The sequence below is a fragment of the Streptomyces sp. NPDC059499 genome (genome assembly GCF_042749285.1).
Classification (GTDB): Bacteria; Actinomycetota; Actinomycetes; order Streptomycetales; family Streptomycetaceae; genus Streptomyces.
In genome coordinates, this window is sequence record NZ_JBHYTT010000011.1 from 29292 (window position 1) to 251672 (window position 222381).

219 protein-coding genes, 2 tRNA genes and 1 riboswitch (1 of these 222 cut by a window edge) are annotated in these 222381 nt (G+C 70.2%); of the genes, 108 read left to right on the forward strand and 113 right to left on the reverse strand.

Annotated features, from left to right (window positions below):
- Positions 1–148 precede the first annotated feature (148 nt).
- Positions 149–1525 carry a glycoside hydrolase family 18 protein gene (locus tag ACFW9O_RS24010; RefSeq protein ID WP_384612019.1) on the reverse strand — a complete coding sequence of 459 codons (1377 nt, stop codon included), beginning with the start codon at positions 1523–1525 and terminating at the stop codon, positions 149–151.
- 230 nt (positions 1526–1755) lie between these two features.
- Between ACFW9O_RS24010 and ACFW9O_RS24015 the strand changes: the two genes are divergently transcribed.
- The 5 genes from ACFW9O_RS24015 to ACFW9O_RS24035 all read left to right on the forward strand — a co-directional run bounded on the left by ACFW9O_RS24015 (position 1756) and on the right by ACFW9O_RS24035 (position 7516).
- Complete coding sequence (locus ACFW9O_RS24015) at positions 1756–2508, forward strand: GntR family transcriptional regulator (RefSeq protein WP_351175042.1); 753 nt, start codon at positions 1756–1758, stop codon at positions 2506–2508.
- Positions 2509–3191: 683 nt separating this feature from the next.
- Positions 3192–3392, forward strand: coding sequence for an SPOR domain-containing protein (locus tag ACFW9O_RS24020; protein WP_351175040.1), 201 nt, complete (start codon positions 3192–3194; stop codon positions 3390–3392).
- A gap of 381 nt (positions 3393–3773) precedes the next feature.
- Positions 3774–4175 (forward strand): NUDIX domain-containing protein, encoded by a 402-nt coding sequence (locus ACFW9O_RS24025; RefSeq protein WP_351175038.1) that lies wholly within the window; start codon positions 3774–3776, stop codon positions 4173–4175.
- Between the two features lie 121 nt (positions 4176–4296).
- The gene (locus tag ACFW9O_RS24030) at positions 4297–4734 is read left to right on the forward strand and encodes an ATP-binding protein (protein ID WP_384612021.1); all 438 of its coding nucleotides are present in this window, start codon (positions 4297–4299) and stop codon (positions 4732–4734) included.
- A gap of 193 nt (positions 4735–4927) precedes the next feature.
- Positions 4928–7516 carry a SpoIIE family protein phosphatase gene (locus ACFW9O_RS24035; protein WP_351175076.1) on the forward strand — a complete coding sequence of 863 codons (2589 nt, stop codon included), beginning with the start codon at positions 4928–4930 and terminating at the stop codon, positions 7514–7516.
- A 50-nt stretch (positions 7517–7566) separates the two neighbouring features.
- On the opposite strand, the gene ACFW9O_RS24040 is transcribed toward ACFW9O_RS24035, so the two are convergent.
- Positions 7567–8280 (reverse strand): PspA/IM30 family protein, encoded by a 714-nt coding sequence (locus ACFW9O_RS24040; protein ID WP_384612023.1) that lies wholly within the window; start codon positions 8278–8280, stop codon positions 7567–7569.
- 79 nt (positions 8281–8359) lie between these two features.
- Entirely contained in the window at positions 8360–10483 is a 2124-nt protein-coding gene (locus ACFW9O_RS24045) for a TPM domain-containing protein (protein WP_384612330.1), read from the reverse strand.
- Positions 10484–10801: 318 nt separating this feature from the next.
- On the opposite strand from ACFW9O_RS24045, the gene ACFW9O_RS24050 reads away from it, so the two are divergent.
- Positions 10802–11851, forward strand: coding sequence for a hypothetical protein (locus ACFW9O_RS24050; RefSeq protein WP_384612025.1), 1050 nt, complete (start codon positions 10802–10804; stop codon positions 11849–11851).
- A gap of 16 nt (positions 11852–11867) precedes the next feature.
- On the opposite strand, the gene ACFW9O_RS24055 is transcribed toward ACFW9O_RS24050, so the two are convergent.
- The 5 genes from ACFW9O_RS24055 to ACFW9O_RS24075 form a co-directional block, all read right to left on the reverse strand.
- Positions 11868–13382, reverse strand: a complete 1515-nt coding sequence (locus tag ACFW9O_RS24055) for a glucoamylase family protein (RefSeq protein ID WP_384612027.1) — start codon at positions 13380–13382, stop codon at positions 11868–11870.
- A 168-nt stretch (positions 13383–13550) separates the two neighbouring features.
- Complete coding sequence (locus ACFW9O_RS24060) at positions 13551–14753, reverse strand: glycoside hydrolase family 1 protein (RefSeq protein ID WP_384612029.1); 1203 nt, start codon at positions 14751–14753, stop codon at positions 13551–13553.
- Between the two features lie 87 nt (positions 14754–14840).
- Positions 14841–15716, reverse strand: a complete 876-nt coding sequence (locus ACFW9O_RS24065) for a carbohydrate ABC transporter permease (RefSeq protein WP_351176238.1) — start codon at positions 15714–15716, stop codon at positions 14841–14843.
- Positions 15713–16720 carry a carbohydrate ABC transporter permease gene (locus ACFW9O_RS24070; protein ID WP_384612031.1) on the reverse strand — a complete coding sequence of 336 codons (1008 nt, stop codon included), beginning with the start codon at positions 16718–16720 and terminating at the stop codon, positions 15713–15715. The genes ACFW9O_RS24065 and ACFW9O_RS24070 overlap by 4 nt, the downstream gene beginning before the upstream one ends.
- A gap of 5 nt (positions 16721–16725) precedes the next feature.
- On the reverse strand, positions 16726–17970 hold the full coding sequence (locus tag ACFW9O_RS24075) for a sugar ABC transporter substrate-binding protein (protein ID WP_384612033.1): 1245 nt from the start codon (positions 17968–17970) through the stop codon (positions 16726–16728).
- A 274-nt stretch (positions 17971–18244) separates the two neighbouring features.
- Between ACFW9O_RS24075 and ACFW9O_RS24080 the strand changes: the two genes are divergently transcribed.
- A complete protein-coding gene (locus tag ACFW9O_RS24080) occupies positions 18245–19225 on the forward strand; it encodes an acetylxylan esterase (RefSeq protein ID WP_384612035.1) in 981 nt (326 codons plus the stop codon).
- 93 nt (positions 19226–19318) lie between these two features.
- Here the strand turns inward: ACFW9O_RS24080 and ACFW9O_RS24085 are convergent, their stop codons facing one another.
- Positions 19319–20374, reverse strand: coding sequence for a LacI family DNA-binding transcriptional regulator (locus ACFW9O_RS24085; RefSeq protein WP_351176230.1), 1056 nt, complete (start codon positions 20372–20374; stop codon positions 19319–19321).
- 255 nt (positions 20375–20629) lie between these two features.
- Here ACFW9O_RS24085 and ACFW9O_RS24090 point away from each other — a divergent pair, with 255 nt between their 5' ends.
- Positions 20630–21097 carry a MarR family winged helix-turn-helix transcriptional regulator gene (locus ACFW9O_RS24090; RefSeq protein WP_384612037.1) on the forward strand — a complete coding sequence of 156 codons (468 nt, stop codon included), beginning with the start codon at positions 20630–20632 and terminating at the stop codon, positions 21095–21097.
- Positions 21098–21363: 266 nt separating this feature from the next.
- Positions 21364–21915 (forward strand): isochorismatase family protein, encoded by a 552-nt coding sequence (locus ACFW9O_RS24095; RefSeq protein ID WP_351176226.1) that lies wholly within the window; start codon positions 21364–21366, stop codon positions 21913–21915.
- A 94-nt stretch (positions 21916–22009) separates the two neighbouring features.
- Here the strand turns inward: ACFW9O_RS24095 and ACFW9O_RS24100 are convergent, their stop codons facing one another.
- The 4 genes from ACFW9O_RS24100 to ACFW9O_RS24115 are packed head-to-tail and all read right to left on the reverse strand — an operon-like array spanning position 22010 to position 25818.
- Positions 22010–22783 carry a succinate dehydrogenase/fumarate reductase iron-sulfur subunit gene (locus tag ACFW9O_RS24100; protein WP_384612040.1) on the reverse strand — a complete coding sequence of 258 codons (774 nt, stop codon included), beginning with the start codon at positions 22781–22783 and terminating at the stop codon, positions 22010–22012.
- Positions 22780–24693 (reverse strand): fumarate reductase/succinate dehydrogenase flavoprotein subunit, encoded by a 1914-nt coding sequence (locus tag ACFW9O_RS24105; RefSeq protein WP_384612042.1) that lies wholly within the window; start codon positions 24691–24693, stop codon positions 22780–22782. The genes ACFW9O_RS24100 and ACFW9O_RS24105 overlap by 4 nt, the downstream gene beginning before the upstream one ends.
- The gene (locus tag ACFW9O_RS24110) at positions 24694–25557 is read right to left on the reverse strand and encodes a hypothetical protein (protein ID WP_384612044.1); all 864 of its coding nucleotides are present in this window, start codon (positions 25555–25557) and stop codon (positions 24694–24696) included.
- A gap of 9 nt (positions 25558–25566) precedes the next feature.
- Positions 25567–25818 (reverse strand): hypothetical protein, encoded by a 252-nt coding sequence (locus tag ACFW9O_RS24115; RefSeq protein WP_351176220.1) that lies wholly within the window; start codon positions 25816–25818, stop codon positions 25567–25569.
- A 286-nt stretch (positions 25819–26104) separates the two neighbouring features.
- Here ACFW9O_RS24115 and ACFW9O_RS24120 point away from each other — a divergent pair, with 286 nt between their 5' ends.
- The 13 genes from ACFW9O_RS24120 (at position 26105) to ACFW9O_RS24180 (ending at position 44338) form a co-directional block, all read left to right on the forward strand.
- The gene (locus ACFW9O_RS24120; protein ID WP_384612046.1) at positions 26105–28522 is read left to right on the forward strand and encodes an ABC transporter substrate-binding protein; all 2418 of its coding nucleotides are present in this window, start codon (positions 26105–26107) and stop codon (positions 28520–28522) included.
- 344 nt (positions 28523–28866) lie between these two features.
- Positions 28867–30741 (forward strand): translational GTPase TypA, encoded by a 1875-nt coding sequence (typA, locus tag ACFW9O_RS24125; RefSeq protein WP_384612048.1) that lies wholly within the window; start codon positions 28867–28869, stop codon positions 30739–30741.
- Between the two features lie 444 nt (positions 30742–31185).
- Positions 31186–32814, forward strand: a complete 1629-nt coding sequence (locus tag ACFW9O_RS24130; RefSeq protein ID WP_384612050.1) for an ABC transporter substrate-binding protein — start codon at positions 31186–31188, stop codon at positions 32812–32814.
- 119 nt (positions 32815–32933) lie between these two features.
- On the forward strand, positions 32934–33863 hold the full coding sequence (locus ACFW9O_RS24135) for an ABC transporter permease (protein ID WP_351176212.1): 930 nt from the start codon (positions 32934–32936) through the stop codon (positions 33861–33863).
- Positions 33856–34797, forward strand: coding sequence for an ABC transporter permease (locus ACFW9O_RS24140; protein WP_384612053.1), 942 nt, complete (start codon positions 33856–33858; stop codon positions 34795–34797). Before ACFW9O_RS24135 ends, ACFW9O_RS24140 begins: the two co-directional genes overlap by 8 nt.
- A gap of 11 nt (positions 34798–34808) precedes the next feature.
- Positions 34809–35867 (forward strand): ABC transporter ATP-binding protein, encoded by a 1059-nt coding sequence (locus ACFW9O_RS24145; RefSeq protein ID WP_383180353.1) that lies wholly within the window; start codon positions 34809–34811, stop codon positions 35865–35867.
- A complete protein-coding gene (locus ACFW9O_RS24150) occupies positions 35860–37002 on the forward strand; it encodes an ABC transporter ATP-binding protein (protein WP_384612055.1) in 1143 nt (380 codons plus the stop codon). Before ACFW9O_RS24145 ends, ACFW9O_RS24150 begins: the two co-directional genes overlap by 8 nt.
- Before the next feature lie 160 nt (positions 37003–37162).
- Positions 37163–38794, forward strand: coding sequence for an ABC transporter substrate-binding protein (locus tag ACFW9O_RS24155; RefSeq protein ID WP_384612057.1), 1632 nt, complete (start codon positions 37163–37165; stop codon positions 38792–38794).
- A gap of 88 nt (positions 38795–38882) precedes the next feature.
- Positions 38883–39806: an ABC transporter permease gene (locus ACFW9O_RS24160; protein WP_351181845.1), complete on the forward strand. Its 924-nt coding sequence runs from the start codon at positions 38883–38885 to the stop codon at positions 39804–39806.
- On the forward strand, positions 39799–40779 hold the full coding sequence (locus ACFW9O_RS24165) for an ABC transporter permease (RefSeq protein ID WP_351181848.1): 981 nt from the start codon (positions 39799–39801) through the stop codon (positions 40777–40779). Before ACFW9O_RS24160 ends, ACFW9O_RS24165 begins: the two co-directional genes overlap by 8 nt.
- 13 nt (positions 40780–40792) lie before the next feature.
- A complete protein-coding gene (locus ACFW9O_RS24170) occupies positions 40793–41770 on the forward strand; it encodes an ABC transporter ATP-binding protein (RefSeq protein WP_351181851.1) in 978 nt (325 codons plus the stop codon).
- Positions 41760–43004, forward strand: coding sequence for an ABC transporter ATP-binding protein (locus ACFW9O_RS24175; RefSeq protein ID WP_384612060.1), 1245 nt, complete (start codon positions 41760–41762; stop codon positions 43002–43004). Before ACFW9O_RS24170 ends, ACFW9O_RS24175 begins: the two co-directional genes overlap by 11 nt.
- 206 nt (positions 43005–43210) lie before the next feature.
- The gene (locus tag ACFW9O_RS24180) at positions 43211–44338 is read left to right on the forward strand and encodes a hypothetical protein (protein ID WP_384612062.1); all 1128 of its coding nucleotides are present in this window, start codon (positions 43211–43213) and stop codon (positions 44336–44338) included.
- Between the two features lie 3 nt (positions 44339–44341).
- Here the strand turns inward: ACFW9O_RS24180 and ACFW9O_RS24185 are convergent, their stop codons facing one another.
- Positions 44342–46462, reverse strand: coding sequence for an alpha/beta fold hydrolase (locus ACFW9O_RS24185; protein ID WP_384612064.1), 2121 nt, complete (start codon positions 46460–46462; stop codon positions 44342–44344).
- A gap of 166 nt (positions 46463–46628) precedes the next feature.
- On the opposite strand from ACFW9O_RS24185, the gene ACFW9O_RS24190 reads away from it, so the two are divergent.
- The 7 genes from ACFW9O_RS24190 to ACFW9O_RS24220 all read left to right on the forward strand — a co-directional run bounded on the left by ACFW9O_RS24190 (position 46629) and on the right by ACFW9O_RS24220 (position 53166).
- Positions 46629–46823, forward strand: a complete 195-nt coding sequence (locus ACFW9O_RS24190) for a hypothetical protein (protein ID WP_329207729.1) — start codon at positions 46629–46631, stop codon at positions 46821–46823.
- Between the two features lie 113 nt (positions 46824–46936).
- Entirely contained in the window at positions 46937–47848 is a 912-nt protein-coding gene (mshB, locus tag ACFW9O_RS24195; RefSeq protein WP_384612066.1) for an N-acetyl-1-D-myo-inositol-2-amino-2-deoxy-alpha-D-glucopyranoside deacetylase, read from the forward strand.
- Positions 47845–48306: a DUF6113 family protein gene (locus ACFW9O_RS24200; RefSeq protein WP_384612068.1), complete on the forward strand. Its 462-nt coding sequence runs from the start codon at positions 47845–47847 to the stop codon at positions 48304–48306. The genes mshB and ACFW9O_RS24200 overlap by 4 nt, the downstream gene beginning before the upstream one ends.
- Positions 48307–48736: 430 nt before the next feature.
- Positions 48737–50659 (forward strand): hypothetical protein, encoded by a 1923-nt coding sequence (locus ACFW9O_RS24205; protein WP_384612070.1) that lies wholly within the window; start codon positions 48737–48739, stop codon positions 50657–50659.
- 246 nt (positions 50660–50905) lie between these two features.
- Positions 50906–52093 carry a sensor histidine kinase gene (locus ACFW9O_RS24210; protein WP_384612072.1) on the forward strand — a complete coding sequence of 396 codons (1188 nt, stop codon included), beginning with the start codon at positions 50906–50908 and terminating at the stop codon, positions 52091–52093.
- Complete coding sequence (locus ACFW9O_RS24215) at positions 52090–52701, forward strand: response regulator transcription factor (protein WP_383187768.1); 612 nt, start codon at positions 52090–52092, stop codon at positions 52699–52701. The genes ACFW9O_RS24210 and ACFW9O_RS24215 overlap by 4 nt, the downstream gene beginning before the upstream one ends.
- Before the next feature lie 27 nt (positions 52702–52728).
- Positions 52729–53166 (forward strand): VOC family protein, encoded by a 438-nt coding sequence (locus ACFW9O_RS24220; RefSeq protein ID WP_384612074.1) that lies wholly within the window; start codon positions 52729–52731, stop codon positions 53164–53166.
- 65 nt (positions 53167–53231) lie between these two features.
- On the opposite strand, the gene ACFW9O_RS24225 is transcribed toward ACFW9O_RS24220, so the two are convergent.
- The 4 genes from ACFW9O_RS24225 to ACFW9O_RS24240 all read right to left on the reverse strand — a co-directional run bounded on the left by ACFW9O_RS24225 (position 53232) and on the right by ACFW9O_RS24240 (position 57843).
- Positions 53232–55025 carry a coagulation factor 5/8 type domain-containing protein gene (locus ACFW9O_RS24225; protein WP_384612075.1) on the reverse strand — a complete coding sequence of 598 codons (1794 nt, stop codon included), beginning with the start codon at positions 55023–55025 and terminating at the stop codon, positions 53232–53234.
- A 283-nt stretch (positions 55026–55308) separates the two neighbouring features.
- Positions 55309–55869 carry a sugar O-acetyltransferase gene (locus ACFW9O_RS24230; RefSeq protein WP_384612332.1) on the reverse strand — a complete coding sequence of 187 codons (561 nt, stop codon included), beginning with the start codon at positions 55867–55869 and terminating at the stop codon, positions 55309–55311.
- A 70-nt stretch (positions 55870–55939) separates the two neighbouring features.
- Positions 55940–56803: a transglutaminase-like domain-containing protein gene (locus tag ACFW9O_RS24235; RefSeq protein ID WP_384612076.1), complete on the reverse strand. Its 864-nt coding sequence runs from the start codon at positions 56801–56803 to the stop codon at positions 55940–55942.
- 26 nt (positions 56804–56829) lie between these two features.
- Positions 56830–57843: a GNAT family N-acetyltransferase gene (locus ACFW9O_RS24240; protein ID WP_384612078.1), complete on the reverse strand. Its 1014-nt coding sequence runs from the start codon at positions 57841–57843 to the stop codon at positions 56830–56832.
- A gap of 117 nt (positions 57844–57960) precedes the next feature.
- Between ACFW9O_RS24240 and fdxA the strand changes: the two genes are divergently transcribed.
- Both fdxA and dapC read left to right on the forward strand, forming a co-directional pair.
- A complete protein-coding gene (gene fdxA, locus ACFW9O_RS24245; protein ID WP_014154250.1) occupies positions 57961–58281 on the forward strand; it encodes a ferredoxin in 321 nt (106 codons plus the stop codon).
- A 101-nt stretch (positions 58282–58382) separates the two neighbouring features.
- Positions 58383–59486 carry a succinyldiaminopimelate transaminase gene (dapC, locus tag ACFW9O_RS24250; RefSeq protein ID WP_351179573.1) on the forward strand — a complete coding sequence of 368 codons (1104 nt, stop codon included), beginning with the start codon at positions 58383–58385 and terminating at the stop codon, positions 59484–59486.
- Positions 59487–59564: 78 nt separating this feature from the next.
- On the opposite strand, the gene ACFW9O_RS24255 is transcribed toward dapC, so the two are convergent.
- Both ACFW9O_RS24255 and ACFW9O_RS24260 read right to left on the reverse strand, forming a co-directional pair.
- Complete coding sequence (locus ACFW9O_RS24255) at positions 59565–59912, reverse strand: ATP-binding protein (RefSeq protein ID WP_351167853.1); 348 nt, start codon at positions 59910–59912, stop codon at positions 59565–59567.
- Between the two features lie 308 nt (positions 59913–60220).
- Positions 60221–61129: a hypothetical protein gene (locus ACFW9O_RS24260; protein WP_384612080.1), complete on the reverse strand. Its 909-nt coding sequence runs from the start codon at positions 61127–61129 to the stop codon at positions 60221–60223.
- Between the two features lie 62 nt (positions 61130–61191).
- Here ACFW9O_RS24260 and dapE point away from each other — a divergent pair, with 62 nt between their 5' ends.
- Both dapE and ACFW9O_RS24270 read left to right on the forward strand, forming a co-directional pair.
- Entirely contained in the window at positions 61192–62271 is a 1080-nt protein-coding gene (gene dapE, locus ACFW9O_RS24265; protein WP_384612082.1) for a succinyl-diaminopimelate desuccinylase, read from the forward strand.
- 83 nt (positions 62272–62354) lie between these two features.
- Complete coding sequence (locus ACFW9O_RS24270; protein ID WP_384612084.1) at positions 62355–63140, forward strand: TIGR00730 family Rossman fold protein; 786 nt, start codon at positions 62355–62357, stop codon at positions 63138–63140.
- 34 nt (positions 63141–63174) lie between these two features.
- On the opposite strand, the gene folP is transcribed toward ACFW9O_RS24270, so the two are convergent.
- Positions 63175–64047: a dihydropteroate synthase gene (folP, locus tag ACFW9O_RS24275; RefSeq protein ID WP_351167861.1), complete on the reverse strand. Its 873-nt coding sequence runs from the start codon at positions 64045–64047 to the stop codon at positions 63175–63177.
- A gap of 154 nt (positions 64048–64201) precedes the next feature.
- Here folP and ACFW9O_RS24280 point away from each other — a divergent pair, with 154 nt between their 5' ends.
- Both ACFW9O_RS24280 and ACFW9O_RS24285 read left to right on the forward strand, forming a co-directional pair.
- Positions 64202–64621 (forward strand): DivIVA domain-containing protein, encoded by a 420-nt coding sequence (locus ACFW9O_RS24280; RefSeq protein WP_384612086.1) that lies wholly within the window; start codon positions 64202–64204, stop codon positions 64619–64621.
- Complete coding sequence (locus ACFW9O_RS24285; protein ID WP_384612088.1) at positions 64618–65220, forward strand: DNA-3-methyladenine glycosylase I; 603 nt, start codon at positions 64618–64620, stop codon at positions 65218–65220. Before ACFW9O_RS24280 ends, ACFW9O_RS24285 begins: the two co-directional genes overlap by 4 nt.
- A 75-nt stretch (positions 65221–65295) precedes the next feature.
- Here ACFW9O_RS24285 and ACFW9O_RS24290 read toward each other — a convergent pair whose 3' ends face one another.
- Positions 65296–66108, reverse strand: coding sequence for an enoyl-CoA hydratase/isomerase family protein (locus tag ACFW9O_RS24290; protein WP_384612333.1), 813 nt, complete (start codon positions 66106–66108; stop codon positions 65296–65298).
- A gap of 323 nt (positions 66109–66431) precedes the next feature.
- On the opposite strand from ACFW9O_RS24290, the gene ACFW9O_RS24295 reads away from it, so the two are divergent.
- A complete protein-coding gene (locus ACFW9O_RS24295) occupies positions 66432–66599 on the forward strand; it encodes a DUF3117 domain-containing protein (protein ID WP_003966491.1) in 168 nt (55 codons plus the stop codon).
- An 84-nt stretch (positions 66600–66683) separates the two neighbouring features.
- Here the strand turns inward: ACFW9O_RS24295 and ACFW9O_RS24300 are convergent, their stop codons facing one another.
- On the reverse strand, positions 66684–67349 hold the full coding sequence (locus tag ACFW9O_RS24300; RefSeq protein ID WP_351167867.1) for an O-methyltransferase: 666 nt from the start codon (positions 67347–67349) through the stop codon (positions 66684–66686).
- Positions 67350–67528: 179 nt separating this feature from the next.
- Between ACFW9O_RS24300 and sigE the strand changes: the two genes are divergently transcribed.
- The 5 genes from sigE (at position 67529) to ACFW9O_RS24325 (ending at position 72509) form a co-directional block, all read left to right on the forward strand.
- Positions 67529–68290: an RNA polymerase sigma factor SigE gene (sigE, locus tag ACFW9O_RS24305; RefSeq protein ID WP_329207695.1), complete on the forward strand. Its 762-nt coding sequence runs from the start codon at positions 67529–67531 to the stop codon at positions 68288–68290.
- A complete protein-coding gene (locus ACFW9O_RS24310; protein WP_384612089.1) occupies positions 68287–69252 on the forward strand; it encodes an anti-sigma factor family protein in 966 nt (321 codons plus the stop codon). Before sigE ends, ACFW9O_RS24310 begins: the two co-directional genes overlap by 4 nt.
- A gap of 89 nt (positions 69253–69341) precedes the next feature.
- Complete coding sequence (locus ACFW9O_RS24315) at positions 69342–71126, forward strand: S1C family serine protease (protein ID WP_384612335.1); 1785 nt, start codon at positions 69342–69344, stop codon at positions 71124–71126.
- 120 nt (positions 71127–71246) lie between these two features.
- Positions 71247–71720: a sec-independent translocase gene (locus ACFW9O_RS24320; protein ID WP_384612091.1), complete on the forward strand. Its 474-nt coding sequence runs from the start codon at positions 71247–71249 to the stop codon at positions 71718–71720.
- Positions 71721–71846: 126 nt separating this feature from the next.
- On the forward strand, positions 71847–72509 hold the full coding sequence (locus tag ACFW9O_RS24325; RefSeq protein ID WP_329207688.1) for a hypothetical protein: 663 nt from the start codon (positions 71847–71849) through the stop codon (positions 72507–72509).
- A 109-nt stretch (positions 72510–72618) separates the two neighbouring features.
- On the opposite strand, the gene ACFW9O_RS24330 is transcribed toward ACFW9O_RS24325, so the two are convergent.
- Genes ACFW9O_RS24330 through ACFW9O_RS24340 form a run of 3 tightly spaced genes read right to left on the reverse strand, consistent with a single transcriptional unit; the run spans position 72619 to position 75619 of the window.
- Positions 72619–73752, reverse strand: a complete 1134-nt coding sequence (locus tag ACFW9O_RS24330; RefSeq protein ID WP_329207687.1) for an Mrp/NBP35 family ATP-binding protein — start codon at positions 73750–73752, stop codon at positions 72619–72621.
- A 42-nt stretch (positions 73753–73794) separates the two neighbouring features.
- Entirely contained in the window at positions 73795–74355 is a 561-nt protein-coding gene (locus ACFW9O_RS24335; protein WP_351167874.1) for a DUF1003 domain-containing protein, read from the reverse strand.
- Positions 74345–75619 carry a magnesium transporter MgtE N-terminal domain-containing protein gene (locus tag ACFW9O_RS24340; RefSeq protein WP_351167972.1) on the reverse strand — a complete coding sequence of 425 codons (1275 nt, stop codon included), beginning with the start codon at positions 75617–75619 and terminating at the stop codon, positions 74345–74347. Before ACFW9O_RS24340 ends, ACFW9O_RS24335 begins: the two co-directional genes overlap by 11 nt.
- A gap of 174 nt (positions 75620–75793) precedes the next feature.
- On the opposite strand from ACFW9O_RS24340, the gene ACFW9O_RS24345 reads away from it, so the two are divergent.
- Positions 75794–76558: a hypothetical protein gene (locus ACFW9O_RS24345; RefSeq protein ID WP_384612094.1), complete on the forward strand. Its 765-nt coding sequence runs from the start codon at positions 75794–75796 to the stop codon at positions 76556–76558.
- Positions 76559–76600: 42 nt separating this feature from the next.
- Here ACFW9O_RS24345 and ACFW9O_RS24350 read toward each other — a convergent pair whose 3' ends face one another.
- Together ACFW9O_RS24350 and ACFW9O_RS24355 are read right to left on the reverse strand one after the other, a co-directional pair.
- A complete protein-coding gene (locus tag ACFW9O_RS24350) occupies positions 76601–77119 on the reverse strand; it encodes a hypothetical protein (RefSeq protein WP_351167878.1) in 519 nt (172 codons plus the stop codon).
- A 12-nt stretch (positions 77120–77131) separates the two neighbouring features.
- A complete protein-coding gene (locus ACFW9O_RS24355; RefSeq protein WP_351167880.1) occupies positions 77132–78247 on the reverse strand; it encodes a magnesium and cobalt transport protein CorA in 1116 nt (371 codons plus the stop codon).
- Positions 78248–78655: 408 nt separating this feature from the next.
- Between ACFW9O_RS24355 and ACFW9O_RS24360 the strand changes: the two genes are divergently transcribed.
- The 4 genes from ACFW9O_RS24360 to ACFW9O_RS24375 all read left to right on the forward strand — a co-directional run bounded on the left by ACFW9O_RS24360 (position 78656) and on the right by ACFW9O_RS24375 (position 81649).
- The gene (locus ACFW9O_RS24360; RefSeq protein ID WP_351167882.1) at positions 78656–79240 is read left to right on the forward strand and encodes a suppressor of fused domain protein; all 585 of its coding nucleotides are present in this window, start codon (positions 78656–78658) and stop codon (positions 79238–79240) included.
- 79 nt (positions 79241–79319) lie between these two features.
- On the forward strand, positions 79320–79964 hold the full coding sequence (locus ACFW9O_RS24365) for a DUF6758 family protein (protein WP_351167884.1): 645 nt from the start codon (positions 79320–79322) through the stop codon (positions 79962–79964).
- Between the two features lie 89 nt (positions 79965–80053).
- On the forward strand, positions 80054–80920 hold the full coding sequence (locus ACFW9O_RS24370; protein ID WP_384612096.1) for a PHP domain-containing protein: 867 nt from the start codon (positions 80054–80056) through the stop codon (positions 80918–80920).
- 123 nt (positions 80921–81043) lie between these two features.
- The gene (locus ACFW9O_RS24375; RefSeq protein WP_329207670.1) at positions 81044–81649 is read left to right on the forward strand and encodes a MarC family protein; all 606 of its coding nucleotides are present in this window, start codon (positions 81044–81046) and stop codon (positions 81647–81649) included.
- 82 nt (positions 81650–81731) lie between these two features.
- Here the strand turns inward: ACFW9O_RS24375 and ACFW9O_RS24380 are convergent, their stop codons facing one another.
- The gene (locus ACFW9O_RS24380; protein WP_384612097.1) at positions 81732–81884 is read right to left on the reverse strand and encodes a hypothetical protein; all 153 of its coding nucleotides are present in this window, start codon (positions 81882–81884) and stop codon (positions 81732–81734) included.
- Between the two features lie 209 nt (positions 81885–82093).
- On the opposite strand from ACFW9O_RS24380, the gene ACFW9O_RS24385 reads away from it, so the two are divergent.
- Positions 82094–83005 (forward strand): NYN domain-containing protein, encoded by a 912-nt coding sequence (locus tag ACFW9O_RS24385; protein ID WP_351167892.1) that lies wholly within the window; start codon positions 82094–82096, stop codon positions 83003–83005.
- A 26-nt stretch (positions 83006–83031) separates the two neighbouring features.
- Here ACFW9O_RS24385 and ACFW9O_RS24390 read toward each other — a convergent pair whose 3' ends face one another.
- Together ACFW9O_RS24390 and ACFW9O_RS24395 are read right to left on the reverse strand one after the other, a co-directional pair.
- Complete coding sequence (locus tag ACFW9O_RS24390; protein WP_384612099.1) at positions 83032–83895, reverse strand: alpha/beta fold hydrolase; 864 nt, start codon at positions 83893–83895, stop codon at positions 83032–83034.
- Between the two features lie 102 nt (positions 83896–83997).
- On the reverse strand, positions 83998–85989 hold the full coding sequence (locus tag ACFW9O_RS24395; protein WP_384612100.1) for a DEAD/DEAH box helicase: 1992 nt from the start codon (positions 85987–85989) through the stop codon (positions 83998–84000).
- A 474-nt stretch (positions 85990–86463) separates the two neighbouring features.
- On the opposite strand from ACFW9O_RS24395, the gene ACFW9O_RS24400 reads away from it, so the two are divergent.
- The gene (locus ACFW9O_RS24400; RefSeq protein ID WP_384612102.1) at positions 86464–87210 is read left to right on the forward strand and encodes a ferritin-like fold-containing protein; all 747 of its coding nucleotides are present in this window, start codon (positions 86464–86466) and stop codon (positions 87208–87210) included.
- A gap of 9 nt (positions 87211–87219) precedes the next feature.
- On the opposite strand, the gene ACFW9O_RS24405 is transcribed toward ACFW9O_RS24400, so the two are convergent.
- The 4 genes from ACFW9O_RS24405 to ACFW9O_RS24420 all read right to left on the reverse strand — a co-directional run bounded on the left by ACFW9O_RS24405 (position 87220) and on the right by ACFW9O_RS24420 (position 89093).
- Positions 87220–87492, reverse strand: coding sequence for a hypothetical protein (locus ACFW9O_RS24405; protein ID WP_384612104.1), 273 nt, complete (start codon positions 87490–87492; stop codon positions 87220–87222).
- 211 nt (positions 87493–87703) lie between these two features.
- Positions 87704–87931 carry a DUF3107 domain-containing protein gene (locus tag ACFW9O_RS24410; protein ID WP_329207656.1) on the reverse strand — a complete coding sequence of 76 codons (228 nt, stop codon included), beginning with the start codon at positions 87929–87931 and terminating at the stop codon, positions 87704–87706.
- Positions 87932–88067: 136 nt separating this feature from the next.
- Positions 88068–88709, reverse strand: coding sequence for a TetR/AcrR family transcriptional regulator (locus tag ACFW9O_RS24415; RefSeq protein WP_384612106.1), 642 nt, complete (start codon positions 88707–88709; stop codon positions 88068–88070).
- Between the two features lie 168 nt (positions 88710–88877).
- Positions 88878–89093: a hypothetical protein gene (locus ACFW9O_RS24420; RefSeq protein WP_384612108.1), complete on the reverse strand. Its 216-nt coding sequence runs from the start codon at positions 89091–89093 to the stop codon at positions 88878–88880.
- A gap of 110 nt (positions 89094–89203) precedes the next feature.
- Between ACFW9O_RS24420 and ACFW9O_RS24425 the strand changes: the two genes are divergently transcribed.
- The 7 genes from ACFW9O_RS24425 (at position 89204) to moeZ (ending at position 98248) form a co-directional block, all read left to right on the forward strand.
- On the forward strand, positions 89204–90169 hold the full coding sequence (locus tag ACFW9O_RS24425; protein ID WP_351167906.1) for an alpha/beta hydrolase: 966 nt from the start codon (positions 89204–89206) through the stop codon (positions 90167–90169).
- A gap of 8 nt (positions 90170–90177) precedes the next feature.
- Positions 90178–91518, forward strand: coding sequence for a DUF3152 domain-containing protein (locus tag ACFW9O_RS24430; protein WP_384612110.1), 1341 nt, complete (start codon positions 90178–90180; stop codon positions 91516–91518).
- Positions 91519–91962: 444 nt separating this feature from the next.
- Positions 91963–93765: a DUF3492 domain-containing protein gene (locus tag ACFW9O_RS24435; RefSeq protein ID WP_384612337.1), complete on the forward strand. Its 1803-nt coding sequence runs from the start codon at positions 91963–91965 to the stop codon at positions 93763–93765.
- A gap of 34 nt (positions 93766–93799) precedes the next feature.
- Positions 93800–95074 carry a hypothetical protein gene (locus tag ACFW9O_RS24440; protein WP_384612112.1) on the forward strand — a complete coding sequence of 425 codons (1275 nt, stop codon included), beginning with the start codon at positions 93800–93802 and terminating at the stop codon, positions 95072–95074.
- Positions 95075–95207: 133 nt separating this feature from the next.
- Positions 95208–96173, forward strand: coding sequence for an NAD-dependent epimerase/dehydratase family protein (locus ACFW9O_RS24445; RefSeq protein WP_351167912.1), 966 nt, complete (start codon positions 95208–95210; stop codon positions 96171–96173).
- Positions 96161–96985, forward strand: coding sequence for a spherulation-specific family 4 protein (locus ACFW9O_RS24450; protein WP_384612114.1), 825 nt, complete (start codon positions 96161–96163; stop codon positions 96983–96985). Before ACFW9O_RS24445 ends, ACFW9O_RS24450 begins: the two co-directional genes overlap by 13 nt.
- Before the next feature lie 84 nt (positions 96986–97069).
- Positions 97070–98248 carry an adenylyltransferase/sulfurtransferase MoeZ gene (gene moeZ / locus ACFW9O_RS24455; RefSeq protein ID WP_351167916.1) on the forward strand — a complete coding sequence of 393 codons (1179 nt, stop codon included), beginning with the start codon at positions 97070–97072 and terminating at the stop codon, positions 98246–98248.
- Between the two features lie 61 nt (positions 98249–98309).
- Here moeZ and ACFW9O_RS24460 read toward each other — a convergent pair whose 3' ends face one another.
- The 3 genes from ACFW9O_RS24460 to ACFW9O_RS24470 all read right to left on the reverse strand — a co-directional run bounded on the left by ACFW9O_RS24460 (position 98310) and on the right by ACFW9O_RS24470 (position 104450).
- Entirely contained in the window at positions 98310–99869 is a 1560-nt protein-coding gene (locus ACFW9O_RS24460; protein ID WP_384612116.1) for an alpha/beta hydrolase, read from the reverse strand.
- A gap of 89 nt (positions 99870–99958) precedes the next feature.
- Entirely contained in the window at positions 99959–101554 is a 1596-nt protein-coding gene (locus tag ACFW9O_RS24465) for an alpha/beta hydrolase (RefSeq protein ID WP_384612118.1), read from the reverse strand.
- A 103-nt stretch (positions 101555–101657) separates the two neighbouring features.
- On the reverse strand, positions 101658–104450 hold the full coding sequence (locus ACFW9O_RS24470) for a lysylphosphatidylglycerol synthase domain-containing protein (protein ID WP_384612120.1): 2793 nt from the start codon (positions 104448–104450) through the stop codon (positions 101658–101660).
- Between the two features lie 221 nt (positions 104451–104671).
- Here ACFW9O_RS24470 and ACFW9O_RS24475 point away from each other — a divergent pair, with 221 nt between their 5' ends.
- The 6 genes from ACFW9O_RS24475 (at position 104672) to ACFW9O_RS24500 (ending at position 115653) form a co-directional block, all read left to right on the forward strand.
- Positions 104672–105121 carry an MGMT family protein gene (locus tag ACFW9O_RS24475; RefSeq protein WP_384612122.1) on the forward strand — a complete coding sequence of 150 codons (450 nt, stop codon included), beginning with the start codon at positions 104672–104674 and terminating at the stop codon, positions 105119–105121.
- Between the two features lie 213 nt (positions 105122–105334).
- Complete coding sequence (locus tag ACFW9O_RS24480) at positions 105335–108784, forward strand: ATP-dependent helicase (protein WP_384612124.1); 3450 nt, start codon at positions 105335–105337, stop codon at positions 108782–108784.
- 131 nt (positions 108785–108915) lie between these two features.
- Positions 108916–112365 carry a UvrD-helicase domain-containing protein gene (locus ACFW9O_RS24485; protein WP_384612126.1) on the forward strand — a complete coding sequence of 1150 codons (3450 nt, stop codon included), beginning with the start codon at positions 108916–108918 and terminating at the stop codon, positions 112363–112365.
- A gap of 10 nt (positions 112366–112375) precedes the next feature.
- Complete coding sequence (locus ACFW9O_RS24490) at positions 112376–113770, forward strand: dipeptidase (protein WP_384612128.1); 1395 nt, start codon at positions 112376–112378, stop codon at positions 113768–113770.
- A 44-nt stretch (positions 113771–113814) separates the two neighbouring features.
- Positions 113815–114762 (forward strand): NAD(+) diphosphatase, encoded by a 948-nt coding sequence (gene nudC / locus ACFW9O_RS24495; protein ID WP_384612130.1) that lies wholly within the window; start codon positions 113815–113817, stop codon positions 114760–114762.
- Positions 114763–114846: 84 nt separating this feature from the next.
- Positions 114847–115653, forward strand: coding sequence for a hypothetical protein (locus ACFW9O_RS24500; RefSeq protein ID WP_384612132.1), 807 nt, complete (start codon positions 114847–114849; stop codon positions 115651–115653).
- A gap of 177 nt (positions 115654–115830) precedes the next feature.
- Here ACFW9O_RS24500 and ACFW9O_RS24505 read toward each other — a convergent pair whose 3' ends face one another.
- The gene (locus ACFW9O_RS24505; RefSeq protein ID WP_203182343.1) at positions 115831–116073 is read right to left on the reverse strand and encodes a mycoredoxin; all 243 of its coding nucleotides are present in this window, start codon (positions 116071–116073) and stop codon (positions 115831–115833) included.
- A 191-nt stretch (positions 116074–116264) separates the two neighbouring features.
- On the opposite strand from ACFW9O_RS24505, the gene ACFW9O_RS24510 reads away from it, so the two are divergent.
- The 4 genes from ACFW9O_RS24510 to ACFW9O_RS24525 all read left to right on the forward strand — a co-directional run bounded on the left by ACFW9O_RS24510 (position 116265) and on the right by ACFW9O_RS24525 (position 119871).
- The gene (locus ACFW9O_RS24510) at positions 116265–118484 is read left to right on the forward strand and encodes an ATP-dependent DNA helicase UvrD2 (RefSeq protein WP_384612134.1); all 2220 of its coding nucleotides are present in this window, start codon (positions 116265–116267) and stop codon (positions 118482–118484) included.
- 166 nt (positions 118485–118650) lie between these two features.
- On the forward strand, positions 118651–118974 hold the full coding sequence (locus ACFW9O_RS24515; RefSeq protein ID WP_384612136.1) for a hypothetical protein: 324 nt from the start codon (positions 118651–118653) through the stop codon (positions 118972–118974).
- 172 nt (positions 118975–119146) lie between these two features.
- A complete protein-coding gene (locus tag ACFW9O_RS24520) occupies positions 119147–119515 on the forward strand; it encodes a WhiB family transcriptional regulator (RefSeq protein ID WP_351167944.1) in 369 nt (122 codons plus the stop codon).
- Positions 119512–119871, forward strand: coding sequence for a hypothetical protein (locus ACFW9O_RS24525; protein ID WP_351167946.1), 360 nt, complete (start codon positions 119512–119514; stop codon positions 119869–119871). The genes ACFW9O_RS24520 and ACFW9O_RS24525 overlap by 4 nt, the downstream gene beginning before the upstream one ends.
- A 393-nt stretch (positions 119872–120264) precedes the next feature.
- On the opposite strand, the gene ACFW9O_RS24530 is transcribed toward ACFW9O_RS24525, so the two are convergent.
- Both ACFW9O_RS24530 and ACFW9O_RS24535 read right to left on the reverse strand, forming a co-directional pair.
- Positions 120265–121794 carry an ABC1 kinase family protein gene (locus ACFW9O_RS24530; protein ID WP_384612138.1) on the reverse strand — a complete coding sequence of 510 codons (1530 nt, stop codon included), beginning with the start codon at positions 121792–121794 and terminating at the stop codon, positions 120265–120267.
- Positions 121795–121858: 64 nt separating this feature from the next.
- Positions 121859–123004, reverse strand: coding sequence for a ThiF family adenylyltransferase (locus ACFW9O_RS24535; protein ID WP_384612140.1), 1146 nt, complete (start codon positions 123002–123004; stop codon positions 121859–121861).
- 210 nt (positions 123005–123214) lie between these two features.
- On the opposite strand from ACFW9O_RS24535, the gene ACFW9O_RS24540 reads away from it, so the two are divergent.
- From ACFW9O_RS24540 to ACFW9O_RS24555, 4 genes are all read left to right on the forward strand, one after another.
- Positions 123215–123838 (forward strand): M48 family metallopeptidase, encoded by a 624-nt coding sequence (locus tag ACFW9O_RS24540; protein ID WP_351167954.1) that lies wholly within the window; start codon positions 123215–123217, stop codon positions 123836–123838.
- A gap of 107 nt (positions 123839–123945) precedes the next feature.
- Positions 123946–125553, forward strand: a complete 1608-nt coding sequence (locus tag ACFW9O_RS24545; protein WP_384612142.1) for a TerD family protein — start codon at positions 123946–123948, stop codon at positions 125551–125553.
- Positions 125554–125564: 11 nt separating this feature from the next.
- A complete protein-coding gene (locus tag ACFW9O_RS24550) occupies positions 125565–126245 on the forward strand; it encodes an AIM24 family protein (protein WP_329207599.1) in 681 nt (226 codons plus the stop codon).
- 18 nt (positions 126246–126263) lie between these two features.
- On the forward strand, positions 126264–127019 hold the full coding sequence (locus ACFW9O_RS24555; protein ID WP_351167960.1) for an AIM24 family protein: 756 nt from the start codon (positions 126264–126266) through the stop codon (positions 127017–127019).
- 71 nt (positions 127020–127090) lie between these two features.
- Here ACFW9O_RS24555 and ACFW9O_RS24560 read toward each other — a convergent pair whose 3' ends face one another.
- Entirely contained in the window at positions 127091–127636 is a 546-nt protein-coding gene (locus tag ACFW9O_RS24560) for an NUDIX hydrolase (protein ID WP_384612144.1), read from the reverse strand.
- Positions 127633–129078, reverse strand: a complete 1446-nt coding sequence (locus ACFW9O_RS24565) for a zinc-dependent metalloprotease (RefSeq protein WP_384612146.1) — start codon at positions 129076–129078, stop codon at positions 127633–127635. The genes ACFW9O_RS24560 and ACFW9O_RS24565 overlap by 4 nt, the downstream gene beginning before the upstream one ends.
- 191 nt (positions 129079–129269) lie before the next feature.
- On the opposite strand from ACFW9O_RS24565, the gene ACFW9O_RS24570 reads away from it, so the two are divergent.
- The 4 genes from ACFW9O_RS24570 (at position 129270) to ACFW9O_RS24585 (ending at position 132580) form a co-directional block, all read left to right on the forward strand.
- Positions 129270–130412: an SDR family oxidoreductase gene (locus ACFW9O_RS24570; RefSeq protein WP_351167966.1), complete on the forward strand. Its 1143-nt coding sequence runs from the start codon at positions 129270–129272 to the stop codon at positions 130410–130412.
- Between the two features lie 140 nt (positions 130413–130552).
- Positions 130553–131014 carry a molybdenum cofactor biosynthesis protein MoaE gene (locus tag ACFW9O_RS24575; protein ID WP_351181278.1) on the forward strand — a complete coding sequence of 154 codons (462 nt, stop codon included), beginning with the start codon at positions 130553–130555 and terminating at the stop codon, positions 131012–131014.
- Between the two features lie 127 nt (positions 131015–131141).
- Positions 131142–131312, forward strand: coding sequence for a hypothetical protein (locus ACFW9O_RS24580; protein ID WP_329207588.1), 171 nt, complete (start codon positions 131142–131144; stop codon positions 131310–131312).
- Between the two features lie 179 nt (positions 131313–131491).
- The gene (locus tag ACFW9O_RS24585) at positions 131492–132580 is read left to right on the forward strand and encodes a PDZ domain-containing protein (protein ID WP_384612148.1); all 1089 of its coding nucleotides are present in this window, start codon (positions 131492–131494) and stop codon (positions 132578–132580) included.
- A 146-nt stretch (positions 132581–132726) separates the two neighbouring features.
- On the opposite strand, the gene ACFW9O_RS24590 is transcribed toward ACFW9O_RS24585, so the two are convergent.
- Positions 132727–133287, reverse strand: coding sequence for a PPA1309 family protein (locus ACFW9O_RS24590; RefSeq protein ID WP_384612150.1), 561 nt, complete (start codon positions 133285–133287; stop codon positions 132727–132729).
- A gap of 136 nt (positions 133288–133423) precedes the next feature.
- Here ACFW9O_RS24590 and ACFW9O_RS24595 point away from each other — a divergent pair, with 136 nt between their 5' ends.
- The 4 genes from ACFW9O_RS24595 (at position 133424) to ACFW9O_RS24610 (ending at position 138864) form a co-directional block, all read left to right on the forward strand.
- The gene (locus tag ACFW9O_RS24595) at positions 133424–136375 is read left to right on the forward strand and encodes a UPF0182 family protein (protein ID WP_384612339.1); all 2952 of its coding nucleotides are present in this window, start codon (positions 133424–133426) and stop codon (positions 136373–136375) included.
- A gap of 42 nt (positions 136376–136417) precedes the next feature.
- Positions 136418–136491: transfer RNA gene (locus ACFW9O_RS24600), tRNA-Met, on the forward strand.
- A 225-nt stretch (positions 136492–136716) separates the two neighbouring features.
- Positions 136717–138708 carry a tetratricopeptide repeat protein gene (locus ACFW9O_RS24605; protein ID WP_384612152.1) on the forward strand — a complete coding sequence of 664 codons (1992 nt, stop codon included), beginning with the start codon at positions 136717–136719 and terminating at the stop codon, positions 138706–138708.
- Positions 138709–138790: 82 nt separating this feature from the next.
- Positions 138791–138864 (forward strand) — tRNA-Met (locus ACFW9O_RS24610).
- A 182-nt stretch (positions 138865–139046) separates the two neighbouring features.
- Here the strand turns inward: ACFW9O_RS24610 and ACFW9O_RS24615 are convergent.
- Positions 139047–139466 carry a Fur family transcriptional regulator gene (locus ACFW9O_RS24615; RefSeq protein ID WP_351180038.1) on the reverse strand — a complete coding sequence of 140 codons (420 nt, stop codon included), beginning with the start codon at positions 139464–139466 and terminating at the stop codon, positions 139047–139049.
- 161 nt (positions 139467–139627) lie between these two features.
- Between ACFW9O_RS24615 and ACFW9O_RS24620 the strand changes: the two genes are divergently transcribed.
- Positions 139628–141079, forward strand: a complete 1452-nt coding sequence (locus ACFW9O_RS24620; protein WP_384612341.1) for a catalase — start codon at positions 139628–139630, stop codon at positions 141077–141079.
- 157 nt (positions 141080–141236) lie between these two features.
- Here ACFW9O_RS24620 and ACFW9O_RS24625 read toward each other — a convergent pair whose 3' ends face one another.
- Positions 141237–141638, reverse strand: coding sequence for a CBS domain-containing protein (locus ACFW9O_RS24625; RefSeq protein WP_351180041.1), 402 nt, complete (start codon positions 141636–141638; stop codon positions 141237–141239).
- Between the two features lie 229 nt (positions 141639–141867).
- Positions 141868–142668: a histidinol-phosphatase gene (gene hisN / locus ACFW9O_RS24630; protein ID WP_329207573.1), complete on the reverse strand. Its 801-nt coding sequence runs from the start codon at positions 142666–142668 to the stop codon at positions 141868–141870.
- Between the two features lie 144 nt (positions 142669–142812).
- Between hisN and ACFW9O_RS24635 the strand changes: the two genes are divergently transcribed.
- A complete protein-coding gene (locus ACFW9O_RS24635; protein WP_384612155.1) occupies positions 142813–143427 on the forward strand; it encodes a TetR/AcrR family transcriptional regulator in 615 nt (204 codons plus the stop codon).
- 34 nt (positions 143428–143461) lie between these two features.
- On the opposite strand, the gene ACFW9O_RS24640 is transcribed toward ACFW9O_RS24635, so the two are convergent.
- The 4 genes from ACFW9O_RS24640 to ACFW9O_RS24655 all read right to left on the reverse strand — a co-directional run bounded on the left by ACFW9O_RS24640 (position 143462) and on the right by ACFW9O_RS24655 (position 147112).
- Positions 143462–143785, reverse strand: a complete 324-nt coding sequence (locus tag ACFW9O_RS24640) for a DMT family transporter (RefSeq protein WP_384612156.1) — start codon at positions 143783–143785, stop codon at positions 143462–143464.
- 109 nt (positions 143786–143894) lie between these two features.
- On the reverse strand, positions 143895–144911 hold the full coding sequence (gene rsgA / locus ACFW9O_RS24645) for a ribosome small subunit-dependent GTPase A (protein WP_384612157.1): 1017 nt from the start codon (positions 144909–144911) through the stop codon (positions 143895–143897).
- Between the two features lie 4 nt (positions 144912–144915).
- Complete coding sequence (gene aroA, locus ACFW9O_RS24650; protein WP_384612159.1) at positions 144916–146295, reverse strand: 3-phosphoshikimate 1-carboxyvinyltransferase; 1380 nt, start codon at positions 146293–146295, stop codon at positions 144916–144918.
- Positions 146296–146398: 103 nt separating this feature from the next.
- On the reverse strand, positions 146399–147112 hold the full coding sequence (locus ACFW9O_RS24655; RefSeq protein ID WP_384612160.1) for a M50 family metallopeptidase: 714 nt from the start codon (positions 147110–147112) through the stop codon (positions 146399–146401).
- A 65-nt stretch (positions 147113–147177) separates the two neighbouring features.
- Between ACFW9O_RS24655 and ACFW9O_RS24660 the strand changes: the two genes are divergently transcribed.
- From ACFW9O_RS24660 to ACFW9O_RS24700, 9 genes are all read left to right on the forward strand, one after another.
- The gene (locus ACFW9O_RS24660; protein WP_384612162.1) at positions 147178–147993 is read left to right on the forward strand and encodes an SOS response-associated peptidase; all 816 of its coding nucleotides are present in this window, start codon (positions 147178–147180) and stop codon (positions 147991–147993) included.
- A gap of 18 nt (positions 147994–148011) precedes the next feature.
- Positions 148012–148662 carry an alpha/beta family hydrolase gene (locus ACFW9O_RS24665; RefSeq protein WP_384612164.1) on the forward strand — a complete coding sequence of 217 codons (651 nt, stop codon included), beginning with the start codon at positions 148012–148014 and terminating at the stop codon, positions 148660–148662.
- A gap of 303 nt (positions 148663–148965) precedes the next feature.
- Positions 148966–149622 (forward strand): sigma-70 family RNA polymerase sigma factor, encoded by a 657-nt coding sequence (locus tag ACFW9O_RS24670; protein WP_329215066.1) that lies wholly within the window; start codon positions 148966–148968, stop codon positions 149620–149622.
- On the forward strand, positions 149619–149936 hold the full coding sequence (gene rsrA / locus ACFW9O_RS24675) for a mycothiol system anti-sigma-R factor (RefSeq protein WP_351180059.1): 318 nt from the start codon (positions 149619–149621) through the stop codon (positions 149934–149936). Before ACFW9O_RS24670 ends, rsrA begins: the two co-directional genes overlap by 4 nt.
- A gap of 158 nt (positions 149937–150094) precedes the next feature.
- Positions 150095–151483, forward strand: a complete 1389-nt coding sequence (locus ACFW9O_RS24680; protein ID WP_384612165.1) for an HD-GYP domain-containing protein — start codon at positions 150095–150097, stop codon at positions 151481–151483.
- A gap of 5 nt (positions 151484–151488) precedes the next feature.
- Positions 151489–152742, forward strand: coding sequence for an HD-GYP domain-containing protein (locus tag ACFW9O_RS24685; protein WP_384612343.1), 1254 nt, complete (start codon positions 151489–151491; stop codon positions 152740–152742).
- Positions 152743–152833: 91 nt separating this feature from the next.
- Positions 152834–153826 (forward strand): hypothetical protein, encoded by a 993-nt coding sequence (locus tag ACFW9O_RS24690; RefSeq protein ID WP_329207556.1) that lies wholly within the window; start codon positions 152834–152836, stop codon positions 153824–153826.
- Positions 153827–153907: 81 nt separating this feature from the next.
- On the forward strand, positions 153908–154546 hold the full coding sequence (def, locus tag ACFW9O_RS24695) for a peptide deformylase (RefSeq protein ID WP_351181194.1): 639 nt from the start codon (positions 153908–153910) through the stop codon (positions 154544–154546).
- Positions 154547–154714: 168 nt separating this feature from the next.
- On the forward strand, positions 154715–155452 hold the full coding sequence (locus ACFW9O_RS24700) for a D-Ala-D-Ala carboxypeptidase family metallohydrolase (RefSeq protein ID WP_351181191.1): 738 nt from the start codon (positions 154715–154717) through the stop codon (positions 155450–155452).
- Between the two features lie 72 nt (positions 155453–155524).
- On the opposite strand, the gene ACFW9O_RS24705 is transcribed toward ACFW9O_RS24700, so the two are convergent.
- On the reverse strand, positions 155525–156499 hold the full coding sequence (locus ACFW9O_RS24705) for a helix-turn-helix domain-containing protein (RefSeq protein ID WP_351181188.1): 975 nt from the start codon (positions 156497–156499) through the stop codon (positions 155525–155527).
- 81 nt (positions 156500–156580) lie between these two features.
- On the opposite strand from ACFW9O_RS24705, the gene ACFW9O_RS24710 reads away from it, so the two are divergent.
- On the forward strand, positions 156581–156793 hold the full coding sequence (locus ACFW9O_RS24710; RefSeq protein WP_351181185.1) for a hypothetical protein: 213 nt from the start codon (positions 156581–156583) through the stop codon (positions 156791–156793).
- Here the strand turns inward: ACFW9O_RS24710 and ACFW9O_RS24715 are convergent.
- The 6 genes from ACFW9O_RS24715 to ACFW9O_RS24740 form a co-directional block, all read right to left on the reverse strand.
- On the reverse strand, positions 156790–157803 hold the full coding sequence (locus tag ACFW9O_RS24715) for a ribonucleotide-diphosphate reductase subunit beta (protein ID WP_351181182.1): 1014 nt from the start codon (positions 157801–157803) through the stop codon (positions 156790–156792). The genes ACFW9O_RS24710 and ACFW9O_RS24715 overlap by 4 nt on opposite strands.
- Positions 157803–160208, reverse strand: a complete 2406-nt coding sequence (locus tag ACFW9O_RS24720; RefSeq protein WP_384612169.1) for a ribonucleoside-diphosphate reductase subunit alpha — start codon at positions 160206–160208, stop codon at positions 157803–157805. The genes ACFW9O_RS24715 and ACFW9O_RS24720 overlap by 1 nt, the downstream gene beginning before the upstream one ends.
- 137 nt (positions 160209–160345) lie before the next feature.
- Positions 160346–160477: riboswitch (cobalamin riboswitch) on the reverse strand.
- Positions 160478–160522: 45 nt separating this feature from the next.
- Complete coding sequence (locus tag ACFW9O_RS24725; RefSeq protein ID WP_384612171.1) at positions 160523–161023, reverse strand: GNAT family N-acetyltransferase; 501 nt, start codon at positions 161021–161023, stop codon at positions 160523–160525.
- 126 nt (positions 161024–161149) lie between these two features.
- On the reverse strand, positions 161150–162841 hold the full coding sequence (gene mctP / locus ACFW9O_RS24730) for a monocarboxylate uptake permease MctP (protein ID WP_384612173.1): 1692 nt from the start codon (positions 162839–162841) through the stop codon (positions 161150–161152).
- The gene (locus ACFW9O_RS24735) at positions 162838–163092 is read right to left on the reverse strand and encodes a DUF3311 domain-containing protein (RefSeq protein ID WP_351180413.1); all 255 of its coding nucleotides are present in this window, start codon (positions 163090–163092) and stop codon (positions 162838–162840) included. The genes mctP and ACFW9O_RS24735 overlap by 4 nt, the downstream gene beginning before the upstream one ends.
- Before the next feature lie 182 nt (positions 163093–163274).
- Positions 163275–164039: a GntR family transcriptional regulator gene (locus ACFW9O_RS24740; RefSeq protein WP_351180419.1), complete on the reverse strand. Its 765-nt coding sequence runs from the start codon at positions 164037–164039 to the stop codon at positions 163275–163277.
- Between the two features lie 286 nt (positions 164040–164325).
- On the opposite strand from ACFW9O_RS24740, the gene ACFW9O_RS24745 reads away from it, so the two are divergent.
- The 4 genes from ACFW9O_RS24745 to ACFW9O_RS24760 all read left to right on the forward strand — a co-directional run bounded on the left by ACFW9O_RS24745 (position 164326) and on the right by ACFW9O_RS24760 (position 169175).
- Positions 164326–165624, forward strand: a complete 1299-nt coding sequence (locus ACFW9O_RS24745; protein WP_384612175.1) for a sugar ABC transporter substrate-binding protein — start codon at positions 164326–164328, stop codon at positions 165622–165624.
- Positions 165625–165751: 127 nt separating this feature from the next.
- Positions 165752–166765 carry a carbohydrate ABC transporter permease gene (locus ACFW9O_RS24750; protein ID WP_384612176.1) on the forward strand — a complete coding sequence of 338 codons (1014 nt, stop codon included), beginning with the start codon at positions 165752–165754 and terminating at the stop codon, positions 166763–166765.
- A complete protein-coding gene (locus ACFW9O_RS24755) occupies positions 166762–167634 on the forward strand; it encodes a carbohydrate ABC transporter permease (RefSeq protein WP_356419198.1) in 873 nt (290 codons plus the stop codon). Before ACFW9O_RS24750 ends, ACFW9O_RS24755 begins: the two co-directional genes overlap by 4 nt.
- 8 nt (positions 167635–167642) lie before the next feature.
- Positions 167643–169175, forward strand: a complete 1533-nt coding sequence (locus ACFW9O_RS24760; RefSeq protein ID WP_384612178.1) for a glycoside hydrolase family 3 protein — start codon at positions 167643–167645, stop codon at positions 169173–169175.
- 110 nt (positions 169176–169285) lie between these two features.
- On the opposite strand, the gene nagB is transcribed toward ACFW9O_RS24760, so the two are convergent.
- Positions 169286–170071: a glucosamine-6-phosphate deaminase gene (gene nagB / locus ACFW9O_RS24765; protein WP_351180400.1), complete on the reverse strand. Its 786-nt coding sequence runs from the start codon at positions 170069–170071 to the stop codon at positions 169286–169288.
- 184 nt (positions 170072–170255) lie between these two features.
- On the opposite strand from nagB, the gene ACFW9O_RS24770 reads away from it, so the two are divergent.
- Positions 170256–171305, forward strand: coding sequence for an SIS domain-containing protein (locus ACFW9O_RS24770; protein ID WP_384612180.1), 1050 nt, complete (start codon positions 170256–170258; stop codon positions 171303–171305).
- Between the two features lie 438 nt (positions 171306–171743).
- Entirely contained in the window at positions 171744–173210 is a 1467-nt protein-coding gene (locus tag ACFW9O_RS24775) for a PAS domain-containing sensor histidine kinase (protein WP_351180394.1), read from the forward strand.
- Between the two features lie 173 nt (positions 173211–173383).
- Here the strand turns inward: ACFW9O_RS24775 and ACFW9O_RS24780 are convergent, their stop codons facing one another.
- On the reverse strand, positions 173384–173641 hold the full coding sequence (locus ACFW9O_RS24780; RefSeq protein WP_003953983.1) for a WhiB family transcriptional regulator: 258 nt from the start codon (positions 173639–173641) through the stop codon (positions 173384–173386).
- Between the two features lie 320 nt (positions 173642–173961).
- Complete coding sequence (locus ACFW9O_RS24785; RefSeq protein WP_351167245.1) at positions 173962–174930, reverse strand: diacylglycerol kinase family protein; 969 nt, start codon at positions 174928–174930, stop codon at positions 173962–173964.
- A 157-nt stretch (positions 174931–175087) separates the two neighbouring features.
- On the opposite strand from ACFW9O_RS24785, the gene ACFW9O_RS24790 reads away from it, so the two are divergent.
- The gene (locus ACFW9O_RS24790; protein ID WP_351167243.1) at positions 175088–175537 is read left to right on the forward strand and encodes a hypothetical protein; all 450 of its coding nucleotides are present in this window, start codon (positions 175088–175090) and stop codon (positions 175535–175537) included.
- Between the two features lie 55 nt (positions 175538–175592).
- Here ACFW9O_RS24790 and ACFW9O_RS24795 read toward each other — a convergent pair whose 3' ends face one another.
- From ACFW9O_RS24795 to ACFW9O_RS24805, 3 genes are all read right to left on the reverse strand, one after another.
- Positions 175593–176519: an RNA polymerase sigma factor SigF gene (locus ACFW9O_RS24795; RefSeq protein ID WP_351167255.1), complete on the reverse strand. Its 927-nt coding sequence runs from the start codon at positions 176517–176519 to the stop codon at positions 175593–175595.
- Between the two features lie 23 nt (positions 176520–176542).
- Positions 176543–176956 carry an anti-sigma regulatory factor gene (locus ACFW9O_RS24800; protein ID WP_003966375.1) on the reverse strand — a complete coding sequence of 138 codons (414 nt, stop codon included), beginning with the start codon at positions 176954–176956 and terminating at the stop codon, positions 176543–176545.
- A gap of 231 nt (positions 176957–177187) precedes the next feature.
- Positions 177188–177448 carry a UBP-type zinc finger domain-containing protein gene (locus tag ACFW9O_RS24805; protein WP_384612182.1) on the reverse strand — a complete coding sequence of 87 codons (261 nt, stop codon included), beginning with the start codon at positions 177446–177448 and terminating at the stop codon, positions 177188–177190.
- A gap of 35 nt (positions 177449–177483) precedes the next feature.
- Here ACFW9O_RS24805 and ACFW9O_RS24810 point away from each other — a divergent pair, with 35 nt between their 5' ends.
- Complete coding sequence (locus tag ACFW9O_RS24810; protein WP_351167239.1) at positions 177484–179085, forward strand: Na+/H+ antiporter; 1602 nt, start codon at positions 177484–177486, stop codon at positions 179083–179085.
- Between the two features lie 39 nt (positions 179086–179124).
- Here the strand turns inward: ACFW9O_RS24810 and ACFW9O_RS24815 are convergent, their stop codons facing one another.
- The 4 genes from ACFW9O_RS24815 to ACFW9O_RS24830 all read right to left on the reverse strand — a co-directional run bounded on the left by ACFW9O_RS24815 (position 179125) and on the right by ACFW9O_RS24830 (position 182555).
- Positions 179125–180021 (reverse strand): 1-aminocyclopropane-1-carboxylate deaminase/D-cysteine desulfhydrase, encoded by an 897-nt coding sequence (locus ACFW9O_RS24815; protein ID WP_384612183.1) that lies wholly within the window; start codon positions 180019–180021, stop codon positions 179125–179127.
- A gap of 44 nt (positions 180022–180065) precedes the next feature.
- Positions 180066–180656 (reverse strand): N-acetylmuramoyl-L-alanine amidase, encoded by a 591-nt coding sequence (locus ACFW9O_RS24820; protein WP_351167235.1) that lies wholly within the window; start codon positions 180654–180656, stop codon positions 180066–180068.
- Between the two features lie 138 nt (positions 180657–180794).
- Entirely contained in the window at positions 180795–181991 is a 1197-nt protein-coding gene (locus ACFW9O_RS24825) for a globin domain-containing protein (protein WP_384612185.1), read from the reverse strand.
- 111 nt (positions 181992–182102) lie between these two features.
- A complete protein-coding gene (locus tag ACFW9O_RS24830; RefSeq protein ID WP_384612187.1) occupies positions 182103–182555 on the reverse strand; it encodes an RrF2 family transcriptional regulator in 453 nt (150 codons plus the stop codon).
- 177 nt (positions 182556–182732) lie between these two features.
- Between ACFW9O_RS24830 and ACFW9O_RS24835 the strand changes: the two genes are divergently transcribed.
- The 4 genes from ACFW9O_RS24835 to ACFW9O_RS24850 all read left to right on the forward strand — a co-directional run bounded on the left by ACFW9O_RS24835 (position 182733) and on the right by ACFW9O_RS24850 (position 186713).
- A complete protein-coding gene (locus ACFW9O_RS24835; protein ID WP_384612189.1) occupies positions 182733–184139 on the forward strand; it encodes a family 2B encapsulin nanocompartment shell protein in 1407 nt (468 codons plus the stop codon).
- 92 nt (positions 184140–184231) lie between these two features.
- Positions 184232–185275 carry a family 2 encapsulin nanocompartment cargo protein polyprenyl transferase gene (locus tag ACFW9O_RS24840; RefSeq protein WP_384612346.1) on the forward strand — a complete coding sequence of 348 codons (1044 nt, stop codon included), beginning with the start codon at positions 184232–184234 and terminating at the stop codon, positions 185273–185275.
- Between the two features lie 94 nt (positions 185276–185369).
- Entirely contained in the window at positions 185370–185966 is a 597-nt protein-coding gene (locus ACFW9O_RS24845) for a GNAT family N-acetyltransferase (RefSeq protein ID WP_384612191.1), read from the forward strand.
- A 78-nt stretch (positions 185967–186044) separates the two neighbouring features.
- Positions 186045–186713: a DUF6304 family protein gene (locus ACFW9O_RS24850; protein ID WP_384612193.1), complete on the forward strand. Its 669-nt coding sequence runs from the start codon at positions 186045–186047 to the stop codon at positions 186711–186713.
- Between the two features lie 66 nt (positions 186714–186779).
- Here ACFW9O_RS24850 and snpA read toward each other — a convergent pair whose 3' ends face one another.
- Positions 186780–187457 (reverse strand): snapalysin, encoded by a 678-nt coding sequence (gene snpA / locus ACFW9O_RS24855; RefSeq protein WP_384612195.1) that lies wholly within the window; start codon positions 187455–187457, stop codon positions 186780–186782.
- 256 nt (positions 187458–187713) lie between these two features.
- Between snpA and ACFW9O_RS24860 the strand changes: the two genes are divergently transcribed.
- The 5 genes from ACFW9O_RS24860 to ACFW9O_RS24880 all read left to right on the forward strand — a co-directional run bounded on the left by ACFW9O_RS24860 (position 187714) and on the right by ACFW9O_RS24880 (position 191788).
- Complete coding sequence (locus ACFW9O_RS24860) at positions 187714–188667, forward strand: LysR family transcriptional regulator (RefSeq protein ID WP_384612197.1); 954 nt, start codon at positions 187714–187716, stop codon at positions 188665–188667.
- A gap of 75 nt (positions 188668–188742) precedes the next feature.
- Complete coding sequence (locus ACFW9O_RS24865; protein WP_384612199.1) at positions 188743–189747, forward strand: NAD-dependent epimerase/dehydratase family protein; 1005 nt, start codon at positions 188743–188745, stop codon at positions 189745–189747.
- Positions 189748–189756: 9 nt separating this feature from the next.
- Positions 189757–190110, forward strand: a complete 354-nt coding sequence (locus ACFW9O_RS24870) for a DUF952 domain-containing protein (RefSeq protein ID WP_384612201.1) — start codon at positions 189757–189759, stop codon at positions 190108–190110.
- Positions 190107–190988 carry an NAD(P)H-binding protein gene (locus ACFW9O_RS24875; RefSeq protein WP_384612203.1) on the forward strand — a complete coding sequence of 294 codons (882 nt, stop codon included), beginning with the start codon at positions 190107–190109 and terminating at the stop codon, positions 190986–190988. Before ACFW9O_RS24870 ends, ACFW9O_RS24875 begins: the two co-directional genes overlap by 4 nt.
- A gap of 566 nt (positions 190989–191554) precedes the next feature.
- Positions 191555–191788: a helix-turn-helix domain-containing protein gene (locus ACFW9O_RS24880; RefSeq protein ID WP_384612205.1), complete on the forward strand. Its 234-nt coding sequence runs from the start codon at positions 191555–191557 to the stop codon at positions 191786–191788.
- 44 nt (positions 191789–191832) lie between these two features.
- On the opposite strand, the gene ACFW9O_RS24885 is transcribed toward ACFW9O_RS24880, so the two are convergent.
- The gene (locus ACFW9O_RS24885) at positions 191833–192258 is read right to left on the reverse strand and encodes a hypothetical protein (protein WP_384612206.1); all 426 of its coding nucleotides are present in this window, start codon (positions 192256–192258) and stop codon (positions 191833–191835) included.
- Positions 192259–192764: 506 nt separating this feature from the next.
- Here ACFW9O_RS24885 and ACFW9O_RS24890 point away from each other — a divergent pair.
- Positions 192765–193805, forward strand: a complete 1041-nt coding sequence (locus ACFW9O_RS24890) for a helix-turn-helix domain-containing protein (RefSeq protein ID WP_384612207.1) — start codon at positions 192765–192767, stop codon at positions 193803–193805.
- Here ACFW9O_RS24890 and ACFW9O_RS24895 read toward each other — a convergent pair.
- From ACFW9O_RS24895 to ACFW9O_RS25085, 39 genes are all read right to left on the reverse strand, one after another.
- Entirely contained in the window at positions 193802–194014 is a 213-nt protein-coding gene (locus ACFW9O_RS24895) for a hypothetical protein (RefSeq protein ID WP_384612209.1), read from the reverse strand. The two genes, ACFW9O_RS24890 and ACFW9O_RS24895, sit on opposite strands and share 4 nt — an antisense overlap.
- Positions 194015–194847: 833 nt before the next feature.
- Positions 194848–195180, reverse strand: a complete 333-nt coding sequence (locus tag ACFW9O_RS24900) for a hypothetical protein (protein ID WP_384612210.1) — start codon at positions 195178–195180, stop codon at positions 194848–194850.
- Between the two features lie 63 nt (positions 195181–195243).
- Entirely contained in the window at positions 195244–195543 is a 300-nt protein-coding gene (locus tag ACFW9O_RS24905; protein WP_384612211.1) for a hypothetical protein, read from the reverse strand.
- A gap of 2 nt (positions 195544–195545) precedes the next feature.
- Positions 195546–196469 carry an N-acetylmuramoyl-L-alanine amidase gene (locus tag ACFW9O_RS24910; protein ID WP_384612213.1) on the reverse strand — a complete coding sequence of 308 codons (924 nt, stop codon included), beginning with the start codon at positions 196467–196469 and terminating at the stop codon, positions 195546–195548.
- Between the two features lie 62 nt (positions 196470–196531).
- The gene (locus tag ACFW9O_RS24915; RefSeq protein WP_384612214.1) at positions 196532–197032 is read right to left on the reverse strand and encodes a hypothetical protein; all 501 of its coding nucleotides are present in this window, start codon (positions 197030–197032) and stop codon (positions 196532–196534) included.
- A complete protein-coding gene (locus tag ACFW9O_RS24920; protein WP_384612216.1) occupies positions 197032–197472 on the reverse strand; it encodes a hypothetical protein in 441 nt (146 codons plus the stop codon). The genes ACFW9O_RS24915 and ACFW9O_RS24920 overlap by 1 nt, the downstream gene beginning before the upstream one ends.
- A gap of 8 nt (positions 197473–197480) precedes the next feature.
- A complete protein-coding gene (locus ACFW9O_RS24925) occupies positions 197481–200234 on the reverse strand; it encodes a hypothetical protein (protein ID WP_384612218.1) in 2754 nt (917 codons plus the stop codon).
- Between the two features lie 3 nt (positions 200235–200237).
- A complete protein-coding gene (locus tag ACFW9O_RS24930; protein ID WP_384612220.1) occupies positions 200238–202997 on the reverse strand; it encodes a hypothetical protein in 2760 nt (919 codons plus the stop codon).
- A 26-nt stretch (positions 202998–203023) separates the two neighbouring features.
- Positions 203024–203200 (reverse strand): hypothetical protein, encoded by a 177-nt coding sequence (locus ACFW9O_RS24935; protein WP_351167190.1) that lies wholly within the window; start codon positions 203198–203200, stop codon positions 203024–203026.
- A 44-nt stretch (positions 203201–203244) separates the two neighbouring features.
- Positions 203245–203730: a hypothetical protein gene (locus ACFW9O_RS24940; RefSeq protein WP_384612221.1), complete on the reverse strand. Its 486-nt coding sequence runs from the start codon at positions 203728–203730 to the stop codon at positions 203245–203247.
- A 2-nt stretch (positions 203731–203732) separates the two neighbouring features.
- Positions 203733–204152, reverse strand: a complete 420-nt coding sequence (locus ACFW9O_RS24945) for a phage tail tube protein (RefSeq protein ID WP_384612223.1) — start codon at positions 204150–204152, stop codon at positions 203733–203735.
- A 10-nt stretch (positions 204153–204162) separates the two neighbouring features.
- Positions 204163–204564, reverse strand: a complete 402-nt coding sequence (locus ACFW9O_RS24950) for a DUF3168 domain-containing protein (protein WP_384612224.1) — start codon at positions 204562–204564, stop codon at positions 204163–204165.
- Positions 204561–204776 (reverse strand): hypothetical protein, encoded by a 216-nt coding sequence (locus ACFW9O_RS24955; RefSeq protein ID WP_384612226.1) that lies wholly within the window; start codon positions 204774–204776, stop codon positions 204561–204563. The genes ACFW9O_RS24950 and ACFW9O_RS24955 overlap by 4 nt, the downstream gene beginning before the upstream one ends.
- Before the next feature lie 2 nt (positions 204777–204778).
- Complete coding sequence (locus tag ACFW9O_RS24960) at positions 204779–204901, reverse strand: hypothetical protein (protein ID WP_384612228.1); 123 nt, start codon at positions 204899–204901, stop codon at positions 204779–204781.
- Positions 204898–205278 carry an HK97-gp10 family putative phage morphogenesis protein gene (locus ACFW9O_RS24965; RefSeq protein WP_384612230.1) on the reverse strand — a complete coding sequence of 127 codons (381 nt, stop codon included), beginning with the start codon at positions 205276–205278 and terminating at the stop codon, positions 204898–204900. Before ACFW9O_RS24965 ends, ACFW9O_RS24960 begins: the two co-directional genes overlap by 4 nt.
- Positions 205279–205292: 14 nt before the next feature.
- Positions 205293–205619 carry a hypothetical protein gene (locus ACFW9O_RS24970; RefSeq protein WP_384612231.1) on the reverse strand — a complete coding sequence of 109 codons (327 nt, stop codon included), beginning with the start codon at positions 205617–205619 and terminating at the stop codon, positions 205293–205295.
- Positions 205620–205628: 9 nt separating this feature from the next.
- Positions 205629–205967, reverse strand: coding sequence for a head-tail adaptor protein (locus tag ACFW9O_RS24975; protein ID WP_384612233.1), 339 nt, complete (start codon positions 205965–205967; stop codon positions 205629–205631).
- Positions 205964–206557 (reverse strand): hypothetical protein, encoded by a 594-nt coding sequence (locus tag ACFW9O_RS24980; protein ID WP_351167172.1) that lies wholly within the window; start codon positions 206555–206557, stop codon positions 205964–205966. Before ACFW9O_RS24980 ends, ACFW9O_RS24975 begins: the two co-directional genes overlap by 4 nt.
- A 13-nt stretch (positions 206558–206570) precedes the next feature.
- On the reverse strand, positions 206571–207065 hold the full coding sequence (locus ACFW9O_RS24985; protein ID WP_384612234.1) for a hypothetical protein: 495 nt from the start codon (positions 207063–207065) through the stop codon (positions 206571–206573).
- Position 207066: 1 nt separating this feature from the next.
- Entirely contained in the window at positions 207067–207438 is a 372-nt protein-coding gene (locus ACFW9O_RS24990) for a hypothetical protein (RefSeq protein WP_384612236.1), read from the reverse strand.
- A 16-nt stretch (positions 207439–207454) separates the two neighbouring features.
- Entirely contained in the window at positions 207455–208318 is an 864-nt protein-coding gene (locus ACFW9O_RS24995; protein WP_384612238.1) for a phage capsid protein, read from the reverse strand.
- Between the two features lie 20 nt (positions 208319–208338).
- Complete coding sequence (locus ACFW9O_RS25000) at positions 208339–209082, reverse strand: hypothetical protein (RefSeq protein WP_384612240.1); 744 nt, start codon at positions 209080–209082, stop codon at positions 208339–208341.
- Positions 209083–209137: 55 nt separating this feature from the next.
- Complete coding sequence (locus tag ACFW9O_RS25005; protein ID WP_384612242.1) at positions 209138–210106, reverse strand: hypothetical protein; 969 nt, start codon at positions 210104–210106, stop codon at positions 209138–209140.
- The gene (locus ACFW9O_RS25010; protein ID WP_384612244.1) at positions 210103–211614 is read right to left on the reverse strand and encodes a phage portal protein; all 1512 of its coding nucleotides are present in this window, start codon (positions 211612–211614) and stop codon (positions 210103–210105) included. Before ACFW9O_RS25010 ends, ACFW9O_RS25005 begins: the two co-directional genes overlap by 4 nt.
- A 9-nt stretch (positions 211615–211623) precedes the next feature.
- Positions 211624–213258 carry a hypothetical protein gene (locus tag ACFW9O_RS25015; RefSeq protein WP_384612246.1) on the reverse strand — a complete coding sequence of 545 codons (1635 nt, stop codon included), beginning with the start codon at positions 213256–213258 and terminating at the stop codon, positions 211624–211626.
- The gene (locus ACFW9O_RS25020; RefSeq protein ID WP_384612248.1) at positions 213245–213634 is read right to left on the reverse strand and encodes a hypothetical protein; all 390 of its coding nucleotides are present in this window, start codon (positions 213632–213634) and stop codon (positions 213245–213247) included. The genes ACFW9O_RS25015 and ACFW9O_RS25020 overlap by 14 nt, the downstream gene beginning before the upstream one ends.
- 269 nt (positions 213635–213903) lie before the next feature.
- Positions 213904–214158, reverse strand: coding sequence for a hypothetical protein (locus ACFW9O_RS25025; protein WP_384612250.1), 255 nt, complete (start codon positions 214156–214158; stop codon positions 213904–213906).
- 382 nt (positions 214159–214540) lie between these two features.
- Entirely contained in the window at positions 214541–214732 is a 192-nt protein-coding gene (locus tag ACFW9O_RS25030) for a hypothetical protein (RefSeq protein ID WP_384612251.1), read from the reverse strand.
- 280 nt (positions 214733–215012) lie between these two features.
- Positions 215013–215270, reverse strand: coding sequence for a hypothetical protein (locus ACFW9O_RS25035; RefSeq protein WP_351167148.1), 258 nt, complete (start codon positions 215268–215270; stop codon positions 215013–215015).
- A 67-nt stretch (positions 215271–215337) separates the two neighbouring features.
- Entirely contained in the window at positions 215338–216264 is a 927-nt protein-coding gene (locus ACFW9O_RS25040) for a hypothetical protein (protein WP_384612253.1), read from the reverse strand.
- Positions 216251–216538, reverse strand: coding sequence for a MerR family transcriptional regulator (locus ACFW9O_RS25045; RefSeq protein ID WP_384612255.1), 288 nt, complete (start codon positions 216536–216538; stop codon positions 216251–216253). Before ACFW9O_RS25045 ends, ACFW9O_RS25040 begins: the two co-directional genes overlap by 14 nt.
- A gap of 337 nt (positions 216539–216875) precedes the next feature.
- Positions 216876–217025: a hypothetical protein gene (locus ACFW9O_RS25050; RefSeq protein ID WP_384612257.1), complete on the reverse strand. Its 150-nt coding sequence runs from the start codon at positions 217023–217025 to the stop codon at positions 216876–216878.
- Positions 217025–217756 carry a hypothetical protein gene (locus ACFW9O_RS25055; protein WP_384612259.1) on the reverse strand — a complete coding sequence of 244 codons (732 nt, stop codon included), beginning with the start codon at positions 217754–217756 and terminating at the stop codon, positions 217025–217027. The genes ACFW9O_RS25050 and ACFW9O_RS25055 overlap by 1 nt, the downstream gene beginning before the upstream one ends.
- A complete protein-coding gene (locus tag ACFW9O_RS25060; protein WP_384612260.1) occupies positions 217753–218076 on the reverse strand; it encodes a hypothetical protein in 324 nt (107 codons plus the stop codon). Before ACFW9O_RS25060 ends, ACFW9O_RS25055 begins: the two co-directional genes overlap by 4 nt.
- Complete coding sequence (locus ACFW9O_RS25065; protein ID WP_384612262.1) at positions 218073–218231, reverse strand: hypothetical protein; 159 nt, start codon at positions 218229–218231, stop codon at positions 218073–218075. The genes ACFW9O_RS25060 and ACFW9O_RS25065 overlap by 4 nt, the downstream gene beginning before the upstream one ends.
- A gap of 8 nt (positions 218232–218239) precedes the next feature.
- Positions 218240–218380: a hypothetical protein gene (locus tag ACFW9O_RS25070; RefSeq protein ID WP_384612264.1), complete on the reverse strand. Its 141-nt coding sequence runs from the start codon at positions 218378–218380 to the stop codon at positions 218240–218242.
- Positions 218377–219657, reverse strand: a complete 1281-nt coding sequence (locus ACFW9O_RS25075) for a DUF2637 domain-containing protein (RefSeq protein WP_384612266.1) — start codon at positions 219655–219657, stop codon at positions 218377–218379. The genes ACFW9O_RS25070 and ACFW9O_RS25075 overlap by 4 nt, the downstream gene beginning before the upstream one ends.
- A 59-nt stretch (positions 219658–219716) precedes the next feature.
- Positions 219717–219881: a hypothetical protein gene (locus ACFW9O_RS25080; protein ID WP_384612268.1), complete on the reverse strand. Its 165-nt coding sequence runs from the start codon at positions 219879–219881 to the stop codon at positions 219717–219719.
- A complete protein-coding gene (locus ACFW9O_RS25085; RefSeq protein ID WP_384612270.1) occupies positions 219881–220219 on the reverse strand; it encodes a hypothetical protein in 339 nt (112 codons plus the stop codon). Before ACFW9O_RS25085 ends, ACFW9O_RS25080 begins: the two co-directional genes overlap by 1 nt.
- A gap of 139 nt (positions 220220–220358) precedes the next feature.
- Between ACFW9O_RS25085 and ACFW9O_RS25090 the strand changes: the two genes are divergently transcribed.
- Complete coding sequence (locus ACFW9O_RS25090) at positions 220359–220646, forward strand: hypothetical protein (RefSeq protein WP_384612271.1); 288 nt, start codon at positions 220359–220361, stop codon at positions 220644–220646.
- A 60-nt stretch (positions 220647–220706) separates the two neighbouring features.
- Here the strand turns inward: ACFW9O_RS25090 and ACFW9O_RS25095 are convergent, their stop codons facing one another.
- The 4 genes in view from ACFW9O_RS25095 to ACFW9O_RS25110 are tightly spaced (at most 23 nt apart) and all read right to left on the reverse strand, a layout consistent with a single transcriptional unit that may run on beyond the window.
- The gene (locus ACFW9O_RS25095) at positions 220707–221462 is read right to left on the reverse strand and encodes a hypothetical protein (RefSeq protein WP_384612273.1); all 756 of its coding nucleotides are present in this window, start codon (positions 221460–221462) and stop codon (positions 220707–220709) included.
- Between the two features lie 23 nt (positions 221463–221485).
- Complete coding sequence (locus ACFW9O_RS25100; protein WP_384612275.1) at positions 221486–221959, reverse strand: hypothetical protein; 474 nt, start codon at positions 221957–221959, stop codon at positions 221486–221488.
- The gene (locus ACFW9O_RS25105; RefSeq protein WP_384612276.1) at positions 221956–222285 is read right to left on the reverse strand and encodes a hypothetical protein; all 330 of its coding nucleotides are present in this window, start codon (positions 222283–222285) and stop codon (positions 221956–221958) included. Before ACFW9O_RS25105 ends, ACFW9O_RS25100 begins: the two co-directional genes overlap by 4 nt.
- Positions 222282–222381: the 3' portion of a hypothetical protein gene (locus ACFW9O_RS25110; protein WP_384612278.1), read on the reverse strand. Its footprint extends 260 nt past the window's final position; the window shows 100 of its 360 coding nt (coding positions 261–360); the start codon falls outside the window, past its right edge — the gene reads right to left on this strand; the stop codon is at positions 222282–222284. The genes ACFW9O_RS25105 and ACFW9O_RS25110 overlap by 4 nt, the downstream gene beginning before the upstream one ends.

Here is a 222381-nt window from a genome sequence, read left to right on the forward strand (position 1 = left end):
GTTCGGCGCCTGCTTTTTTTGTTTATATCTCCCTGGTTTGGTGCCCGCCCCGGTACTGCCCCCCCCCTCCCCGCCGGGGGGGCGGCGGCCGCCGCCCCCCCCCCCGCACGCATCCTCCGTGAATCCGGCCTGATCCGGACGAGCGGACCTAGCGGCGATTGAGCCCGCGGTCGACCGCGGACATCAGCTCGCCGTCGTCCGTGTCGCCGTCCAGCGACCAGAACATCGCACCCCCGAGACCGCGGTCACGGATGTACGAGGTCTTGGCGCGCAGCACCTGCGGGTCGTCGTACGTCCACAGGGTCGTCCCGTCGAACAGCCAGGCGTGGCCGTTGCGGGTGTCGCGGTGCACCGTGTACTGCCCGGAATCGGCCAGCTTCTTGAGGGCCTTGTAGTCCTCGTAGCCCGCCGCGTACGTGGCCGGGGCGGGTGCCGTCGCCGGCTGCCCGAGACCGTCGCCGCCACCGGTCACTCCGGTCCAGCCCTGCCCGTAGAACGGCATGCCCACCACCAGCTTGCGGGCGGGGGCGCCGCGCCTGATCCAGTCACGGACCGTCTGGTCGACGCTGAAGTCGCCCTTCGCGTACAGGGCGGACTGCTGGGCGGTCGTCGTCTCACCGGAGACGTGGAAGTCGTAGCCCTGGAGGTTGACGAAGTCGAAGTCCCGCATGATGCGGCGGACATCGAAGCCCGCGTCGATCTTGGCGGGAGCGGTGGGGACGAACGCCGAAAGCTCGTACTGCTTCTGACGCCCCTTCTGGTTCGTCTGCGACTTCTGCGACTTCGCGTAGGCGTCGAGCTGGGTACGGAACTCGTGCACCAGAGCGGTGAAGTTCTTCTTGTCCTCGGGGCGGTAGACCGTGTCGGTGTCACCGGCGGAACCGGGCCACTCCCAGTCGATGTCGATGCCGTCGAAGAGGCCGGCCGCGGCCCCCTCGCCCCCGCGTACGCCGTCGACGGGCAGGTTGCCCTTGATGTACAGGTCGATGCAGGACGAGACGAGGGCCTTGCGCGAGGCCGCGGTGCGGGCGGCGTCGGAGAAGTGGGTGGACCAGCTCCAGCCGCCCAGCGAGATCATCACCTTGAGGCCGGGGTGCTTGGCCTTGAGCTCGCGCAGCTGGTTGAAGTTGCCCGCGAGGGCCTGGGTGTCGGTGTCGGCGACGCCGTCCACCGATCCCGCGGCATCGAGCGGACGGGCGTAGTCCGCCCACGCGTCCGCCTCGCCGGGCACGTTGCCTGTGAAGCACCTGCCTTCGGCGCTGACGTTGCCGAAGGCGTAGTTGATGTGGGTGAGCTTGGCGGCCGCACCGCTCGTGTCCAGGTCCTTGACCTGGAAGTCGCGCCCGTAGACGCCCCACTGGGTGAAGTAGCCGATGCTCTTGTACGCGCGGTTGTGGCCCGCACCGCGGTCGTCACGGCTGCCGCGGTCTTGGGCGCCGTCGGCCGTGGCCGCGGGGGCGATGCCTGCCAGCAGCGCGAAGGCGCAGGCGGCCGTGGTCAGTCTGGACAGGGTTCTTCGACGCATGGGACTCGTTCCTGTGCGTGTGCCGGAGCTGGAGAGCCAGCGAGAGCCGTGCTGTGCAGAGGAAGGTATTGGTCTGGACCAAAAACGGTCAAGAGCCTGTGCGGTGCCGCGCGAGGTATGCGCTGGTCGGCAAGGAATCATCACATCGAGTGAAACTTTGGCCTGTGCTTGCGGTGCACAACCCACGGTTGCCAGGCTGTTGCAGTCTGTCAACCTGTTGGGAGTGGCCTGTGACTTTCGGTGAGCAGCCCGCCTATCTGCGCGTGGCGAGCGATCTCAGAGAGAAGATCGTCAACGGCGCGCTGCCGCCTCATACCCGCCTGCCGTCGCAGGCGCGGATCCGCGAGGAGTACGGCGTGTCGGACACCGTCGCGCTGGAGGCGCGGAAGGTGCTGATGGCCGAAGGGCTGGTCGAGGGGCGGTCGGGCTCCGGGACGTATGTGCGTGAGCGTCCGGTCCCGCGCCGGATCGCCCGCTCCGGCTACCGGCCGGGAGCCGGAGCCAGTCCGTTCCGCCAGGAGCAGACGGCGGAAGGCATGCGCGGGACCTGGGAGTCCCGCAGTGAACAGGAGGGGGCCAGCCCCGAGATCGCCGAACGCCTCGGCATCGAGCCGGGTGACCGGGTGATGCGTACGAGGTACGTCTTCCGGGACGCGGGCGAGCCGATGATGCTCTCGACGTCCTGGGAACCTCTCGCCGTCACGGGCCGCACGCCGGTGATGCTTCCGGAGGAGGGCCCGCTGGGCGGCTGCGGTGTGGTCGACCGGATGGCCGCGATCGACGTCGTCGTGGACAACGTGGCGGAGGAGGTCGGCGCGCGCCCGGGGCTGGCGGAGGAGCTCTTGGCGCTCGGTGGTGTGCCGGGGCATGTGGTGATGGTGATCGGGCGCACGTACTACGCGTCGGGGCGGGCCGTGGAGACCGCGGATGTGGTCGTGCCGGCCGACCGCTACCGGATCGCCTACCATCTGCCGGTCAGGTGACCGGCCATGCGGCGTGTGCGGGCCACGACGACCGCTCGGGGGATGGTGCGTCCGCTGTCCGGTGACGAGGCGTCGAATCCCCCTCGCCGCCCTTGACCCGCAGGCAATCGCCGACTGTGGGGCTTGTCATGTCCGGCTCGTAACTTCCCGTTCGTCACCCGCACGCGGACCGGCGAACGGGAAGTTGCCGGTGACGTAGGACGCAACGCCCGCAACGCCCGCAACGGCCGAGGTGCCGTCACCGGCTCCACAGGGCGAGCTCCGGAGCTGCTGAGCGAAGCTCGCCGCGGATGAGAGCCGTGAGGACTGCCCCTCCGCTGCGCGCCGCACACCTTCCGGCGTCGGTCGCCCTCGACGGTCGCGGGTACCGCGCTCGGAGCCCACTTCGCCGACTTCGCGATCTGCACCTCGTCACCTACGGGGATCGACGTTTGCCGCAAGGGAACAGGGGGCGGGGCCGGTCTGCTGCCGTTGCCCACGCCGCGTACGGCCGCCGGCTGACGCGGACGGTGTGTGAGGGGGCGCATCCACATGGGTGCGCCCCCTCACGCATGACCGGATGTGTATCTCTTTGTGTAAACACGCATCCGCTGAGTGAAGGTCAGGCGTACGCTCGGGCATATGCGTACTGCGGTTTCCTGGGGATCCTTAGAGACGTGCACGCCAGTGGGGAGAGGGGCGAAATGCTTGGGAGGGACACGATGACCGACAGCGGTGCCGTGCTCCCTTGGCTGGTGATTCGGCAGGACGACAACGGCAACAGATACCGCGTCGGTCGCTATGCGACACAGGACGAGGCACAGAAGATCGCGGACGGCCTCGAGCGCCACGGGCACAAACAGCTCTACTGGGTGGAGCGCGTGGGCCAGAGCGCTCGCCCCTGACGGCTGCGGCCTCCGGGGCCGCGCCGGCCGCCCCCGTCTGCCGCCCGTACGGACCCTCGCGGTCCGAGTGACTCCGAACTTCCGCCGGGGCCGTCCACCGTCCAGGACGGCCCCGGCTCCCGTCCGTCGTGGGCGTGGCGGTCCGGCATGCCGGACGGCGCCGTATATTCGCGTCCCGGAAGCCCTTTTCCCGCACGCTCTCGGACAGTACGTCAGACGTGGGGTCGGCCCGGGTGTTGTCGGTCGCACCGACTGCCGGCGAGGTGTCGAGAATCCTGAGCCGTTGAACGCGCTGAGGCGTCGAAGACTCCTGAGCCGACCGCCCCGAGCCGCACACCACGGCATCCGAAGCGGCGGCCGACCGATGGCAAGGACGAAAAGATGCCGGTGCTGATCGACACGGTGGCCTGGGTGCGGGTGGAGAACGGCAGGATTCTCTGCGCGCGACCGAAGGGGAAGGACATCTTCTACATCCCCGGAGGCAAGCGGGAGAGCGGGGAGACGGACCTGCAGACCTTGCTGCGCGAGGTCGAGGAGGAACTGACGGTGACCGTCGTCCCCTCGACCGTCATCCATGCGGGTACGTACGAGGCGCAGGCGCACGGCCATCCGGACGGTGTGGTGGTACGCATGAGCTGCTACTACGGCGACTACCGGGGCACGCTGGCAGCCAGCAGTGAGATCGACGAGATGGCCTGGTTCTCCTACGGGGACCGCTCTCTCGTCCCCCCGGTCGACCAACTGCTCTTCGATGATCTCAACGCCACGGGTGAGCTGATCTGAACGCCTGGCGCATGCACCCGTACGCCCCACCTGGCGGGTCTCGCGATAGGCTGCACCAAATTTCGGGTATGTGCTGAATATCCCCTCCAAGTGGGATGCACCCCGTTTTCCGTCTTGGGAAGTGATCGGCGTGACCGATACCGAAGGCGACTGCGCAGAGTGGAGCTTTCCGGCGGTGCCGGGCTCCGTGCGCAGCGCCCGGCATGCGGTACGCGATGCGCTGCACGTCTGGGGGCTCGACGCGGCGGTGGGAGACGTCGCCGTGCTGCTCGTGAGCGAACTGGTGACCAATTCCCTGCGCTATGCGGCGGGCCCCATCGGGGTGCGGCTCGTGCGTCCGCATCCGGACGGTGAGGGTCCCGGTCCGCGGACTGCCGGGCAGGCCCTGCTCGTGGAAGTCTCCGATCCGCTTCCGGATGCGCCCACCGAACGCATGGCCGGACCGGAGGACGAAGGGGGGCGCGGGCTGCAGCTCGTGGCTTGTTCTGCGCGCCGCTGGGGGACCCGGCGCGGAAAGAGTGGCAAGACGGTGTGGTTCGAGCTCGCTCTCCCTGGTTAGGAGTGGGAGGGGACGCACAGCGATCACCGGCGGTCAGGCAGGACCTGGCTGAAAGGGACTGAGACCGTGCTGTGATCGTGAACGCCGTGCCGGTAAGGCCCGTAGTGCTGAATACTGCGGGCAGGACCGGTCCGGTGTGTGAGCTGGAGGGGACGGTCGCGTGAGCGAAATACCTGGGTCGGCGGGCGACGTCGTGTGGCAGAGCAGCCCGCCCGGCTCGATCTATGACTACATCAGGGTCGCCTCCTTCTCGATCGGGCCTGACGGGCTGATCGAGCAGTGGAGCCGGCGGGCCGCCGGTCTGTTCGGCATGGCCTCCCACGAGGCGGTGGGCAGGGATCCGGTCGAGGCCTTCATGCCTGCCGAGCTGCGCTCGGACGCTCATCGGCGGGTCGGCGAGATCCTCGACGGCAAGGAGTGGACGGGTCTCGTCCCGTTCCGGATTCCGGGTGAGGGCGGCGCCGAGGGGCTTGCCGAGATCTATGTCATGCCGAGCGAGACGGGGAGGGGCGAGCGCGCCGCGCTCTGCATCGTCGTCGATGTCCGGGCACTACGGCGCATCGAAACTGATCTTGCCGCATCACAGGCGATTTTCGGCCAATCTCCCTTCGGCTTCGTGCTCTTCGGTGCGGACTTCACGGTCGTACGGGCCAACCAGCGGTTCGCCACGGTCTTCGGTGGCGAAGCGGACGACCATCGCGGGCGCACGGTGGACGACTACCTGGCCGGGCAGGAGGCCGACCGGCTCTCCAGCACCCTGAAGCGCGTCCTGGAAACCGGTGATGCCGTCACCGACCTCCAACTGGTCGGCACCGTCCCCGGCTCCAGCGCACGGCGCCACTGGTCCATGAACCTCTACCGGGTACACAGCGGCGCCGGACGTCCGATCGGCATCGCGGGACTCGCCACAGACGTCACGGGCCGGCACATCGCCGCCCGCGAGGCAGCCAGTGCCCGTCGTAATCTCGCACTCCTCAACGAGGCCAGTGCGCGCATCGGCAACTCCCTCGATCTGGAGACCACTGCCCGGGAACTGCTCGACGTCGCCGTGCCCGGCTTCTGCGACCTGGCATCCGTGGACCTCTACCAGGGACTGCTCACCGGCGACGAGGCATCACCCGGAAGCTGGGGCCGGCTCCGGCAGGAGTCCGGCGGCGGTTCGGCGGAACTCCGCCGGGTGGCCCAGGCCAGCGCAGTCTCCGACGCGCTCCCCGACGGCCTGCCGGGTGGGAGGCTGAGCGGCGGTGCCGATCCCGGCGGGGACGAGGCCGCGGGGCCTCCCGCGCTCGGCGCGGTCCACCGCTACCCGTTCAACTCGCCCTGTGCCGTCGCCCTGCGCACCGGCAGCGTCGAGGACGTGCCCGGTGACGAACGCGGCTTCGTGCACTCCACACTCGCTGTGCCGATGGTCGCGCACGACATCGTCATCGGTCTCGTCCAGTTCTCCCGCGCCAAGGGCAGCGAACCCTTCGGCGAGCGGGACCGGGCCCTGGCCACCGAACTCGCCGCACGCGCGGCCGTCTGCATCGACAACGCCCGCCTCTACCGCCGCGAACACGAAAGGGCGCTGATACTCCAGCGCAGCCTGCTCCCCCCGGGCGACCCGGAGGCCGCAGGTCTCGACATCGCCTGCCGCTACCTCCCCGGCAACACGGCCACAGAGGTCGGCGGCGACTGGTTCGACGTGATCGAACTCCCAGGCCATCGCACAGCCCTCGTCGTCGGCGATGTCATGGGCCGTGGGCTGCGGGCCGCTGTCGCCATGGGAGAGCTGCGCACCGCCGTACGCACCCTGGCACTCCTGGACCTGGAGCCGGCCGAGGTGCTCTCCGCCCTCGACGAGGTGGCCCGTGGCCTCGGCACCCCCGGCGGCGGCGACCGGCGCGACGCCTTCGGCGGAGGCGGCGGTGCCCAGTGGCCCTCACGCGTCGCCCACAAGTCACGCGAGGCGGACCTCTCCGAGGTCTACCTGGCGACGTGTGTGTACGCGGTGTACGACTCCGTCACCAGGCGGTGCACCTTCGCCAATGCCGGTCACCTCCCTCCTGTGGTGGTCGAGCCGGGCGAACCGGCCCTGTTGCTGGACGTTCCTCCCGGCATGCCGCTCGGCGTCGGTGGCGAGCCCTTCGAGGAGGTCGAGGTGGAGCTCAAGGAGGGCGCCCTCCTCGCCCTCTACACCGACGGTCTCGTCGAGTCACGTGACCATCCCCTCGACGAAGGCCTGCAAGCCTTCCGGGACGCCCTCACGGAGCCGTCCCAGCCGCTCGAGGACGTCTGTGACCATGTACTGGCCACCCTGGACACCCGCCACGGCGAGGACGACATCGCCCTGCTGATGGCGCGCATCCAAGGGCTTCCGGTGGATGCCGTGGGCGACTGGAGGCTTCCCCGCGAGCTCCGTTCTGTCGGCCGGGCCCGCGAGCTGGCCCGTGCCCAGCTGACGTCGTGGGACCTCGACGACCTGGTGGACACCACCGAACTGCTGGTCAGCGAGCTCGTCACCAACGCCCTGCGCTACGGCGAGGGCGAGATCAGGCTCAGGCTGCTGCGCGACCGCACCCTCGTGTGCGAGGTATGGGACGCGGGCCTGGTCCAGCCGCGGCGGAGGCGGGCACGCGACACCGACGAGGGCGGTCGCGGGCTGCAGTTGGTCGGACTGCTGAGCGCGGCCTGGGGGTCACGACGGACACCGCGAGGCAAGACGGTGTGGTTCGAGCTGGCGCTGCCCGACGGCGAGCCGGCTGCCGAACTCTCGGTCGAGCAACTCCTGAGCATGTACTGATCGGGGGCGGGCGGCGTGCGGGCGGGCGGTGCCGACAGCCGCCGGTCGCGTCATGAGCCCGACTTCAGGGCGGCGAGCCGGGCCTCGACCTCCGCGCTCTCATCGAGGCTGTCCAGCTGCTCGAACTGTGCGTCCAGGGACGACGCGGCGAGCTCCTGCTTGCCCACCGCCTTCGCCTCCTCGCGCCGCACCTTGTCCTCGAAGCGGCTGAGCTCACTCGTCGGATCCATGACGTCGATGCTCTTCACGGCGTCCATCATCCGGTTCTGCGCCTGGGCGGACTTGGAGCGCGCAACCAGCTCGTCGCGTTTGGACTTCAGCTGGGTCAGTTTGGTCTTCATCTGGTCCAGGCCCGTCTTCAGCTTGTCCACCACCACCGTCTGCGAGGCGATGGTGGGCTCGGCGGTCTTGGCCTCCTGCTCCGACTGGAGCTGCCGGCCCAGCGCGACCTTGGCCAGGTTGTCGAACTTGTCGGCATCGGCGGCCGATCCCGCAGCGCGCAACTCGTCGGCCTTCCTACTGGCCGCGAGGGCCTTCTGCCCCCACTCCCGCGCCGCGTCGACGTCCTCCCGGTGATCCTGCTCCATCAGCCGGAGGTTGCCGATGGTCGCGGCCACGGCCTGCTCGGCCTCCGAGATGTTGCCCGTGTACTCGCGGATCAGCTGGTCCAGCATCTTCTGGGGGTCTTCCGCCTGGTCGATGAGGGCATTGATGTTGGCCCGCGCCAGCTGCGTGACGCGGCCGAGGATGGTCTGCTTGGTCATGGCACCTCTCCTTGTGTGCAATAGAGCGACTGACGCAACGTGAATCCGCGGCTGACGCGACGCGCCGTCCGTCAGAGCCTCAGAACCGGCCTCCGCCGCCCCTTCGGCCACGGGTTCCCCCGCCGCCGAAGCTGCCCGGCCCGCCCGAGAACCCTCCTCCTCCGAAACCTCCCGAGAACCCCCCTCCGAATCCCCCGCCCCGGCCGCTCCCCCCGAGGAGTCCGCCGAGGAGGATGCCGCCCAGAACCGCCCCGCCCATCCCGCTTCCCCCTCCTTGTACACCGCCCGGACCGTTCTGGTTCCGGTAGGCCCGCACGTCCTGTTCCGCCAGGCCCTGCGCCAGCCCGGCCAGGGCGTCCGCCTGCTGGGCCTCGGCCAGGGCGCCCTGCGGATCGTTCGATTCGCCCAGTTCGCGAGCCCGCTCCCACCGCCGCTGGGCCTCGGCCAGCCGGGTGCGGGCCTGGCTGCCCACCGCTCCCCTGTTGGTGGTGATGTAGTCCGCGGCCGCCCCGATCGCCGAACGTGCCGTGAGCATCGCCTGGTCGAGGAGAGAGCGGGCGCGCAGGTTTCCGTGCTCCTGCTCGCGGGCCCCGGTGAGGGCTTCGTCCAGCGCCGCGTCCGCCTCCTCCACCCTGCGAAGAGCGTCGATGGGGTCGTAGGGACCGGCTTCCGTCTCGCTCCGCACATCGCTGAGCACCGACGCCGCCCGCGCGATCCTGCCCTGCAGATCCGCGGTGGAGACTCCTTCGGCCGTACCTTTCAGCAGACCTCCGGCATCGGCCAGATCCGTCTCCGTCTCGGTGAGGGCCCCCGGCAGCTTGCCCGCCGCCTCGGCCAGTTCCACAGCACGCCGGTCCACGGCATCGACGAGTGCGGACGCCTGCCCGATCGCGCCCTCGGCGGCCCGGACGTACACCGCTGCCTTGGCGTTGTCGCCGTCGGCCACGGCCTGGCGCGCCTGATCGAGGCCGGATGTGGCGAACAGCAGCCGGTCCTCCGCCTGTTCGACGGAGCCGGCCACCGGTGCGGCGGCCGACTCCGTATACCGGCCGCGCATTCCAATGAGGGTGGACTCCGCCGTGGAGATCCGTCCGGAGAGGTCCTGGAGAGTGGCCTCCGCAGTCGCCACGGCCTGGGGCGCGGTCTGCTCGAGGGCGCGCAGCCGGTCGAAGTCCTCGGCCACGGCGTCCAGACGTCCGTTCGCCTCCGCGCAGCGGCTGACGATCTCGTCGAGCATGCGGCGCCGTGTCGCGTCGTCCTCCGGGAAGGCGTCGTCGAGCTGCTGCCGCAAGCGGAAGGCCGCCGTCAGCTCCGACTTGGCATGGTCGACGGCCTGGGTGAACGGAGCCGCGGCCTCCTCACCGAACTGCGCGGTGGCGAATCCGAGTTCTTCCTCGCTGGTGCGCACGGCGTCGTCCGTGTCCACCAGGTCGGCCTTGGCCTGTGCGTCGAGTTCCGGCAGCGGCATCGACGGCTCCGCGGACTCCTGGGCTCCGCCGCTGCCCCAGCCGGCCGCGGCAGGGGTCGTCCGGCTCGACGCACGCTTCCTGCGGCGGGTGTACGCGTAGGCGGCGACCGCACCTGCGGCGCCGACGACGGCGATCGGGACGATGAGGTTCCCGGCGCTGCCGCTGTCGGAGTCACTGCCCGTCCCGGGATCCGCGGGCCCCGGTGTGATCGCGGGGGCCGGAACGGGCCGGCCGGCGAGCACCGCGGCGTACCCGTTCGCGGCGCCGATCGCTGCCCCGGCCCAGTCGTTCTGCCGCAGAGCCGGTTCGATCGCCGTGCTCGCCACGTCCTGGAGCTGTCCGTCGGTGAGCCGCGACCCCTGGTCGACGGAGTAGGCGTACTGCCGGTCGTGTGTGGCCACGGCCAGCAGCACGTCGTCCTGTCCGAGGCCGTTGCGGTTCGCGGTCTCGTCGGCCCAGGTCTGCGCGTCGCGGCCGGAGAAATCGCGTACGTAGACGACGAAGAGCTGGATCCGGCTGCTGTCGAACAACTCGTCGAGCGCGGACTCGACCTGCTGGTCACGGTCACCGAGAGCCCCCACCTTGTCGGTGATCTGCCCGTCGCGCGACAGTTCCACGGGGTCGTCGGCGCGGGCGCCCGGCGCAGCGGGCAGCGCGATCCAGCACATCGCTGCGAGCACGGCGAGGAGGACCCTGGCGGGTATGGAGATCCGGGTACGGCTCGCGGGCTGCATCACATTTGGGAGGCTATGTCCGCCCGGTTCCCCTCGCGACCCGGCACCTCCAGTCCTTGGACGGGCCGGCTCCCTGTCGTACGGCCGCGCCCGCCACCCCGCGTCGCCACGCCATGGACGGAGGCACGGATGAGGAGCGGGGGCGTGCCGCGCAGCGGCTCCGCATCCGATCAGGCGACCCGGGCCTGCCGAAGAAGGAACGGAAGGGGCTGAGGATTGCGTCTGTGACGCCAGGGACGAAAGCGGTGCGGGCCTTCCGGCAGGGGGACGTCAGCCGACCGTGTTGCAGCGGCACAGCGAAACTCAGGGGGTACGGACATGGGCGCAGGGAAGACGGCCGGAGCGGTGCGGAGCAGGTGGGCCCGTTTCCGATGGACCTGGCCGCGACGCATCGCTCTGGCGCTGGTCCTGCTGCTCGTCCTGCCGGTCCTGACCGCGGGCATCGCGCTGCGGCTGAACTACACCGGGGATCCGGGCGAGGACACCCGCACCCGGGGCCGTGATGCCATCTGGCTCGGCCATGCGTGGGTCGACGGGCGCAAGGGCGACAAGGACCTGGAGGCCTTCGCCGCACAGATAGAGGGAACGGGCATCAAGGACCTCTACGTGCACGCCGGACCGCTGGAACACGACGGCACCCTGCCGACGAAGCGCTATCCGAAGGCGCAGTGGCTGATCGACGCGGTGCACCGCACCCTGCCCGGCATCCGGGTGCAGGCCTGGCTCGGCGATGTTCTGGCGACCGAGGGGCCCGACGGCCTGCGCCTCGAAAGTGCCGCGTCCCGTGCGGCCGTCGTCACCTCCGCGCGGCAGATACTCGACGCGGGGTTCGACGGAGTCCACTTCGACCTGGAACCCCTGCATTCCGGGGACAGCCACTACCTGTCCCTCCTCGACGATCTGGGCGAACTCACCGGTGCCCGCAAGGCGCAGCTCTCCGTTGCCGCCCACCAGATCGATCCGGTACCCGCCGCGCACAGCATCCTCGGCGCGCTCATCGGCAGGGGAAAGTGGTGGTCGCAGGAGTTCTTCGGTGAAGTCGCCGGGCGGGTCGACCAGATCGCCGTGATGTCGTACGACAGCTGGATGCCGTTCGAGGGCACCTACGGTGGATTCGTCGCCCAGCAGACCGCGCTCGCCCTCGAGGTGACGCCCGAGGACACCGACCTGCTGATGGGGCTGCCGTTCTTCCACGAGAACGATCTGGGGCACCGGGACGCCGCGGAAACGGTCGAGGCCGCGGTCCGCGGTACCAGGCTGGGCCTGGCACGGACGGACCGCGACCGGACGCGTTTCGGCGTTGCGCTCTACGTCGACTTCGCGGCGCGCGAGAGTGACTGGCAGGCCTACCGGGAAGGCTGGCACTGAGTCCGCGGCATCGCGGTCAGATGCTGAACCGCTCCCTGGCGAGCAGAGGCCGGACCCGCGACCGGAAACCACCCGTCCGGAACGGCCGCTGCAGCAGCCCGGGCCGGATGGCCTGCGCCAGAGCCGCGACGATCATTCCCTGGTCGAGCGCGAGCATGAAGTCGCTGACCCGCCCGGTGCGAACGTTGACCGAGTCACGGAAGCCGTATCCGTCGTGGTACGCGCCGAAGTCGCGTTCCAGAGCCCGGAGGTTGGCCACCGCCTCGTGCGGTGCGTACGGGAGGGCGAGGAACGAGGCGTGCGGAGTGACCACGCCGTTGGTGAAGGCGGACGGGGCGGGAAGCGCCGAGCCGTCCGTGGTGTACGTACGGTCGGTGTTGGAGGCGTAGCCGTCGACCTGCATGCCGAGCGCGTCGACGCCGTACTCCTGGTAGCCGCCTTCGGGAACGTTGGAGGGGGAGAAACCCCAGTATCCGTACTCCGCCTCGTAGAGACCGTGCTCGATCTGGCTGCGGACGTAGCGCCGGTGCGTGAGGCCCCAGGACTGCGGTGACCACTCGGGCTCCGGCACGAACAGCGGCACCATGAGTGCCTCGAACATCGAGCCGCCCCAGGTGGGGATGATCTTTCGACCGCCGTGGGTGTAGTGCCCCTGCCATACACGGACACCGTCGACGACCGCGTACGTGCCCTGCGGGCGCTGCTCCTGCTCGTGCTCGGGAAGCATCGTGCGCAGCAGGTGCCAGTAGTGCTCGGCGGGCAGGGAACCGTCCGCGATGCCGAGATAGCTCGCCATGCGGGGCTCGGTGTTGAGGGCACCGTAGTGATGGGCGGTGGGCTCCTCGGTATCGGTCCAGAACCCACCGCGCAGCTGGCCGGGTCCGGCGACCGGGTCGGCGGGGTCGTACGGCGTGTAGTAGGAGGACCAGTCGGCGGTCGTGAGGATCCGTCCGATGCGGGGGCGCAGGGACGGCGCGGCGTCGGCGGCGATCCGCAGGCCGGTGACCAGCCAGGCGTTGTCGACGGAGGAGAGGAACGGGCGGACCGGGGCGCCGGTGCCGGGCCACTCTGTCAGCACGGAACCGTCGTGGGCGTCGTACCAGTTGAGCCAGAAGCCGTGGTGGCGCTCCAGCTTCTCGACGGCGGACACGGTGCGGTCCAGCGTGCGGAGCAGCGCGTCCTCGCCGATCACGCCGAGCCCCGCGGCCGCCACGGCCGCCCAGAGGCCGCAGCCGATGTTGGTGGGGGAGGTCTGGCGGGACGGGACGGGGCCGGACCCGCTGAGGTCGATCGTGTCGGCGGCGAGACCGAGATCCGTCGTCATGGCCTCGATCGAGCGGTACGTATCGCGGAACCAATGCAGCAACTGCGGTGTATCAAAGGCATGAAGGGAACGAGCGGTGCGCGCGGATGGAAGGGGCCCGGCCGTGGGAGCGGCCGGGGCGGCGGATGTGGAGGGAGCGGAGACGGCTCCGAGGGACAGGGCAGCGGCCCCGGTCCCGGCAGCGGTGAGAAATGTTCGACGGTCCATCAGAACCTCTCGAAGAAGAGTCATCGTCTGTCACGGATGTTCGGATTCAGGTGGCGGCCGGACGGGGTCCGGCCGCGGACACGCAGTGGGGGAGCCGACGGCCGTCAGGTGCCGACGACTCCCCCACCGGAGAGAGCCATCACGTGGCTCTCCGTCCTGGGGCCGGTCTCAGCCGGCGGTGCGGGGCAGTTCGCGGGAGCGGCCGAGGGAGCCCAGCCAGACGGCCGACGGCCGCGCGGTCCGCTCGAAGGTCTCCAGGTCGACGGCGATCAGGCCGAACGTCGGCTTGAAGGAGCCCCATTCATAGTTGTCCAGTGCGCTCCAGGCCAGGTAGCCCTGGATGTTGAGACCGTCCTCCAGTGCGGAGGCCACCTCGTTCAGGGCACCGGCGTAGTAGTCGACGCGGCGGGTGTCGTCGGAGGTTGCGATGCCGTTCTCCGTGACGATCAGGGGCACCTCACTGCCGACCACCTCGGCGGTGTGGCGCAGGGCGTACCCGACGGCGGCCGGGTAGTACTCCCACTGCGTCAGCGTCCGCTCGACCGTCTCGGACGCGGGAATCGGGCCGTCGGGACCGATCCGGGTACGGGTGTAGGACTGGACGCCGATCCAGTCGTCACCGCGGGAGGCCTCGATGAAGATGTCCTCGCGCGGGTGGCGGTAGGCGGCTGTGATGTCCTCGGCGCCCGGGACCGCCTGGTAGACCTGGTTGGCGATGGTCCAGCCGACCTGGATACCTGCATCCAGGGCCCGGACCTCCTTCACGGCCGCGTGGTGGGCGGCGATGACGGCCTGTGTGGTCTCGTCGTCCGGGGTGGGCAGACCGGCGGGCGGGAAGCCGATGTCGCCCCGCTTGGCCTGCCCGGCCATCACGGCGATCATGTTCGGCTCGTTGATCGTGCAGACATGGCTGACACCGGTGGAGATCACCGGGGCGCAGGCCGCGGCATAGCGGGCGAAGAGCTCGGTGGCACCGTCGGCCGTCCAGCCGCCGCGCGCCTCGAACCACTGCGGCACGGTGAAGTGGTGCAGGGTGACCATGGGGCGCAGACCGCGCTCTATCGCTCCTTCGACCATGCGCCGGTAGTGGGCGAGCTCGGCCCGGGAGAACTGCCCCTCGGTCGGCTCGATGCGCGCCCATTCGATGGAGAAGCGGTAGTCCGTGAAGCCCAGTCCGGCCAGCAGGTCCATGTCCTCACGCCAGCGGTGGTAGCTGTCGCAGGCGTCCAGGCTGGGCTCCTGGATGTGGGTGCCGGTGGAGTGCTCCTTCACCCACCAGTCGCTGTTGGTGTTGTTGCCCTCGATCTGGTGGGCGGCCGTGGAGGCCCCCCACAGGAAGCCTTCGGGGAACGGGACCGGGGTGTGCGTCATCGCGGAATGTCTCTCTTGTGCGTGAAGGGGCGTGGCCGAGAGGGTGGGGTACGGCCTCGTGGATGTGCGTGGGGCTGCCCGGGCGGGTTACTTCAAGCCCGCCGTGGCGATGCCCTGGGTGAAATGCCGCTGCAGGGCGATGAAGAGGATCAGCACCGGCAGAACGACAAGGAACGCTCCGGCCATCAGCATCCCGTTGGATCCACCGGCCTTGTTGGGGTCCGTGGCGAACGTGGCGAGGGCGACGGGGAGGGTGTACTTGTCCGGATCGTTGGTTGCTATCAGGGGCCAGACGAAGTTGTTCCAGGAACCGAGGAAGGTGAAGATCGAGAGCGTCGCGAGGGCGGGCTTCACCAGCGGCATCACGATCCGCCAGAAGATGTACCACTCGCCTGCACCGTCCATCCGGGCGGCCTCCAGCAGCTCGTCCGGGATCGACTGCATGAACTGCCGCATCAGGAAGACCCCGAAGGCCCCGGCGGCGAAAGGCAGCACCAGACCTGCGTACGAGTCGATCAGCTGGAGCTTGCTCATCAGCACGAACAGCGGCAGCAGCATCAGGTTTCCGGGAACCATCAGGGCGCCCAGGACGACACCGAAGATCTTGTTGCGGCCGACGAAGTTCAGCTTGGCCAGCGCGTACCCGAGCATCGAGCAGAACACCAGATTCGAGACGGTGACCAGCACCGCCACGATCACGGAGTTCATGAAGTAGAGCGGCAGATTCAGTTTGTCGAGCAGTTCCCGGAAGTTGTCCAGGGTCCACTCGGTGGGAATCCACACGGGGGGACTGGCCGACAGCTCGGAGGTCGTCTTGAACGACGAGAGGGCCATCCACAGGAACGGCGCAGACATGATCAGCAGACCCAGCGAGAGCAGGGTGTAGACCAGGGGACGCCTCAGGTTCCGGGGCTTCCTCGCCGGCGCCGTCCGTGCGGCACCGGGTGCATTGCCGACGGTCATTTCGTGTTGTCCTTCAGCAGTCGGAGCTGCAGCACCGTGATGCCCATGATCACTACGAAGAGGACATACGCCATGGCGCTCGCATAGCCCATGTGGAAGAAGTTGAAGCCCTCGCGGTACATGTTCAGCGACACGGTGAGCGTGGAGTCGGACGGCCCGCCCTGCGTCATCACGAACGGCTCCTCGAACACATTGAGGTAACCGATGGTCGTGATGACCGTGGCGTAGAGGACCGTGGGCTGCAGCAGGGGCACCGTAATCCCGCGGAACTCCTGCCACACTCCGGCGCCGTCCAGCTTCGCGGCTTCCCGGACCTCGGTGGGGATGGCCTGCAGACCTGCGATGAAGAGCACCATGACCGTGCCGACGTTGCGCCAGACCGCCATCACGATCATCGACGGCATGGCCAAGGCCTCGGAGCCGAGGAAGTCCGGCGCGGTCAGCCCCACTTCGGAGAAGAGCCCGGCGACGAGGCCGTCGCTCGGATCCAGGACGAAGCGCCACACCACGGCGACCGCCACGATCGTGGTGACCACCGGTGCGTAGAAGCCGACGCGGAAGAAAGTCCGTGCCCGGTCGATGCCGTTGTTCAGCAGTACGGCGACGACCAGTCCGAGGGCGATGGTCAGGGGGACGCCGATCACCACGAAATACGCCGTGTTGAAGAGCGACTTGAGGAACTTCTCGTCGCCGAAGAGATTGACGTAGTTCTCGAAGCCGATGAAGTTCGCGTCCAGTGGGCGCGTGACATTACGCAGCCCGAAGTCCGTGAAACTCATCAACAGGGTGGCGAGGATCGGGAATGCCATGAAGACGGTGAAGAGGACGAGGAAGGGGGTGGAGAACAGCCAGCCGGCCGCGTTCTGCACACCCATCGACGCCTTGCGCCCCTGACGGCCCGGTCGGCCCCGCCGGTCATGGGGCAGGGCGCCCGGTGACGGAGAGGTCCCGGGTCCGCCCTTCACCTCGGCCGCCCGCGCGGCCTTTCCGGTCGTAGTGCTCATGGCTCCTACTTCACGAGGCCTTCGATCTCGGACTGCGCGGTCTTCAGCGCGTCCTCGGGGGAAGCCTTGCCCTGCGTCACCTTGGCGATGGCCTGGTCGACCTTGTCGGTGATCTCCGTCCACGTGGCCGTGGACGGCGAGGCCTTGGCGGTGTCCATCTGCTTCTTGAAGATCTGGAGGTTCGTGTCGTCGGCGAGCTTGCCGGAGGTCCAGGCCGCGGTGTTCGCGGGGAGGTCCTTGGTGCGCTCGTACCAGTCAGCCTGGCCCTCGGCGCCGGTGAGGTACTTGATGAGCTCCGTGGCGGCGGCCTTGTGCTCGCTGTCCTTGGAGACCACCAGGGAGGACCCGCCTGCCATGGAGACCGAGGACTTGTCCGCGGGCACGGCCGCCACCGCCCACTTGCCCTTGAGCTGCGGCTGGCCCTCGTTCAGCAGGGTGACGTGCCAGGGGCCGCCGAAGAACATGGGGACCCGGCCGTTGCCGAAGTCCTTCACCACGTCGTAGCCGGGCTGTACGGACTTGTTGGAAAGCCCCTTGTCGAAGTACGAGCCGTACTCCTTGAGTGCCCTGACAGCCTCGGGGCTGTCGATGACCGCGTCGCCCTTGTCGTTGACGATCTCACCGCCGGCGGAGTACAGGAAGGAGTAGAAGTTCTGCACCGTGTCCAGGCCGCTGGGCTGGATGGACAGGCCCCACTTGGTGCCCGCCTTCTTCTGGTAGGCGGTGGCGAGGTCCTGCATCTCCTGCCAGTCGGACGGCGCCTTGGAGACACCGGCCTTCTCGGCCAGGTCGGTGCGGTAGTAGAGGACGCGCGTGTCGACGTACCACGGCACGCCGTACGCGGTGCCGTCCACCTCACCCTGGTTCCAGCCCGCGGGGAAGAAGTCCTTCTTGTCGAAGGTCTTGGTGTCGACCGGCTCCAGGACGCCGAGCTCGGCGAACTCGCCCATGTAGCTTCCGCCCATCTGCGCCACATCCGGGAGGGTGCCGGCCGCGGCGGCGGAGACCAGCTTCTGGTGGGCGACGTCCCAGCCGACCGGGGTCACCTTGACCGTGATGTGAGGGTTGGCCTTCTCGTAGACCTTGGCCACATCCGCGAGCTTCTCGCCCTCGGCGCCCATGGCCCAGACGGTGAGCGTCTGCTTCTTGTCCGCGGCGACGTCGGCGCCGCCGGAGCTTCCGCAGGCGGTGATGCCGAAGGCGAGCGCGACTGCGATACCGGCGGAGACGGTTCTGGCGGTGCGGGACATGGAGGGCTCCTCCTTGAGCAATCCGGATGTATGCGCTGCCTGTAAGCGCATACATCACTCTGCGACAGTCCCTCGCGAATCCGCAAGAGGGTGCTGGGTCACACTCGTGCAACGTGCTCGACATCTCCGGGCGCGACTGTGGAACGGTATGCGTGCTGTTTGCGAATTAGAAGTGGATGTGACTGATTCCGCTTGATTGAGAGGGATTCGGCGAGGATCCGGCGAGACTTAAAAGGTGGCCGGGTCCGAAAGCGAGCGCACTACTGTCGTGGCCATGCCTTCTTTCGCGCATGACTTTTCCTTCGATCCGGCTCACGGCCACACGCTCGACGAGCTGCTGCGCATCCCGGCGCCGGCCGCGCCCGAGGATTTCGAGGCGTTCTGGAAGGAGCGCCACAGCGAGGCACGTGCTGTCGCCACCGCTCCCGAGATCGGCCCTGTGGAAGCCGAGCGGGACGGCGTCCGGCTGCACGAGGTGTCCTTCACCTCCGTGGGCGGGGTGCGCCTCGGCGGCTGGCTGGCGCTGCCCGTCGAGGGGCCCGCGGAGCACGGCTTCGTCATCGGACACGGCTACGGCGGCCGGCAGGACCCCGGGGTGGAGGTGCCGCTGCCCCTGCCCCGGTCCGCCGCGATCCTGCCCTGCGTGCGCGGGATGGGAAGCCGTGGTCTGTGGCCCGGCATTCCCGACACGGCTGCCAGGCATGTTCTGCACGGCGTCGGGTCGCGCGAGACCTATGTCATCGGCGACTGCGTGGCCGACCTGTGGTGCGCGGCCTCGGCCCTCCAGGAACTGCTGCCGGAGCTGCGCGGCCCCGGCGCCCTCGGCTACGTCGGCGAGAGCTTCGGAGGCGGTCTCGGCGCGCTGGCGCTGCCCTGGGACGAGCGGTTCGGCGCCGCGCAGCTCACCGTTCCGACTTTCGGCAACCATCCGCTGCGGCTCACCCTGCCCTGCAGCGGCAGTGGGGAGTCGGTACGGGCGCACCACCGCGAGCACCCCGGCGTCATGGAGGTCCTGCGGTACTTCGACGCGGCCACGGCCGCCGCACGGCTGGAACTGCCGACGTTCGTCGCCGCGGCACTGTTCGACCCTGCGGTGCCGCCGCCGGGCCAGTTCGCCGTACACAACGCGCTGCCCGGCCCGCGGGAGCTGTTGGTGCTGGGCGCCGGGCACTTCGAGTACGAGGGGCAAGCTGCCGATCTGGCCGAGCTCCGCACCCGCCGGCGGCGGTTCTTCGGAGAGTGGCTCGGGCGATGACGCGGAGCGCGTGACCCGGAGCGCGTGGCTCGGGCCGTGGCCCGGAGCAGCGCAAGCCACGCCCGGGTGCCCAGGGTGCCCCGGGCGCCCGGGTCAGCCGCAGCCGCAGCTGGCCCGCCGGGCCAAGGAGACGGGTAGCTCCAGCGACACGGGCTCCCGGTTCCGGTCGGTCAGTCGTTGCACCAGCAACTCCACGGCCTGTTCGCCCAGCTGTCGAATCGGCTGCCGCACGGTCGTCAGCGACGGTCGCACGATCCGGCTCAGCGGGATGCCGTCGAATCCGGTCACAGCGATGTCCTCGGGGACCCGGACCCCGCGCCTCTCCAGTGCGCGCAGCGCCCCCACCGCCATCTGGTCATTGGCGAAGAGCACCGCCTGCGGCCGCTCGGAGTCACGGTCGAGCAGCGTCTCCGCTGCTCGCGCACCCTCGGCCTGCGTCATCATCTCCGTCCGCAGATCCGGTGCGTCCGGCACCGGCAGCCCGGCGTCGCGGCACGCCTCGCGGAAGCCACGGAACCGTGCCTCGGCGTCCGGTGAAGCCGGGTCGCCCCCGACGAAGGCCAGCCTGCGCAGGCCGTGGTCCTCGACCAGGTGGCGGGCCAGCTCGCGCTCCCCGTCGGCGTTCGCGACGACGATGTGGTCGAGATGGTCGATCTCGCGCGGCCCGGCGAGCATGACCACCGGCAGCCGGCGCGATATCACCTCGAGGTCCTCGGTCGGTACGGTCTGCGCCAGTACGGCGAAGCCGTCCACCCGCCCCGCGACCTTCGCGACCAGGCTCTCCGGCCCGCCCTCCAGCGACGCGGCGATCAGCAGGGCGTAACCGTGCCGGCGCGCCGCCCGTTCCATGCCGCGGATGATCTGGTCGGAGTACAGCATCACCGCGTCGTCGGCGTCGCTGTCCGCCTCCGCGTCCGCCTCGGCGTCCGGGTCGGCGTAGTCCGGAAAGCAGAGGCCCAGTACACCGGTGGTGCGGCTGGCCAGGCCACGGGCGTTCCCGCTCGGTACGTAACCGAGTTCGCGTGCCGCCTCCAGGACCCGCTCGCGCGTCTGGGCCCGCACGGAATCCGGGTTCCGGTAGACCCGGGAGACCGTGGCAATGGAGACGCCCGACCGCTCGGCGACGTCGTACACCGTGGGGGCGCTCACTCGACCGACCGTCCGCTTCTTCTTCCGTAGCGACGCGCCTGATGCGTGTGCTGGTACGTGTGCTCCTGGGCGGCCGGCTCCGTGCCGCCGGTCCGTTGAAAGCGCATTCACCCTAGATCGCGGGCTGGCGGGCGAGCAAGACCGAACGGTGTGGCGCGCGACGCGTTCACGCTCCCGGGATCCCTTTACCGAACGCTGGGCAGAAAATAGACAGGCAGCCTTGCAAGGTGCCCTGTCCATCTTTACGGTCGAAACATGTCCAGTACTTCCCCGGGCGCCCGGGACCGGAGACCCGCCGACCCGAGCGCGGAACGCGTGGCGACGGACCTCGCGGCAGTGGTGGGCGCGCTGCTCCGGCGGCTGCGCGCCAGTTCGGCCGACAGTCTGCTCACACCATCCCAGCGGTCGGTGCTGGCCAGGCTGGACGAGGGCGGCCCCGCCACCACGGCGGCGCTGGCCCGCGCCGAGCTCGTGCGGCCCCAGTCGATGCGCCTGACTCTCGGGGCGCTGGGGGATCTGGGTCTCGTCGCCCGTGCCCCCGACCCGTCGGACGGGCGGAAATCGGTCGTGTCCATCTCGGACGCGGGGCGCACCACGCTGGCCGAGGTCCGGGCCGCCAAGCGGAGCTGGCTGGCCGAGGCGATCACCGCCGAACTTGACGGGCAAGAACGCCGCACGGTCGCCGAGGCCGTCGCACTCATCGGCCGGCTGATCGAGAAGTGACGTCCGAGGAGTGACCATCGAGAAGTGACCATCGAGAAGTGACGTCCGAGAAGTGACCGGACGCAGGACGGCACGCCACCCGAATCACCCCGCGGTGCGCAACGGACCCTCCGGGCCTTGGGCAGCCCCGGAACCGCCTTCGCACCGGGCCCCGGCCCGAGCGCCCGCCCCACGGCGACTCCTGCTGATCATCCCGACCGTCAGCGGCCGCGCCCCGCGCGCCCGCCACGGATCACCCCACCCCCCGCACCACGAGGAGCACGCGCATGACCGCCACCACCCTGGACCCGAAGACCGCACTCGTTGTCGTCGACCTCCAGAAGGGCATCGTCGGCCGCCCCACCGTCCACCCCGCCGCCGACATCGTCGCGAACTCCGCGACCCTCGCGGACGCCTTCCGCGCCAAGGGCCTCCCGGTCGTCCTGGTCCGTGTCACCGGCGGAGCCCCCGGCCGTACGGAGGGCTCCGCGCCGGCCGGCCGGCCCGCCGCGGACTGGGCCGACCTCGTCCCCGAACTCGGGCCCCGCGAGGGTGACATCGTCGTCACCAAGGAGCAGTGGGGAGCCTTCTACGGCACCGATCTCGACCTCCGGCTCCGCCGCCGCGGCATCACCCAGATCGTGGTGACGGGCATCGCGACCAGCATCGGGGTCGAGTCCACCGCCCGTTCCGCCCACGAGCACGGTTACCACGTCACCGTCGCCACGGACGCGGTCACCGACATGGACGCCGACGCCCACCGCAACAGTGTCGAGAAGATCTTCCCGAGGCTCGGCGAGACCGACACCACCGCCGCGATCGTCGAACTCCTCGGCTGACAGGCTGACAGGCAGGCAGGCCAGCGGGCCATCAGGCCAAAAGGCTCAGGGACAAGAGCCTGACAGGCCGCCGAGTAGCCGCCTCACAGCCCTGTCAGGACCCCTCCCGCCGCCGGATCTTGTTCCCCAGCCAGACCAGCGGGTCGTACTTGCGGTCCACGGCCCGCTCCTTCAGCGGGATCAGCGCATTGTCCGTGATCTTGATGTGCTCGGGGCACACCTCCGTACAGCACTTGGTGATGTTGCAGTAGCCCAGGCCGTGCTCCTCCTGCGCCGTCACCTTCCTGTCCAGTCCCGACTCGGCGGCGGCGTCCAAGGGATGCATGTCCAGCTCGGCCACCCTCATCAGGAAGCGCGGCCCGGAGAACGCCGTCTTGTTCTCCTCGTGGTCGCGCACCACATGGCAGGTGTCCTGGCACAGGAAGCACTCGATGCACTTCCGAAACTCCTGCGAGCGGTCCACGTCGACCTGCTGCATCCGGTAGTCGCCCGCCTTCACCCCTTGCGGCGGCACGAAGGCGGGCACTTCGCGTGCCTTGGCGTAGTTGAACGTCACGTCCGTCACCAGATCGCGCACGACCGGGAAGGCCCGCAGCGGAGTGACCGTGATCGTCTCGTCCCGGCGGAACACCGACATGCGTGTCATGCACAGGAGCCGGGGCCGTCCGTTGATCTCCGCGCTGCACGAACCGCACTTGCCCGCCTTGCAGTTCCAGCGCACCGCCAGATCGCCCGCCTGGGTGGCCTGGATCCGGTGGATGATGTCGAGGACGACCTCCCCGTCGTTCACCTCGACCGCGAAGTCCTTCAGGTCACCGCCGTCGGTGTCCCCGCGCCACACCCTGAACCGGGCTTCGTAGCTGCTCACTCGTACAGCTCCTCTTCGGCGAGGTACTTGACCAGCTCCTCCTTCTCGAAGAGGGAGAGCAGGTCGGGACGGATGGGGTCGGTCGTCGTACGTACGAGCTCGATCAGGCCCTGTGCGGGGTCGTCGTTCTCGGCGAGCCGCGCGAGCAGGTTGACGGGGCGCCAGGAGCGTTCCATCGAGGGGCAGTCCTCGCGGGTGTGCCCGCCCCGGCTCTCCGTGCGCTCCAGTGCGGCCCGGGCGATGCACTCGCTGACCAGCAGCATGTTCCGCAGGTCCAGTGCGAGGTGCCAGCCGGGGTTGAACTGCCGGTGCCCCTCGACGACGGCGTGCTGCGCCCGTTCGCGGAGCGCCGCCAATTTCTCCAGCGCCTGCTCCATCTCGTGCTGCCGCCGGATGATGCCGACCAGGTCGTTCATCGTCTGCTGGAGTTCCTGGTGCAGGGTGTACGGGTTCTCCGGCGGTGTCCCGCCGGCGTCGGCCGCCTCGGCGCCGAACGGCCGCAGGGCCTCGGCCGCCGCCGTGTCGATCCGGTCCTGGTCCACCGCGGGCCGTGTGCCGAGCGAACTCGCGTAATCGGCGGCGTGCGCTCCGGCCCGCCTGCCGAAGACCAGCAGGTCGGAGAGGGAGTTCCCGCCGAGCCGGTTGGAGCCGTGCATACCGCCGGCCACCTCGCCCGCCGCGTACAGCCCCGGGACGGCGAGGGCGCTGGCGGTGTCGGAGTCGACGGCTATCCCGCCCATCACGTAGTGACAGGTCGGTCCGACCTCCATCGCCTCGGCCGTGATGTCGACATCCGCCAGCTCCTTGAACTGGTGGTACATCGAGGGCAGCCGCCGCCGGATCCTCTCCGCGGGCATCCGGGTCGACACGTCGAGGAACACCCCGCCGTGCGGCGATCCGCGGCCCGCCTTCACCTCGGAGTTGATCGCGCGGGCCACCTCGTCGCGCGGCAGCAGTTCGGGCGGACGCCGGTTGCTGTCGGGGTCCTCGTACCAGCGGTCGCCCTCTTCCTCCGACTGCGCGTACTTCTCCTTGAACACGTCGGGGACGTAGTCGAACATGAACCGCTTGCCCTCGGAGTTCCGCAGCACCCCGCCGTCGCCGCGCACCGACTCGGTGACGAGGATGCCCTTCACCGACGGTGGCCAGACCATGCCGGTCGGGTGGAACTGCACGAACTCCATGTTCAGCAGCGGAGCTCCCGCGAGCAGGGCCAGCGCGTGGCCGTCGCCGGTGTACTCCCAGGAGTTCGACGTCACCTTGAAGGACTTGCCGATGCCTCCCGTGGCAAGGACCACCGCCGGCGCCTCGAGCACGAAGAAGCGGCCGGACTCCCGCTCGTAGCAGAAGGTGCCCGCGACCCGGTCCCCGTCCTTGAGGACGCGGGTGACCGTGCACTCCTGGAAGACCTTCAACCGCGCTTCGTAGTCGCCGAATTCGCGGTGGTCCTCCTGCTGGAGGGCGACGATCTTCTGCTGGAGCGTACGGATCAGTTCGAGGCCGGTACGGTCCCCGACGTGTGCGAGCCGCGGATACTCATGGCCGCCGAAGTTGCGCTGGGAGATCTTCCCGTCCGGCGTACGGTCGAAGAGCGCACCCCAGGTCTCCAGCTCCCAGACCCGGTCGGGCGCCTCCTTGGCGTGCAGCTCGGCCATCCGCCACTGGTTGAGGAACTTCCCGCCGCGCATCGTGTCGCGGAAGTGGACCTGCCAGTTGTCGCCCGAGTTCACATTGCCCATGGAGGCCGCGATGCCGCCCTCCGCCATGACCGTGTGCGCCTTGCCGAAGAGCGACTTGCAGATGACCGCGGTGCGCGCCCCGCGCTCCCTGGCCTCGATCGCGGCGCGCAGCCCGGCGCCCCCGGCACCGACCACGACGACGTCCCACTGCTGCCGTTCGAGCTGTGTCATTCAGAAAAACCTCGGATCGTCGAAGGCGCCGGAAGCGACGAGATACACATAGAAGTCCGAGAGCGCCACGCTGATGAGCGAGGCCCAGGCGAGCAGCATGTGCCGGGCGTTCAGCCGGCCGACCCAGCCCCACAGCCGGTAGCGCACCGGGTGCTCGGAGAAGTGCCGCAGCCGGCCGCCGATGATGTGGCGGCAGGAGTGGCAGGACAGGGTGTACGCCCAGATCAGCACGATGTTGACCAGGAAGATCAGCGAGCCGAGCCCCATGTGGCCCCAGGCGTAGTGCTCGTCGCGGAAGGAGAGCACGGTGTCGTACGTGAGGATTCCGGCGACCGGGACCGCGGCGTAGAAGAAGTAGCGGTGCATGTTCTGCATGACCAGCGGGAAGCGGGTCTCGCCGGTGTACGTGGTGTGCGGCTTGGCGACCGCGCAGGCCGGGGGCGATGCCCAGAAGCCCCGGTAGTAGGCCTTGCGGTAGTAGTAGCAGGTCAGCCGGAAGCCCAGCGGGAAGATCAGGATGATCAGCGCGGGGGAGAGCCCCCACCAGCTGCCGAGCACGTCCCAGTTCGGGCCGCCCCGCATGGGTACGCAGTTCTCCGCCAGACAGGGCGAGTAGAACGGCGACACGTAGGGGGCCGCGTAGTAGTCGGCGTTCGAGAACGCCCGCCAGGTCGAGTAGACGATGAAGGCGAAGAGACCGGCGGCGGTCGCGGCGGGTGCCAGCCACCACCGGTCGGTGCGCAGATGCCGGGCGGCTATGGCGGCGCGCGACGCTCCGCGCACTCCTGCCCCGGCGCCCGTCGTGCCCGCCGGCGGCGCGGCGGGCCGCGGTGGTTCCGTACCTGGTTCCGTACCGGTGGCCAAGGAACTCTCCTAGAAGGCGTGCCTGCCGCGGACGCCCAGACCCTCGTCGTCCGAGTCCGTCCACAAGGTGGCGTCGTACGGCGTCTCGGTGATGGTGATGACCCCGGGGCCGGGACCGCCGGGAGTGTCGGGGCCGGGGGTCTCCGTCGTGGCGGAGTCCTCGGCGCGCAGCTGCGCGATGGTCCGCTCCAACCGGCCGACCGTGCGGACCAGGTCGTCGAGGCAGTGCTGAACGGCTGTCAACTCAGCGTGCAGAGACATGATTTGACCAACCTTCCGCGATGGCGGAGCGGAGTTGTGTGCCTGAGAGTGTTGCGCGTCACACCACCGCTCCACAAGGGTCCGGCAGGCGCCCGTGGCCGGGGCGCGGGTGCGGGGCCGCTCGGGTGAGGTTTGCCGCCGTACGGGCCGCGTCTGCCGTCCGACGCGCGTGGAGGTGGGTTCAGTGGGTCAACGAATCAGTGTGATCAACTGCAAATGCCACCAGAACGAATAATCCGGTCCATTCCGGTACGGGTGGGCCGGGCCGGCCCCGGAGGTATCAGCCATGGCCCATGTCGGCGTCCCACAGGGGACGGCCCGAAAGCGCCGTTCGGTCGCGCTCCTGGCGACAGGAGTCCTCACGATCCCGGTGCTGGCCGGCTGCAGCTCGGGCGGCGAGGGCGCCGCGTCGGCAGCCGTCCCGCAGGACATCGCCCCGGCCTCCCGCGACCGGGTCACCGAGGGATCCACACTCAACTGGGCGATCGACGCGGTACCCGCCACCCTCAACACCTTCCAGTCCGACGCCGACAGCGCGACCACCCGGATCACAGGGGCCCTGCTGCCCTCCCTCTTCCCGATGGACGCGCGGGGTGAGCCCAGGCTCAACCCCGACTATCTGGAGTCGGCGAAGGTCATCGAGCAGGAGCCGAAGCAGGTCGTCCTGTACAAGCTCAACCAGCAGGCCGTGTGGAGCGACGGCCGGGAGATCGGTGCCCCCGACTTCGTCGCGCAGTGGCGCGCGCTGAGCGGCAAGGACTCGGCGTACTGGACGGCGCGCAACGCCGGCTACGAGCGGATCGAGAAGATCGAACGTGGCAAGGACGACCTGCAGGTCAGAGTCACCTTCTCCAAGCCGTACGCGGACTGGCGCGCCCTGTTCTCCCCGCTGTACCCGAAGGAGGTGACCGGATCCCCGGGCACCTTCAACGACGGCGCGAGGACGACGCTCAAGAACACCGCAGGACCGTTCCGGCTGCGCGGCCTGGACAAGGCCAAGGGGACCGTCACTCTCGACCGGAACCCGCGCTGGTGGGGCGCCGAGGCCAAGCTCGAATCCCTGGTCTTCCGGACCGTCGAACCCCAGAAGCGCGACAAGGCGCTCACCGCGGGCACCGTCGACGTCGCGGACGTCGACCCGGCGACCGCGAACCGCATCGCCCTCGCCGCCCGCTACCGGGGAGGGAACGGGCAGCCGCCCGCCCACGGCCCCGGAGCCGACATCACCCCAGCGGCCGCCCTGCGCTCCTGGGCCCTGGCCCACGGATCGGACGAGGAGGTTGCCGAGACCGCACAGGCGGCCCGCGCCGAGAACCGCGCGGCCGTCGCGGCGTACGCGGCCGTGCAGAAGTCGCTGGGCAGTTTCGCCGTACGCAAGTCCCTGGAGCCCGCCTACACGCAGCTCGCGCTGAACGGGGAATCGGGCCCCCTCTCGGACGACCGGGTCCGTCGCGCCGTGGCCCGGGCCCTGGACCGCCAGGAGCTGGCCGACCTCGTCCTGAAGCCACTGGGCCTGCCCGCGAAGCCGCCGGGCAGCCACCTGGCCCTGGCCGGGCAGTCCGCCTACAAGGACGGCAGCGGTGCGCTGGGGGAGCAGGACACGAAGGAGGCGCAGGCGCTGCTGGCCGACGCGGGCTGGACGAAGGGCGGAGCCGCCGTGACGCCGAAGGAGGCCGGCAGCGAGGCCGACAAGAAGAAGGCAGGGGACAAGGCCGAGGAGAAGAAGGCGAAGCCCGAGGCCGAGAAGTCCGGGAAGGCCGAGAAGCCGGCGGAGAAGACGGAGAAGGCCGAGAAGGCGGAGAAGTCCGCGAAGCCCGCCGAGGCCGACGAAGCGGCGTCGGACACGGCAGGATCGGACGACGCGGGCAAGGACGACCGGGCCTCACGTGACGAAGGCTTGTACATCGTCGGTGACGACAAGCCGGCCGGCCGGCCTGTCGGGGTCCTCGCCACCGCCCCGGCCGCCGCAGGCCACAGTGCCGCCCTGCGGCGCCAGGCCGACGCGCTCACCGCCACCGCTGCCGGGGACAGTGCCGACGCCAAGGTCTCCGCCCAGGACAGGCAGCCCGGCGGCGCCGCGGGCGCCTACGCCCCCGTCGGCACAGCGGCACCTGCCCCCGCCTCGGTCCGCGGCCGGCTCGGCAAGGACGGCAAGCCGCTGACGCTGCGCTTCGTCCTGCCGTCCGGCCCCGGCTCGCAGTCGCTGCGCAGCGTCGGCGACAGGATCGTCGAGATGCTGGACACCATCGGCATCGGAACGCAGATCACCAAGGTCTCGGACGACAGCTACTTCAAGGACCACATCGCCTCGGGCGACTACGACCTGGCGCTGTACTCCTGGCCGGCCACCGCCTACCCGGCGACCGACGGCCGGCCGATCTTCTCCAAGCCCGAACCCGCGACCGACGGATCGCTGCTCGTCGAGCAGAACTACACGCGGGTCGGTTCGGACCACATCGACCAGCTCTTCGACCAGGCCGTCTCCGAACTCGACGCGGAGGCGTCCAGGGATCTGCTGAAGCAGGCGGACGCACGGATCTGGGCCGCTGCCGGATCGATTCCGCTGTATCAGCGGCCACAGCTGGTCGCCGTGAACAAGAAGCTCGCGAACGTCGGTGCCTTCGGCTTCGCCGCACCTCGCTACGAGGACATCGGATTCACCGGACGACAAGCGGCAGGTTCCCCCGCGAATCGTAAGAAGTAGCAGGTCAAGGCCGTACAGGAAGCTCAGAACCAGCTCAATTCCCTTGCCCGCCGGGACCCCCGGCGGGCAAGGTGGTCACTGCCCAGACCCGGGCTGCTCACCCCCACACCCCCCTCCGTCCGGCCCGTCACAGGTCGGATGATGACTTAATACCGGCTGAATATCGGCTGTATATCGGCTGAATACTGCTTGGAGTCCGGTCCTGCGGATCGGGCCGGGAAGCCCAGGACGCGTCGGGCCCGTACCATTGGACTAGCCGTGGCGTGTCCGCCCGGCGGGCGTACGAGGACTCGAGACCGACTGAGACGCCTGATCCCACGATCCGAGAGAAGCGCAAGCCACCCATGCCCACGCGCCACGACATCCGTAACGTAGCCATCGTCGCCCACGTCGACCACGGCAAGACCACGCTGGTCGACGCCATGCTCAAGCAGGCGGGCGCCTTCGCGGCCCACGCCGCGGAGAACCTCGACGAACGCATGATGGACTCGAACGACCTGGAGCGTGAGAAGGGCATCACGATCCTGGCCAAGAACACGGCCGTGAAGTACCACCCGAAAGATGGCGGCGACGTCATCACCATCAACATCATCGACACCCCCGGCCACGCCGACTTCGGTGGTGAGGTCGAGCGAGGCCTGTCGATGGTGGACGCGGTCGTCCTGCTCGTGGACGCGTCCGAGGGGCCGCTCCCGCAGACCCGCTTCGTGCTCCGCAAGGCCCTGACGGCCCGGCTGCCGGTCATCCTGTGCATCAACAAGACGGACCGCCCGGACTCCCGGATCGCCGAGGTCATCGACGAGACGTACGACCTCTTCCTGGACCTGGACGCCGACGAGGACCAGATCGAGTTCCCGATCGTCTACGCCTGCGCCCGTGACGGCGTCGCCTCGCTGACCAAGCCCGAGGACGGCACGGTTCCGCCGGACAGCGACAGCCTGGAGCCGTTCTTCAGCACGATCCTCTCCGCGGTCCCGGCCCCGGAGTACGACGCCGACGCGCCCCTCCAGGCCCACGTCACCAACCTGGACGCCGACAACTTCCTCGGCCGTATCGCGCTGTGCCGCGTCGAGCAGGGCGAGCTCCGCAAGGGCCAGACGGTCACGTGGATCAAGCGCGACGGCACGATGTCCAACGTGCGCATCACCGAGCTGCTGATGACCGAGGCGCTCACCCGCAAGCCCGCCGAGGTGGCCGGCCCGGGCGACATCTGCGCCATCGCCGGTATCCCGGACATCATGATCGGCGAGACCCTGGCCGACCTCGAGAACCCGATCGCGCTGCCGCTGATCACGGTCGACGAGCCGGCGATCTCGATGACGATCGGCGCGAACACCTCGCCGCTCGTCGGCAAGGGCGGCAAGGGCCACAAGGTCACCGCCCGGCAGATCAAGGACCGTCTGGACCGCGAGCTGGTCGGTAACGTCTCGCTCCGCGTCCTGGAGACCGAGCGCCCCGACGCCTGGGAGGTCCAGGGCCGCGGTGAGCTCGCGCTGGCGATCCTCATCGAGACGATGCGCCGCGAGGGCTTCGAGCTCACCGTCGGCAAGCCGCAGGTGGTCACCAAGCAGGTCGACGGCAAGACGCACGAGCCGATCGAGCGCATGACCATCGACTCGCCCGAGGAGCACCTCGGCGCCATCACGCAGCTCATGGCGACCCGTAAGGGCCGCATGGAGACGATGACGAACCACGGTTCGGGCTGGGTCCGCATGGAGTGGATCGTCCCCTCCCGCGGCCTCATCGGCTTCCGTACGGAGTTCCTGACCCAGACCCGCGGTACGGGTATCGCGCACTCCCTCTTCGAGGGCCACGAGCCGTGGTTCGGCGAGCTGCGCACCCGTCACAACGGCTCGCTCGTGGCGGACCGTGCGGGCGTCGTGACGCCGTTCGCGATGGTCAACCTCCAGGAGCGCGGTGTCATCTTCACGGAGGCGACCACCGAGGTCTACGAGGGCATGATCATCGGTGAGAACTCGCGCTCCGACGACATGGACGTGAACATCACCAAGGAGAAGAAGCTCACCAACATGCGTGCGGCTTCCGCTGACACCACCGAGAACGTGGTGCCGGCGCGCAAGCTCTCCCTGGAGCAGTCCCTCGAGTTCTGCCGCGACGACGAGTGCATCGAGGTGACCCCGGAGACGGTCCGTATCCGCAAGGTCGTCCTGGACCAGAAGCAGCGTGGCCGTACGGCCTCGCGTGCGAAGAACGGCTGACCGGTTGATCCGGAGCGTCCGCTCCGGTCTGTGAACCGCCTGCACTAGCCATTGACATGAGGCCCGGACCCCCGCAGAGACTGTGGGGGTCCGGGCCTTTCGTCAATCGGTTTTTCTGACCGAGGTGTCCGGATATCGGGGGTCGCTCTCCGGAACATGTGTTAACGGTCCGTTTCGCGGGTGTCTGTCTGGGATCCCTTTGTCCGGATTTCGGTCAACCATGGCTTCCTGATGTTGTCAAACCGAGACCCTTTAAGTGTGGTTTACAGCTCGGTGTTCCTTAATAGTTGGCTCCATTGAGCTCGGGTCAATGGGTCGACGCACTGTGGGGAGTGCGGACTCACGAGCACACTCGGGGCACTGAAACGATCGCCGTCAGGGGTGTCGGTGGATCTCTCCAGTGCCCTTCTTGTAGTCAAAAGTGGACTCATGAGGAGGAAACCCATGCGCGGTGCCAAGAGCGCCAAGTGGGTCGCGGGAGCGGCAATCATCGCCCTGGCCGCGACCGCCTGTGGCGGCGGCGACAGTGACGACAGCAAGGACTCGGCTTCGACGGAGAAGGGCAAGCCTGCGGGCTACGTGTCCATCGACGTCGGCGAGCCGCAGAAGCCGCTGATCCCGGCCGACACGAACGAGTCGCTCGGCAGCTACGTCATCCAGTCGCTGTTCACGCAGCTGCTGGACTTCGACGCCGACGGCAACATCGTCTACACGAACGCCGAGTCCGTTAAGACGACCGACTCGAAGACGTGGACGGTCAAGCTCAAGGCCGGCTGGAAGTTCCACGACGGCACCCCCGTCACCGCCGACTCGTACGTCAAGGCGTGGAACTGGTACGCCAACATCAAGAACAACCAGCAGAACGCCTTCTGGTTCGAGGACATCAAGGGTTACGCGGACGTCCACCCCGAGAAGGGTGACCCCAAGTCCGACGTGATGTCCGGTCTGAAGGCGGTCGACGACACGACCTTCACGATCGAGCTCAACACCGCCGTGCCGTACTACGAGTACAAGCTCGGGTACACCACCTTCGCCCCCCTGCCGGAGGTGTTCTACAAGGACACCAAGGCGTTCGGTCAGGCGCCGGTCGGCAACGGTCCCTACATCTTCGAGAAGTGGGACCACAAGAAGCTCATCCGCGTCAAGGCCAACCCTGACTACCAGGGCCCGAACAAGGCCAAGAACAAGGGTGTCCTCTTCAAGAACTACGCCACCGTCGAGGCCGCGTACCAGGACCTCCTCTCCGGCAACCTGGACATGATCCGCCAGGTCGGCCCGAAGGACCTGCCGAAGTACAAGCAGGACCTCGGTGACCGCGCGATCGACCAGGCGTACGCGGCGATCCAGTCGCTGGTCCCGACCTTCTACTCGAAGACCTTCAAGGACATCGACCCGAAGGTCCTGCAGGGTCTGTCGATGGCGATCGACCGCGACACGATCACCAAGACCGTGCTCAACGGCACCCGCAAGCCCGCCACCAGCTTCACGCCCCCGGGCGTGGCCGGTAACCAGGACCTGGGCACCGACGTGTTCAAGTTCGACGCGGCCAAGGCGAAGCAGCTCGTCACCGAGGGCGGCGGCGTTCCGGACAACAAGATCTGGATCCAGTACAACGCCGACGGTGGCCACAAGGAGTGGGTGACCGCGGTCTGCGAGTCCATCCGCAACTCCACCGGTGTGGACTGCATCCCGGACGCCAAGCCGGACTTCCAGACCGACCTGGAAGCGCGTGACAACGACCAGGTCAAGTCGATGTACCGCGGTGGCTGGGTGGCCGACTACCCGATGAACGTCAACTTCCTGCGGGAGCTGTACGGCACCACCGCTGAGGCGAACAACGGCCGGTTCTCCGACAAGGAGGTCGACGCGGCCTTCAAGAAGGGCGACAACGCCAAGACCCTGGACGAGTCGATCAAGGCTTACCAGGAGGCCGAGAAGCTCGTCCTGACGAAGATGCCGGCGATCCCGCTCTGGGAGTACAAGACCAACGGCGGCTACTCGAAGTCGGTCGACAACGTGACGGTCGACTTCCACGGTGACTACAACATCACCGAAGTCACCGTCACCAAGTAACACGCCTGAGGGCCCCCACCAGGCCATCAGCCGCCCACACAGGCAGTAGGTCCCGGGGGCCGCTCTCCGAATCCGGAGAGCGGCCCTTGGGCTGCATTATCCCTAAATCGGAGGCAAACATGGGGCGTTATGTCGCGCGGCGACTGCTCCAGATGATCCCGGTCTTCCTCGGGTCAACGTTGCTGGTCTTCTCCATGATGTACGCGCTGCCCGGCGATCCCGTGCGCGCGCTCGCAGGTGAGCAGACCGTCGACCCGACGCAGATCGCGAACATGAAGAAGGAGCTGGGTCTCGACCTACCGCTCTGGCACCAGTACTGGAACTACCTCGTGAACCTGTTCCAGGGTGATTTCGGCACACAGATCGCCAGTGGGCGACCCGTCGCCGACATCATTTCGGAAGCGTTCCCGATCACCATCCGGCTGGCCCTGTTTGCCTTCATCTTCACGGTCGTCGTCGGTATCTCCATGGGCATCTTCGCGGGACTGAAGGCTGACACCCTTCGCGACCGCGGTCTGCTCGTCCTGACGCTCCTGCTCATCTCGGTCCCCTCGTTCGTGCTGGGCTTCCTCGGCCAGTACTTCTTCGCCTTCCAGCTCGGCTGGGTCGAACCCAACGTGAGCCTCGAGGCGAATGCGAGTGAACTGATCCTGCCCGCGGTGGTTCTCGGGTCACTGTCGCTCGCCTACGTGGCGCGACTGACCCGCACCTCGGTCGCGGAGAACCTGCGCTCCGACTACATGCGCACCGCCGTGGCCAAGGGGCTGCCGCGCCGTCGCATCATCGGCGTCCACCTGATGCGCAACTCGCTGATCCCCGTGATCACCTTCCTCGGCACCGACCTCGGTGCCCTGCTGGGTGGAGCCGTCGTCACCGAGGGCATCTTCAACATCAAGGGTGTCGGCTACAACGTCTTCGACGCGCTCCGGCACCGCGAAGGCGCCACCGTCGTCGGCATCGTGACGCTGATCGTCATCGTCTATCTCGTTGCCAGCCTGGTCGTCGACCTGCTCTACGCGGTCCTGGACCCGAGGATCCGTTATGCCTGAGACGCTCAAGGAAACCACCGCGGACAAGCCCGAGGCCGTGGCCGCGCCCGCTGCCGTCGCTCCCGTGGGCAAGCCCCGCAGCCTGTGGTCGGACGCCTGGCACGACCTGCGGCGCAGCCCGCTGTTCGTCGTCTCGGCCGTCCTGATCGTCTTCCTGCTGACGATGGCTGTCTTCCCGGGCCTGTTCACCGGTGCGGACCCGCGCTACGCCGACCTGGCCCACCACTACCTGCAGAAGCCCAAGTGGGGGAACCTCTTCCAGGAGGACTGGTTCGGGTACGACATCCAGGGACGCTCGATCTATGCGCGTGTCGTCTACGGCGCCCGCGCCTCGATCATGGTCGCCGTCGTCGTCACCGCCCTCGTCACCGTCCTGGGCACCGTGGTCGGCATGCTCGCCGGCTACTTCGGCGGCTGGATCGACACGATCCTCTCCCGGGTCACCGACATCTTCTTCGGCGTGCCCTTCATCCTCGGCGCGATGGTCGTCCTGACCTCGTTCGAGGAGCGTCACATCTGGGTCGTCATCCTGGCCCTGGCCTTCCTCGGCTGGACCTCGATCGCCCGTGTCGCACGCGGTTCCGTCCTGACGATCAAGCAGGCCGACTACGTGATGGCGGCCAAGGCGCTCGGCGCCTCGACCACCCGCATCCTGCTCCGTCACATCCTGCCCAACGCGATCGCCCCGGTGATCGTCGTCGCGACCATCGCGCTCGGTGGCTACATCTCGGCCGAGGCCACGCTGTCCTTCCTGGGCATCGGCCTCGCCGAACCGACCGTGTCGTGGGGTGTGGACATCTCCTCCGGCCAGGAGCAGCTGCGTAACGCCGCGTTCGTGCTGATCATCCCGTCGGTCATGGTGTCGATCACCGTTCTGGCGTTCATCATGCTCGGCGATGCGGTACGCAACGCCCTCGACCCCAAGCTGCGCTGAGGGAGGCGTACATGACCATCATCGACAAGACAGCGGATGTTCCTGCTCCGCGTGGTTCCAACGACGAGAGCGGCCCGCTGCTCGAAGTCCGCGATCTGCACGTGGAATTCCATACCCGTGACGGTGTGGCCAAGGCCGTCAACGGCGTCAACTACAGCGTCAGCGCGGGCGAGACCCTCGCCGTGCTCGGCGAGTCCGGCTCCGGCAAGTCCGTGACCGCTCAGGCGATCATGGGCATCCTGGACATGCCCCCCGGCCGCATTCCGAAGGGCGAGATCCTCTTCCGCGGCCAGGACATGCTCAAGATGTCCAACGAGGAGCGCCGGCAGATCCGCGGCCAGAAGATCGCCATGATCTTCCAGGACGCACTGTCCTCGCTGAACCCGGTGCTCTCGGTGGGCTACCAGCTCGGCGAGATGTTCCGCGTGCACCAGGGGCTCTCCAAGAAGGACGCCAAGGCCAAGGCCATCGCGCTGATGGACCGGGTGCGCATCCCGGCGGCCAAGGAGCGGGTCAACGACTACCCGCACCAGTTCTCCGGCGGTATGCGCCAGCGCATCATGATCGCGATGGCGCTGGCCCTGGAGCCCGACCTGATCATCGCGGACGAGCCCACCACGGCGCTCGACGTGACCGTCCAGGCACAGGTCATGGACCTGCTCGCAGAGCTCCAGCGCGACTTCAACATGGGCCTGATCCTGATCACGCACGACCTCGGTGTCGTCGCGGACGTGGCCGACAAGATCGCCGTGATGTACGCGGGCCGGATCGTCGAGACCGCCCCGGTCCACGAGATCTACAAGCGCCCGGCGCACCCGTACACCAAGGGTCTGCTGGAGTCGATCCCGCGCCTGGACCAGAAGGGCCAGGAGCTCTACGCGATCAAGGGCCTGCCGCCCAACCTGCTGCACGTGCCGTCCGGCTGCGCCTTCAACCCGCGCTGCACGATGGCGCAGGACATCTGCCGTACGGAGATCCCGGCACTGCGCCCGGTCACCGAGCAGGACGGTACCGAGCTGGTCGGCCGCGGCAGCGCCTGCCACTTCTGGAAGGAGACGATCCATGGCTGACCTCGAGAAGGAGTCCGTGGACGCCACCCCGAACGTCACCGAAGTGGCGACGGTCAACGCGGCCAGCGAGTCGGAGGCCGTAGCGGCGATCAACGCGCCGGTCTCGCAGGGGGAGCCCATCCTCCAGGTGCGCAACCTGGTCAAGCACTTCCCGCTGACCCAGGGCATCCTGTTCAAGAAGCAGGTCGGCGCGGTCAAGGCCGTGGACGGGATCTCCTTCGATCTCTACCAGGGCGAGACGCTCGGCATCGTGGGCGAGTCCGGCTGTGGCAAGTCCACGGTCGCCAAGCTCCTGATGACGCTGGAGCGGGCCACCGCCGGTGAGGTCTTCTACAAGGGCCAGGACATCACCAAGCTGTCCGGCCGTGCGCTGAAGGCCGTGCGCCGCAACATCCAGATGGTGTTCCAGGACCCGTACACCTCGCTGAACCCGCGCATGACGGTCGGCGACATCATCGGGGAGCCCTTCGACATCCACCCCGAGGTGGCCCCGAAGGGCGACCGGCGCCGCAAGGTGCAGGAGCTCCTGGACGTCGTCGGACTGAACCCGGAGTACATCAACCGGTATCCGCACCAGTTCTCCGGCGGTCAGCGCCAGCGCATCGGCATCGCCCGCGGCCTCGCGCTCAACCCGGAGATCATCATCTGCGACGAGCCGGTCTCCGCGCTCGACGTGTCGGTGCAGGCCCAGGTCATCAACCTGATGGAGAAGCTCCAGGACGAGTTCAACCTCTCCTACCTCTTCATCGCGCACGACCTGTCGATCGTCCGGCACATCTCGGACCGGGTCGGCGTCATGTACCTCGGCAAGATGGCCGAGATCGGTACGGACACGCAGATCTACGACCACCCGACGCACCCCTACACCCAGGCGCTGCTGTCGGCGGTCCCGGTCCCGGACCCGAGTGCCCGTGACGGACGCGAGCGGATCATCCTCACCGGTGACGTCCCCTCGCCGGCCAACCCGCCGTCGGGCTGCCGCTTCCGTACGCGGTGCTGGAAGGCCCAGGACAAGTGCGCCACCGAGGTGCCGCTCCTGGCGATCCCCGAGCGCTTCAAGGCCTCGGACACTCCGGCCGCGCACGAGTCGGCGTGCCACTTCGCCGAGGAGAAGGACGTCGTGCACGCGGCGTAGCTCGTCGGTCAGCTGAACCGAAGACGCCCGGCCCCCTGGGGGCCGGGCGTCTTCGTGCGTTCGGGCCGGTCCCCGTACGGCGGACATGAACATGCGACGCAGTGTCATATGAGGTGATATGAGGCATTGAGCTACTCACGGGAACCCTAGGAGGCACTCCATGCGCGGAGCCACACACGCCAGGTGGGCCGCATGCGCGGTCGCCGTCGCCCTGGCGGCGACCGCCTGCGGCGGCGGGGACGACAGCGGCGGCGGTGGCGGCGCGGACGGGATCGTGAGCTCCTCCTGGGGCGACCCGCAGAACCCGTTGGAACCCGCCAACACCAACGAGGTGCAGGGCGGCAAGGTCCTCTCCATGCTCTTCCGCGGGCTCGTGCGGTACGACCCCGAGACCGGCAAGGCCGAGAACGAGATCGCCGAGAAGATCGAGTCCACCGACTCGCAGAACTTCACGATCACCATCAAGGACAACTGGACCTTCAGCAACGGCGAGAAGGTCACCGCACAGTCGTTCGTGGATGCCTGGAACTACGGCGCGGCGCTGCAGAACAACCAGAAGAACTCGTACTTCTTCGCCTACATCGACGGCTACGACAAGGCCCATCCCGAGACGGGCAAGGCCACCACCGACACCCTCTCCGGCCTCAAGGTGGTCAACGCGACGACCTTCACGGTCAAGCTGTCCCAGAAGTTCTCGCTCTGGCCCGACACCCTCGGCTACGCGGCCTTCGTACCGCTGCCCAAGACCTTCTACTCGGACCACGACGCCTGGCTGTCCAAGCCGGTCGGCAACGGCCCTTACACCGTCGACTCGTACGCCAAGGGCTCCTCGATGAACCTGCGCCGGTGGGACGACTACCCCGGCACGGACAAGGCGCAGAACGGCGGGATCGACCTCAAGGTCTACACCGACAACAACACCGCCTACACCGACCTGACGGCCGGCAACCTCGACCTGGTCGACGACGTGCCCGCCTCGCAGCTCAAGAACGTCGAGGCGGACCTCGGGGACCGGTACATCAACACCCCCGCCGGCATCATCCAGACGCTCGCCTTCCCGTTCTACGTGGACGCGTGGAACACGCCGGATGCGGTCAAGGTCCGGCAGGGCCTGTCGATGGCCATCAACCGTCAGCAGATCACCGACCAGATCTTCCAGAAGACCCGCACCCCCGCCTCCGACTGGACCTCCCCGGTCCTCGGTGAGGAGGGCGGCTTCAAGGAAGGCCTGTGCGGCGACCCGTGCGAGTACAACAAGGCCGAGGCCAAGAAGCTGATCGAGGAGGGCGGCGGCATCCCCGGCGGCCAGCTCAAGATCTCGTACAACGCGGACACGGGCTCCCACAAGGAGTGGGTCGACGCGGTCTGCAACAGCATCAACAACGCCATGGGCAACAACAAGGCCTGTGTCGGCAGCCCGGTCGGCACGTTCGCCGACTTCCGCAGCCAGGTGTCCACACAGAAACTGACCGGTGCCTGGCGCGCGGGCTGGCAGATGGACTACCCGCTCATCCAGAACTTCCTCCAGCCGCTCTACTACACCAACGCCCCGTCCAACGACGGCAAGTGGAGCAACGAGGAGTTCGACGGCCTGGTCGACAAGGCGAACGCCGAGGAGGACAAGGCCACGGCCGTCAGCACCTTCCAGGACGCGGAGAAGATCCTCGCCGAACAGATGCCCGTCATCCCGCTCTGGTACCAGAACGGCAGCGCCGGCTACTCCGACCGGGTCGAGAACGTCGCCCTGAACGTCTTCAGCGTCCCGGTGTACGACCAGATCAAGGTCAAGTGACCCGAGCCGGGCGGCCGGTGCGGACCAGCGCACCGGCCGCCCGGCTCCCCGGTCCCTCCGCTGTTCGCCCCGACCCCCGGAGCCCTTCATGGGACGTTATGTGATCCGGCGGCTGCTGCAGATGATCCCCGTCTTCTTCGGCACCACGCTGTTGATCTTCCTCATGGTGAACGTGATGGGCGACCCCATCGCGGGCCTCTGCGGCGACCGCCAGTGCGACCCCGCGACCGCCGCCCAGCTGCGCACCGAATTCGGCCTCGACAAGCCGGTCTGGCAGCAATACCTGACCTACATGGGCCACATCTTCACCGGGGACTTCGGCACCGCGTTCAACGGGCAGGAAGTCACGGAGCTGATGGCGACCGCCTTCCCCATCACCATCCGCCTCACCGTCGTCGCGATCGTCTTCGAGATCGTCATCGGCATCAGCCTCGGCGTCGTCACCGGACTGCACCGCGGGCGGCCCGTCGACACCGGGGTGCTGATCCTGACCCTCGTCGTCATCGCCGTACCCACCTTCGTCACCGGTCTGCTGCTCCAGCTCCTGCTCGGTGTGGAGTGGGGCATCATCAAGCCGTCCGTCTCCCCCGAGGCACCGCTCGACGAACTCATCGTCCCCGGCCTCGTCCTGGCCTCCGTCTCCCTGGCCTACGTCACCCGCCTCACCCGGACCTCGATCGCCGAGAACGCCCGCGCCGACTACGTCCGTACCGCCGTGGCCAAGGGGCTTCCCCGGCGCCGGGTCGTCGTCAGGCACCTGCTGCGCAACTCCCTCATCCCCGTCGTCACCTTCATCGGTACGGACGTGGGCGCCCTGATGGGCGGGGCCATCGTCACCGAGCGCATCTTCAACATCCACGGGGTCGGCTACCAGCTCTACCAGGGCATCCTGCGCCAGAACACGCAGACCGTCGTCGGATTCGTCACCGTGCTGGTCCTCGTCTTCCTCGCGGCGAACCTGATCGTCGACCTCCTGTACGCCGTACTCGACCCGAGGATCCGCTATGCCTGAGCCGCAGCAGCCGTTCGACGAAGCGATCTCGGGGGCCGGCGCCGGCGGTGCGATGGACCTGGCGGTGGACGAGGGCACCACCCTGGAGAAGACGCCCGGCGGCCCGCAGGGGACCGGTCCCTCCGGCAAGCCGCGCAGCCTGTGGTCCGACGCCTGGCGGGACCTGCGCCGCAACCCGGTCTTCATCATCTCGGCGCTGATCATCCTCTTCCTGGTGATCATCTCGATCTGGCCGCAGCTGATCACCGACCAGGACCCGCTCGACTGCGACCTGAGCAAGGCCCAGGAAGGCTCCCAGCCCGGTCACCCCTTCGGCTTCGACGGACAGGGCTGCGACGTCTACACCCGTACCGTCTACGGGGCGCGGACCTCGGTCACCGTCGGCGTCTGCTCCACGATCGGCGTCTCCCTGCTCGGCGGAGTGCTGGGCGGCCTCGCCGGCTTCTACGGAGGCAAGGGCGACGCCGTCCTCTCCCGCATCACGGACGTCTTCTTCGGCATCCCGGTCGTCCTCGGCGGCCTGGTCTTCCTCTCCGTGGTCACCAGCTCCACCGTCTGGCCCGTGATCGGCTTCATCGTGCTGCTGGGCTGGCCCCAGATCGCCCGCATCGCACGAGGCTCCGTCATCACGGCCAAACAGAACGACTACGTCCAGGCGGCGCGGGCCCTGGGCGCCTCCAACTCGCGGATGATGCTGCGGCACATCACCCCCAACGCCATCGCCCCGGTCATCGTCGTCGCGACGATCGCACTGGGTACCTACATCTCGCTGGAGGCGACCCTCTCGTACCTGGGTGTGGGCCTGAAACCGCCGGCCGTCTCCTGGGGCATCGACATCTCCGCCGCCTCCCAGTACATCCGCAACGCGCCGCACATGCTGCTCTGGCCCGCCGGCGCGCTGGCGATCACGGTGCTCGCCTTCATCATGCTCGGCGACGCGGTGCGCGACGCCCTCGACCCCAAGCTGCGCTGAGGAGCCCGCTGCCATGTTGCTCGAAGTGCGCGATCTGCACGTGGAGTTCCACACCCGCGAGGGGGTGGCCAAGGCCGTCAACGGGGTCAACTACTCGGTGGCCGAGGGCGAGACGCTCGCCGTCCTCGGTGAGTCCGGCTCGGGCAAGTCGGTCACCGCCCAGGCGATCATGGGCATCCTCGACACGCCGCCCGGGAAGATCAGCGGGGGCGAGATCCTCTTCAAGGACCGCGACCTGCTGAAGCTCAAGGGCGAGGAACGGCGCAAGGTCCGCGGCCAGGAGATGGCCATGATCTTCCAGGACGCGCTGTCCTCGCTGAACCCGGTACTGAGCGTGGGGCAGCAGCTGAGCGAGATGTTCGTCGTGCACCGCGGGATGTCCCGCAAGGACGCGAAGGCCAAGTCCATCGAGCTGATGGACCGGGTTCGAATCCCCGCAGCCAAGGAGCGGGTCGGGAACTTCCCGCACCAGTTCTCCGGCGGCATGCGCCAGCGCATCATGATCGCCATGGCGATGGCACTGGAACCCTCGCTGATCATCGCCGACGAGCCGACCACCGCCCTCGACGTGACGGTCCAGGCCCAGGTGATGGAGCTGCTCGCCGAACTGCAGCGCGAGCTGAACATGGGGCTGATCCTCATCACCCACGACCTCGGTGTGGTGGCCGACGTCGCCGACAAGATCGCCGTGATGTACGCGGGCCGGATCGTCGAGACCTCGCCCGTCCACGAGATCTACAAAGCACCCGCCCACCCGTACACCAAGGGCCTCCTCCGGTCGATCCCGCGCCTGGACCAGAAGGGCCAGGACCTGTACGCGATCAAGGGGCTGCCGCCCAACCTGCTGCACATCCCGCCCGGCTGCGCCTTCCATCCCCGCTGCCCGATGGCCCAGGCCGTGTGCCGTACGGACGTGCCGCCGCTGTACACCGTGGACGAGAGCCGCCGGAGCGCCTGCCACTTCTGGAAGGAGACGCTCGATGCACGCTGAGGACCCGAGCCGTAGAGGCGTCACCGCCGGGGGCTCCACCCTGGTCTCCGAGGCGCGCGAGAGCGGCCCCGCGCGGCCGTACGCGGAGGGCGACCCGATCCTGGAGGTGCGCGGCCTCGTCAAGCACTACCCGCTCACCCGCGGCATCCTCTTCAAGAAGCAGATCGGGGCGGTCAAGGCCGTCGACGGGGTCGACTTCGATCTGGCGGCGGGCGAGACGCTCGGCATCGTGGGCGAGTCCGGCTGCGGCAAGTCGACCGTCGCCAAGATGCTGGTGCACCTGGAACCGCCCACCGGGGGTGCCATCCGGTACAAGGGCGAGGACGTCACCAAGCTGTCCGGCCGTGCGCTGAAGGCCGTGCGCCGCAACATCCAGATGGTGTTCCAGGACCCGTACACCTCGCTGAACCCGCGCATGACGGTCGGCGACATCATCGGGGAGCCCTACGAGATCCACCCCGAGGTGGCACCCAAGGGGAGCCGGCGCCAGAAGGTGCAGGACCTGCTCGACGTCGTCGGTCTGAACCCGGAGTACATCAACCGGTATCCGCACCAGTTCTCCGGCGGTCAGCGCCAGCGCATCGGCATCGCCCGCGGCCTCGCGCTCAACCCGGAGATCATCGTCGCCGACGAACCGGTGTCCGCGCTCGACGTGTCGGTGCAGGCCCAGGTGGTCAACCTGCTCGACCGGCTGCAGGCGGAGTTCAGCCTGAGCTTCCTGTTCATCGCGCACGACCTGTCGATCGTCCGGCACATCTCGGACCGGGTCGGCGTCATGTACCTCGGCCGGATCGTCGAGATCGGCACGGACGAGGAGATCTACGACCACCCCACGCACCCGTACACGCAGGCGCTGCTGTCCGCCGTCCCCGTGCCGGACCCGACGGCCCGCGAGTACCGCGAGCGGATCATCCTGCACGGCGACGTCCCGTCCCCGGCGAACATCCCGTCCGGCTGCCGCTTCCGCACGCGCTGCTGGAAGGCGCAGGAGCGGTGCGAGCTGGAGGTGCCGCTGCTGGCGATCCCCGCGGTCTTCCGCGAGTCGGACACGCCTGCCAGGCACGACTCGGCCTGTCACTTCGCCGAGGAGAAGCAGGTGGTACCGCCGGAGGGGATCCTGGAGATCCCCGAACCGGAGGACGCGCCGCCGTCCCCGCACGAGGACGCGCCGCCGCCCCGGCACGAGGACGCGCCGCCGTCCCCGCACGAGGGCGACTCGGGAGAAAAGAAATGATAAAAGGGCATCACATTCGTTAACACGCAGGCAACTTGACTGTCGCCGCACCGATATACGAACGCACCACCATGAAGAACGTACGGCCGTGCGGGTGCCGTGAACCGGCCGGGGTGCTCATCACGTCGCCCCGGCCGGTTTCCCGTTCTCCGACTTCCCCAGAGGTCCCCTTGTTCAACGGCGGACCGCGGTGGAGTATCGCTGGAGTGATACTCACCCGGGGAGCCAGAATCACCGGTGCGGTGCTGTGCGCCGTACTGGGCGTCATGGTCGCGAGCTGGATCGTGCGGGACGTACGGGCGGCCGGCGACCCGCTGGACCTGCTCCGCTACTGGGCCGGTTACGCCGACGCGCGGCCGGAATCCCTGCCCGCGACGGCGCAGTCCGACATCGTGCTCCTGGCCGTGTACATCCTCGCCACGAGCGCCGCCCTGCGTTCCTCGGTGGCCGCTTCGACGCTCGTCGCCACCGGCGTGGTCACGCTCGCCCTGCGCCTGCCCGGCGTCTGGACCACCGGCGCCTCCTGGATGGACGGGCGCTACAGCGACGAGTTGCGTACCCGCGCCCTCCTCGGCACCTTCGTCGCGCTGGCCGCCGGGCTCGCGCTCGTCGTCACCGGTGCGGCGGGCCGCAGGGCGTCCTCCGACTTCTACGAACCGGGGCCCACCCGGCCGGGCCAGGGAGCCGCGGTCGTCTCCTTCCTGGTGCTCGGCGCCTCCGGAGCCGTACTGATCGCCTGGGAGATCCGCCAGTTCGTCACGCTGCCGTCCGCCGTCTATCCCGACTGGTTCATCGGCGGGGACGCCGTCCGGGTCGAACTGACCAGTGCGCCGCCCGGCTGGAGCAGCGTGGCGCTCGCGGTGCTCTGCCTGGTCGTCGCGTTCACCGCGCTCTTCCACGCCGTCCACGCCCGGCCGCTCGGCATGATCGCCGCCGCGTTCCTGCTGCTCTCCGGAGGTCTCGGGATCGCCCGGGCCGTCCACCACGAGATGCTCGACCGCTTCGGGGACCTGGGGACCGAGTACCAGCTCATCGTGCTGACCTCGTTCTTCCTCGCCTTCGCCGGGGCGGCCGGACTGATCGCGCTGTCCCGCAGAGGCTTCGAGGACGCGGACGGCGACAGCAGGGGGTACGACAGCTACGGGGCGGGCGGCTACGGCCCGCCGCCCGGCGGCGGCTACGGCTACCCGCAGGGACCCGGCCCGGGCCCCGCTCCGGGATACGGCTACCCGCAGGCGCAGGCGCAGCCGCCCGGACAGGGACCCGGCTACGGGCCGCCGCCGGGCGGCGGATTCGGCCCTCCGCCGCCCTCGTCCCCGCCGCCCGCCTGGTGACGCCTACGACAGCCCCAGCGACCGCCTGAGGAAGTCCACCTGGAGCAGGAGCAGATTCTCCGCCACCTGCTCCTGGGGCGTCATGTGCGTCACCCCGCTCAGCGGCAGCACCTCGTGCGGCCGCCCCGCAGACAGCAGCGCCGACGACAGGCGCAGCGCGTGGGCGACGACCACGTTGTCGTCGGCCAGGCCGTGGACGATCATCATCGGCCGTACCTCGTCGGCGGGCCGGGAGAGCCCCTCGTCCGTCACCAGGGAGTTGTACGCGTACACCTCGGGCTGCGCCGCGGGGTCGCCGAGATAGCGCTCCGTGTAGTGGGTGTCGTACAGCCGCCAGTCCGTCACCGGGGCGCCCACGACGGCGGCGTGGAAGACGTCGGGGCGCCGCAGCACCGCGAGCGCCGACAGGTAGCCGCCGTAGGACCAGCCGCGCATCGCCACCTTCGACAGGTCCAGCGGGAACCGTCCGGCCAGTGAGTGCAGGGCCTCGATCTGGTCGTCCAGGGTGAGGGCGAAGTCGTCCCTGACCGCCTTCTCCCAGCCGGGCGAACGCCCCGGGGCGCCGCGGCCGTCCGCGACGATCACGGCGAACCCCTGGTCGGCGAACCACTGGGACGTGAGATGCGCGTTGTGCGCGGCGACGACCCGGCGGCCGTGCGGACCGCCGTACGGGTCCATCAGGACCGGAAGGGGGCCGTCGGACTCCTCGTACCCGGAGGGGAGCAGCACGGCGCACGGAATCCTCTGTGCGCCCCCCTCAGTCAGCTGCACCCGGGCCGTCAGGACAGGCTCCTGGGCGTGGCTGGCGACGGTGGCGGTCCGCCTGCCGTACCGCAGCACCCGTACCGCCGTTCCCGGGTGCTCCAGGGACGTCGAGAGCAGCACCGTCACTCCGCCCGAACGCACCGCGGAGTGCACCCCCACGCCCTCGGAGACGCGCTCGACGCCCAGCTCGTTCACCCGGTACACATGGCTCTGCCCGGTCTCCGGATCCGCCGCCTTCTCACCCGCTGTCGCCGACACCAGGATGTCCGACTCCCCGATGTCCAGCACCGACTGGATGTGCAGCTGAGCCCCGGTCAGCGGCCGGTCACCGACCGACAGCACCCGCGCACCGCCCTCGTCCGCGATCCGCACGAGCCGCCCGTCCGGCGCCCACGCGGGCACACCGCCGAAAAGATCAAGCCAGACCGCGTCCTCGTCGACATGCACCGTACGGGTCGTGCCGCTCTCCGTGTCGACGGCCAGATGCAGCTGACTGCGCTGGTCACGGGCCTGCACCAGGAGCAGGGGGGCGCCGTTCGACGACCAGTGCACCCGGGCCAGGTAAGGGAAGCGGGTCCGGTCCCAGACAATCTCGGTACGCGCCCCGTCCAGGTCCATCACGAAGAGCCGCACCTCGGCATTGGCCGTCCCCGCGGCCGGATAGCCGACCTCGGCGGGCTTGCTGCCCGGGTGTGCGGGGTCGGCGATCCACCACCGCTGTACGGCGCTGTCGTCGACCCGGGCGACCAGCAGGCGGTCCGACTCGGGCGACCACCAGAAGCCCCGGTAGCGGCTCATCTCCTCGGCCGCCACGAACTCGGCGAGGCCGTACGAGGTGTGGGCGTCCTCCGGCTCGGCGACGGGGCGGTCCCCGTCGCCCGCCGCCCCCACGACCCGCAGTGCGCCGCGGGTGACATAGGCGATGTGCCTGCCGTCCGGGGAGGGGCGCGGGTCGATCACCGGGCCCGGAACCGGCAGCGCGCGCGCCGTGCCGGCCCGCAACTCGGCCACGTACACCTTGCCGGAGAGGGCGAACGCCGCCAACTCGGCCGCATCGTCCACCGCGTAGCCGACGATGCCCGCCGAGCCCTCCCGCGCCCGTTCCCGCCTGGCCCGCTCCTGCGGCGACAGCTTCTCCGTCGAACCCCCCAGCAGGACCTCGGGGTCGGCGGCGATCCGCTCCTCGCCGGTTCCCGGGTCCAGCACCCAGAGGCGGTTCGCCCGGTCCGTGCCGGACGCCGAGCGGAGGAAGACCACCCGCGTCCCATCCGGTGAGACGGTGAAGGCCCGGGGTGCGCCCAGAGTGAACCGCTGGGTCCGGGCGTGCTGGCGGGCGAAGGACAACTTCTGCGAGGTCATGGCTCCGAACCTAGCCCGGAGGGAGCCGCACGTGCGCCCCTCGTGCTGCTGTGCCCCGATCAATGCGTTGGCACGGATAGTTATGATCCGTAGCGCTCGGTGGGTATGAACCTGCTGGCTCCATGTGTGCTGCCCGTCCCGACCGTACTGATGGAGGTGAACCGCCGTGGCACTCTCGATTTCGGCGGTGGTGCTGCTGGCGATCGTCGTCTTCCTGCTGATCCGGAAATCCGGACTGAAGGGCGGACATGCGGTGGTCTGCGTGTTGCTCGGGTTCTATCTTGCGAGCTCGTCGATCGCGCCGACCATCTCGGAGGTGACGTCGAACGTGGCAGGCATGATCGGGGGCATCAAGTTCTGAGGTCCGGCGCGAGGGCGTGTGCGGGGCGGATGTGGGGGGCGCGGCCCGTCTGTCCGCCCGCCACTGCCGGTGGGGAGTCGGCCCGCACGGGGGAGTGCTCGTAGGGTGGACCCATGAAGGACCTTCCCGCCCGCCGTCTGCTCCTGGTGCACGCGCACCCCGACGACGAGTCGATCAACAACGGCGCCACCATGGCCAGGTACGCGGCCGAGGGCGCCCACGTCACCCTGGTGACGTGCACACTCGGCGAGGAGGGCGAGGTCATCCCGCCGGGCCTGGCGCACCTCGCCGCCGACCGTGACGACACCCTGGGCGCCCATCGCGTCGGTGAACTCGCCGCCGCGATGAAGGAGCTCGGGGTCACCGACCACCGCTTCCTGGGCGGGCCCGGCCGCTTCCGCGACTCCGGGATGATGGGCACCGAGCAGAACCACCGGCCCGGCGCCTTCTGGGACGCGGACCCGGACGGCGCGGCCGCGCACCTCGTCGAGGTGATCCGCTCCGTGCGCCCCCAGGTCCTGGTCACCTACGACCCCGACGGCGGCTACGGCCACCCCGACCACATCCAGGCACACCGCGTCGCGATGCGCGCGGCCGAGCTGGCGGCGGATCCCGGGTACGGCACCGGTGCCCCGCACGCGATCGCGAAGATCTACTGGAACCGGGTGCCGCGCCCCGTGGCGGAAGAGGCCTTCGCCCGGCTCCGGGAGGCCGCACCGGACGCCTTCCCGGGGATCGCCGCCGTCGACGACGTGCCCGGCGTGGTGGACGACACCGAGATCACCGCGGAGATCGACGGCTCCGCGTACGCCGCCGAGAAGACCGCGGCGATGAGGGCGCATGTCACCCAGATCGCCGTGGACGGACCGTTCTTCGCACTGTCGAACGACCTGGGTCAGCCCGTTTTCACCACCGAGTACTACCAGTTGGTGCGAGGAGCCCGCGGCAGGGACGATGATGCCCGGGAGCACGACCTCTTCGCAGGCGTGCCGGACGTGGCAGCAGCACCGGGAGCACAGGCATGAGCAGCAGGCAGAGACCGCGGGCCGCATCGGAGTCGCCGCGCACCAACGCGCCGCCCAGAGGCCCCGGGCCGACCGGTCTCGCCGCACCCCTCAACCCCGCACGGATCGCCCTGTATGTCGGTCTCGCGGTACTGGGCGCCGTCGTCGGCCTTGCCGGCGCACTCGTCCAAGCGGGCCTGTTCCCGGGAGGGTTGCTGCTCGCGCTCGCCGCGTCGGCCGGACTGTTCTACGGCGGCCGGGTGCTGGCCCGCAACCAGTTCGGGGCGCTGGCACCGGCCGTGGGCTGGTTCATCGCCGTCGTCGTCCTGCTCAGCGGCCGTCCCGAGGGCGACTACGTCTTCGGTGACGAGATCGGTCTGACGCTCTTCATGCTGGGCGGCATGGGTGTCGCTGTGATGTGTGCCACCATGTCGCGGTTGTCTTATCCGGCCACCAACACCGGCCGACCGGGCACGTGATGTGCCACATCCGCTCCCGGATTGCACCCCTCCACGGTGACGGGTGCATCCTTGTTTTCCCCGCGGGCGGAGAGTCTGCCGGCGGCGGCCAGTATGGTGGTGCGCGCGCCGAGCCGTCCCCTGGCCTGCGGCATGGGGGAAGTACGGGCGGCGGAGCCAATCGGGAGAACCTGCTTTGAGTCGTGAAACTGACAGTTCGTCCTCCGGGCCCCAGGGGCGCGGCGGAGCCGCGTACCCGTCGGGTACGCCGCCGTACGGATCACGCCAGTATCCGTCGCTGCACCCGTCTCAGGACGGGCCGGAGGAGACTCCGGAGCCTGTGGATCCGCCTCGGCCGGAGGAGCCCAGAACCGAGACGACGCTGACGACGCGCATCCGGATCAACATTCCGGGTTCGCGTCCGATCCCGCCTGTCGTCGTACGTACGCCGATGAGCGACGCCGGTACCTCCGGCGGCCGCCCCGACCCTGAGCGCACGGGCAGCACACCGAGGCCCGGCGCGCCCGCGCCGTCCTCCGGTGCCGCGGCGGGCGCCGGCGAGCGCGGTGGTTCCGGCCCGGACGCCCGGGACGGCCAGGCCGCCGAGGCATCCGCCGAGAAGCCGGCCAGGGAGAAGGGCGGCAGCGACTGGTTCGCGCCGCGCAAGAACCCGGCTCCGGCACCCGGTGCGGCGGCCCCCGGCCCCGCAGGCCCCCCTGCCGGTGGGTCCGCCACGGGCGGCGGACAGGGCGGCGGGCAGGGCCCGGCGCCGACACCGCCCCGCGCCGAACCGCCGTACTTCTCGGACGGTCCGCAGCCGGGCGCCCCGCGCCCCGGGCGCAGCGCCCTCGACGACATCGACGCGGACATTCCCGGCGGGCCGCGCTCCACACCGAATCTCGGGGTGCGCACACCGGGTCCGTCCGGTCCGACCAACGGTCCGGTCGCGGGCAGTTCGTCCCTGACGCCGAACCTCGACGGCATGCCCGGCATGGGCGGCCTGCCGGGCCCCGGCGGCCCGGCAGGCCCCAGGCCCGGCGGTCCGTCCCAGGGTGGCCCCGGCGGGCCTCTCGGTCCCGGCGGTCCGTCCCAGGGCGGCCCCGGCGGTCCCTTCGGCCCGGGTGGTCCGGGCGGACCCGGCGGCGTACCGCCGCGGATGTCCGACGACACGGCGATCCTGACCCCGCAGTCCGCGGCCCCGGGTCCCGGATCCCCCGGCCATGTCTCCGGTGACACCCTCACCAGCGGCATCCCCGTCGTCCCGTCGGACTCCCGTCCGCCGTTCCCCGGGGGCCCGGGTGCCCCCGGCGGCCCCCGCACGGACCTGGGGTCCGACGGCCCCATGGGCGGCGGACCGGCGGGTCCGGGCCACCAGGCGCCCGCTCCGGCACCCCGGCCCGTCCCGAAGGCCGCACCTCCCGCGAAGAAGGGCCGTTCCAAGCTGGTCCTCCTGGGTGCGGGCGTCTTCGTGCTGCTCGGCATCGCCTACGGCGCCGGACTGCTGATGAACCACTCCGAGGTCCCCAAGGGCACCACCGTCCTCGGCGTCGACATCGGCGGCGGCACGAAGGAGGAGGCGGTCACCAAGCTCGAGACCGCCCTCGGCAAGCGCGCCGAGGCACCCCTCCAGCTCTCCGTGGACGGCAAGAAGCAGGAGCTCGCCCCGGACAAGGCCGGTCTCACCCTGGACAGCCAGGAGACCGTCCGCGGCGCCGCGGGCAGCGACTACAACCCGGTCTCGGTGATCGGTTCCCTGTTCGGCGGGGCACGCCCGGCCGACCCGGTGATCCCGGTCGACGAGGAGAAGCTCGGGGTCGCGCTGACCGACCTGGCGGGAGTCTCCGGCTCCGCCAACGACGGCACGATCAGGTTCGAGCCGAACAAGGCCGTGGCCGTCCCCGGCAAGGCCGGCAAGGCTCTGGACGTCAACCGGTCGATGATCTCCGTTCGCGATGCCTATCGTGCGCAGGTCCAGACCGGCAGGCCCGCCGTCGTCGAACTGCCCGTCGCCACCACCCAGCCCACGATCACCAAGGCCGAACTGGACCGGGCCATGAAGGAGTTCGCCGAGCCGGCGATGTCCGGGCTGGTCACCATCAAGGCCGGTCCCAAGCAGATCGACTTCGGTCCCGCGAGGTCCCTGCCGCAGATCCTGTCCATGAAGCCGGTCGACGGCAAACTGGTCGCGGTCTACGACAGGGAAGCGATCAACACCCTGCTCGACGGTGTCTTCGACGGCATCATGGTCACCAAGGGCGACGGGAAGCAGCACGAGGTCAGTGCCACCGACGTGGCCCAGGCCATGCAGACCGCGCTGCTCGGCAAGACCCCCGCCGAGCGCACCGTCGCGATCAACCTCGGCGGCGAGGGCTGACCGGACGCCACCCCCTGTGGCCGCCCCTGTCCGGACTCCGGGCAGGGGCGGTGCCGTGTTCCGGTCCGGCGGCTGTTGCCGCAGCGCTCACGGCCCGGCCAGGACGTGGGTCCGGGCGGCGGTGCCCGGGCGGAATCGCTGATCCTCGCCGCGCCCGGCGCCGCCGTCGGCTACTTTGCGAGCGGTGACGCGATTCGGCCGATCACCGCTGCCCACCCATGCGTACCGGAAGGACACCGTGCGGGCGTGAGTGACGACGACGAGACGTACGCGGTGACGGCGGGCCCGCCGCAGGGCAGGCACCAGTTCGTCATCAAGCTGCTGTGGATCGGTATCTGGCTCGCGTTCATGAACGCACCGGTGAAGGACCTCCTCGGCGGGGGCCACACCGGGTGGGCACGCGCGTCGGGCGCCCTGGGCCTCGTGGTCTTCGTCGGGGTCTACCTCGTGCTGGTCTTCCGGCAGACGTCGAAGGCCATGGGACGGCAGCGCGTCCTGTTCACGATCACCTTCCTCGGCGCCCTCGCCGTACTCCTCGCGCTGACGTTCGGGGTCCCGTGGCTCGTGCTGTTCGTGTACGTCTGCGTCTCGGCGGGCGCCACGCTGCCGATCCGGTACTCGCGCCTGCTGATCCCTCTGGTCGTCGCCGTGATGGTGGGGACCGGGCTCACCCTGCACGATGCCCGTGAAACCGTCACCGCGCTCGTCTTCCCCGCGCTTCTCGGCGGATTCGCGATGACCGGCGTACGGCAGCTGATCCGTACGACCATCCAGCTGCGGGAGGCCCGCGCGACCGTCGCCCAGCTCGCCGCCAACGAGGAACGCCTGCGGCTCGCCCGCGATCTGCACGACCTGCTCGGGCACTCGCTCTCCCTGATCACGCTCAAGAGCGAGCTGGCGGGCCGGCTGCTGCCCGAGCACCCCGACCGTGCGGCCGAGCAGGTCGCCGACATCGAACAGGTCAGCAGGCAGGCCCTCGTGGACGTGCGCAGCGCGGTCACCGGCTACCGGCGGCCGACCCTGCCCGGCGAACTGGCCGGAGCCCGTACCGCACTTGCCGCAGCGGGCATCACCGCGGACATACGGGCCGATGCCCCCGAGGGCGTGCCCGAGGAGCCGGAGGAGGTGCTCGCCTGGGGCATGCGGGAAGCGGTGACCAACGTCGTGCGCCACAGCGGTGCCCGACGCTGCACGATCACCCTCACCCGGCGCCAGACCCTCGACGGGCCCCTGCTCGAACTCGTCGTCGCCGACGACGGGCGCGGCGCCCCGGGCCCGAAGGCGGGCAACGGGCTCACCGGCATCGCCGAGCGCCTGGCCGCGGTCGAGGGGACGCTCGTCACGGGACCGGCCGGCGGCGGACCCGCCCCGGGCAAGGGCTTCGCACTGACCCTGCGCGTTCCCGTCGGTTCAGGCCTAGGATCCACCGAATGAGCATGATCAGACTCCTCCTCGCCGAGGACCAGTCCATGGTGCGCGAGGCGCTTGCCGCACTGCTGGGCCTGGAGCCGGACATCGAGGTGGTCGCGCAGGTGGCCCGCGGCGACGAGGTGCTGGACGCGGCACGCGAGCACCGCGTCGACGTCGCCCTCCTCGACATCGAGATGCCCGGCCGTACAGGAATCGAGGCGGCCGCCGAGCTCCACCGCGAGCTGCCCGGCGTCAAGATCGTCGTCGTCACCACCTTCGGACGTCCCGGCTACCTGCGCCGGGCCATGGAGGCGGGCGCGGACGCGTTCCTCGTCAAGGACGCCCCGGCGTCCCAGCTCGCCGCCGCCGTACGCAAGGTGCTCGCGGGCGAGCGGGTCATCGATCCCGCTCTCGCGGCAGCCGCGCTCGCCGATGGCGCGAGCCCGCTGACCGACCGCGAGCGCGATGTGCTGAGGGTGGCGGCGGACGGCTCCACCAACGCGGAGATCTCGGACGCGCTGCACCTCTCGCACGGGACCGTACGCAACTATCTGTCCACGGCGATCCAGAAGATGGCGGCCCGCAACCGCGCGGAGGCCGTCCGGATCGCCCGCGAGAAGGGCTGGCTCTAGGACCGGGCCGGCCGGAGGAAGGGAACCATGTCCACCAGGTGGAATCTGACGATCGACTGCGCGCGTCCCGCGGAACTGGCGCGGTTCTGGGCGCTGGCGCTCGGCTACGTGGAGAAGCCCCCGCCCGCCGGGTTCGCGAGCTGGGAGGAATGGTTCGCCCACCACGACATCCCGCAGGACGAATGGGACGACGGTGCCTATCTGGCCGACCCGGACGGTGTGGGCCCCGCCCTGTCGTTCCAGAAGGTCCCGGAGCCCAAGGCAGGCAAGAACCGGATGCACGTGGACGTACAGGCCGGCGGTGGCCGCGAGACCCCCTGGGAGGTGCGGTGGCCGCGGGTGGTCGAGGCCGTGGAGCGGTTGACGGCCGCCGGTGCGACGGTGGTCGCGGAGTACGACATGCAGGGCAGGCCCGACCACGTGATGTTGGCGGACCCGGAGGGCAACGAGTTCTGCCTGGTCTGACTCCCGGGCAGAAGGATCGGGGCCCGGCCGCAGCAGCGGCCGGGCCCCGTCCCTTGCGTTCGCGGCTACGGGAAGGAGACCACCTGTGACGGGACGGTGGTGTCACCGGAGGTGGGGGATCCGGTGTCGTTGATGACGTGTTCGTACTGTCCCTTGCCGCCCAGGGACACCACGAGCAGGTCGTGGAACTTCACACCGGGCTTCACCGGTGCCTGGAACCCGTGGTGCTGCTGGATGGTCGGGTCGACGTTGTAGTAGCAGTAACTGCCCATGCCCCAGCCCTCATGGGTGGTGACCGAGTCGTCGACCTTGTAGGCGGCGTACCCCTTGATGTCGCCGTTCTGGATGGCGGCCTGGTCGGGGGCGTCGTACGCCTTCTCGTTCTGGAAGAAGATCGTCCTGCCGTTCTCGCCGGACCACCGCACGTCGTACTTGTTGAAGTGCTCGACGAACAGGCCGGTGGCCAGCACGTCGTCGCCCTTCACATGGACGCCGTAGTCCGCCCGGTTGGTCTCCCAGCCGACACCCTCGCCGTGGTCGGCGCGCCACACCCAGGTGTGGTCGATGATCGTGTCGTCGCTGTTGACGACGATGCTGGTGGTCGCCTTGCCGGGGCCGGCGCCACCGATGCGCACGAACACGTCCTGGAGCGACGTCGGGTTGGCCGAGTGGTCGGCGGAGGCGCCGTCGGGGCCGACCTCGACGAGCGTCTCGGAGTTGACCGGACCCGCGTCGATCAGCAGGCCGGCCAGCTTCACACCGTCGACGTCACCGACCTTGATCGCGGTCACCCCGTTGTCCGGGATGATCGTGGCGAGCCCCAGGCCCAGGGCCACGGTGTCCGCCCGGTTGATGTTGATCGTCCGGTCGACGTGGTAGACACCTGGCGTGAACAGCAGGTGCAGCCCCTGCTCCACGGCCGCGTTGATGGTCTCGGCGGTCGCGCCGGGCTTGACGACGTAGAACTCGCTCAGCGGAATCGACTCGCCCTGCGGGGTGCCGTTGCCCCAGCTGGTGCCGCGCGCGTCGGTGCGCTTGGCGGGGACGAAGACCTTGTAGTCGGCGCCGTCGAGGTACAGGAACGGCTTCTCGCGGGAGACCGGGGTGTTGTTCAGGGTCGTGTACGGGGGTTCGGGGAAGCTCTGCGCGGGTGCGCCCTCGACTCCGGAGAACGTCATGTTCCAGACGCCGTTGCCCCAGCTGCCGATGGAGCTGTCGCGGGTGTACCACTGCTGCTGCGAGTAGGGGCCGACCTGGCCGTCGATCTTGCTGTCGGCGATGTAGCCGCCGCTGGCCCAGCCGTATCCGTCGGGCGCGAGGTTGAGTCCGCCCTTGACGTGCATGCGGCGGAAGGGGGCGGCCTGGGAGACGGCCCAGCGGTTGGTGCCACTGACCGGGTTGAGAGCGAGGTTCTCCGCCGAACGCCAGAAGTTCTGGGTGGCGTTGCCGTTGAACCAGCCCGCGTCCACGGTCACGTCACCGTTGAAGGTGGTGTCGTCGGGGTTGAGGCCGAGGCCGGCGATCGAGGTGTAGAAGCCGATCTGGGCGTTGATGTTGTCGTAAGTGCCCGGCTTGAACATCAGCGCATAGCGGTCGGTGCCGAACTGGGCCGACTCCTGCTTCTTGAAGATCTCGTCGACCTTGCCCTGGATGTCGGGTGTCGACGGGTCGAAGACCAGGACGTTGGGCCCGAGGTCACCGCCGCCGGGCACCTCCTGGATGCCCTCGCCGAAGGCCGTCTGGGTGGCGGGGACCGCCATGAGGAGCGACACGGCGAGCGCCGCGAAGCCGAGGGCCCGGAAGCGGCGGCGCCTGTGGGGGGCGGTCCGGCCGGTGGGGCTCGTGGGGGGAACGTGCATGAAGTACATCTCCTGAGTCGTGGTACGGGTGCACGACGTACGTCCGAGAGAAGCGAGAGAGCGCTCTCTCGTGTCGGCGATGTAACCGCCATTGGTCGGGACGCGTCAAGAGGTGTGCGTCAGAAGCCCCAGCTGTTTGCTGATGACGCCACAATTAACTGACGTGGAAGGGCAATTGACCCGCTATGGGATCAGTTCGCGGCGTCGGTGACTTCACAGGATGACGACGCAGGCCGGGCGTCCGGGGTGATCTGTGCGGCTTCTCGCTCCGACAGGCACGCCGTCACACGGCGTCCGTGTCCTGGGCGGTCCCGATCTCGCGGATCACGCGGGCCGGATTGCCCACTGCCACGACGTCGGCGGGCAGGTCCCTGGTGACCACCGCTCCCGCGCCGACCACCGTGTTCTCGCCGATCGTCACCCCGGGGCAGACGATCACCCCGCCGCCCAGCCAGACGTTGTCGCCGATCGTAATGGGCTGCGCCGCCTCCCACTTGGCCCGGCGGGCCTCCGGGTCCACCGGGTGGGTGGGCGTGAGGAGCTGGACGTTCGGGCCGATCTGGACGTCGGCGCCGATGGTGATGCGGGCGACGTCGAGGAACACGGCACCGAAGTTGACGAACGTGCGGGGGCCGATCGAGATTCCGTAGCCGTAGTCCACCCGGAGCGGGGCCCGGACCTCCACGCCCTCGCCCAGCTCGTCCAGCAGTTCGGCGAGGGCGGCCCGCCGGGCCTCGGGGTCGGCAGCCGGAGCGGAGTTGAACCGCTCGCTCAGCACGGCCGCGCGCAGTGCGTCGGCGGCGAGCTCGGGGTCGTCGGCGATGTACGGCTCGCCGGCGAGCATGGCTTCCTTCTGACTGGTCACGTCGTCAACCTCTCAGTCGTCCGCGTTCGGCCCCTCAGGACGAAGGGCACTAGTTCAGCAGCGCCCGGGCGGCCCGGGCGCGGTCGCGGATCGCCTGTGCCGCGGTGGGTTCGATCGCGTCGACGACCTGGGCGTACTCCTCCATCTCTGCCGCCCCGCGCAGGAACTCCCCGCGCTGCACGAGGAGCTGGGCCCGCTCGTAGCGGAGCCTGGCCGGATGCGACGGCAGCAGCAGCGAGAGTTCGAGCGCCCACAGCGCCACGTCCGTGCGCTCGGGGCGTGCCGCGGCCCAGGCCCTGATGTTGTTCAGGATCCGCAGCACGGTCTCCAGCGGCCCCGCGGGCGCCAGCATCGAGGCCTCGAGCGGTGCGCCGGTCGCCCCCGCCACCATCAGCTCGGCGTCCTCGCCGCTCAACGGCGCACCGCCGGCGAACGGATCGGCGAGTACCCGTTCCGACGGATCGCCGAACCCCACCACGAAGTGCCCCGGCAGGGCCACCCCGTACACGGGTGCCCCCGCCCTCCGCGCCACCTCGGTCCAGACCACGGAGAGCAGGATCGGCAGGCCCCGGCGGCGCAGCAGCACCTGCTGGAGAAGTGAGGACTCCAGTCGCTGGTAGTCGGCGGACGAGCCGGCGAAACCGCACTGCCCGCCGAGCAGATCTCCGAGCGCGGACGCCCATGCGGCCGCGCTGCGCGCACCGTACGGAAGGAGCCCCGCCAGCCGGTCCAGCTCGATCTGCGCGGCGTCGATGCCGTACGGATCGGCGGAGGGCCGGGGGCCGGCCGCCGTCGGGAATCCCGCCTCGGCCCCCACCAGCAGGCAGAGCAGCGCGAGGTCCGGCCTCTCCGCGCGGGCCTCGTCGGCGAACTGCCGCCGGCGTTCGGCCGCACCGGAATCCTGAGCGCTCATATGCGACTAATCCCCTGCTGTCCCCGCTAGGCGGACCGGAAGTGGTGGTACTGGTGGTGGGTGGCGAAGCCCATGCCGTCGTACAGGGCACGGGCACCGTCGTTGTCCGTCTCGACCTGGAGCCACGAAGCCGACGCCCCCTCGTCCAGCGCCCTGCGGGCCAGCGCCGTCATCACGGCCGTGGCCAGGCCCCGGCGCCGGTACTCGGCGCCCACCTCCACCGCCATGAATCCCGCCCAGCGGCCGTCCACGACACAGCGTCCGATGGCGGCGGGCGCCCCGTCGGCGCCCTCTCCGGGCACAGTGGCGAACCACACCGAGGGACCGCTGCCGAGCACCTTCAGCGCCTCGCTGCCGGGGGCGTGTCCGGGGGCGCCGAAGCGCTGGTACCGGGAGAGCCACGCGTCGTCCGCCCCACGGGCGAGCCGCACCGCCGAGATGTCCGCGTCAAGGTCGCCGATCGGCGCGAGCGCCCCGATCCGCATCTCGGCCGACACCTCGCGGCGCCATCCGTGCTCCTCCAGCGCCGCGCAGAGCTGCTCCTGCGTGCCCTGCGCACCTGTGGCGGTCTGGATGTACGCGGGCAGGCCGCGCTCCCGGTACCACCCCAAGATGTGCTCCAGCGCCGCGCCGAGCGGGAGTCCGGGATCGCCGAGCGGGAGTACGGAGTTGGCGCGGCGGGTGAATCCGGCGGCGGCGCGCAGCTGCCAGTCGCCCAGCGGCTCGCTCTCCACGGGCTGCCAGGCGCGCGCGGCGACGCGCGCGAGTTCGTCGAACGAGGCGGCGGGGCCGCGACGGCGGGCCGGCGCGGAGGGCACCACCTTGCCCGCCACCAGCGACGATTCCGCTATGTGGACACTCTCGCCGCTCCGGGGCGTGATGGAGAGCACCTCGTTGTCCCACGATGTGAGAACCCCGACCGTGTCCGTGAACTTCGGGGCCTCACCGGGGGCACTGATCAGTTGGCGGACGGACACACGTTTGCCCACGTCAGCAGCTGTCATGCGAACCTCAAGCCGTCCGCTGATGGTGAATTCCATAGCTCAGTACGCCCCTCCTGTTCGGATCGTGCCCCGGAACGGAGATACTAGGTGCGGGCATCGACGACGCCGCGCTCCCGCGCGAGAGCCAACGCCCTACCGAGGAGGAACGACAGCGTGACCTACGTCATCGCGCAGCCTTGTGTCGACGTAAAGGACAAGGCCTGCATCGAAGAGTGCCCCGTCGACTGCATCTACGAGGGCTCACGGTCCTTGTACATCCACCCGGACGAATGCGTCGACTGCGGAGCCTGTGAGCCGGTCTGCCCGGTGGAGGCCATCTTCTACGAGGATGACACTCCGGAGGAGTGGAAGGACTACTACAAGGCGAACGTCGAGTTCTTCGACGACCTCGGTTCGCCCGGTGGCGCCTCCAAGCTGGGTCTCATCGAGCGCGACCACGCCTTCATCGCCGCGCTGCCGCCGCAGAACCAGTAGCAGCGGCCGCACGAGCGCCGCCCGGTCCCGTACGGCTCGTCACCGTGCGGGACCGAGGCGTTTCCCGGCACGCACGTCCACGTACGAGAAAGCAGAGATCCGTGTCTGCAGCAGTCCCCGTCTCCTCCCGGCTCCCGGTCTTCCCCTGGGACAAGCTCACGCCCTACAAGTCGACGGCTGCTGCCCACCCGGACGGCATCGTCGACCTGTCCGTCGGCACGCCCGTCGACCCGGTGCCCGAGCTGATCCAGCAGGCGCTGATCGCCGCCGCCGACAGCCCCGGCTACCCGACGGTATGGGGGACCGGAGCCCTGCGTGACGCCCTGACCGGCTGGGTGGAGCGCCGGCTCGGCGCCGTCGGTGTGGAGCACGAGAACGTCCTGCCGGTCGTCGGCTCCAAGGAGCTGGTGGCCTGGCTGCCGACCCAGCTCGGCCTCGGCGCGGGGGACAAGGTGGCCTACCCGAGGCTCGCCTACCCGACGTACGAGGTGGGCGCGCGGCTCTGCGGCGCCGAGCCCGTCGTCTACGACGACCCCACCGAGCTGGACCCGGCCGGGCTCAGGCTGCTGTGGCTCAACTCGCCGTCCAACCCGACCGGCCGCGTCCTGCCCAAGGACGAGCTGGCCCGGATCGTCGCCTGGGCGCGTGAGCACGGCGTGCTGGTCTTCAGCGACGAGTGCTACCTGGAGCTCGGCTGGGAGGCCGAGCCCGTCTCCGTGCTCCACCCGGACATCAGCGGCGGCTCGTTCGAGGGAATCGTCGCCGTCCACTCGCTCTCCAAGCGCTCCAACCTCGCCGGCTACCGGGCGGCCTTCGTCGCGGGCGACGCGGCCGTCCTCGGCGAGCTGCTCCTGATCCGCAAGCACGGCGGGATGATGACCCCGGCGCCGGTCCAGGCGGCGACCGTCGCGGCGTTGGCCGACGACACGCACGTGACCGAGCAGCGGGCCCGGTACGCCCAGCGGCGCACGGTCCTGCGGGAGGCGCTGGAGGCCCACGGCTTCCGGATCGAGCACAGCGAGGCGAGCCTCTACCTGTGGGCCACGCGCGACGAGCCGTGCTGGGAGACCGTGGCGTACCTGGCCGGGCTCGGCATCCTGGTGGCGCCGGGCGACTTCTACGGGCCGGCCGGGGACCGCTTCGTACGGGTGGCGCTGACGGCCACGGACGAACGGGTGGCCGCGGCGGTCAAGCGGCTGTCCTGACGCGATGCGCCGATGGGCCTCGGGAGTGCGCACTCCCGAGGCCCATCGGCGCATCAGTGCCGTGTACGTGCGGGCCGGTCAGCCGATCGGCAGGCCGCCGGTGGGGAGACCATCGGTCGCCAGGGTGTCGTTCGCCAGTTCGCCGCCTGCCACGGTGCCGGCCTTCTCGAGGGTCTGGCCGGCGACCGGGAGGGTCGTGCCGACGACCTTGCCGCCGGTCTCGTTCGCCGCTCCGGCGCCCTGCTTCGAGGCGGAGTCGAGCGTGCTGCTCACGCCGGCACCGTCGAGCGTGGTCAGGCCGCCCAGGGCAGGGGTCTGCGGGAGCCCCGCGGCACCTGCGGCACCGGCCGCACCGACCACGGGTGCCGCGCCAGCGGCGATCAGCAGCGCGGCACGGGCGATCCGACGGGTCAGGGGGAGGGACATGATGCTCCTTCGACGGGACTACAACGGGTTCTCGGCAGATGTGGAATCTGCCTGTCCGGTGATCCGGACGCACTGACAACCGGTCGAAGGGCAGGGAAGGTTGCGGTCCCCGAAGGTAAAGACTGAGTAATGCGTCAGATAATCCGCAACGGAAGAACCCGGGCAAACAATGCATTCCGTCGACGTCGGACGATACGTCACTTCCCTGTGATCGCACGGAATTCCGGGGGTGGGCCGGGCTCGCGGGAAGGGTGGCGCAAGGGGGGTTGCGGGGAGGGTTGGACGGCCCGTACGGGCGACTCCTCGCGCTACTGTGCGAGCCGCATTCGGACCGCCGTGGTGCCCGATTCCTCGCGTTCCGACCGCCAGCCCGTGTCGGCGTCCCACACCCGGCCGGCGTACGAGACCTCGTCGATCCGCAGCGCGTCGGCCCGGGCGACCGCCCAGTGGGCCAGCTCCCAGCCGCGCCGGGGTGCCGTGTCCGCGGCGGTCTTCACGGAGGACCGCACGGGCACCGAGACCGTGCCCGCGGCCGAGGCCCCGGCCGCCCCGGCAGTCGGCAGGACGTCCTCGCCGAAGGCGCGTACCAGCTCGGTCCGCACCTCGGACGCGTCCCCGGGCGTGGCCGCCTTCGACAGCGTGCAGTTCAGCGAGGCGGGCGCGCGTCCGGTCAGCGCGGCGGCCAGCAGCGCGGCATCCGGCTCGTGCTTGGCGTACGCCTGCGGGAACCCGCTCTTCTGCACCCGCTGTGCGGCGACGGTCAGCGGCAGCCGCGAGTAGCCCGGAACCTTGGCGAGGTGCTCGTAGAACTCCCCGGACGAATAGACCGGATCCATGATCTGCGCAGGCGTTCCCCAGCCCTGCGAGGGACGCTGCTGGAAGAGCCCGAGCGAGTCCCGGTCACCGTGGTCGATGGTGCGCAGCGCGGACTCCTGCAGCGCGGTCGCGAGCGCGATGGTCACCGCGCGCTCCGGCAGACCGCGGGTGGTGCCCACCGCCGAGATCGTCGCGGCGTTGGCGGCCTGGTCGGGGCTCATCTCGTAGGTACGCCCCTCGGCGCCGTCCCCGTCCGCGGAGCGCACGGTGCAGCCGGGCGCGCCCTTGCTGCCGGAGATGTACTGCACGGCCAGATAGCCGGCCAGGGCCACGAGCACGGCGAAGGCCGCCGTGATGCGGAAGAAACGGCTGCGGCGGGTGGAAGTGGCGGTCCGGGGCACGGGGCCCACCGTACTGGAGGGTACGAGCGGGGCCGAGACCGAAGTCCCTTAGGGTCGTGACCATGGACGGACACACGCTTGACCTCGCGCTCGACGGACCCGAGCTCACAGCCCGGCTCGTCGACTTCCCGTCGGTCAGCGGCCAGGAGAAGGACCTGGCCGACGCGATCGAGGCAGCCCTGCGCCCGCTGCCTCACCTGACCGTCGAACGGCACGGCAACAACGTCGTGGCCAGGACACAGCTGGGCCGTGCCGAGCGCATCGTGCTGGCCGGCCACATCGACACCGTTCCGATCGCGGACAACGTCCCGTCCCGGCTCGACGAGAACGGTGTGCTGTGGGGGTGCGGGACCTCCGACATGAAGTCGGGTGTCGCCGTGCAGCTGCGGATCGCGGCGACGGTACCGGAGCCCAACCGCGACCTCACGTTCATCTTCTACGACAACGAAGAGGTCGCCGCCCACCTCAACGGCCTCGGACACGTGGCCGAGGCCCACCCCGACTGGCTCGACGCGGACTTCGCCGTCCTCCTGGAGCCGTCCGACGCCCAGGTCGAGGGCGGCTGCCAGGGCACGATCCGGGTCCATCTGCGGCTGGAGGGGGAGCGGGCCCACTCCGCGCGCAGCTGGATGGGGTCCAACGCGATCCACGCCGCCGCTCCGGTACTGGCGAAGCTCGCTTCGTACGAGCCGCGCCGGCCGGTCATCGACGGGCTCGAGTACCGCGAGGGGCTCAACGCCGTACGCATCGAGGGCGGCGTCGCCACCAATGTCATCCCCGACGCCTGCACGGTGGTGGTCAACTACCGGTACGCCCCCGACCGCACCGCCGAGGAGGCCGAGGCGCACGTCCGCGAGGTCTTCGAGGACTGCGGCGTCGCCGGCATCACGGTCGACGACCACTCCGGAGCCGCGATGCCCGGTCTCTCGCACCCGGCGGCCAAGGCGTTCATGGCAGCGGTCGGCGGCACGGCGCAGCCCAAGTTCGGCTGGACGGACGTGTCCCGGTTCGGCTCGCTCGGCATCCCCGCGGTGAACTACGGCCCCGGGGACGCGCTGTTCGCACACAAGCGGGACGAGCAGGTGGCGGTCGAGAGGATCACGCACTGCGAGGAGCGCCTCCGCTCCTGGCTCACCAGCTGACTCACCGCATTCCCCTGCTCGTAACCTCGGCCGATCTACGCTGAAGCGACACGCACATCGCAGGTCGGCGGAGGGAGCAGGTCATGGGCAACCCGGAGGACGCACGGATCCCCGAGGGCGCGCAGGTTCCTGAGGGCGCGGTGAAGCCCGAGGAACAGCGGCTGGGCCCGGTACTGCGCCGCAGGGACCAGGTACAGCCGGGCACGACGGATCAGCGGCTGCTGGATTCCGAGGGCGATTCCGAATGGGTGCACACGGACCCCTGGCGCGTGATGCGCATCCAGTCGGAGTTCGTGGAGGGCTTCGGAGCCCTCGCTGAGCTGCCGAGCGCCATCAGCGTCTTCGGATCCGCCCGCACACCGGCCGGCGGGCCGGACTACGAGGCGGGTGTCCGGATCGGCAGGGCGCTCGTCGAAGCGGGGTTCGCGGTCATCACGGGCGGTGGCCCCGGGGCGATGGAAGCGGCGAACAAGGGAGCCCGGGAGGCGAAGGGCGTCTCCGTCGGACTCGGCATCGAGCTGCCGTTCGAGTCCGGGCTGAATCCACATGTCGACATCGGCGTCAACTTCCGCTACTTCTTCGTCCGCAAGACGATGTTCGTCAAGTACGCGCAGGGCTTCGTCGTCCTGCCCGGGGGCCTCGGCACGCTGGACGAACTGTTCGAGGCGCTGACGCTCGTGCAGACGGGCAAGGTGACACGCTTCCCGATCGTGCTGTTCGGCTCGGCCTACTGGCGCGGGCTGGTGGACTGGCTGCGGGACACGGTGGTGGCCCAGGGCAAGGCGTCCGAGAAGGATCTGCTGCTGTTCCACGTCACGGACGACGTCGACGAGGCGGTCGCGCTGGTGACCAAGGAGGTCGGTCGGTAGGGGCCCGTCCCGGCGCCCCCGCCGGTCTCCTCGGCTACGCCAGTCCCCGGCGGGCCACCGCAGGTGCGCGGTGGCCCGCGATGGACGCCACCATGTCCAGGACCTGCCGCGTCTCCGCCACCTCGTGCACCCGGTACACCTGTGCACCCAGCCACGCCGACACGGCAGTCGTCGCGAGCGTGCCGATCACACGCTCCTTGACCGGCCTGTCGAGGGTCTCCCCGACGAAGTCCTTGTTGGACAGCGAGACCAGCACCGGCCAGCCCGTGGCCGTCATCTCGCCCAGCCTGCGCGTGGCCTCCAGCGAGTGCCGGGTGTTCTTCCCGAAGTCGTGACCGGGGTCGATCATGATTCCGTCCGGCCTGACCCCGAGTCCGACGGCCCGCTCGGCGAGGCCGACCGTCACCCGCAGGATGTCCGCCACCACATCGTCGTACGTGACCCGGTGCGGCCGGGTCCGAGGCTCGGCGCCACCCGCGTGCGTGCACACGAGCCCCGCCCCGTACCGTGCCGCGACCTCGGCGAGCTTCGGGTCGACGCCGCCCCACGCGTCGTTCAGGAGGTCCGCCCCGGCCTCGCAGACGGCCTCGCCCACGTCGTGGCGCCAGGTGTCCACGCTGATCACGACATCCGGGTGGCGGCGGCGCACCTCGGCGACGAAGCCGACCGTGCGGCGGGCCTCCTCCTGGGCCGTCACCTCCTCGCCGGGGCCGGCCTTCACCCCGCCGATGTCGATGATCGCGGCGCCCTCCGACACGGCCTGCTCGACCCGGGAGAGCGCGGGCTCGTCGTGGAACGTCGCACCCTGGTCGTAGAAGGAGTCGGGGGTCCGGTTCACGATCGCCATGATCACCGGCTCGTGCGGCCCGAATTCCCGCCGTCCAAGCCTGAGCGCACCGCTTCGCATCCCTGGTTCCTCCTCGGTAGGTCGCCTGCGACCCTAGGGCCTCTCGTTCGGATCATGCCGGGCCCGCGGGGTCCGGCCTGACCCAAACGAAAGACCCTAACTGTCGGTGCCGCATGGCACGATCTGACCCGGACAGGTTTCCGCTCCCGGGGAGATGCGCGTGTTCTGGTTCTTGCTGCTCACGATGGCCGTGGTGGTGGCCGCGGTCACCCTTGCGGTGGTCGGCGGAGGCGGAAGTGCGGTGCTGCAGGACGTGGAGCCCGAGCGGCTCACCGACCCGCTGCCGGCGAACCGCCCGGTCGGCCGCGCCGATATCGAGGTCCTGCGGTTGCCGCTGGCGGTGCGCGGCTACCGCATGGCGGAGGTGGACGAGGCGCTGGGCAGACTCGGTGCCGAGCTCGCCGAGCGGGACGCCCGCATCGCCGAGCTGGAGTCGGCGCTCGCCGGCGCGCAGGCGACCGCGGTGACCGGTCCCGACCTGTTCAAGCGGCCGGGCGAGCCGCTCGGCGGGGACAACAGCCGTGAGAACGGCCGCGACAACGGCAGGCCGCAGGGCGAGGAAGGTCCGCGATGAGCGACGCCCGGCCGGCCGCCGACGGCGGTCTGCGCTGCCCCTGGGGCCTGTCCACGGAGGACTACCTCGCCTACCACGACACGGAGTGGGGCCGCCCGGTACACGGCGACGACGCGCTGTTCGAGCGGCTCTGCCTGGAGGCGTTCCAGTCCGGGCTCTCCTGGCTGACGATCCTGCGCCGTCGCGAAGGGTTCCGCAGCGCCTTCGCCGGGTTCAAGATCTCCGCCGTGGCGGAGTTCACCGAAGCGGACAGGGAACGGCTCCTCGCCGACGCCGGCATCATCCGCAACCGCGCGAAGATCGACGCGACGCTGGCCAACGCCAAGGTGCTGGCCGGCTGGGGCGAGGGCGAGCTGGACGCACTCATCTGGTCGTACGCCCCCGATCCGGCCGGCCGCCCCGCCCCGCGTGCCCTCGGTGACATCCCGGCCGTCACCCCGGAATCCACCGCGCTGGCCAAGGACCTCAAGAAGCGGTCCATCCGCTTCGTCGGCCCCACGACGGCCTACGCCCTCATGCAGGCCTGCGGCCTCGTCAACGACCACCTGGCCGACTGCGTGGCCCGGGAGGCGCTCCAGGGCCCGTCCAGCGGATCCTGACCGGCTCCACGACGTCCGGCTTCGAACAGCCGAACAGCCCCGGCGTCACCCGCCGAGGCCGACGGCCCCCTGCGGTTACTTACCGAGGTACTTCGGCCGCTGCTTGGCGAGAAACGCCTCGACCGCGATGGTGTGGTCCTGCGACGCGCCCGCCCGGGTCTGGAGCTCGTCCTCCTTCTCCAGCGACTCGGCGAGCGTGTGGCCCGCGCCGTACGCCATCGACGCCTTCAGCGCCGCGTACGCCACCGTCGGCCCCTCCGCGAGGGCACGCGCCACCGCCAGGGCCTCCTTGGCCAGATCGGCGGCGGGTACCACCTTGTTGGCGATGCCCAGCTCGTACGCCTCCTGCGCGGAGATCGAACGCGGGAAGAACAGCAGGTCGGCGGCGCGACTCGCGCCGATCAGCCGGGGCAGCGTCCAGGAGACGCCCGAGTCCGCGGTCAGGGCCACGCCCGCGAAGGACGTGTTGAAGGCGGCCGTGTCGGCGACCACGCGATAGTCGGCCGCGAGCGCGAATCCGAAACCGGCGCCGGCGGCGACCCCGTTTACCCCGGCCACGACGGGCTTCTCCATCTCGGTGATGGCCCGCACGATCGGGTTGTAGTGCTCCTTCACGGTGCTCAGCGCGTTGCCGCCGCCCGACTCGTGGGCCTCGGCGAGCTTGGAGACGTGCTCCTTGAGGTCCTGGCCCACGCAGAAGGCGCGCCCGGTGGCGGTGAGCAGAACAGCTCGTACGGCGGTGTCCTCGGCGACGGCTCGAAGGGCGTCGCGGAGCGCGACCTTGGCCGCGGTGTTCATGGCGTTCATCGCGTCGGGTCGGTTGATCGTGATCGTCGCGAGCCCGTCGCTGACGTCCGTGAGTACGGCGTCAGCCGTGGTGTCGGCCATGTCGGCCATCGCTGGGTCTCCTTACGGCTCCGGCATTGTGCCTGTCCAGGCAAGCATGGCCGACTCCGGACGGGCCGGAGATGTGACCTGCGTCTAACAATTGGCTCTCGGCTGAGGGCCGGTGGCGGCGCAGTATCGCAGCCGGATCGCCGAAATAGGTGGTTTTGAGAGAGTGCGTTGCGCAAGCGATGCAGACCGATGTTGGTCATCGGGGTCTCCGATGCGGGATAATGCGAAGGAAGCAATGTGTTCGACGCCGGTGAGGCAGCGCCTGTCATGGGGCCGCCGGTTGGGATGAGCTGGTTTCAGGAAGGGGAACGAGCATGGCGGCCATGAAGCCGCGGACGGGCGACGGCCCGCTCGAGGTGACAAAGGAGGGGCGGGGCATTGTCATGCGCGTTCCGCTCGAAGGCGGCGGTCGGCTTGTCGTCGAGCTGACTCCGGACGAGGCCGATGCACTCGGCGATGCCCTGAAGAAGGTCGTCGGCTGACGTAGACGCGCCCACACTTCACCACTGCCCCGGCACCGATTCGGTGCCGGGGCAGTGGTGCGTCACGGATCAGGTGGCGCGGTCTCAGCCGCGCCGCACCGCGCACAGCAGGCCGTCGCCCACCGGCAGCAGGGTCGCCATCAGCTCCTGGCTCTCCCGCACCGCGCGCAGCAGCTCACGCAGGCGCAGCACCTCGGCCGGCTGGGCGGCGGAATCGATGGTGCGGCCGTCCGCGAAGACGCCTTCGAAGCAGACGACACCGCCGGGACGCAGCAGGCGCAACGATTCAGCGAGGCAGTCCAGGCTCTCCAGCCGGTCACCGTCGCAGAAAACAAGGTCGTAGCCGCCGTCGGCGAGTCGCGGCAGTACGTCGAGGGCGCGCCCGGGGATGAACCGCGCCCGGTTCGTGGCAAAACCCGCAGCCCGGAACGCCTCGCGCGCGAACTGCTGGCGCTCCGGTTCCGGATCGACGGTGGTCAGTACGCCGTCCGGACGCATCCCGTGCAGCAGATAGATGCCTGACACGCCCGTACCGGTGCCGATTTCGGCCACCGCCTTAGCATCCGCGGCGGCAGCGAGCAGGCGCAGCGCAGCTCCGGTGCCTGGGGACACCGAGCGGAGCCCTGCCTCGTGGGCCCGGTCACGGGCCCAGCGCAGAGCTGCGTCCTCGGCGACAAAGGCGTCGGCGAACGCCCAGCTTGCCTGCCGGTTGGCGGTAATGACCCTCTCCTGTCCCCGTAGTTGGCGCAACGGTGACTGTATCCGCTGGAGCCGGGAACCCGCAGATGGGACCGGGCGTTAGGTAGAGGCAGGGGAAAACGCACGGATCGGACCCGCCCGGCGGGCCCGGAACATGGCCCCTCTTCCCGGGGGAGGCCCGGGCGTCAGCAGGTAAAAAGGCTTATCCGGAGCTAACGGGCGAGGTGGCTATGGTAGGGGCTCCACTGGACACCACCAGAGCCGATAGGGGAGGTGCGGCTGCGCCTGTGGATCGGGGAGGAGTGCTGCGGCGCTTTCTCAGGTCGGCTGGTGAGCCGAAATCCGTGACCAACATTGCTGACCGTTCTTCCAACGATTCCGCACCGACCGCGACCTTCGCCTCAGATGCGGACTCTCAGGCGTGGACCCCGCCCTCATGGGAAGAGATCGTCAGCACGCACAGCGGTCGCGTGTACCGCCTTGCCTACCGGCTGACAGGAAACCAGCACGACGCCGAGGACCTCACCCAGGAGGTCTTCGTCCGTGTCTTCCGATCGCTGTCGACGTACACGCCCGGCACCTTCGAGGGCTGGCTGCACCGGATCACGACGAATCTCTTCCTGGACATGGTCCGCCGCAAGCAGCGGATCCGTTTCGACTCCCTGGGCGACGACGCCGCGGAGCGGCTGCCGAGCCGGGAGCCGTCCCCGCAGCAGGTCTTCAACGACACCCACTTCGACGCGGACGTCCAGCAGGCGCTGGACACCCTCGCGCCCGAGTTCCGTGCCGCGGTCGTGCTCTGCGACATCGAGGGCCTCTCGTACGAGGAGATCGCCGCCACGCTCGGCGTGAAGCTCGGCACCGTGCGCAGCCGTATCCACCGCGGCCGCTCGCACCTGCGCAAGGCCCTGCAGCACCGTTCGCCGGAAGCCCGTGCAGAGCAGCGTTCGCTGGCGGACGCGGTCCTGGCAGGGGAGGGCGGAACGGCGTGAGTGCCACAGGTCCCACCCCCGCGGAGCAGCATCTGGGGGACCGGCTCGCCGCGCTCGTCGACGGCGAGCTCAAACACGACGCCCGGGAGCGGGTCCTCGCCCACCTGGCGACCTGTTCCAGGTGCAAGGCCGAGGCCGACGCCCAGCGGCGGCTGAAGAGCGCCTTCGCGACCGCCACTCCTCCCTCGCCCTCCGAGGGGTTCCTGGCGCGCCTGCAGGGCCTTCCCGGGGGCCCCGGGAGTGACGACGACGGCCCGAGCCGCCCCTTCGGCGGTGGACGGCGCTTCGGGGAGGGACTCTTCCCCGAACTGCAGCACCCCGGCGGACGCCCGGGAACGACCTCCGGGTCCTCACCGCTGGACGGATTCGGCTACCTCCCCACCGCGCACGGCTCCACCGCCGTGCTGCCGGGCGGCCCGACCTTCCGCATCCATGACGTGGGCCGCGAGGCCGACCGTTCGCCGTGGCGTGCCCGGCGCTTCGCGTTCGCCGCGGCAAGTGCCGTCTCGCTCGCCGCCATTGCGCTCGGCGGCGCCCTGCCGCTGGACCAGGGTCCTGACGCGCCGCTCAGCGCGGAGGGCGCGGGAAGCAGCGTGACGCCGCTCGACGCCGACGTACGGACCGGCAGTGCCAGTGCTGCGGCGAGCCGCGGTGGCGGCGGTGCTCTCGCGGTCGGCGACGGCCGGGCCACCGTCACGCCCTCGCACCTCACCCCGTCCTCGTCCGCCAGGCCGGTGCTCGCCGCCGCGCCGTCCCTGCTCAGCACCACGATGCTGAGCGGGCACTCGTACGCGTACCCGGTGCTGAACGTGACCGTGCCGCCGCTGATACGCCCGACCGATGCCGGACCGCTGTTCTCGGCCACGCTCGGCGGGGGAGCGGACCCGAAGCCGGCGGCGCTCACGGCCACGGCCGCGCCTCAGCTCCGTGACCACGCGATGCCGCTTTCTCCCCTGCGCTGACCGGGACCCTGCGCACGGATTCGCAAACCTGGTTGAATTCCGGGAGGGACGCCCCCATGGGGCGTGCAGAGGCCAGTTGCGGGGAGAGCATGGACGACGGAAAGCCCAGCGGGCCGAAGGCGAAGTGGTGGAGCCGTCCCTCGACGGGACGTGCTGTCCCTGCCGGGCCGGAGGACTCCGCGTCCGTCGCGGACGCGGCCGAGGACACCTCGGTCCACGGGGCGGCACCGGCAGCGGAGCCGGCGGCCGAAGCGGTAACCCGGCCCGCCCCCGCGGCCGCCGAGCCGCCCGCGCCTCCGCTCGCCGAGCCGCCCGTGCCCGTCGAGCCGCCCGCCCCCCGTGCACAGCCCCTGCACGCGCCCGACGAGTACAGCACCCCGCCCTACGGAGGTCCGGGGCCGTGGGCGCCCGCACCGCCCGTGCAGCGCCCGGTGCCGACCCCGGCGCACGGCACTCCCGTACCCCCGCCCTACGCGGGGACGAACGGGCAAGGGACGGCCGTCCACGCAGCGGCACCGGTACCCGTCCACGCCCCGGCCCCTGCCGCCCAGGGCGCCGGTGGGGCGTACGCAGCCGCGCCCCAGCCGCATGCGGTGCCGCAGCAGCATCACCACGGCCCCACCCCGCCCCCGCAGCAACCCCACCCCGCTCAGCACGAGCTCCAGCCCCAGATCTCCCAGTGGCTGCGCTACGACCCATGGGGTGCGCCCCAGCAGCCACTCACCCACGCCGGCCCGCCCCTCGGGGCCGACCCGCAGCCCCGCAGGCGGCGCCGTGGATCCGCGCTGATCGGTGCCGCGCTGCTCGCTCTCGTCGCCGGCGGGATCGGCGGTGGCATCGGCGCCTATGCCGAGCGCAACGGAGGCCTGACCACGGTCGAGCTCCCGCAGGCCGGCCGGGACAGCGGAGGCAGGGCGCCCGACAGTGTCGCGGGCATCGCGTCCAGCGCCCTGCCCAGCGTGGTGACCCTGCACGTCAGCGGATCCGCCGAGTCCGGTACGGGCACCGGCTTCGTACTCGACAAAAAGGGCCACATCCTCACCAACAACCACGTGGTCGCCCCCGCGGGTTCCAACGGGGACATCACCGTCACCTTCAGCGGAGGAGAGACCGCGCCCGCCGAGATAGTCGGCAAGGACAGCGGCTACGACCTGGCGGTCGTCAAGGTGACCGGTGTCTCGGGCCTCAAGCCCCTGCCCCTCGGGAACTCCGACAACGTGCAGGTCGGCGATCCCGTGGTGGCCATCGGCGCCCCCTTCGACCTGTCCAACACGGTCACGTCCGGCATCATCAGCGCCAAGCAGCGGCCCATCACCGCGGGCGGCGAGAAGGGCGACGGCTCGGACGTCAGCTATGTCGACGCCCTGCAGACCGACGCCCCGATCAACCCCGGCAACTCGGGCGGCCCGCTCGTCGACTCCGAGGCCCACGTCATCGGCATCAACAGCGCCATCCGCGGCGCCGACAGCGGCTCCGGCCTCGACGGCGGGCAGTCCGGCTCCATCGGCCTCGGCTTCGCGATACCGATCAACCAGGGCAAGCGCGTCGCCGAGGAGCTGATCAACACGGGCAAGGCCACCCACCCGGTGATCGGCGTCACGCTGGACATGAAGTTCACCGGCGACGGAGCCAAGGTCGGAGGGAAGGGCGCCGACGGCGGGTCCGCGGTCACCGCGGACGGCCCCGCCGACAAGGCCGGCATCAAGCCGGGCGACATCATCACCGAGGTGGAGGGCGGGCGCGTGCACAGCGGCGAGGAACTGATCGTCAAGATCCGTGCCCACCGGCCGGGCGACCGGCTCGGCCTCCGGCTGACCCGGGATGGCAAAGAGCTGTCCATGACCTTGACGCTCGGCTCGGCGAGCGGCACCTGACAGCCACCGGCAGGTACCGCCCGGACAGCTTCGCCGGGTACCGTGGAGCCGGTCCGGGCCCCTGACGACCTGGTGGCGGAGAACCGCGGAGAACACGCAGAGAACACGAGGAGCAGCAAGGTGTTCAATGACATAGGCGCACTCGAGCTCCTGACGCTCGTGGTTCTTGCCGTGCTCGTATTCGGTCCGGAGAAACTGCCGAAGGTCATCCAGGACGTCACGCGGACCATCCGCAAGATCCGTGAGTTCTCGGACAGCGCCAAGGAAGACATCCGCTCGGAGCTCGGCCCGCAGTTCAAGGACTTCGAGTTCGAGGATCTCAACCCCAAGACCTTCGTCCGCAAGCAGCTCATGGACGGCAACGACGACCTGGGGCTCAAGGACATCCGCGAGAGCTTCGACCTGCGCAAGGAAATGGCCGACGTCACCGACGCGGTGAACGGCCGTGAGAGTGCGTCATCCGCATCCGGCGCCGGTGCTGCGGCAGCGTCCGCCGTCGGCGCGTCGGCCGGCGGCTCCGCGCCCGATCTGCTCAAGAAGCCCGCTCAGCCTGCCAAGGACGAGCGTCCGCCGTTCGACGCAGACGCCACCTGAGACCCGTCAATCCCGACTCGTCCGGACGGTATGGCTATTCTCCATCTGTCCGGTTGCGAGGTTGCCCATGCCCACGGGGGGAGGGCCGCTCCGGATCAGTGAAAGATCGAGGAGGCGGCCGGACAGATGGAGACGACGAGTCGGGTAGGGGCGGAAGACGCGCCCAGCGCAGTCACCGCAGAGGGGGTGCCGGCGACCCGGCGTACTGTCGACGGCTATCTCAAGGCGCCGTTCCCCTGGTACGGGCTGGACGGGGCCTTCACCGGTCCGCGCTGGCTGATGCAGGTCACCGCCTCGGCTGACGGCACCGTGCAGCACGGTTCCACCGGGCACGGCGAGGAGCCGGTGGTGCGGGCCGACGCGGGTGCCGAGAAGGCTCGCTTCGCGGTGGTCGTGACGGTGGCCAGCAGTCCGGTACGGCGCAGTGGTGACGGCACCGGGGTGCTGGACGCCACCACCGTATCCTCGGCGGCCTGGCTGGCGGGCTCCGGTCTGCTGGCCTACACATGGCCCCCGCAGATGGACCACACCCTGCGCAACGAATGGCTGAACCAGCAGACCGAGACCGCGTTCGAACTCGCCGACGACCTGGGCGAGGCGCCGTGGTCGACGCTCTCCCTGCCGGTGGACGGCGTGCCGGTGGAGTTCCACTACCGCGAGTCCGAGTTCGGCTGGGTGCTGGCGGGTTCGGCGCCGGACGGGGTCCACATCGGCGCGTACGGACGCGGGATGAGCGCCTACGGCCTGGGCTTCGCCGTGGTCGGCGACATCGCCGCGTACGACAACTGAGCGAGCGCGACGCGTCGAGCGGACGCGCGGCGTCGAGCGGACAGCCGTAGGGCGACAGCGGTAAGGGGCGGCACCTCCGAGGAGGTGCCGCCCCTTACCCGTGGAACGCTCAGAACTTGTTGCGCGGGGTGAGCCCCAGCGACATGCCGGACAGGCCGCGCTGACGGCCGCTCAGCTTCTCCGCGATGGACCGCAGCGCGGCGCCGGCCGCGGAGTCCGGGTCGGACAGCACGACGGGCTTGCCCTCGTCGCCGCCCTCGCGCAGGCGCACGTCGATCGGGATGGTGCCAAGGACCGGTACCTCGGCGCCCACCGTCTTCGTCAGCCCCTCGGCGACCCGCTGGCCGCCGCCCGAGCCGAACACGTCGACGATCTCGTCGCAGTGCGGGCACGGCATCCCCGACATGTTCTCGACGACGCCGACGATCTTCTGGTGGGTCTGCACGGCGATGGAGCCGGCCCGCTCGGCGACCTCGGCCGCGGCCTGCTGGGGGGTCGTGACGACGAGGATCTCGGCATTCGGCACGAGCTGTGCCACGGAGATCGCGATGTCACCGGTGCCCGGCGGCAGGTCGAGCAGCAGGACGTCCAGGTCACCCCAGTACACATCGGCGAGGAACTGCTGCAGGGCGCGGTGCAGCATGGGCCCGCGCCACACCACCGGGGCGTTGCCCGGGGTGAACATGCCGATGGAGATCACCTTCACGCCGTGCGCCGACGGCGGCATGATCATGTTCTCGACCTGGGTGGGCTTGCCGTCCACGCCGAGCATCCGGGGCACGCTGTGGCCGTAGATGTCCGCGTCCACGACGCCGACCTTGAGTCCGTCCGCCGCCATCGCCGCGGCGAGGTTCACCGTCACCGAGGACTTGCCGACGCCGCCCTTGCCGGACGCGACCGCGTAGACCCGGGTCAGCGACCCGGGCTTGGCGAACGGCACCTCACGCTCCGCCGTGCCGCCGCGCAGCGAGGAGGCGAGCTCCTTGCGCTGTTCGTCGCTCATCACGTCAAGAGTGACCTCGACCCGTGACACACCCTCGACACGGGCCACCGCGTCGGTCACGTTCTTGGTGATCGTCTCTCGCATCGGGCAGCCGGAGACCGTGAGGTACACGGTGACAGCGACCACACCGTCAGGATCGATTTCGACCGATTTCACCATGCCCAGCTCGGTGATCGGTCGGTGGATCTCCGGGTCGTTCACTGTCGCCAGTGCTTCACGCACCGCGTCTTCCGTAGCCATAGGACGATGGTACGGCGCCGGTGCCTACGCGCGGGTAGCCCCTCAGCGGTCGCCTTCGTCACTCTCGACCTGAAGGAGGACCCGGCGCTCCTCCATGTCCTTCACCATGGCCTCCAGCTCCGAGCGGATCCAGTCCCGGGTGGCGACCTCGCCGAGACCCATCCTGAGCGCCGCGATCTCGCGGGTGAGGTACTCGGTGTCCGCGATCGACCGCTCGTTCTGCTTGCGGTCCTGCTCGTGGGTCACCCGGTCGCGGTCGTCCTGGCGGTTCTGCGCGAGGAGGATCAGCGGGGCCGCGTACGAGGCCTGGAGGGACAGCATCAGGGTCAGGAAGATGAACGGGTACTGATCGAACCGGAACTTCTCCGGCGCGAAGATGTTCCACACCACCCACAGGATGATGATCAGCGTCATCCAGACGATGAACCGTCCCGTACCCAGGAACCGGGCGATGCGCTCGGAGAAGCGGCCGAACGCCTCGGGGTCGTACTCCGGCAGCAGCCGGCGCCGCTGGGCCTTGGGCTGGTCGAGCCGGGGCCGCGGGGGGCGCACGATGCCCGACGAGCCGGTCGATCCGGCTCTGGGACGGTCCTCACCGGTCACCGACGATCCCCTCCTCGCCCTGGAAGTCCGTCTCGCGCCAGTCCTCGGGCAGCAGGTGGTCGAGCACGTCGTCGACGGTCACCGCGCCCAGCAGCGACCCGGTCTCGTCCACCACGGGAACGGAGACCATGTTGTACGCGGCCAGGAAACTGGTCACGGCCGACAGCGGGGTGTCCGGCGTCAGCGGTACGAGATCGCTGTCGACGAGCGAGCTGACCAGTGTGAACGGCGGATCGCGCAGCAGCCGCTGGAAGTGCACGGTGCCCAGGTACTTGCCGGTCGGGGTCTCGTCCGGTGCCCTGCAGACGTACACCTGCGCGGCCAGCGCCGGGGAGAGGTCCTGCTGCCGGACCCTGGCCAGCGCGTCCGCGACCGTCGCGTCGGGCCGCAGGATGATCGGCTCGGTCGTCATCAGACCGCCCGCGGTCCGCTCCTCGTACGACATCAGGCGCCGTACGTCGGCGGCGTCGTCCGGCCGCATCAGCGCCAGCAGCCGTTCCTTGTCCGCCTCCGGCAGCTCCGAGAGCAGGTCGGCCGCGTCGTCCGGGTCCATCGCCTCCAGGACGTCCGCCGCGCGGTCCTCCTTGAGCTTGCCGAGGATCTCCACCTGGTCGTCCTCGGGGAGCTCCTCCAGGACGTCCGCGAGCCGGTCGTCGTCCAGGGCCGCGGCGACCTCGGCCCGGCGTTTGGGCGACAGGTGGTGCAGGGCGTTGGCGACATCCGTCGGACGCAGCCGTTCGAAGGTGGCGACCAGGCTCTCGGCACCCTGGCCGTCCTCGTCCAGCGAGAAGCCGCTGATCGCCGACCACTCCACGGTCAGCGTCTCGCCCTTGCGGCGCAGCGCGCCGCCGCGCCCCTTGCGTACGAAGAACTTGTCGATCTCCCAGTCGCGGCGGGCCGGCAGCTGCTGGATCGCGACATCGAGGACGGTGACCTCCTCGTCGGTTTCGACCAGGTGCACCCGCCGGTCAAGGATCTCGCCGAGAACGAGTCGCTCGGTCGGGCGCTGCTCGAAGCGCCGCATGTTGACCACTCCGGTGGTGATCACCTGGCCCGACTCGACGCCCGTCACCCGGATCATCGGCAGGAAGATCCGCCGCCGGCTCACCACTTCGACGACCATCCCGAGCAGCCGCGGCGGTTTGCCGCCGACGCGCAGCATGGCCACCAGATCGCGGACACGGCCGACCTGGTCGCCGTTGGGGTCGAAGACCGGCACACCGGAGAGGTGCGAGACGAAGACACGGGGAGCGCCTGCTGCCATCGTGTGCGCCTCCCTGAAGTCCCTCACGCCCTCCTTTGCGTGATCAGGCTAGCCCGTACCGCGACGGTGTGCGCCGGTGGACCCGTCCGTACGGCGCACTGCCGAATGGCGTACGCGGCACAGGTACGCTGCCGTCTGCCACCCCCCGACACACAGACGAGAGGCAGTGCGCCCGTGACCTCTTCCGCCCCGGCCGTCCGGGCCCATCGCCGGACCGCTCTCGCCGTGGTGCTCTGTGCGGGCCTGACGGCCGCGCTCACGGCCTGCGCCGGAGAGGACCCGGACAAGGGGACCAACGGCGTCGGCAAGCTGACCGCGGCCCGGATCGATCAGAAGGCACGGGCGGCGGCGGATGCCGCGGACGCGGTGCGGCTCGCCGGAAAGCTGGTCAGCAAAGGGGGCACGTACACCCTGAACATGCAGCTCAGCGCCGATGGCGGCACCGGATCTGTCACCTCGGAGCAGAGCAGGTTCGCGCTGCTGCGGATCGGTGACGAGCTCTTCCTCAAGGCAGACGCCGGCTTCTGGAACCACGAGGACACGGGCGACGGCGACAACGAGGGCGACCAGGCCGCCGCCGACAAGCTGCAGGGCAAGTACGTGAAGGTCCCGCAGGACGACCCGACGTACAAGCAACTGCGCGGCTTCACCGAGAAGAAGATCCTGCTCGACGGAGTGCTCGCACTGCACGGGAAGATCAACAAGGGCGACCGCGACACCATCGGCGGGGTACGCACCGTGCAGATCATGGGCGGAAAGGGTGAGGGCGGCGCACTCGACGTCTCCCTGGAGGGCACCCCGTACCCGCTGCGCGTGGCGCGTGGCGGGGGCGGCGGCATCGTCACCCTCGCCGACTGGGGCAAGGCCTTCACGCTGGAGGCGCCGCCGGAGAGCGCCACCGTCGACTACGGCGGCCAGCTCCCCAAGTCCTCCGGCTGAGCGCGGTCCGCGGGCCTGCCCGGCCCGGGGGCCGGCGGCCGGTCAGCTCTTCCTGCGGCGCTTGAGCAGGAGCCGGGGAAGCGCTGCGGGCGCGGGCCGTCGCGTGGTCGCCCCGGTGGGCAGCGGGGCAGCGGCCAGGGAGCCGTCCGGCAGCTCCGTACGGGAGGCGCCCGGCGTCAGCCGTACCACCCGGCACTCACGCGCCCACCGCTCGGTCATCTGTTCGGCGTCCGGTGCGTTCAGCCGCTTGCCCTTGAGCTCGGCGACCGCCGCCTCCCACTCCTCGGAGTGCGGTTCCAGCACGGCGACCGCCGCGGTCCAGGCGACGAGCCTGCCGCCCTTGTCCTTGCTGCGCACGGTCACTTCGGCGGCGCCGCCGTCCACCAGGCCCCCGGGGAGCGGCTGCTCCCCGGGCCCGTCGCCGACGAGCACGGCCGCGGCCTCGTGCCAGACGTGCCACAGGGCCCGGGCGGGGCCGGTGCCCCGCACCCAGATCAGGCCGGACTTCTTGGTGGCCTCTTCGACGAGAGCCCGGCCCAGCAACACGTCAGCAGCAGTCATGCCCGAACTCTATTAGAGCCAGCCGTTGCGCTTGAGGCTGCGGTGGATGGTGAAGCAGACGATTCCGATGACGCCCATCACCACCGGATAGCCGTACGTCCACTGCAACTCCGGCATGTGATCGAAGTTCATGCCGTACACGCCGCAGATCATCGTCGGTACGGCGATGATGGCGGCCCAGGACGTGATCTTGCGCATGTCCTCGTTCTGCGTCACCGTCGCCTGCGCCAGATTGGCCTGAAGGATCGAGTTGAGCAGCTCGTCGAAGCCGATGACCTCCTCGTGCACGCGGGCGAGGTGGTCGGCGACATCGCGGAAGTACTTCTGGATGTCGGGATCGATCAGCCGCATCGGACGCTCGCTCAGCAGCTGCATGGGCCGCAGCAGCGGCGACACGGCACGCTTGAACTCCAGCACCTCGCGCTTCAGCTGGTAGATCCGGCCCGCGTCCGAACCGCGCGGACCGCCCTTCGCCGGGGTGGAGAACACATCGATCTCGACCTCGTCGATGTCGTCCTGCACCGAAGAGGCCACCGCGATGTACCCGTCGACCACATGGTCGGCGATGGAGTGCAGCACGGCGGACGGGCCCTTGGCGAGCAGCTCCGGATCGTCCTGGAGCCGGTGGCGCAGGGCGCGCAGCGAGCCCTGTCCGCCGTGCCGGACGGTGATGACGAAGTCCCGCCCGGTGAAGCACATCACCTCACCGGTCTCGACGACCTCGCTGGTCGCGGTCAGTTCGGCGTGCTCGACGTAGTGGATGGTCTTGAAGACGGTGAACAGCGTGTCGTCGTACCGCTCCAGCTTGGGTCGCTGGTGGGCGTGGACGGCGTCCTCGACGGCGAGCGGGTGGAGACCGAACTCCCGCGCGATACCGGCGAATTCCTCCTCGGTCGGCTCGTGCAGGCCGATCCAGGCGAATCCGCCTTCCTCGCGCACGCGCAGCATCGCCTCGTGCGGGGTCTGGCAGGCGTCGGCCGCGAGCCGGCGTCCGCCCCGGTAGACCGCGCAGTCGACGACAGCGCTGGAGACGGTCGGGTCGCGGGTGGTGTCGTAGCTGTTGTACGGCGTGTTGCTCTTGCGCAGGGACGGGCGCACGGCGGCGCGCAGGTCGCGGATCATCGACAAGGCTGGCTCCTTCACGGAGGGCCGTCGGCGGGGGCGTGGAACAGCCCGGAATGGGGACGTGCGCTCACGTCCGCAAAGCGGGCGGCACCGCGCAGGCGCGATGACGGCGTTCGCTACAGACAGGCAAAAACGAGGGGCTCTTCCGTTGCGCGAACTGCCGCGAGGACGTCCTGGGAGGGCGTCAGATCACAGAAGGTAGGCGTCGTGCGGAAGAACGGTTGGTACTGCACGGTCGACTTGGATCCACCGCAGCCCCACCTCCTCCGGCCGGTCCCCCGTGGGGGATCACATGTACCGGGACTGAGAGCAACGCTTCTGCGTGCTGTCCCGGCCGACGGCCCAGGCTATCAGCCACCCCGGGGCCAATCCGTACCTTTGCCCGTTCGAAACGCGTTCTATGCTCGCGGCATGGGAGAAATTCTTGCTCTGGTCGAGGCCCGGCTCCGTACGGCCCTGGGCGAACCGGACGCACGCGCCGATGTGACGTTCCTCGGCACGGACCGTATCGAGGTGCTCCGCTTCATCGACGGCGACGTGGTGCGCTACGCCACGCTCGGCATGTCCGGACAGCCGATGGCCGACCCCACCTCGCCCCTCGCCGACCCTGTGAAGGGCCCGCGCGCGGAACTGGTCCTCTCGGTACGGGCCGGCCTCGCCGACACGGACCAGGTGCTGCGGCCGCTCGCCGTGCTGGCCGCCTCCCCGCAGGTCGAGGGACTGATCGTGACCCCGGGCGCGTCGCTGGACCTCGGTCAACCGCTGTGGTCCGGGGCGCCGTTCAGCTCCGTGCTCGTCGCCGAGCCGGGCGGCCTGGTCGAGGACCTGGAGCTGGACGAGCCGATGGACCCGGTGCGCTTCCTGCCGCTGCTGCCGATGACCCACAACGAGGCGGCCTGGAAGCGGGTCAGGGGGGCCCAGGAACTGCAGGAGCGCTGGCTGTCCCAGGGGACGGATCTGCGTGACCCGCTGCGTTCCTCGGTACCCCTGGACTGACCGGGTCCACCGGGTCGCCGCGCTGCGGACGGGTGATCGTCCTTGACGCGGCGACGACCGGGGAGGACCGTTGGGCCCTATGAGGGGCGAACCCAGTTGCCCGAAGTGCGGTGGCCGGGTCAGGGCGCCCGGTCTGTTCGCCGATTCCTGGCAGTGCCCTGTGCACGGCCAGGTGCACCCGATGCAGCCGGTGATCCCACCCAGTGTCGAGGCGTTGGGCGTGGTGGTGCACCGATCGCAGGTGCCGGTGTGGATGCCGTGGCCGCTCCCGGTCGGCTGGCTGTTCACGGGCGTGGCGTACGCCGGTGACGACCGCAGCGGCGGCCGGGCGACCGCGGTGGCCTGCTCCGGACCCGGTCCGCTCGGAGGCATGGGGGAGCTGCTGCTCGTCGCCGAGGAGCTCGGCGTCGGACTCGGCGCGCGCTACGCGGGCATCGACGGCCTGGACCCCGGAGCCGGATTCGGTGTCGAGGGTGCCCCGGACGCCAAGGTGCTCGCCGCAGGGCGTCCCACCCCGCTCTGGCACGTCAAGGACGCCCCGGACGACCGGGCGGTCTTCGCGGGCGAGGCACGCGGTCTGTGGCTCTGGGCGATCGTCTGGCCCGAACAGTCCGGCCTCATGATGTACGACGAACTGGTGCTGACCGATCTGCGCGACGCCGGCGCCGAGGTGGACCTCCTTCCGTGCGGGGCACTCACGCCCCGGCTGCTCACGCGGCCCTGACCGGGGCCGCGGCGACGGGGCCGGGCGCACCGTACCCGGCGGTTATCCTTGACCGTCCCCTGTCCGCAGCCCGCCCTGGAGTACGCGTCGTGCGCATCGATCTGCACACCCACTCCACCGCGTCGGACGGCACGGACACTCCCGCCGAACTGGTGCGCGGCGCCGCGGCGGCGGGCCTGGACGTCGTCGCCCTCACCGACCACGACACGGTGGGCGGCCACGCGGAAGCGGTCGCGGCCCTTCCCGAGGGCCTCACGCTCGTCACCGGCGCCGAACTCTCCTGCCGCGTCGACGGCATCGGCCTGCACATGCTGGCGTACCTCTTCGATCCCGCGGAGCCCGAACTGGCGCGCGAGCGCGAGCTCGTGCGGGACGACCGGGTGCCGCGCGCGCAGACGATGGTGGCCAAGCTCAGGGAACTCGGCGTACCGGTCACCTGGGAGCAGGTCGCGCGGATCGCCGGGGACGGCTCCGTCGGCCGTCCCCACATCGCCACCGCGCTGGTGGACCTCGGCGTCGTCGACACGGTCTCCGACGCCTTCACTCCGGCCTGGCTCGCCAACGGCGGACGTGCCTACGCGGAGAAGCACGAACTCGACCCGTTCGACGCGATCCGGCTGGTCAAGGCCGCGGGCGGCGTCACGGTCTTCGCGCACCCGCTCGCCGTCAAGCGTGGCGACGTGGTGCCCGAGGCGGCGATCGCCCGTCTGGCGGCCGCGGGGCTCGACGGCATCGAGGTGGACCACATGGACCACGACGAGCCCACCAGGGCCCGGCTGCGTGGCCTCGCGGGCGACCTGGGGCTGCTGCCCACCGGGTCCAGCGATTACCACGGCACCCGTAAGACCGTACGGCTCGGGGAGTACACCACCGATCCGGAGATCTACGGCGAGATCACCCGGCGCGCCACGGGAGCCTTCCCGGTGCCGGGAGCCGGTGGACCCCGCCGGGCGTAACGCTCCCGTTCCTCACTCCTGTTTCCGGCGGCACCCATACCGCCCCTCGCAGCGTCCGGCCGCCCTCGCGGCCCCGGACATGCGCACCTCTGTTCGGCCCGCTCTTCTCTCGCAAGGCTCACTGTGTTCGACGTCGCTGTCTTCGGATCCCTCTTTCTCACCCTTTTTGTGATCATGGATCCCCCCGGAATCACCCCGATCTTCCTGGCCCTCACCGCGGGCCGCCCCGCCAAGGTGCAGCGCAGGATGGCTCTGCAGGCGGTCGCGGTCGCCTTCGGGGTGATCGCCGTCTTCGGTCTGCTCGGTCAGCAGATCCTCGACTACCTGCACGTCTCCGTCCCTGCGCTGATGATCGCGGGCGGACTGCTCCTGCTGCTGATCGCGCTGGACCTGCTCACCGGCAAGACGGACGAGCCGACGCAGACCAAGGACGTCAACGTGGCTCTCGTCCCGCTGGGAATGCCGCTGCTCGCCGGGCCCGGCGCCATCGTGTCGGTGATCCTGGCGGTGCAGCACGCGGACGACGCGGCCGGCCAGCTCTCGGTCTGGTCGGCGATCATCGCCATGCACGTCGTGCTCTGGGTGACCATGCGCTACTCGCTGCTGATCATCCGTGTGATCAAGGACGGCGGAGTGGTCCTCGTGACCCGGCTCGCCGGAATGATGCTCTCGGCCATCGCCGTCCAGCAGATCATCAACGGGGTCACCCAGGTCATCCAGAACTCCTGACACCCCCGGACAGCACAGCGCCCCCGCACAGACCTTCCGTGCGGGGGCGCTTCTCTTCAACGGCGCAAAGCGATGTGAGGCGTTACGAAGCCGGGCTGTCGGCCGGCCGGATGTAGATGCGCTGGCCTATTGCCGCGGCCTGCTGCACGAACCGGTTGACGGAGGCGGCGTCCACGACGGTGCTGTCCACGGCGGTACCGTCGACATCGTCGAGTCGCATGATCTCGAAGCGCATATGGCTTCCCTTCGTCTGATCCTCCTGCTGGAGAACTACTGGGAGGACGGGCTGGCCGTCCGCAAGGATGAAGAGCGCAAGGCGTCTGCGTCTCGCGCTCCACAGGGGTACAACGGCTTGCCCTCTACAAACATTCCCTACGCTAAGGAAATTTTTTGGATGTCTAAGTACCCTTCAGTAACTGAACATGTGCAGACAATGAGGACCGCATGAACCACGCGGACACGCAGCCGGACGAAGGACCGGGCATCCGCGAGCAGCTGGACCGCACCAACGCGCTGCTCCAGCGCGTGCTCGCGGAGGTGTCCAAGACGCCCTCCACCCACGCGATCTTCGTGGACGCGGGCTATGTGTACGCCGCGGCCGGGCTGCTCGTCACCGGTACCGAGGACCGCCGCTCCTTCGACCTCGACGCGGAAGGGCTGATCGAGGCCTTCATCGACAAGGCCCGCACGATCTTCGCGGACAGCAGGCTGCTGCGCGTCTACTGGTACGACGGGGCCAGGCGCCGGATCCACACGGTCGAGCAGCAGTCCATCGCCGAGCTCCCCGACGTCAAGGTCAGGCTCGGCAACCTCAACGCCAACAACCAGCAGAAGGGCGTCGACTCCCTGATCCGGACCGACCTCGAGTCGCTGGCCAGGCACCGGGCCATCAGCGACGCGGCACTCGTCGGCGGCGACGAGGACCTGGTCTCGGCCGTCGAGGCGGCACAGGGCTACGGGGCGCGCGTCCACCTCTGGGGCATCGAGGCCGGCGAAGGACGCAACCAGGCCGAGCCGTTGCTCTGGGAGGTCGACAGCCAGCGCACCTTCGACCTCGACTTCTGCCGCCCGTACGTGACCCGGCGCCCCGTCACGATGTACGAGGACGACAGCCCGGCACCGGCCCGAGAGGACGTCCGCTTCGTCGGCGCGCAGATCGCCGCGACCTGGCTCTCCTCGCGCGGCCGGGAATCCCTCGCCGACCTGCTGCCGGGGCACCCCTACCTGCCGGGCTCCGTCGACCAGGACCTGCTCGTCGAGGCCGAGCGGCTGCTCCAGCACTCACTGCGCGGCCACGCACATCTGCGGCGAGCGCTGCGCGACGGCTTCTGGCAGCACCTGCAGGCGCAGTACTGACACCTGCCGGGGGCTGTTCCGGAGGATCAGAGGCTGTTCCAGAACGAGACGAGCGCCGCCGCCGTCATGTCCGGCCTGGCCGTGTTGGGGGAGTGCTCGGCTCCCTCGATCACGGTGCGCCGCGCACCCAGCCGCCGCGCCATGTCGTCCAGCAGCGGCACGGGCCAGACGTCGTCGGTCTCGCCCGACACCACGTGTACCGGCAGAGGCAGGGCGGCGAGCTCGGCCACCCGGTCCGGCTCGGCCGAGAGCTGGGCGCCCGTGGCGATCAGCTGCGCGGGGTGGTGGCGCATCCAGCGGCGGCGCAGGTCCTCGCCGTCGCCGGTGTCCGCGTCCTCGGGCGGATCGAGGGCGCGCATGGCCTGCCAGACGTCGGCCATGCTCCAGCGGGTCAGGGCGTCGCTGAGCAGCTGCGCCTTCTTCTGCTGGGCGGGGGCGATCTCGGCCGGTCCGGACGACATCAGGGTCAGCGAACGGAACGGCGAGGTGTCGAGCAGCACCGCGGCGCGGGCGATCTGGCCGCCCAGGGAGTGCCCGAGCAGATGGATCGCGCCGGTTGCGGTGGCGCCGTCCGGGCCGGTGAGCGCGGCGGCCTGGGCCAGCACGTCACGTGCCAACTCGGCTTGTGCGTAAGACTCCTGACGGTCCGTCCCCTCGGTCTCGTACTGGCCGCGGCCATCGACGGACACCACCCGGAACCCGGCATCCGCAAGAGGTTCGAGCAGGGCGATGAAGTCCTCCTTGCTTCCGGTGTACCCGGGCAGCAGAAGGGCGGTCGAGTGCGCTCCGGTACGCGGTGCGGCGTCCAGTACGGCGAAGTCCCCGCGCGCGGTACGCAGCATGCGGGCACGGGCACAGGGGGGCGGGGCGAAGGTGGGCGGCCGGCTCATGGGCCGAGGTTATCGCCGGTGGCGGCACCCTGCCCGGGAACGCCGACGGCCCCGGTCCCCGCGGGCGCGGGAACCGGGGCCGTACGGTACGGGCTCGGGTGATCAGCCCTCGGTCGTCGCCGCCTCGGCGGCAGCCGTTGTCGCGCGGGCACGACGACGGCGCGGCTTCACGGGCGCCTCGTCCTCGGACACGGCAGCGCTCGGCACGGTCTCGGGGACTCCGGCCTCAGCCTTCACGGCGGCACGCGGCCGGCGACGGCGCGGCTTCGTCTCCGCGGTGTCCTCGGAGGCGGCCGGAGCAGCGGCCACCGCCTCGGTCTTCGGCTTGGCGGCGGCACGGGGCCGACGGCGGGCCTTGGTGTCGGACACGGGCTCGGACGCCGGAGCGATCTGGAAGTCGACCTCGTCGACGACCGGCCTGACGACACGGGCGCGGCGGCGGGGCTTGGTGACGGGCTCCGCCACCGGCGCGGCAACGGCCACGGTCTGGAAGTCGACCACGGACTCGGCGGCCGGGGCCACCGTCACCGTCTCGGCGACCGCCTTCGCGGTGGTGGTCCGGGCGCGGCGGCGGCGCGGCTTCGCGTCGGCCTCCGGCTCGGCCTCGGCCACGGGTGCGGCCACGGCGGTCTCGACGACAGTGGGCGCGGCCGGAGCCTCGGCCACGGCCACCGCGGACTCCACGACGCCCTCGGGGGCGCCGACGCGGGCACGGCGACGGCGGCGCGGGGTACGCGCTTCCGTCTGCTCCTCGCCGGCCTCCGTGGACGGCGCGGGCACGGTGACGGCGCCTTCCTCGGAAGCGCTGCCGCCACGGGTGCGACGACGCTGACGCGGGGTGCGCGGCGCGCGCTCCTCACGAGGTGCGGGGGCGGTCGCGGCCGACTTGCGGCCGCGGCCGCCGGTCTCGCCGAGGTCCTCGAGCTCCTCGGCCCGCAGGCCCGCACGGGTCCGCTCGGTCCGAGGCAGAACACCCTTGGTGCCCGCGGGGATGTCGAGGTCCTCGTACAGGTGCGGCGAGGTGGAGTACGTCTCGACCGGGTCCGGGAACTTCAGGTCCAGGGCCTTGTTGATCAGCTGCCAGCGCGGGATGTCGTCCCAGTCGACCAGCGTGATCGCGATGCCCTTGGCGCCCGCGCGGCCGGTGCGGCCGATGCGGTGGAGGTACGTCTTCTCGTCCTCCGGCGACTGATAGTTGATGACATGGGTCACACCCTCGACATCGATACCGCGCGCGGCGACATCGGTGCAGACGAGGACGTCCACCTTGCCGTTGCGGAACGCGCGCAGCGCCTGCTCACGGGCGCCCTGGCCGAGGTCGCCGTGGACCGCGCCGGACGCGAAACCGCGCTTCTCCAGCTGGTCGGCGATGTCGGCGGCCGTGCGCTTCGTACGGCAGAAGACCATGGCCAGTCCGCGTCCGTTGGCCTGGAGGATGCGGGAGAGCATCTCCGGCTTGTCCATGTTGTGCGCGCGGTAGACGTGCTGCGCGGTGTTCTTGACGGTCGTGCCCTCGTCGTCGGGCGACGTGGCGTTGATGTGCGTCGGCTGCGACATGTAGCGGCGCGCGAGAGAGATCACTGCGCCCGGCATGGTGGCCGAGAACAGCATCGTCTGTCGCTTCGGCGGCAGCATCGTGATGATGCGCTCGACGTCGGGCAGGAAGCCCAGGTCGAGCATCTCGTCGGCCTCGTCGAGGACGAGGACGCGGATGTGCGAGAGGTCGAGCTTGCGCTGGCCGGCCAGGTCGAGCAGACGGCCCGGGGTGCCGACGATCACGTCGACGCCCTTCTTGAGGGCCTCGACCTGGGGCTCGTACGCCCGGCCGCCGTAGATCGCGAGAACGCGGACGTTACGGACCTTGCCGGCGGTGAGCAGGTCGTTGGTGACCTGCTGGCACAGCTCGCGGGTGGGGACGACGATGAGGGCCTGCGGCGCGTCGGTCAACTTCTCCGGCGCGGCGCGGCCCGACTCGACGTCGGCGGGGACGGTCACACGCTCCAGGAGCGGAAGACCGAAACCGAGCGTCTTGCCGGTGCCGGTCTTGGCCTGGCCGATGACGTCGGACCCGGAGAGCGCTACGGGGAGCGTCATCTCCTGGATCGGGAAGGGGGACGTGATGCCGACGGCCTCAAGGGCTTCGGCCGTCTCGGTAAGGATTCCGAGGTCGCGGAAGGTAGTCAGGGTGCTGCCTCTTCTGTGAGACGCGGTCCGAGGCGAACGCTGGGGGTCGTACCGTGCCGGGGTTGGTCATCCGGCCGTGGATGGGCCGGGTGGCGCGGGACCACTGCCGTCGCTCGAGCGCTCGTGCCGCTGAGGGGGCCCCTCAGCTGCGGTCGTACGTGTCGTACACACCGCGTGGAGGGCTGTCGGGTCGGAGCCGATCGGGCCACCGACCGGGCATCCTCATTCAAGGTCGCGCTTCTGGCACATGAAAATGCTCAGTAAGCGCAATACCACTGTACCCCGGATTCGCGCATGTGTGTTGGGCGAATTCATCGGAACGGTGTGATGTCTCCGGCTGACCAGGCCCTTCCGTCCTGGGACGGGCGGGCTATTCTGCGCTCCATGGAGACGCCTGACAACGCCACTGAAGCATCCGACGAAGCCCCCGCACCCACCGGGATCGCCGCCCAGGACTGGGCCACCGCGTCCACCGACCCGCAGTACCGTGCCGCAGTCGTGGATCTGCTGGGCGCGCTCGCCTACGGCGAACTGGCGGCCTTCGAGCGGCTCGCCGAGGATGCGAAACTCGCGCCGACACTCGGCGACAAGGCGGCACTGGCAAAGATGGCGTCCGCCGAATTCCATCATTTCGAGCAGCTGACGGACCGGCTGACCGCGATCGAGGAGGAGCCGACGGCGGCCATGGAGCCGTTCGCCAAGGCGCTGGACGACTTCCACCGGCAGACCGCCCCCTCGGACTGGCTCGAGGGCCTCGTCAAGGCGTACGTCGGCGACTCGATCGCCAGCGACTTCTACCGTGAGATCGCGGCGCGCCTCGACACCGACACCCGCTCCCTCGTGCTGTCCGTGCTCGACGACACGGGGCACGGGAACTTCGCGGTCGAGAAGGTACGGGCCGCCATCGAGGCGGAACCCCGTGTGGGCGGCCGGCTCGCGCTCTGGGCCCGACGGCTGATGGGGGAGGCGCTCTCCCAGGCCCAGCGGGTGGTCGCCGACCGCGATGCCCTCTCGACGATGCTCGTGGGCGGAGTCGCGGACGGCTTCGACCTGGCCGAGGTCGGCCGGATGTTCTCCAGGATCACCGAGGCCCACACCAAGCGGATGGCCGCACTCGGCCTGGCGGCCTGACCGACGCGCCTACTGGGCCGCCGCGGACCGGACCGGCCTGCTGCCGCGCGGGCGGATGAGCAGCGACAGGGTCACCGCCCCGACCAGCACCGCGCCGACCGGTGTCGCCAGGACATGACCGGAGCCCAGCGCCGAGTGCGTCAGATACGCCCCGAACAGGGCGCCGAGCGCTCCGGTGACGAGCACGGTGCGGTGGGACGGCAGCCGGCCGGGCAGCCTGCGGAGCGCGACCCAGGACAGTGCGAGTCCGAGCACGACGGAGCTGATGGATTCCCAGAGCACAGAGTGTCACCTCGCTCGATTGTGCGGCGGGCAGATCGGTTGTAGGCGGTATTACCCGGGGCCGCGGAATGCAACCCTCCCCTGCCCCCGGGAAACTCCTCCGGGGGAAAACCGGTGGTGAAACGGTTGGGACGGGAAAACGGGGACAGCGGAAGAGGCCCGGCGGATGTTGTCCGCCGGGCCTCTTCCGCTGTCTTTCGGGTCGCGCGACCTACAGCGCGCCGAACCCCACCCGCCGGGTGCTGGGCTCGCCGATCTCCACGTACGCGATCCGGTCGGCCGGCACCAGGACCTTGCGGCCCTTGTCGTCCGTGAGGCTGAGCAGCTGCGCCTTGCCGCTGAGCGCCTCGCCGACCGCGCTCTCGACCTCTTCGGCGGAAAGCCCGCTCTCCAGAATGATCTCCCGGGGCGTGTGCTGCACCCCGATCTTGACCTCCACGGCTATGTCCCTCCGACGGTCCGTCTCCGCGCGGTGAACCGCGCCGTACGCAGCACACATTAGCCCGGTGAACGGAGCGACCACGGGTCGACCGGCAACGCCCGCAGCGAACACCGGCGCCTGCCGCGCCGGGGACTCAGTGCTGATCGGTGCCGTACAGCGGGAATCCGGCGATGCCCCGCCATGCGAGCGAGGTCAACAGCTGTACCGCGGTGTCACGCGGAATGCCGGACCGGCTGGAGAGCCAGTACCGCGCCACCACCTGGGAGACACCGCCCAGGCCGACCGCGAGCAGCATCGACTCGTCCTTGGACAGACCCGTGTCGCCCGCGATGACGTCGGAGATCGCTTCGGCGCACTGCAGCGAGACGCGGTCGACCCGCTCGCGGACCGCCGGCTCGTTAGTCAGGTCGGACTCGAAGACGAGGCGGAAGGCGCCGCCCTCGTCCTCCACGTACGCGAAGTAGGCGTCCATCGTGGCCGCCACGCGCAGCTTGTTGTCCGTCGTCGAGGCAAGGGCCGTGCGGACCGACTGGAGCAGCGACTCGCAGTGCTGGTCGAGCAGGGCCAGATAGAGCTCCAGCTTGCCGGGGAAGTGCTGGTAGAGCACCGGCTTGCTGACACCGGCCCGCTCCGCGATGTCGTCCATGGCGGCGGAGTGGTAGCCCTGCGCGACGAAGACCTCCTGCGCAGCGCCCAGCAGCTGATTACGTCGGGCGCGGCGGGGCAGGCGAGTGCCCCGCGGGCGCGCTGCCTCTGTCTGCTCGATGGCTGTCACGCCGCCTCCCAAATTTGTGATCAAGCACAGCCGTTCAGTACACGCTGCGCCGTGCAGCCATCGTACTTTTGAGTAACCCGGGTGTGCGCGGCGCGGACGCAGAATTTCACGGACCGGACTGCTGCGGTAGCCACAGATGTGCCAGGTGATGCCGCAAAGCAGGTCGTATTACCGGTAATCGTCCTCATCTTGTGCGACAACGCGGGCCTGCTCCGCCGCATCCGCCTCGTTTGCCGCGTCCCGGTCGATGTCGGTGAGCGGTTCGTCGCGCTCCTGCCGGATGTCGGCGTGCTGTTCCGCGGCGTCGGCTTCGGGGGCTTCCTGGTCCGGTTCGTCGGGCTGAGCGTCCTCGAAGGTCTCCGGGTCGCTCGGGTCGACCGTCATGATGGCTCCCTTCCTTCCCTTGAAGCCTAGGAGCAACCCTTCGGGGGCGCTATGCGGCCTGTGACGGCGAACACATGAACCAGCGCGTGATCGTCTCGTAACATTGCCGCATGTCTTCGACCGAGCTGCCCGGTACCCGCGCCGCCGCCGCCGCGCTGGCTCCCACGGTCAGTGCTGTGAGGGTCGCGGAGGGTGAGAAGCTTCGCTCCGTCGCGCTGCCCGGCCTCACGCTGACCGTCCGTGCCCGCCCCGGGGCGACGGCGGGGCTCGCTCCCGCTCTCTACGTGCACGGGCTCGGCGGCTCGTCCCAGAACTGGTCGGCCCTCATGCCGATGCTCGCGGACGTGGTCGACGGGGAGGCGGTCGACCTTCCGGGCTTCGGGGACTCCCCGCCGCCGGACGACGGCAACTACTCGGTCACCGGACACGCCCGGGCCGTGATCCGGCTGCTGGACGCGGGGCGGCGCGGACCCGTTCACCTTTTCGGGAATTCTCTGGGCGGCGCCGTTGCCACCCGGGTCGCGGCAGTCCGCCCCGATCTGGTGCGCACCCTGACGCTGATCTCGCCCGCCCTGCCCGAGATCCGGGTGCAGCGGCCGGCCGTGCCGACCGGGCTGCTCGCACTCCCGGGCGTCGCTTCCCTGTTCTCCAGGCTCACCCGGGGGTGGACCGCGGAACAGCGCACCCGCAGTGTCATGGCACTCTGTTACGGCGATCCGGCACGTATCTCCGAGGAAGCCTTCCGTCACGCGGTGGCCGAGATGGAGAGACGGCTGGAGCTGCCGTACTTCTGGGACGTCATGACGCGCTCGGCACGTGGCATCGTCGATGCCTACACTCTGGGCGGACAGCACGGGCTGTGGCGCCAGGCCGAGCGGGTGCTCGCACCGACCCAGCTCGTGTACGGCGGACGGGACCAGCTCGTCTCGTACCGGATGGCACGCAGAGCGTCCGCGGCCTTCCGTGACTCGCGGCTGCTGACACTGCCCGACGCGGGGCACGTGGCGATGATGGAGTACCCGGAGGCGGTCGCCCAGGCGTTCCGGGAACTGCTCGACGAGTGCGGCGGGAGCTGATCCGGGGCGTGGGACGACACAGTCGAAAAGGCCCGGTGGCCAAAGGGCGCGATACCGGGGCCGCGGCCGGCGGCGAACGCGGCACGGCCCGCTCCGAATCCGGCACCGGGCGGCGCAGGCTGGACTCCGCCGCACCTTCCGCGGGGGGCGGTCACACGCCGTTCCACGAAGTCCCGCAGGCACGCGGCGGCCATCCCGAGCAGCGCGAGCCCGGCGGCGGCTGGGGCACCGGCACTCAGCAGCGGTACGGCGACTGGCAGGGGCTCGCCCCCGGTCAGCAGGCCTACGCCAGGCAGGCCGTGGCGCGGCAGCTGACGGCCCAGCAGGCGGCGCAGCGCGCGGCCGACCGGCGCCCGGCCGCAGGGCCGCAGACCGGTGGGACGCCGCTGATACCGGGCCCGCGCAGGGAGTTCGTCGACGCGTTCGACAGTACGGACGGGCCCACCGCGCCGTCGGCGGGGCAGCCCGACGAGGCCGAAGGGTCCGACGGATCCGGGGACGCCCCGGGCGCCGGTGCCCGGGAGGGCAGGGGAGGCAAGGGCCGCGCCTTCACCGGGATCGCGGCCGCCGCGGTGACCACGGTGCTCGCGGTCGTGGTGGCCGGACAGGTCGCACAGGACTCGGGGGGTGACTCCTCGGTCGCGTCGAAGGCCGCGGGCGTCGAGCGGCAGGGCCCCGAGGACACCTCACGCTCCGTGGAGCGGCAGACCCCCCAGGCGCAGCCTCAGCAGGTGGAGGCCAAGCCCCTGACGTACGCGGAGAAGATGGCCGAGCCCTTCCCGCTCACCCCGACGCTCAAGGGGTCCGGGAAGTTCGAAGCCGTCCCCGGGCTGGCGAAGGCACCCGGCAAGGGGCACAAGTACCGGTACCGGATCGATGTCGAGAAGGGTCTCGGTCTCGATGCGGCCCTTTTTGCCGAGGCCGTGCAGAAGACGCTCAACGACGACCGCAGCTGGGCGCACAACGGTGCCATGACCTTCGAGCGGATCTCCTCCGGCGAGCCCGATTTCGTGATCACGCTCGCCAGCCCGGGCACCACCGGGATCTGGTGCGAGAAATCGGGTCTGGACACCACGGAGGACAACGTCTCCTGCGATTCCGCCGCCACGGACCGCGTCATGATCAACGCGTACCGCTGGGCCCAGGGCGCCTCGACCTTCGGTCCGGACAGTCTTCTGGCCTACCGTCAGATGCTGATCAACCACGAGGTCGGGCACCGGCTCGGACACAATCATGTGAGCTGCCGAACTCCCGGCGCCTTGGCGCCCGTCATGCAGCAGCAGACCAAGACGCTGGAGCTGGACGGCATCAAGTGCAAGCCCAATCCGTGGGTGCATCCCGGCAGTTGAGCCGGCCGGACCTCCCTTCGCCTTTTTCCGGGGCTCCCCGGTCATGAATGCCGCGCCCGGGCGTATGCGTCCGCAGGCGCGGCATTCCGGTGCTCGGTCTCCTTCCCCGGTCCGGGGCGGAAGTTCACGGTCGACCAGGTGCGCCGATCCCCGCGGGACCTGCGCGCGAAGCAACTCCTGGCGGCTGTTCCGGCGCTCGATCCGGCACGTGCGGCCGTGGCTCGCGACACCCGCAAGGGACTGGCCGCAGCCTGACGCCCTGTAACCGAACGGCACCTTATCGCGACAGAACGCGACGGGGGCGGGAAAGTTACGGTGGTTCACCCCTTTCGGTGGTGCGACGGACAACCGTCCGTCGTGCCACCGGCGTATCCGCTTACGGTCGTCCCGCTGTGAGTCGCCGATCAACGGCGGCCGCCCACAAGGGAGATCGGGGGTGTGCTCGTGCGGATCGGACTCCTCACGGACGGTGGTTATCCGTATGCGACCGGTGAGTCCAGACTCTGGTGCGACCGCTTGGTCCGCGGTCTGCCCCAGCACGAGTTCGACCTCTTCGCGCTCAGCCGCTCCGCCCACCAGGAACAACAGGGCTGGGTGAGGCTCCCGGACCGGGTCGCGCGGGTGCGGACGGCGCCGCTGTGGACGCACGACGACGAAGCCCGGCACGGATTCCGTCCGAGAGGGCTGCCCGGCAGGCTCGCCACCGGTCTGGGGCGCTCGTACGGGCGGCGTGACCGGCGGCGCTTCACGTCGCACGTGACGGCGCTGGTCGACGCCGTCTGCGCGGGAGGCGACGCCGCCGCCGAGACCGGTGAGGACACCGGGCAGGCGGCCGCGTACGCCACATCGGCGGACCGCTTCACCGACGGCCTCTACGGCCTGGCCGAACTGGCCCGGGAGCGCGGTGGCCTGCACACCGCGCTGCGCTCCGAGGTGACCGCCGGGATCGTGGAGTCGGCGTGCCGCGCCCCGGGAACCGGACGGACCCTGCACGGCGCGACCGTTCCCGACTACCTCGCCTTCGCCGCCGAACTGGAGCGCGCCCTGCGCCCGCTCTCCCTCGACTGGTACGACGAGGAGAGCCTCGGGGCGGTCGACCTCTGCCACGCGGCCTCAGGTGGCGCCGCGGCCCTCCCCGGGCTGCTGGCCAAACGCTTCTTCGGAGTGCCGCTGCTGGTCACGGAACACGGTGTACCGCTGCGGACGCACTATCTGGCCGCGCCCGAGGCGCCGTTCGGTGCGCCGGTGCGCGCCCTGCTGGCCAACTTCCACGGGCAGATGGCCTCCGAGGTGTACCGGCAGGCCACGGTCATCACGCCCGGCAACACCCATGTCCGCCGCTGGCAGGAGCGGTGCGGGGCCGACCGCTCCAAGCTGCGCACCGTCTACCCGGGCATGGAGGCGGAGCGCTTCGGGGCCGTCGGGGAGGGGGACGACGACGGTGGTCCGGACACGCTCGTCTGGATCGGACGGATCGAACCCGCCAAGGACCTGATCGCCCTGCTGCACGCCTTCGCCGAGGTGCGCCGGGCCGAACCGGGCGCGCGGCTGCGCATCTTCGGGGCCCCGGCCCAGGGCTGCGAGGGGAACACCTACCTCGCGCACTGCCGGGCGCTCGCCGCCGAGCTCTTCCCCGACGAGGCGACGGACGCGCACACCGTGGGCGACTGCCCGATCACCTTCGAGGAGATCGGCGGTCCCGAGGTACCCGACCTCGCGAACGCCTACGCCGCGGGCGGTGTCGTCGTCCTGTCCAGCGTGGTCGAGGGCTTCCCCATCAGCCTGGTCGAGGCGATGTTCTGCGGCAGGGCCACCGTCTCGACGGATGTCGGCGCCGTCGTCGAAGTCATCGGCGGCACGGGACTCGTGGTGCCCCCGCGCAACCCCCGGGCACTCGCCGACGCCTGCGTCGCGCTGCTGCGCGACCCCGAGCGCCGCGCACGACTCGGAGCCGCGGCGCGCGCCCGGGCGCTCGAACTCTTCACCGTCGAGCAGAACCTCGCGGCATTTCGCGGCATTTACCTGGACCTCGTCATGCATTCCCCGGCCCCGTGGGCTGCGACAGCGGGTCCTGAGGACCCCGACAGCCCACCACGCCCCTTCGCCACACCCCCGGAGGCCCATGTGCTGGGTCAACTGCCTCCCGCCCCGGTGGCGTCGGGCGCCCCCCGGGTGCCGAGCTGGGCCGTCGGGGCCGAGGAGGGCGTGTGCGCGGGCGCACGCCGAGTGGGGGACCGCGATGCGTGACGACCTGACCGGCCATGACCACGGAGGACCCACGATGGGCAGACCGACCGACGTCCGGGACGGAACCGCCGCGCTGCCGGAACGCGCTCCGGAAGCCACCGCGACCGACTCGCTGTCCGCCACGGCCACCGACGACGCGGACGGCGGGACGACCGCGACGGCCGACGGCGATGCCCCGGAGCAGGCAGCCCCCGGCGTCCGCGCCCCGGAGATCGCCTACCACCCCGCCCGCAGGCCCGCCGTGCGGCGCGGCCCCGCCGACCCCGTGAAGCTGCTCATGCACCGGCACCGGGACCTCTGCGAGCGGGCCGTCGACCCCCTGGAGATCGCAGCCGGCCTGGAGGCCCACGGGCTCACCGACCGCACCGCCGCCCGCTACCGGCACCGTGACGTCTTCTCGCTCGCGGAGGAGCTCTACGCACGCGTACCGGGCACGGCGCGGCCCGCACCCTCCGACGTCCCGCAGCCGGGGCCCGACACCGAGACGCGCGCCGGCTGGACCCTGCTCGCGCTGCTGCCCGGCGCCGCGTGCCTCGCGACCGTCGGGGCGCTCAGGGCCACCGAAGGGGTGCTCGACGGGGAGACACGGTTCGCGGTGACCGCCGTCGGGGCGCTGCTCGTCGTCCTGGGGCTCCGGCTCTGCCTGCGGACCGGCCCCCTGCGCGCCCCGGGCGGCGTCGGCGGCGTCACGCTGTACGTCTGCTGGCTCCTGGGCTACGCGGTGTACGGCGACGACCTGCTCGGCCAGGTCATCAGCGGTGGTCCCGACGGACGCTGGACGGCGGCGCCCGCCCCTGTGCTCGGGCTGGCGCTGTCCGTGGCCCCCGCCGCCTGGTGCACGCACCTGTTCGCCGTACACGCCCGCCGACGACTCGCCGGCAGCCACGGACTGGCGGAGTTCGGCGCCGGTGTACGCCCGCTGCTCCTCGGCCTCGTCGCCGTCTTCCTGTGCGCGCTGGCCGCTCTGCTGTTCCTCGCCGGTCTCGGCCACGGGGGCGGCGGAGCCCCTCTCGCCCCAGCCGCGCTCGGAGCCCTGCTCTTCCTGGCCCGCCTGCTGGCCGTCCACGGCTTCCCCGAACCCGCCGCCACCGGACTCGCCGCGGCCTGTGCCGTCGAAGTGGCCGCTCCCTTCCTGATCCTGGCCGGGCGGCTGCCCGGTCTCGACCTCCTCGCCCGGCCCGTCGAGGCCCTCGTCATGGCGGCCGGCGCCGGAGGCGTACCCACCCTGGCCTGCGGCGTCGCCGCCCTCGGCCTGCTGATCCACGCCTCGGTCGCGCTCTCCCGGGCTTCCGCCCACGCCACGGCGTAACCAGAGACCGCCCATCCGCGGAGCCGACGCCGCGGACCTTCCTCCCGCACCACACCTTCCTCAAGGAGACACCGGACATGACCCCCCAATCCCTCGCACCGGCAGCCCGCCGTCGGCACTCAGGGGGCGCGCGATGAGGGTTCTGCTGCTCGGAGCCAACGGATTCCTCGGCCGCTTCGTCGCCGACCGCCTGCTCGCCGACCCCGCCGTGCACCTCACGGCGCTCGGCCGCGGCGACGACGCCGACGTACGGTTCGACCTCGCCGGCGGAAGTCCCGGAGCGCTCACCCGCTTCCTGGACGCGGTCCACCCCGGAGTCGTCGTCAACTGCGCGGGTGCCACCCGCGGCGGCGCACGCGACCTCACCCGCCACAACACCGTCGCCGTCGCCACCGTCTGCGAAGCCATGCGGCGCAGCGGCTGCAGCGCCCGGCTCGTCCAGGTCGGCTGCGCATCCGAGTACGGGCCCTCGCAGCCCGGCTCGTCGACCCCCGAGGACGCCGTGCCCCGTCCAGGGGGCCCGTACGGCGTCAGCAAGCTCGCCGCCACCGAACTCGTCCTCGGCTCCGGCCTGGACGCGGTCGTCCTACGGGTCTTCTCACCGGTCGGGCCCGGCACCCCGGCGGGCTCCCCGCTCGGCAGGCTCGCCGAGACGATGCGCCGAGCCATGCAGTCCGGCGACCCCGAGCTCAAGCTCAGCGGCCTCGGCGTACAGCGCGACTTCGTCGACGTACGGGACGTGGCGCGAGCCGTCCACGCCGCCTCGCTGTCCGCCGCCCAGGGCGTCGTCAACATCGGGACCGGCAGAGCCGTACGGCTGCGTGACGCCGCGGCGGTCCTCGCCAGGGTCGCCGGATACGCGGGCGCCCTCCACGAGCTCGACGCGCCGCCGGCCCGGCTTCCGATCGGCGCCCCCCGGACCTCCGCGGAGTCCGTCGTCGAACATCTCGGCGCGACCCCGTCCCCGTATCCGGACGGCTGCGGCGCATGGCAGCAGGCCGACGTGCGCACCGCCAGGGACAGGCTCGGCTGGCGCCCCCGGATCAATCTGGAGGAGTCCCTGGCCGACATCTGGATGGAGGCGGCATGCCGTATCTGACCAGCACCGACGTCACCCTGCGGACCAGCGGCGCCGAGGGGCTCGGCGTCGGCGTCCCCGGCTACGCCCATCCGCTGCTCGCCCGCACCGAGTGGGCCGAGCTCAATCGCCCCGGCACACCCCTGCACTGGGCGGTCCTCAACATCGACAACGGGCCGGGTGCCCGACCCGACCCGCACTGTCTGGAGGCGGCGGGGCGCCTCCGTAACGCCCGGGAACGGGCCCTGCACGGAGAGGCTCCCGACGACGCCGTCCGCGCGGCGGGCGGCCGGCTGCTCGGCCACCTCGACCTGGCCTTCGGCGGCCGCCCCTTCGGGGAACTGGTCGCCGACGCCCAGTCCTTCCTCGACTGGTACCGGGTCGGCGGCTTCTATCTCGACCGCTGCCCCGCCGAGCGCGCCGGCCTGCCGGCGGTCCGCAGGCTCACCAGCACCCTGGGCGCGCTCCTGGAGGACCGCGACGGCACGGGCGGGGGCGGCATGCTGGTCCTGGGGCACGGCACCCACCCGCATCCCGGCTACGCCGAGGCCGCCGACCAGCTGGTCACCTTCCGCGGACCGTGGACCGACTACCGCTGGTCACAGGTGGCCGAGTGGACCGCCGCGTACGAGCCGGGCCGCTTCGCCCACTTCGTCCACGGGGTTCCGCGCACCCACCTCGAGGAGGCCATGCGCGTCGCGCGCTGGCAGGGCGCGGGCACGATCTTCTTCACCGATCGTGACGGCAGGCGAGGACAAACCGACCCATTCGCGGCACTGCCCAGCTACTGGGACGAATTCGTCTCGCGGATCGGACCCGGTATCTCGGAATGAGGAGCGGCGTGGCAGTGTTACGGCAGAACAACCGTACGTAGATGAAGTACGTAGAAACCGACCACCTGCATTGTTGAGGTTCCTGTGTCGCTGCCACCCTTGGTCGAGCCAGCTGCTGAGCTCACCGTCGACGAGGTCCGCAGGTACTCCCGCCACCTGATCATCCCGGATGTCGGGATGGACGGACAGAAGCGGCTGAAGAACGCGAAGGTGCTCTGTGTCGGCGCCGGCGGGCTCGGCTCGCCGGCCCTGATGTACCTGGCCGCGGCCGGTGTCGGCACGCTCGGCATCGTGGAGTTCGACGAGGTCGACGAGTCGAACCTGCAGCGCCAGATCATCCACAGCCAGGCCGACATCGGCCGGTCCAAGGCCCAGTCGGCCAGGGACTCGGTGCTGGGGATCAACCCGCTGGTGAACGTCGTCCTTCACGAGGAGCGGCTCGAAGCCGAGAACGTGATGGACATCTTCGCCCAGTACGACCTGATCGTGGACGGCACGGACAACTTCGCCACCCGCTATCTCGTCAACGACGCCGCGGTCCTGCTGAACAAGCCGTACGTCTGGGGTTCGATCTACCGTTTCGACGGCCAGGCGTCCGTCTTCTGGTCCGAGCACGGTCCCTGCTACCGCTGCCTCTACCCGGAGCCGCCGCCCCCCGGCATGGTCCCGTCCTGCGCCGAGGGCGGTGTCCTGGGCGTGCTCTGCGCGTCCATCGGCTCCATCCAGGTCAACGAGGCCATCAAGCTGCTCGCCGGCATCGGTGACCCGCTGGTCGGCCGGCTGATGATCTACGACGCCCTGGAGATGCAGTACCGCCAGGTCAAGGTCCGCAAGGACCCGGACTGCGCGGTCTGCGGCGAGAACCCCACCGTCACCGAGCTCATCGACTACGAAGCCTTCTGCGGCGTCGTGTCCGAGGAGGCCCAGGAGGCGGCGGCCGGCTCCACGATCACTCCCAAGCAGCTCAAGGAGTGGATCGACGGGGACGAGAAGATCGAGATCATCGACGTCCGCGAGCCGAACGAGTACGAGATCGTCTCGATCCCGGGCGCCAAGCTGATCCCGAAGAACGAGTTCCTGATGGGCAACGCGCTCCAGGACCTTCCGCAGGACAAGCGCATCGTCCTGCACTGCAAGACGGGTGTCCGCAGCGCCGAGGTCCTCGCGGTCCTCAAGTCGGCGGGCTTCGCCGACGCGGTGCACGTCGGCGGCGGCGTGATCGGCTGGGTCCACCAGATCGAGCCCGAGAAGCCGGTCTACTAGGTCTTCCGCTGTACGAAAGGGGCCGGCTCCGTGAGGAGCCGGCCCCTTTCGCATGGGGCCGTCAGCCGCAGGTACGGCCGTCCGCCGGGACCTTCCCGTCCAGGAAGTAGGCGTCGACGAGCGAGGTCACGCACCTGCTCTCGTCGTACGAGCCGTGCCCCTCACCCTTGTTGGTCACCATGATGCCGACTCCCTCACCCAGCTCGTCGGCCATCTTCTGCGCACCCTCGTACGGTGTCGCCGGGTCGCCGGTCGTACCGATGACGAGCATCGGCGCGGCGCCCGGAGCGCTCGCCTCCGGCGTGTCGTGTTCCCCCTCGACCGGCCATCGGGCACACCATCCGGCCGTGTCCCACGCCAGGAACGGGCCGAAGACCGGCGACAGTTCGCGGAACTCGGGCAGCAGCGCCCGCGCCTCGGACGCCGTCGGCCTGGACTTGGTGTCGGCGCAGGAGATCGCCCGCTGCGCATGGCTCTGGGTGTCGTAGTGTCCGTTCTCGTCACGGCCGTTGTACGAGTCGGCCAGCCGGAGCAGCCCGTCGCCCGTGCCACTGTTCTGGGCCTCGTCGAGCGCGTCCGTCAGGGTCGGCCAGCCGCTCTTCGAATACAGAGGGGTCACGATGCCGGTGATGGCGAGCGTCTCGTTGAGCCTACGGCCCGAGGAGGTCGGCAGGGGGTCGGCGTCGATGCGCCGCAGCAGCGCCGCTATCCGCTCCGTGCCCGCCTCCGGGTCCTGGCCGCGGTCCTTGAGGTAGTTCTCCAGCGCCCGCTGGAATCCCGTCGCCTGGTTGCGCGCGTGGCCCACCGTGTCCGCCGTCGGGTCGACGACCGCGTCCAGCACGACCCGTCCCACGTTCTCCGGGAAGAGATGGGCGTACGTTCCGCCGAGCTCCGTCCCGTACGAGATGCCGAAGTAGGAGAGCTTCCCGTCGCCGAGCGTCCTGCGGATCACATCCATGTCCCTGGCCGCGTTCGTCGTGCCGACGTGGGGGAGCACCTTGCCGGAGCGACGTTCGCAGCCGGCGCCGAAGTCCGCACCGTCCTTGACGAACGCGGTTTCCTCCGCAGCCGTGTCCGGGGTCATGTCGATCGCGCGGTAGGCCTTTTCCTGCTCCTCGTCGCTGCGGCAGCGGACCCCGGCGCTGCCGGCGACGCCGCGGGGATCGAAGCCGACGAGGTCGTAGCGGGTGTTGAGTTTTCCGTACGAACCGGCGGCACGCGGCAGGATGTCGACGCCGGAGCCCCCGGGTCCGCCGAAGTTGAAGAGCATGGAGCCGATGCGCCGGCTCTTCTCCGTGGCCTGCTTGCGGATCAGAGCGATGCCGATCGTGTCGCCGTCCGGGCGTGCGTAGTCCAGCGGGACGTCGACGGTGGCGCACCGCCAGGCCGTACCGGGCGCTCTGCCGCCCTCCGGGGCTTCGCAGCGCTTCCAGTTCAGCTTCTGGGGCGCGGATGAGGAGGACGCCGGGGAGCCGGGCCGCGCGGACGCCGTGTCCGGGGACGGCGACTTCGAGGACGCCGGTTGGGGTGCGGGGCTGTCGCACCCTGCGAGCGCTCCTGCCGTCAGCAGGGCCGCCCCGGCCAGGGCAACGGTCCTGGCGGCCCGTCCGCGTACACGCATGTGCGTTCCCTCCCCCTTGCCCGAGGCCGATTCCGCGAAGGCGGCCGACGCACACGGGCGTTACGGATGCCCGGTCATGCTAAGGGCTGTCATTCGCAGACCGTGCCCGTGGCCGGTACCTTCCCGTTCAGCAGATAACCGTCCACCGCCCTCTGCACGCAGACGCTGCCGCCGTTGTACGCGCCGTGCCCCTCGCCCTTGTACGTGAGCGCGATCCCGACCCCCTTGCCGAGTTCGGCCGCCATCGCCTTGGCGCCCGCGTACGGCGTCGCCGGGTCCCCGGTGTTGCCGATGACCAGGATGGGTGCCGAACCCGGGGCGCTGACGTCGGGGGTGTCCCAGGCGCCCGCGACGGGCCAGCCGGTGCAGGCCATGAGTCCCCAGCCCAGGTAGTCGCCGAAGACGGGGGAGGCTTCGCGGAACTCGGGGAGTGCAGCCCTGGTCTGCTCCAGGGTGAAACGCTCCTTGGAGTCCGCGCAGTTGATGGCCGTGTTGGCGGCGTTCGAGTTGTCGTAGTGGCCGTCCTCGGTGCGGCCGTTCAGCGAGTCGGCGAGCGCGAGCAGCAGCCCACCGTTGTCACCGTCCGCCTCGTCGAGACCCTGTTCGAGCAGCGGCCACGTCTCCTGGGAGTAGAGGGCCGACGCGATGCCGGTGGTGGCCTGGGTCTGCGTCAGTTCGCGTTCGCCGAGCCCCGGGACGGGCTCCTTCTCCAGCTTGGCGAGGAGTGCGGCGATCCAGTCCTGGACCTCCTGCGAGGTGTTACCGGGGAGCCTGCAGTCGTCGCGCTCCGCGCAGTCGGCGGTGAAGTTGTCCAGGGCGAGCTGGAAGCCCTCGGCCTGGCCGAGCGAGGACTGCTTGGAGTTCTCCGTCGGGTCGACGACGGCGTCCAGGACCATGCGGCCGACCTTCTTCGGGAACTGGTGGGCGTAGACACCGCCCAGTTCCGTTCCGTACGAGATCCCGAAGTAGTACAGCTTGTCGTCGCCGAGCACTTCGCGGAGCAGGTCCATGTCCCTGGCGGCGTTCGTCGTACCGACGAAGGGCAGCACCTCGCCGGAGTTCTCCTCGCAGTCCGCGATGTAGGACTTCTGGTCCTTGATGAAGGCCTTCTCCTCGGCGGCGTCGTCCGGAGTGCCGTCCATCTCGTACCGCGCGTCGAGTTCCTCGTCGTCCGAACAGGCGACGCCCTCGCTGCGGCCCACCCCGCGCGGGTCGAAGCTCACCAGGTCGTAGCGGGTACGGAGCGTCTCGTACTCCGTTCCGAAGGACGGCAGGGTGGCGACCCCGGACGCGCCCGGTCCGCCGAAGTTGAAGATGAGGGAGCCGATCCTGCGGTCCTGGTTCCTGGCCCTGGCGCGGACGAGCGCCATTTCGATGGTCCTGCCGTCCGGCTCCGCGTAGTCGAGCGGTACGTCCATGAAGGAGCACTCCCATACCGTCCCGCCCGGCAGCGGGGAGGGAGAGGTCCCACTGCCCTGGGCCTCGTTCGGGGCCGGGCAGCGCTGCCAGTCGAGCTTCTGGGAGGACAGATTCTCCGCCGTCGCCGTGGGGGAGGCGGTCGATGCCGTGGAGGGCCTCGCCCGGTCCGTACTCCCGCTGTCGTCGTCGGAACAGGCGGCCAGCGGCAGCAGTACGACGGTGGTGGCGGCGAGGGCAGCGGCACGCAGGGCGGGAGAGGTCCTCATGAACCCATCGTGCGGCGGGGCACGGGGGAGCGCGCGGGGCACGGTCCATGCGGGTGGCACGCGCCCCGTGCGGTTTGTTCCGGAGCGTGGGCTGAGACGCGCTCTAGAGCTCGCCCTTCCGGGTCAGCTGGTTGAAACAGATCCAGCCGGGAAGCACCGGCAGCCACAGCGTCATCACGCGGTACAGGAGCACCGCCGGCGCCGCGACCTCCTTGGGCAGGCCCACCGCGATGAGACCCAGGGTCAGCGCGCCCTCGACCGCGCCCATACCGCCCGGGGTGGGCGCCGCGGATCCCAGGGCGTTGCCCGCGAGGAAGACCACCGCGATGCTCGCGTAGCTGAGCTGCGGTACGTCGGGACCGCTGAACGCGCGGATCGACGCGTCCAGGCAGAGCACGAACAGGCCCGTCAGCAGCAGCATGCCGCCGATGCCGGTGACCAGCTTCTGCGGGCGCTGCACGACGTCGAGCATGCGGGGCACGACCCCGGCGAACAGCGACCGCACCCGGGTCACGATGAACTTCCGCATGAAGGGGATCGCGGTCACCACCAGGACGAGCACCGCGACGGTGAGAAGCCCCGCGATGACCGTTCTCGACGGGGTGAGCGAGTCCGGCGTCTTCTCCGTACCGGTCAGATAGCCGAACAGGGCGAGCAGCAGGATGTGGCAGCCGAGCCCGAACAGCTGGGAGGCGCCGACACTCGCGACGGCGAGCCCCGGACGTACTCCGGCGCGCTGCAGGAAGCGGGTGTTCAGGGCCACGCCCCCGACCGCCGCCGGTGCGACGATCTTCACGAACGACCCGGCCACCTGCGCCAGCACCGTCTTGCCGAACGGCACCCGCTCCGGCACGAAGCCCAGCAGGCTCATGGCCGCCGCGATGTAGCTGAGGGCGGAGAAGCCCAGCGCCGCCGCGACCCAGCCCCACTCCGCCTGCTCGACGACCGTCCCGAAGTCGGCCTCGGTGACCTGCGAGATCAGGAAGTACGCGGCGATCGAACCTGCGATGAAGCTGAACAGGGTGCGCGGCTTGATGCGTTCGAGCCGGACCGGCTCGACCGGCGCCTGCGGCCGGATCAGCAGCACCTGCCGGCGGATCTGGGCGAGCAGATCCTCCTCGCGTGCCTCGTCCAGGGCATCGTCGATCGCCCGCTTCTCGGCCTGCTTCTCGGTGCGCAGCGACTTGCGTGCCGTCTTGCGGTCGCCGGCCGCCGCTTCGTCCTGCCCGTCCGCCTTGGCCTGCTTGGCCGACTGGGAGGCCTCGAGCACCGCCTCGCGCTCGCGCTGCGAGCGCTCGCGGGCGATCCGGCGCAGCGTGGCCCGGGTGGAACGGCTGAGCGCGATCGGCTGGAGCAGCGGCAGGCTGTCGGCGACGGCGTCGGGACCGAGCACGGCGAGCGCCCCGGCCACCGCCCGTTCGGCGCCCACCCGGAGCCCCGTGGTGGTCAGCAGCTGGGCGACGTCCATGCGCAGGATCAGGTCGCCGGCGGCGATCTCACCGCCGCGGAGGTCCGTGACGAACACCGTGCCGGAACGATCCACCAGAATCGCGTCGCCGGTGAGCCTGCGGTGCGCGATCCGCCGCGACTGGAGCGCCTTGACCTGCCGCCAGGCGCCGCGCACCAGGTCGTCGGTGATCTCCTCGTCCTCCATCGAGTCCAGCGAGCGCCCGCCGATGTGCTCGTACACCAGCATCACGGCGTCGGGACCGAGCTCGGAGGTCGCGATCAGCTTGGGCGCGTTCGCCCCGGCGGCGATCGCCGCGTACGCGAGCAGCGCCTCCTGCTCCAGAGCCTGGCGCAGCGACTGGATGGAGCGGCGCTGGGTGATGCTGCGCAGGGTGAGCCGGCGCCACACCCGGTAGAAGAAGCCCTGTGCCTGCTGTTCTCGGTCGACGACCGTCACATCGAGCGGTGGACCGTCCTCCAGGGTGACCAGATAGCGGCGGCCGCGGTCGCTCTGGTCGGCGTTGTCGACTGCGTCCTCGGTGCGCATCGCGGCGACCGGGCGGAAGCCGACGTGGCGCAGACCGGCCATCAGGTGCTGGCCGGTCGGACGGACGTTCGGCGAGCCGACCGCGTACAGCGTGCCGTACGCCACGGTCCAGCCGATCAGCACGGTCAGGATGATCGAGAACGGTGTGGTGTAGCCCCCGACCAGCATCGCGAACGCGTCCAGGAGCAGCACCACCCAGAGCACGACCCGCCAGCGCGGTCTGCGCGCCATGCCCACCGCAGTCATGTAGGCGATGACGGGGGCGAGGTAACCGTGCACGGGATCGGTGAGCGCGTCACCGGGTTGAGGCTGGGTCAGCGCGTCCCGGATGGTCCCGGACGCCGATCTCGCGACCCAGAGGTCGGTGGCCAGCGTGACCCCGTGGGCCAGCACGGCGGCGAGCACGCCGTCCGCGATGCGCAGCCCGTCACGTTTGACCAGACGCTCGATCGCGAAGGCGACGGGTACGAGCAGCACAGCGATGCTGGACACCAGTCCGGCGATCTTGATCAGCAGGTCGGGCGCCTGGTCGGTGCCCTTGGAGATGTCGTCCTCGAGGCCGGTGGTGGTGCCCTGGGCGAAGGCGGCGATGGAGAAGAGGAGGACGATCGCGAGGACACCGACGAGGAGCCGCAGCAGATCGGAGGGGCGGTGCACACGGGCGGGCAGCAGCGGCTCGTCACCCGACACGCGGTCGGTCAGCCCCGCGTCGGCCGTGGCGAGGGTCGAGCCCGCGAGGTGCTCCCCCTCGGTTCCGGGAGTGTTCCCGGCGTCCGCGGCGGTCCGCTCGTCCGGGGCGTCGGCCCGCGCGTCCGCGGCGGCGGTCTGCTCATCCGGGGCGTCGGGCGCGTTCGGGCGCGGCTCCGCATCAGAGGCGTCGGCCGCCTTCGGTGGCTGCACGCCCTGCTCCTTCGTCGCCTCTGATTGGTCTTCGTGTTCTCGTATCACCGGTCACCGCCCGCATGATGGTGGCACGGCCTGCAGACAGAGGGGGGCATCAGGGTGCATTGCACGGGCGCGCGATGCGCAACATACGCTCCTTTGCCCCCACGTGCACGCTGTGTGATCAGGACGACACCGAACCGGCACGACTGTCGGTGGCGTACGGCAGGATGTGTCGGATGAGCAAAGACCGGACGAGCGGCGGCGCCGCCGGTGCGGCGCCGCAGGACCCCATGGACGCCGAGCTGCCCGAGTACGCGGAGCGGGTCCTGGACGTCGCCGACCTGATCCCGCCCGGCCGCGTCATGACGTACGGCGACGTGGCGGAGTGGCTCGGCGACGGCGGACCGAGACAGGTCGGCCGGGTGATGGCGCTGTACGGCTCCGCGGTGCCGTGGTGGCGTGTCGTGCGGTCCGACGGGGCACTGCTCCCGGGGCACGAGCTGCGGGCACTCGACCACTACCGCGAGGAGGGCACACCGCTGCGCGAAGCCTCGCGCAGCGCGGACGGGCATCTCCCGCGCCTCGACATGAAGCGCGCCAGGTGGGACGGAGTCACGGACGCGACGGGCCGTCCGGGCAGCGGTCCGGACCACGGTCCGGCCGGGGGCGAGGAAGCTCACATCTGACAGCTTCGGCCATCGCACGCCCCGGAGACATGCGCCGGGCCGGTACGGGACGCGAGCCGGTTCCGCGGGGTGCACACGTGACGAGGGACGCAGCCCGGTCGCTGCGCACAGGCCCGCCGCTGGCGTAGCGTCGTCCCCGCGCGGCACGCTCCGCTCCTTCGTTCCCAGCACATCCGAGCAGACCGAGTACACCCACCAGGACCGGCGATCCACGTGAGCTCCTCCTTCACCACCCGGAACAGTCCGCACCGTCAGGCACGGCGGCGGACCCCGGGCGCCTACCGGCTGGTGCGTACCCCTCCCGGATCCGTGGACCCCCCTCTCCTGGACGCGGGGCAACGCGCGGTGGTTGACCACAGGGCCGGCCCTCTGCTGGTCCTCGCCGGACCGGGCACGGGCAAGTCCACGACGCTCGTCGAGGCCGTCGCCGCCCGTGTGGCCGCCGGGACCGACCCGGCCCGCATCCTCGTTCTCACCTTCAGCCGCAAGGCGGCCGTCGAACTGCGCGACCGGATGGCGTCCAGGCTCGGTGGCCCCAGGGGCCCGCAGGCCACCACCTTCCACTCGTACTGCTACGCCCTGGTCCGCGCACACCAGGACGCCGACCTGTTCGCCGATCCGCTGCGTCTGCTCTCCGGACCCGAGCAGGACGTCACCGTCCGTGAGCTCCTGGCGGGCCAGCTCGGCCTGGAACAGGCAGGACTCGCCCATGTCCGCTGGCCCGACGAGTTGCGGGCCTGTCTGACCACGCGCGGTTTCGCCGACGAGGTGCGCGCGGTGCTGGCCCGCAGCCGTGAACTCGGTCTCGGCCCGGACGCCCTCGCCGCCTTCGCGCGCCGCACCGGCCGCCCGGACTGGAGCGCCGCCGCGCAGTTCCTCGCCGAATACCTGGACGTCCTCGACGCTCAGGGCGTCCTGGACTACGCGGAACTGGTCCACCGTGCCGTCCTGCTCGCCGAGCGTCCGGAGGTCGGCGCGCTGCTGGCCGGGAGTTACGACGCGGTCTTCGTCGACGAGTACCAGGACACGGACCCGGCCCAGGTGCGGCTGCTGCACGCGCTGGCGGGGAACTCCGGGAGCGCCCCGGGCACCGGCGGAGGCCGGACGCTGATCGCCTTCGGCGACCCGGACCAATCGATCTACGCCTTCCGGGGCGCCGACGTGAACGGCATCCTCGACTTCCCCGACGCCTTCCGCCGCGCCGACGGCGCTCCCGCCCCCGTCGGTGTCCTCACCACCTCGCGCCGCTCCGGTGCGCAGCTGCTCGCCGCCACCCGGCTGCTGACCCGCCGGATGCCGCTCACGCGTCTGCCGTCGGACAAGGTCCGGGCCCACCGCGAGCTGTCCGCCGTACGCGGAGGCGGCCGCGTGGAGACGTACACCTATCCGACCGCCTCCACCGAGCTGGAGAACATCGCCGACCTGCTGCGGCGTGCGCACCTGGAGGAGGGCGTGCCGTGGAAGGACATGGCGGTACTCGTGCGTGCCGGCGGCCATTCGATTCCCGCCGTGCGCAGGGCGCTGACGTCCGCCGGTGTGCCGCTGGAGGTGGACGGCGACGACCTTCCGCTGCGTCATGAGCCGGCGGTCGCGCCCCTGCTGACCGCGCTGCGGACGGTGGCGAAGGCGGCGGTGGGCCGTGCCGTGCCCGAGCCGCACGAGGATGCCGAGCCGTACGAGGACGCCGCGACGAGCAGCGACGCCGGGACGGGCAGCGAGGGTGGCGGGGACAGCAACGGCGACGGCGGCACCGGTAGTGACGGCGACACCGGTGGTGCCACGGATGCGGGCACTCTCGACACCGAGACCGCCCTCATGCTCCTCACCTCCCCGCTCGGCTCCATGGACGCCGCCGATCTGCGGCGCCTGGGCCGTGCCCTGCGCGACGAGGAGCGGGCCGCCGGCAACCGCGTGCCGCCGCCGTCCGGCGAGCTGCTGGCCCGGGCCCTCGCCGAGCCCGAACGCCTCGTCGCGCACGATCCGGCGTACGCCCGCGGCGCCCAGCGCCTCGGTGCGCTCCTGCGCAAGGCCCGCACACTCCTGGAGAGCGGCGGCACCGCCGAGGAGGCCCTGTGGGCCCTCTGGGACGGCACACCCTGGCCCGGCAGGCTCGAGCGGGCCGCACTGCGCGGCGGCGCGGGCGGCAGGAACGCCGACCGGGACCTCGACGCCGTGTGCGCCCTCTTCGAGACAGCGGCCCGCGCGGAGGAGCGCACCGGAGGACGAGGCGCGCTCAACTTCCTCGAAGAGGTCGACGCCCAGGACATCGCCGCCGACACGCTCTCCCGGCGTGCCGTGCGCCCCGACGCCGTACGGCTGATGACCGCGCACCGTTCCAAAGGCCTGGAGTGGCGGCTGGTCGTCGTCGCCGGAGTCCAGGAAGGGCTCTGGCCCGACCTGCGCCGCCGCGGGTCGCTCCTCGAGGCGGACCGGATCGGCCGTGACGGCCTGGCCGAACCCCTCACCCCGGGGGCGCTCCTGGCCGAGGAACGCCGCCTCTTCTACGTCGCCGCCACCCGCGCCCGGGAACGTCTCGTCGTCACGGCCGTCAAGGCCCCCGCCGACGACGGCGACCAGCCGTCGCGCTTCCTCACCGAACTCGGGGTTGAACCCCGCGACGTCACCGGCCGGCCCCGCCGTCCGCTCGCGGTCGCCTCGCTCGTCGCCGAACTCCGGGCGACGACCGTCGACCCAGCCGCCTCGGCCGCCCTGCGCGACGCCGCCGCGCACCGGCTCGCCCGGCTCGCCGCGCTGGCCGACGACGAGGGCCAGCCGCTCGTGCCCGCGGCCCACCCGTACCGCTGGTGGGGACTGAACGAGCCGACCCGTTCCGAGGTCCCGCTCCGCGACCGGGACCATCCCGTCGCGCTGTCCGGGAGCGCGCTCGACCAGCTGGCCAACACCTGCGCCCTGCAGTGGTTCCTGGGCCGTGAGGTGAAGGCCGACGCCCCGGCGACGGCCGCGCAGGGCTTCGGCAACGTGGTCCACGTACTCGCGGACGAAGTGGCATCCGGCCGTACCGCCGCCGACCTGGACGTCCTGATGGAGCGCCTGGACTCCGTCTGGAACGGCCTGGTCTTCGACGCTCCCTGGAAGTCCCAGCAGGAGAAGGACCAGGCGCGTGCCGCCCTGGAGCGCTTCCTGCGCTGGCACGTCATGGACCGCACCGGCCGTACCCCGGCCGCCAGCGAGCACGACTTCGACGTGACGCTGGAAGCGGGGGAGTACGCGGTGCGCATCCGGGGCTCCATGGACCGGGTCGAACAGGACACCGAGGGCCGGGCCTACGTCGTCGACTTCAAGACCGGCAAGGGGGCACCGACCAAGGACGAGGTAGCCGCGCACCCCCAGCTCGCCGTGTACCAGCTGGCGGTCAGGGAAGGCGCCGTCGACGACGTCTTCGACGGCCGACGCCCCGACTCCGGCGGTGCCGAACTCGTACAGCTGCGCCAGCCGGCCCCGAAGAAGGAGGGCGGCGACGCCCTTCCCAAGGTGCAGGCCCAGGAACCCCTGTCCGGGGAGTGGGTCTCCGACCTGCTGGCCACGGCCGCCGGCCGCGTCCTGGACGAACGCTTCACGCCCACGGCCGGCCAGCACTGCACCCACTGCACCTTCCGGGCCTCGTGCAGCGCACAGCCCGAAGGCCGTCAGATCATCGAGTGAGGTTCCGGGCACCCCGCCCGGTGACGTCCAGGGTGCCGGACGGGGCGTCGGACCGGGCGCCGGACCGGGCGCTGTCCGGGCGCTGTCCGGGCAGGACGGCTTTGTCGGTGTCTCCGGTTAGCCTCTGTGGAGTGTCCTCGCGTATCACCGACCCCGAGCAGCTCAAGGAGCTCCTCGGGATCCCCTTCACCCCGGAGCAGACGGCCTGCATCACAGCGCCGCCCGCCCCGCAGGTGATCGTGGCCGGAGCCGGCTCGGGGAAGACCACGGTGATGGCGGCCCGCGTGGTGTGGCTCGTCGGGACCGGACAGGTCGCCCCGGAGCAGGTCCTCGGCCTGACCTTCACGAACAAGGCCGCCGGCGAGCTCGCCGAGAGGGTCCGCAAGGCCCTGGTCGCAGCCGGGGTCACCGACCCGGACGTCATCGACCCGGACAACCCCCCGGGCGAGCCCAGCATCTCCACGTACCACGCCTTCGCCGGCCGGCTGCTCACCGATCACGGTCTGCGGATCGGGCTCGAACCCACCACCCGCCTCCTCGCCGACGCCACCCGCTACCAGCTCGCCGCCCGGGTGCTGCGCGAGGCCCCCGGCCCCTTCCCGGCGCTGACCAGGTCCTTCCCCACGCTGGTCAGCGACCTGCTCGCCCTGGACGCCGAGCTCGCCGAACACCTCGTACGCCCCGAACAGCTCGCGGAGTACGACACCGAGCTGCTCCACATGCTCGAAACGGCCAGGCTCACCAACGCCGAGCTGCGCAAGATCCCCGAGGCGGCCGAGGCCCGCCGCGAGCTCCTGGAGCTGACCCGGCGCTACCGTGCGGCCAAACGCAGCCGCGACCTCCTCGACTTCGGCGACCAGATCGCACTCTCCGCCGAGCTGGCCATGACCCGTCCCGAGGTCGGCGCCATCCTGCGCGACGAGTTCCGGGTCGTCCTGCTCGACGAGTACCAGGACACCTCCGTGGCCCAGCGCCTCCTGCTCGCCGGCCTCTTCGGCGGCCCGGGCGAAGCCGCGGCGGGGCACGCCGTCACCGCCGTCGGGGACCCGTGCCAGGCGATCTACGGCTGGCGCGGCGCCTCCGTCGCCAACCTCGACGATTTCCCGCACCACTTCCCCCACGCCGACGGCACCCCCGCCACCCGCTACTCCCTCAGCGAGAACCGCCGCAGCGGCGGCCGCCTCCTCCACCTCGCCAACGGCCTCGCCGACCCCCTGCGCGCCATGCACGAGGGCGTGGAGGCCCTGCGGCCCGCGCCCGGAGCCGAGCGGGACGGCATGGTGCGATGCGCCCTGCTCCGCACCCACGCCGAAGAGATCGACTGGCTCGGCGACTCCCTCGCCCACCTCGTACGGACCGGCACCGCACCCGGGGAGATCGCCGTCCTGTGCCGGACCGCCGGAGACTTCCCCCTGATCCAGGCCGCCCTCGTCGCCCGGGACATCCCGGTCGAGGTCGTCGGCCTGTCCGGGCTCCTGCACCTCCCCGAGGTCGCGGACCTCGTCGCCGTCTGCGAGGTCCTCCAGGACCCCGGGGCCAACGCCTCGCTGGTCCGGCTGCTCATCGGGCCGCGCTGGCGGATCGGCGCCCGGGACCTCGCACTGCTCGGCCGCCGCGCCCGACTCCTCGTCCACCGCGCCTCCCACGGCGAGGACGACGACTTCGACCCCGACCGCCGTCTCACCGAAGCGGTCGAAGGCATCGACCCCGCCGAGGTGATCTCGCTCGCCGACGCCCTGGACACCTTCCTGGAGTCCGGAGGGGCCGAGGACGACGGCCTGCCGTTCTCGGCCGAGGCACGCGTCCGTTTCGCCCGCCTCGCCACCGAGCTGCGCGACCTGCGCCGCTCACTGGCCGACCCCCTCATGGACGTACTGCACCGCGTCCTCGGCACCACCGGGCTCGAAGTGGAACTCTCCGCGTCGCCGCACGCCCTCGCCGCCCGCCGCCGTGAGACCCTCGCCAACTTCCTGGACGTCGCCGCGGGCTTCGCCGCAGTCGACGGGGAGGCATCCCTGCTCGCCTTCCTCGGGTTCCTGCGCACCGCCGCGCAGTACGAGAAGGGCCTGGACAACGCCCTGCCCGGCGGGGAGAACACCGTCAAGGTCCTCACCGCGCACAAGTCCAAGGGCCTGGAGTGGGACGTCGTCGCCGTGCCGGGTCTGGTCACCGGTCAGTTCCCCAGCGGACAGTCCCGGGACGCCTGGACCTCGCAGTCCAAGGTGCTGCCGCACGCCCTGCGCGGCGACGCGGCCACCCTCCCGGTCATCCACTCCTGGGACGCCAAGGGCCTCAAGGCGTTCAAGGAGGAGATGAAGGAGCACCAGCACACCGAGGAGCTCCGCCTCGGCTACGTCACCTTCACCCGCCCCCGCAGCCTGCTCCTGGGCTCCGGCCACTGGTGGGGCCCGTCGCAGAAGAAGACACGCGGCCCGTCCGCCTTCCTCGATGCGCTGTACGAGCACTGCGCCGCCGGGTACGGCGAGATCGAGGCCTGGGCCGACGAGCCCGGGGAGGACGAGGAGAACCCGGCACTCCAGGAGAAGGGCACCGACCAGGCCTGGCCGCTCCCCCTGGACGACGCGTCCATGGCCCGCCGTCGCGCCGCCAGGGACACGGTGCTGGCCCACCTGGAGGCCCTGGCCGCCACCCCCGTACCGGACGTGTACGAGGAAGGTCCCGGGCCGTCCTACGAGGAGCCCCCGTACGACGAGGATCCGAAACCCCCGTACGACGACGGGGAGGAGCTGTACGACGAGACCGACGCACCGTACGACGACCCGTTCCCCGACAGTGCTCCCTCCCACGGGGCCCCGTCGCGGGACCCGGCCCCGGCCGTCCCCCAGGTTCCCGCCGCCCGCACCCCCGCGGACGCGGAGCTCACCCCGGAGGAATCGCGCACCCTTGCCTCCTGGGACCGCGACCTCGACGCCCTCGCCGGTGAACTCCGGCGTGCCCGCGCATCCGTGCGGGACGTCCTCGTACCCGCCTCGCTCTCCGCCACCCAGCTCCTTCACCTGGCCGACGACCCCGACAGCTTCGCGCGGGAACTGGCCCGCCCCATGCCCAGGCCCCCACAGCCCGCCGCCCGACGGGGGACCCGCTTCCACGCCTGGGTGGAGTCCAGATTCGAGGAACTGCCGCTGCCCATGCTCGGGCCCGACGAGCTCCCCGGGGGCGAGGACAACGACACGGAGATCGCCGACGAACGCGACCTCGCCGCCCTCAAGGAAGCCTTCGAGCGCAGCGCGTACGCCCGGCGCACCCCGTACCGCGTCGAGACCCCGTTCCAGATCACCCTCGCCGGCCGCGTGATCCGGGGCCGGATCGACGCGGTCTACCGCACGGGCGACACGTACGAGATCGTCGACTGGAAGACCGGCCACCACCGCACGGCCGACCCCCTCCAGCTCGCCGTCTACCGCCTGGCCTGGGCCGAACTGCACGGTCTTCCGCCGGAGGCCGTCGCCGCGACGTTCCTGTACGTGCGCACCGGGGAGACCGTCAGCCCCGCCCGGCTGCCGGGCAGAGCAGAGCTGGAGCAGCTCCTGCTGGACGAGTCACCTCCGCAGGGCCGTTAGGCTCAGGACCATGAGCGACACCCCGGACAGTGCCGTCCGTACGTACACCCAGCAGCACCGCACAGCCTTCCTCGACGACCTCGCCGAGTGGCTGCGCATCCCGTCCGTATCCGCACAGCCGGAGCACGACGGAGACGTACGGCGCAGTGCCGAGTGGCTCAGGGACAAGCTCACGCAGACCGGGTTCCCCGTCACCGAGATCTGGGAGACGCCGGGCGCCCCGGCCGTCTTCGCCGAGTGGCCCTCCGACGACCCGGACGCCCCGGTCGTCCTCGTCTACGGCCACCACGACGTGCAGCCCGCGGCCCGCGAGGACGGCTGGCACACCGACCCGTTCGAACCGGTGATCCGCGACGGCAGGATGTACGGACGTGGCGCGGCCGACGACAAGGGCCAGGTGTTCTTCCACACACTCGGCGTCAGGGCGCACCTCGCGGCAACCGGCCGCACCACCCCCGCCGTACACCTCAAACTCCTCGTCGAGGGCGAGGAGGAGTCCGGCTCCCCGCACTTCCGCGCCCTGGCCGAACAGCGTGCCGGCCGCCTCGCCGCCGACATCGTGATCATCTCCGACACCGGCATGTGGGACGAGAACACCCCGACCGTCTGCACCGGAATGCGCGGTCTCGCCGAGTGCGAGATCGAACTGCACGGCCCGGGCCAGGACATCCATTCCGGATCGTTCGGCGGCGCCGTACCCAACCCCGCGACCGCCGTGGCCCGCCTCGTCGCCGCGCTCCACGACACACAGGGACGGGTCGCGGTCCCCGGGTTCTACGACGGCGTCGCCGAACTCACCGACACCGAGCGGGCCCTCTTCGCCGCGCTCCCCTTCGACGAGGCCACCTGGCTGCGCACCGCCGCTTCGCAGGCCACCGCGGGCGAGGCCGGGTACACCACCCTGGAACGCATCTGGGCCCGCCCCACCGCCGAGGTCAACGGCATCGGCGGCGGCTACCAAGGAGCGGGCAGCAAGACAGTCATCCCCTCGTCCGCCCTGGTGAAGCTGAGCTTCCGCCTCGTCGCCGGCCAGGATCCGGAGCGCGTCCAGAAGATGGTCCGCACGTGGGCCGAGGAACAGATCCCGGCCGGCATCCGCCACCGCATCACCTTCGCCCCCGCCACCCGCCCCTGCCTCACCCCGCTGGACCACCCCGCACTCCAGGCAGTGGCCCGTGCCATGGGACGGGCCTTCGGGAAGAAGATCCTCTTCACCCGCGAAGGAGGCTCGGGCCCCGCCGCCGACCTGCAGGACGTCCTCGGCGCCCCCGTCCTCTTCCTGGGCATCTCCGTACCGTCCGACGGCTGGCACGGCCCCGACGAGAAGGTCGAGATCGACCTCCTCCTCAAGGGCGTGGAGACCGCCGCCCACCTGTGGGGCGAACTGGCCGCGGCACCGCGCTGAATCTCTGATCACCCGATCCACCCCCGGGGGAGTAGGAAGCACCTGTGAGCACCTTCGACAACGCCACCGCTGACCGTCCGATCGGCCTCACCGCGCCCAGCGGCATCGACCGCTCCGCGCACCACCGTCTCGACGAGGCCTGGCTCGCCGCAGCCTGGAGCCACCCGACGACCAGAGTCTTCGTCGTATCGGGCGGACAGGCGCTGATCGACGACACCCCGGACGGCGGCACCGAGCTCGTCATGACCCCGTCCTTCGAGGCCCCGCTCACCGAGACCCACCGCTACTTCCTCGGCACCGACGAGGAGGGCGTGCGCTACTTCGCCCTCCAGAAGGACTCCCTGCCGGGTCGCATGGACCAGTCCGCGCGCCCTGCGGGCCTGCGCGAGGCGGGGCTGCTCCTCGGCGCGCGGGACGCCGGGCTCATGGTGCACGCCGTGGCCCTGGAGAACTGGCAGCGCCTGCACCGCTTCTGCTCACGCTGCGGCGAGCGCACCGTCATCGCGGCGGCCGGCCACATCCGCCGCTGCCAGGCCTGCGGCGCCGAGCACTACCCGCGCACCGATCCCGCGGTGATCATGCTGGTCACCGACGACCAGGACCGCGCCCTGCTGGGCCGCCAGGTGCACTGGCCGGAGGGACGCTTCTCCACGCTCGCGGGCTTCGTCGAGCCGGGCGAGTCGATCGAGCAGTCCGTGGCCCGCGAGGTGTTCGAGGAGGCAGGCATCACCGTCGGCGAGGTCGAGTACATCGCCAGTCAGCCCTGGCCGTTCCCGTCCAGCCTGATGCTCGGGTTCATGGCACGCGCCACCACCTCGGAGATCAACGTGGACGGCGAGGAGATCGAGGAGGCCCGCTGGTTCTCCCGCGAGGACCTGACAGCGGCCTTCGAATCGGGCGAGGTCCTGCCCCCGTTCGGCATCTCGATCGCGGCGCGCCTGATCGAGCTCTGGTACGGCAAGCCGCTCCCGAGGCCGGGCAGCGCCGGCTGACGGCGGGTGAGCGGGCGGGTGCGGCGGCATGGTGCGACACCCCGTGTGACGTGCGAGGGGACGCTCTCGGTAGAGTCCCCGGCCATGTCCGAATCGAACGTTCACCACGCGACCGTCAATGCCATCACGGCCAACGTCGGCCGCTCGACTCTGGCGTTCAAGGAAGCGAACGCGGACCGGCACCACGGAACGGCCTTCTGGTTCAACGACCTCATCGACACCACGGCCGACTCCGAGGTCATCAGGCAGTACCTCGTGACGGCTGCGGAGCTGACGCGGTACGACCTGGGCGAGCTGACTCTGCGACCCGAACTGTGCGAACCCGCGATGAGCGCGGAGAAGCTCCTCATGACGGACTTCGCCGACGGGTGGGTCGTCCTCGGTGACCTGGGTGTCGCCGTGCTGCCCACGGCCGGGCTGCACGCCCACGGCACTCGCAAGGGCTGGAGCTGGGCGACCGACGAGATCACGGACGGTCTCGCCGCGAACGACGAGGACATCGCCCGGATCGGTGCCGAGCCGCAGCCCGCCTACATCCTGGGCCACGACATGGGCGAGGCACGGGGAGAGAGGCTGCTGGCCGTCGTCGTGGGCGAGGTGGCACGCGGGACCGACGGCGACGTCCACTGGGGTTCCACCGTGCCCGAGGGGTGCGCCGGTGCTCCGGTCTTCGTCGGGACCGAGCTCGGAGGCGGCAGACTCAAGCTGGTCTGTGTCGGAGTCGTCCTGCCCGGTGAGAAGCAGAACCGGATAGCGACCTTCGACCGCATCAGGACCGCCGTGCGGGAGCTGGCAGCGGAGCCGGGCGCGGAGCCGGACCGGGAGCCGGGCCGTTACCGGGAAGCGGGACGACGGCCGAGCTGGTGGCGCAGGCGCCTCCGTCGTCAGTGATCCGCGCGCAGCTCGGCCACAGGCATGCGGGCAGCGCGGCCGACAGGCACGCGAGCAGGCCGCGCGGCATGCAGGCAGGTGGCACGCGGGCAGGAAGGCGGCACGCGGGCGAGCAGCACGCGGACATGGCGACGGCCCCGGAGCTTCCGCTCGGGGCCGTCGCCATGCCTACCTGCGTCAGGCGCCGATCTTCTGCTTGACCTGGGCCAGCGAGGGGTTCGTCAGCGTCGAACCGTCGGGGAAGAGCACGGTCGGAACCGTCTGGTTTCCGCCATTCGCCTTCTCGACAAATGCTGCCGAATCCGGGTCCTGCTCGATGTTGACCTCGGTGTACGCGATGCCTTCGCGGTCCATCTGGCCCTTGAGCCGGCGGCAGTAGCCGCACCACGTGGTGCTGTACATCGTCACAGTGCCCGGCATGTCGCTGGTGCTCCCTTGTCTTGTCCGTCTCGCTGGAAGGCGGAAAGAACACGTTCCCGTACCTTCCCGCATGCAGGGAACGTACGGGACCCGGCCGCCATTCCCGCGAGCGCACCCGTATCAGTACGACAAACGGCACCCCCTGTGGACAACTTCCGCACCCGCCCCCTGCGACCTGGCAGCATGGCGGGGTGACAGCAGCAACGCATTCCACCCTTTTCCCGCAGGTTCCCGAGTCCGCGGACGCCGTCCTCGACGGGCTCGACCCGGAGCAGCGCGAGGTCGCGCTGGCCCTCGCCGGACCCGTGTGCGTGCTGGCCGGAGCCGGTACGGGCAAGACGCGAGCCATCACGCATCGCATTGCCTACGGGGTGCGGGCCGGGATTCTCCAGCCGACGACCGTGCTCGCTGTCACCTTCACCAACCGCGCCGCCGGCGAGATGCGGGGCAGGCTCCGCCAGCTCGGCGCGACCGGTGTGCAGGCGCGGACGTTCCACTCCGCCGCCCTGCGCCAGCTCCAGTACTTCTGGCCGAAAGCAGTCGGTGGTGCGCTGCCGCGCCTGGTGGAGCGCAAGGTCCAGCTGGTCGCCGAGGCGGCGGCGCGCTGCGGCGTCCGGCTCGACCGCAATGAGCTGCGGGACGCCACGAGCGAGATCGAGTGGGCCAAGGTCACCCAGACCGTGCCCGCCGACTACCCGGCCGCGGTCGCCAAGACCCAGCGGGACGCCCCGCGCGATCCTGCCGAGCTGTCACAGATCTACGCGATGTACGAGCAGCTCAAGCGCGACCGGTCGGTGATCGACTTCGAGGATGTGCTGCTTCTCACCGTCGGCATCCTTCAGGACCGGCACGACATCGCCGAGCACGTGCGCACCCAGTACCAGCACTTCGTCGTCGACGAGTACCAGGACGTCAGCCCGCTCCAGCAGCGGCTCCTCGACCTCTGGCTCGGCGACCGGGACAACCTGTGCGTCGTCGGTGACGCCAGCCAGACGATCTACTCCTTCACCGGCGCGACCCCCGACCACCTGCTGAACTTCCGCACCCGCCACCCGAACGCGACGGTGGTCAAGCTGGTGCGGGACTACCGCTCCACGCCCCAGGTCGTTCATCTGGCCAACGGCCTGCTGAGCCAGGCCAGCGGCAGGGCGGCAGAGCACCGGCTGGAGCTGGTGTCGCAGCGCGAGAAGGGCCCCGAGCCCTCCTACACGGAGTACACGGACGAGCCCGCGGAGGCAGAGGGCACCGCCCGGCGGATCCGTGACCTGATCGCCGCAGGTGTTCCGGCCGGCGAGATCGCCGTGCTGTACCGGGTCAATTCCCAGTCCGAGGTCTACGAGCAGGCCCTCGCCGACGCCGGTGTGCCCTACCAGCTGCGTGGCGCGGAGCGCTTCTTCGACCGTGCGGAGGTGCGGGAGGCCGGCGTCGCCCTGCGCGGCGCCGCCCGCGCCGGGGGCAACGACTCCTTGCTCGACGGAGCCGAGGGGCTGCCCTCCGAGGTGCGGGCGGTGCTCTCCACCAAGGGGTGGACCTCCAAGCCGCCCAACGGTTCGGGTGCGGTCCGGGACCGCTGGGAGTCGCTGGCCGCCCTGGTGCGTCTGGCCGAGGACTTCCAACAGGCCAAGCCGGGAGCGACGCTCTCCGACCTCGTGGCGGAGCTCGACGAACGGGCCGCCGCCCAGCACGCCCCCACGGTCCAGGGCGTCACGCTGGCTTCGCTGCACTCGGCGAAGGGGCTGGAGTGGGACGCGGCCTTCCTGGTCGGTCTCACCGAGGGCATGATGCCGATCGCCTACGCCAAGACCGATGAACAGGTCGAGGAGGAACGCCGGCTGCTGTACGTCGGTGTCACCCGGGCCCGCTTCCACCTCTCGCTGTCCTGGGCCCTCTCCCGCTCGCCCGGTGGTCGCGGCGGCCGCCGGCCGACGCGCTTCCTGAACGGCCTGCGGCCCGGCTCGACCGCCTTCGGCGCACGGGGCGGCGCAGGGGGAGGCGGAGGCATCGACCGAGGTACGGGTACGGCCACGGGCAGCGGCGGTTCCGTGGCGGCCCGGCCCAGGCGCCGCGGGCCGGTGCTGTGCCGGGTCTGCGGCAAGACCCTCACCGAAGCCGGCGAGATGAAGCTGATGCGCTGCGAGGACTGCCCGTCCGACATGGACGAGGGGCTGTACGAGCGGCTGAGGCAGTGGCGTGCCGACCGGGCGAAGGAGATCGGCCAGCCCGCGTACTGCGTGTTCACCGACAAGACGTTGATGGCGATCGCCGAGGCGGTGCCGGACACCGAGGGCGAGCTCGTCGTCATCGCTGGTGTCGGCAACCGGAAGCTGACCCGCTTCGGAGCCGATGTGCTCGACATCTGTGCAGGTCGGACGCTGGAACCGGAGTCAGGAGCGGGCGACGACGACATGTGAGAAAAACTCGTCGAAAAAATAGTTTGCGCCCGCAGCAGTCATCACCATAGGTTCTTAACCACGGGAACAGCGACTTCTCTGAAGCCCTGATTCCGTGCTGTACTTATCCGAATACGCAGGACCGGCCCCGGCCGGTCCCCTGAGACGCCGAGAGGAGGCGATTCCTGTGATCAGCATCATCAACACCATCAAAATGACCGATCCGTCGGTCGCCTCCGCCTGCTCGCTCGGCCTCGCCTGCTCTTCGGAACTTTCGCTTCGTGTCACCGGTGTGTCCGGCATCTCCGTCGGCAACCCGCTGTCTCTGGCGAGCCTGCCCGTTCGGGAGCGCAATGAGCGACCGACCGAGGCACCGGCAGCAGCAGTAGCGAAGGGACAGGCTCGCGCCTATGCCTTTGCGGCCGTCGGTGCCGGAGCCAAGAAGCAGACGACACAGCACCACACGATGTGGGCCTTCCGTGGGCCTGAACCCTGGAGTGATCCAGCCTGATCCAGCATCAGGCCGGCGCCTTCAGGGCCGCGGAACCCCACTCGGGATCCGCGGCCCTTTTGTTTTGTCCGAACGGATGAGACGAGACGAAGGAGCCTCGGGACAAGCAGTACCTGGTACCAGCCGCCAACCGGCCAACAGGCCGGCATGACCAGACGAGGACAACACCACCGTGCAAACCGAGACGCACGCCCCGTCCGTACCGCCTTCCGACACGATCTCCCCGCCCGGCCTCACGGAGGACTCCACCTTGATCCCGCTCACCGCGCTCACCGCGCTCGACGACGCCATCGAGAACCTCGGCGTACCCGTCCCTTGCCGTTCGTACGACCCGGAGGTCTTCTTCGCCGAGACTCCGGCCGACGTCGAGTACGCCAAGTCCCTCTGCCGGACCTGTCCGCTCGTCGAGGCCTGTCTCGCCGGCGCCAAGGAGCGTCGCGAGCCGTGGGGCGTCTGGGGTGGCGAGCTCTTCGTCCAGGGCGTCGTCGTCGCCCGCAAGCGTCCGCGTGGCCGTCCGCGCAAGAACCCGGTCGCGGCGTGACCGCCGGCCTGGGGGTCATGTCCCCCACACGAACAAAGCGCATCGGAACCATCGACCGTCCCCAGACCCATGACCCCCGAAACCAGGCACCAATGATCACCCCCACGAAGGAGCCCGTCGGCTCCGCGACCCCGGACGTCACCATCATCGGCGCGAACGACTCGCGTCAGAACAGGACCCGCGAAATGCAACTCATCCCAGAAGCCCTGGCACGTGCGCATATGCACGACCGCCTGAGGGAAGCCGAGGTGGATCGCCAGGCAGTGCGCCTGGTGGCCGCCCGGCGGATGCAGCGCCGGGCGGAGCGTGCTTCGATGCGCGCCCGCCGTGCGCTCGCCATGGCGGTCATGCACTAACAGCGCCGCCGACAGCACGATGTGTCCGTCGCTCGACGGCGGCACGGCTGCGGGGCAACCGCTCTGCCCCTCACGCAGCCACCCACCCCTTCCGCGGGGCCGGTCCGAACAGGCCGGCCCCGCGGTGCGTTTGTGCCGAGCCCGCCGGACCGACGGGGATATCGTCGCGAGGTGGACGAGGAGACTGATCGCCCGGCGCGGCCGGGTGAGGGGCAGGTGTCATGTGCCCGGTGCGGCGTTGTCGCCGATGGTGAATCGGCACCCGTGACCTGGATCTGCTCCGTGGAGAACGGCAGACGCCAGTACTTCTGCGAGGACTGTTCCCGCGCCCATATCCGCGCGATCGAGGGCCGACTGGGCTCCGCCTGGTGGTGACGGGGGAGGCCGCAACTGTCAGGAAAGGCTCCGGGCCTCGACCGTTGCGCCCTCCTGGTCGTCAACGCCGGCCTGGTCGTCAACGCCGGCCTGGTCGTCAACGCCGGCCTGGTCGTCCATGCCCATCTGGTCGTCCTCGCCCTCCTGATCCGGCTCGTACTCCAGGAGGAACCCCGGCAGCCACGACTCCAGTTCGTCCCGCAGACGCACCGTGGCACCGAGTTGGCACAACACGCCGATGGTGCTCAGTGTGACGCGGTGTATCAACAGATAGGACGGCGGAAGGTTCAGCTGCTTGCCCAGCTGGTGGGCGGGGGAGCGCAGGTCGGCGATGCGGGCGGCCTGACTCCGCAGCCAGGAGCGGGTGAAGGTGAACTCGTCCACCAGCGCCGGTTCGATGATCGGCAGGAGATAGTCGAGTACGGCATCCGGCGCGAGTTCGATCGAGTCCTTGACGAACCCCTCCTCACGGAGCAGCTGGTACACGGCCTCGGCATCACCGTCCAGTGTCATCCGCAGTGAGTCGCCGATGGTCCGCGGCAGTCCGCCGGGCAGCCGGTCCACCGTTCCGAAGTCCAGGACCCCCAGCCTCCACCGGTTGCCGTCTCCGTCGGCGCTGTCCGCCTCGGCAGCCTCGTTCTCCTCCGCCCCGTCCTCCGCGTCCGCGCCAAGCGGAGGCAGCAGCCGGAAGTTGCCCGGGTGGGGGTCGGCGTGGAGCAGGCCGGTGCGTGCCGGTCCCGAGAAGAGGAAGCGCGCGAGCAGCTGACCTGCCCGGTCCCTCTGTTCCTGCGTGCCGTCGGCGATCACTTCCGACAGGGGGATTCCGCCCATCCACTCGGTCACGAGCACCTGCTCGGACTGGTGCACCACTCCGGGGATCGTCACATCGGGGTCGTCCTCGAACTCCGCCGCGTGTTCCTGCTGGGCCTGAGCCTCCAGCGCGTAGTCCAGCTCCTCCGAGACCCGGTCCCGCAGTTCCGTGATGAGCGGCTTGATGTCCATCCCGGGAATCAGCGGACCGAGCAGCCTCGCGAAGCGGCTGAGCTGGGTCAGATCCGAGAGCAGTGCCTCACCCGCGCCCGGATACTGCACCTTCACGGCAACGTCGCGTCCGTCGTGCCACACAGCGCGGTGGACCTGCCCGATCGACGCGGCGGCGGACGGCCGGTCCTCGAATTCGAGGAACAGCTCCCGCCAGTCCTCACCGAGACGCTCGGCCAGCACCCCGTGGACGGTGCGGGTCGGCATGGGCGGAGCGGCCTCCTGAAGCTTGGTCAGTGCCGCTCTGTACGGGCCCGCGACATCTTCGGGCAGCGCCGACTCGAAAACGGACAGCGCCTGCCCGAGCTTCATCGCACCGCCCTTCAACTCGCCGAGAACCTTGAAGAGTTGATCCGCGGTGCGCTGCTGGACCTCACGGGCGACGATCTCGGCGGACCTACCGCCTATCCGCTTGCCCAGGCCCCACGTGGCACGCCCGGCGAAGCCGAGCGGCAGCGCGGCCAGCTTCGCGGTACGGGTGACCGCCTTCCGGGGAAGATCAGACATGTGCCCCTCCAAGTCCCAGACTGCCGTGCCGCGTGAGTGTTCGGCCCTGCTCCGTCGGCGGCGGTCACCCCGCCATTGTGTCCTGTGCCGGGCAGGTCGCGGAGGTGAGCTCCCCCTCAGTCTGCCCGGCGGCACCACAGGAGCAGTCGAGGTGCGCGCCCAGCCGTTCGGTCCGCCACTCCAGCAGAGGCAGCGCGGCCTCCCAGCGGGCACCGGTGACAGCGGGCAGTTCCCCGTCGAGAAAGGACAGCGCATGGGTTGCCGCGAGACCGGCCACCGCCGTCGCCAGCCCCAGATCGCAGGCCGGCACCGTGCTACGCCGCCCTGACCTCCACTGCGCCAGCATCCGCGGCCACTGCGGGTCCTGGTCCGCACGGTGCAGTGCCAGACAGCCCGCACAGCCGGTGCCGCCCGGGAGCACCAGAGGACCGACCACCCCGGTGGCTTCGATCACTCCCGCGTAGAGGTGCGGCGTACCTGAGGCGATCCATGGTGCGGCGGTATCCGGATCGGGCGCGTAGACCGAGAGGCCGTCCCGCGGAGCCACCACGATCAGGGAGAGTGCGGGCTCGCCGCTCGCCGGAGGGCCCGCCGCCTCCGCCGACCGGGGAGGTCCGCCGGCCGCGGACCGGCGGACCAGCTGCCGGGCCGCCGAATCCCGCCGCTCCCCGACGGCTGCCGCCGGAAGACCGCCGGGCGCGATGTCCCACGGTTCGGTGCGGCCACCGTCGAGCACCTCGACCCGGCCCACTCCCGCCCCGGACAGCACCGCGGCGATCGTGGCGCCGACCCTGCCCGCGCCCCGTACCTGAACCCGCATCGCGCGCCGGGCCGCGAGCCTGCGCAGCCCGCTCCCGGGTTCCGGATGGACGACGGAAAGTGACGCGGCGTCAGGGCGCTGCCGCTCCAGGGTCTCGGCCCGCCGGCGTAATGCGTCGGCCTCCGGGCCGCCCGCACTCAAGTCGTCGAGCAGCCCCGCCTCCGTCAGGCGTGATACCAGGATGTCCACATGACGGTCCGACAGGTCCAGTGCTCCGGCCTCTTCGCGCAGCAGCGGGAGTCCGCGTGTTCCGTCGAGCAGTTCGAGGAAACTCCCGGTCGCGATATCCATCGGACCCAGCGTCACAGCATGCGCGGGCGTCACACCGAATTGCACGGTGTTCCGTCCGCGCCAGGCCCGGCGCAGCGCAGGTTTCAACATCGGATGCATGGCTTCTCCCCGGTCGGTGTCGGGCCGCGCCGTTCGGTATAGGCCGGCGCCTGGATCCGTTGTCAGAATGCAACGCGGTGGCGAAACGTGCGGAAAGTTATCCACAGGCCGGGGTATTAGTCGTTCAAATGGTGCACGCCGAGAAGTGGATCAACGCCGAACCGTACGGGAGGCAGGACTTCCCCCGCCGACAGCGGGTAACGTCATGGCGTGTCCGCCGACTCTTCACCCGGCCTCGCCGGGGAGACCTCCGTGCGCAGCGCCGGACGCCACCAGCGCAGCGCGGCCGCCCACCAGTCCCGCGCATCGGTGACGAGTGCGGTCGAGGTCCGCAGAAGCGCCCGGCGCAGCAGAACGGTCTCCGCGTACCGCGAGGGTGACCGCACGATCGTTCTCATCCCCGCCCGGATGTCGGAGGCGGAGGAGCAGCGCTGGGTCGGCGTGATGCTCGACAAGCTCGCCGCCCAGGAGAGCAAGCGGGTGATCGGCGACAGCGAGCTCGCCGAACGTGCCGAAGGGCTTTCCGCCCAGTACTTCGAGGGCCGGGCGCGCCCCGCCTCGGTGCGATGGGTGACCAATCAGAACACCCGCTGGGGCTCATGTACCCCAGCTGAGGGCAGCATCCGTCTCTCGCACCGGTTGCAGGGCATGCCGGAGTACGTCGTCGACTACGTCCTCCTCCACGAACTGGCCCATCTGCTGGTTCCCGGACACGGCCCTCGCTTCTGGCGCCTGCTGGAGGCGTATCCGCGTACCGAGCGGGCGCGTGGCTATCTCGAAGGAGTCGTCGCGGCCGAGCGGCTGCCGCATCTGCCCACCGCACGTGAAGAGTGACGTTCGGTGATTCTGTACCGGGTCTGTACCGACTTAGCTCAATGTCGTGGTTTGCGGTTAGCCTGACGCGACGCATTTACATTCGGGATGGGGGACGGTCGTTACGCATGGCCAGGGAATTCCAACGCGGCCACAAGGCCAAGATCAGTGATCTCACGCCAGGGACGGATCTGTACGTAGGTGTGCAGATCGCCGGCCCGGGCCTGACGTTCGACATCAGTTGCTTCGGTCTCGATGCCAATGAGCAGCTCTCGGACGACCGGTATTTCATCTTCTTCAACCAGCCGAAATCACCCGAGGAGTCCATTCAGCTGCTCGGCGCCCAGGCCGGCGACACCGAGTCCTTCCGCGTCACCCTCGACCGCATTCCGGCGAACATCCACAAGCTTTCGTTCACCGCGACTCTCGACGGTGCGGGGCAGATGTCGCAGGTCGGCCCCGGGTACATCCGGATCGTCGCCGGCGGCGAGGAAGTGGTGAAGTACGCCTTCACCGGTTCGGAGTTCACCACCGAGCGCGCGGTCATGCTGGGCGACTTCTACCTCAAGGACGTCTGGCGGTTCGCCGCGGTGGGCCAGGGCTTCGACGGCGGCCTGGACGCGCTGCTCAAGAACTTCGGCGGCGAGGTCGCCGAGGAAGCTCCGGCAGCACCGCAGCCACAGGGGGCAGCGCCGTCGTTCGCCCCGCCGGCCCAGTCCACCGCGCCCCCCGCTTTCGGCGCCCCGGCAGCGCCCCAGGCCCCGCAGCCCGCACCGTCGTTCGGAGTGCCCGCCGCACCGCAGCAGCCGGTGCACGCCGCGCCGACGATCGCGGCGCCCCTGGCACCCCAGGCGCCGGCCCCTTACGGGCAGCCGCCCCAGCAGCCGCAGTTCGGCCAGGTCCCGGGTCAGGCCGCGCCGCCGTACGGTCAGCAGCCCCCGCCGGCCGCCCCGTTCGGTCAGCAGCCGCCCGCCGTGCCGTTCGGTCAGCAGCCTCCGGCCTACGGGCAGCAGCCTCCGGGCATGCCTCCCGGTGCGCCCCAGGGAATGGTGCCCCAGGGTGTTCCGCAGGCCGGCGCAGGGCTGCAGGCAGCCCTGCAGCCGTACAAGGAGACGGCCACCGGGCAGCGCTGGACCTCGCAGAACCAGCAGCTCATGCGCGTGGACCTGACCATGGGAGGAACACCCGTGCTCGCCCGTCAGGGCAGCATGGTGATGTACCAGGGGAAGGTCGACTTCGGCTACAAGGGCGCCGGTTTCGCGGGCCGCATGGTCGGTAACGCCACCGGCCAGGAGATGCAGCTGATGCGCTGCACGGGTCGCGGGCAGGTCTTCCTCGCCGAGGAGGGATCGCACCTGCACCCCATCGAGCTGCAGGGTGACGGCATTTGCGTCTCTGCGGAGAGCGTCCTCGCGTTCGACGAGTCGCTGCAGTACGAGGTGCGCAGGATCGAAGGGCACGGGATTCCCGGCGGTGCCCTGTTCACCATGCAGTTCCAGGGCACGGGCACCGTCGTCGTCAAGACCCACGGTGTTCCGGTCGTCCTGCCGGTCACCCCGACCACGTTCGCCGACTGCAACGCGGTCGTGGCCTGGTCGGCGGCGTCCCAGGTGATCATCTCCAGCCAGGTCCGACTGCGCCGCAACGCGTACCCGGGCCACAGCGGGGAGACCGTGAACCTCCAGTTCCGGGGAGCCCCCGGGAACTTCATCGTCGTCCAGCCCTACGAGGTCTGAGGGAGCCCGTCATGAATCAGCAACTCGCGGGCTTCGCCCCGACCCCCGTCACGGCCCGGATGGAGAACCACGGCCGCACGATGCTCAAGGTCGCCATGGCCTCCGGGCAGGACCTCTACGCACGTACCGGCTCGATGGTGGCCTACGAGGGCTTCATCCAGTACGAGCCCAACCCGCCCGCCGTCCGCCAGATCGCCTCGCAGTGGATCACCGGCGAGGGCGCGCCCCTGATGAAGTGCGCCGGTGACGGGCTGCTCTACCTCGCCGACTACGGCGCCGATGTGGTCGTCATCAACCTCAACAACGACTCGCTGTCGGTCAACGGCACCAATCTCCTCGCCTTCGACGGCCACCTCACCTGGGGTGTTGAGCGGGTCAAGGGCCTGGCCAAGTTCGCCGGCCAGGGCCTGTGGAACGTCTGCGTCCAAGGCACCGGATGGGTCGCGATCACCTCGCGCGGCACGCCGATCGTCGTCGACTGCGGCCGTGGCGAGGACGAGACGTACGTCGACCCCGACGCGCTCGTCGCGTGGTCCCCGAACCTGAAGGTCAAGGGCAAGCGCAGCTTCAAGGCGAGCTCGCTCATCGGTCGGGGCAGCGGAGAGGCCTACCAGATGGCCTTCTCCGGTCAGGGCATCGTCGTCGTCCAGCCGAGCGAGGACAGTACCGACCGCCTGCGGATCCGGAACTGAGCGGGGGGAGAACACATCATGCAGAGTCCGCTTTTCAGCCACACCGAACAGCAGTCGCAGGACCGGTACACCGTCCAGAACCCGCAGCTCCTGCGGGTCTCGCTGACCGGTCATGACGACGTCCTCGCCCGTAAGGGAGCCATGGTCGCCTATCAGGGGCTCATGGAATTCGACGGCGAGTACCAGTCGCAGGGACAGCGCAACGCCCGCCGGAGGACGGGCGAGGGTCTCGACCTGATGCGCTGCTCGGGCCAGGGAACGGTCTATCTGGCCAACCTGGCCCAGTACATCCACGTGGTCGACGTCGACCGCGAGGGCATGACGGTCGACAGCGCGTACGTCCTCGCCCTCGACTCCTCGCTGCACACCGAGGTCATCGCGGTGGACAGCCAGTACGGGATCTCGGGCACGGGCAAGTACCAGCTCAACATCTCGGGCAGTGGCAAGGTCGCGCTGATGACCTCGGGCCAGCCGCTGATGATGCAGGTCACGCCCGACAAGTACGTGAACGCCGATGCCGACGCGATCGTTGCCTGGTCGAGTGGGCTGAGGGTGCAGATGCAGGCGCAGACGCACTCCTCCGGCGTTTTCCGGCGCCGCGGCAACACGGGCGAGGGCTGGGAGCTCAGCTTCCTGGGCCAGGGCTTCGCGCTCGTCCAGCCGAGTGAGGTGCTGCCTCCGCAGCACGCGCAGATCGGCCAGGGCGCGGCAGCGCAGTTCGGCGTGGGTCAGCACGGCGCCCACAGCCAGAACCAGAACAACGCCTGGAACTGAGTCACCCGGATCGGACACGGGTAAGGGGCGGCATCTTCGGAGGCCGCCCCTTACCCGTGCCCGCGCACGGGCTAGTTGCCGTGCTCCAGCCGTGCCCGGGTCCGTTCCACCAGCCGCACGACCGAGGCGTCCGCGACTCCGGCCACCTCTTCGTACGGGAACCAGCGCAGATCGAGGGACTCCTCGCTGATCCGTTCCGTCGCGCCCGCGGGAGGCGTAGCCGCGTACTGGACGTCGAGGTGCCAGTGACAGGGCGCCGGGATGGGGTGCCGGTCCAACCGGACCGGCCCGCCGGGCAGCAGGGTCAGCCCGGTGATGCCGGACTCCTCCGTGGCCTCACGCAGAGCCGCGGAAGGCAGGGTCGAGTCCTGCGGCTCGCAGTGGCCGCCCATCTGGAGCCACATCTGCAGCTTCCTGTGCAGCGTCAGCAGGACCCGGCCCCGCTCCGGATCGATCACCAGTGCGCTGGCCGTCAGATGCCCGGCCCCGCAGGCCTTCCACATGCCGTCCGGGTGCCCGGCCAGATGGTCCAGGTACGTCTGGCGCAGCTCGCTCTGGTCCTCCTGCTCCGAGTCGTAGCCCTTGAGTACGAGAACGGCGTCGTCATGCAGGCTCACTTGTCGGTGTCGTCCTTGCCGTCGTTCTTCGAGTCGTCGCTGTCCGAGTCGTCCGAGTCCTCGGACGCGGGCTTGTGCGGGCCTTTCGCGGCCTCGCCGAGCATCTTGTCGAGCTCGGAGAAGTCCAACTGCTCGTGGTGCACGAACCCGTCCGGGTCGTCCAGGTCATGGGCCGTCGGCAGCATGTCAGGGTGCTCCCACAGGCCGTCACGGCCGTCGACGCCCCGGGCGTCCGTGAGCGAGGCCCACAGCCTCGAAGCGTCCCGCAGGCGGCGCGGACGCAGCTGGAGGCCGATGAGGGTGGCGAAGGTCTGCTCGGCGGGACCGCCGGACGCACGGCGCCTGCGCATCGTCTCGCGCAACGCGTCCGCCGAGGTCAGCCGGGGCTTCGCGGCCTCGTGCACGACGGCGTCCACCCAGCCCTCGACGAGGGCGAGCGCTGTCTCCAGGCGGGCGAGCGAGGCCTTCTGCTCGGGTGTGTCCTCGGGCTGGAACATGCCCTGCTGAAGCGCGTCCTGCAGCTGCTCGGGCTGCGTCGGGTCGAACTGGCCGACGACGTCCTCGAGCTTGCTGGTGTCGACCTTGATGCCGCGCGCGTACGCCTCGACCGCACCGAACAGGTGCGAGCGCAGCCACGGAACGTGGGCGAAGAGCCGCTGGTGGGCGGCCTCACGCAGTGCGAGATACAGCCGCACCTCGTCCTGCGCGACGCTCAGGTCCTTACCGAACCGCTCGACGTTCAGCGGAAGCAGCGCGGCCTTGCCGGCCGGGCCCAGGGGGAGGCCGATGTCCGTGGAGCCGACGACTTCGCCGGCGAGCACGCCGACTGCCTGCCCGATCTGCTGACCGAACATGGCACCGCCCATCGAGCGCATCATCCCGATCAGCGGGCCCGCCATGGCCTGCATCTCCTCGGGCAGGACGTCGCCCATGGCCAGCCCGACCCGCTCGGCCACCGGGTCCACCAGCTGCTGCCAGGCAGGAAGGGACGCCTCGACCCACTCCGCACGGCTCCACGCCACGGTCGAGACGGAACCGGAGGGCAGCGACGTCACCCCGTCCAGCCAGAGATCCGCCAGACGGAGCGCCTCGTCGACCGCCGACCGGTCCGACGGGCCGACGCTCGCGTCCTTGCTGCCGTCCGGCGTGCCCTGCGACACCGTCTGGCGGGCGATCTGCTTGGCCATGTCCCAGTTGACGGGGCCGCCCTCGTAGCTCAGCATCTGGCCGAGCTGCTGGAAGGCCGCTCCCAGGTCGTTCGGGTTCATCGTGCCGAACATCGCGGCGAACGGGTTGTCCCCGCCCGCGCCCGGCCCGATGCCGAACGGGTTCGCCGGCCCGCCCGAACCCTGCCCACCTCCGGTGGGGTCCTTCTTCTTGCCTTCGTCGCCGTTCTCCGGCTCCTCCGGCGGAAGGCCGAATCCGAATGGGGTGTCACTCACGGGTTTCCTCGGCTCGTAGGGCCGCCGGCTCGAACCGACGGCGACTGCCCGACATCACCATCCAGCGTAGACACCAAAGCCCGCTTAGGGGCTCAGTGCTCCGCCGGCTCCCGGCCTGCGGCAGGATGGACGCCACCTGGTACGTACGCGTCATTCGGGTACGTACTGAAGACAACCGCTGGAGACGCCCGGTGAGTTCCCCAGATCCACAGGTTCGCGCAGCGCGAAACCTGGCCGACCCCTCGCCCGAGAGCAAGCCGACGAAGAATCCTTCCAGAAGCCGGGGCCCCGTCGTCGCGGTCACCGGTGCCGCGACCGGCGTCGGTGAGCTTCTCACCGCGCACCTCGCCGCATCCGACGAGATCAAGCAGGTCATCGCCATCGATGAGCGCCGGGGGGAGGTGTCCGAGGCCACCTGGCACATCCTGGACGTACGGGACCCCGCCATCGCGGAGAAGCTGCGTGGTGCGGACGTCGTCGTGCACCTGGCGCTCGATCTCGACCTGGAGACCGACCCCGCGGCCCGTACCGCGTACAACGTACGCGGCACCCAGACCGTGCTGACGGCCGCGGCGGCCGTCGGGGTCCACCGGGTCGTGCTGTGCACCTCGGCGATGGTCTACGGCGCGCTTCCCGACAACGACATCCCGCTGTCCGAGGACGCCGAACTGCGTGCCACGGCGGAGGCCACCGGTGTCGGCGACCTGCTGGAGATCGAACGGCTCGGGCGCCGGGCACCCCGTGCCCACCCCGGACTCAACGTGACGGTGGTACGCCCGACCGTCCTGGTCGGCGGCACGGACACCGCGCTGACCCGCTATTTCGAGTCGCCGAGGCTCCTGGTCGTCGCCGGATCGCGGCCTGCCTGGCAGTTCTGCCACGTCGAGGACCTGGTGAGCGCCCTGGAGTACGCGGCCCTGGAGAAGATCGACGGGGAGTTCGCGGTCGGCTGCGACGGCTGGCTGGAGCAGGAGGAGGTGGAGGAGCTCTCCGGCGTGCGCCGCATGGAGCTGCCGTCCGCCGTCGCCCTCGGGGCAGCGGCCCGGCTGCACCGGATCGGCCTCACCCCCTCCCCGGCGGGCGACCTCGCCTACACCATGCACCCCTGGGTGGTCAGCGTGAGCCGGCTCCACGACGTCGGCTGGCGGCCGCGGTGGACCAATGAGGAGGTTCTCGGAGCGCTCCTGGAAGAGGTGGAGGGGCGCCACACGGTCGCCGGCCGCCGCCTCGGCCGCAAGGACGCCACCGCGGCAGGCGCCGCGGGAGCCACGGTCGCGCTGCTGGGCACGGCGGCGCTGGTACGCCGCGCCCGCAAAGCGCGCCGACGCTTCTAGAGGGGCCCGGGCCCCTCGTCTCCCCAGGCGCGCGCCGGGCGCTCCCGGGGGGACCTGTAGGAGGCTCCAAGCAGGCCGGCCGGGCTGCTGGTCGAAAGCGCTATTCCGCGATGTCGGCGCCGTGCGGCACGATGGGTCCCATGGCACGCACCCACGACCACCCCGGCGAGCAGGCAGCTCAGGACCCGATCCGGCTGCTGGAGATCAGGGAGACGCCGCTCTCCGTCGACGAGATCTTCCGTGCGGTCGGCGACGACGCCGCCGGCGGCATCGCGCTCTTCGTCGGCACGGTGCGCAATCACGACGACGGACAGGACGTCGGCACGCTCGGCTACTCCTGCCATCCGAGCGCCCAGGACGAGCTGCGCAGAGTCGCGGAGAAGGTCGTCGCGCAGTACCCGGTGAGGGCGCTGGCCGCCGTCCACCGGGTGGGTGAGCTGGGTGTGGGCGATCTGGCGGTGGTCGTCGCCGTCTCCTGCGCCCATCGGGGTGAGGCCTTCGATGCCTGCCGCAAGCTGATCGACGACCTCAAGCACGAGGTCCCCATCTGGAAGCACCAGCGTTTCTCGGACGGCACGGAGGAGTGGGTCGGCGCTTGCTGAGCGCAAACCGCCTCAGGGGTGTTCAGCCCCGATTTGCGTAACCGCACCCCTGCCATGAGCGTTGGTCCTGCAGGTGGTTAATCTTCTGATCGTCAGTTGCGGTCGCTCATGGGGTAGGGAGGTCGTGATGGCAGCACTCGCTTGGCTTCTGATTCCACTTTTCGCCGCCCTCGGCGCGGCGATATGGGGAGGGTGGGCAGCCCGCAATCGAACGACCGGCGATGTCACCGAACTCGCCGGCTACGCCAGGTTCCGTGAAGCGATGGAGAAGTCGGACTCCGGTTCCGAGGCGGTCTGAGACAGCGGCAGCTGTACGCAGTTGCCAATCCCGCATCGCGTCAACGCTCTCCCTTCGCGCGTTCTCCGCGCAGCGAGCTGACCGGCGGTCCCTTCAGCCATCCCCGTGCCATGCGGCCCCGCGCCCGTACGGACCGGCCCCGACGGTGCACTGACAAGCCCTTCCCGTACTGTCGTTCCATGCCACGCCGCACCGCGACGATGCTCGCCTCCACGCTCATTCTGATCGCGCTGCTCTGCGTGGGCGTGCTGATCCCCGTGCCGTATTCGGAGATGTCTCCCGGCCCGACCGTGAACACCCTCGGCGACGCACGTGGCGAACCCGTTCTGCACATCACCGGCCGCAAGACCTACCCGACATCCGGGAACCTCAACATGACGACGGTCCGCGTCACCGGCGCGGACTACGACATGAACATCGTCGAGGCCGTCTACGGCTGGCTGGCCCACGACAGCGTGATCGTGCCGCACGACACCCTCTACCCGGACGGCAAGACGGAGGAGGAGTCGACGCAGGAGAACGCGGAGGAGTTCAGCCAGTCCCAGGAGAGCGCCAAGGTCGCGGCCCTCGAGGAACTGAAGATCCCCGTCACCTCACGCGTCGTGGTCTCCACCGTCGTCAAGGACAGCCCCGCCCAGGGCAAGCTCCACGCGGGCGACGTGATCAAGGCCGTCGACGGTACGGCGGTCGAGCAGCCCGAGGACGTCGCGAAGCTCGTCACCGAGCACAAGCCCGGTGAGGACGTCGTGTTCACGATCATCCCCGCCAAGGCAGCGGCCGCGGCAGAGAAGGCCGGCAAGGAGCCCCAGGGCACGCGTGAGATCACCCTCACCACGCGGAAGGCCCCGACGGAGGACCGCGCGATCGTCGGCATCCAGGCCGGGACGGACCACACCTTCCCGTTCGAGATCGACATCAAGCTCGCCGACGTCGGAGGCCCGAGCGCCGGGCTGATGTTCTCGCTGGGCATCATCGACAAGCTCACGCCCGGCCAGCTGACGGGCGGGAAGTTCATCGCCGGCACCGGCACCATCGACGACAGCGGCAAGGTCGGGCCGATCGGCGGCATCAACATGAAGCTGGTCGGTGCGCGTGATGCCGGCGCCCGGTACTTCCTCACCCCCGACGACAACTGTGCCGCCGCGGCAGCCGACACCCCGGGCGGTCTCACCCTGGTGAGGGTCAAGACCCTCGACGACGCGAAGAAGTCCCTGGAGAAGATCCGCGCAGGCGACCCGGCCGGCCTGCCGAGCTGCTCGACAGGCTGAGTCGGCCCGCACGCGACCACAGGCTGAGACCGGCCCCCGCGCGACGGCAGGGGCCGGGACAGGTTCCGCGGCACGGGACCAGCCGGGTTCCGCGGGACGGGCCGAGCAGGCTCCGCGGGACGGGAAGCCCCGCGGAACCGCAGGAATCAGGCTTCGAAGGTGGCCGCGAGCGCCTCGGCCAGCCCCGGGACCAGGCCCGCGCCGGTCAGGACCTCGGTCGGGGAGTCCTTCTCCCGCAGCCGCACGGCGGAGTCCCGCGCCCCGTCCCGCAGAACAGCCACGGTCATCCGGACCTCCTGCCGGTCCGGGTGCTTGGCGACCCACTTGGTCAGCTGGCTGTCGCTCAGGCCTTCCGGCACGGAGGCCTCGGCGGACGGCGGCAGCATCAGCCGCTCCACCGTCATGGCGCAGCCGACCACGGCGTCGGGCCAGGCGATCGTGGCGAGGAACTCGTCCAGGGCGGTGCCCGCGGGAAGCTCCTCCTGTTCGATAGGGGTGAAGGCGGCGGTGGTCGACGAGGCGTCGTCGAGACCGAGCTGGGCCGCGAGGCCCGGCTCGCTGGCGCGCAGCCTGGCGGTGTCGACGAGTGCGAACAGCCGGGCGGGCTGATCCCAGCCGAGGCCCGCCGCGTAGGCGTCGATTTCGAGTACGGCGACGGTGAGGGGGCTCGCGGCCATCGGAGGGCCTGAAGGGGAAACGTTGGGCATGGTCAATATCCTGCCTCCTTCCGCCCCGGGAACGGGAACTAGGTAAAGCCTCAGTAAGTTGCATAGGTGGGCTCTACGATCGCTGGGCCTGCTTCACACGACCGCGAACTTCGAGGTGCGCACGTTGGCTTTCCAGATGCCGGACCGCGGCGGAGGCCCGACCGGGCCACGGATCAGAGTCGGCCGCCCGTCCCGGCGCGTCCGTACCCTGCTCATGACACTGGGTGTCCTGGCGGTTCTCGCCATGGCCTTTGTCATGTTCGCCGGGTTCTGGACGGACTGGCTCTGGTACCGGTCGGTCGCGTATTCATCCGTCTTCACCACCACCCTGTGGACCAAGATCGGGCTGTTCCTCGTCTTCGGACTGCTGATGGCCGTCGCCGTCGGCGTGAACATCTGGCTCGCGCACCGGCTGAGGCCGCCGCTGAGCGCGATGTCGCTGGAGCAGCAGAGCCTGGACCGCTACCGGATGAGCGTCGCCCCGTACAAGAAGTGGGTGCTGCTCGCGATCACCGCCCTCGTCGGGCTGATCGCCGGAGCGTCCGCGTCGGGCCAGTGGCGTACGTGGCTGATGTACGTCAACGGTGTGCCGTTCGGGCAGAAGGACCCCCAGTTCAAGCTGGACGTGGCCTTCTACGCCTTCGACCTGCCGTGGTACCGCTTCATGCTCGGCTTCGGCTTCGCCGCTGCCGTGCTGTCGCTGATCGCCGCAGCGCTCACGCACTACCTGTACGGCGGGCTGCGGATCACCAGCCCCGGCGCACGGGCCACGGGTGCGGCCACCGGCCATCTCTCCGTGCTGCTCGGCATCTTCGTCTCGCTGAAGGCCGTGGCGTACTGGCTCGACCGGTACGGCCTGGCCGTGAAGTCGAGTGACTTCAAGGCCACGGACAACTGGACGGGCCTGCGGTACGTCGACGCCAACGCCTACCTCCCGGCGAAGACGATCCTGTTCTGCATCGCCGTCATCTGCGCCCTGCTGTTCTTCGCGACGCTCTGGCGGCGCACGTGGCAGCTGCCGGTGATCGGCTTCGGCCTGATGGTGCTCTCCGCGATCCTGATCGGCGGGCTCTACCCGGCGATCGTGCAGAAGTTCCAGGTCCAGCCGAACGAGCAGGCCAAGGAAGCACCGTTCATCCGGAAGAACATCGACGCGACCCGCGATGCCTATGACATCGACGACGCGAAGGTGGACGACTACTCGGGCAAGAGCACGACCACGGACGGCGCCAAGCTCCGGGCCGGTGCGGACGCCGCGGCCAGCTACCGCGTGATGGATCCGAACGTCGTCTCGCCGGCTTTCCAGCAGCTCCAGCAGAAGAGGAACTACTACCAGTTCCCCAAGACCCTGGACGTCGACCGCTACAAGGGAACCGACGGCAAGGAGCAGGACACCGTCATCGGCCTGCGCGAGCTCAACCTCGACGGCCTCCCCAAGCGGAACTGGATCAACGACCACTTCACGTACACGCACGGCTACGGCGCCATCGCGGCCCGGGGCACCACGACGGGCACCAACCCGGCGGGCTCCCCGGACTTCACGGAGTCGGGCCTGCCGACCACCGGTGAGCTGCCGAAGTACGAGCAGCGGATCTACTACGGCGAGAAGACCGAGCAGTACTCCATCGTCGGAGGGCCCCAGAAGGAGCTCGACTACGAGGAGGACGGCGAGAAGACCACCAGCTACAAGGGCAACAGCGGGGTCAGCCTCGGCAACGCCTTCAACCGCGCTGCCTACGCCGTGTCCTTCAGCGAGCCGCAGATACTCTATTCCGGAGCCATCGGCGAGGGTTCGCGGATCCTGTACAACCGCACCCCCAAGGAGCGCGTCGAAGCGGTCGCCCCCTGGCTGACCATCGACGGAGACGCTTATCCGGCGGTCGTGGGCGGCCGGATCCAGTGGGTCGTCGACGCCTACACGACGACCAACGGCTATCCCTACGCGTCGCGTACGACGCTCGGTGACACCACGGCGGACTCGCTGACCACCAACCAGCGCGCCGTCGTCGCCCAGCAGAACCAGGTCAACTACATCCGCAACTCGGTGAAGGCCACCGTCGACGCGTACGACGGCAAGGTCAAGCTCTACGAGTGGGACACCGAGGACCCGGTGCTCAAGACCTGGCGCAAGGCGTTCCCCGGAACCGTGAAGTCGCGTGGGGACATCCCGCAGGACCTGATGGACCACCTGCGCTACCCGCAGGACCTGTTCAAGGTTCAGCGGGAACTGCTCACGCGCTACCACGTCCAGGATCCCGCGCAGTTCTACAGCGGCAGTGACGCCTGGCAGGTTCCGGACGACCCCACCAACAAGGAGCCCGGGGCCGTCCCGCCGTACTACCTGAGCATGAAGATGCCGGGTCAGGATGCGCAGCGGTTCTCTCTGACCACGACGTTCACACCGAAGGGACGGCCCGACCTCGGGGCGTTCATGGCGGTGGACGCGGACGCGGCCAGCAAGGACTACGGCACCATAAGGCTGTTGAGAGTCACCACCACGGTGAAGGGCCCGGGCCAGGTACAGAGTGAGCTCAACGGCAACGACGACGTCGCCGAGTTCGTGAGGAACCTCAAGGGCACCGACTCGGACATCGAGTACGGCAATCTGCTGACCGTGCCGCTGGACGGGGGCTTCCTCTACATCGAGCCGGTGTACACGCGCGGTGGCACCCAGAACTATCCGCTGCTGCGCAAGGTTGCCGCCTCGTACGGGTCGAAGATCGTCTTTGAGAACAGCCTCGGGGAGGCGCTCAACGCGGTCTTCGGGGTGGATGAACCCGATACGACCACCCCGCCGACGGAGCCCACCGAGCCACCGGGTGACACCACCGAGCCGCCTGCCACCGGGGAGGCCGCTCTGAAGAAGGCCATCGCGGATGCGCAGAAGGCGTACACCGCGGGTGAGGCGGCCCTCAAGGACAACGACTGGGCTGCCTACGGCAAGGCGCAGGCGGACCTGGAGGACGCCCTCAGGCGAGCGGCGGCCGCCCAGCCCAAGGCCGCCGGCGGTGCCGACGCGGCAGATACGGCGGCAAAGCCCGACACGGCCGACAAGGCCGATGAGAAGGGCGAGGACCAGGGCACCTGAGAAAGTTCCACCCCGCGTCGTGGTACGGTTTGAACACAACGACGCGGGGTGGAGCAGCTCGGTAGCTCGCTGGGCTCATAACCCAGAGGTCGCAGGTTCAAATCCTGTCCCCGCTACTGAAGACTGAGGCCCGGATCCTGAAAAGGATCCGGGCCTCAGTCATGCCGTCGATTGTCGCCTCGGCCACTTTTTCAAGTTGTCGGTGTGAAGTGCGGTTCGCAGAGCACGAGTTGAGCTTGAACGTGTTTGACTTGTCTCTCTGTGGGCATGTCGACAAAACGCTGAAGTGACCTCACTGGCCGCGGTATACCAGGTGTACGCGGGTTGCAGGTGGTGCGACGATGGTATTTATGGGGGACAGGGCAACTCTGTTGGAGACAGGGCGGTTTGTGCAGCGACACGTTCGGAAGACGGAAAACGTGGCGGATGCGGTATTTGCCGCTGCCCTCGCCGAGGCCGCCGACACCGCTGACGACACCTCCGCCGAGGACGCCGCCTACGCCACGGACACCACAGATACCACGGACCATGCCGAGACCGAGGCACGACACCGTCGTGCGGCGGAGGCCGGCGACGCCGCGTCGATGAGCGTCCTCGGCGCGCTCCTGCTGCGCCGCGGCGACCTCGACGGCGCCGAGTCCTATCTGCGTGCCGCCACCGCCGAGGGCGACCGGGCCGCAGCCAACAACCTGGGTGTCCTCCTCCACCAGCGCGGGTACGCGGACGAGGCCGCCGGGTGGTGGCGCATCGCCGCCGTCGCCGGGTCCGCCGCCGCCGCGCACGCCCTCGGGCGCCACTTCCGGGAGTGCGGCGACGAGCCCGGGGCCGAGTACTGGCTGCGCCAGTCCGCCGAACAGGGGCACGCACTGGGCGCCTACGCCCTGGCCGACCTGCTCGAGCACCGCAGCGACGTGGGAGCCGAGCGCTGGCTGCGGGCTGCCGCCGAACAGGGCCACCGGGAGGCCGCGTACCGCCTGGCACGCACCCTGGAACGCAACGCCGTCGAGGAGCCGCAGGACGCCTTCGGCATGGGGCGGAACGCCGGAGCGGGCGCGCCGAGCGTCCTGGACGGCCGTGCGGCGACCGGGAAGGGCGACGGCCCCGTCGCGGGTCCGGCGACCGGCCGGGTGGGCGAGGCCGAGCAGTGGTACCGGCAGGCTGCCGCGCGCGGTCACCGCCGTGCCGCCCTGCACCTCGGAGCCATCCTGGAGCAGCGCGGTGAGCTCAAGGAGGCGGGCCGCTGGTACCTCACCGCGGCCAAGGACGGTGAGCCCCGCGCTGCCTGCGCCCTCGGTTTCCTGCTGCGCGACGCGGGCGACGAGGAGAGCGCGGCCGTGTGGTGGCTGCGCGCCGCCCAGGACGGCGACGGCAACGCCGCCAACGCCCTGGGAGCACTCCACGCGGCCCGCGGCGAGCAGCAGACCGCCGAGCGCTGGTACCGCGCCGCGATGGACGCGGGCGACGTCAACGGCGCGTACAACCTCGGTCTGCTCTGCGCGGCCCAGGACCGTACTCCCCAGGCCGAGCAGTGGTACCGCCGTGCCGCCTACGCGGGACACCGCGAGGCCGCCAACGCGCTGGCCGTGCTGCTGCTCCAGGCGGGCGACGGCACCGGCGCCGAGCCGTGGTTCTCCAAGGCGGCCGAGGCGGGCAGTGTGGACGCGGCGTTCAACCTCGGCATCCTGCACGCCGGACGCGACGAGGACCGCACGGCGCTGAGCTGGTACCAGCGGGCGGCCGCGGCGGGGCACACCGATGCCGCGCTGCAGGTCGGCATGGCGCTGCTGCGCGACGGTGAGGAGCGGGAGGCGGAGCGCCATCTTCGCTGCGCCGCCGGTGGCGGCAGCGCCGAGGCGGCGTTCCGGCTGGCCGGCGTGCTCGATCTGCGCCAGCCGCCGCCCGGACCGCCCGGACTGGGCGAGCCGATGCCGGAGAAGACCGAGTGCGAGGAGTGGTACGAGCGCGCGGCCGAGCAGGGGCACCGCCGTGCCCAGGTCAGGGCCGGGATGCTCGCCGCGGCCCGCGGCGACATGGAGAGTGCCGCTCGCTGGTACCGCGAGGCGGCCGAGTCGGGCAGCCGCAACGGGGCCTTCAACCTCGGCCTGCTCCTCGCCCGTGAGGGCAGCGAGCGCGAAGCGGCCCTGTGGTGGGGTCGCGCCGCGAACGACGGTCATGGCCGGGCCGCCCTGCGCCTCGCGCTGCTCGCCGCCCGCCGCGGTGAGCTCACGGAGGGGCAGCGCTGGTGTGCCCGTGCCGTCGAGCTCGGACCGGCGGAGGTGGCCGAGCGGGCCGCCCGGTTGCTGGAAGCGCTCCACCAGGAGCTCACCGCGTAACCATGTGCTCCCGGGGGCGCAGGGGCCCGCGGAAGGGATTTGCGCTGGTCGGCGGGGTACCGTAATGTTGCACTCACAACGACGCGGGGTGGAGCAGCTCGGTAGCTCGCTGGGCTCATAACCCAGAGGTCGCAGGTTCAAATCCTGTCCCCGCTACTGAAGACTGAGGCCCGGATCCTGAAAAGGATCCGGGCCTCAGTCGTATGTCCGGTCGAGCGCAGGGCAGGGCAGGGCAAGGTCCTGTGCCGGGCGGGACCGCGTGCGCGGCAAGGTCCTGTGCCGGGCGGGACCGCGTGCGCGGCAAGGTCCCGCACCCAGGGGGCGGGACCGGTCCCGGCTCAGGCCGTGGCGGCGCAGTTCGGGCAGATGCCCCGGTAGGTCACCTCGACGTCGGAGACGGTGAATCCGAAGCGCTCGGCGGCCGGCAGGTCGGCCAGCGGATCTCCCGACGGGTGCACGTCCCGGATGGCTCCGCACCGGGCGCACACCAGGTGGTGGTGGGGGCGATGGGCATTCGGGTCGTACCGCTTGGCCCGGTGGTCGGTCGACACCTCGAGGACCTCCCCGAGGGACACCATCTCGCCCAGCGTGTTGTACACGGTGGCGCGGGAGATCTCCGGCAGCCGGCCGACAGCCCTCGCGTGCACCTCGTCCGCCGTCAGGTGTACGTGGTCCCCGTCAAGGACCTCGGCCACGACACGCCGCTGCGCCGTCATGCGCCAGCCGCGTCCACGAAGTCGTTCCAGGAGGTCACTCATGGGGTCCAGCCTAACAGTGGGTGAACTGAGTCCCGAATGGGTGTGACTTTGGATGCTTGTTTGACTTAGACAGTGTCCATTGTAGGATCGGGAGCGGCATTGGCCAAGGGACAGGCTGTGCAGGAATGACGACTGTGCAGGACATGACGCAGGAGGCGCACGTGACGCAGGGACCGCTCACCACGGAGGCCGGCGCGCCGGTTGCCGACAACCAGAACAGCGAGACGGCCGGCCCGGGCGGACCCGTGCTCGTGCAGGACCAGGCGCTGCTGGAGAAGCTCGCCCACTTCAACCGTGAGCGCATCCCGGAGCGCATAGTGCACGCCCGTGGCGCAGGTGCGTACGGCACGTTCACGCTGACCCGTGATGTCTCGCAGTGGACGCGGGCGAAGTTCCTCTCCGAGGTCGGCAAGCAGACCGAGACGTTCCTGCGCTTCTCCACCGTCGCGGGCAACCTCGGTTCCGCCGACGCGGTGCGTGACCCCCGCGGCTTCGCGCTGAAGTTCTACACCGAGGAGGGCAATTACGACCTCGTCGGCAACAACACCCCGGTGTTCTTCATCAAGGACGCCATCAAGTTCCCCGACTTCATCCACACCCAGAAGCGCGACCCGTACACCGGCTCGCAGGAGGCGGACAACGTCTGGGACTTCTGGGGTCTTTCGCCGGAGTCCACGCACCAGGTGACCTGGCTGTTCGGCGACCGCGGCATCCCGGCCACGCTGCGCCACATGAACGGGTACGGATCGCACACGTACCAGTGGAACAACGAGGCCGGCGAGGTCTTCTGGGTCAAGTACCACTTCAAGACCGACCAGGGCATCAAGAACCTCACCACCGACGAGGCCAACCGCCTCTCGGGAGTTGACCCGGACAGTCACCAGCGCGACCTGCGCGAGTCCATCGAGCGCGGCGAATTCCCGTCCTGGACGGTGCAGGTGCAGATCATGCCGGCGGCCGAGGCGGCGAACTACCGCTTCAACCCCTTCGACCTGACCAAGGTGTGGCCGCACGAGGACTACCCGCCGGTCGAGATCGGCAAGCTCGAGCTCAACCGCAATCCGGAGAACATCTTCGCCGAGGTCGAGCAGTCCATCTTCAGCCCCGCGCACTTCGTGCCCGGCATCGGACCGTCCCCGGACAAGATGCTCCAGGGCCGCCTCTTCGCGTACGGCGACGCCCACCGCTACCGCGTCGGCATCAATGCCGACCACCTGCCGGTGAACCGCCCGCACGCCACCGAGGCGCGTACCAACAGCCGTGACGGCTATCTGTACGACGGCCGCCACAAGGGCACCAAGAACTACGAGCCGAACAGCTTCGGCGGCCCGGTCCAGACCGGCAGGCCGCTGTGGGAGCCCGTTCCCGTCACCGGCGGCACAGGCAGCCACGAGGCCCCGGGCCACGCCGAGGACAACGACTTCGTCCAGGCCGGAAACCTCTACCGGCTCTTCTCCGAGGACGAGAAGGACCGGCTGATCGAGAACCTCGCCGGGTTCATCTCGAAGGTCTCGCGCGACGACATCGCCGAGCGCGCGATCAACAACTTCCGCCAGGCCGACGGTGACTTCGGCAAGCGGCTGGAAGCTGCGGTCCAGGCACTGCGGGGCTGAGCCGACGGAAACGAGTGCGGGGTGGGGCAGCGGATCCGCCGCCCCACCCCGCACCTCCGTATGTGCGGGTCATGACGCCGCGAGAGCCACCGGGCGACGGCCGCGCCGCGCGACCGGACGTACCCCGTGCGCGGGCCGGCCGGTCGTCGCCGATCGCTCAGCCGACCAGCTCCACCGGAGGACGCCCGGCCGGCGCCCAGCAGCGGATGATGTCGCGCACCGACACGATGCCGACCGGTCCGTCGCCGTCCAGCACGATCAGATGCCGGAAGCCGCCGTGCGTCATGGCCTCGGCCGCCTCCTCCAGGGTCCAGACAGGGGCGGCGAAGACCACATCGGTGGTGGTGTGGCTCGAGGCGGTCTCGACATCGGGGTTCTGGCCCGATCCGACCGCGTTGAGGATGTCGCGTTCGGTGAGGATGCCGAATCCGCAGGTGTCCGGGTCATGGACGACGGCTGCTCCGACGCGGCGTACCGACATCAGCCGGGCGGCCTGGCGGAGGGTGTGGGTCGGGCCGATGGTGAGAACCACCGTGCTCATGGCGTCACGGACGAGCATGAAAGGAGCCACCTCCTTCGTGAAGCGACTACGTGAGCCGATTCACAAGTTCACAAGTAGGGGGACTTTCAGAGTCGCACTGATGGGGGGCGGCAACAAGGGGTGGCGAAGACCCTTCGAGGGGCGTGCGGTGGTGCGGCACGCCCCTCGTCGTTCCGGTGCGCCCGCTCGGGCTCCCGGTATGGCTGCTCAGGCGGTGGACCGGCCTCGGGAGGCCGGTCCCGCCCGGTCAGTAGCGCTGGTTCAGATAACCCAGAAGTTCGTGGTGGAGCGTCCCGTTCGAGGCCGCCGCGTTGCCGCCGCCCGGACCGGGGACCCCGTCCAGGCTGGTGAACTGCCCGCCCGCCTCCTGGACGATGATCGCGTTCGCCGCCATGTCCCAGAGCGAGAGCTCCGGCTCCGCGCAGATGTCGACCGAGCCCTCGGCGACCATCATGTAGGGCCAGAAGTCCCCGTACCCGCGGGTGCGCCAGCAGGCCCGGGTCAGATCCAGGAAGCCGTCGAGCCGGCCCTGCTCCTCCCACCCGGTCAGCGAGGAGTAGGCGAGCGACGCGTCCGCGATGCGCTCCACCTTCGACACGTGCAGCCGCGTCGCGGAGGTCAGACTGCGGCCGGAGAACGCTCCGGCGCCCTTCGCCGCCCACCAGCGCCGGTTCAGCGCGGGCGCGGACACCACGCCGACCACCGGCTGGAAGCCGTCCTCACCCGCTTCCATCAGCGAGATCAGCGTCGCCCAGACCGGCACCCCGCGTACGTAGTTCTTCGTGCCGTCGATCGGGTCGATCACCCAGCGGCGCGGACCGGTTCCCTCGATGCCGTACTCCTCGCCCAGAATCGCGTCGCGTGGGCGGGCCCGATGGAGGTGGCCGCGGATCAGCTCTTCGGCGGCCTTGTCGGCCTCGCTCACCGGCGTCATGTCCGGCTTCGTCTCGACCTTGAGGTCCAGAGCCTTGAACCGGTCCATCGTCGTCGCGTCGGCGGCATCCGCCAGCACGTGGGCGAGGCGCAGATCATCGTGGTAGTCGGGCATGCCGTCACAGTATCCACAGGCACCCGTGCGGGCTACACGGCCCCGTGCGCGAGAGGGCCGACGGGAAGCCGGTGCGCGGCCCCTTGACAGTGCGGGGGAGCGCGTCAACCCTGAATCGCAGATCCCCGGGCGTGGGAGGCAACGATGCCCGCAGCGCGAGAAGCCCTGCTGGACGCGGCACTGTCGGCACTCTCCAGGCTGCCGTGGACGGCGGTGCGCATGATCGACGTGGCATCCGCCGCCGGGGTTTCCCGGCAGACCCTCTACAACGAGTTCGGCAGCAAGGACGGTCTGGCCCGCGCCCTGATCCGGCGCGCGGCCGACGGCTATCTGGCCGGGGCGGAACGGGCCCTGCGCGCGCACGGGACCGCAGGAGCGGGACCGGCGGAGCTCGCCCTCTGGACGGTGCGCGCCGCCCGGGCGAACGACCTGGTCAAGGCCCTGCTCACGGGATTCTGGGGGGACCGGTTACCCCGGCCCGTGGCTACCGGGCCGTCGTCGTCGGTCGTGCCCGCGCAACGCCGGGCCGATGCCGCACTGCCGACGCCCACGGAGCTGCTCGCGCTCGTCCGGGACCGGGCCGTGGCCGCGCTCCAGAACTCTCCGCAGGACGCCGCGGAACTGGCGCTGACCTGCGAGATCGCGCTCCGCCTTGCCCTCTCCTACGCGATGGTCCCGGCGGTCCCCGAACCGTCCCCGGTCGGGGCGGACGCGGTGACGCTGGTGCGCGAGGCCCTGGCGCGGCAACCGGCACACTGAAACCCGCGGGGCGGCGTAGAGGGTGTGCGGAAGGTCAGGTCGAGGAGCCCGACAGCTGCAGGCCGATCACACCGACGATCACCAGCGAGATCGAGATGAGCTTGAGCGTGGAGACCACGTCGTCGAGGAAGACCATCCCGTAGATCGCGGTGCCTGCCGCGCCGATGCCCGTCCACACCGCGTAGGCGGGGCCGACGTCGAGCTTCTTGAGGGACAGCGTCAGCAGACCGAAGCTTCCGAGCGCGAACACGCAGAACGCGACCGTCGGCCACAGCCGGGTGAAGCCGTGCGAGAGCTTCAGACACACGGCGAAGCCGGTCTCCAGCAGTCCTGCGACCACGACCAGCAACCACGCCATCGTCAGGTGCCTCCCACGTAGGTGACTGCTTCGTCTCGCTTGACGCGATTATGCACTTACCAGTTGTGGGAGCTCGCAAACGTGCGCGAGTCGTGCGGGCCGCCGTCCCTCAGTCCCCCTCGCGCCGCTCCCGGGTCGAGAGCAGCCGCCGCAGGGAGTCGAGCCGTGCGGGATCCGCGTGCCCCTCCGAGACCCAGGCGTCCAGGGCGCATTCGGGCTCCCGGTCGTCGTGGGTGCAGCCGCGCGGGCAGTTCTCCGTACCCGGCTGCAGATCGGGGAACGCGTTGATGACCCGGGACGGGTCGACGTGGTGCAGCCCGAACGAACGGACCCCCGGGGTGTCGACCACCCAGCCGCGGTCGTCCGGCAGCGGCAGCGCGAGCGCCGACGTGGTGGTGTGCCTGCCGCGGCCCGTGACGGCGTTGACCACACCGGTCGTACGCCGCCGGTCCTTCGGCACCAGGGCGTTGACCAGGGTCGTCTTGCCGACTCCGGAGTGCCCGACGAAAGCGGTCACCCGGTCGTCGAGCAGCTCCCGCACCCGCTCGGCCGCGTCACCGTTCTCCAGTTCCTCGCGGCTGGTCACGATGTACGGGACACCCAGCGGGGTGTACGCCTCCAGGAGCTTGTCCGGTGACGCCAGGTCGGACTTCGTCAGGACGAGGAGCGGGGTGAGCCCCCCGTCGTACGCCGCCACCAGACAGCGGTCGATCATGCGCGGGCGGGGTTCCGGGTCGGCGAGCGCGGTGACGATGGCCAGTTGATCGGCGTTGGCGACGACAACCCGTTCGTACGGATCGTCGTCGTCCGCCGTACGGCGCAGAACCGAGCGGCGCTCGCCGATGCGGACGATGCGGGCCAGGGTGTCCTTGTCGCCGGAGAGATCGCCGACGATGGAGACCATGTCCCCCACGACGGCGGCCTTGCGGCCCAGCTCGCGGGCCTTCATCGCCATCACGGTGCGGCCGTCGACGAGGCAGGTGAGCCGGCCGCGGTCGACGGTGAGGACCATGCCGTCCTGGGCGTCCTCGTGCTTCGGACGGGTGTGTGTGCGAGGCCGGTTGCCCTTGCGGTTGGGGCGGACGCGGATGTCGTCCTCGTCCGGGTTCTTCCCGTAGCGGCGCATGTCCTCAGACCCCGCGCCTTCCCGGGGATACCCCGAGTGCTCCCGGCGAGACGCCGACCGTTCCGGAGGGGTCACCGAGCATGCCGGCCCACATCTCGGGGAAGTCCGGCAGCGTCTTCGCCGTCGTGCCGACGTTCTCGACCTCCACCCCCGCGACAGCGAGGCCGATGACCGCGCCCGCCGTCGCCATCCGGTGGTCGTCGTACGTGTGGAAGGTGCCGCCGTGCAGCGGGCGCGGCCGGATCCGCAGTCCGTCCGCGGTCTCGGTGACGTCACCGCCCAGGCCGTTGATCTCCTTCGTCAGAGCGGCCAGCCGGTCCGTCTCGTGCAGCCGCAGATGGGCGACGCCGCTCAGCGTGGAGGGGGAGTCGGCGAGGGCGGCGAGGGCGGCGATGCCCGGGGTGAGTTCGCCGACCTCGCTCAGGTCGATGTCGATGCCGTGGACGCGGCCCGATCCTGTGAAGGTGAGACCGCGCTCCGTCAGTTCGCAGCTGCCGCCCATCGCGGTGAAGATCTCGCGCAGCGCGTCACCCGGCTGGGTGGTGCGCCGCGGCCAGTCGGGGACCGTGACCCGGCCGCCGGTGACCAGAGCGGCCGCGAGGAACGGCTGTGCGTTGGACAGGTCCGGCTCGACGGTCAGGTCGCGGCCCAGCAGCGCGGAGGGGGAGACCCGCCAGACGTCGGGTTCGCCCCCCGTCTCCGGCTCGTCGACCTGGGCGCCGACCGCTCGCAGCATGTCGACGGTCATCCGGATGTGCGGCATGGAGGGCAGGGTCGAACCCGTGTGGCGCACTTCCACCCCCTGGTTGAAGCGGGGCGCCGACAGCAGCAGGGCGGAGACGAACTGGGAGGACGCGGAGGCGTCGATGGCCACCGGGCCGCCGTCCAGCGCGCCCGCGCCGTGGACGGTCAGCGGCAGTGCCCCGCGCCCGTCGTCGTCGATCCGGGCGCCCAGCACCCGCAGGGCGTCGATCACGCCGTTCAGGGGACGCTCGTAGGAACGGGGGTCGCCGTCGAAGTGGACCGGGCCGTCCGCCAGGCAGGCCACGGGCGGCAGGAAGCGCATGACCGTTCCCGCGTTGCCGACGTCGACCGTGGCCGGGCCGTGCAGGCCTGCCGGAATGACCCGCCACGCCTCACCCGAACCGTCCGGGCCGACGCCCTCCTCGATGCCGACGCCCATCACACGGAGCGCCTGTGCCATCAGAAGGGTGTCCCGGGAGCGGAGTGGGCGGCGCAGCCAGCCCGGCTCGGAGGAGAGGGAGGCGAGGACGAGGGCGCGGTTGGTGACCGATTTCGATCCCGGCACGGTGACGGTCGCGTCGACGGCTCCGCCGGCAAGCGGGGCGGGCCAGAGGGCGGGGTGCACGGAACTTTCGGTCATGGCTCTCACTTTAGTGGCACATCGCAAACCCAGATCCAGATCAAATGGGACGAAATAGTGATGTAACGCAAGGGTGGTACACACGGCGGGGCGCTCCGTGCCGTCACAGTCCGAGCAGCCAGCGTCCGCCGCCGATCAGTGAGCAGAGCGAGACCGCGTGGAAGAGGAGGAGCCACATCGCGGCCGGTGCGTGCGTCAGCCTGGAGAGCTGGTCGGCGTCGGAGTCCGGCGCACCGCCGTGCCGCCGCTTGGACTGCAGCTCGAACGCCGGGCGCACTCCGCCGAGCAGGAGGAACCAGACCACGGTGTACGCGAACGCCGACTGGACGGCGGCCGACGTCAGCCAGGACACCAGCAGGAAGGCCGCACCCGTGAGGATGACGGTGAGCGCCCCGTACAGATTGCGGATCATCACCAGCATCACCGCGAGCAGCGCGGTCGCGAGCCACAGGAGCAGGGTGATCCGGCCGTTGGTGAGCAGCCAGGCACCGCCCAGCCCCAGCAGCGGAGGTGCGGTGTACCCGGCCGCCGCCGTGAGGATCATGCCGGCGCCGGTCGGCTTGCCGCGGCTGACGGTCAGCCCGCTGGTGTCGGAGTGCAGCCGGATTCCGGAGAGCTGCCGGCCGGTGAGCAGCGCCACCAGTCCGTGGCCGCCCTCGTGCGCGATGGTGATCGCGTTCCGGGAGAGCCGCCATATGAGGTTCGGCACGACGGCGATGAGCGCCACCGTGGCCGTCACGACCACGAGCCACTGCTCGGGCGCGGGCTGGGTGCCGAAGACGCGATCCCACAGATCGCCCAGTTCGGTGCTGTCCATGGTGCGGGCGGCTCCTTGAGGTATTGGCGTCCACTCGACATGACGGTCGTGGCAGTCTGGCACCTATGTGCGGACGGTATGCAGCGAGTCGGCGGCCCGAGGACCTGACCGGGCTCTTCGGGGTCGAGAAGTGGGAACCCACCGAAACCCTGGAGCCGGACTGGAACGTCGCGCCGACCAAAGAGGTCTACGCGGTTCTGGAGCGCCCTGTGAAGGACGCAGAGGACCAGCGTCCGGTTCGCCAGCTGCGCACCCTGAAGTGGGGCCTCGTACCGTCCTGGTCGAAGTCGCCCGAAGGCGGCGCCCGCATGATCAACGCCCGCGCGGAGACCGTCCACGAGAAGCCCTCCTTCCGCCGCCCCTTCGTGTCGAGGCGCTGCATCCTTCCCGCGGACGGCTACTACGAGTGGGTCACCGGCGCCGACGAGCGGCAGCTGGAGGAGACGGGGAAGCGGAAGCGCCCCCGTAAGCAGCCCTACTTCGTCACACCGGCGGACGGCGCGGTCTTCGCGATGGCGGGTCTGTACGAGTTCTGGCGGGACCGGACCCTGCCCGACGACCATCCGCAGTCCTGGTGGGTGACCTGCTCCGTGATCACGACGGAGGCGGAGACGTCCCCGCTGGCCGTGGCCCCCGCCGAGGGGCCCGCCGCGCTCGCCGACATCCACCCCCGGATGCCCCTGATGCTCACCCCCGACCGCTGGGACGACTGGCTCGACCCGGCGCGCACCGGCATCGAGGAGCTGAAGGCCCTGCTGGCACCGCCGCCCGGAGGTCTCATGCGTGCCTACCCGGTGGCCACCGCGGTCAGCAACGTCCGCAACAACGGCCCGGAACTGCTGGAGGAGCTGGCCGCGCCGGAGGTGAGCACGCTCTTCTGACCCGTCAGGATGGGGCCCGTGACCCGTGCAGAGACAGCGCAGTGGACCCAGACGGTCGATACGGAAGCCGGAGTGGCCAGGATCACCTGGCGGCCCGCCGAGAAGGCCCGGCTGGTGCTCGCCGTGAGCCACGGAGCGGGCGGCGGCATCGAGGCCCGCGACCTCCAGGCACTCGCCGCCGTGCTCCCGGCCCACCGGGTGAGCGTCGCCCTGGTGGAGCAGCCCTGGCGGGTGGCGGGGAAGAAGCTCGCGCCCGCTCCCCGGACCCTGGACACGGGCTGGCGCGGACTGTGGCCCGCGCTGACCACCCCGGGGCTGCCCGTCGTCGCCGGGGGGCGCAGCGCGGGGGCCCGGGTGGCCTGCCGTACGGCGACGGAGCTCGGTGCCCACGCGGTGCTCGCGCTGAGCTTTCCGCTGCACCCGCCGGGCAGACCGGAGAAGTCCCGCAAGGACGAGCTGCTGGGGACGGGCGTGCCCGTCCTGGTCGTGCAGGGCGGGCGCGACCCGTTCGGACGACCCGAGGAGTTCCCTCCGGGGGCGCACGCGATCGTCGAGGTGCCGTACGGGGACCACGGATTCGCCGTACCCAAGAAGGCCCCCCTGACCCAGGATCAGGCCATGGAGCTCCTCACCGGCGCGGCGGCCGAGTGGCTGGACGGACTTCCCTAGCCATCTGTCTCCGACCGCCTCCCCGCACCGGCGGGGCCCCGGGAATGCGGCGTGCGAGGCCGCTGTTGTTCGGGACGTCGGTACAAGAAAGTCCTACGTGGAGAGGGAGTCCGTCGCATGGGTTCGACCATCTGCCCGCGCCGCTCGAACACAGCTGATCTGGAGTGGACGGTCCTGCACGCGGCCAAGACCACTCCCGAGCGCGCCGTGAGCGGACCGGATCGACAGCCCGCGTCGAAGCAAGGTCGACTATTCTCCGATGCGAGCGGGTCCGGTTTCGGTTCCGCCACATCGTTGGAGGAGGTGGGTCCGGTCACTGGGACCGACACAGGGACCGACGACGGCCGTGCGGAGGAGACGACCGCCGAGCGCAACGCGCGCTTCGAGCGGGACGCCCTCGGATTTCTCGACCAGATGTACTCGGCCGCGCTGCGCATGACGCGCAACCCCGCCGATGCCGAGGACCTGGTCCAGGAGACGTACGCCAAGGCGTACGGCTCCTTCCACCAGTTCCGTGAGGGCACGAACCTCAAGGCGTGGATGTACCGCATCCTCACGAACACATTCATCAACTCGTACCGCAAGAAGCAGCGCGAACCCCAGCGGAGTGCCGCCGAGGAGATCGAGGACTGGCAGCTGGCACGTGCCGAGTCGCACATGTCGACCGGTCTGCGCTCGGCGGAGTCCCAGGCGCTGGACCACCTGCCGGACTCCGATGTGAAGTCCGCGCTGCAGTCGATCCCCGAAGAGTTCCGCATCGCCGTGTATCTCGCCGACGTAGAGGGCTTTGCGTACAAGGAGATCGCGGACATCATGGGGACCCCCATCGGTACGGTGATGTCCCGCCTGCACCGGGGACGCCGTCAGCTGCGCGGCATGCTGGAGGACTACGCGCGTGAGCGCGGGCTCGTCCCGGCCGGTGCCGGGGAGTCGGACGACAGGAAAGGCTCGACCTCATGAGCTGCGGAGAGCCGCACGAGACGGATTGCTCAGAGGTTCTCGATCATCTCTATGAGTTCCTCGACCATGAGATGCCCGAGGGCGACTGCACCAAGTTCGAGGTGCACTTCGAGGAGTGCTCCCCGTGCCTCGAGAAGTACGGCCTGGAGCAGGCCGTGAAGAAGCTGGTGAAGCGCTGCTGCGGTCAGGACGACGTCCCGACCGATCTGCGCTCGAAGGTGATGGGACGGATCGACCTGATCCGTTCGGGACAGGCCGTCCCGGAGCAGGATGTCGCGATGGGCGGCGTGGAACGGCCCGCCACCGCCGAGTGACGGCTGCCGTCCGGCTCCGCCGTCACGCACCCCTTGCCGAGCGCCCGAACCCCGGCAGTGTCACCCGAATGTGCTAATCGCCCCCATCGGGGCACCTGCGTACGCCCAACTCGCTAGCCTGGCGCATTCATTGACCAGGCTGGGGGCGGGCGGTACGGGTGAGGAGCACACCGGGGGCGGCGCGCGCGTACATTCTGGCCGCGCTGATCTGCTCCGTCATCTGCGCCCTGCCGGCGCTGTCCCCCGGGGCGGCCACCCCCTGGGGCACTCTCGCCCTCCTCACGGCGCTCTACCTGGGCTGTGAGCTGCCCGGGCGCTGCCCCTTCTTCGGCAGTTCCGTCCCGGTCACCGCCGGGTCGTTCTTCCCCCTGCTGTTCGCCGCCGCCTTCCTGCTGCCTCCCGCCGCCGCCGTCATGGTCGCGATACCCGGGGCGCTGGCAGGCCGGGTCGAACAGCCGCCGGCGACCGCCCGCCGCGTCTGGCGGGCCGCACAGCTCTCCCTCGCCGTGTGGGCGGCCTCGTCGGTCCACACCGCGCTCGGGGGGCCGGTCACGCTCGGTGGCCCCGGCGGCGGTGCGGTGCCGGACCTCCCGCACGCCCTGTTTCCCGCCTGTGCCTCGGCGCTCGTCTTCAGCCTCGTCCTGGCCGCCCTGGACGGGGGCATCCTCGCCGCGGCCGAGCGCGTGCCGCTGCGGCACGCCTGGCGCGGGCTGCCGGCGCGCTCACTGGGGCCGCATCTGGTGCACGCGCCGGCCGGGCTGATGATGGCCGTCCTCTGGCGCAGCTCGTACGGGCCGGTGTCCGCGCTCGTCGTCCTGCTGCCGATGTACATCTCCTGTTGGGTGTTCGCCCAGTACCACCGCCAGCACGCCGCCCACCGCGCCACCATCCGCGCGCTGGTCCAGGCCGTCGACATCAAGGACACGTACACCCGCGGGCACAGTGAGCGGGTGGGGCGGGCCTCCGAGCTGATCGCCCGTGAGCTCGGCATGGAGGAGGAGCGCATGGAGGCGCTCCGCTTCGCCGGGATCCTGCACGATGTCGGCAAGCTGGGCGTTCCGACACGGGTGCTGCGCAAGGACGGTCCGCTGACTCCCGAGGAGCGCCGGGTCATCGAGCTGCATCCGGAGTACGGGCACGAGATCGTCCGGGGCATCGGCTTCCTCGACGAGGCGCGTGCCGCGATCCTCCACCACCACGAACGGCTCGACGGCAGCGGCTATCCGTACGGCCTCACCGGTGACAAGATCCCCGAGTTCGCCCGGGTCGTGGCCGTCGCCGACGCCTTCGACGCGATGACCTCGACCCGCTCCTACCGGCGTGGACGCCCCGTCCCGGCGGCCGTGGAGGAGCTGGAGCGCTGCGCGGGCAGCCAGTTCGACCCGCGGATGGTGCGGGCGCTCGCGAAGGCCCTGGACCGGCACGGCTGGGCCTCGGCGGCCGACGCGGTCACCTCGGACGAGGAGACGTTCGGTGTGCCCCGCCAGCGTTCGGGGAAGCCGTCGTCCGCCGCGGGCACCGCGGACCGGCACGGACGGCTCCGGTGAGTCCGATCGGCCGACCTTCTCCGCCCCCCGCCGTCCTCGCCGTCCGCGGCGCCGCGCTCGCCCTCGCCGTCGTCGCGCTCGGCCACACCCTGTGGAACGGTGTCGTCGAACCCGGGCACGCGCTCGCCTTCGGAGTCCTCGTCACCGTGGGCGAGCTGGCCCGCTGGGGCGCCCTGCCGGGCGAGCGGGAGCCCGCGCCGCTCGGGGCGGCCGGAGCGCTCGCGTACGCGCTGCTCGGGCGGAGTGCCGGGGAACCCAGCGCGCACGGCGCCCTCCAGGTGATCACCGTCGTCGCCGCGGCGCAGCTGCTCGCCTCGGTGCCCCAGCTGGCGCGGGGCAGTGGACCGGGACCCGACCGGGTGGCCCGCCGCATCCTGGCCGTCGCCTTCGCCGCGGTGTGTTTCCAGCCGCTCTTCAACTCGGGGCGCACCTCGCTCTGGTTCGGTGAAGGACCGTACTTCGCGCTCTTCCTGCTTCTGCTGCTGGTCCTCACCGCCCTGTGCGACGCCGTCCTCGCCGCCCTGCTGCTGCACTCCCGCACCCGGTACCCGTTCGGCCCCCTTCTCCGTGAGGAGCTCCGAGCCCTCAGCGGCATCGGCTCGGCCGTCTGCGCGACCGGTGCCGTCATGGCGCTCGGCGTCGCCGTCGGCGGGCTCTGGGCGCTGCCAGTCCTGTGCGTCCCGCTGCTGCTCACCCAGGTGTCCTTCCGCCGGTACGCCGCCGTCCGCACGACCTACCTCCAGACGATCACCTCGCTGGCCAGGTCCACGGAGATCGCCGGCTACACCCAGCACGGCCATGCCCGCAGGGTCGCCGAGCTCTCCACCGCCGTCGGGAGGGAGCTCGGCCTGGCCGGCCCCGGGCTGACCGTCCTGGAGTACGCGGCGCTGATGCACGACATCGGCCAGCTCTCGCTCGTCGATCCGGTGCCCGACGGCGCGACCGCCGGGCTGCCGCCCGCCGAGCAGCGCCGGATCGCGCTGCTCGGCGGCGCCGTGGTCAGGCAGACCGGGGTGGACACCGAGGTGGCGGTGGTCGTGGAGCAGCAGGCCGATCCGTACCGGGATCAGCCGATCGCGGCCAGGATCGTCCGTACGGTCAATGCGTACGACGACCTGTGCGGGGAAGGCGTCAGTGGTCCCCTGGGGGCGCTGGAGCAGCTCAGGCTCGGCACCGGCCGTGACTACCAGCCGCAGGTGGTCGAAGCGCTGGCCAGAGTCCTGGCACGAGGCGGTCTGACCCCGCTCCGGTCTGGGTAACCCATGGGTAATGAGCGAGCGTCCGGCCGGGCATGGTTGGATGCGAAGGAGAGCGGAAAACGAGGGTGCCCAGTCGGGACAGGCGGGAATCGTGAGGATCTTCGGGAAGGTACGGCATCGGCCATCCGCCTCTTGGCGGCAGGCCACGGACCGCGCGTTCACGCTGATCGGCGACGGCCGGTACGAGGACGCGGGGGCGCTGCTGACGCGCGCGGCGGATCTGGAGCCCTGGCTCTCGGAGTCCTGGTTCAATCTGGCGCTGCTGCACAAGTTCCGGCACGACTGGGAACAGGCCAGGGCGGCGGGCCTGCGTGCCGTGGCCCTGCTCGACAGGGAGTCCGGCGCTCCCGACTGGTGGAACGTCGGGATCGCGGCCACCGCGCTGCAGGACTGGCCCCTGGCACGCCGGGCGTGGCAGGCGTACGGCCTCAAGGTGCCGGGCAGCGGCCAGTACAACGCGGCGGCCAACAGTGAGCCGACGGGCATGGAGCTGGGCAGTGCGGCGGTACGGCTGTCGCCCGAGGGCGAGGCCGAGGTCGTCTGGGGCCGCAGGCTCGACCCCGCGCGGATGGAAGTGCTGTCGATCCCGCTGCCGTCCTCCGGCCGGCGCTGGGGCGAGGTCGTCCTGCACGACGGGGTGCCGAACGGCGAGCGGATCACGGCGGCAGGCCCGTCCTACCCCGTGTTCGACGAGATCGAGCTGTGGGCGCCCTCTCCCGTACCCACGTGGGTGGTGCTCCTGGAAGCCGCCGAGGAGGCCGACCGGGACGCGCTGGAGCAGCTCGCCTCCGATGCCGGTTTCGCGGCGGAGGACTGGTCGTCCTCCGTACGGCTCCTGTGCCGGGCCTGTTCCGAGAGCCCGATGGAGAGCGACGAGGGCGACGGGGAGCACCTGGACCCGCACGACCACAGCGAACCGGGCCACCCGGGCCCGCTGGGCCACCGCACGGCGGGCGACCTCTGGGTTCCGGAGCGTGAATGCGGCATAGCGGCGCCGGCCGGGCTCGTGCGCGGGCTGCTGGACAGCTGGGTCGCGGACAGTCCGGACAGCCGTGAGTGGCGCGATCTGGAAGAAGTCTGCTGACCGGTGCCCGTAGGCTGTACGGGCACCGATTCCGGTGCGGTTCTCACTGGTTTCAGGTTTGCAGGAAGGCGTACGGCGGACATGTCGCAGCAGGAGACGGACGAGCAGGTCGGCGTGGACGACGAGGGATTCCTCGTGGACACCGAGGACTGTGAGGCGCGCGAGGCGGCGTACCGCGAGCGCGGCACCTCCCGCCCGATCACGGTCGTGGGCAATCCGGTGCTGCACAAGGAGTGCAGAGACGTCACGGAGTTCGGCGACGAGCTCGCACAGCTGATCGACGACATGTTCGCCAGCCAGCGGACGGCCGAGGGCGTGGGCCTGGCCGCCAACCAGATCGGTGTGGACCTCAAGGTCTTCGTCTACGACTGCCCCGACGACGACGGTGTGCGGCACGTCGGCGCGATCTGCAACCCGGTGCTCGAGGAGCTCGCGCCGGAGGAGCGCATCCTCGACGACTCCAACGAGGGCTGCCTCTCGGTCCCGACGGCGTACGCCGCACTGGCCCGCCCGGACTACGCGGTGGTGCGCGGCCAGGACGCCGAGGGCAACGCGGTGAAGGTGCGGGGCAGCGGGTACTTCGCGCGCTGCCTCCAGCACGAGACGGACCACCTGTACGGGTACCTGTACATCGACCGGCTCTCGAAGCGGGACCGCAAGGACGCGCTTCGACAGATGGACGAGGGCACGCCGCGCTACGAGGTCGTCGCGAACGGCTGAGCCGTCCCCCGGGGCCATGGCCCTGCTGCCGGTGAGCCGGCGGCAGGGCCTGTTTGTTGCCCGGCAGGTGGTGTTCAACTGCCAACCGGTGTTTCCCGAGGGGTAGTTGACGCGCGTCGACTCGTCCGACAGGCTCACCCCTACACCTCACCGTGGTTGGGAGAACCCATGCTCAGACGTACCGCACACCTGCTGCTCGGTCTTGTCATGACCATGGCCTTTGCTGTGGGCGGAGCCATCGTCACCGCAGGCCCCGCGCAGGCCGACGGCTGCTACACCTGGACCCGCACGCTGTCCTCCGGAGCCTCCGGAGCCGACGTCACCCAGCTCCAGATCCGGGTGTCCGGCTACCCGGGGTACAACTCCGTACTCGCCATCGACGGCTCGTACGGCCCCGCGACCACGGCCGCCGTCAAGCGCTTCCAGTCGGCCTACGGCCTCGCCGCGGACGGCATCGCCGGACCGGCCACGCAGTCCAAGCTCTACGCGCTCCAGGACGACGACTGCACCCCGATCCACTTCACCTACCCCGAGCTCAACAAGTGCAACAGCACCTGGGCCGGCGGAGCGGTGGCCGCAGGCACCGCCAAGGCCAACGCGCTGAGCTCCATGTGGAAGCTGGAGGCGCTGCGGCACGCACTCGGTGACCAGTCCATTCGTGTCACCAGCGGTTTCCGGTCGACCTCCTGCAACTCCGCGGTCGGCGGGGCGACGAACAGCCGTCATCTGTACGGTGACGCGGTCGACCTCGGTTCCGGGCCGCACTCGCTGTGCACCATCGCCCAGCAGGCCCGCAACCACGGGTTCAACGGGATCCTCGGCCCGGGCTACGCCGGGCACAGCGACCACATCCATGTGAACCAGGGGCCGAGCCACTTCTGGTCGGCCTCCCAGTGCGGCATCTGATCGCACACGCACCGCTGCCCTGCCCCGTCCGGGACCGTGTCATCTCCCGGGCGGGGCAACGCCGTTCGCGGCTCAGGCCGCGTCGGTCACGGCGACGGGCCCCCGGAACGTGCGGCGGTAGGCGTTCGGCGTCGTTCCCAGCGAGCGCACGAACTGATGACGCAGCGCCGCAGCGTTCCCGAAACCGGTCCGCCCGGCGATCGTGTCCATGGTCTCGTCCGAGGTCTCCAGCAGGTGCTGCGCCAGCAGCACGCGCTGCCGCAGCAGCCAGCGGTACGGGGTGGTGCCCGTCTCCTGCTGGAAGCGGCGCGCGAACGTGCGCGGCGACATGTGCGACTGCGCGGCCAGCTGCTCGACGGTCATCTCCCGGTCGAGGTGGGCCTCCATCCAGGCGAGCGTGTCCCCGACCGTGTCGCACCGGGTGCGGGGCAGCGGGCGCTTGATGTACTGGGCCTGGCCGCCGTCCCGGTGCGGCGGCACCACCATGCGGCGGGCGATGGCATTGGCGACGGCCGGCCCGTGCGCCTGGCGGACCAGATGCAGACAGGCGTCGATCCCCGCCGCCGTGCCCGCGGACGAGATGACCGGCCCCTCGTCCACATAGAGCACGTCCGGCTCCACGATCGCCTTCGGGAAGCGACGGGCCAACTCGGCCGCGTGGCGCCAGTGGGTGGTGCAGCGGCGGCCGTCCAGCAGCCCGGCCGCGCCGAGGACGTACGCGCCGGAGCAGACGCTCAGCACCCGTGCTCCCCGCTCCACGGCCCGGCGCAGGGCGTCCAGGACCTCCTCGGGGTACTCCCGCTCCATGAAGTGGCTGCCCGCCGGTACGGCGATGAGGTCGGCCTCCTCCAGCCGGTCCAGCCCGTACGGCGTGCTGATGGTGAACCCGGCGTGCGTCCGCAGCACCGGGCCCTCGGCGGAGACGACCGCGAAGTCGTGGACCGGCAGCCCCTCGTCGGAGCGGTCGAGTCCGAACACCTCGCACAGCACGCCGAGTTCGAAGGGGTGGACCTCGTCGAGCAGCAGAGCGGCGACATTCTTCAGCATGGCGACAGTGTGGCAGTAATTCGATGCTCTATGACAGTCCTGCCACTGACCGATTCCGCTCGCACGGACGACAGTGGAGCCATGAACACATTCCTGAGCTACCTGGCCACAGCCGCACTCTTCGCCTTCGTCCTGCTGCCCGCGCTCGCCGGGCTCGCACGGGAGCGCCGGATCGACCGCGAACTGCGGGACGCGGAACGGCAGCGGACCGCGCAGCCCCCGGAAACGGCAGGCGCCGCGCAGCCGGTCACGGCCACGCGGCGCCCGTACCTCAGGTCCTGGGCGAGGATCTAGAAGTCGTCGTCGAAGCCGACCGACCCCTCCACCGCCACCTGGTACGCGGAGGGCCGGCGTTCGAAGAAGTTCGTCAGCTCCTGGACGCCCTGCAGCTCCATGAACGAGAACGGGTTCTCGGAGCCGTAGAGCGGCGGGAAGCCGAGCCGGGTGAGCCGCTGGTCGGCGACACACTCCAGGTACTGGCGCATCGACTCCGTGTTCATTCCGGGCAGGCCCTCGCCGCACAGATCACGGCCGAACTGCAGCTCCGCCTCGACGGCCTCCTTCAGCATGTCGGTGACCTGCTGCTGGAGCGCGTCGTCGAAGAGCTCGGGCTCCTCCTTGCGGACGGTGTCCACGACCTCGAACGCGAAGTTCATGTGCATGGTCTCGTCACGGAAGACCCAGTTGGTGCCCGTGGCCAGGCCGTGCAGCAGGCCGCGCGAGCGGAACCAGTACACGTACGCGAAGGCGCCGTAGAAGAACAGTCCCTCGATGCACGCCGCGAAGCAGATCAGGTTCAGCAGGAAGCGGCGGCGGTCGGCCTGCGTCTCCAGGCGGTCGAGCTTCTCGACCTCGTTGATCCACTTGAAGCAGAACTGCGCCTTCTCGCGGATGGAGGGGATCTCCTCGACCGCGTCGAACGCCGCCGCACGGTCCTCCGGATCGGGCAGATAGGTGTCGAGCAGCGTCAGATAGAACTGGACGTGCACCGCCTCCTCGAACAGCTGGCGCGACAGGTACAGCCGCGCCTCCGGGGAGTTGATGTGCTTGTACAGCGTCAGCACCAGGTTGTTGGAGACGATCGAGTCACCGGTCGCGAAGAACGCGACGAGCCGGCCGATCATGTGCTGCTCGCCGGGGGAGAGCTTGGCCAGATCGGAGACGTCGGAGTGGAGGTCGACCTCCTCCACCGTCCAGGTGTTCTTGATCGCGTCCCGGTAGCGCTCGTAGAAGTCCGGGTAGCGCATGGGGCGCAGGGTCAGCTCGAAGCCCGGGTCGAGCAGGTTCTTGGTGGTGGAGCTCATTACTGGCAGGCCTCGCAGGACTCGGGGTTTTCGAGCGAGCAGGCGAGGGCGTCCGCGTCGGGCGCCGAAGCCTGCTGTACGGGAATGGGCACGGCGGCGGCTGCCGTCCCGGATGCCGCACGGGCGATCCGGGTCGCCGGACGCGAGCGCAGGTAGTACGTCGTCTTCAGCCCCTGCTTCCAGGCGTACGCGTACATCGAGGAGAGCTTGCCGATCGTCGGCGTCTCCAGGAACAGGTTCAGCGACTGGCTCTGGTCGAGGAACGGCGTACGGGCCGCCGCCATGTCGATCAGGCCGCGCTGCGGGATCTCCCACGCCGTGCGGTACAGCGCACGCACCTCCTCGGGGATCCAGGCGAAGCCCTGCACCGAGCCGCTCGCCTCACGCAGCGCCTCCCGGGTCCGCGCGTCCCACACACCGAGCTTCTTCAGCTCGTCCACCAGGTACGCGTTGACCTGGAGGAACTCACCGCTGAGCGTCTCGCGCTTGAAGAGGTTGGAGACCTGCGGCTCGATGCACTCGTACACACCGGCGATCGAGGCGATCGTCGCCGTCGGCGCGATGGCGAGCAGCAGCGAGTTGCGCATCCCGGTCCTCGCGACCCGGGCACGCAGCGCGTCCCAGCGCTCCGGCCAGTTCAGCTCGGTGTCGTAGTGGTCGGGGTGCAGCACACCGCGGGCGGCGCGCGTCTCGGACCAGGCAGGCAGCGGGCCCGAACGCTCCGCGAGGTCGCACGACGCCTCGTACGCGGCCAGCATGATCCGCTCGGAGATCCGCGTCGAGAGCGCGCGGGCCTCGGGCGAGTCGAAGGGCAGCCGCAACTGGAAGAAGACGTCCTGCAGGCCCATCGCACCCAGGCCCACCGGACGCCAGCGGGCGTTGGAGCGGCCTGCCTGCTCGGTCGGGTAGAAGTTGATGTCCACCACGCGGTCGAGGAAGGTCACGGCGGTACGGACCGTGGCGTCCAGCCGCTCCCAGTCCATCTCCCCGCCGACGACGAACGCGCCGAGGTTGACCGAACCCAGGTTGCAGACGGCCGTCTCGCCGTCGTCGGTGACCTCGAGGATCTCCGTGCACAGGTTCGACGAGTGCACGACCCTGCCCGGTTCGGCGGTCTGGTTCGCGGTGCGGTTGGAGGCGTCCTTGAACGTCATCCAGCCCTGACCGGTCTGGGCGAGCGTCCGCATCATCCGGCCGTACAGCTCACGGGCGGGCATCGTCCTGCGGGCCAGGCCCTTGGCCTCCGCCGCACGGTAGGCGGCATCGAACTCGTCGCCCCACAGGTCGACCAGCTCGGGGGTGTCGGCCGGGGAGAACAGCGACCACTCGGTGTCCGCGTCGACGCGGCGCATGAACTCGTCGGGGATCCAGTGCGCCAGATTCAGGTTGTGCGTGCGGCGCTGGTCCTCACCCGTGTTGTCGCGCAGCTCAAGGAACTCCTCGATGTCCGCGTGCCAGGTCTCCAGGTAGACGGCGGCGGCGCCCTTGCGGCGGCCCCCCTGGTTGACCGCGGCGACCGAGGCGTCGAGCGTCTTCAGGAACGGCACGATGCCGTTGGAGTGCCCGTTGGTGCCACGGATCAGCGAACCCCGGGCGCGGATACGGGAGTACGAGAGGCCGATTCCCCCGGCGTGCTTGGACAGCCGCGCCACCTGGTGGTAGCGGTCGTAGATCGAGTCGAGCTCGTCCAGCGGGGAGTCCAGCAGATAGCAGGAGGACATCTGCGGGTGCCGGGTACCGGAGTTGAACAGGGTGGGCGAGGAGGGCAGGTAGTCGAGCCGGCTCATCAGCCCGTACAGCGAGGCGACTTCGTCCAGGGCACGCTCGGAGGTGTCCTCGGCGAGGCCGGCGGCCACCCGGAGCATGAAGTGCTGCGGGGTCTCGATGACCTGGCGGGTGAGCGGATGGCGCAGCAGGTAGCGGCTGAACAGCGTCCGCAGCCCGAAGTAGCCGAAACGGTCGTCGGCGCCGTCGGCGAGAGCCTGCCCGACCAGCGCGTCGAGGGCGTCCGCGTGCAGCGTGACGAACTCCGCCGTACGGTCCGCGATCAGGCCCTCACGGTGGCCGACGGCGACCGAGGCGGAGAAGGAGACGGCGCCCTGGCCGGCGGCCTCGTCCGCGATGGTGCGGGTGAGGAGCCGTGCGGCGAGCCGGGAGTAGGCGGGGTCCTCGGAAATCAGGCCCGCGGCGGCCTCGGTGGCCAGCGAGCGCAGCTCGGCCTCGTCCGACCGGGCGTTGCGGCCGCGCAGCGCGGCGGCGGCGACCCGTCCGGGGTCGGTGTCGGGCAGATCGACGGTGAGGTCGGTCAGGGTCCGCAGCAGTGCGGTCCCGGGCCCGTCGGGCATGGCATGCGCGGACTCGGCTGAATCGACCGCTGAAACCGGATCGGCTGGCGCGATGGTCACTGGGACTACCCCTCGCTCGGCTCGGGGCCGGCGGGAGCGGGGGCAGCCGGGCAGGGCGGTACCCGGGAAAGGGGCAGCACTGCGCACGGCGTCCACCGGCCCTCCGCGAGGCCCGGACGTCAGGCGTCCGGTTCGGTCGAGCCGGACGCGCTGTCAGCAGGTCTTCGGACTTCCGGGTGCGCAGAAGCGCACCAATCACACCGTTGCGGGACAGTTCCGGATTCGCACCGGATTCCCCTGCGGAGACAGCGAGCATGAGCATACATGTGGGGGGCGTCGGACATGGCAGCCCCCACATGTTGTGTCGCGCTCGGTCAGAGCTCCAGGCGGAATGTCATCAGCGAGATGTGCTCGACGGGCTTCCAGTCCCGTTCCGGGGTCCGTACGAAGCCGAGGCGCCGGTAGATCCGATGGGCGCCCAGCATGGCCTGCTGCGTCGACAGCACGAGACCGGAGACGCCCTCCGTGGCCCGTGCCCGGTCGATACAGGCGCGTACGAGCGCCTCGCCCGCCCCGCGTCCACGGGCTTCGCGGGAGACGGCCAGCATCCGGAACTCGGCCTCGTCCACCCCGGCGATGTCCGCCCACGCGCTGCCGGGCGCCGCGTAGGTCACACCGCCGAGCAGCGTGCCCTCACCGTCCACCGCGACAAGTACCTCCGCCTCGGCGGCCCGGCGGCCGACCGCGCGCAGTTCCGCCAGATAGGGGTCGTCGGCGCCGAAGTCCAGCAACTCGTCGGCGAGGTACGCCTCGGCGGTGATGCCGGCCAGTGCCTCGTGTTCCTGGAGGCCGACGGGCCTGATAACGATGTCCATGGGCGGGAGTCTGCCGCAGGCGGAGGCGAGGGTCGAACTCCTTTGCACCGGCCCGGAACGCAGTGGGCCGCCGCGCCCCTTGGGGACGCGGCGGCCCGCTCCGGAACCTGCTCCCGAAAGGCGGGGTCAGTGACTGCCGTCCGCGGCCTCCACGGTGGGAGCGCCGCCCTGGGCACCCACGGTGGGAGCGCCGCCCGGGGCACCCACCGTGGCCGGCGGGAGCACCTTCTGGACGCCCGGGTCGCCCGCGTCCGCCGTGTAGTCGGACGGGGAGGTCTCGTCGATCCCGGCCGGTGCCTTCAGCGCGTTCAGGACGAAGGTCAGGACGACCACCACGACGACGTTCAGTACGAACGCGGTCAGACCGATGTAGCCGATCTCGCCGATGCCGGGAATCTCCTTCGAGGACCCGCCGAAGTGCTTCTGGGTCGGGCTGGCGACGCCGTACGCGGCGACCGTGCCGTAGATCATGCCGACCGCCCAGCCCGCGATCAGGGCCCAGCGGTGGAACCACCGGGTGAACAGGCCGCCCACCAGGGCCGGCATCGTCTGGAGGATCCAGATCCCGCCGAGCAGCTGGAAGTTGATCGCGACCGTCTTGTCCATGGTGAGGACGAAGGCGAGCGCACCGACCTTCACCAGGAGCGAGACCAGCTTGGAGACCTTGGTCTCCTGGGCCGGGGTCGCATCGGGTTTGATGAAGTCCTTGTAGATGTTGCGGGTGAAGAGGTTCGCCGCGGCGATCGACATGATCGCCGCGGGCACCAGCGCACCGATGCCGATCGCGGCGAAGGCCACACCGGCGAACCAGTCGGGGAACATGTTCTCGAACAGCTGCGGAATGGCCAGCTGGCCGTTGTCCACCTTCACTCCGGCGGCGATCGCCATGAAACCGAGCAGGGCCAGCAGGCCGAGCATCAGCGAATACAGCGGCAGGATCGTGGTGTTGCGCCGGATCACGTCACGGCTGCGGCTGGAGAGCGTCGCCGTGATGGAGTGCGGGTACATGAAGAGCGCCAGCGCCGAGCCCAGGGCCAGCGTGGCATAACCCCATTGACCCATCTCGCCGGGCACGAGAGCACCGCGTGGCTTGCCCGTTGCCTCGTTCGTCTGCGAGAAGGCTTCGCCCGCCTTGGCGAAGATGTCGTCGAATCCGCCGAGTTTGATGGGGATGTAGATGATGGCGACCGCGATGACCAGATAGATCAGGCCGTCCTTGACGAACGCGATCAGTGCGGGCGCGCGCAGTCCCGAGGAGTAGGTGTACGCGGCGAGTACGGCGAACGCGATCAGCAGCGGCAGGTCCTTGATGAACCAGTGCGTGGTCTCGCCGCCGCCGACGCCCATGACGTCCAGCACGGCCTGGATGCCGACGAGCTGGAGGGCGATGTACGGCATCGTGGCGAGGATGCCGGTGACGGCGACCGCCAGCGACAGCCCCTTCGAGCCGAAGCGTCCGCGGACGAAGTCCGAGGTGGTCACGTAGCCGTGCTTGTGCGAGACGGACCAGAGCCGCGGCAGGAACGTGAAGATCAGTGGGTAGACGAGGATGGTGTACGGGACGGCGAAGAAGCCGGCCGCGCCCGCCGCGTAGATCGCCGCAGGGACCGCGACGAAGGTGTACGCCGTGTAGAGGTCACCGCCGAGCAGGAACCAGGTGACCCAGGTGCCGAACGACCGTCCGCCCAGGCCCCATTCGTCGAGACTCGCCTCGTTCTCGGCCTTGCGCCAGCGCGAGGCCATGAATCCGATGACCGTGACGGCCAGGAAGAAGAAAATGAATACGGCGAGTGCGACGCCGTTCACGCCGTCCTTCATGCTGACGCACCTCCCTTGCGGGAGCGCTGGTCACGCTGCCACAGCTTGTACGCGACCATCGTGAGAGCGGTCGAGACGAACACCCAGAGCATCTGATACCAGTAGAAGAACGGGATGCCGATAAAGGTCGGATCGACCTTCGCATATGAGCCCACCCAGAGCATCGCCACGAACGGCGCGATAAGACAAAGGGCGATAATCACCCTTGTGGGTGTCACTGTTGGTCGTTTCGCGTCTGTATCTTCCGGCATGTGGCGACTCCGTCCCCTCGCTGATCACCGATTGCAATGCGCACGAAATCTAGGCGAGGGTTCCGGCCACCGTCACCCCCCGTCCGCATTGCGGTCCTGCAACGGTCCGGCGTCGCCCGAAATGACTGATCCCCCTGCGCCTGCAGGGGGATCAGTCATATTTTCCGCATTACGGGCTGTTCTCAGTCGGTGGGCCGCTTCAGACGGGCCACGAACTTGTAGCGGTCGCCGCGGTACACCGAGCGGACCCACTCCACCGGCTCGCCGTGTCCGTCGATCGAATGCCGGGACAGCATGAGCATCGGCAGGCCGACGTCCGTACCGAGCAGCCCTGCCTCGCGCGGGGTGGCGAGCGAGGTCTCGATCGTCTCCTCGGCCTCCGCGAGCCGGACGTCGTACACCTCCGCCAGTGCGGTGTAGAGAGAGGTGTACTTCACCAGTGAACGGCGCAGCGCGGGAAAGCGCTTGGCCGAGAGGTGGGTGGTCTCGATGGCCATGGGCTCGCCGCTCGCGAGCCGGAGCCGTTCGATGCGCAGCACCCGTCCGCCCGCCGTGATGTCGAGCAGCCCGGCGAGCGTGTCGTCCGCTGTGACGTAACCGATGTCCAGCAGTTGGGACGTGGGCTCCAGGCCCTGGGCGCGCATGTCCTCGGTGTACGAGGTGAGCTGCAGCGCCTGGGACACCTTCGGCTTCGCGACGAACGTGCCCTTGCCCTGGATGCGTTCCAGCCGGCCCTCCACGACCAGTTCCTGGAGGGCCTGGCGCACGGTGGTGCGCGAGGTGTCGAACTCGGCCGCCAGGGTCCGTTCGGGCGGCACCGGCGTGCCCGGCGGCAAGGTGTCGGTCATGTCGAGGAGATGGCGCTTGAGCCGGTAGTACTTCGGGACGCGCGCCGTTCGCGCACCCGCGCCGGTCTCGCTCGTACTGCTGCCCCCGTCGGCACCCATGGCCCGCCTTCCCGCCTGCTGCGTTGCTGCCGTCACCGGCTCCTCCGTCTGTCGCGGCTCACATGGTGGCACGGTCCGGTCACGGGTCGTCGCCCTCCCTTAGATGTCGGTCCTATAACGGACGCGAGTGCACTTCTTATACACCCTTGACACCCCTAAAGGTCTAGGCCAAGCTCCCGGTACTGGTCTAAACCATTAAAGACCAGGTCCCAGACCCACAGGCAGTACTGGTCGTACATTTCCGCGGTGGGCGGGGGGTTGCTGGTATCCCTGAGGAGGGTGTGGCATGAAGCGCAAGCTCATAGCGGCAGTAGGCGTCGCAGCGATGATGACCGGTATCGCGGCGTGTGGTGGGGACAGTGGCGACAACGCTTCGAAGGAACCCAAGGACCGTACCGAGAGCCTGACGGTCTGGCTCATGGTCGACGCGCAGAGCACCTGGCCGGAGCTGGTCAAGGATGTCAACGCGCAGTTCAAGGCGAAGTATCCCAAGGTCAAGGTCAACGTCCAGTACCAGCAGTGGGCCGACAAGGCCAAGAAGCTCGACACCGCTCTCGGTGGCGACAAGTTCCCGGATGTCGTCGAGCTCGGCAACACCGAGACGATGCAGTACATCCTGAACGGCGCACTGGCCGAGATCGACCCCAAGAAGTACGACAACTCGGACACCTGGATCAAGGGTCTGAAGGACACCTGCACCTTTGAGGGCAAGCAGTTCTGCGTGCCTTACTACGCCGGTGCCCGTGTCGCCATTTACAACAAGGACATGTTCAAGAAGGGCACCGGCAGCGACGTGCTGCCGCAGACCGAGGACGAGCTGTTCACGGCCCTTGACAAGGTGCAGGCCGAGTACGGCAAGAAGGACAAGCGTTTCTCGTCCCTCTACCTGCCGGGCCGTTACTGGTACGCGGCCGCCTCCTACGTCGCGGCGTACGGCGGCTCCATCGCCGAGTACGACGAGGGTGCCAAGGAGTGGAAGGGCAACCTTTCCTCCGCCGAGTCCCAGAAGGGCCTCGAGCACTTCATCAACCTGGTCAAGAAGTACAACAAGGCCGACCAGACGAAGGACGAGCAGGACCACGCCAACGTCATGGCCAACGAGAAGGCGGCCCTGCTGTACGGCAACGGCTGGGAGGCCGGATCCGTCGTCGACGGCGCGAACAACGGCAACCCGAAGCTCAAGGACAAGATCGTGACGGCCGGCATGCCCGGCCCGAACGGCAAGGCGCTCCCGTCCTTCATCGGCGGTTCCGACCTCGCGGTGACCTCGAAGTCGAAGGTCACGGACCTGGGCCAGGAGTGGATCTCCCTCTTCACCAGTGAGAAGTCGCAGGAGGTGCTCGCCTCCAAGAACATCCTCCCGAACAACGAGAAGCAGCTCGAGCCGCTGAAGTCGAAGCCGGAGACCGCCGCCGTCGCCAACGCGGTGCCGGACGCCTGGTTCACGCCGATCGCGCCGGGCTGGACCTCGATCGAGAAGGAGGAGGTCCTGGAGAACATGCTCCTGGAGATCCTCAAGGGAGCCTCGGTCGCCGACGCCGCCAAGAAGGCCGACGGCAAGATCAACGAGCTGATCAACAAGTAGTCCCTGAGCCTTCGGCTCTCCAGGCGGGGGCCCGCGACACCGGGTCCCCGCCCCCTTTCTTTCTTAGGTAGAGAACGCCGTGATTTCCGGGTGCGCACCCCCGGAATCCCGATGGAAGGTCAGCCACGTGACTGCTGCCGACACCCAGGCCGCCGGTCCACCGGTATCCGTACCGAGTGCCCCGGAGGAGATCGGGACCTCACCCGCCAAGCAGGATGCCGCCGGGCCGCGCCCGAAGAAGCGGCGGAAGAAGGGCGAGCTCCTCCCCTACTTCCTGATCCTGCCGGCGATCCTGGCGATCGCCGCCGTCTACGTCTACCCGCTGATCAAGACCGTGATCATGTCCTTCCAGGACCTGGGGCGCGCGGCTCTGTGGGGCAACGGCGAGGCGCCGTGGGTCGGCTTCGAGCAGTTCACCAACATCCTCGGGGACCCCGAGTTCTGGTCGGTCACCGGCCGGACCGTCGTCTTCATGACCATCTGTGTCGTCCTGACCATGGGCATCGGCCTGCTGATCGCCCTGATGATGCTGCGCGTGTCCACCTGGGTGCGGCTCGTCCTGACGGTGGCACTGATCGCCGCATGGTCCATGCCGCTGATGGTCGCCGCGTCCGTCTTCCGCTGGCTCGCCGACTCGGACTACGGCCTCATCAACACGCTGCTCGCCGACCTCACCGGCGACGAGGGATGGCTCGGCCACAACTGGTTCCTCGACCCCTGGCAGGGCTTCGGCATCATCACGCTGCTGGTCGTCTGGGGCGCCATCCCGTTCGTCGTCATCACGATGTACGCGGCCCTCACCCAGGTCCCCAAGGAACTGGAGGAAGCGGCATCCCTCGACGGGGCCTCCGCGTTCGGTGTCTACCGCTTCGTGACGTGGCCGGTCATCAGGCCGGTCTTCACGATGGTCGCCACCCTGTCGGTCATCTGGGACTTCAACGTCTTCGGCCAGATCTGGCTGCTGCGCGGCAACAAGCCGGAGCCGGACTACGAGACCCTCGGCCTCTACTCCTTCTCCAAGGCGTTCGAGTCCACCTCCTTCAGCCAGGGCAGTGCGATCGCTCTGATCACCGTCCTGATGCTCTCCGGTGTCGCCGTGTACTACCTGCGCCAGCTGATCAAGACGGGAGAGGTCGAATGAGCACCTCCGCACCCTCGAACGCTCCTGCCCAGGTCCTGCGGCCCGACCGCAAGAGGAACCGCCTCGGCTACAACATCCTGGCGCTGGTCACGGCCGGCCTCATGGCCTTCCCGGTCTACTGGCTGATCGTCAGCTCCCTGCGCCCCAACCACGAGATCCGGTCGTACGACCAGACCCTGTGGCCCTCGTCCCTCACCTTCGACAACTTCGCGCGCGCGGTGAAGCAGGACAACTTCGCCACCGCGATCCAGTCGAGCCTGATCGTCTCGGTCACCGCCGTGCTCGGCGGCATGATCATCGCGACGCTTGCCGCGCTCGCCATCGGACGCTTCCGCTTCTTCGGGCGGAAGGCGCTGATGATGATCATGATCCTGGTCCAGATGCTCCCGCCGACCGCGATGCTGATCCCGATCTACCTCCAGCTCAACGCGCTGGGCGGCATCGACGAGTACTGGGGACTCATCGTCGTCTACCTGGTGTCCACGCTGCCCTTCGCGACCATCATGATCCGCGGCTTCGTGATCAACATCCCGGTGGAGCTCGAGGAGTCGGCGATGGTGGACGGCTGTACCCGCATGGGGGCCTTCCGCCGGGTCATCTTCCCGCTGCTGGCCCCGGGGCTCGCGGCCGCGTCCATCTTCGCGCTGGTCAACGCGTGGAACGAGTACCTCTTCGCGTACATCCTGATCAACGACAACTCCAAGTACACGCTCAACGTGTGGCTGATGACCTTCACCACCGAACGGGGCACGGACTACGGCGCGCTGATGGCTGCCTCCACGCTCATCTCCATCCCGGTGGTCATCTTCTTCATGATCATTCAGGGGAAGATGGCCACGGGGCTCACGTCCGGCGCAGTGAAGGGATAACGCGCGCGATGACCACCCTCGTATCCATTACGGACACTGTCACGCGCGACGCCCTCGCCGTGCTGCAGCCCGGGTTCACCGGCACCACCGCCCCCGACTGGCTGCGTCGGAGGGTCGGCGAAGGCCTCGCCTCCGTCGGCCTGTTCGGCCGGAACATCGAATCCCCCGAACAACTTGCCGCGCTCACCGCGCAGCTGCGGGCCGAGCGGGACGACGTCCTCGTCGCGATCGACGAGGAGGGCGGCGACGTCACCCGCCTGGAGGTCCGCAACGGCTCGTCGTTCCCCGGCAACAACGCCCTCGGCTTCGTCGACGACATCGACCTGACCCGGGCGGTGGCCCGGGAGCTCGGCCGCCGGCTGGCCGAGTGCGGCGTCAACCTCAACTGGGCGCCGTCCGCGGACGTCAACTCCAATCCCGGCAATCCGGTCATCGGCGTCCGGTCCTTCGGCGCCGACACCGCCCTGGTCGCCCGGCACACCGCCGCGTATGTCGAGGGCCTCCAGGCCGCCGGCGTGGCCGCCTGCACCAAGCACTTCCCCGGACACGGCGACACGGCGGTCGACTCGCACCACGCGATGCCCCGCATCGATGTGGATCTGGACACGCTGCACGCCCGTGAGCTGGTGCCTTTCAGGGCGGCCATCGCAGCGGGTTCCAAATCAGTGATGAGTGCACATATCCTGCTTCCCGCACTCGACCCGAACCGCCCGGCGACGCTGAGCCCCCAGATCCTCACGGGGCTGCTGCGCCAGGAGCTGGGTTACGACGGGCTGATCGTCACCGACGGCATGGAGATGGACGCCATCGCCGGTACGTACGGCATCGAGCGCGGCTCCGTCCTCGCCATCGCCGCCGGCGCCGACGCCATCTGTGTCGGAGGCGGACTGGCGGACGAGGAGACCGTGCTGCGGCTGCGCGACGCCTTGGTGGCGGCGGTACGGAGCGGTGAACTCCCGGAGGAGCGGCTGGCCGACGCCGCCGCACGGGTACGGGCCCTCGCGTCCTGGACGCAGCGGGCCAGGGGGGCTGCCTCGGGGCCGGGCGCGGACATGCAGGAGGGGACCGCGCCCGGCGCCGGAGCCGACAGCGGCATCGGGCTCGTCGCGGCCCGCCGTGCCGTGAAGGTCACCGGCAGCGCCGGACCGCTGACCGGGCCCGCGTACGTTGCCGCGTTCACCCCGGTCGCCAACATCGCGGTCGGCGACGAGACCCCGTGGGGCGTCGCGGAGGAGCTGGCCCGGTTGGTGCCCGGCACCGGGACGGACACGTACGGCGAGGGGACGCAGGCGGCCACGGACCAGGTGCTCAAGGCGGCGGGGGACCGGCGGATCGTCGCTGTCGTCCGTGACGCGCACCGCCATGCCTGGATGGGGGAGGCGCTCGACGCCCTGGTGGCGGCGCGTCCCGACACCGTCGTGGTCGAGATGGGCCTGCCGAAGGCGCCGACGAGGGGGGCACTGCACATCGCCACCCATGGGGCGGCGCGGGTGTGCGGGATCGCGGCGGCCGAGGCGATCACGGGCGTCCGGGACGTGTGAGTGCGGGCCCGGCCGACGGGCGGAGCGTTCGTCGGCCGAGGGCACGGCAAGTCGGAACGGGAGAGGGCCGGACACCCACTGGGTGTCCGGCCCTCTCCCGTCGGGGTGTCTCAGATCCCCTGCCACGCGGGCTTCGCCGCGTACGTGGCCCGGAAGTAGTCGGCGAGCTTCAGCTTCGACGCCGCCGCCTCGTCGACGACCACCGTGGCGCGCGGATGCAGCTGCAGCGCGGACGCCGGCACGATCGAGGCGACCGGCCCCTCCACGGTCTGGGCCACCGCGTCGGCCTTGCCCTCGCCCGTGGCCAGGAGGATGGGGTGGCGGGACTCCAGGATCGTGCCGATGCCCTGGGTGATGACGTGGCGCGGCACCTGTGCGATGTCGTTGTCGAAGAAGCGTGCGTTGTCGACGCGGGTCTGCTCGGTCAGGGTCTTGATCCGGGTACGGGAGGCGAGCGAGGAGCACGGCTCGTTGAAGCCGATGTGCCCGTCGGTGCCGATGCCGAGCAGCTGGAGGTCGACTCCGCCGGCCTCGGCGAGCGCCTTGTCGTACGCCTCGCAGGCGGCCTGGACGTCCTCGGCGGAGCCGTCCGGGCCCATGAAGGAAGCCTCGGACAGGCCGAGCGGTTCGACGACCTCGCGCAGCACCACGGAACGGTAGGACTCGGGGTGGCCGACAGGCAGCCCCACGTACTCGTCGAGCTGGCAGACGCGGGCGCGCGAGGCGTCCACCGCGCCGGAGCGGACCTTGGCCACCAGGGCCTGGTAAATGGGCAGCGGGGTCGAGCCGGTGGCAACGCCGAGCAGGGCGTCGGGCTTGCGGCGCAGCAGGGCGCCGATGGCCTCCGCGATGAGTTCGCCGCCTGCCGTGGCGTCCGGGACGATGACAACTTCCACGCTGTGCCTGCCGATCTGGAGAGTGGCGTCATGTGGTATAGACCAATCGAAGTCCAATCTAGCAGAAACGGGTAGTGCGGAGGTGAACTGTCCGCACGCGGAAAGCCCTGCGCCGCCCCGCTGGCGGAGGTCCGGTTTGTCGTGTTCGACTCGTGCGAGCCAGCACCGACCGGGAGGTACCGTCATGTCCGATCGTCCGGGTGTGATCATGTCCGCTGAGATGGCCGAGCAGCCCGAGGTGCTCAGGCGCATCCTCCGTCGGGGGGCCGGTCCGATCGGCGCCGTGGCAGCCGAGATCGCGGCGAGGAAGCCGCGCTTCGTCCTGCTCACCGCGCGCGGTACGTCGGACAACGCGGCGCTCTACGCGAAGTACCTCCTGGAGATCCGGCTCGGCCTGCCGTGCGGGCTCGCCTCGATGTCCACCACGACGGCGTACGGCGCGAAGCCGGATCTGACGGACGTCCTGGTGATCACCATCAGCCAGTCGGGGGGATCGCCGGACCTGGTCGCCTCCACGAAGGCCGCGAGGGAGGCCGGTGCGGTCACCCTCGCGGTGACGAACAATCCGGACTCGGGGCTGGCCGCGGTCTCCGAGCACCACATCGACATCCTGGCGGGCCCGGAGCGGGCCCTGCCCGCCACGAAGACCTACACCGCGTCCCTGCTGGCGCTGTACCTCTTCGTGGAGGCCCTGGGCGGTGGCGACGGGGCTGCCGCGGCCGGGGTGCTGCCGGACCTGGCCGACGGGATCCTGGCCCGCCGGGCGGAGGTGGCGGCGCTGGCCTCGCGCTACCGCTTCGCCGAGCGCATGGTCATCACCTCGCGCGGTTACGGCTATCCCACGGCCAAGGAGGCCGCCCTCAAGCTGATGGAGACCAGCTACATCCCCGCGCTGTCCTACTCGGGCGCGGATCTGCTGCACGGTCCGCTGGCCATGGTCGACAACATCTCCCCGGTGATCGCCGTGGTCACGGACGGCCGGGGCGGAAAGGCCCTGCAGCCCGTCCTGGACCGGCTCCGCGGCCGCGGGGCCGACCTCTTCGTCGTCGGCCCCCAGGCGCAGGTGGAGGCCGCGTCGGCGGGCTTCGCGCTGCCGACGGCCGGGGTGGCGGAGGAGCTGCAGCCGGTTCTGGAGATCCTGCCGCTGCAGATGCTGGCGTACGAGGTGACCATCGCCCGGGGACAGGATCCGGACGCGCCGCGCGCCCTTGCCAAGGTCACCGAGACGAGGTGACCTCCGGGGCGGATCCCGGGCGGCGGTTTCCCGGCGGTTTCCCGGCGGTCCGGGCCCGGTCCGCCGGGCCCCGGAAACACCCGCGGGCCGCGGCGCCGGGACGGGACCCTCAGCCCGTCCGGCACCGCAGCCCGGAGCTACCTGGCCGGCGGTGTGCGGTGCCTCCGGCCACTGGAGACACCGGCGCAGTCAGGGCAGAGAGCGCCGGGTGTCTCGATCCGCTCTCCTGTGCGGGGAGAGCGGAGGTCTGTCTTGTACATGATGCTCTTATTCCACCATGTACATTCCTGGTGCATTGTGGACTAGACCAATAGTCCGTGTCCATCCGTGGGCGCGGACGTTTTCCGTGCGCGACCGCACTGCACAGTGTCACGCATCGGCGGGCGGATCGGTTCGGAACCTGTCGGTATCCACAGGTACGCTCGCCCTGTGCCCTCCATGAACGACCTTGTCCGCCAGCACACAGCCCTGAGTGACACCGACCTCGAGTGGCTCCATCTGCTGGTCTCGGAGTGGCAACTGCTCTCCGATCTGTCCTTCGCCGACCTCGTCCTGTGGGTGCCCACCCGCGACGGGACCCGCTATGTGTCCGTGGCGCAGATGCGGCCCAACACCGGCCCCACCTCCTACCAGGACGACATGGTCGGCCATCTGGTGCCGCGGGGCCGCCGACCCCTGCTGGACGCGGCCCTGGACGAGGGGCGGATCGTGCGCGAGGGCGACCCGGAGTGGCGCGAGGAGGTTCCCGTACGGGTCGAGTCGATCCCCGTACGCCGTGAGGGCAGGGTCCTCGGGGTCATCGCCCGCAACACGAACCTGCTCACCGTGCGTACGCCGTCCCGGCTGGAGCTCACCTACCTCCAGTCCGCCTCCGACCTGGCCCAGATGATCGCCGCCGGGTCCTTCCCGTTCCCGGGCCAGCAGGTCGACATGGATGCTTCGCCGCGCGTGGGCGACGGGCTGATCAGGCTCGATGCCGACGGCGTCGTCCAGTACGCCAGCCCCAACGGCCTCTCCGCCTACCACCGTCTCGGCCTCGCCTCCGATCTCGTCGGCCACCACCTCGGAGCGACGACGGCCGAGCTCGCTCCCTCGCGGGGCCCGGTCGACGAGGCCCTGGTCAAGGTGGCGAGCGGATACGCGCCCAGGGAGTTCGAGGTCGAGGGCGAAGGCGGCGTCATCCAGCTGCGAGCGATTCCGCTCAAGCCCAAGGGTGTCCGCATCGGTTCGCTGGTCCTGCTCCGCGACGTCACGGAACTGCGGCGTCGTGAGCGGGAGTTGATCACCAAGGACGCCACCATCCGGGAGATCCACCACCGGGTGAAGAACAACCTCCAGACGGTGGCCGCCCTGTTGCGCCTCCAGGCCCGCCGCATGGACTCCGAACAGGGCCGCGAGGCACTGAACGAGGCGGTGCGACGCGTCGGTTCGATCGCGATCGTGCATGAGACGCTGTCCCAGAATCTGGACGAGCGGGTCGAGTTCGACGAGATCGCCGACCGGGTCATCGCGATGGTCTCCGAGATCTCGCCCGGCAAGGTCACCTGCCGGCGCACGGGCCGCTTCGGCGTTCTCGATGCGGAAGTGGCCACTCCGCTCTCGATGGTGCTCACCGAGGTGCTGCAGAACGCACTGGAGCACGCCTTCACCCTTGCCGAGTCCGGCACGGTGGAGGTGTCCGCGGTACGGGGCGGCTCACCCTCCGAGGGGCGGCTGCTGATCACGGTGGCGGACGACGGGTGCGGCCTGCCCGAGGGGTTCGACCCTCAGCGGGCCGGCAATCTCGGTCTGCAGATCGTGCGCACGCTGGTGGAGGGCGAGTTGGGCGGCACCTTCGGCATGGTCCCGGCACCCGGGCGCGGCACGCAGGTCGTCCTCGACATCCCGGTCACCAACGACAAATAGAACGGCACCGCACAGAGCAGTGGGCCCGGACCGTGGTAACGGTCCGGGCCCACTGCGTGGTGCTCACGGTGCGATGCGCTTCGGGGGTACTGCGCGCTGCGACTCGAAGGCGGGGCTGTGCGTACGCTCTGTACGCGCCGCCTGGCTGAGGCTCGTCGTGCGGGGGGCGTCGGTCAGGCGCTGGCGTTACGCGCCCGGTTGCGAGCGGCGCGGCGCTTCATTGCGCGGCGCTCGTCCTCGCTGAGGCCACCCCAGACGCCGGAGTCCTGGCCGGACTCGAGCGCCCACTGCAGGCACTGCTCCATGACGGGGCAGCGACGGCAGACGGCCTTGGCTTCCTCGATCTGCAGCAGCGCAGGACCGGTGTTGCCGATGGGGAAGAACAGCTCCGGGTCTTCCTCACGACAAACGGCGTTGTGACGCCAGTCCATGGCTGCTACCTCTCCTTGGTATTACTTGCGGATGCTTGTGAATGTGAACGCTTTCACGAATCCCCCCGCAGACGAAGGTCCGACTCCCAGATGAACTGGTTGTGGTCCTGTTGTGGTGAGGAGGGGTTCTGGCTCTCAGTGGAGGCCGATGTTGCGGGCCGTCCCGATCGCCATGTAGAGATTCGCAAACCTCGGCGACGGATACAACCCCTTCTGGAAAGTTTTTTTTGATTCCTCGGTGTCGACTAGGTCACAGCCGTACTTCTAAGGGGTGGGGGCCAGCCCAAACGTTCGAGTTAAAGGACTTTGAGCCCTTCCACTCACACAATCACACGCAGTGCACGGCGTACGCCTGTGAACGTCACGCTCGTACGCAGTCCCAGGTGGTCACCGTCCATCTGGAAGGGCAGTGGAGCCTTTGAATGCAAGGTGAAGTCGGTGAGGTCATGGAGGGAGACTGCGTGCTTGCCGTGTGGGCCCTTCTCGGGGCTCGAAGTAAGCAGCTGGGTGGCGTACCTCGCCACCGCGGGGGTGGTGAGGCGCTTCAGGCCGAGGATGTCCAGGCCGGTGTCGAAGGATGCCTTCGGAGCGGCGTACATCGGACGATTCCCCAGGTAGGTCCAGGGTGCGGTGTTGCAGATTATGGACAGCGCGAGCTCCGTGACCGGGTCCCGGCCGGGTACGTCCAAGGTGATCAGACCCTTGCGCCGGTGCGGTTCCTCGAGGAACTGCCGGATCACCTGGCGCACGTACAGCGGATGGGTCGAACGCTTGCCACGCTCGCGCTTCTGTTCGACCCGGCCGAGGACGCCCGCGTCGAATCCGAGTCCGGCACAGAAAGTGAACCAGCGTTCCGGAACGGCTTCGTCCGCCGTACCCGGGGTGCCGGCCGCCAGGCCGAGACCCACCGTGCGTTCGCTGCGGTCGGCAAGGGCGTCCAGGATGGCGCCGGTCGCTTCCACGGCGTCGTTGGGAATGCCCAGGGCGCGTGCGAACACGTTGGTGGAGCCGCCCGGAACCACGGCGAGGGCAGGCAGGCTGTCCACGTCGGGCCCCTTGTGCAGCAGGCCGTTCACGACCTCGTTGACCGTGCCGTCACCGCCGAGGGCGACCACGAGGTCGATGTCGTCGGCGTCGGCGGCCCGTCGTCCCAGGTCCCGGGCGTGGCCGCGGTACTCCGTGGTCACGGCCTCGAGTTTCATCTCGCTCGCGAGGGCGTGGATGAGGACATCACGGGTCCGCGCACTGGTAGTGGTGGCAGCTGGGTTGACCACGAGAAGTGCGCGCATGCCCGCCAGAGTACCTACCGCGCGGTACCGGCCTGAAGTCCTGATCCGCTCGGTCCGCCGCCCGTGACGGAGAGTGATGACGCTCCGGGGGCCCGGCCTCCGCCCCGGCTCGACCCCGACTTCGCGTTCGGCGGGCCGGGATGCCAACCTGACTGACGTGAGTACTCAGCAGAACGCGCCCTCCCCGTCGCCCTCGGCCGGCCCGGAGAGGCAGGGCCGGATCGCCGTCGTGGCCGCACTCAGTGCCCTGGAAGGGGCGGCGCTCGCCATCGGCGGGGTCTACATGCTGGTCATGGGGCTGCTCGGACGGCCCGAGAGCCCCCAGCAGGCCGAGATGGGCGGGCTCACGCTGCTGGCACTCGGGCTGATCCCGCTGTTCGCCGCCCGCGGGCTGCTGCTGCGGCGCAGCTGGAGCCGTGGCCCCGCGCTGATCACCCAGCTCATGGCGCTGCCGGTCGCCTGGACGCTGCTGCGTGCGCAGGGCGCCCTGATCCCGGCCGGGATCGCCCTCGCCGCCGTCGCCGTGACGGCGCTCGTGCTGCTGCTCAACCCGGCGACCACGAGGGCGCTGGGCATCCGGGGGCCGCGGACGACCCCCGAGGCCTGAGTCCTCGTACACCCTCGGGGCATTCGGTGCCCCTGGGGCCTTCTCCTGCCTGCTCCTACTCCTCGACAAGCAGCCGCTCGCGCAGCTGTGCGAGCGTGCGCGCCAGTAGTCGGGAGACGTGCATCTGGGAGATGCCGACCTCCTGGGCGATCTGCGACTGGGTCATGTTGCCGAAGAAGCGGAGCAGCAGAATCCGCTTCTCCCGCGGCGGGAGGTCCTCGAGCAGCGGCTTGAGCGACTCCCGGTACTCGACGCCCTCCAGCGCCTCGTCCTCGGAACCGAGCGTGTCCGCCACGGCGGGGGACTCGTCGTCCGTGTCCGGGACGTCCAGTGAGAGCGTGCTGTAGGCATTGGCCGATTCCAGGCCCTCCAGGACCTCCTCCTCGGAGATGCCCAGGCGCTCCGCGAGCTCGTGCACCGTCGGGGAGCGGCCGTGCTGCTGGGAGAGCTCCGCGGTTGCCGTGGTCAGCGACAGCCGCAGCTCCTGGAGGCGGCGGGGCACCCGCACCGCCCAGCCCTTGTCGCGGAAGTGCCGCTTGATCTCGCCGACGACCGTAGGAGTCGCGTACGTCGAGAACTCGACACCCCGGTCCGGGTCGAACCGGTCCACGGACTTGATCAGTCCGATCGTCGCGACCTGGGTCAGGTCGTCCAGCGGCTCGCCCCGGTTGCGGAATCTGCGGGCCAGGTGCTCGACGAGCGGGAGGTGCATGCGCACCAGCCGGTTACGCAGCTCCGCCTTCTCCGGCGAACCGTCGGCAAGCTCGCGCAGCTCGATGAAGAGTGCCCGCGCCCCGCTGCGGTCATGTGGATCGTGGTGCCCGTGCTCGCTCATCTGGCCCGCCCGCTCTGCCTGCGACTGCTTCACCGCGACCGTGCGGCCTTGGGTCCCGTCCGCACCGTCCACCGGATGCGGCCGGGCCTGTTGCTCCGGGACGGCTGCTGGGCGCGCCACCCCGGGTCGGATCGTCTCGTCCCGCACAGGACCGTCCCCGTTCCCGTTGCTCACGCCGGCCCGGGTCCCGCGCCGCGCTGTTTGTAGAGGCTGATGCTGACCGTGCGGTCGTCGGCGACCGTGGAGTCGACCTTGCCGGCCAGTGCGGAGAGCACCGTCCAGGCGAAGGTGTCGCGCTCGGGAGCGCGGCCGTCCGTGGTCGGAGCCGACACCGTCACCTCGAGGGAGTCGTCGACGAGGCGGAAGACGCAGCTGAGGACGGAACCCGGCACGGCCTGCTGGAGCAGGATCGCGCAGGCCTCGTCGACCGCGATGCGAAGATCCTCGATCTCGTCGAGAGTGAAGTCCAAGCGCGCTGCGAGACCGGCCGTGGCCGTACGCAGCACCGACAGGTAGGCACCCGCAGCGGGCAGCCGGACCTCTACGAAGTCCTGATTCCCGGGCTCGCCTGCGATCTGGGACACCCTCACCTCCAAGGTGGCACAAACTCATTCGAGGCTCCGGGACGAGTGCCCGGAGCCATGCGGTCTTCGTCGGTTCTGTGGTTCGGCGACGCTATCGCGATCCATGATGCCGTGTCGCCGAGACCCCATCCCCTGACCGTCACTCATGGTAAGCCCATGAGTACGCACAGTGGCTAGGGGTCTGCGGTGGTCAATTGCGAAGAACCGGCGCCGGTTTGACGTACCCAGACGTCAGACGATCGAACCGTCCTCGAAGCACCAGCGCCAGTTGTCGCCGCATTCGTAACTTCGCATGACCGGATGAGCTGTCTCCTGGAAGTGCGCCGTGGCGTGCTTCAGGGGCGACGAGTCGCAGCAGCCGACATGGCCGCAGGTGAGACAGAGCCGCAACTGCACGGGATGGCTGCCCGCGGCCAGACACTCGACACAGGTTTCGCTGAGCGGGGCGGGCTCGGGGCGCGGCATTTCGAGAACATGCAGGCACTCACTCATGATGGCCACGTTACGACGGATGCGAGGACGGTGAGATGGACGCGTTGCCGCTGGTGGCACTCGTAGCGGCCAGCGCGGCGGTCGCGGGGGCCGCGCGGCGGACCCCGGTGCCGGCCCCGCTGGTCTTGGTGGCCGTGGGACTGCTGGCGGCGTATCTGCCGGGCGTACCGGATTACACGCTGGACGCCCACGTCGTGCTGCCGCTTCTGCTGCCTCCGCTGCTGTACACGGCCGCGGTCGACAGTTCGTACCTCGATCTGCGGGCCAATCTGCGGCCGGTCGCCCTTCTCTCCGTGGGGTACGTACTCTTCGCCACCGTCGCGGTGGGCTGGCTGGCGTACCTGGTCGTGCCCGAGCTGCCGCTGACCGCCGCGCTCGTGCTCGGAGCGGTGGTCGCCCCGCCGGACGCCGTCACGGCCGCCGCGATCGCGCGCCGGGTCGGGCTGCCCGCCCGGGTCACGACGATCCTCCAGGGCGAGTCCCTGGTGAACGACGCCACCGCGATCACCGCCTTCAGGGTGGCCCTCGCCGCCGCGGTCGGGGAGGGCGTGACCTGGGCCGAGGGAATCGGCGAGTTCCTGCTGGCGGCGGTCGGCGGAGTCGGTGTCGGTCTGGTCCTGATGGTGCCGCTGCACTGGCTGCGCACGCACCTCAAGGAGGCGCTGCTGCAGAACACCCTGTCGCTGCTGATCCCCTTCGTGGCGTACGCGGCCGCGGAGCGGGTGCACGCCTCCGGGGTGCTGGCCGTGGTCGTCGTCGCGCTCTACCTGGGACACCGCTCCTGGCAGGTCGACTTCGCCACACGGCTCCAGGAGGCGGCGGTCTGGAAGATGGTCGCGTTCATCCTGGAGTCCGCGGTCTTCGCGCTCATCGGGCTCCAGCTGCCCTTCGTCCTGAGAGGGCTCGGCACCTACGGCGTCATCGAGGCCCTCTGGTACGCGGCCGCCGTGTTCATCGCAGTGGTCGTGGTGCGCTTCGTCTGGGTCTACCCGGCGAGCTATCTCCCCCTGTGGCTCTCCCGGCGCATCAAGGAACGCGAACCCGACCTGCCGTGGTCCTCGCCGCTCATCGTGAGCTGGGCGGGGATGCGGGGCGTCGTCTCGCTCGCCATCGCGTTCTCCATCCCGCTGGTCACGCACGACGGGGAGGACTTCCCGGCCCGCAACCTGGTGCTCTTCCTGACCTTCACGACCGTCATCGGGACCCTGGTCATCCAGGGACTCACCCTGCCGCTCCTCGTGAGGGTGCTGAAGCTCCCGGGACGCGACGTGCGGACCGAGACGCTGGCCGAGGCCCAGGCGCAGAGCGAAGCGTCCACGGCCGCGGAGGCGCGCCTGGAGGAGTTGCTGTCCGATCCGGGCAACGCGCTGCCCGAACCGCTCACCGAACGACTGCGGACCGTCATGGAACGGCGCCGCAACGCGGTGTGGGAGCGGCTCGGCGCGGCCAATCCGGTCACCGGGGAATCGGCGGACGATACCTACCGGCGGCTCGCGCGGGAGATGATCGGAGCCGAGCGTGAGGTGTTCGTACAGCTCAGGGACGAGCGGCGGATCGACGACGAGATGCTGCGCGCCCTGCTGCGCCGGCTCGACCTCGAAGAGGCGGCGGCCTACCGGGAGTCGGACGGAAGCTGAGGGCCGGAGCCCTGGGGGCCCGGCGGTAGACGTGCCCGGTCAGTCCGGCCGTCCGGTGATCACGGCGGTCACCGTGGACCCCGGGGCGAAGGCGCCCTCGGCGGCCAGTGCGGTCAGGGCGTACAGCAACTTGGCCACGTAGAGCCGCTCGACCGGCAGCCCGTGGCGGTCCTCGAAGTCGTCGGCGAAAGCGTGCAGCTCCGGGGTCGTACGGGCGTAGCCGCCGAAGTAGAAGCGCTCGTCCAGGGACCACTGCCCGGCCCTGGCGCCGAACGCCTCTTGCTGCAGGTTCAGCACCACGTCCTCCAGGAAGCCGCCGCGCAGCACAGGAATGCCCAGGGCGTGCTGTCCCGGACCGAGTCCGGCGGCCAGCCCGGCCAGGGTGCCGCCGGTCCCGCAGGCCACCGCGACCGTGTCGCCCTGCCCGCGCAGCTCGTGGCCGAGCGCTGTGCAGCCCTGTGCGGCGAGAGCGTTGCTGCCGCCCTCCGGGAGGACGGTGCACGCCCCGAAGAGGCTCAGCAGCCCGTCCAGGACCTCGGGAGCGGTCTTCGAGCGGTACGTGGCCCGGTCCACGAAGTGCAGACGCATGCCGTCGGCCGCGCACCGGGCGAGGGAGGGGTTGAGGGGGCGGCCGGCCAGTTCGTCGCCGCGTACGACCCCGACCGTGGGGAAGCCGAGCAGGCGTCCGGCGGCGGCCGTGGCGCGCAGGTGATTGGAGTAGGCCCCGCCGAAGGTCAGAACGGTGTGTCCGGCGGCCGCCCGCAGATTGGGGGCGAGCTTCCGCCACTTGTTGCCGGGCAGGTCGGGGTGGATCAGATCGTCGCGCTTGAGGAGCAGGGTCACGCCGTGACGGGCGAAGCGCTCGTCCTCGGCCGGCTGCAGGGGTGAGGGGAGAACCGGCTGCAGCCGGGAGAGGTCGAGCGCTTCGTGGTGCATGCACTCATTGTGCCGCCGGTGCGGCGCGCGCGGACCGCCCGCCGCTACTTGAGCCGGTCGTGGATCCGGGTGCGCATGCCCGTCATCGAGAAGCCGCGCGGGTCGACCTTGCCCGGCTGCCACTCCAGGTGACCGATGACGGAGGGTGCGTCCCAGCCGTGGAAGCGGCAGACCGCCGCGGCGGCCTTCTCGACGGCTTCGAGCTGGACGGCGGGCCAGGGGTCCTCGCCGTCGCCGAGGTTCTCGCACTCGAACCCGTAGAAGTGCCGGTTTCCGTCGGTGTTGGCCTCGTTGTCGGTCGGCAGTGCCTTCTCCGCGATGACGGCGCGCAGGACGTCGTCGTCGCCGAGGCCGGCGTGGTTGGCGCGGCCGTAGCCGACCAGATGGACCCGGCCGTCCTTGGCGATCACGCCGTGACAGAGCGGGCCCGGCAAGGCCGAGTAGCCGTCACGGCAGATCTCGACGGTGCGGGCGGTGCCCTTGGTGACGGTGTGATGGATCATCACGCCGTGCACCGGTCCCCAGGGGCCTTGCTGGTTGCGGTTGTGCGTACGCCAGTCGCCGACCTGGACGACGGTGAGCCCTTCGTCCTTCAGTGCCTTGAGGAAGTTGCTCGCGGACATGGGTGAGGACATGGCCGACTCCTTTGGTGCGTGGGGAGTGTGTCCGTACAGCGCTTGTACCGGAACGCGGGCCTCCGGGCCACCTGTTCGGGCAATGTGCGAGTGGTTCCGGACAGTTCCGCGAGCCGTGGGCACCGCCTCCGGCGTCGGTCAGCCCCGGGCGAGCCAGAGGTCGGGGCCGAACACCTCGTAGTGGATGTCGGCCGCGCGCACACCCTCGGCGAGCAGCTGGGAGCGTACGGCGCGCATGAAGGGCAGCGGGCCGCAGAGGTAGGCGCGGGTTCCGGAAGCGATCGGAAGGGCGGTCAGGTCGACCGTACCGGTGCGCTCCCGGGGGTGGCCCGGCTCCGGGTTCTCGTACCAGAAGTGCGCGGTGGCGTCGTGGAGCTTGCCGGTGAGCAGGGTGTGGTCGGCGCGCAGGGCGTGATCGGCGGCCGAACGGTCGCCGTGCACCACGGTGACGGGGGAGCGGTGGTCCTTCGCCACGAGGTGTTCCAGCATCGACAGCATGGGGGTGCAGCCGATGCCCGCCGAGGCGAGGAGCAGCGGGGCGCCGCTGTCGTCGAGCACCAGATCGCCGTACGGGGCCGAGACGCGCAGCCGGTCGCCCTCCCGCACGTGGGCGTGCAGGTACTGCGAGACCTCGCCGTCAGGAGTGCCTCCGCCCCGTACCCGCTTGACCGTGAGGGAACGCAGGGCGGAACCCGGCGCGCAGGAGAGGCTGTACTGGCGTATCTGGTGAGCGCCGTCGGGGAGCCCGACCTGCACGGAGACGTACTGGCCAGGGTTGAAATCGGGAGCCGGGGCACCGTCGGAGGGGGTGATCCGGAACGTGGCGACGTCCTGCGTCTCATCGGTCCGTGAGGTCACTGTCCATTCCCGCCACACATCACCTGCGACGACGCCCTGCTGGGCGTACAGGCGGCTCTCGATGGTGATCAGGGCGTTGGCCATCAGCCAGTAGACCTCGTCCCAGGCGGCGGCGACTTCCGGCGTGACCGCGTCACCGAGTACCTCGGCGATGGCCGCGAAGAGATGGGTGTGCACGACCTCGTACTGCGGGGGTGTGATGCCGAGCGACGCGTGCTTGTTGGCGATGCGGATCAGCATCGCGTCGGGGCGGGTCTCCGGGTGTTCGACCAGCTGGGCCGCGAAGGCGGCGATGGAGCCCGCGAGAGCCTGGCGCTGTGTGCCGGACGCCTGGTTGCCGCGGTTGAACAGGTCGCGGAGCAACTCGGGTCGGGCGTCGAACAGCTTTCGGTAGAAGAGGTCCGCGATGTCGCCGATGCCTGCCCCGACGGCGGGCAGGGTGGCACGGACGGTGGCGGTCGACGTCTCGGAGAGCATCGGGTGACTCCTCAGGGGGTGGAGTGGGTCAGGGCAACGGGGCCAATGAACTGGTATTTAAGATGCATATTTTAGGGCGGCGAAATCGACGCCCGGTGGAGCGTGCGCCGGTCAGTCCGGCGCGGGTCGGGTGCCGCTGATGCCGATCAGCAGGGGGCCGGTGGGGGAGGAGACGAGATCGGTGACGGCGATGGGGTCGAGCGAGGCGTAGAAGGCCTCCTCCGCGGCCCGGAGGGCGGAGCGCAGCCGGCAGGCGGAGCGCAGGGGGCAGGGGGTGGCGCCCTCGCACTCGACCACCTCGCCCGGCCCTTCCAGTTGGCGCACGAGAGCGCCGACCGATGCCGACCGGCCGGCTCCGGTGAGGGTGAGGCCGCCGCCGCGGCCGCGGCGTGCGTCGACGAGGCCGAGGTGCTGGAGTCGGGCGACGACCTTCGCGGCGTGGGTGTAGGGCACCTGCATGGTGGCCGCCACCTCCCGTGTGGTCGGCGGGTCCTCGTCCCCCGTCGCGACGGCCAGGCGCATGAGTACGCGCAGTGCCACGTCGGTGAATCTCGTCAGGCGCATGGGCTCAGGGTAGGTATGTTGCATGACGGATGCAAATTAAAGAGGACGCGTCGCGACGCAGGGCAACGTGCCCCGACGTGAGCCCGATTAGTCACACTCTTTTGTGTAATAGCGCGCCCTGTCCTCCTGCTGAAAGGCTTCTTCTCGCAGGTCAGTCCATGATCGAGAGGATGTCGGATGTCCGTTGGTGAAGAGGTTCGCGACACGCAGCCGCCGCCGCAGCAGAGTCTCGGCACAGCGGCTGCGCGGAACCTCGCGACAACGACCAAGTCCGCCCCGCAGATGCAGGAGATCACCTCGCGGTGGCTGCTGCGCATGCTGCCGTGGGTGCAGGTGCAGGGCGGGACGTACAGGGTGAACCGCCGGCTCAGCTATTCGGTCGGGGACGGCCGGTTGACCTTCGTCCAGACCGGCGACCGGGTCGCGGTCATCCCTGCCGAGCTCGGCGAACTGCCCGCCCTGCGGGACTTCGGGGACGAAGAGGTGCTGGGGGAGCTGGCGCGCAGGTGCGAGCAGCGTGACGTGGCGGCCGGCGAGGTGCTCGCCGCTTCGGGGGACGCGGCGGACCGCGTCTTTCTGCTGGCCCACGGAAAGGTCGAGAAGGTCGGCACCGGCCCGTACGGCGACGAGACGGTGCTCGGAGTCCTCGCCGACGGCGCCTACTTCGGTGACCAGGCGCTGATCGACGGCGACGCCGCATGGGAGTACACGGCCCGGGCCGTCACCGCCTGCACGCTGCTGACCCTGCGCCGCTCCGACGTGCTCAACCTCGCGGCCCGCGCCGACTCGCTGCGCGACCACCTCGCCGGACTGCTCTCCATCCCGCACCAGCGAACCAACCGCTACGGCGAGGCGGAGATCGATCTGTCCGCCGGCCATGTGGGGGAGAGCGTCGTCCCGCACACGTTCGTCGACTACGAGTCGGCTCCACGTGAATACGAACTCAGCGTCGCCCAGACCGTGCTGAAGGTCCACAGCAGGGTCGCCGATCTCTACAACCAGCCGATGAACCAGACCGAGCAGCAGTTGCGGCTCACCGTCGAGGCGCTGAGGGAGCGCCAGGAGCACGAGCTCATCAACAACCGCGAGTTCGGGCTGCTCAACAACTGCGACTACGGGCAGCGGCTCCAGCCCCACGACGGGGCCCCCGGCCCCGACGACATGGACGAACTGCTGTCGCGCCGACGCGGGTCGAATCTGTTCCTCGCCCATCCGCGGGCCATCGCCGCCTTCGGCCGCGAGTGCAACAAGCGCGGGCTGCTGCCGGAGAGCGTGGAGGTCGGAGGGCACCATGTGCCCGCCTGGCGCGGGGTTCCGATCTTCCCTTGCAACAAGATCCCGGTCACCGACGCCCGCACCACATCGATCATCTGCATGAGGACCGGTGAAGCGGACCAGGGCGTCGTCGGACTTCAGCAGAGCGGCATCCCGGACGAGATCGAGCCGAGCCTGTCGGTCCGCTTCATGGGCATCGACGAGCAGGCGATCATCTCGTACCTGGTAACGGCCTACTACTCCGCCGCCATCCTGGTGCCGGATGCCCTCGGTGTCCTGGAGAACGTCGAGGTCAGCCGCTGGCGGTGATCCGCCCGGGCCCGGGCGACGCCCGCCCGGGCCCGTACGCGCAGGGCCGCGACAGAGGTGCTCCGAAGCACCCGGAAGGAGTGACCGTGACCATGACGAGTACGGACGCCGCGACGGAAGGGCACGAGGCCGCCGCGCTCCTGGAGCGCACCCGCGGCGTGGTCGACCCGCATCTGCGAGCTGCCGTGGAATCGCTGCCCGGAGGCATACGCCGGGTCGCGATGTACCACTTCGGCTGGCAGAACGCGGACGGAAGCCCCGCCTCGGGGCTGGCCGGCAAGGCCATCAGGCCCGCACTGGTCCTGGCCGCCGCACGCGCGCTGGGCGGCGATCCGGACCACGCGGTACGGGCCGCCGTCGCGGTGGAGCTGGCGCACAACTTCACCCTGCTCCACGACGACGTGATCGACGAGGACGCCACCCGCAGGCACCGGCCCACGGCATGGGCCGTGTTCGGAGTGCCGGACGCCGTCATCACCGGGGACGCCATGCTCGCCCTCGCACAGCGACTCCTGTCCGACGACCCGCACCCGGCGTCCGCACGTGCTTCGACCCGGCTGTCCACCTGCATCATCGAACTCTGTGCAGGGCAACAGGCCGACTGCGCCCTGGAGAAGCGCAGCCCCGACGACGTCACGCTGGACGAGGTCCTCACCATGGCCACGGCCAAGACGGGTGCGCTGCTCGGCTGCGCCTGTGCCCTCGGCGCCCTGTACGCGGGGGCCGGGGAGCGGGCGGTGGGGGCCATGGACGGCTTCGGGAGGGAGGCGGGTCTGGCCTTCCAGCTCATCGACGACCTGATCGGAATCTGGGGGGACACGGACCGCACGGGCAAGCCGGTCGGGGCGGATCTGTCGGCCCACAAGAAGTCCCTGCCGGTGGTGGCCGCTCTCACCTCGGGCACGCCCGCTGCCGCCGAGCTGGCCGCGCTCTACCGGGGAGCCATGAACACTCCGGACGAGGTGAGCAGGGCAGCCGGCGCAGTGGACCGGGCGGGCGGCCGGGACTGGGCGCAGATGTGCGCGGCGGACCGGATGGCCCGGGCGGTCCACCATCTGTCCCGTGCGGTGCCCGACCCGGCCGCTGCCGGCGACCTGCTCGCCCTGGCCGAGTTCGTCACCCGCAGGACGCACTGAGCCGAGGCCTCCGTGACCGGCACCCCGATACAACTCTAGGATCCCGAAGGTCGGTTGGGACCATCACATCGGGGACGAAGGGGCGGGGCCGGTCATGGGTGTACGCATACGGCAGGCGGACGAGCGGGACAGGGACCAGGTCGTACGGATCCTGGACGAGGCGTTCCACGACGACCCGGTGAGCAGCTGGGTCTTTCCGGACGAGGAGCACCGGCGCGCGGTGCACGGGAAGTTCCTCGGCGTCTTCGCCGACATCACGCTCGCGGGCGGCCGGATCGACATCCTGGAGGACGGCACGGCCGTGGCCCTCTGGCTCCCGGTACCGGCGGGAGCACCCGAGGGGGACGACGACACCCCCGCACTCATGCGGGAGACCGCGGATCCCGACAACGAACGGGCCGAACTGATCGGGAGGCTGACGGGCGCCGTCCACCCGCACGACCGCGCCCACGAGTATCTGCTGATGATCGGCGTCTCGCCGGAGCGCCAGGGGGAGGGGATCGGGGAAGCGCTCATCACCGAGGTGCTGGAGCGGTGCGACCGCGAGGGCGTGCCGGCCTATCTGGAGGCGAGCAGCGAGCGCAGCCGAGGCCTCTACGAGCGGCTCGGGTTCACCTTCATGGGCAAGACCGTGGACCTCCCGGACGGGCCCTCCATGTGGCCCATGTGGCGTGAACCGTACGCAGTCTGAACAGAGGTCAGGCAGCGGCGAGGGAGAAGGGGAGGGTGCCACCGTGGCGGCACCGGACACGGACTACAGTCCCTGCACATGACAGATGAGTCGTGGGCAGGCTGGTACCGGGACCGTCACGGTTCCGAGCCGGTCATCCTCACCACGGACGGGCAGCAACTCCGGATCCGCGTCAGGGGTGCGGAATTCGGGGGCGAGAGCTTCGACAGCCTGAGCCCCGTGGCCGCGGTGCCGCCCGAAAGCGGGGCGTTCGACCTGGTGGACGGTTCGCTCAGCGACTGCGTCCTCGAGTGGGACCTGCCGCTTCCGGTCCTCGTCTCGGGCACGGTCCGCCAGGTCACGCTCAGTTGCCTGCTGTCGCTGCGCCGCGCAGACCCGGATCTGTACCTCGCCCTCCATCTGGACGGTGCGGCGTACGAATCGAACCGGGCAGAGAGCGACTTCGCGTCCGCCCTGGCGACGATCCAGCGCATCCTGCCGCCCGGTATCCGTCTCCAGACGTGCATCGCCTGCGCCTTCTCGGACTACTTCCCCGTACCGGTCCGCGGGCTTTCCGGCGGGCTCGCCTGCTTCCGCGGGGCGAAGGACGCCTACCGCGACGCGGCAGGCGGCGGAGATGTCGCCGACCTGTGGGACAGGCGGACGGGACTGGTCCAGGAGATCTGGAGCTGCCCGGAGTTCGAGGCGCGTCCGGCCGAAGGGGCGGGGACCGGCCACCGTGGTGCCTTCCCGCTGGAGCTTGCCTGACGACGACGTCCGGCATGCGCGTAGGGGCCGCTCCGGAGCGGCCCCTACGGCACTGGTACGGCGGTGTCAGGAAGCGGTACGGGCGAGGGCCGCGGCGAGGCCGTTCTGCCACAGGGTGTTCACCCGCGAGCGCTCGGTCGCGTTCGGGTAGGCGTTCGTGCAGGACGTTCCGGGGCCACCACCGGACATGAGCTCGCTGCACGGGCCGGTGTAGTGGTCCGGCAGCCCGAGCACGTGCCCGGTCTCGTGGGCGGTGACGCGGGTCGAGTTGTACTGCTGGTTCTGGGCGTAGTCGAGGAAGATGTAGCCGCTGCCGTGCCCGTCGGTGCTCGCGTACGAGCCCCGTGAGTCATTGCCCTCGTAGTAGCTGAAGTCGGCGTTGGAACCCTCCTGCAGCCTGACGTTGGCGACCGAGCTGTTCCAGATGCTCGTGCTGCTCGCTATCTGGCTGCGGAAGCTCGGGGCGTTGGCGGCGTTGTAGATCACGGTGACAGCCTGCGCGCCCGGCTTGGCGGCGCGCTTCTCGGCGACCGACTTCATGACGGCGTCGAAGAAGGCCTTGTTCGCTGCGGCGTTCTCGCTGGATCCGGCGTACGCGGCGTAGCCGGCCTGAGCGGCCGTCACGGAGGTGGAGGGAGCGACAGGAGCCGGCGTGGCGACCGCGGGCGTGGCGCCCAGGGCGGCGGCGAGGGTGAGGCCGAGACCGGCCACGGCCGACATGATGACTGTCCTGGGGTGTCTCATGGGGGGTTCTCCTACCTGTCCGATGAACCCTGTCCGGCGGACCGGACAGGGAACGGGTGGGGGGTACGGAGAGAGTGTGTTGCGCGGCCGGGCGGCAGCGGATGATGTCAACCGGCGATAACGCCGCCCTATCGCCCCCACAGCACCAGCACAGCAACCGCACATTCACGGCGCCCCAACACTCCCTGAATTGAGGCTGTTTAGTGGGGTTGAGCAGTCTGGTGCGGCCCGTGCGGACCGCCATACGCTCCTCGCCATGGAGCTCGAGGTGAGACACCTCAAGGCGCTCTGCGCCATCGCCGACACGGGCAGCCTGCACCAAGCGGCCCGCCGGCTCGGCGTGAGCCAGCCCTCCCTGACGACCCAGCTGCAGCGGATCGAGAAGTCGCTGGGGGCGGAGCTCTTCCGGCGTGAACGGACCGGCTGCCGGCCGACCTTGCTCGGACGCGCCGTCCTCAGCAGGGCACGCCCCCTGGTCGACGGAATGACATCGCTGGTCGGAGCCGCCCTGGCGGAGGCCGAGGCGGCCCGCGCGGAAGGCCCCCGGCTCCGCATCGGATCCACCGCGAGCAGGGTCATCGGCGGCTGGCTGCGCAGACTGCGGGTGCGGCTGCCCGGCACGGACATCTCGCTGCGCGTCGACGTCTCCGCCCGGACGCTGCTGCGCACGGTCGCGGCGGGCCGGCTCGACGTCGCGTTCGTGCACGAGGTGGAGGGCTTCCCGCTGGACGTTCCGGAGGGCCTGGACCGGCGTGTACTCCTGGACCGGGAACCACAGTTCATCTCGCTGTCGCGCGACCATCCCGCGGCGGGCAGCCCCGTGGTGGACCTCGGCGATCTGGCAGCCGACCGCTGGATGGTCGACCCGTCGGTGGACGGCGAGTGGGACGGCGTACGCAGGGTGCTCGGTGCCGCCGGCCTCGACCCGCCCGTCCTGCACGGGGACTACCTCACGGCGGCCTCCCTGGTCGTACTCGGCGAAGCGGTCGCTCCCTGCCAGCCCACCTCGGGCCCGCGCGACGACATGGCGATCCGCCCCCTGCGCGGCGACCCGCTCGCGGTGCGGCTGATGCTGGTCTCCCGGACGGGTGCCGACACGGACGTGGTGTACGGGGAGCTGGAAGCGGCGTACCGCGAAGCGGCCCGGCGGGCGGCGGGCTACCACCAGTGGCTGCTGCGCAACCGCAGCCCTCTCGCGCATACGCCCTGAACCGCGGAGAGTTCCCCGTTCTGCCGACAGCGAGGCACCGTTTCCCGCAGAGGCCACGACGGGCAAGGTCATCCCATGAAGATCCTGATGCTGGGCGGCACCGAATTCGTCGGCCGTGCCGTCACCGACGCGGCGCTCACCCGCGGCTGGCAGGTCACGGTGTTCCACCGCGGCCACCACGCGGCACCGCCGGGTGTGCGGGTACTGACCGGTGACCGTACGGCGGGCGGGGACGGCCTCGCCTCACTGGCCGAAGGAACGTGGGACCTGACCGTCGACACCTGGAGCGGCGCCCCTTCCGCCGTACGGGACGCGGCCCGTCTGCTGGCCGGCCGGACCGGGCACTACACCTACGTCTCCAGCCGTTCCGTGTACGCATACCCCACCCCGGCCGGGCTGCCCGAGGACGGCCCGCTGGTCGCCGGCGCCTCTCCCGATGCGGGCGCGGACGTCCCGTACGCCCTGGCCAAGCGCGGCGGTGAACTGGCGGCGCTCGACGTCTTCGGTGACCGGGCGCTGCTGGCCCGGGCCGGCCTGATCCTCGGGCCCGGCGAGAACGTGGGCCGGCTGCCGTGGTGGCTCGAGCGGACGGCCCGCGGCGGCCCCGTCGTCACCCCGGGGCCACGGGACGCCGCACTCCAGTACATCGACGCCCGCGACCTGGCGAGCTGGATCCTGGACGCCGCGGCGGCCGGTCTGGGCGGCGCGTACAACACGGTCAGCCACCCCGGTCACACCACCATGGGCGAGCTGCTCGACACCTGTGTCCGGGTCACCGGCTCGCGAGCCGACCTGCGCTGGACCGACCCGGAGGTGCTCCTCGCGGCAGGAGTCGAACCCTGGAGCGACTTGCCGGTCTGGCTGCCCGCCGGCGAGCTCTACGACTCCTTGCACCGGGGCGACGTCGCCAAGGCCCATGCCGCCGGGCTGCGGTGCAGACCCGTGGGCGACACGGTGGCCGACACCTGGCAGTGGATGCGCGAGCGGGGCGGCAAGGCCCCGCAGCGGCCGGACAGGCCTCCTGTCGGCCTCGACGCGCGGACCGAGGCGAAGCTTCTGGAGGCAACCGACACCCCTTAGCGTGGCCCGATGACCGAACACTTGCTGCACCTCGCCGAAGAGCCCCTGTGGCAAGCGGCACGAGGGACCGGGACGTACGAGATGTCCACCCGCGGCCGCACCCTGCGCGAAGAGGGTTTCATCCACTGCTCGCTGCCGCACCAGCTCCCCGGTGTCGCCCGGATGCTGTACGGCTCCGGCGACCGGGACCTGGTGGTGCTGGTCATCGACCCGGACCGGCTCCAAGTCCCCGTGCGCTACGAGGCCATGAAGCCCGGCGGCGAGGAGTTCCCGCACATCTACGGCCCGCTCCCGGTGAACGCGGTCGTGGAGGTGCGCCCGTGGACCCATGAGACGGCGCAGAAGGAGGGTGAGGCGCTGTGATCGGCCCCCTCGTGGCGGTGACCGGGGCGAGCGGGGCGGTGGGCGGCCGGGTCGCCGGACGGCTCGCCCGTACCGGCGGCCCCGTACGGCTCCTCGGACGCGATCCGGCACGGCTGCCCCGGCTGCCCGGAGCGGACCTCGCGCCGCCCGCCCCCTACGGTGACGGGGAGGCCATGCGCCGCGCGCTCGACGGTGCGCACACTCTGTTCCTCGTCTCCGCCCACGAGAGCCCCGACCGGGTGGGCCAGCACATCACCGCCGTCGACGCGGCCGTGGCCGTGGGGGTCGAGCGCATCGTGTACGTGTCCTTCCTCGCCGCCGCACCTGACGCGACGTTCACCTTCGGGCGCGACCACTGGCACACCGAGGCGCACATCCGGATGACCGGAGTGCGGTACACCTTCCTGCGCGACAGCTGGTACCTGGCGGGGCTCCCCGCGATGACGGGCGCCGACGGGATCCTGCGCGGTCCGGCCGGAGAGGGCCGGGTGTCGGCCGTGGCGCACGAGGACATCGCGGACGCGGCGTCAGCCGTCCTGCTGGACGAGGGCGTCGGCCACGACGGCGCGACGTACGACCTCACAGGTCCGGAGGCATTCACCCTCGCCGAGGCGGCCCACGAGCTGAGCCGCTGCACGGGACGGACGATCCGCTACGTCCCCGAGACCAGGGAGGAGGCCTACGCCTCCCGTGCGCACTACGGGGCCGAGGACTGGGAAGTGGCCGGCTGGGTCACCTCGTACGAGGCCATCGCGGCCGGTGAGATGGCCGCGCTCTCGGATGCCGTCCCCACCCTCACGGGGCACCCGGCGAAGAACCTGGCCACCTACCTCCGGGAGAACCCGGACAGTTACCGCCACCTCCTCCCGGGAGCCTGACGCGGACAGGTAGGAAGGCGGACAGGCAGGAAGGCGGACAGGACGGGACGCAGCGGGACGGGACGCAGCGGGACGGGTCCAGCTTCTGTGCACCGCCGAGGACTACGCGGGTCAAGGGCTCACCGACGGCAGCCCCGACGCGTCGCGGAAACGCCCGCACCCGGTACGCAGGGCCTCCCGTCGGGAAGCCGCGCGTACCGGGTGCGGACAGATCGGCCCTGCGGATCCGAAGACCGCAGATCAAGCCTTCTTGGTCTCCCAGAAGATCTTGTCGTTCCATAGGGCTCCCATGCTGGCGACCGCTCCACCTGCATGTATGTCGCTGACCTGCAAGGTAGCGCTGATGGTATCTCGCGCTATCTAGCAGTATCTCGCAGCGTGATGCAACGACGCTGCATGATCATCTCCCATCCTGTCTCCCACGTCTCCCAGCCGATTGGGCGCGGACGCAGAAAGACCGCCCGCCCGCCGGGGGTGCTCGGCGAACGGACGGCCGTAAGGGGGGTGTCTCAAAAAGCGTCACGGCTGACGCTGACACGAGATCATGCAGGTCAGAGTTTTGTCGAGTGCCCCGAGACCTCCCGGAACGGATCTACGAACGACGTCGGGACCTGGGGGAACGCATCCGGGTCCTGCGCACAGGCCTGCCCGCCACACAGGAAGCTTTCGCGGAGATGACCGGTATCGACCGGCGCACACTGCAGCGCATCGAGCGCGGCACCAGCGACCCGCGGTACAGCGATCTGCTCCTGATGGCGGAGGCGCTCGGCATCACGCTCGCCGACCTCGTCCGGGAGTAGGCCCGCCTGCGGCCGATCGGCGGCGGGGCAGCCGCAGGCGGGTGTCAGGTGGCGATGAGGGACGGCGCCTTGGCGCCACCATCGCTGAGCTCTGCCAGGTCGACGACGCTGTAGTCCCGTAACTGCCGCACCAGCTGCGAGGCCAGCAGGACTTGCAGGTCTGGGCTGCCGTACGGCACCGGCGTGTCGTCACCGTCCAGCACACGCCACCCTGAGGCACCCCACTGGTACGGCGTGCCGATGACGCCGTATATGGGTGCCCGCCGGACGAGCAGCGCCCGGTGCCCGTGCCTGGACAGGTGCGCGCAGTGCTGGGTGGCCTCGAGCGCGTGAGCCAGACAGACGGGGGGCTGGGCGCTGAGCACCGGCTCGCCTGCCGCAGACGGCTGGCCTGCCCTGCTCTCGAGGAACAGATAGCCCCCGGCAATCTTGGTGGGGCCCACGCAGACCTGGCACCGGAACATCGCCATGCACTCACGCTGGCGAGACGGGTGGACGAGGCTCCACACAGGCTGCCCCGTGGGTCTGCCGTCACGTCCGATCTGCTGGGAGCACCGTCCCCACAACTCGCCGCCGGGGCCTGAGTCGTCGTCGGTCTGGTCCCAATAACCGATGCGGTGCCGGCCGTCGGGCCTGAACGTTGCCCGGAGGGAGTCGACGCTGCAGGGCTCCTCTCCCTCGCGAAGCGTGATGTAGGGAATGGAGATAGCCATCAGCGCCTCGCCTCCCACACCTTGTACAGGCGCGCACGCTCCGGACAGGCCGACTCGTTTGCACATGCTGCACATCCGCTATGCGGGTGCGTGTGCTCGAGCAGCTCTATGTACGCGGCCTGCCCGCTGTCCGGTGGTGCGGGGGCTGGTGTGCCTGCCATCGTGACCTCTCTCCGACCCGACTCGGCTGGGAGCACCATCGTCCGGAGGACATCCGCCCGATCCGATACACAGGCTGTATCAGGCGGGCGTATCGTCCCGGCATGAGTAGTCGGGGACTCTGGGCAGACGTCGCCCTGCGCGCAGCATGGGCGAGACAAGACTGGGCTGCCATCCTGCGCGAATACCGCCGGGCCGCGGGCTTATCGCAGCGCGACCTCGAGCCGTACGTGGGCATGCCGCAGCCTCACATTTCCGCGATCGAGTCGGGCCGCAGGCAGGTGACATCAGCCGAGGTGCGCGCCCGCATCACCGAAGGATTACGCGTGCCCCCAGAGCTCACCATGGCTGCTCGCCGCCCGGACCTTGACGACTGGGCACCGCCCGTAGAGCTACGGGAGCGGATCGCGCACGGGCACGTCACTGGGCGCACCGACCTGCGAACGGCTGACTGGATCGGCGAGGTCCTCGCGCAGCACCGGCGGGCCGAGGACGAGATCGGCGGCCTTGACCTGTGGCCGGTGGTCCGCTCGCAGCTCGATGCCGTCACCCTGCTCATTCCCGGGACGACCGGACCGGCCGCCGATCGGCTGATGCTCCTCGCCGCAGAGCACGCGCACTGGTTGTCGTGGGTGGCCTGGCAGGAGCAGCGCACGGGGCCGGCGCTCGCATGGATCGATGTGGCGCACGGGTGGGCTGTCGACGGCGGCCACACTGACATGGCGTCGTGGGTGCACCGCATCCGCTCGTACTACTCCCTACGGCACGGTGACCCGGTGCGGGCGCTGCGTACCGCTGAGGCTGCACGGCTGACGGTCGGCCTGTCCCCGGCGGCCGCGTCGGTGGCCGCGCACCAGGCGGCCGCCGCGGCGGCCGCGCTGAGCGAGCGGGAGCGGGCGCGGCGCCTGGCGGACGAGGCCCTGGAACTTGCGCTGCAGGTACCCGAGGAGTCGGACCGGCCGGGCTGGCTGTACTGGCTCAACCCGACCCGGGCGATGCTGCAGTCGGCGGACGCGGCGTACGCGTGCCGGGACTGGCAGGCCGCAGCGGACGGGATGCGTGCGGCACTGCCAGGGTTGACCGGCTACCCACGTGACCACGCGTACTACCAGGCGCGGTTGGAGGACGCTCAGCGCAGGGTCTAGTCCTCGTCCCCGGGGCGCCGGATCTTCAGGATCGCCACCCCGGAGCCGGTGGCAAGCCGTGCTTTGAGCGTGGCGTGGATGGTCTCGAGGGTGGGTTCCTCGCCGGGGATGGTCACTACCTCGTCGCGCTGCTCGAGGTCCGCCGACTCGTAATCGTCCGGGCCGACACCGGGCGGAATGATGCTGTATCGGATCTTCAACTCGCTCATGGCGCCCGATCGTAGCGGCGGGCGCAGACATGGGGCGGCCCTCCGGGGAGTCGGGTCCGCGGAGGGCGCTTCGGCCACAGTAGCGGGCGCGCCTGCAGCGCGGACCCCGGACGCACGAAAAGCGCCCCCTGCCCACCCCGGTGAGGGGTGGGCAGGGGGCACGGTTCATGGACGGCGCCGCTCGGGTATGAGGGCGGCCGTAGAGGGGCCGGGAGTTACGGGGTCGGGGGACGTGGGTGGCGGTGCGTTGGTCCGCCGGCACATGAGGCCGTCCGGATCTCCCGGCGGCGGCTGCAGGCTGTACCCGTCGGGGCACTCCGGTCCTGCAGGTCCTCGAGGGCCGGTGGCCCCGTCCGCCCCGTCCTTGCCGTCGGCCCCGTCCTTCCCGTCGGCTCCTGCAGGTCCGGTCACCGCGGGCCCGGCCGGGCCGGTCGCCCCGGGCTCACCGGTAACCGCAGGCCCGGGCGGCCCGGTCTCGCCCGCCTGGCCGGTGGCACCTCGAGGACCTGGCGGACCTGGTATCGGTACGGGCACCTCCACCCGGTCCGGCAAATCCTCGATCGCTGCCGCCGGGTCAGGCGCCGCCGGCGTCCCGCCCCGCGCCTGAATTTGGGCGCGCAGGACCCGTACGTCACCTGCCAGGGTCGATACCGCGTCGCCGCGGCGGTCGGCCTCGGCCGCGACCTGCAGCGTGCGGTCCGCCTCGGCCTCGATCCGCAGCCAGACCAGGACGATAGCCCCCGCGAGGATCGCAAGAACTGCTGTCACAGCCAGAGAGCGCCAGCGCCTGGCCAGGATCCCCTGGGCGCCGTGGCGGGGCTGGGTGCGGGTCGTCACTGTGTCGGCCCTCCCAGGGCGGCGATCTGTCGGTCACGTTCGGCGATGTCTACCTGCAGCTGCGCGACTCGCGCCTGCAGCTCGGCCTTGTTCGCGCGCTCCCCTGCGAGCTCGGCATACGCCGCAGTGAGCTCTGCCCGCAGGGCGTCGCGCTCCGTCCGCAGGGTGTCTCGTTCCTCCTGCAGGTTGTCGACCAGCCCGCCGTAGCCGGTCATCACCGCACCCTGATGCGATGCCCGCGCATTGCTGCGCTGTCCGATCAGCGCGGCCGCGGCCGCGGCGAGCCCGACGACGATGGTTCCGACGGCGGCGAGCGTCGCAGCGTCCACGTGCTGTACCTCCTGTGCATGGGGCAGTCACGCCCCGGCCGAGCTCCCCGAGGGCTAAGGCGGTCAGGTGCCCACCGGTCCGCGGTACGTCGTCGCCATCGGGTCGTCGGCCACGTACGCCGGCGGCCGCGCCCAGCCGAGGGCGAATCCCGCCAGCCTCTGCAGGAGGTCGCCGCGGGCGCGCTGGCCGAGGAGCTCGAGGACTCGGAACAGGGCGTAGTAGGCGACGGCCAGGAGCACCGTCACGGCTGTCACGACCTGCTGCGAGTCGACGTCGATCCCTGCCCATAGGGCGAGGCTGATCACCCATCCGGCGACCAGGGGCACGAGGGTGCGCATTATGGAGATGAACAGTCCAGTCATGATCACTTCTTTCTGAGGCCGTGGGCGACCTCGTATGCGTACTTCCAGGTGAGTGGGCCGACGTCGCCGTCGGCGGGGCCGAGCTTGGACAGGTAGTGCCGCTGCAGGGCGCGCACCTTCTCGAGGTCCTTGGCCGTCATGAGCATCGACGGGCCGACGGTGTACCGCGGTCCCCACCGGCCTGCCTGCAGCCACTCCTGCAGCTGCAGCGCGTGCTTGTTCCGGGCGCCCAGGCGGAAGGCGGCGCGGCCGGGAAAGGCCGGCGCCTGCGGCTTGGGCTTGGCCGGGGTGACCGGCGTCTTGGGCGGGACCGGCGTGGGCTCGGTGTCGTCCAGGCGCTCGAGGCGCTCGTCGACCCGGGCCCGCATCGAGGCCATGGTGAAACCGCGCGGGTCGACTTTGCCGGGCTGCCACTCGAGGTGGCCGACCACCGATGCGCCGTCCCAGCCGTGCATCCGGCAGACAGCGGCCGCGGCTTTCTCGATCGCCTCGAGCTGCACGGCGGGCCATGGGTCCTCGCCGTCGCCGAGGTTCTCGCACTCGAACCCGTAGAAGGCGCGGTTGCCGTCGGTGTTGGCCTCGTTGTCGGGCGGCAGGTCCTGCTCGTCGATGACGGCCTGGAGGACGTCGTCGTCGCCGAGGCCGGCATGGTTGGTGCGGCCGTAGCCGACCAGGTGCACCCGGCCGTCCTTGGCGATGACGCCGTGGCACAGCGGGCCGGGCAGGTCGCTGTGCCCAGTACGGCACAGGGCCACCGTGGCGGCGGTGCCCTTGGTCACGGTGTGGTGGATCATCACCCCGTGGACCGGTCCCCACGGGCCCTTGTGGTTGCGGTTGTGCGTGGCCCAGTCGCCGACCTGGACGACGATGAGCCCCTCGTCCTGCAGGGCCTTGAGGAATGCGGCAGCAGACGGTGGTGTGGCCATGTCGGCCTCCAGACATGCGAAAGGCCCCGGCGGGCGCGGGGCAGGGGCGGTTCAGTAGAGGGTCAGACGGTGGTGTATCGGCGGGCGGTGAGGCGGCCGACCTGGTCCACGGTCAGGCTGTGGTTCGGCTTCCACGCGGTGCTGTGCGCGTCGGCGCGGAGCGCGATCGTGATCCGGTGCCCGTCCGGCCAGTCGTCTGGCACCTGGTACGGGAGGGCCACCGGCAGAGTCAGGTGGTGCATGTCCGGAGTGACGTTCATACCGACGCTGCCCGCGTCGGGGTCGAGACGCCACCATGACTCTGCGGGCCGGGGGACCGGGGCCCCGTCGTCCACGTCGTAGGCCCAGAGATGGGCGCCGACGCCAACGTTGTACCCCAGATCGTTGGTGACCTTGAACCAGGCGGACACGTCGAGGAGATCGCCCGCCGCGACGGGGACGACGACGCGCATGATCGTGGACCACGTCGCCGTCGAGAGATCGACCTTCAAGGTCGTGGGCACGAGCTCGTTCGTCGAGTAGAACCCGGACAGGGACAGGGCGGGCAGGTTGAGCAGGGTCATCAGACCACCTCGTAGACGGTCGCGATGATGCGAGTGAACGCGCCGAGAACTTGAATCCCCGTGCCCGAGGACATCACGCCGCGGAGTTTCAGGGTGTGCGACCCGGCCGAGGCGAGGATCCCGGACCACTGTTGTGCCGCCGTGCCGAAGTCGGTGGTGACCTCGCCGGACCACCGCGCGTTGCCGGAGGCCTGAACTCCGTCGACGTGCAGGATGCCCTCGGCGAGAGCGGTGGTGGCTGATGTGATGTCGAAAACGAAGGTGCCAGTGACCACGTACCGGGCGTTCGCGGTGGTGGTGGTCAGGGTGATTGTCGCCCCGGCGACGTCGGCTTCCGTGGTCGTCAGCGCGAGGTTGCTGGACCCGGTCGCCTCGTTGACGACTGGCTGCATCCGGGCGAGCTGCCCGGCGGTAACAATCCCGCCTGCGGGAATGGGCATGCGTCCTCCTACAGTGCGGCGCGCATCGGATGAGTGAGGGACAGCGAGGTGCCGGCCGTCTGGGGTTTCGCGATTCCGTTCACGGACCGGGTCACGGTGAACGTCTGCGGCGAGCTCGCCCCACTGATCGCGGTGACGGTGACCTCCTCGCCCCCGCACGTGACGGAGAACGGGAACTCTGCAGGCCTGGTGGCCGTGGTGATCCACAACGGGCCAGCCGTCACTGCGACAGACCACGAGGTGGCCGTGCTCGTCGCCGACGATGCGAGCTGCGACCCGTCCGTGTCCGCCCGGCCGAGCACGGGATCCTCCAGCACGCCCACTGTCCAAGGGCCGGCGGGTACGCAGTTCATGGACAGCGTCCAGTCGTACAGGCCGAGGACCTCGGTGTAGCCGCGCATCTGCTGGTCGATGAGCCCCGGGGGCAGCTGCGGCGGGGTGTTGTCGATGGTGACCCGGTCCCCGATGTCGAGGCCGAGGACGTCGCCGATGAGGTGTGGGGCGGCGTGCAGCCACACGGTGATCGTGGGGTAGCGCTCTTCGTCCCAGGTGCCCAGGTGCATGCGCCACTGGGCGATCAGCGCGGGCTGTGTGTCCGTGTACAGAGACAGGGTGAGGGCCTCGTCGTACGGGCCGATCCCGGCTGGTGGTGGCTGTACGGACAGGGGACCGGACTCGAGGACCGCACGCCCCGAGGAGCCGCCGGAGCGGGTCACGGTGACGTCGTTCCGTACTGCCTGGTCGTCCGGTGCGGGCTCCAGCGGGGGCGGCACTTCCCCTTGGACGGTGTAGTCGAGGGCCAGGCCGACGGCCTGGTTGTACAGGGACTGGCGGTCTCGGTACACCAGGGCGGTGCGGTCCAGGTGCTCGTACAGGATGCCGCCGTCGGTCTCCGCGCACTCCTCGAGCAGATCGAGGAGCGTCCCCGGCCGCTGTGGTCCCATCCGCTCGGACGGGGTGAGGTAGTCCACGCCACGCACAGAGATGTCGAGCTGGGCGGACTCCTCGGCACCGAGCCGGACCAGCCGGGCCAGGGCCGTCTCGCCGAGGAATCCATCGTCGGCGCCCTCAAAGATCGTCGTTGTTGGCGGGGCGTCGAGGACGCCGGTACCGGGCGTGGAGAAAACCGCCAGGTGCCCGATCGCCGTGCCCTCCAGGGCCGCCCCCCATGCGGCGGACACGCTGTCGATTCGGCCCTGGCCTGTGGTCGGGGCGGTGGCAATGAAGTACCTGAAATTCGTGGTGACGTCACGCCAGGTCGCCGTGACCAGGGTGGCGCCGCCCCCGTAGTCGCCGGTGTAGATCGCCAGCCGGTTCCATTTCCCGACGAACGCGCTCAGGGCTCCTGCGTCGCTGTAGGTGAATGCGCCGATCACCGTGCCGTCGGAGCTCTGCACCTCCAGGCGGATCGCAGCGGCAGAGGCGTAGAGGATGACCGTGCGCATGGTGGCCCCGGTGACCGACAGCCGCATCATCTCCGTCTGCACAGCCGGCAGGGCGGGCAGGTTGTAGACCCACTCGACCTGCCAGCCGGCCGTGGCGGAGCGCGGCACGGTCGCACGCAGGGTGGCGGGGTTCTTCGCCTTCGGCAGGGCGGCCGCGCCGCCGAGGGTGTCGTCCGCTGCGAAGTCGAATCCGGTCAACGTCATCGGCCGCACATCCGGCAGCGGCGAGTACGCGGAGGCCGCGTCCTGCCCGTCCTCCATCGGCCAGTACGCAAGCAGCCCCGAGGCGGACGGGATCCTGCGCCGCAGCGTCGAGTCGAGGGCCTTCTTGCCCTGGCCTGTCCGCCGCGTGATACCAGCTGCCTCGATCGGCACGTAGACGTCGGCACCCGATACATCCCAGCGGGACGGCCAGGCGCTGACCTCCCCGTGGAACCGGTACTGCCGGTCGCTGATCGATGCGCCTGCGCCCAGCGTCCACACCCGGCCGGCACTGTCCGTCCATCCTGTGGCGCCCTCGGCCAGGGCCCGGACGTCCGGGGATGCGACGACGGTGCCGCCGATACCGGACCGCACCTCGGCGCGGTGGATGCGGCCCTGCATGAGCACTGCCCCCGCCAGGTTGGGCGGGGCCAGTTCCAGCGGCGCGGTGCTCACGTAGATGCTCGTGGCCGGAGTCGTGGTGTACGAGGCACCTACCGCCGTCCACGGCCCGTCCAGGGACTCAGCCCAGTACAGGTTGACGGTGTATCCGCCCGACCCGTTGTTCACGTCCAGCGTGCCCCGCAGTGCCGCGCGCCGCGGCAGGTCCGGCAGAGTCCGGGAGACAGACACGCCTGCCGTCCCGGCCGTCGACCACCAGATGGAGAGCGTCCCGGAATCCACACTCAGCGCGTAGGACCGCTGGTTGGTAGCCGAGATCCATTTCCCGACCAGGGGATGAATGCCGGGCTCATTCCAGTCCATGGTGACCTCGGCACGCAGGTCGATGTCCCCCACGATGTCGAGCGCTGCCGCGTCCGGTGTGCGGGCGTAGGACGTGGCGATGCCCTCCACCGCCAGGTAGGACTCCAGGCCCTTGACGCTGACCCTGAGGGGCGTGTTCCTGCCGATCAGCCCGTAGTACGGGGAGAGCGGGTTGCGGGGGGAGTACTTGCCGTGCCGGTTGTTCAGGGTGAGCGTGCACTTTGAGGGGTCGCTGGACGTGGCCTCGTCGGCCGCGCCCCGATCGATCGTGATCGGGGCGCTCTCCCGCACGTCGGTCGTGACGTTGGTCCAGGTTCCGCCGATCTGCAGCTCCGTCCGACGCTCCGGCACGTTCTACGCCTCCTTCTTTCCGTATCCGAATGCGCGCTGGACGTCGCCTCGGCCGTCCTTGCGGACGATGCCGCGGATGAGCGTCTTGAACTCCGGTGCCCCGGCGAGCTCGATGATGAGGCGCTCCTGTGCGGTGCCTGCGCCTTGCCCCGTAGCGGGCTGCAGCTGGCGCATGCCGGGGACGTCGACGAGGTGGCGCATCGTCTGGTCCAGGCCGCTGCGGTTGCCTTCGGCGCCGGCCTCGACACCCGTGGGAATGTGGCGGCCGACCTCTCGGGCCATGACCTTGGAGGGCGAGTTGATGCCGAGTGCCTTCTTGATCGCCTTGGTCATGCCCTTGGCGATCGTCACCATCTGCTTCTCGATGGCTTTCTGCTGGCTCGCCAGGCCCTTGATGAGGCCCTGTGCTGCCTGGATGCCGCTGCCGTACATGGCGTTCCCGGCGACGGCTCCGGCGGACGTCGCGGCCTTGCCGAGGGCGGCCTGCTGGGCGTTGATCTGCTTGATCTGGGCGGACGATGCCTGGGCGAGCGCGGCCGCCGAGGCGGAGCCCTGGTCGACGCCGGCGGACGCGATCTGTGCGATCAGGTCGCCGGACACGCCCTTCTTGCGCAGCCTCGCCAGGTTGGCGGCGAACTGTGTGGCCTGGGCGACCTTGGCGCTGAGCCCGGACAGGAGGGACGAGGCGGTGACGGGGACGTCCTGGACCAGCTGTGTGATGTTCGCGCTGTCCATGACGCCCTTACGGATGTCCGCGGACAGCTTGTCGCGCGCCTTGACCTGGTCGGCGAGCTTCTTGCGGGCGTCCTTGAGCCGGGTCGCGATCGACGCGTCCCGGTTGGCGAGCCGGAGCAGCGCCTTGCTGTCGCCGCTGATCTTGCCGAGGGCTCCGGAGCGGCGCCTGCCGGGGGCGAGGCTGGTGCGGACGATCCCGGCGAGCTTCTCGGCCGCGGACTTGACCTGCTTGGCGGTGCCGAGGAGGCCGACGCCGAGGCCCTTGCCGATCCACCGGCCCTGTGCGGTGGTGACCTTGGACGGGGACGAGATACCGAGGGCTTTGGCGATGGGCCCGGGGATCGCGCTCTTCGCGAATCCGATGAGCTGGCTCTTGAGCCAGCCGCCCATGCCCTGGATGCCCCGCCACAGGCCCTGGACGACGGCCCGGCCCTTTTCGACGAGGAGCGATCCGAGGCTGCCCAGTGCGGACTGGATCCGCCCGGGCAGGCCGCGTACGTAGGCGATGAGGCCGACGACCTTGGCGACGGTCCCGGCCTTGATCTTGTCCCAGTGGTTCAGGAAGAACTTGACGATCATCCATCCGGTGATGAACGAAAGGATCATCAGTCCCACGGACTTGATCTTTGCCCACAGCCAGGTCCACACCTTGCCCGTAACGGACTTGATCTTGTCCCAGTTGGCGATGATCAGGATGACGAGGCCGACGACCAGGGCGATGACCCAGCCGACGGGCCCCATGGCGATCAGCCACTGTGCGGCCATGACGACGGCCCACGCGATCGCGCGTGCGGCCATGAGCCCGAACTGCACCACGGCGGTGAGGGACGCGCGCAGGACTGCGGCGATCCACGTGCCGATGGATACCAGGGCGCTGCCGACCCAGGCGGCCGCGGTGCGCGCGGCGGAGGCCACGGCGGCGGCGCCCAGGCGCAGGTAGGCCATGAGGCCGACGGCCATCATCCGCGTCCATCCCGCAATGGCGGTGTACGTGGTCGAGGCCATGAGCCGGTTGGCGATAGCGACCCCGGCCGCACCGACCTTGTAGAGGATCATGCCGATCTTGACGGCGGCCAGGACCGCGGCAAGTGCGGTGAGGACGGGGGCGGGCGTGTTGTTGATGAGGTCGGCGAGCTTGGTGGCCAGGAGCGCGGTGACGCCGATCAGAGGCGCTACGGCAACCAGCAGTTTCAGTGCGGCCCCCGCGAGGGTCGCCAGGGTTTGGCCGCCCTCGCGTGCGAGCTCGAGGAAGTCGGCCATGCCCTCGCTGCCCTTGAGGCCGGTGCCCCAGGTGGCGAACGCCCCGGTCATGGCGACGAGGCCGCCGGTCATCTTCCCGGACGCCGGCAGGAACGCCTGCAGGAGGCCGCCGAATCCCACGGCCAGGTTCTTGATCACGGTCAGGAAGTTGCGCAGGGCGGGGCCTGCGGCGGTGGACATGTCGCTCGCCCACTGCTTGAACTTCGCGGACTTGACGCCCTTGGCGACGTCGTCCAGGAAGCCGCTGAGCGCGGCCGCGGCCGCCTTCACGAACGGGGTCAGCATCGGCAGGAGCTTGCGCAGCAGCTCGATGCCCTTGGTGAACACGGGCATCGTCGTGCCGGACAGGCCGTCCGACCAGGCCTTGTGGTCCTTCTTCAGGCCGATGAACGCCTTGGCTGTGGCCCGGGTTGCCGGGGGCAGATCACCGAGGGCCTGCGTGTAGGCCTTCTGTGCTGCGGCGGCCTTCTCTCCGCCCTCCGCGGCGGCCTCCTCGGCTGCCGCGGCGAGCTCGGAGACCTTTTTGACCCCCTCCATCTGTGGTCCGGCCGCCAGCTGGAACGCCTTGTAGGCGAGGCCGGCGGCGGCGGCCGCGGCCGCGATGCCCATGACTGCGGTGGCGACGGCGGCGGCCGCCGGGACGCCGACGCCGAGGGCCACGACGGTCTTGCCGAGACCGGCCAGGACCTTCTTGGCCCGTTCGGCGCCTGCGCGCAGCTGGTCGGTGTCGATGCCCAGCCGCACCGTCATCGAAGCGAGCGTGGCCATGGATCGGACCCCCTCTCGCTCGATATTCAGGTGTCAGTGCGTACCGAGCCGCCCAGCGCGGTGTTGGCCTGCATGGCCTTGGCGAAGAGTTCTTCCGGGGTGAGCTTGCGCTTGCCCTCCCAGGCCGGCAGGAAGTCGGCGGGGGTGAGCATGCGGCCTTTGGCGCGCTGGGAGTTGGCGACCACCGCGGCGAGGATGGCCATCTGGACGTCGCCGCGGTGACCGCCGAGCGGGCCGGTGAGGCGCTCTACTGCTTGCCACTCCGTGAGCTCGCGCGAGGAGATCCGCTCGAGGAGCTCGGCGACGGTGTATCCGAGGTGCCCGGCGAGGCGGAAGTAGAACTGTCGCTCTGGCCGGGCTCGGAGTTTCCCGTCAGCTCCTCGACGTCGTCCTCGGTGAGGCCGGAGAGGCGGTTGGCGACGTCGACGACGCGCTGCAGGGCCTCGGCAGACTTGTCGGACAGGCGCTTGATCTCGCCGACGCTGCGGAACATCTTGTTCCCGGCCTGGTCGACGAGGCAGGCCGCGGCGACCCGCGCCCGGTAGTACTCCAGGGCCTTGTCCTTGGGGAGCTGCTTCATGTCGTTGCCGACGAAACCGGCCTCGAACCGGTCGCGTTCGGTGCCGGACATTCCCTTCACACGGACGGTGCCGCCCCACTCGGGCACGTGGACGTCCTCGATCGACAGGTCGGCGGCGTCGAGGATCTGTTCTGCGGACAGGTATGTGGTCATGGTCAGATTCCCGGGTTCAGTACGGGCTTCCCGGACACCTTGAAGGTGCAGGAGGCGGCCAGCTTGTCGTCGTGCGGTGCCTCGGGCTCGAAGCCGGTGAGGATCGCCTTGAACGCCCAGTCTCCGAGCGTCCCCGGCCAGACGACCTTGTAGTTACGGGGGTCGGGGTCCTCGAAGTCGTCGACCAGGGTGTCGTGTTCGCGCGGGTCGTAGTTGATGTCGATGGACACCTCCCCGCCGTCCTTGAGGCCGCCGATGAACTCGCGCCACCCGTCCGGGGAGCCGTGCGAGGTGACGTCGAGGGTTTCCCGCTCGATGCCCGGGGGCGTGATGTCGGTGACGTTGGCGATGGCCGTGAACACCTCCGGCCCCGCCCCGTCACCCCGCTGCAGCTGCGTGCCGAACGCGTCCAGACCAGCCATGATCGTTCTCCTATTCCTTGGTCAGCCAGACCCGGTAGGCGACGTTGATGTGCCTGATGTCGGGGTCCGGATCACGTAGTTGTTGGTGCTGCTGATGGGCGATGGACACGTCCCGGTATCCGGCGACGGCCAGCGGCTTGCGGTCCAGGACGAGGTCCAGGGCGGCGAGGATCTCCGCCGCTTCGCTGAATCCGCGGTATTTGGACCAGATGTGCAGGACGAGGTTGACGGCCAGGCCCCGTTGGTTGTGCGCGTCGTCCACGACCTCGGTGGTCGTGCCGAACGTGACGTAGGGGTGGGCCACCGGCTCGGGCACCTCGTCGAACAGGCCGGTGACCAGGGCCATGAACGGCCCGTCGGCGGTGACCTTGGCGTAGACGGCCTCCTGCACCGGCCACAGAGCCGACGTCATGGGCCGCTCGCCTGCGCCTGCGCGTGGCTCGCCTGCGCCTCCTCGTAGTGGGTGGCGACCTCGCGCAGGAACGCGGCGATGTCGGGTGCAGCGGGGCTGACCACCCCTGCCGCATCGACGCAGGCGGTCACGCAGATCGAGCCGACGTTGCACTCCTCGCCCTGGCCCACGCGCAGGAACACCGGGAGCTCGACATCAACAAGGGCGGCCATGGCTACCCCTTCCGTTTCTCGGCGGCGGTGATCTTCCGCTGCAGCCTGGTGATTTCGGCGGTGGCGTCGTCGCGCTTCTTGAGCTCGCGCACCAGCTGCCGGCGCCAGGTGTCCAGGAGACTCATCCGGCCCCCTCTCCCATGCGCCGGCGGAACGCGGCTCGGTAGGTGCGCGGGACCCCTGCCCGGTGCTGGTCGAACGCGGGCACCAGGAACGGCTGGTCGGCCATGCTGCTGGTGCCCTTCTCCACGTACAGGGAGTACTCGAGTTCCTCCGGGTCCCAGACGCCGACCTCGGCCCGTCCGAAGTGCTCGTTGACCCGTTGGTCCAAGGCCTGCCACAGGTTGCCTGTGCGGCGTGGTGTGCGTTCCTCGGCGGTGTTCTGGACGTCGTCCGCCCAGTCGTTCAGGGTGTCGCTGCGCGCCTGGCGCATCGCCTCCGGTACGCGGGCGACCGCAGTGAGGGCGCCTGCCAGGCCGTCCAGACGGATCCGGCGTGCCATCGGCCTACCTCCTGTCAGGGGAGCCGCAGGACGGCGGCGGTGACGCTGGTGACGCCGCTGTAGGTGATCGCGGCCCGGCCGGTGACGGAGTTGCGGTAGACGGAGCGCAGTGGCACGAACGCGGACGCTCCGGCGGCCACGGCAACGGCGGCGTCGGCGATGGCCAGGCCGCCGGAGGTGCCCGGCGTCACCAGGGTCACCGTGACCGAGGAGCCTCCGCCGTTGATGACGTGCAGCAGGAGGTTCGAGCCGACGGGGGCGGTGTCGCCGCCGCCGGCCGCCGCAGCGTAGGTGGGTACGGATCCGGCGAGGGCCACGGATTGCGCGGCAAGTGCAGCCATGGGGTGTCCTTACGTCTGGTGGGCTTGGCGGGTGGTGCAGTCAGCCCGCAGGTAGGTGCCGTCCACGGACGGCTCGAAGGTCGCGAACACCTCGTGCACGGCCCCGGCCGACTCGCGCAGTTCGTCGCCGCGGCGTACGTCAGCCGTCGGGCTGAAGTACCAGGTGAAGTCCAGGCGCGCCTCGGACTGGTCGGCGGCCTGGCGCTCGCGGGCGGTGGGCTGGGAGCGGCGGCCGCGCGGTGTGGACGCGAGGGCCCACGCGTGGCTCTGCCCGCCCCCGCCGTCGGGTGTCGTCGTCATCCGCCACACCTCGACGGTGCGGTTCAGGTGGCGGCGTACGCGGCTCACCTGGACCTCACCAGGGCGGCCCCGCCACCGAAGCGGGCGGCCAGGCGCTCGCGCAGGTAGTCGGGGAGCTCCATTTCGGTGATGAGGCCGTCGTCCCCGTAGGTGACGGAGTAGTCCCCGATCCGCTCGGCGCGGATGTCGCCGGCGGCGATGCCCGTGCCGTCGTCCTCGGAGCGGTGCGCGACCAGGGCCGCGGCGGCGATCCGGCACACGAGGTCGACGATGTCCGCGGGCACCGTGGGCAGGCCGTGGGTGTAGGTGACCTCCACCTCGGTCGGACCGCTCGGGGAGCTCCATCCGGCGGCCCGCCACAGCCGATCCGAGCGCAGCCGCCAGTTGGTCACTTCCGTGCCGTCCAGGAGGACCTCGGCCACCTCGGTGACCGGGGGTCCGGGAAGGCGTAGCCGGGTGTCGTCCTCGCCCTCGAGGGTGATCGTGGACGTGGTCTGGGAGATGGGGCACCCGGCCGCTTCCCGTACGGCCGCCGAGGCGACGTCCAGGAAGGTGCCTGTGATCGTCTCCTCGGCGGGTTCTACGGTCAGGCCGCGGGCGGCCAGGTCGGCCACCGTCGCCAGTGCTGTCAGTGCCACGGTGGCCTCCCCTTCACTTCACCAGGTCGATGAGGTCGGCCTTGGTGAACGTGGCCGCGTCGTCGGCGGACAGGTGGCCCTGGGCGACGACGTAGGCGATCCAGGCCGACTTGGGGTCGTCCTCGGACGGCTTGCCGCCAGCCCCTGCAGCGGGGGCGCTGGTGCCGGGGTCCGGGGCGGGGGTGTCGGGGAGCTCGGCCAGGTCGGCCTTGGTCATGCCCTCGGCCGCGTCCGGCTCGAGGCCGTGGGCGTTCACCGCCCACCCGACCCATTCCGCCTTGGTCGCGTTCTTGCCGGGCCTGGGCGGCACGCCGTTGGTCAGGGCGCTGTTGCCCGTGTCCGGGGCGCTGGGCGTCGGCGTGGGGGAGCTGCCGGAGTAGGGGCTGCCGTCGGCGTTGACGCGCCGCAGGTAGCCCTTGGTGAGGCGCTCGGCGATCGGGTCGGGCAGGGGCAGGTCCATCTTGATGACCTGCCCGCCCTCCCCGCGTACGTGGATGCTCTGGGTCATGTCAGGTGTTCCTCGGGATTCGGAAGGCGGTGATGGTGCCCGCGACGAACCCGGTGGCGATGTCCACCAGGAGGCTGCCGTCGTTCTGGATGAACCTGCCGGACTCGAACGGGCCGAGCCATCGCGTCGCGGAGTTGGCGACGGCGACGACCAGGTCGCCCTGCCCGGCCGCGATCGCGGGCGGGTTCGCGCCGGCCTTGATGGTGACGTTGCCTCCGGTGGCCCCGGCCACTACCCGCAGGACGGTGAGCTCGGGGACGGCCTTGGCGATGGTGTGCCCGTTGCCGACACCCGCGTTGGTGGCGGTACCGGCCGGGTCGGCCAGGTCGGCGTTGGGAAGCAGGGCGCTGTACGGGACTGTGGTGCGTGCCATGAGAGGGCCTCTCCGATCAGGCGGACGGGTCGATGTAGGCGACGGCGATTCCGTCGGGGCGCACGAGCTTCGCGCCGTACAGCGCCAGGCCCTTGACCGCGTCCGAGAACGAGCTCTCGGGGCGGTAGGCCTCGGTCTTGTTGATCTGCTCGGCGAACGAGATCGCGGACTGCACTCCGGCCTGGACGACGGACACGCCGGCGGTCGGCTCGGGGGTGTTGTTCGACTCGTAGATCTCGAACCCGGCGGCCCTGCCGACGGCCCCGTTGCGCAGGGTGTCGGTGCTGCCGGACTTGCTGTAGTCGGTGAAGCGGTCGTCCAGCAGGAGGCTGGCGTAGCCCTCCGGCGGAACGATGCAGTACCGGCCGTTGGTGGGGACGTTGGCCCGCTTGAGCCTGGTCCGCAGTGGCACCAGGACCTTGGAGTAGAAGTCCGTGGGGGCGGTGTACGTGTTGATCGGGGCGCCGGTGGAGCCGATCACGTTCGCCGCGACGACCCCGGTGTAGAGGCTGGCGACGTAGGTGTCGGTCTGGTCAGCGAGCGCGTAGGCCGCCTCGGACATGGCCTGGGGCATGACGTTGCCCTTGGCCTGACGCTTGTTGACGTCGTCGACCTTGAACGCCCAGTACTTCGACTGGTCGATGACCAGGGTGCGCTGGGCGTCGGTGAGCTCCTCCGGCACGATCACCGTGGTGTTCGGCACGTAGTTGCCGATGGTGGGCCGGGAGATCGACGTGATGCGGACGGTGTCGCCGGACTCGGCGATCTCGCCCTCGTAGTCGCGGTTGACGACGAGCGGAGCGGCGTAGACCAGCTCCTTGCGCCAGGCGACGAGCAGACGCGCCGCCCAGATCTCCGGCACGAAACGGGTAATGGCCATGGTGGTGTTGCCCTTCTGGGTCAGCCCGTGCCGAGCAGGTCATCCAGGTGGCCCGAATCCTGGGCCTTGGTGATCTGCTCGGGGGACATGTTCTTGAGGTCGGATTTGCTGAGCTGCTTCGGCCGGCCCGCCTTGCGCGCTGCCCCGCCGTCACCCGTGCCCTGGAACCTGCGTGCCGGTGCGGCTGCCAGGTAGGGCTTGGCCTTGACGAGCTCCTCGATCGCGTCGGCGATCTCGTCGCTGTCGATGTTTCCGTCGTCGTCGACCTCGAACTGATCGAGGTCGAGGAACTTGTACGCGTCGCCCGGGTCGGCCATGACGCCCTTTGCGGCCGCCTTCACCTCCGAGCGCACGATGCGTGCGTTGGCCTTGGACAGGGCGGCCTGCTCCACCTCGCGGCGGGCCTGGGCGGCCTCGTCCCCGGCGTCCTTCTGCGCCAGGGCCTGCTCGAGCTCCTTGCGCTTGTCGCGCTCGCTGCGCCACTTCCCTTTCATGGACGCGAGCGCACGCTTGCCCTTGTCGCCGAGGTCGGCGGCGCCCTCGAGGTCCTCGCCGTCGCCGTCACCGTCACCCTCCTGGCCGTCGGCGTCACCGTCGTCGGTGTCGTCGTCCTGGCCGTCGGCGTCACCGTCGGTGTCATCGCCCTCCTGGTCCTCGTCGGCGTCGCCGTCCGCGTAGAACACGAACGGGTCGATGCCGTAGGGGTGGGACCATCCGGGCTCGGCGTTGCGGCGGGCACGGCGGGGCAGGGTGCTGCGGTTCATCAGGACTCCCGTTGCGGGTGCGTGGCCCGGGCGTTGCGCGCGGGCAAGAAGGTGGTCAGACGATGTAGGCGTGACGGCGCAGCAGCCGGATGGCGTGCTCACGGTCTCCGTCGGCCTGGCGGTAGATCTCGGCGGGCATCAGCCGCGGTGACTTCGCGGTGGAGTACCGGTTGCCGGCGATCCGCTCGAACTTCTTGGAGCGGCTGCCGGCGATGCCGCGGCGGGTGATGCCCTCGGTGGTGATCTGGATGGTGCGCCGGTAGTAGGTGGCGGTCTGCATCCCGCGGCGGGCGTTCACCACCTGCTCGATGTCCGCCCCGTCGCCGATCGCCTGTACGGCGGCCGCCCCGAACGCCTTGTGCCGCTGGGCGGCGGTCATCTGCGCGAACACCGTTTTGGCGCTGGTGGGCACGGGCCGGAAGGAGCGGGTGACCGGGGCCATGGAGCAGTCGCACTGCGGGTGCCGGGCGAACCCGTCGGACAGGGTGTACTCGCGGCCGGCCAGGACGATGCACCGCGCGCACGCGGGGAGCTCAACTACCCGTACGTACGAGGTGACCGCCGGGCGCACGATCATGGCGACGAGGTCGGCGGCCCGCCCGGTGTCCGCGATGACGGTGCGCACCAGGAGGTCCAGGACGGCCGCGCCGCTCGCCCACGCGAACGCGAGGGTGGCACCGCGGGCGAGCGCGGCGAGGGTGGCCCACAGCGGGTACATCAGCAGCGTGGCGAGCGGCCTGCCGTCCGGGGCGATCCCGGCCAGGGACTGCGGGTCCAGCTGATCGGACTCGGCCCGGTCCGGGTCGTCGCCGAGCAGCCGCTGCAGGTACGGGTCGGCGGAGGTGGCGGCCGCGGACTGCGCCCCGGTCACGATCAGCAGGAGCTCGGGCAGCAGCTGCTGCCACGAGGTCCGCATGTCGTCCCGGTTCAGGCGCCGCCACACCTGCCCGGCCGCCCGCGCGGCCGACATCGCCAGGCGCGCTCGCTCCTCCTGGTGGCGCTTGGCCAGGGGCGGGATGCTCACGCTGCGGCCTCGTCGTCCTGGTCCTCGCCCCCGTCACTGTTCGGCCCGGCCCCGGGTGCGCCCGGGGCCATCATGCGGCCCACGGCGGCCATGGGGTCCATCTCGGCCTCCTTCTCCCGCAGCGCCACGACGTCGGCGATCTCCGTGGGTGTCAGGCCGTAGCGCAGGGCCAGCCATTGGAACGGGAACCCGATGTCCTTCAACTTCAGGAGGGCGTCGGCCATCTGGGCATGCGAGCGGGATTCGGCATCCGCCCACAGCACCCGGCCGGAGCGCAGTGCCCGCGCCTTGGCGGTCTCGCCCTTGGCCAGGGCGATCAGGCGGGCGCCCTCGCGCAGGCCCTGCCCGGACCACAGATGCTTCTCCTGCACCCGCTTGACCAGACCGGTCTCAGCGGCCAGCAGAGCGCCCTCGGCGAGGTTGGCCATCTTTCCCACCAGGTAGTGCTGGGGGGTCCTCGTCTGCGCGGCGAGGTGGCCCACGGCGACCTCGATGATCTGCGTGTACATCGTCAGGTTGGCGGCCTGCCACTCGGCGATGTGGGCGTCCTTGCCGGTGATCCACGCGACCCGGTCGACCTGGAATTTGTCGAGGTCGACGGCCTGCGTGCCCACGATCTCCCCTGCGCTGTTGAGCTTGGGGATGACCGGCCTCTCGGCGCCGAGGATGACCCGCTGCGGGAACGACGCGTAGTCGGAGGCGGTGAACAATTGCGCCCACAGGAGGTTGATGGCGTCCTGCATGGCCGTCACCCCGGACACGTCCGAGATGGGTTCCTCCACCAGCATGGGCTTGTTGGGGAGCTCCACCATCGGAACCACGCCCATGGGGTTGGGCTGTGGGTTCGGCTCCTTTCCCATCTCGCGCGGCTCCCACGTCCGCCGGCGCCGCTGCTCACCGGGCGGCAGCCACAACCCGATCGCCTCGTCGACGTCAGCCAACTGCGGAGACTTCGACTGCTGGGACAGGGGGCGGGCGAACTTCCACACCTCGTCGGCCAGGTACAGGGTGGCGAACTCCTGGTTACCGTCCTGCCAGGACTTGAGCGCGGCACGGCGGTTGCGGCGTGACCCTGGCTCGTAGGCCACGATGCACTGGCTGGCGTCCTCGAAAGTCACCACAGGCATGTCCGGGTCATCCGGGTCGCCCCAGACCAGGAGGAAGGACCGGGCCGAGTTGATCGACCCGAGGAACCCCATCTGGCTGTCAGCGTCCAGCCCGTTGATCTGCCAGCACTCCCAGAGCTCCTTGTCCGCGGTCTCCTCGCCGGAGGCCTGGAACCCTGTGACGGTCATCCGCTCCACCGGACTGTCCGCCACCACCTGCACCCAGTTGTCGCTGAAATCCTTGTACCGGTCGCCGTGGAACTTCGCGAACTGATCAGAGGCGAACTTGAGGCGCTGTTTGCCCTGGTAGTAGTCGGAGTTCCGGTCGATCTCAGTGCGCCGCCGAATCAGCTCCGACGTCAGCAGATCAACCAGCTCGAGGGCCTGTTCGTACGTAGCCATGCAGCCCCCTTACGCCGAGTAGAAGTAGGACTGGGCCTTCACGGCCAGGCCTGCGGCGATGACGTCGCCGAGCGCCTCGTGCGCCAAGATGCTGGGGATCGTGGCGTCGATCTTCTGGGACGGACTGGCCTTGCGCAGGACGTACTTGTCGCTCGGCCGCGCGGCCATCCGGGTGTTGCCGATGTGGGTGTACGTGATCGGGCACCCGTCGTGCGTGAACGCAGCCCCGTCGGAGTTGCGCTTGAGGACGTCGGTGCGCAGCCGCTCGGCCGCGGAGTACATCTGGATGATGCGGCGGGTGTGCCAGCGGATCACCCGCTCCTCTCCGTACAGGTCCACCCACTCGTCCACCTCCGTGTCCCAGTAGGGCGGGTCCGCGTAGAGGCGGACGACGTCGTAGCGGCGCATCAGCTGGTCCATGGCCGCGCGCACCTCGGCGCGCGGGACCTGGCCGCCGTAGTCCGCGGGGTTCCAGATCGTCGGCTCGTCCTCGTCCCCGTACAGGGGGGTGAACTGGTAGCCGTCCATCGTCTCGGCCCGGATCGCGGTCCAGTCATCGGAGTCGGATCCGTCGAACCCGAGCACGATGCGGGTCATCGGCCGTACGCGCCGCGGCTTGGCCTTGGCCGCCCACTTCGCGAGGTCCAGCCACGACGCCGTACCGGCCACGCACCGGTTCCCGAAGAACCTTTCCGCCTGCGCCGGGTCCTTCTCCATGATCTCGGCGGTCTCGGCCTCGATCGCGTCCAGGTCGACGTGCATGGACCCGGCGTAGACGAACGTGTGGATCCGGCGTCGCTGCCGTTTGTCCCCGTACGACAGGGACCGTGGCGCCTCCGGGTGGTACCGAAAGATGTCCTTGCGCTTGGTCTCCGAGGTCCGCTGTGCCACGGAGTCCTCGGACGGGTCCCACGCATTCGTGGTCTCCATGACCCGGCCGCCCATGCCGGCCGCGCCACGGCGCTGGGTCTCGGCGACCTTCCGCAGCTTGTTCGCCGTGGTGTACAGCCCGGTCTCATCCTGCAGCGCGGCCGTGATCGGGTTGCCCAGTCGGGACAGCGCGCTCGAGGTGACGGTCTCGACCTTGCCCTCGTCGCGTACGCGCGTGAACTCCTCGCCCACGCGCATGAAGTCGGCGAGCCATCCCTGCTTCACCATCGACTGGAACGGGCTGTAGACGTTGGTGACCTGGTCCTCGGACGTCGCGACCAGCTGAATCAGCGGGGTCGCCCACGGGCGGCCCATCGGCTCGCCCGCCTCGTACCGGTACCACCATCCGCACCTGCAGCCGTGATCCGCGCACCGGTAGCGCTCCCCACCGTTCGCCCACCCGGCGAACACGACCGGCCCGCCGGCCTCCGCACACGTGATCGTCGCCGACCAGGGACCCTTGCCGGTCTTCTGCGGGGCCACGATCTGCGACCGCCGGTAGTGGAACGCGGGCGCGAGCTGGCCCATGCGGGCCGTGGGCTTGATCCGGTAGTGGTTGACCGTGCACCACAGCTGCCACGGGTACAGCTCGAGGTCCTCGCCGCGGCGGAATCCATCCGGGATCGGACAGTGCGCTTCGATCCAGTCCGGCACCACCCACAGCGTGGGGAAGTCGACAACGAACTCAGCTGCGGCGGGACTACGCCCGGCCACTGAACGGAACGACCTTCATGCGGTCGCGAGCCGAACGGCGCGGCGGCGCCTCGAGCTCCTCCTCGTCGTCCTCCTCCCGCTGCTGCTCGGTGGCAACCACGATCTTCCACCGGTTGCGGAGCATGCCCTGCACAGTCAGACCCAGGCTCTCCATGTACTGCCGGGCCAGCTTGCGGGCCTCCACCTTGGAATCGGGCTGCTCGGTCTCGGCGAGCGTGCGCACGAACAGAGCGACCTCGAGGACCTGGCCGAGCTGCTCCCACATCACAGCCTGCGGCCGCGACCACAGGTCGTCCCACAGCATCTGCTCACGGGACGTGACCTCAGTCAGCGGCCACCAGGGCGGCCGGCCCGGACGTCCCTCTGCCGGCAGCATCGTCCAACTCGACTGATCGGACGGACGATTCCGGCGCAGCGCGTTGGGATCCGGGGGCGGACCGGATACCGCGCGAGCTCCTCCACGGGCCATGGTGATCACTCCTCCTGCTGCAGTGCGCAGCGAGCGGCGGCCGTCACGTTGCGTGATGGCCTTGGACCCTTTGAACCTGACTGGCCCCTCGGAGCCCTCCCCGGCGTTCCGGCGCCCCTACCCCGGAGGGGGTACCCCCCTGGGTCCGGTCACCCTCGGTGAGCTCAGGGATGAGGTCACGTCGTCTCGGCTGACGTAGCGTCGGGAGGCGTCCAGCCGATGGCGATCAGTGCCTGCGCTGTCTCCTCGGGGATGAGGATCTCTGTGTCCTCTGAGCTGAGCGTTGTGACATCGAAGACACGTAGCTCGAGCTCCATGGACGGATACTCATCGAGCGATGACCGCCACGTGATGGCACTTACGCCCTTGCTGATGTCCGTGCCTCCGACAGTGATGCTCCCCATGGATGAGGAGTCCACCTTGATGTCCACGTCATGGCGTTGCGTCATGGGCTACCTCTCTCTGTCGTTCCATCCGCCTGGTTGCTCGCGCGCGGTATGACGTGAGTGGTGTGCCTTGGTCATGGCCTGCAGGTTGGTCCAGTCGTGTCCACGTGGCCCGTTGGGGCCTAGGCCGTCGATGTGGTTGACCTCTGTAGCGACCGGGCGCAGGAGTGCCGGCCTGGCCATGCAGTCGTCGCAGGCGCAGTACGGGTTCGTACGTAGGTAGGCCTCGCGGGTGCGTTCCCATCGGCTGTCGTAGCCCTTCGCGCGGGCGCTGCCCCTTGTGACGCTCGCCTTGGCCTGGCACGGCCCACAACGGCCGCTCGCGGTAAGGGTCGGGCAGCCTGGCGTAGGACAGACCTGCAGGGCCTTACGCGTGGGCACTGATGTGCAGGCGCGCCATGAGCGGGGCCAGCCTGGTGACCATCGGTCCGTCCGTATGGCCGCAGCTGCATTCGAGCAGCGCGGTGCCTGTCAGCTCCCAGCAGGCCCAACCCTCTACTGGGGGTTTCTCGCGCTTCTCCGCGATGATGCGGACGTCGTGCGTGGCGAACGCCAGCATGGCTACCTCCTTGCATGCCGAGGCCCTGCGGTGCGGTGTGCACGGCAGGGCCTGGGTGGTCCCGCTGTCCGGTCGCTGCTAGCGCACCGGGGTCTCAGCCCGGGAAGACCTCTTCGATCCCATCGCCGGACAGCGGGGGTTCTGGGGCGGGGAAGCTGATCGGCGCCCCGTTGCCTAGGGCGGGGCGCCGGCACGGTCCTCTCGGATACCGCATCCCGCGGTCTGTGCCGGGTCACCTGATGCGGGAGAACGGCAGCTCCGTACGGGACATCTGCGTGGGCTACTGGTTGCGTCTCCGGAAGAGGCAGACGAGGGCCGTGCGTTCGCCGGTGAGCGCTTTGCCCTCGGCGGCCGCCATGTTCTGCAGCATCCAGCCTTGTGACTCAACAGCCTGGATCTGATCGGCAATGCCGGTCATCGGCGCAGTGGCCCGGCTGTTGGTGTTGGCCTCGATGAACTTGTAGACGAGGACGTAGTCACCCCTGGCGTACGCCTCGTGGGCCTGTTTGCCGGCCTGCTGCGCCTTGGCGTCGTTCATGAATCCCATGCTGTCCCCCAAGGACGTTGCGGTGAGGGGGACATCATCGGACATCTGTGGGTGGCTGTCAGGCGGTTCGGGTGACCCGGAGCCACGACCCGGCCTTGAGGGTCGTGGGGGTGGCGGAACTGGCGGCTTGCGCCCACTGAACCGTGAGGGTTCCGGTGGCGCCTGCGGTGAGAGTGGCGAGCGGTGCGACCACGAGTCCTCCGGCGATGATGCCGACGCCGATGGGTGTGCCGAGGTCGTAGCGGGTCAGTCGGATGCTGCCGGTGCCGTCGGCGACGCCGAGGGTGATGGCGCCGGGGGTCCAGTGGCCGGTGGAGCCGGGTGGGGCGGCCAGGGTCAGGTTCAGGTCGCCCGCGGGGTCGCCGGTGGCGATGAGGCAGGCGTCGATGGCGTACCGGCCGCCCGCGGTGACGCTGAGGGTGAGGTGGTCGTCGGCTTGGAGGACTGTCGACGCGGTGATGGCCTCGTCGGTGGGCTTGTCGACAGTCCGGGTGACGCCGACGGTGTCCCCGGTGGGGGCGGTCCCGGGTGGGCCCTGGATGCCCTGGGCGCCTGGTGCTCCGTCGGTGCCGTCCTCGCCGTCTGCACCGTCTGCTCCGGGCGGGCCCGGCGGCCCGGGTACGAGGACGTGTTCACCGTCGTAGGTCTCGGCGGGTGCGAGGGCTCCGAGCTTGACCGTGTCGCCGAGGTCGGTGGTGAGGAGGACGGGGTAGTCGCGCCTGGGCGCGTCCTCGGGGTGCTCCACCACGGTGTGGGTGTAGCCGGTCGGTGTGTACCCGGGGGCGTCAGCGACGATCACCGTGATCGAGAGAAGACCATCGACCCACTGCCCCTCGGCCGCGCCCTGGATGGTGTGCCCGGTCTCCGCGTTGGTGACGATCCCGGGCAGGGGGCGGATGACGACGCGGCCGCGCATGGGGCCGCCGTCGGGGTGGGTCCTGTTGTCGGTCACCGTGATGGTGGGAACGCCCTCAGGGAGTGCCATGGGTCCTCCGGGATGCTGGGGCCCACCTGGTCTCGGTGATGCCGACCATGCGGAGGGCGCGGGCGCGGGTGGCGAGCTCGGCACTGGCGACGTCGGCGACGGAGTAGAGGCGGGTGCGGCCATCGTCGGCAATGCCGGAGGCGCTGAGGTGGCCGCGGCTGGCCCAGTCTCGGATCGTGGTGGGGCGGATGTGGGCGGCGCCGGCGCTGAGCAGTTGGCGGGCGCGGTCGGCATGGGCGGCTGCCTCGCGGGTCGTGAGCAGGTCGTGGTCCATGGGCCTCCGTCCGGGCATACGAAAGCCCCTGACCGCCGGTCAGGGGCTCTGTGGGCACACGTGTGCTGCTGGCAGCAGTGTCGCGCTAAACGACGATCTTGTCCAGCGAGACGTGGTGCGCCCCGCGCCAGCAGGTGCCGGGGCGGGGCGCTCGGGCCTTCCTCAGTGGCTGTGAGCGGCGTAGTGGCCGCCGCACTGGGCGCAGTACGGGAGCTCCGGGAAGTCGTAGCCGAGGGCGGCGGCGAGGCGGCGGATGAGTGCCATGATCGTGGTCCTGTCTCAGGGATGGGGCCCGGGGCCGGCCGATGTCTTGGCGGATGGCGGCCGGCCTCGGGGGTCAGTTGTCGGGCGTCTCGGTGACGACGAGGTCCGGGCGGTACTTGCGGATGCGGTCGATGCGCTCGCGGGCGAAGTCCTCCGAGTTGGTGGTGAACTCGTCGAGGAACGTGCCGTCGGCGGCGGTCACGCGGTAGCGGATGAAGACCATTACGCAACCTCTCGGGTGGGCTCTTCGACCGAAGAGAGGGCGCTCTCCGGCCGGTCTTCGGGGGTAGAGCAGGTGGTCTCACCTGCGTCTTCACCGCTGGAGAGCGGCGGGTCTCCCAGAGCGGGGAGGGGAGCGGTGAGGTCGGCCAGGCGGACCCCGGAGCGGCCCCTGATGTCGCCGATGGTGAACGCCCGGGTGATGGGGATGTCCAGGGCCACGAGGGCCTCCCGGAGGGCGGTGTCGTCGTGCCCCTCCATGCCGGGCAGGGCGCGCATCCGGGGGTACAGCTCGTAGAGGTGGATGCCGGGCCGGTCACCGATGGCGGTGGCGAGCCATCCGGTGATGGCGTCGCGAGGGCTGCGCGGATGCTCGGGGGCCGAGCCAGTCGACACGTCGGCGGGGGTCTCCGGAGTGCTGACCATGTAGGCCGCGACGACCCAGCCGATGGAGGCTGCTGCGGCGGCGTACGTGGTGTAGTCGGTGGAGGTCACGACGTACGTCCCACCGAGGAGCAGCCCGACCCGTTTCAGCGGGGCGCGCCTATCGAGCTCCGGCTCTGGCGGCTCGGTAGGCTCCTCGCTCCCCTTCCTGCCTTTGGGCTTCTTGCCGGCCTTGGCTGGCTCCGGGGCGGGGGCCTCCCTGTACTTCGGGGCGGTGACCCAGCTGATGATCCGGTCGTACAGGACCATCGAGCCGTCACCGAGGGGCCTGATCAGGGGCTTGAGGCTCACCGGCCGGTCCCGACGGTGGTGACGCTGTTGCCGACCTGGTCGCCGACTCCCTGAACGCTGCTGAAGATGTCGGCGATGATCCCGCCGGCGGATCCGGCCAGGAGGATGCACGCGATCGCGGTGATCACGATGGCCTTGCGCTCGCCCTCCTTGTAGACGTTGTTCTTCCACTTCACGGCGATGACCGTGACCATGATCAGGCCGATGAGCAGGGCGCCGAACGCCCCGCCGTTGACCTCCAATTCGGAGGGCTGGGCGGGCGGGGCGGCCATCGTGTGCTGGCTGGCTGTGTCGATGGCTGCGATGAGGCTGGTCTTCACTGTGTGCCTTTCAGGTGGCCGAGGAGCTTGGCGATCGTGGTGGCGGAAGCGGCGTAGATCGCCCAGGTGGCGAGCCGGTCGCTGTGGATCAGGGCGGCGGGGACGCGTACGAGGACGTAGGCGATGAGGCCCCAGCCGAGGGCGTAGGCGAGCACGGTGGTCCTCAGTGCGGGATGGCCGCGGCGATCGCGGCGAGGGCGGTGATGAGGGCGAGCGTGGCGGTGACTGCGCGGACGTCGCGGAGTGCGACGCTGCAGAGTCCGGCCAGGCCGAAGCAAGTGGCGGCCAGGAACAGGAAGATCACGCGTAGCCGCCTTCCATGCGGTCGGGCTGCGACGGTGTTGCAGGCGGTGCGTCGAGTGCTGCGACGGCTGCAGGGTCAAAGGTGTGGGGGGCGTTGCGGGCGTTGCGGCCGGTGCGTGGCAGGGGGGTGAGCTTGCCGCGGCTGACCCAGGAGCGGACCGTGCCGCGGGTGACACCGAGCTGGGCTGCAACGTCTGCGACGGTCATGGGTGCGGCGGTGTTGCACCCTGCTGCCGCGGTGGCCGTTGCACGTGCGGCGGCGCCCTCGATCGCTGCTACGACTGGTGTTGCGGGGTGTTGCACCGCAGGTCGGGATGGTGCTGCGGGTGTTGCAGCGGGAGGCGGTGTCGCGGTGTGGCGGGTGTGGCGTTGCGGCCTGCAGATCACCGGCAGCTGCGCCACGCCGGGCGGAACGGTGTTGGTCGGTACCGGGGGCGTCGCGGGTGTTGCAGGTGCAGCAGCGGGTGTGATGGCCGGTGTTGCAGCCTGTTGCGGACTCGGCTGCAGGGGGGCCGCCTCGAGCGCTGCAACGGCTGTCGGTGGTGCGAGTGCAACGGCCTGCGCCGCGGCCAGTTCGAACCCGTCGTCCGTGGCCGGCACCGCTGCAACGAGCTGCGCAACAGGGGCGTCCAGAGGGCGGCCGTACCGGGCAAGGCGCAGCTGCAGCCGCAGCCGCACCGGCGCCTTCCTGCGCCATCCACGCCCGTAGCGGGCCTGCAGCTGCGCCTGGTAGATGAGGCGGTCCTGCTCGAGTTCGATGACCCGGGTGTAGCTGCGGAGCTCCCAGAGCTTCATCCGGCGCCACAGCCGGAACGTGGGGATGGGTGAGAGCAGCCAGCGGGAGAGGCGGACGGTGTCCATGTCCCGGTCGGCGGTGATGTCCGCGATACGCCCCACCGCGTGGCGGCCGGCCTCGACGCTGATCACGAACAGGATCGGGAGTACAGCGTGCATGCCGGTGCCCACTGGATCCGGCCACGCCACGGACGCGTTGAACCAGATCGTTCCTGCGGTGAGGAGCCATGCCGTCTGGCGCAGCAGCGGGAACGGCATACGGCACCAGGCGAGCAGGAGATCCAGGGCGAGCAGAACGACGATCCCGGCGTCCAGGCCGATCGGGAAAACCAGGGCGAAGCGGCCGAATTTCTGCTCGACCGCGAGCGCCCGTACGGCAGTGTAGGAGCCGGCGAATCCGATCCCGGCGAGTCCGATGGTCAGGGTGATGACGACACCGATGAGGCGGCGCTGCAGGCGGGTCAGGTCTGGGCGGGACGACACGGTGGGTTCTCCCGGGTTGTACGGCCCGGGCCTGGTGGCAGGCCCGGGCCGTAGGGGTGTCAGGTGCGGCGGGCGTGGGCGTCCTTGGCCGCGCGGGCCATGGCGGCGCGGCCGTCGGCTCCGGCGGCGTAGTCGCGGGCGCAGGCCTCGACCGTGGCGGGGGCGCCGATGATGCTGTCCGGCTGCCGCTCGGGCGTGACGGGCGGTGTGGTCCGGCGGGCCATCAGACGGTCCTCGCGGTGGCGTGCAGGATGACGGCCCACTCGTCACGGGTGCGGGCGGTGGTCCACAGGTCGGCGGACAGGGCTGCCATCGCGCGGCAGCTGGCGTTCTCGGCGACGGTCTGCGGGTAGCCGCTCAGGACCCGGGCGTCGGCCAGGGCCAGGGCGCGGCCCCATCCGGCGAGGGTGAGGGGCTCGCACGCCTTGTGCTTGGCGAGGTGGTCGGCGGCCGCGGTGAGGAGCTGGGCGGCCAGGCTCGGCCCGGGGACGATGTCCTGCAGGCGAATGTGGGGCTCGGTGCGGGGTGCTGGTACGACGGGGCCGCGGTTACGATCGCGCATACGTCATCTCTCCTGGTGGTTCAGGCGGATGGCTGGCCCCGACCAGAGCTGTCACTCCGGCCGGGGCCGTTCCATTGGTGCGAGTACGACCGTAGCGACTTCCTTGTTTCAAAGCAAGGATGTCTGAGAGGATGGGGGCATGCCCGACTCCCCGCAGGAGGAAGTCGACGAGACGGGAGGCCCGGACTTGATCACGTTCGCCGACATGCCCGCACGCCTTGAGGCCGCCGGTCTCAAGCGGCTCAGCAAGCAGCGGTGCCGGCAGCTCGCAGAGGAGGACCCGGCCTGGCCCGTCCCCCTCGATCAAGCGAAGAAGGTGGGGCGCATGCGCCTGTTCGACTGGCGGGTCATCGAGCCCTACTTCAGGGCACGCACCCCCCGGCAGGGCGAACGGACCGACCTCAAGCGCCCCCCGGCCAACCAGTAGCGCCACACAGCTGCCCCCCGCCCAACGCTCCTGGGCGGGGCGCAGCTGTGTCTGCAGCCGTCACGCTGCAGCTGCCTGGCGGGTCCTCTCCTGCTGCGCCTGCATGAGGAGGGCGGTACGGACGAGGCCGGGCATGATCGCGGCGCGGTAGTCGTCGTACTGCTCGCGGGTCAGGCGTACGGAGCAGACCGAGCACGAGATATGGAACTCGCCCTCCCGCTCCTGCAGGCCGAACGCTGAACAGTCGGGACAGGGTGCGTCCATGGGGCGGCTGCGCGGGCGCGTGTGGGTGAGCTGCTGGATACGGTTCACGACGTCCTCGAGCTGGTCGTACATCGCCTCGGCCCACGACTGCCGTGCGACGTACGGCAGGTAGGCCTGCAGCCATGCGCACCAGGCCGGCACATTGCTGCCGCCGTGGGGCCAGGGGTCGGTGCACAGCTGGCTCCATACCGTGCCGTGCCTGTCCCGCCGCACGGATGGAACCTGAATCTCCCTGGTGATGTACCGGGCCCACCCGTACAGCAGCGGCTCGAGCGGGACGCCGCCGGTCTGGTCGCCGTGAGCGTCGATCCAGGGCACGACGTGTCCGGGACCCAGGAGGTCCAGGACCCGGACGTCGACCGGGAGCGGTGAGTGCGCGCGGCCGCTGCCGCCGCGCTGCGCCGGGCCGGTGTCCGGGCGCAGCACCGCGTGGAGCAGCGGGAGCTGGCGGGTGATCTCCCGCAGCCAGCTGCGCATCCGGTACTGGCAGGCGTCGCACAGGTAGTGCTCGGCGGGGGCGTGGTCGTGGCAGACCGCGCAGGCGTTGTCCATGTGGTGTGCTCCCGTGCGGTGGGTCAGGCGGTGGCGGGGTCGGGGCCGGCGCAGCCGAGCTGCTCGCGGATGGCTCCGGTGTGGCGCGGATCGGTGCACGGCTGTACCGGGGGCAGGCTGGCCGTGGCCAGGCTGAGTGAGGGCTGCTCGGTACTGGCGATGAGTTGGCGTACGCGCTCGTACTTCTCGTCGGTGGTGTGGCCGTCCCAGCCGGGGGAGACGCGGTTTGTCGGCTGGACGTGGGTGAAGAGGTCCATGTCCCGTGGGGCGATGTGCCAGCTCATTTGTCCGGCGGGGGTCTCCACGATGACGACGGCCCAGTCCGGGGTGTCAGGGTCGGTGTGGCCGATGTGGGAGGGGTGGAGGGCGGCAAGGAGCGCGACCAGGTGGGCTCGTTCCCGGTACACCCCGTCCCGTTCGGCCTCGAGGCGGTTGATGTCGCCTTGCTGGTCCAGGAGTGTCTGTGCGATGCGGGGGTGATCGGGGTAATGGGTCATGTCTGCTGCTCCTTGGTGCAGTTGGCGGGGTGGTGGAGGTCGCCGCGGGTGAGGAACCCTCGCTCGCAGCACCAGGTGGACCAGGGCTCGGTGATACCGGCGGCGGCCTCGGCCAGGGCGCGGTGCATGGCCTGGTGGTGGAGGTCCTGCAGGCGGTCCGCCGCACGGCGGACATAGGCGGCGCCCTCGAAACCGAATGCCGCCAGGAGCAGGCTTCCTATTCCGTGGGGCCAGATGAGGCCGCGCGCGATGTAGGCGCAGGCCAGCGTGAGCCACGTGACGGCGGCCAGGCCGAGGACGATGTACCGCAGGCGGGCGGAGATCACAGGGCGGCCTGCCGGGCCTCGTACTCCGCCCTGCAGGCAGCCTTGTGTCCCGCGCTGCAGGTGACGCACCGGCAGCCCCAGTTGCGGTAGCCGCTG

What these genes read in the sequence shown, in the direction of transcription:
- ACFW9O_RS24010 (WP_384612019.1), bottom strand. Translation starts at nt 1,525, where the DNA reads ATGCGTCGAAGAACCCTGTCCAGACTGACCACGGCCGCCTGCGCCTTC.
- ACFW9O_RS24020 (WP_351175040.1), top strand. Translation starts at nt 3,192, where the DNA reads ATGCTTGGGAGGGACACGATGACCGACAGCGGTGCCGTGCTCCCTTGG.
- ACFW9O_RS24025 (WP_351175038.1), top strand. Translation starts at nt 3,774, where the DNA reads ATGCCGGTGCTGATCGACACGGTGGCCTGGGTGCGGGTGGAGAACGGC.
- ACFW9O_RS24040 (WP_384612023.1), bottom strand. Translation starts at nt 8,280, where the DNA reads ATGACCAAGCAGACCATCCTCGGCCGCGTCACGCAGCTGGCGCGGGCC.
- ACFW9O_RS24045 (WP_384612330.1), bottom strand. Translation starts at nt 10,483, where the DNA reads ATGCAGCCCGCGAGCCGTACCCGGATCTCCATACCCGCCAGGGTCCTC.
- ACFW9O_RS24050 (WP_384612025.1), top strand. Translation starts at nt 10,802, where the DNA reads ATGGGCGCAGGGAAGACGGCCGGAGCGGTGCGGAGCAGGTGGGCCCGT.
- ACFW9O_RS24055 (WP_384612027.1), bottom strand. Translation starts at nt 13,382, where the DNA reads ATGGACCGTCGAACATTTCTCACCGCTGCCGGGACCGGGGCCGCTGCC.
- ACFW9O_RS24060 (WP_384612029.1), bottom strand. Translation starts at nt 14,753, where the DNA reads ATGACGCACACCCCGGTCCCGTTCCCCGAAGGCTTCCTGTGGGGGGCC.
- ACFW9O_RS24065 (WP_351176238.1), bottom strand. Translation starts at nt 15,716, where the DNA reads ATGACCGTCGGCAATGCACCCGGTGCCGCACGGACGGCGCCGGCGAGG.
- ACFW9O_RS24070 (WP_384612031.1), bottom strand. Translation starts at nt 16,720, where the DNA reads ATGAGCACTACGACCGGAAAGGCCGCGCGGGCGGCCGAGGTGAAGGGC.
- ACFW9O_RS24075 (WP_384612033.1), bottom strand. Translation starts at nt 17,970, where the DNA reads ATGTCCCGCACCGCCAGAACCGTCTCCGCCGGTATCGCAGTCGCGCTC.
- ACFW9O_RS24080 (WP_384612035.1), top strand. Translation starts at nt 18,245, where the DNA reads ATGCCTTCTTTCGCGCATGACTTTTCCTTCGATCCGGCTCACGGCCAC.
- ACFW9O_RS24090 (WP_384612037.1), top strand. Translation starts at nt 20,630, where the DNA reads ATGTCCAGTACTTCCCCGGGCGCCCGGGACCGGAGACCCGCCGACCCG.
- ACFW9O_RS24095 (WP_351176226.1), top strand. Translation starts at nt 21,364, where the DNA reads ATGACCGCCACCACCCTGGACCCGAAGACCGCACTCGTTGTCGTCGAC.
- ACFW9O_RS24105 (WP_384612042.1), bottom strand. Translation starts at nt 24,693, where the DNA reads ATGACACAGCTCGAACGGCAGCAGTGGGACGTCGTCGTGGTCGGTGCC.
- ACFW9O_RS24115 (WP_351176220.1), bottom strand. Translation starts at nt 25,818, where the DNA reads ATGTCTCTGCACGCTGAGTTGACAGCCGTTCAGCACTGCCTCGACGAC.
- ACFW9O_RS24120 (WP_384612046.1), top strand. Translation starts at nt 26,105, where the DNA reads ATGGCCCATGTCGGCGTCCCACAGGGGACGGCCCGAAAGCGCCGTTCG.
- typA (WP_384612048.1), top strand. Translation starts at nt 28,867, where the DNA reads ATGCCCACGCGCCACGACATCCGTAACGTAGCCATCGTCGCCCACGTC.
- ACFW9O_RS24130 (WP_384612050.1), top strand. Translation starts at nt 31,186, where the DNA reads ATGCGCGGTGCCAAGAGCGCCAAGTGGGTCGCGGGAGCGGCAATCATC.
- ACFW9O_RS24135 (WP_351176212.1), top strand. Translation starts at nt 32,934, where the DNA reads ATGGGGCGTTATGTCGCGCGGCGACTGCTCCAGATGATCCCGGTCTTC.
- ACFW9O_RS24140 (WP_384612053.1), top strand. Translation starts at nt 33,856, where the DNA reads ATGCCTGAGACGCTCAAGGAAACCACCGCGGACAAGCCCGAGGCCGTG.
- ACFW9O_RS24145 (WP_383180353.1), top strand. Translation starts at nt 34,809, where the DNA reads ATGACCATCATCGACAAGACAGCGGATGTTCCTGCTCCGCGTGGTTCC.
- ACFW9O_RS24150 (WP_384612055.1), top strand. Translation starts at nt 35,860, where the DNA reads ATGGCTGACCTCGAGAAGGAGTCCGTGGACGCCACCCCGAACGTCACC.
- ACFW9O_RS24155 (WP_384612057.1), top strand. Translation starts at nt 37,163, where the DNA reads ATGCGCGGAGCCACACACGCCAGGTGGGCCGCATGCGCGGTCGCCGTC.
- ACFW9O_RS24160 (WP_351181845.1), top strand. Translation starts at nt 38,883, where the DNA reads ATGGGACGTTATGTGATCCGGCGGCTGCTGCAGATGATCCCCGTCTTC.
- ACFW9O_RS24165 (WP_351181848.1), top strand. Translation starts at nt 39,799, where the DNA reads ATGCCTGAGCCGCAGCAGCCGTTCGACGAAGCGATCTCGGGGGCCGGC.
- ACFW9O_RS24170 (WP_351181851.1), top strand. Translation starts at nt 40,793, where the DNA reads ATGTTGCTCGAAGTGCGCGATCTGCACGTGGAGTTCCACACCCGCGAG.
- ACFW9O_RS24175 (WP_384612060.1), top strand. Translation starts at nt 41,760, where the DNA reads ATGCACGCTGAGGACCCGAGCCGTAGAGGCGTCACCGCCGGGGGCTCC.
- ACFW9O_RS24185 (WP_384612064.1), bottom strand. Translation starts at nt 46,462, where the DNA reads ATGACCTCGCAGAAGTTGTCCTTCGCCCGCCAGCACGCCCGGACCCAG.
- mshB (WP_384612066.1), top strand. Translation starts at nt 46,937, where the DNA reads ATGAAGGACCTTCCCGCCCGCCGTCTGCTCCTGGTGCACGCGCACCCC.
- ACFW9O_RS24200 (WP_384612068.1), top strand. Translation starts at nt 47,845, where the DNA reads ATGAGCAGCAGGCAGAGACCGCGGGCCGCATCGGAGTCGCCGCGCACC.
- ACFW9O_RS24205 (WP_384612070.1), top strand. Translation starts at nt 48,737, where the DNA reads ATGAGCGACGCCGGTACCTCCGGCGGCCGCCCCGACCCTGAGCGCACG.
- ACFW9O_RS24215 (WP_383187768.1), top strand. Translation starts at nt 52,090, where the DNA reads ATGAGCATGATCAGACTCCTCCTCGCCGAGGACCAGTCCATGGTGCGC.
- ACFW9O_RS24220 (WP_384612074.1), top strand. Translation starts at nt 52,729, where the DNA reads ATGTCCACCAGGTGGAATCTGACGATCGACTGCGCGCGTCCCGCGGAA.
- ACFW9O_RS24225 (WP_384612075.1), bottom strand. Translation starts at nt 55,025, where the DNA reads ATGCACGTTCCCCCCACGAGCCCCACCGGCCGGACCGCCCCCCACAGG.
- ACFW9O_RS24230 (WP_384612332.1), bottom strand. Translation starts at nt 55,869, where the DNA reads ATGCTCGCCGGCGAGCCGTACATCGCCGACGACCCCGAGCTCGCCGCC.
- ACFW9O_RS24235 (WP_384612076.1), bottom strand. Translation starts at nt 56,803, where the DNA reads ATGAGCGCTCAGGATTCCGGTGCGGCCGAACGCCGGCGGCAGTTCGCC.
- ACFW9O_RS24240 (WP_384612078.1), bottom strand. Translation starts at nt 57,843, where the DNA reads ATGGAATTCACCATCAGCGGACGGCTTGAGGTTCGCATGACAGCTGCT.
- ACFW9O_RS24255 (WP_351167853.1), bottom strand. Translation starts at nt 59,912, where the DNA reads ATGTCCCTCCCCCTGACCCGTCGGATCGCCCGTGCCGCGCTGCTGATC.
- dapE (WP_384612082.1), top strand. Translation starts at nt 61,192, where the DNA reads ATGGACGGACACACGCTTGACCTCGCGCTCGACGGACCCGAGCTCACA.
- ACFW9O_RS24270 (WP_384612084.1), top strand. Translation starts at nt 62,355, where the DNA reads ATGGGCAACCCGGAGGACGCACGGATCCCCGAGGGCGCGCAGGTTCCT.
- folP (WP_351167861.1), bottom strand. Translation starts at nt 64,047, where the DNA reads ATGCGAAGCGGTGCGCTCAGGCTTGGACGGCGGGAATTCGGGCCGCAC.
- ACFW9O_RS24280 (WP_384612086.1), top strand. Translation starts at nt 64,202, where the DNA reads ATGCGCGTGTTCTGGTTCTTGCTGCTCACGATGGCCGTGGTGGTGGCC.
- ACFW9O_RS24285 (WP_384612088.1), top strand. Translation starts at nt 64,618, where the DNA reads ATGAGCGACGCCCGGCCGGCCGCCGACGGCGGTCTGCGCTGCCCCTGG.
- ACFW9O_RS24290 (WP_384612333.1), bottom strand. Translation starts at nt 66,108, where the DNA reads ATGGCCGACACCACGGCTGACGCCGTACTCACGGACGTCAGCGACGGG.
- ACFW9O_RS24295 (WP_003966491.1), top strand. Translation starts at nt 66,432, where the DNA reads ATGGCGGCCATGAAGCCGCGGACGGGCGACGGCCCGCTCGAGGTGACA.
- sigE (WP_329207695.1), top strand. Translation starts at nt 67,529, where the DNA reads ATGGTAGGGGCTCCACTGGACACCACCAGAGCCGATAGGGGAGGTGCG.
- ACFW9O_RS24315 (WP_384612335.1), top strand. Translation starts at nt 69,342, where the DNA reads ATGGACGACGGAAAGCCCAGCGGGCCGAAGGCGAAGTGGTGGAGCCGT.
- ACFW9O_RS24325 (WP_329207688.1), top strand. Translation starts at nt 71,847, where the DNA reads ATGGAGACGACGAGTCGGGTAGGGGCGGAAGACGCGCCCAGCGCAGTC.
- ACFW9O_RS24330 (WP_329207687.1), bottom strand. Translation starts at nt 73,752, where the DNA reads ATGGCTACGGAAGACGCGGTGCGTGAAGCACTGGCGACAGTGAACGAC.
- ACFW9O_RS24340 (WP_351167972.1), bottom strand. Translation starts at nt 75,619, where the DNA reads ATGGCAGCAGGCGCTCCCCGTGTCTTCGTCTCGCACCTCTCCGGTGTG.
- ACFW9O_RS24350 (WP_351167878.1), bottom strand. Translation starts at nt 77,119, where the DNA reads ATGACTGCTGCTGACGTGTTGCTGGGCCGGGCTCTCGTCGAAGAGGCC.
- ACFW9O_RS24360 (WP_351167882.1), top strand. Translation starts at nt 78,656, where the DNA reads ATGGGAGAAATTCTTGCTCTGGTCGAGGCCCGGCTCCGTACGGCCCTG.
- ACFW9O_RS24365 (WP_351167884.1), top strand. Translation starts at nt 79,320, where the DNA reads ATGAGGGGCGAACCCAGTTGCCCGAAGTGCGGTGGCCGGGTCAGGGCG.
- ACFW9O_RS24380 (WP_384612097.1), bottom strand. Translation starts at nt 81,884, where the DNA reads ATGCGCTTCGAGATCATGCGACTCGACGATGTCGACGGTACCGCCGTG.
- ACFW9O_RS24385 (WP_351167892.1), top strand. Translation starts at nt 82,094, where the DNA reads ATGAACCACGCGGACACGCAGCCGGACGAAGGACCGGGCATCCGCGAG.
- ACFW9O_RS24390 (WP_384612099.1), bottom strand. Translation starts at nt 83,895, where the DNA reads ATGAGCCGGCCGCCCACCTTCGCCCCGCCCCCCTGTGCCCGTGCCCGC.
- ACFW9O_RS24395 (WP_384612100.1), bottom strand. Translation starts at nt 85,989, where the DNA reads ATGACGCTCCCCGTAGCGCTCTCCGGGTCCGACGTCATCGGCCAGGCC.
- ACFW9O_RS24400 (WP_384612102.1), top strand. Translation starts at nt 86,464, where the DNA reads ATGGAGACGCCTGACAACGCCACTGAAGCATCCGACGAAGCCCCCGCA.
- ACFW9O_RS24420 (WP_384612108.1), bottom strand. Translation starts at nt 89,093, where the DNA reads ATGACGGTCGACCCGAGCGACCCGGAGACCTTCGAGGACGCTCAGCCC.
- ACFW9O_RS24425 (WP_351167906.1), top strand. Translation starts at nt 89,204, where the DNA reads ATGTCTTCGACCGAGCTGCCCGGTACCCGCGCCGCCGCCGCCGCGCTG.
- ACFW9O_RS24440 (WP_384612112.1), top strand. Translation starts at nt 93,800, where the DNA reads ATGGGCAGACCGACCGACGTCCGGGACGGAACCGCCGCGCTGCCGGAA.
- ACFW9O_RS24445 (WP_351167912.1), top strand. Translation starts at nt 95,208, where the DNA reads ATGAGGGTTCTGCTGCTCGGAGCCAACGGATTCCTCGGCCGCTTCGTC.
- ACFW9O_RS24450 (WP_384612114.1), top strand. Translation starts at nt 96,161, where the DNA reads ATGCCGTATCTGACCAGCACCGACGTCACCCTGCGGACCAGCGGCGCC.
- ACFW9O_RS24460 (WP_384612116.1), bottom strand. Translation starts at nt 99,869, where the DNA reads ATGCGTGTACGCGGACGGGCCGCCAGGACCGTTGCCCTGGCCGGGGCG.
- ACFW9O_RS24465 (WP_384612118.1), bottom strand. Translation starts at nt 101,554, where the DNA reads ATGAGGACCTCTCCCGCCCTGCGTGCCGCTGCCCTCGCCGCCACCACC.
- ACFW9O_RS24475 (WP_384612122.1), top strand. Translation starts at nt 104,672, where the DNA reads ATGAGCAAAGACCGGACGAGCGGCGGCGCCGCCGGTGCGGCGCCGCAG.
- ACFW9O_RS24490 (WP_384612128.1), top strand. Translation starts at nt 112,376, where the DNA reads ATGAGCGACACCCCGGACAGTGCCGTCCGTACGTACACCCAGCAGCAC.
- ACFW9O_RS24500 (WP_384612132.1), top strand. Translation starts at nt 114,847, where the DNA reads ATGTCCGAATCGAACGTTCACCACGCGACCGTCAATGCCATCACGGCC.
- ACFW9O_RS24505 (WP_203182343.1), bottom strand. Translation starts at nt 116,073, where the DNA reads ATGCCGGGCACTGTGACGATGTACAGCACCACGTGGTGCGGCTACTGC.
- ACFW9O_RS24530 (WP_384612138.1), bottom strand. Translation starts at nt 121,794, where the DNA reads ATGTCTGATCTTCCCCGGAAGGCGGTCACCCGTACCGCGAAGCTGGCC.
- ACFW9O_RS24535 (WP_384612140.1), bottom strand. Translation starts at nt 123,004, where the DNA reads ATGCATCCGATGTTGAAACCTGCGCTGCGCCGGGCCTGGCGCGGACGG.
- ACFW9O_RS24545 (WP_384612142.1), top strand. Translation starts at nt 123,946, where the DNA reads ATGGCCAGGGAATTCCAACGCGGCCACAAGGCCAAGATCAGTGATCTC.
- ACFW9O_RS24550 (WP_329207599.1), top strand. Translation starts at nt 125,565, where the DNA reads ATGAATCAGCAACTCGCGGGCTTCGCCCCGACCCCCGTCACGGCCCGG.
- ACFW9O_RS24555 (WP_351167960.1), top strand. Translation starts at nt 126,264, where the DNA reads ATGCAGAGTCCGCTTTTCAGCCACACCGAACAGCAGTCGCAGGACCGG.
- ACFW9O_RS24575 (WP_351181278.1), top strand. Translation starts at nt 130,553, where the DNA reads ATGGCACGCACCCACGACCACCCCGGCGAGCAGGCAGCTCAGGACCCG.
- ACFW9O_RS24580 (WP_329207588.1), top strand. Translation starts at nt 131,142, where the DNA reads ATGGCAGCACTCGCTTGGCTTCTGATTCCACTTTTCGCCGCCCTCGGC.
- ACFW9O_RS24585 (WP_384612148.1), top strand. Translation starts at nt 131,492, where the DNA reads ATGCCACGCCGCACCGCGACGATGCTCGCCTCCACGCTCATTCTGATC.
- ACFW9O_RS24590 (WP_384612150.1), bottom strand. Translation starts at nt 133,287, where the DNA reads ATGCCCAACGTTTCCCCTTCAGGCCCTCCGATGGCCGCGAGCCCCCTC.
- ACFW9O_RS24595 (WP_384612339.1), top strand. Translation starts at nt 133,424, where the DNA reads ATGCCGGACCGCGGCGGAGGCCCGACCGGGCCACGGATCAGAGTCGGC.
- ACFW9O_RS24605 (WP_384612152.1), top strand. Translation starts at nt 136,717, where the DNA reads ATGGTATTTATGGGGGACAGGGCAACTCTGTTGGAGACAGGGCGGTTT.
- ACFW9O_RS24615 (WP_351180038.1), bottom strand. Translation starts at nt 139,466, where the DNA reads ATGAGTGACCTCCTGGAACGACTTCGTGGACGCGGCTGGCGCATGACG.
- ACFW9O_RS24625 (WP_351180041.1), bottom strand. Translation starts at nt 141,638, where the DNA reads ATGCTCGTCCGTGACGCCATGAGCACGGTGGTTCTCACCATCGGCCCG.
- hisN (WP_329207573.1), bottom strand. Translation starts at nt 142,668, where the DNA reads ATGCCCGACTACCACGATGATCTGCGCCTCGCCCACGTGCTGGCGGAT.
- ACFW9O_RS24635 (WP_384612155.1), top strand. Translation starts at nt 142,813, where the DNA reads ATGCCCGCAGCGCGAGAAGCCCTGCTGGACGCGGCACTGTCGGCACTC.
- ACFW9O_RS24640 (WP_384612156.1), bottom strand. Translation starts at nt 143,785, where the DNA reads ATGGCGTGGTTGCTGGTCGTGGTCGCAGGACTGCTGGAGACCGGCTTC.
- rsgA (WP_384612157.1), bottom strand. Translation starts at nt 144,911, where the DNA reads ATGCGCCGCTACGGGAAGAACCCGGACGAGGACGACATCCGCGTCCGC.
- aroA (WP_384612159.1), bottom strand. Translation starts at nt 146,295, where the DNA reads ATGACCGAAAGTTCCGTGCACCCCGCCCTCTGGCCCGCCCCGCTTGCC.
- ACFW9O_RS24655 (WP_384612160.1), bottom strand. Translation starts at nt 147,112, where the DNA reads ATGGACAGCACCGAACTGGGCGATCTGTGGGATCGCGTCTTCGGCACC.
- ACFW9O_RS24660 (WP_384612162.1), top strand. Translation starts at nt 147,178, where the DNA reads ATGTGCGGACGGTATGCAGCGAGTCGGCGGCCCGAGGACCTGACCGGG.
- rsrA (WP_351180059.1), top strand. Translation starts at nt 149,619, where the DNA reads ATGAGCTGCGGAGAGCCGCACGAGACGGATTGCTCAGAGGTTCTCGAT.
- def (WP_351181194.1), top strand. Translation starts at nt 153,908, where the DNA reads ATGTCGCAGCAGGAGACGGACGAGCAGGTCGGCGTGGACGACGAGGGA.
- ACFW9O_RS24700 (WP_351181191.1), top strand. Translation starts at nt 154,715, where the DNA reads ATGCTCAGACGTACCGCACACCTGCTGCTCGGTCTTGTCATGACCATG.
- ACFW9O_RS24705 (WP_351181188.1), bottom strand. Translation starts at nt 156,499, where the DNA reads ATGCTGAAGAATGTCGCCGCTCTGCTGCTCGACGAGGTCCACCCCTTC.
- ACFW9O_RS24710 (WP_351181185.1), top strand. Translation starts at nt 156,581, where the DNA reads ATGAACACATTCCTGAGCTACCTGGCCACAGCCGCACTCTTCGCCTTC.
- ACFW9O_RS24715 (WP_351181182.1), bottom strand. Translation starts at nt 157,803, where the DNA reads ATGAGCTCCACCACCAAGAACCTGCTCGACCCGGGCTTCGAGCTGACC.
- ACFW9O_RS24725 (WP_384612171.1), bottom strand. Translation starts at nt 161,023, where the DNA reads ATGGACATCGTTATCAGGCCCGTCGGCCTCCAGGAACACGAGGCACTG.
- mctP (WP_384612173.1), bottom strand. Translation starts at nt 162,841, where the DNA reads ATGAAGGACGGCGTGAACGGCGTCGCACTCGCCGTATTCATTTTCTTC.
- ACFW9O_RS24735 (WP_351180413.1), bottom strand. Translation starts at nt 163,092, where the DNA reads ATGCCGGAAGATACAGACGCGAAACGACCAACAGTGACACCCACAAGG.
- ACFW9O_RS24740 (WP_351180419.1), bottom strand. Translation starts at nt 164,039, where the DNA reads ATGGGTGCCGACGGGGGCAGCAGTACGAGCGAGACCGGCGCGGGTGCG.
- ACFW9O_RS24745 (WP_384612175.1), top strand. Translation starts at nt 164,326, where the DNA reads ATGAAGCGCAAGCTCATAGCGGCAGTAGGCGTCGCAGCGATGATGACC.
- ACFW9O_RS24755 (WP_356419198.1), top strand. Translation starts at nt 166,762, where the DNA reads ATGAGCACCTCCGCACCCTCGAACGCTCCTGCCCAGGTCCTGCGGCCC.
- ACFW9O_RS24760 (WP_384612178.1), top strand. Translation starts at nt 167,643, where the DNA reads ATGACCACCCTCGTATCCATTACGGACACTGTCACGCGCGACGCCCTC.
- ACFW9O_RS24770 (WP_384612180.1), top strand. Translation starts at nt 170,256, where the DNA reads ATGTCCGATCGTCCGGGTGTGATCATGTCCGCTGAGATGGCCGAGCAG.
- ACFW9O_RS24775 (WP_351180394.1), top strand. Translation starts at nt 171,744, where the DNA reads ATGAACGACCTTGTCCGCCAGCACACAGCCCTGAGTGACACCGACCTC.
- ACFW9O_RS24780 (WP_003953983.1), bottom strand. Translation starts at nt 173,641, where the DNA reads ATGGACTGGCGTCACAACGCCGTTTGTCGTGAGGAAGACCCGGAGCTG.
- ACFW9O_RS24785 (WP_351167245.1), bottom strand. Translation starts at nt 174,930, where the DNA reads ATGCGCGCACTTCTCGTGGTCAACCCAGCTGCCACCACTACCAGTGCG.
- ACFW9O_RS24805 (WP_384612182.1), bottom strand. Translation starts at nt 177,448, where the DNA reads ATGAGTGAGTGCCTGCATGTTCTCGAAATGCCGCGCCCCGAGCCCGCC.
- ACFW9O_RS24810 (WP_351167239.1), top strand. Translation starts at nt 177,484, where the DNA reads ATGGACGCGTTGCCGCTGGTGGCACTCGTAGCGGCCAGCGCGGCGGTC.
- ACFW9O_RS24815 (WP_384612183.1), bottom strand. Translation starts at nt 180,021, where the DNA reads ATGCACCACGAAGCGCTCGACCTCTCCCGGCTGCAGCCGGTTCTCCCC.
- ACFW9O_RS24820 (WP_351167235.1), bottom strand. Translation starts at nt 180,656, where the DNA reads ATGTCCTCACCCATGTCCGCGAGCAACTTCCTCAAGGCACTGAAGGAC.
- ACFW9O_RS24825 (WP_384612185.1), bottom strand. Translation starts at nt 181,991, where the DNA reads ATGCTCTCCGAGACGTCGACCGCCACCGTCCGTGCCACCCTGCCCGCC.
- ACFW9O_RS24830 (WP_384612187.1), bottom strand. Translation starts at nt 182,555, where the DNA reads ATGCGCCTGACGAGATTCACCGACGTGGCACTGCGCGTACTCATGCGC.
- ACFW9O_RS24835 (WP_384612189.1), top strand. Translation starts at nt 182,733, where the DNA reads ATGTCCGTTGGTGAAGAGGTTCGCGACACGCAGCCGCCGCCGCAGCAG.
- ACFW9O_RS24840 (WP_384612346.1), top strand. Translation starts at nt 184,232, where the DNA reads ATGACGAGTACGGACGCCGCGACGGAAGGGCACGAGGCCGCCGCGCTC.
- ACFW9O_RS24845 (WP_384612191.1), top strand. Translation starts at nt 185,370, where the DNA reads ATGGGTGTACGCATACGGCAGGCGGACGAGCGGGACAGGGACCAGGTC.
- ACFW9O_RS24850 (WP_384612193.1), top strand. Translation starts at nt 186,045, where the DNA reads ATGACAGATGAGTCGTGGGCAGGCTGGTACCGGGACCGTCACGGTTCC.
- snpA (WP_384612195.1), bottom strand. Translation starts at nt 187,457, where the DNA reads ATGAGACACCCCAGGACAGTCATCATGTCGGCCGTGGCCGGTCTCGGC.
- ACFW9O_RS24860 (WP_384612197.1), top strand. Translation starts at nt 187,714, where the DNA reads ATGGAGCTCGAGGTGAGACACCTCAAGGCGCTCTGCGCCATCGCCGAC.
- ACFW9O_RS24865 (WP_384612199.1), top strand. Translation starts at nt 188,743, where the DNA reads ATGAAGATCCTGATGCTGGGCGGCACCGAATTCGTCGGCCGTGCCGTC.
- ACFW9O_RS24870 (WP_384612201.1), top strand. Translation starts at nt 189,757, where the DNA reads ATGACCGAACACTTGCTGCACCTCGCCGAAGAGCCCCTGTGGCAAGCG.
- ACFW9O_RS24885 (WP_384612206.1), bottom strand. Translation starts at nt 192,258, where the DNA reads ATGGCGATGTTCCGGTGCCAGGTCTGCGTGGGCCCCACCAAGATTGCC.
- ACFW9O_RS24890 (WP_384612207.1), top strand. Translation starts at nt 192,765, where the DNA reads ATGAGTAGTCGGGGACTCTGGGCAGACGTCGCCCTGCGCGCAGCATGG.
- ACFW9O_RS24895 (WP_384612209.1), bottom strand. Translation starts at nt 194,014, where the DNA reads ATGAGCGAGTTGAAGATCCGATACAGCATCATTCCGCCCGGTGTCGGC.
- ACFW9O_RS24905 (WP_384612211.1), bottom strand. Translation starts at nt 195,543, where the DNA reads ATGACTGGACTGTTCATCTCCATAATGCGCACCCTCGTGCCCCTGGTC.
- ACFW9O_RS24910 (WP_384612213.1), bottom strand. Translation starts at nt 196,469, where the DNA reads ATGGCCACACCACCGTCTGCTGCCGCATTCCTCAAGGCCCTGCAGGAC.
- ACFW9O_RS24915 (WP_384612214.1), bottom strand. Translation starts at nt 197,032, where the DNA reads ATGACCCTGCTCAACCTGCCCGCCCTGTCCCTGTCCGGGTTCTACTCG.
- ACFW9O_RS24920 (WP_384612216.1), bottom strand. Translation starts at nt 197,472, where the DNA reads ATGCCCATTCCCGCAGGCGGGATTGTTACCGCCGGGCAGCTCGCCCGG.
- ACFW9O_RS24930 (WP_384612220.1), bottom strand. Translation starts at nt 202,997, where the DNA reads ATGGCCACGCTCGCTTCGATGACGGTGCGGCTGGGCATCGACACCGAC.
- ACFW9O_RS24935 (WP_351167190.1), bottom strand. Translation starts at nt 203,200, where the DNA reads ATGGCCATCCTCGCCGCGGTGGTCGCCAACTCCCAGCGCGCCAAAGGC.
- ACFW9O_RS24940 (WP_384612221.1), bottom strand. Translation starts at nt 203,730, where the DNA reads ATGACCACATACCTGTCCGCAGAACAGATCCTCGACGCCGCCGACCTG.
- ACFW9O_RS24945 (WP_384612223.1), bottom strand. Translation starts at nt 204,152, where the DNA reads ATGGCTGGTCTGGACGCGTTCGGCACGCAGCTGCAGCGGGGTGACGGG.
- ACFW9O_RS24950 (WP_384612224.1), bottom strand. Translation starts at nt 204,564, where the DNA reads ATGACGTCGGCTCTGTGGCCGGTGCAGGAGGCCGTCTACGCCAAGGTC.
- ACFW9O_RS24955 (WP_384612226.1), bottom strand. Translation starts at nt 204,776, where the DNA reads ATGGCCGCCCTTGTTGATGTCGAGCTCCCGGTGTTCCTGCGCGTGGGC.
- ACFW9O_RS24960 (WP_384612228.1), bottom strand. Translation starts at nt 204,901, where the DNA reads ATGAGTCTCCTGGACACCTGGCGCCGGCAGCTGGTGCGCGAGCTCAAG.
- ACFW9O_RS24965 (WP_384612230.1), bottom strand. Translation starts at nt 205,278, where the DNA reads ATGGCACGCCGGATCCGTCTGGACGGCCTGGCAGGCGCCCTCACTGCG.
- ACFW9O_RS24970 (WP_384612231.1), bottom strand. Translation starts at nt 205,619, where the DNA reads ATGGCTGCACTTGCCGCGCAATCCGTGGCCCTCGCCGGATCCGTACCC.
- ACFW9O_RS24985 (WP_384612234.1), bottom strand. Translation starts at nt 207,065, where the DNA reads ATGACCCAGAGCATCCACGTACGCGGGGAGGGCGGGCAGGTCATCAAG.
- ACFW9O_RS24990 (WP_384612236.1), bottom strand. Translation starts at nt 207,438, where the DNA reads ATGGCACGCACCACAGTCCCGTACAGCGCCCTGCTTCCCAACGCCGAC.
- ACFW9O_RS24995 (WP_384612238.1), bottom strand. Translation starts at nt 208,318, where the DNA reads ATGGCCATTACCCGTTTCGTGCCGGAGATCTGGGCGGCGCGTCTGCTC.
- ACFW9O_RS25000 (WP_384612240.1), bottom strand. Translation starts at nt 209,082, where the DNA reads ATGAACCGCAGCACCCTGCCCCGCCGTGCCCGCCGCAACGCCGAGCCC.
- ACFW9O_RS25010 (WP_384612244.1), bottom strand. Translation starts at nt 211,614, where the DNA reads ATGGCTACGTACGAACAGGCCCTCGAGCTGGTTGATCTGCTGACGTCG.
- ACFW9O_RS25020 (WP_384612248.1), bottom strand. Translation starts at nt 213,634, where the DNA reads ATGCTGCCGGCAGAGGGACGTCCGGGCCGGCCGCCCTGGTGGCCGCTG.
- ACFW9O_RS25030 (WP_384612251.1), bottom strand. Translation starts at nt 214,732, where the DNA reads ATGCTGGCGTTCGCCACGCACGACGTCCGCATCATCGCGGAGAAGCGC.
- ACFW9O_RS25035 (WP_351167148.1), bottom strand. Translation starts at nt 215,270, where the DNA reads ATGAACGACGCCAAGGCGCAGCAGGCCGGCAAACAGGCCCACGAGGCG.
- ACFW9O_RS25040 (WP_384612253.1), bottom strand. Translation starts at nt 216,264, where the DNA reads ATGGCACTCCCTGAGGGCGTTCCCACCATCACGGTGACCGACAACAGG.
- ACFW9O_RS25045 (WP_384612255.1), bottom strand. Translation starts at nt 216,538, where the DNA reads ATGGACCACGACCTGCTCACGACCCGCGAGGCAGCCGCCCATGCCGAC.
- ACFW9O_RS25050 (WP_384612257.1), bottom strand. Translation starts at nt 217,025, where the DNA reads ATGGTCTTCATCCGCTACCGCGTGACCGCCGCCGACGGCACGTTCCTC.
- ACFW9O_RS25080 (WP_384612268.1), bottom strand. Translation starts at nt 219,881, where the DNA reads ATGGCCCGCCGGACCACACCGCCCGTCACGCCCGAGCGGCAGCCGGAC.
- ACFW9O_RS25085 (WP_384612270.1), bottom strand. Translation starts at nt 220,219, where the DNA reads ATGCGCGATCGTAACCGCGGCCCCGTCGTACCAGCACCCCGCACCGAG.
- ACFW9O_RS25090 (WP_384612271.1), top strand. Translation starts at nt 220,359, where the DNA reads ATGCCCGACTCCCCGCAGGAGGAAGTCGACGAGACGGGAGGCCCGGAC.
- ACFW9O_RS25095 (WP_384612273.1), bottom strand. Translation starts at nt 221,462, where the DNA reads ATGGACAACGCCTGCGCGGTCTGCCACGACCACGCCCCCGCCGAGCAC.
- ACFW9O_RS25100 (WP_384612275.1), bottom strand. Translation starts at nt 221,959, where the DNA reads ATGACCCATTACCCCGATCACCCCCGCATCGCACAGACACTCCTGGAC.